Source organism: Chryseobacterium sp. BIGb0232 (assembly GCF_024810195.1).
GTDB classification, from domain to species: domain Bacteria; phylum Bacteroidota; class Bacteroidia; order Flavobacteriales; family Weeksellaceae; genus Chryseobacterium; species Chryseobacterium pennae.
The window spans coordinates 461371-692056 of the sequence record NZ_JANUEH010000002.1 but is presented as its reverse complement, the minus strand read 5'-3'; the positions used below and the strand labels follow the sequence as shown (position 1 = coordinate 692056).

At 35.3% G+C, this 230686-nt stretch carries 195 protein-coding genes, 2 tRNA genes and 1 riboswitch (2 of these 198 running past the window's edge); of the genes, 83 read left to right on the top strand and 114 right to left on the bottom strand.

Annotated features, from left to right (window positions below; all coding sequences use genetic code 11):
- The 8 genes from M2372_RS09160 to M2372_RS09125 form a co-directional block, all read right to left on the bottom strand.
- Positions 1-22: the start of an FG-GAP-like repeat-containing protein gene (locus M2372_RS09160; protein ID WP_123320001.1), read on the bottom strand. The gene continues 4601 nt to the left of window position 1, outside the view; 22 of the gene's 4623 nt are visible here — the first part of the coding sequence; it begins with the start codon at positions 20-22; its stop codon lies off the left edge, out of view.
- A gap of 697 nt (positions 23-719) precedes the next feature.
- Positions 720-1442: an HNH endonuclease gene (locus M2372_RS09155; RefSeq protein ID WP_123320000.1), complete on the bottom strand. Its 723-nt coding sequence runs from the start codon at positions 1440-1442 to the stop codon at positions 720-722.
- A 31-nt stretch (positions 1443-1473) separates the two neighbouring features.
- Positions 1474-2238 carry an HNH endonuclease gene (locus tag M2372_RS09150; RefSeq protein ID WP_123319999.1) on the bottom strand — a complete coding sequence of 255 codons (765 nt, stop codon included), beginning with the start codon at positions 2236-2238 and terminating at the stop codon, positions 1474-1476.
- Positions 2239-2301: 63 nt separating this feature from the next.
- Positions 2302-3498, bottom strand: coding sequence for a hypothetical protein (locus tag M2372_RS09145; protein WP_123319998.1), 1197 nt, complete (start codon positions 3496-3498; stop codon positions 2302-2304).
- Between the two features lie 132 nt (positions 3499-3630).
- Positions 3631-5349 carry an ATP-dependent helicase gene (locus M2372_RS09140; protein WP_123319997.1) on the bottom strand — a complete coding sequence of 573 codons (1719 nt, stop codon included), beginning with the start codon at positions 5347-5349 and terminating at the stop codon, positions 3631-3633.
- Positions 5350-5352: 3 nt separating this feature from the next.
- Positions 5353-7254 carry an ATP-dependent endonuclease gene (locus tag M2372_RS09135; protein ID WP_123319996.1) on the bottom strand — a complete coding sequence of 634 codons (1902 nt, stop codon included), beginning with the start codon at positions 7252-7254 and terminating at the stop codon, positions 5353-5355.
- A gap of 142 nt (positions 7255-7396) precedes the next feature.
- A complete protein-coding gene (locus M2372_RS09130; protein WP_123319995.1) occupies positions 7397-8110 on the bottom strand; it encodes an HNH endonuclease in 714 nt (237 codons plus the stop codon).
- A 191-nt stretch (positions 8111-8301) separates the two neighbouring features.
- Entirely contained in the window at positions 8302-11535 is a 3234-nt protein-coding gene (locus M2372_RS09125; RefSeq protein ID WP_123319994.1) for a hypothetical protein, read from the bottom strand.
- A gap of 284 nt (positions 11536-11819) precedes the next feature.
- Here M2372_RS09125 and M2372_RS09120 point away from each other — a divergent pair, with 284 nt between their 5' ends.
- Complete coding sequence (locus tag M2372_RS09120) at positions 11820-12632, top strand: hypothetical protein (RefSeq protein WP_123319993.1); 813 nt, start codon at positions 11820-11822, stop codon at positions 12630-12632.
- A 267-nt stretch (positions 12633-12899) separates the two neighbouring features.
- On the opposite strand, the gene M2372_RS09115 is transcribed toward M2372_RS09120, so the two are convergent.
- From M2372_RS09115 to dinB, 5 genes are all read right to left on the bottom strand, one after another.
- Complete coding sequence (locus M2372_RS09115) at positions 12900-13673, bottom strand: hypothetical protein (protein WP_123319992.1); 774 nt, start codon at positions 13671-13673, stop codon at positions 12900-12902.
- Between the two features lie 316 nt (positions 13674-13989).
- Positions 13990-15708 (bottom strand): hypothetical protein, encoded by a 1719-nt coding sequence (locus M2372_RS09110; RefSeq protein WP_123319991.1) that lies wholly within the window; start codon positions 15706-15708, stop codon positions 13990-13992.
- A 15-nt stretch (positions 15709-15723) separates the two neighbouring features.
- Positions 15724-16023 carry an ATP-binding protein gene (locus M2372_RS09105; RefSeq protein WP_123319990.1) on the bottom strand — a complete coding sequence of 100 codons (300 nt, stop codon included), beginning with the start codon at positions 16021-16023 and terminating at the stop codon, positions 15724-15726.
- Positions 16024-16150: 127 nt separating this feature from the next.
- Positions 16151-19225, bottom strand: coding sequence for a DNA polymerase III subunit alpha (locus tag M2372_RS09100; RefSeq protein WP_123319989.1), 3075 nt, complete (start codon positions 19223-19225; stop codon positions 16151-16153).
- Positions 19226-19237: 12 nt separating this feature from the next.
- Positions 19238-20377, bottom strand: a complete 1140-nt coding sequence (dinB, locus tag M2372_RS09095; protein WP_123319988.1) for a DNA polymerase IV — start codon at positions 20375-20377, stop codon at positions 19238-19240.
- 61 nt (positions 20378-20438) lie between these two features.
- On the opposite strand from dinB, the gene M2372_RS09090 reads away from it, so the two are divergent.
- Positions 20439-21215 carry a LexA family transcriptional regulator gene (locus tag M2372_RS09090; RefSeq protein WP_123319987.1) on the top strand — a complete coding sequence of 259 codons (777 nt, stop codon included), beginning with the start codon at positions 20439-20441 and terminating at the stop codon, positions 21213-21215.
- Positions 21216-21337: 122 nt separating this feature from the next.
- Positions 21338-21952 (top strand): alpha-ketoglutarate-dependent dioxygenase AlkB, encoded by a 615-nt coding sequence (locus M2372_RS09085; RefSeq protein ID WP_123319986.1) that lies wholly within the window; start codon positions 21338-21340, stop codon positions 21950-21952.
- Positions 21953-21976: 24 nt separating this feature from the next.
- Here M2372_RS09085 and M2372_RS09080 read toward each other — a convergent pair whose 3' ends face one another.
- Positions 21977-22240 carry a hypothetical protein gene (locus M2372_RS09080; protein WP_123319985.1) on the bottom strand — a complete coding sequence of 88 codons (264 nt, stop codon included), beginning with the start codon at positions 22238-22240 and terminating at the stop codon, positions 21977-21979.
- Between the two features lie 151 nt (positions 22241-22391).
- Between M2372_RS09080 and M2372_RS09075 the strand changes: the two genes are divergently transcribed.
- The 6 genes from M2372_RS09075 (at position 22392) to M2372_RS09050 (ending at position 30212) form a co-directional block, all read left to right on the top strand.
- Positions 22392-22679 carry a helix-turn-helix domain-containing protein gene (locus tag M2372_RS09075; protein WP_123319984.1) on the top strand — a complete coding sequence of 96 codons (288 nt, stop codon included), beginning with the start codon at positions 22392-22394 and terminating at the stop codon, positions 22677-22679.
- 92 nt (positions 22680-22771) lie between these two features.
- Entirely contained in the window at positions 22772-24226 is a 1455-nt protein-coding gene (locus tag M2372_RS09070; RefSeq protein WP_123319983.1) for a DUF3945 domain-containing protein, read from the top strand.
- A 20-nt stretch (positions 24227-24246) separates the two neighbouring features.
- Positions 24247-26328: a type IA DNA topoisomerase gene (locus M2372_RS09065; RefSeq protein WP_123319982.1), complete on the top strand. Its 2082-nt coding sequence runs from the start codon at positions 24247-24249 to the stop codon at positions 26326-26328.
- Positions 26329-26819: 491 nt separating this feature from the next.
- The gene (locus tag M2372_RS09060; RefSeq protein ID WP_123319981.1) at positions 26820-27962 is read left to right on the top strand and encodes a caspase family protein; all 1143 of its coding nucleotides are present in this window, start codon (positions 26820-26822) and stop codon (positions 27960-27962) included.
- The gene (locus tag M2372_RS09055) at positions 27959-29119 is read left to right on the top strand and encodes a hypothetical protein (RefSeq protein WP_123319980.1); all 1161 of its coding nucleotides are present in this window, start codon (positions 27959-27961) and stop codon (positions 29117-29119) included. Before M2372_RS09060 ends, M2372_RS09055 begins: the two co-directional genes overlap by 4 nt.
- 16 nt (positions 29120-29135) lie before the next feature.
- The gene (locus M2372_RS09050; protein ID WP_123319979.1) at positions 29136-30212 is read left to right on the top strand and encodes a ComEC/Rec2 family competence protein; all 1077 of its coding nucleotides are present in this window, start codon (positions 29136-29138) and stop codon (positions 30210-30212) included.
- Between the two features lie 49 nt (positions 30213-30261).
- On the opposite strand, the gene M2372_RS09045 is transcribed toward M2372_RS09050, so the two are convergent.
- Positions 30262-31110, bottom strand: a complete 849-nt coding sequence (locus M2372_RS09045; RefSeq protein WP_123319978.1) for a hypothetical protein — start codon at positions 31108-31110, stop codon at positions 30262-30264.
- Positions 31111-31153: 43 nt separating this feature from the next.
- Positions 31154-36130, bottom strand: a complete 4977-nt coding sequence (locus M2372_RS09040; protein WP_123319977.1) for a sacsin N-terminal ATP-binding-like domain-containing protein — start codon at positions 36128-36130, stop codon at positions 31154-31156.
- A gap of 655 nt (positions 36131-36785) precedes the next feature.
- Here M2372_RS09040 and M2372_RS09035 point away from each other — a divergent pair.
- Complete coding sequence (locus tag M2372_RS09035) at positions 36786-36935, top strand: hypothetical protein (protein ID WP_185018837.1); 150 nt, start codon at positions 36786-36788, stop codon at positions 36933-36935.
- A 15-nt stretch (positions 36936-36950) separates the two neighbouring features.
- On the opposite strand, the gene M2372_RS09030 is transcribed toward M2372_RS09035, so the two are convergent.
- A complete protein-coding gene (locus M2372_RS09030) occupies positions 36951-37199 on the bottom strand; it encodes a helix-turn-helix domain-containing protein (protein WP_123319976.1) in 249 nt (82 codons plus the stop codon).
- A 670-nt stretch (positions 37200-37869) separates the two neighbouring features.
- Between M2372_RS09030 and M2372_RS09025 the strand changes: the two genes are divergently transcribed.
- The 3 genes from M2372_RS09025 to M2372_RS09015 are packed head-to-tail and all read left to right on the top strand — an operon-like array spanning position 37870 to position 44787.
- Positions 37870-40863 (top strand): SusC/RagA family TonB-linked outer membrane protein, encoded by a 2994-nt coding sequence (locus tag M2372_RS09025; RefSeq protein ID WP_123319975.1) that lies wholly within the window; start codon positions 37870-37872, stop codon positions 40861-40863.
- 55 nt (positions 40864-40918) lie between these two features.
- Positions 40919-42295: a RagB/SusD family nutrient uptake outer membrane protein gene (locus tag M2372_RS09020; protein WP_123319974.1), complete on the top strand. Its 1377-nt coding sequence runs from the start codon at positions 40919-40921 to the stop codon at positions 42293-42295.
- Positions 42229-44787 carry a S9 family peptidase gene (locus M2372_RS09015; protein WP_228455734.1) on the top strand — a complete coding sequence of 853 codons (2559 nt, stop codon included), beginning with the start codon at positions 42229-42231 and terminating at the stop codon, positions 44785-44787. Before M2372_RS09020 ends, M2372_RS09015 begins: the two co-directional genes overlap by 67 nt.
- Before the next feature lie 34 nt (positions 44788-44821).
- On the opposite strand, the gene M2372_RS09010 is transcribed toward M2372_RS09015, so the two are convergent.
- Genes M2372_RS09010 through M2372_RS08995 form a run of 4 tightly spaced genes read right to left on the bottom strand, consistent with a single transcriptional unit; the run spans position 44822 to position 47075 of the window.
- Positions 44822-45094 (bottom strand): hypothetical protein, encoded by a 273-nt coding sequence (locus tag M2372_RS09010; protein ID WP_123319972.1) that lies wholly within the window; start codon positions 45092-45094, stop codon positions 44822-44824.
- A 25-nt stretch (positions 45095-45119) separates the two neighbouring features.
- Positions 45120-46640, bottom strand: coding sequence for a DoxX family protein (locus M2372_RS09005; protein ID WP_123319971.1), 1521 nt, complete (start codon positions 46638-46640; stop codon positions 45120-45122).
- Between the two features lie 18 nt (positions 46641-46658).
- Positions 46659-46826 carry a hypothetical protein gene (locus tag M2372_RS09000; protein ID WP_156121964.1) on the bottom strand — a complete coding sequence of 56 codons (168 nt, stop codon included), beginning with the start codon at positions 46824-46826 and terminating at the stop codon, positions 46659-46661.
- Between the two features lie 12 nt (positions 46827-46838).
- Positions 46839-47075 (bottom strand): hypothetical protein, encoded by a 237-nt coding sequence (locus tag M2372_RS08995; protein WP_123319970.1) that lies wholly within the window; start codon positions 47073-47075, stop codon positions 46839-46841.
- 277 nt (positions 47076-47352) lie between these two features.
- Between M2372_RS08995 and M2372_RS08990 the strand changes: the two genes are divergently transcribed.
- Positions 47353-49056, top strand: coding sequence for an AraC family transcriptional regulator (locus M2372_RS08990; RefSeq protein WP_123319969.1), 1704 nt, complete (start codon positions 47353-47355; stop codon positions 49054-49056).
- A 46-nt stretch (positions 49057-49102) separates the two neighbouring features.
- On the top strand, positions 49103-49948 hold the full coding sequence (locus M2372_RS08985; RefSeq protein ID WP_123319968.1) for an RteC domain-containing protein: 846 nt from the start codon (positions 49103-49105) through the stop codon (positions 49946-49948).
- Between the two features lie 51 nt (positions 49949-49999).
- On the opposite strand, the gene mobC is transcribed toward M2372_RS08985, so the two are convergent.
- The 3 genes from mobC to mobA form a co-directional block, all read right to left on the bottom strand.
- Positions 50000-52000: a conjugal transfer protein MobC gene (gene mobC, locus M2372_RS08980; protein ID WP_123319967.1), complete on the bottom strand. Its 2001-nt coding sequence runs from the start codon at positions 51998-52000 to the stop codon at positions 50000-50002.
- 124 nt (positions 52001-52124) lie between these two features.
- Entirely contained in the window at positions 52125-53372 is a 1248-nt protein-coding gene (mobB, locus tag M2372_RS08975; RefSeq protein ID WP_123319966.1) for a conjugal transfer protein MobB, read from the bottom strand.
- Entirely contained in the window at positions 53369-53803 is a 435-nt protein-coding gene (gene mobA / locus M2372_RS08970; RefSeq protein ID WP_123319965.1) for a conjugal transfer protein MobA, read from the bottom strand. The genes mobB and mobA overlap by 4 nt, the downstream gene beginning before the upstream one ends.
- Positions 53804-54436: 633 nt before the next feature.
- Between mobA and M2372_RS08965 the strand changes: the two genes are divergently transcribed.
- Genes M2372_RS08965 through M2372_RS08955 form a run of 3 tightly spaced genes read left to right on the top strand, consistent with a single transcriptional unit; the run spans position 54437 to position 56227 of the window.
- A complete protein-coding gene (locus M2372_RS08965; protein ID WP_123319964.1) occupies positions 54437-55204 on the top strand; it encodes a ParA family protein in 768 nt (255 codons plus the stop codon).
- Positions 55205-55207: 3 nt separating this feature from the next.
- Positions 55208-55600, top strand: a complete 393-nt coding sequence (locus tag M2372_RS08960; RefSeq protein ID WP_123319963.1) for a DUF3408 domain-containing protein — start codon at positions 55208-55210, stop codon at positions 55598-55600.
- A gap of 9 nt (positions 55601-55609) precedes the next feature.
- Entirely contained in the window at positions 55610-56227 is a 618-nt protein-coding gene (locus tag M2372_RS08955) for a hypothetical protein (protein WP_123319962.1), read from the top strand.
- A 33-nt stretch (positions 56228-56260) separates the two neighbouring features.
- Here M2372_RS08955 and M2372_RS08950 read toward each other — a convergent pair whose 3' ends face one another.
- Positions 56261-57235, bottom strand: coding sequence for a YhcG family protein (locus M2372_RS08950; RefSeq protein ID WP_002980937.1), 975 nt, complete (start codon positions 57233-57235; stop codon positions 56261-56263).
- Positions 57236-57422: 187 nt separating this feature from the next.
- Here M2372_RS08950 and M2372_RS08945 point away from each other — a divergent pair, with 187 nt between their 5' ends.
- Genes M2372_RS08945 through M2372_RS08895 form a run of 11 tightly spaced genes read left to right on the top strand, consistent with a single transcriptional unit; the run spans position 57423 to position 66381 of the window.
- Positions 57423-57728: a DUF4134 domain-containing protein gene (locus M2372_RS08945; protein ID WP_045495720.1), complete on the top strand. Its 306-nt coding sequence runs from the start codon at positions 57423-57425 to the stop codon at positions 57726-57728.
- A 9-nt stretch (positions 57729-57737) separates the two neighbouring features.
- A complete protein-coding gene (locus M2372_RS08940) occupies positions 57738-58070 on the top strand; it encodes a DUF4133 domain-containing protein (RefSeq protein ID WP_123320129.1) in 333 nt (110 codons plus the stop codon).
- Positions 58067-60577 (top strand): TraG family conjugative transposon ATPase, encoded by a 2511-nt coding sequence (locus tag M2372_RS08935; protein ID WP_123319961.1) that lies wholly within the window; start codon positions 58067-58069, stop codon positions 60575-60577. Before M2372_RS08940 ends, M2372_RS08935 begins: the two co-directional genes overlap by 4 nt.
- 48 nt (positions 60578-60625) lie before the next feature.
- Positions 60626-61231 carry a DUF4141 domain-containing protein gene (locus M2372_RS08930; RefSeq protein ID WP_047433371.1) on the top strand — a complete coding sequence of 202 codons (606 nt, stop codon included), beginning with the start codon at positions 60626-60628 and terminating at the stop codon, positions 61229-61231.
- Between the two features lies 1 nt (position 61232).
- Positions 61233-62225 (top strand): conjugative transposon protein TraJ, encoded by a 993-nt coding sequence (traJ, locus tag M2372_RS08925; RefSeq protein ID WP_123319960.1) that lies wholly within the window; start codon positions 61233-61235, stop codon positions 62223-62225.
- A gap of 12 nt (positions 62226-62237) precedes the next feature.
- A complete protein-coding gene (gene traK / locus M2372_RS08920) occupies positions 62238-62861 on the top strand; it encodes a conjugative transposon protein TraK (RefSeq protein WP_123319959.1) in 624 nt (207 codons plus the stop codon).
- A gap of 10 nt (positions 62862-62871) precedes the next feature.
- Positions 62872-63141, top strand: coding sequence for a hypothetical protein (locus M2372_RS08915; RefSeq protein WP_228455733.1), 270 nt, complete (start codon positions 62872-62874; stop codon positions 63139-63141).
- A gap of 3 nt (positions 63142-63144) precedes the next feature.
- Positions 63145-64443, top strand: coding sequence for a conjugative transposon protein TraM (gene traM / locus M2372_RS08910; RefSeq protein WP_123319957.1), 1299 nt, complete (start codon positions 63145-63147; stop codon positions 64441-64443).
- A 15-nt stretch (positions 64444-64458) separates the two neighbouring features.
- Positions 64459-65361, top strand: a complete 903-nt coding sequence (traN, locus tag M2372_RS08905) for a conjugative transposon protein TraN (protein ID WP_123319956.1) — start codon at positions 64459-64461, stop codon at positions 65359-65361.
- A gap of 1 nt (position 65362) precedes the next feature.
- Positions 65363-65923 (top strand): conjugal transfer protein TraO, encoded by a 561-nt coding sequence (locus M2372_RS08900; protein ID WP_123319955.1) that lies wholly within the window; start codon positions 65363-65365, stop codon positions 65921-65923.
- A gap of 11 nt (positions 65924-65934) precedes the next feature.
- A complete protein-coding gene (locus tag M2372_RS08895; protein ID WP_123319954.1) occupies positions 65935-66381 on the top strand; it encodes a DUF3872 domain-containing protein in 447 nt (148 codons plus the stop codon).
- 186 nt (positions 66382-66567) lie between these two features.
- Here M2372_RS08895 and M2372_RS08890 read toward each other — a convergent pair whose 3' ends face one another.
- Positions 66568-67011 carry a JAB domain-containing protein gene (locus tag M2372_RS08890; protein WP_123319953.1) on the bottom strand — a complete coding sequence of 148 codons (444 nt, stop codon included), beginning with the start codon at positions 67009-67011 and terminating at the stop codon, positions 66568-66570.
- Positions 67012-67700: 689 nt separating this feature from the next.
- On the opposite strand from M2372_RS08890, the gene M2372_RS08885 reads away from it, so the two are divergent.
- Positions 67701-67862, top strand: a complete 162-nt coding sequence (locus M2372_RS08885; protein ID WP_002980924.1) for a hypothetical protein — start codon at positions 67701-67703, stop codon at positions 67860-67862.
- Positions 67863-67881: 19 nt separating this feature from the next.
- A complete protein-coding gene (locus M2372_RS08880) occupies positions 67882-69456 on the top strand; it encodes a recombinase family protein (protein WP_123320128.1) in 1575 nt (524 codons plus the stop codon).
- Here the strand turns inward: M2372_RS08880 and M2372_RS08875 are convergent.
- Together M2372_RS08875 and M2372_RS08870 are read right to left on the bottom strand one after the other, a co-directional pair.
- Positions 69410-69489: transfer RNA gene (locus M2372_RS08875), tRNA-Leu, on the bottom strand. The two genes, M2372_RS08880 and M2372_RS08875, sit on opposite strands and share 47 nt — an antisense overlap.
- A 92-nt stretch (positions 69490-69581) precedes the next feature.
- Complete coding sequence (locus M2372_RS08870; RefSeq protein ID WP_123319952.1) at positions 69582-70349, bottom strand: MBL fold metallo-hydrolase; 768 nt, start codon at positions 70347-70349, stop codon at positions 69582-69584.
- A gap of 54 nt (positions 70350-70403) precedes the next feature.
- Between M2372_RS08870 and M2372_RS08865 the strand changes: the two genes are divergently transcribed.
- Together M2372_RS08865 and M2372_RS08860 are read left to right on the top strand one after the other, a co-directional pair.
- On the top strand, positions 70404-71831 hold the full coding sequence (locus M2372_RS08865) for a TonB-dependent receptor (RefSeq protein WP_115973078.1): 1428 nt from the start codon (positions 70404-70406) through the stop codon (positions 71829-71831).
- A gap of 11 nt (positions 71832-71842) precedes the next feature.
- Positions 71843-72292 carry a GAF domain-containing protein gene (locus M2372_RS08860; RefSeq protein WP_115973079.1) on the top strand — a complete coding sequence of 150 codons (450 nt, stop codon included), beginning with the start codon at positions 71843-71845 and terminating at the stop codon, positions 72290-72292.
- 56 nt (positions 72293-72348) lie between these two features.
- Here M2372_RS08860 and M2372_RS08855 read toward each other — a convergent pair whose 3' ends face one another.
- The 10 genes from M2372_RS08855 to M2372_RS08815 form a co-directional block, all read right to left on the bottom strand.
- Positions 72349-72816 (bottom strand): cupin domain-containing protein, encoded by a 468-nt coding sequence (locus M2372_RS08855; protein ID WP_123319951.1) that lies wholly within the window; start codon positions 72814-72816, stop codon positions 72349-72351.
- Between the two features lie 218 nt (positions 72817-73034).
- Positions 73035-73772: a helical backbone metal receptor gene (locus tag M2372_RS08850; RefSeq protein WP_123319950.1), complete on the bottom strand. Its 738-nt coding sequence runs from the start codon at positions 73770-73772 to the stop codon at positions 73035-73037.
- Positions 73773-73840: 68 nt separating this feature from the next.
- The gene (mgtE, locus tag M2372_RS08845; protein ID WP_115973082.1) at positions 73841-75163 is read right to left on the bottom strand and encodes a magnesium transporter; all 1323 of its coding nucleotides are present in this window, start codon (positions 75161-75163) and stop codon (positions 73841-73843) included.
- A 158-nt stretch (positions 75164-75321) separates the two neighbouring features.
- The gene (locus M2372_RS08840) at positions 75322-75498 is read right to left on the bottom strand and encodes a hypothetical protein (RefSeq protein ID WP_165852299.1); all 177 of its coding nucleotides are present in this window, start codon (positions 75496-75498) and stop codon (positions 75322-75324) included.
- Positions 75499-75528: 30 nt separating this feature from the next.
- Positions 75529-75672 carry a bacteriocin-like protein gene (locus M2372_RS08835; RefSeq protein ID WP_165852300.1) on the bottom strand — a complete coding sequence of 48 codons (144 nt, stop codon included), beginning with the start codon at positions 75670-75672 and terminating at the stop codon, positions 75529-75531.
- A gap of 154 nt (positions 75673-75826) precedes the next feature.
- Entirely contained in the window at positions 75827-75973 is a 147-nt protein-coding gene (locus M2372_RS08830; protein ID WP_165852301.1) for a bacteriocin-like protein, read from the bottom strand.
- 35 nt (positions 75974-76008) lie between these two features.
- Positions 76009-76149, bottom strand: coding sequence for a hypothetical protein (locus M2372_RS08825; protein WP_185018835.1), 141 nt, complete (start codon positions 76147-76149; stop codon positions 76009-76011).
- Between the two features lie 33 nt (positions 76150-76182).
- Positions 76183-76326, bottom strand: coding sequence for a bacteriocin-like protein (locus tag M2372_RS08820; RefSeq protein ID WP_165852302.1), 144 nt, complete (start codon positions 76324-76326; stop codon positions 76183-76185).
- A 163-nt stretch (positions 76327-76489) separates the two neighbouring features.
- On the bottom strand, positions 76490-76636 hold the full coding sequence (locus M2372_RS25620) for a bacteriocin-like protein (protein WP_409013135.1): 147 nt from the start codon (positions 76634-76636) through the stop codon (positions 76490-76492).
- Between the two features lie 412 nt (positions 76637-77048).
- Positions 77049-77597, bottom strand: a complete 549-nt coding sequence (locus tag M2372_RS08815; protein WP_115973084.1) for a pyruvate decarboxylase — start codon at positions 77595-77597, stop codon at positions 77049-77051.
- Positions 77598-77770: 173 nt separating this feature from the next.
- On the opposite strand from M2372_RS08815, the gene rpsO reads away from it, so the two are divergent.
- The gene (gene rpsO / locus M2372_RS08810; protein ID WP_045494446.1) at positions 77771-78040 is read left to right on the top strand and encodes a 30S ribosomal protein S15; all 270 of its coding nucleotides are present in this window, start codon (positions 77771-77773) and stop codon (positions 78038-78040) included.
- Between the two features lie 207 nt (positions 78041-78247).
- Positions 78248-79018 (top strand): hypothetical protein, encoded by a 771-nt coding sequence (locus tag M2372_RS08805; protein ID WP_123319948.1) that lies wholly within the window; start codon positions 78248-78250, stop codon positions 79016-79018.
- A gap of 4 nt (positions 79019-79022) precedes the next feature.
- Here M2372_RS08805 and M2372_RS08800 read toward each other — a convergent pair whose 3' ends face one another.
- Together M2372_RS08800 and M2372_RS08795 are read right to left on the bottom strand one after the other, a co-directional pair.
- Positions 79023-79382: a DUF4260 domain-containing protein gene (locus M2372_RS08800; RefSeq protein ID WP_123319947.1), complete on the bottom strand. Its 360-nt coding sequence runs from the start codon at positions 79380-79382 to the stop codon at positions 79023-79025.
- Between the two features lie 233 nt (positions 79383-79615).
- Complete coding sequence (locus tag M2372_RS08795; RefSeq protein WP_123319946.1) at positions 79616-81031, bottom strand: sugar MFS transporter; 1416 nt, start codon at positions 81029-81031, stop codon at positions 79616-79618.
- A gap of 439 nt (positions 81032-81470) precedes the next feature.
- Between M2372_RS08795 and M2372_RS08790 the strand changes: the two genes are divergently transcribed.
- On the top strand, positions 81471-83768 hold the full coding sequence (locus M2372_RS08790) for a polyribonucleotide nucleotidyltransferase (protein WP_123319945.1): 2298 nt from the start codon (positions 81471-81473) through the stop codon (positions 83766-83768).
- A gap of 264 nt (positions 83769-84032) precedes the next feature.
- On the opposite strand, the gene M2372_RS08785 is transcribed toward M2372_RS08790, so the two are convergent.
- The 6 genes from M2372_RS08785 to M2372_RS08760 form a co-directional block, all read right to left on the bottom strand.
- Positions 84033-86447, bottom strand: a complete 2415-nt coding sequence (locus M2372_RS08785; RefSeq protein WP_148060780.1) for a TonB-dependent receptor — start codon at positions 86445-86447, stop codon at positions 84033-84035.
- 6 nt (positions 86448-86453) lie between these two features.
- The gene (locus M2372_RS08780; protein ID WP_123319943.1) at positions 86454-86894 is read right to left on the bottom strand and encodes a MarR family winged helix-turn-helix transcriptional regulator; all 441 of its coding nucleotides are present in this window, start codon (positions 86892-86894) and stop codon (positions 86454-86456) included.
- Positions 86895-87063: 169 nt separating this feature from the next.
- A complete protein-coding gene (locus M2372_RS08775) occupies positions 87064-90228 on the bottom strand; it encodes a M1 family aminopeptidase (protein WP_123319942.1) in 3165 nt (1054 codons plus the stop codon).
- A 2-nt stretch (positions 90229-90230) separates the two neighbouring features.
- Positions 90231-91103: an ABC transporter ATP-binding protein gene (locus M2372_RS08770; RefSeq protein ID WP_123319941.1), complete on the bottom strand. Its 873-nt coding sequence runs from the start codon at positions 91101-91103 to the stop codon at positions 90231-90233.
- A 212-nt stretch (positions 91104-91315) separates the two neighbouring features.
- On the bottom strand, positions 91316-91519 hold the full coding sequence (locus M2372_RS08765; protein ID WP_045494476.1) for a helix-turn-helix transcriptional regulator: 204 nt from the start codon (positions 91517-91519) through the stop codon (positions 91316-91318).
- A gap of 1 nt (position 91520) precedes the next feature.
- A complete protein-coding gene (locus M2372_RS08760) occupies positions 91521-92036 on the bottom strand; it encodes a DUF2975 domain-containing protein (RefSeq protein ID WP_123319939.1) in 516 nt (171 codons plus the stop codon).
- Positions 92037-92182: 146 nt separating this feature from the next.
- On the opposite strand from M2372_RS08760, the gene M2372_RS08755 reads away from it, so the two are divergent.
- Positions 92183-92527: a TfoX/Sxy family protein gene (locus M2372_RS08755; protein ID WP_123319938.1), complete on the top strand. Its 345-nt coding sequence runs from the start codon at positions 92183-92185 to the stop codon at positions 92525-92527.
- A gap of 57 nt (positions 92528-92584) precedes the next feature.
- Here M2372_RS08755 and M2372_RS08750 read toward each other — a convergent pair whose 3' ends face one another.
- From M2372_RS08750 to M2372_RS08740, 3 genes are read right to left on the bottom strand one after another with little or no spacing between them, the layout of a single operon-like run.
- The gene (locus tag M2372_RS08750) at positions 92585-93661 is read right to left on the bottom strand and encodes a DNA polymerase beta superfamily protein (RefSeq protein ID WP_123319937.1); all 1077 of its coding nucleotides are present in this window, start codon (positions 93659-93661) and stop codon (positions 92585-92587) included.
- 28 nt (positions 93662-93689) lie between these two features.
- Complete coding sequence (locus tag M2372_RS08745; RefSeq protein WP_123319936.1) at positions 93690-94421, bottom strand: ATP-grasp domain-containing protein; 732 nt, start codon at positions 94419-94421, stop codon at positions 93690-93692.
- 42 nt (positions 94422-94463) lie between these two features.
- Positions 94464-95213 carry a nucleotidyltransferase domain-containing protein gene (locus M2372_RS08740; protein WP_123319935.1) on the bottom strand — a complete coding sequence of 250 codons (750 nt, stop codon included), beginning with the start codon at positions 95211-95213 and terminating at the stop codon, positions 94464-94466.
- A 344-nt stretch (positions 95214-95557) separates the two neighbouring features.
- Here M2372_RS08740 and cobT point away from each other — a divergent pair, with 344 nt between their 5' ends.
- Genes cobT through cobC form a run of 3 tightly spaced genes read left to right on the top strand, consistent with a single transcriptional unit; the run spans position 95558 to position 97884 of the window.
- Positions 95558-96562, top strand: a complete 1005-nt coding sequence (gene cobT / locus M2372_RS08735; RefSeq protein WP_123319934.1) for a nicotinate-nucleotide--dimethylbenzimidazole phosphoribosyltransferase — start codon at positions 95558-95560, stop codon at positions 96560-96562.
- On the top strand, positions 96563-97345 hold the full coding sequence (locus M2372_RS08730) for an adenosylcobinamide-GDP ribazoletransferase (protein WP_123319933.1): 783 nt from the start codon (positions 96563-96565) through the stop codon (positions 97343-97345).
- Entirely contained in the window at positions 97330-97884 is a 555-nt protein-coding gene (cobC, locus tag M2372_RS08725; protein WP_123319932.1) for an alpha-ribazole phosphatase family protein, read from the top strand. The genes M2372_RS08730 and cobC overlap by 16 nt, the downstream gene beginning before the upstream one ends.
- 109 nt (positions 97885-97993) lie before the next feature.
- Here cobC and M2372_RS08720 read toward each other — a convergent pair whose 3' ends face one another.
- The 3 genes from M2372_RS08720 to M2372_RS25615 form a co-directional block, all read right to left on the bottom strand.
- Positions 97994-99748 (bottom strand): hypothetical protein, encoded by a 1755-nt coding sequence (locus M2372_RS08720; protein ID WP_115972432.1) that lies wholly within the window; start codon positions 99746-99748, stop codon positions 97994-97996.
- A gap of 243 nt (positions 99749-99991) precedes the next feature.
- Positions 99992-100105: transfer RNA gene (locus M2372_RS08715), tRNA-OTHER, on the bottom strand.
- Between the two features lie 111 nt (positions 100106-100216).
- The gene (locus M2372_RS25615; protein ID WP_409013138.1) at positions 100217-101011 is read right to left on the bottom strand and encodes an RtcB family protein; all 795 of its coding nucleotides are present in this window, start codon (positions 101009-101011) and stop codon (positions 100217-100219) included.
- 743 nt (positions 101012-101754) lie between these two features.
- Between M2372_RS25615 and M2372_RS08705 the strand changes: the two genes are divergently transcribed.
- From M2372_RS08705 to M2372_RS08695, 3 genes are all read left to right on the top strand, one after another.
- Complete coding sequence (locus tag M2372_RS08705; protein ID WP_165852273.1) at positions 101755-102090, top strand: HopJ type III effector protein; 336 nt, start codon at positions 101755-101757, stop codon at positions 102088-102090.
- Between the two features lie 24 nt (positions 102091-102114).
- On the top strand, positions 102115-103134 hold the full coding sequence (locus M2372_RS08700) for a YafY family protein (RefSeq protein WP_123319930.1): 1020 nt from the start codon (positions 102115-102117) through the stop codon (positions 103132-103134).
- 125 nt (positions 103135-103259) lie between these two features.
- Positions 103260-103397, top strand: coding sequence for a hypothetical protein (locus M2372_RS08695; protein WP_002980888.1), 138 nt, complete (start codon positions 103260-103262; stop codon positions 103395-103397).
- Between the two features lie 296 nt (positions 103398-103693).
- Here the strand turns inward: M2372_RS08695 and M2372_RS08690 are convergent, their stop codons facing one another.
- A complete protein-coding gene (locus M2372_RS08690) occupies positions 103694-104878 on the bottom strand; it encodes a DUF1501 domain-containing protein (protein ID WP_123319929.1) in 1185 nt (394 codons plus the stop codon).
- Between the two features lie 36 nt (positions 104879-104914).
- Positions 104915-106294, bottom strand: coding sequence for a DUF1800 family protein (locus M2372_RS08685; protein ID WP_165852274.1), 1380 nt, complete (start codon positions 106292-106294; stop codon positions 104915-104917).
- A 648-nt stretch (positions 106295-106942) separates the two neighbouring features.
- Between M2372_RS08685 and M2372_RS08680 the strand changes: the two genes are divergently transcribed.
- The 7 genes from M2372_RS08680 to M2372_RS08650 all read left to right on the top strand — a co-directional run bounded on the left by M2372_RS08680 (position 106943) and on the right by M2372_RS08650 (position 114011).
- On the top strand, positions 106943-107506 hold the full coding sequence (locus M2372_RS08680; protein ID WP_123319928.1) for a hypothetical protein: 564 nt from the start codon (positions 106943-106945) through the stop codon (positions 107504-107506).
- A gap of 116 nt (positions 107507-107622) precedes the next feature.
- The gene (locus M2372_RS08675; protein ID WP_123319927.1) at positions 107623-108672 is read left to right on the top strand and encodes a glucokinase; all 1050 of its coding nucleotides are present in this window, start codon (positions 107623-107625) and stop codon (positions 108670-108672) included.
- Between the two features lie 143 nt (positions 108673-108815).
- Entirely contained in the window at positions 108816-109382 is a 567-nt protein-coding gene (locus M2372_RS08670; RefSeq protein WP_115972439.1) for a YceI family protein, read from the top strand.
- A 78-nt stretch (positions 109383-109460) separates the two neighbouring features.
- Positions 109461-110087, top strand: a complete 627-nt coding sequence (locus M2372_RS08665; RefSeq protein ID WP_115972440.1) for a YceI family protein — start codon at positions 109461-109463, stop codon at positions 110085-110087.
- Positions 110088-110326: 239 nt separating this feature from the next.
- Positions 110327-110995 carry an alpha/beta hydrolase gene (locus M2372_RS08660; RefSeq protein ID WP_123319926.1) on the top strand — a complete coding sequence of 223 codons (669 nt, stop codon included), beginning with the start codon at positions 110327-110329 and terminating at the stop codon, positions 110993-110995.
- 81 nt (positions 110996-111076) lie between these two features.
- A complete protein-coding gene (locus M2372_RS08655) occupies positions 111077-112420 on the top strand; it encodes an ammonium transporter (protein WP_123319925.1) in 1344 nt (447 codons plus the stop codon).
- A 172-nt stretch (positions 112421-112592) separates the two neighbouring features.
- Positions 112593-114011, top strand: a complete 1419-nt coding sequence (locus M2372_RS08650) for an L-serine ammonia-lyase (RefSeq protein WP_123319924.1) — start codon at positions 112593-112595, stop codon at positions 114009-114011.
- Positions 114012-114201: 190 nt separating this feature from the next.
- Here M2372_RS08650 and M2372_RS08645 read toward each other — a convergent pair whose 3' ends face one another.
- From M2372_RS08645 to M2372_RS08550, 20 genes are all read right to left on the bottom strand, one after another.
- A complete protein-coding gene (locus tag M2372_RS08645) occupies positions 114202-115854 on the bottom strand; it encodes a serine hydrolase (RefSeq protein ID WP_123319923.1) in 1653 nt (550 codons plus the stop codon).
- A 5-nt stretch (positions 115855-115859) separates the two neighbouring features.
- Positions 115860-116444, bottom strand: a complete 585-nt coding sequence (locus tag M2372_RS08640) for a YIP1 family protein (protein WP_123319922.1) — start codon at positions 116442-116444, stop codon at positions 115860-115862.
- 26 nt (positions 116445-116470) lie between these two features.
- Positions 116471-116743, bottom strand: a complete 273-nt coding sequence (locus M2372_RS08635; RefSeq protein WP_123319921.1) for a DUF2089 family protein — start codon at positions 116741-116743, stop codon at positions 116471-116473.
- Between the two features lie 157 nt (positions 116744-116900).
- Positions 116901-117743, bottom strand: coding sequence for a prephenate dehydrogenase (locus M2372_RS08630; protein WP_123319920.1), 843 nt, complete (start codon positions 117741-117743; stop codon positions 116901-116903).
- 168 nt (positions 117744-117911) lie between these two features.
- Positions 117912-118355 (bottom strand): DUF5991 domain-containing protein, encoded by a 444-nt coding sequence (locus tag M2372_RS08625; RefSeq protein ID WP_123319919.1) that lies wholly within the window; start codon positions 118353-118355, stop codon positions 117912-117914.
- Positions 118356-118370: 15 nt separating this feature from the next.
- A complete protein-coding gene (locus tag M2372_RS08620; protein ID WP_123319918.1) occupies positions 118371-118847 on the bottom strand; it encodes a hypothetical protein in 477 nt (158 codons plus the stop codon).
- Between the two features lie 61 nt (positions 118848-118908).
- On the bottom strand, positions 118909-119553 hold the full coding sequence (locus tag M2372_RS08615) for a hypothetical protein (protein WP_123319917.1): 645 nt from the start codon (positions 119551-119553) through the stop codon (positions 118909-118911).
- Between the two features lie 23 nt (positions 119554-119576).
- Positions 119577-120689, bottom strand: coding sequence for an SH3 domain-containing protein (locus tag M2372_RS08610; protein WP_123319916.1), 1113 nt, complete (start codon positions 120687-120689; stop codon positions 119577-119579).
- A gap of 128 nt (positions 120690-120817) precedes the next feature.
- Positions 120818-121384: a hypothetical protein gene (locus tag M2372_RS08605; protein ID WP_148060778.1), complete on the bottom strand. Its 567-nt coding sequence runs from the start codon at positions 121382-121384 to the stop codon at positions 120818-120820.
- A 13-nt stretch (positions 121385-121397) separates the two neighbouring features.
- Entirely contained in the window at positions 121398-122531 is a 1134-nt protein-coding gene (locus tag M2372_RS08600) for an SH3 domain-containing protein (RefSeq protein ID WP_123319914.1), read from the bottom strand.
- Between the two features lie 11 nt (positions 122532-122542).
- A complete protein-coding gene (locus tag M2372_RS08595; protein ID WP_148060777.1) occupies positions 122543-123412 on the bottom strand; it encodes a hypothetical protein in 870 nt (289 codons plus the stop codon).
- Positions 123413-123523: 111 nt separating this feature from the next.
- Positions 123524-124132, bottom strand: coding sequence for a hypothetical protein (locus M2372_RS08590; RefSeq protein WP_148060776.1), 609 nt, complete (start codon positions 124130-124132; stop codon positions 123524-123526).
- Positions 124133-124146: 14 nt separating this feature from the next.
- On the bottom strand, positions 124147-124695 hold the full coding sequence (locus M2372_RS08585; RefSeq protein WP_148060775.1) for a hypothetical protein: 549 nt from the start codon (positions 124693-124695) through the stop codon (positions 124147-124149).
- A gap of 101 nt (positions 124696-124796) precedes the next feature.
- Complete coding sequence (locus M2372_RS08580; RefSeq protein ID WP_148060774.1) at positions 124797-125624, bottom strand: tol-pal system YbgF family protein; 828 nt, start codon at positions 125622-125624, stop codon at positions 124797-124799.
- A 140-nt stretch (positions 125625-125764) separates the two neighbouring features.
- The gene (locus tag M2372_RS08575; protein WP_123319909.1) at positions 125765-126991 is read right to left on the bottom strand and encodes a hypothetical protein; all 1227 of its coding nucleotides are present in this window, start codon (positions 126989-126991) and stop codon (positions 125765-125767) included.
- A gap of 120 nt (positions 126992-127111) precedes the next feature.
- Positions 127112-127954, bottom strand: coding sequence for a hypothetical protein (locus M2372_RS08570; protein ID WP_123319908.1), 843 nt, complete (start codon positions 127952-127954; stop codon positions 127112-127114).
- A 91-nt stretch (positions 127955-128045) separates the two neighbouring features.
- Positions 128046-129098 carry a hypothetical protein gene (locus M2372_RS08565; protein ID WP_123319907.1) on the bottom strand — a complete coding sequence of 351 codons (1053 nt, stop codon included), beginning with the start codon at positions 129096-129098 and terminating at the stop codon, positions 128046-128048.
- Positions 129089-131803, bottom strand: a complete 2715-nt coding sequence (locus tag M2372_RS08560) for a M23 family metallopeptidase (RefSeq protein ID WP_123319906.1) — start codon at positions 131801-131803, stop codon at positions 129089-129091. Before M2372_RS08560 ends, M2372_RS08565 begins: the two co-directional genes overlap by 10 nt.
- 17 nt (positions 131804-131820) lie before the next feature.
- On the bottom strand, positions 131821-132669 hold the full coding sequence (locus M2372_RS08555) for a PAAR-like protein (RefSeq protein WP_123319905.1): 849 nt from the start codon (positions 132667-132669) through the stop codon (positions 131821-131823).
- A gap of 1 nt (position 132670) precedes the next feature.
- A complete protein-coding gene (locus M2372_RS08550; protein ID WP_228455732.1) occupies positions 132671-133744 on the bottom strand; it encodes a LysM peptidoglycan-binding domain-containing protein in 1074 nt (357 codons plus the stop codon).
- A 147-nt stretch (positions 133745-133891) separates the two neighbouring features.
- Between M2372_RS08550 and M2372_RS08545 the strand changes: the two genes are divergently transcribed.
- A complete protein-coding gene (locus tag M2372_RS08545; RefSeq protein ID WP_148060773.1) occupies positions 133892-134542 on the top strand; it encodes a hypothetical protein in 651 nt (216 codons plus the stop codon).
- 132 nt (positions 134543-134674) lie between these two features.
- On the opposite strand, the gene M2372_RS08540 is transcribed toward M2372_RS08545, so the two are convergent.
- The 12 genes from M2372_RS08540 to tsaE all read right to left on the bottom strand — a co-directional run bounded on the left by M2372_RS08540 (position 134675) and on the right by tsaE (position 147278).
- Positions 134675-135196 carry a hypothetical protein gene (locus tag M2372_RS08540; protein ID WP_228455731.1) on the bottom strand — a complete coding sequence of 174 codons (522 nt, stop codon included), beginning with the start codon at positions 135194-135196 and terminating at the stop codon, positions 134675-134677.
- A gap of 123 nt (positions 135197-135319) precedes the next feature.
- Positions 135320-136447: a lanthionine synthetase LanC family protein gene (locus M2372_RS08535; protein ID WP_123319902.1), complete on the bottom strand. Its 1128-nt coding sequence runs from the start codon at positions 136445-136447 to the stop codon at positions 135320-135322.
- Positions 136422-139457 (bottom strand): lantibiotic dehydratase, encoded by a 3036-nt coding sequence (locus M2372_RS08530; RefSeq protein ID WP_123319901.1) that lies wholly within the window; start codon positions 139455-139457, stop codon positions 136422-136424. Before M2372_RS08530 ends, M2372_RS08535 begins: the two co-directional genes overlap by 26 nt.
- A gap of 43 nt (positions 139458-139500) precedes the next feature.
- Entirely contained in the window at positions 139501-139722 is a 222-nt protein-coding gene (locus M2372_RS08525) for a class I lanthipeptide (protein ID WP_115972467.1), read from the bottom strand.
- Between the two features lie 7 nt (positions 139723-139729).
- Positions 139730-140383 (bottom strand): hypothetical protein, encoded by a 654-nt coding sequence (locus M2372_RS08520; RefSeq protein ID WP_123319900.1) that lies wholly within the window; start codon positions 140381-140383, stop codon positions 139730-139732.
- Positions 140384-140530: 147 nt separating this feature from the next.
- On the bottom strand, positions 140531-141010 hold the full coding sequence (locus tag M2372_RS08515) for a hypothetical protein (RefSeq protein ID WP_123319899.1): 480 nt from the start codon (positions 141008-141010) through the stop codon (positions 140531-140533).
- 93 nt (positions 141011-141103) lie between these two features.
- Entirely contained in the window at positions 141104-143389 is a 2286-nt protein-coding gene (locus tag M2372_RS08510; protein WP_228455730.1) for a cation:proton antiporter, read from the bottom strand.
- 374 nt (positions 143390-143763) lie between these two features.
- Positions 143764-144474, bottom strand: a complete 711-nt coding sequence (locus M2372_RS08505; RefSeq protein WP_123319898.1) for a LytTR family DNA-binding domain-containing protein — start codon at positions 144472-144474, stop codon at positions 143764-143766.
- Positions 144449-145222 (bottom strand): sensor histidine kinase, encoded by a 774-nt coding sequence (locus tag M2372_RS08500; protein WP_123319897.1) that lies wholly within the window; start codon positions 145220-145222, stop codon positions 144449-144451. The genes M2372_RS08505 and M2372_RS08500 overlap by 26 nt, the downstream gene beginning before the upstream one ends.
- A 16-nt stretch (positions 145223-145238) precedes the next feature.
- Complete coding sequence (locus M2372_RS08495) at positions 145239-145610, bottom strand: hypothetical protein (protein WP_115972471.1); 372 nt, start codon at positions 145608-145610, stop codon at positions 145239-145241.
- Entirely contained in the window at positions 145611-146801 is a 1191-nt protein-coding gene (locus tag M2372_RS08490) for an alanine dehydrogenase (RefSeq protein ID WP_123319896.1), read from the bottom strand.
- Between the two features lie 69 nt (positions 146802-146870).
- On the bottom strand, positions 146871-147278 hold the full coding sequence (tsaE, locus tag M2372_RS08485; RefSeq protein WP_123319895.1) for a tRNA (adenosine(37)-N6)-threonylcarbamoyltransferase complex ATPase subunit type 1 TsaE: 408 nt from the start codon (positions 147276-147278) through the stop codon (positions 146871-146873).
- A 104-nt stretch (positions 147279-147382) separates the two neighbouring features.
- Here tsaE and dnaG point away from each other — a divergent pair, with 104 nt between their 5' ends.
- On the top strand, positions 147383-149371 hold the full coding sequence (gene dnaG, locus M2372_RS08480; RefSeq protein ID WP_123319894.1) for a DNA primase: 1989 nt from the start codon (positions 147383-147385) through the stop codon (positions 149369-149371).
- 111 nt (positions 149372-149482) lie between these two features.
- The gene (gene clpP, locus M2372_RS08475) at positions 149483-150169 is read left to right on the top strand and encodes an ATP-dependent Clp endopeptidase proteolytic subunit ClpP (protein ID WP_115972476.1); all 687 of its coding nucleotides are present in this window, start codon (positions 149483-149485) and stop codon (positions 150167-150169) included.
- Positions 150170-150373: 204 nt separating this feature from the next.
- Here clpP and M2372_RS08470 read toward each other — a convergent pair whose 3' ends face one another.
- On the bottom strand, positions 150374-151489 hold the full coding sequence (locus M2372_RS08470) for a T9SS type A sorting domain-containing protein (RefSeq protein WP_123319893.1): 1116 nt from the start codon (positions 151487-151489) through the stop codon (positions 150374-150376).
- A 70-nt stretch (positions 151490-151559) separates the two neighbouring features.
- Positions 151560-151750, bottom strand: a riboswitch (cobalamin riboswitch).
- 255 nt (positions 151751-152005) lie between these two features.
- Between M2372_RS08470 and M2372_RS08465 the strand changes: the two genes are divergently transcribed.
- The gene (locus M2372_RS08465; protein WP_123319892.1) at positions 152006-153271 is read left to right on the top strand and encodes an esterase-like activity of phytase family protein; all 1266 of its coding nucleotides are present in this window, start codon (positions 152006-152008) and stop codon (positions 153269-153271) included.
- 160 nt (positions 153272-153431) lie between these two features.
- Here M2372_RS08465 and tpiA read toward each other — a convergent pair whose 3' ends face one another.
- The 6 genes from tpiA to M2372_RS08435 form a co-directional block, all read right to left on the bottom strand.
- The gene (tpiA, locus tag M2372_RS08460) at positions 153432-154190 is read right to left on the bottom strand and encodes a triose-phosphate isomerase (protein ID WP_123319891.1); all 759 of its coding nucleotides are present in this window, start codon (positions 154188-154190) and stop codon (positions 153432-153434) included.
- A gap of 136 nt (positions 154191-154326) precedes the next feature.
- On the bottom strand, positions 154327-154704 hold the full coding sequence (locus M2372_RS08455) for a GxxExxY protein (protein WP_068942189.1): 378 nt from the start codon (positions 154702-154704) through the stop codon (positions 154327-154329).
- A 40-nt stretch (positions 154705-154744) separates the two neighbouring features.
- Positions 154745-156871: a S9 family peptidase gene (locus tag M2372_RS08450; RefSeq protein WP_123319890.1), complete on the bottom strand. Its 2127-nt coding sequence runs from the start codon at positions 156869-156871 to the stop codon at positions 154745-154747.
- Between the two features lie 24 nt (positions 156872-156895).
- On the bottom strand, positions 156896-157243 hold the full coding sequence (locus tag M2372_RS08445) for a TerB family tellurite resistance protein (RefSeq protein ID WP_123319889.1): 348 nt from the start codon (positions 157241-157243) through the stop codon (positions 156896-156898).
- A 112-nt stretch (positions 157244-157355) separates the two neighbouring features.
- Positions 157356-158465 carry a BT_3928 family protein gene (locus M2372_RS08440; RefSeq protein ID WP_123319888.1) on the bottom strand — a complete coding sequence of 370 codons (1110 nt, stop codon included), beginning with the start codon at positions 158463-158465 and terminating at the stop codon, positions 157356-157358.
- Between the two features lies 1 nt (position 158466).
- Positions 158467-159033 (bottom strand): DUF1599 domain-containing protein, encoded by a 567-nt coding sequence (locus tag M2372_RS08435; protein ID WP_123319887.1) that lies wholly within the window; start codon positions 159031-159033, stop codon positions 158467-158469.
- Positions 159034-159355: 322 nt separating this feature from the next.
- On the opposite strand from M2372_RS08435, the gene folP reads away from it, so the two are divergent.
- From folP to ilvA, 7 genes are all read left to right on the top strand, one after another.
- Positions 159356-160126, top strand: a complete 771-nt coding sequence (gene folP, locus M2372_RS08430) for a dihydropteroate synthase (RefSeq protein WP_123320125.1) — start codon at positions 159356-159358, stop codon at positions 160124-160126.
- A gap of 366 nt (positions 160127-160492) precedes the next feature.
- Positions 160493-161365: a branched-chain-amino-acid transaminase gene (gene ilvE / locus M2372_RS08425; RefSeq protein ID WP_123319886.1), complete on the top strand. Its 873-nt coding sequence runs from the start codon at positions 160493-160495 to the stop codon at positions 161363-161365.
- Between the two features lie 179 nt (positions 161366-161544).
- Positions 161545-163221 (top strand): dihydroxy-acid dehydratase, encoded by a 1677-nt coding sequence (ilvD, locus tag M2372_RS08420; protein ID WP_185018833.1) that lies wholly within the window; start codon positions 161545-161547, stop codon positions 163219-163221.
- A gap of 11 nt (positions 163222-163232) precedes the next feature.
- Positions 163233-164957, top strand: a complete 1725-nt coding sequence (gene ilvB / locus M2372_RS08415) for a biosynthetic-type acetolactate synthase large subunit (RefSeq protein WP_123319884.1) — start codon at positions 163233-163235, stop codon at positions 164955-164957.
- A 15-nt stretch (positions 164958-164972) separates the two neighbouring features.
- Positions 164973-165254 carry a hypothetical protein gene (locus M2372_RS08410; RefSeq protein ID WP_123319883.1) on the top strand — a complete coding sequence of 94 codons (282 nt, stop codon included), beginning with the start codon at positions 164973-164975 and terminating at the stop codon, positions 165252-165254.
- Between the two features lie 43 nt (positions 165255-165297).
- Positions 165298-166344, top strand: a complete 1047-nt coding sequence (gene ilvC, locus M2372_RS08405; RefSeq protein ID WP_123319882.1) for a ketol-acid reductoisomerase — start codon at positions 165298-165300, stop codon at positions 166342-166344.
- Between the two features lie 13 nt (positions 166345-166357).
- Complete coding sequence (gene ilvA, locus M2372_RS08400) at positions 166358-167620, top strand: threonine ammonia-lyase IlvA (protein ID WP_115972492.1); 1263 nt, start codon at positions 166358-166360, stop codon at positions 167618-167620.
- A 132-nt stretch (positions 167621-167752) separates the two neighbouring features.
- On the opposite strand, the gene M2372_RS08395 is transcribed toward ilvA, so the two are convergent.
- The 5 genes from M2372_RS08395 to M2372_RS08375 all read right to left on the bottom strand — a co-directional run bounded on the left by M2372_RS08395 (position 167753) and on the right by M2372_RS08375 (position 175471).
- Positions 167753-169222, bottom strand: coding sequence for a M20/M25/M40 family metallo-hydrolase (locus M2372_RS08395; protein WP_123319881.1), 1470 nt, complete (start codon positions 169220-169222; stop codon positions 167753-167755).
- Between the two features lie 6 nt (positions 169223-169228).
- Positions 169229-169465, bottom strand: a complete 237-nt coding sequence (locus tag M2372_RS08390) for a hypothetical protein (RefSeq protein ID WP_123319880.1) — start codon at positions 169463-169465, stop codon at positions 169229-169231.
- A 28-nt stretch (positions 169466-169493) separates the two neighbouring features.
- Positions 169494-171890 carry a hypothetical protein gene (locus tag M2372_RS08385; protein WP_123319879.1) on the bottom strand — a complete coding sequence of 799 codons (2397 nt, stop codon included), beginning with the start codon at positions 171888-171890 and terminating at the stop codon, positions 169494-169496.
- A 224-nt stretch (positions 171891-172114) separates the two neighbouring features.
- Positions 172115-173929: a cytochrome-c peroxidase gene (locus M2372_RS08380; RefSeq protein WP_123319878.1), complete on the bottom strand. Its 1815-nt coding sequence runs from the start codon at positions 173927-173929 to the stop codon at positions 172115-172117.
- Between the two features lie 63 nt (positions 173930-173992).
- Entirely contained in the window at positions 173993-175471 is a 1479-nt protein-coding gene (locus M2372_RS08375) for an alkaline phosphatase PhoX (RefSeq protein WP_123319877.1), read from the bottom strand.
- A 347-nt stretch (positions 175472-175818) separates the two neighbouring features.
- On the opposite strand from M2372_RS08375, the gene M2372_RS08370 reads away from it, so the two are divergent.
- Positions 175819-176865: a serine hydrolase gene (locus tag M2372_RS08370; protein WP_123319876.1), complete on the top strand. Its 1047-nt coding sequence runs from the start codon at positions 175819-175821 to the stop codon at positions 176863-176865.
- 126 nt (positions 176866-176991) lie between these two features.
- Here M2372_RS08370 and alaS read toward each other — a convergent pair whose 3' ends face one another.
- The gene (gene alaS / locus M2372_RS08365) at positions 176992-179595 is read right to left on the bottom strand and encodes an alanine--tRNA ligase (protein WP_123319875.1); all 2604 of its coding nucleotides are present in this window, start codon (positions 179593-179595) and stop codon (positions 176992-176994) included.
- A gap of 529 nt (positions 179596-180124) precedes the next feature.
- Between alaS and M2372_RS08360 the strand changes: the two genes are divergently transcribed.
- From M2372_RS08360 to msrB, 4 genes are all read left to right on the top strand, one after another.
- The gene (locus M2372_RS08360) at positions 180125-180676 is read left to right on the top strand and encodes a sigma-70 family RNA polymerase sigma factor (RefSeq protein WP_123319874.1); all 552 of its coding nucleotides are present in this window, start codon (positions 180125-180127) and stop codon (positions 180674-180676) included.
- A 2-nt stretch (positions 180677-180678) separates the two neighbouring features.
- Positions 180679-180948 (top strand): hypothetical protein, encoded by a 270-nt coding sequence (locus M2372_RS08355; RefSeq protein WP_115973927.1) that lies wholly within the window; start codon positions 180679-180681, stop codon positions 180946-180948.
- A gap of 80 nt (positions 180949-181028) precedes the next feature.
- On the top strand, positions 181029-181478 hold the full coding sequence (locus tag M2372_RS08350) for a DUF417 family protein (RefSeq protein WP_123320124.1): 450 nt from the start codon (positions 181029-181031) through the stop codon (positions 181476-181478).
- 17 nt (positions 181479-181495) lie between these two features.
- Positions 181496-182596 (top strand): peptide-methionine (R)-S-oxide reductase MsrB, encoded by a 1101-nt coding sequence (gene msrB, locus M2372_RS08345; RefSeq protein ID WP_123320123.1) that lies wholly within the window; start codon positions 181496-181498, stop codon positions 182594-182596.
- A gap of 82 nt (positions 182597-182678) precedes the next feature.
- Here the strand turns inward: msrB and M2372_RS08340 are convergent, their stop codons facing one another.
- Positions 182679-183317 (bottom strand): hypothetical protein, encoded by a 639-nt coding sequence (locus tag M2372_RS08340; RefSeq protein ID WP_123319873.1) that lies wholly within the window; start codon positions 183315-183317, stop codon positions 182679-182681.
- Between the two features lie 197 nt (positions 183318-183514).
- Here M2372_RS08340 and M2372_RS08335 point away from each other — a divergent pair, with 197 nt between their 5' ends.
- The 4 genes from M2372_RS08335 to M2372_RS08320 all read left to right on the top strand — a co-directional run bounded on the left by M2372_RS08335 (position 183515) and on the right by M2372_RS08320 (position 188241).
- Positions 183515-184864 (top strand): ATP-binding protein, encoded by a 1350-nt coding sequence (locus M2372_RS08335; RefSeq protein WP_123319872.1) that lies wholly within the window; start codon positions 183515-183517, stop codon positions 184862-184864.
- A 181-nt stretch (positions 184865-185045) separates the two neighbouring features.
- Positions 185046-186155, top strand: coding sequence for an FAD-binding oxidoreductase (locus tag M2372_RS08330; protein ID WP_123319871.1), 1110 nt, complete (start codon positions 185046-185048; stop codon positions 186153-186155).
- Positions 186156-186347: 192 nt separating this feature from the next.
- Positions 186348-187460, top strand: a complete 1113-nt coding sequence (gene prfB, locus M2372_RS08325) for a peptide chain release factor 2 (RefSeq protein WP_123319870.1) — start codon at positions 186348-186350, stop codon at positions 187458-187460.
- Positions 187461-187545: 85 nt separating this feature from the next.
- Entirely contained in the window at positions 187546-188241 is a 696-nt protein-coding gene (locus M2372_RS08320; RefSeq protein WP_123319869.1) for a DedA family protein, read from the top strand.
- A 145-nt stretch (positions 188242-188386) separates the two neighbouring features.
- Here the strand turns inward: M2372_RS08320 and M2372_RS08315 are convergent, their stop codons facing one another.
- On the bottom strand, positions 188387-189256 hold the full coding sequence (locus tag M2372_RS08315) for an alpha/beta hydrolase (RefSeq protein ID WP_123319868.1): 870 nt from the start codon (positions 189254-189256) through the stop codon (positions 188387-188389).
- A 121-nt stretch (positions 189257-189377) separates the two neighbouring features.
- On the bottom strand, positions 189378-189863 hold the full coding sequence (locus tag M2372_RS08310; RefSeq protein ID WP_123319867.1) for a tetratricopeptide repeat protein: 486 nt from the start codon (positions 189861-189863) through the stop codon (positions 189378-189380).
- A 153-nt stretch (positions 189864-190016) separates the two neighbouring features.
- Between M2372_RS08310 and M2372_RS08305 the strand changes: the two genes are divergently transcribed.
- Entirely contained in the window at positions 190017-190901 is an 885-nt protein-coding gene (locus M2372_RS08305; RefSeq protein WP_123319866.1) for a DUF808 family protein, read from the top strand.
- Between the two features lie 260 nt (positions 190902-191161).
- On the opposite strand, the gene dnaJ is transcribed toward M2372_RS08305, so the two are convergent.
- The 5 genes from dnaJ to proS form a co-directional block, all read right to left on the bottom strand.
- Positions 191162-192280: a molecular chaperone DnaJ gene (dnaJ, locus tag M2372_RS08300; RefSeq protein ID WP_115973937.1), complete on the bottom strand. Its 1119-nt coding sequence runs from the start codon at positions 192278-192280 to the stop codon at positions 191162-191164.
- A 102-nt stretch (positions 192281-192382) separates the two neighbouring features.
- Positions 192383-192919 carry a nucleotide exchange factor GrpE gene (locus M2372_RS08295; RefSeq protein ID WP_123319865.1) on the bottom strand — a complete coding sequence of 179 codons (537 nt, stop codon included), beginning with the start codon at positions 192917-192919 and terminating at the stop codon, positions 192383-192385.
- Between the two features lie 271 nt (positions 192920-193190).
- A complete protein-coding gene (locus M2372_RS08290; protein ID WP_115973939.1) occupies positions 193191-194528 on the bottom strand; it encodes an Nramp family divalent metal transporter in 1338 nt (445 codons plus the stop codon).
- A 113-nt stretch (positions 194529-194641) separates the two neighbouring features.
- A complete protein-coding gene (locus M2372_RS08285; RefSeq protein ID WP_123319864.1) occupies positions 194642-195973 on the bottom strand; it encodes an OmpA family protein in 1332 nt (443 codons plus the stop codon).
- Between the two features lie 118 nt (positions 195974-196091).
- A complete protein-coding gene (proS, locus tag M2372_RS08280; RefSeq protein WP_123319863.1) occupies positions 196092-197567 on the bottom strand; it encodes a proline--tRNA ligase in 1476 nt (491 codons plus the stop codon).
- A gap of 142 nt (positions 197568-197709) precedes the next feature.
- Here proS and M2372_RS08275 point away from each other — a divergent pair, with 142 nt between their 5' ends.
- Positions 197710-198780: a prolyl-tRNA synthetase gene (locus M2372_RS08275; protein WP_123319862.1), complete on the top strand. Its 1071-nt coding sequence runs from the start codon at positions 197710-197712 to the stop codon at positions 198778-198780.
- Between the two features lie 33 nt (positions 198781-198813).
- Positions 198814-200229, top strand: coding sequence for an OmpP1/FadL family transporter (locus M2372_RS08270; RefSeq protein ID WP_123319861.1), 1416 nt, complete (start codon positions 198814-198816; stop codon positions 200227-200229).
- 80 nt (positions 200230-200309) lie between these two features.
- On the opposite strand, the gene M2372_RS08265 is transcribed toward M2372_RS08270, so the two are convergent.
- A complete protein-coding gene (locus tag M2372_RS08265; RefSeq protein WP_123319860.1) occupies positions 200310-201017 on the bottom strand; it encodes a ZIP family metal transporter in 708 nt (235 codons plus the stop codon).
- A gap of 271 nt (positions 201018-201288) precedes the next feature.
- Complete coding sequence (locus tag M2372_RS08260; protein WP_123319858.1) at positions 201289-202014, bottom strand: bifunctional 2-polyprenyl-6-hydroxyphenol methylase/3-demethylubiquinol 3-O-methyltransferase UbiG; 726 nt, start codon at positions 202012-202014, stop codon at positions 201289-201291.
- Between the two features lie 137 nt (positions 202015-202151).
- On the opposite strand from M2372_RS08260, the gene M2372_RS08255 reads away from it, so the two are divergent.
- The 3 genes from M2372_RS08255 to M2372_RS08245 all read left to right on the top strand — a co-directional run bounded on the left by M2372_RS08255 (position 202152) and on the right by M2372_RS08245 (position 204700).
- Positions 202152-203318 (top strand): class I SAM-dependent RNA methyltransferase, encoded by a 1167-nt coding sequence (locus M2372_RS08255; protein WP_123319857.1) that lies wholly within the window; start codon positions 202152-202154, stop codon positions 203316-203318.
- A gap of 8 nt (positions 203319-203326) precedes the next feature.
- Positions 203327-203494: a hypothetical protein gene (locus M2372_RS08250; protein ID WP_185018831.1), complete on the top strand. Its 168-nt coding sequence runs from the start codon at positions 203327-203329 to the stop codon at positions 203492-203494.
- Positions 203495-203695: 201 nt separating this feature from the next.
- The gene (locus tag M2372_RS08245) at positions 203696-204700 is read left to right on the top strand and encodes a glycosyltransferase family 2 protein (protein ID WP_123319856.1); all 1005 of its coding nucleotides are present in this window, start codon (positions 203696-203698) and stop codon (positions 204698-204700) included.
- An 89-nt stretch (positions 204701-204789) separates the two neighbouring features.
- Here M2372_RS08245 and M2372_RS08240 read toward each other — a convergent pair whose 3' ends face one another.
- The gene (locus M2372_RS08240; protein WP_115971671.1) at positions 204790-206016 is read right to left on the bottom strand and encodes an aminotransferase class I/II-fold pyridoxal phosphate-dependent enzyme; all 1227 of its coding nucleotides are present in this window, start codon (positions 206014-206016) and stop codon (positions 204790-204792) included.
- Positions 206017-206173: 157 nt separating this feature from the next.
- On the opposite strand from M2372_RS08240, the gene M2372_RS08235 reads away from it, so the two are divergent.
- Complete coding sequence (locus M2372_RS08235) at positions 206174-206632, top strand: Lrp/AsnC family transcriptional regulator (RefSeq protein ID WP_123319855.1); 459 nt, start codon at positions 206174-206176, stop codon at positions 206630-206632.
- Between the two features lie 71 nt (positions 206633-206703).
- On the opposite strand, the gene M2372_RS08230 is transcribed toward M2372_RS08235, so the two are convergent.
- The 3 genes from M2372_RS08230 to M2372_RS08220 form a co-directional block, all read right to left on the bottom strand.
- Positions 206704-207735: a bestrophin family protein gene (locus M2372_RS08230; protein WP_115971565.1), complete on the bottom strand. Its 1032-nt coding sequence runs from the start codon at positions 207733-207735 to the stop codon at positions 206704-206706.
- Positions 207736-207940: 205 nt separating this feature from the next.
- Positions 207941-210013, bottom strand: a complete 2073-nt coding sequence (locus tag M2372_RS08225; protein WP_123319854.1) for a thiamine pyrophosphate-dependent enzyme — start codon at positions 210011-210013, stop codon at positions 207941-207943.
- A 76-nt stretch (positions 210014-210089) separates the two neighbouring features.
- Positions 210090-212246 carry a S8 family peptidase gene (locus M2372_RS08220; protein ID WP_123319853.1) on the bottom strand — a complete coding sequence of 719 codons (2157 nt, stop codon included), beginning with the start codon at positions 212244-212246 and terminating at the stop codon, positions 210090-210092.
- Between the two features lie 407 nt (positions 212247-212653).
- Here M2372_RS08220 and dnaE point away from each other — a divergent pair, with 407 nt between their 5' ends.
- From dnaE to M2372_RS08190, 6 genes are all read left to right on the top strand, one after another.
- Positions 212654-217321, top strand: a complete 4668-nt coding sequence (dnaE, locus tag M2372_RS08215; RefSeq protein ID WP_123319852.1) for a DNA polymerase III subunit alpha — start codon at positions 212654-212656, stop codon at positions 217319-217321.
- A 322-nt stretch (positions 217322-217643) separates the two neighbouring features.
- Positions 217644-221093 (top strand): T9SS type A sorting domain-containing protein, encoded by a 3450-nt coding sequence (locus M2372_RS08210; RefSeq protein WP_123319851.1) that lies wholly within the window; start codon positions 217644-217646, stop codon positions 221091-221093.
- A 116-nt stretch (positions 221094-221209) separates the two neighbouring features.
- Positions 221210-224737 carry a T9SS type A sorting domain-containing protein gene (locus M2372_RS08205; RefSeq protein WP_123319850.1) on the top strand — a complete coding sequence of 1176 codons (3528 nt, stop codon included), beginning with the start codon at positions 221210-221212 and terminating at the stop codon, positions 224735-224737.
- Positions 224738-224863: 126 nt separating this feature from the next.
- Positions 224864-227257: a T9SS type A sorting domain-containing protein gene (locus M2372_RS08200; RefSeq protein WP_123319849.1), complete on the top strand. Its 2394-nt coding sequence runs from the start codon at positions 224864-224866 to the stop codon at positions 227255-227257.
- Between the two features lie 229 nt (positions 227258-227486).
- Positions 227487-230285 carry a T9SS type A sorting domain-containing protein gene (locus tag M2372_RS08195; protein WP_123319848.1) on the top strand — a complete coding sequence of 933 codons (2799 nt, stop codon included), beginning with the start codon at positions 227487-227489 and terminating at the stop codon, positions 230283-230285.
- A gap of 55 nt (positions 230286-230340) precedes the next feature.
- Positions 230341-230505 carry a hypothetical protein gene (locus tag M2372_RS08190; RefSeq protein WP_185018829.1) on the top strand — a complete coding sequence of 55 codons (165 nt, stop codon included), beginning with the start codon at positions 230341-230343 and terminating at the stop codon, positions 230503-230505.
- Between the two features lie 98 nt (positions 230506-230603).
- Here M2372_RS08190 and M2372_RS08185 read toward each other — a convergent pair whose 3' ends face one another.
- Positions 230604-230686: the end of an ion transporter gene (locus M2372_RS08185; protein WP_123319847.1), read on the bottom strand. Its footprint extends 745 nt past the window's final position; the window shows 83 of its 828 coding nt (coding positions 746-828); the start codon falls outside the window, past its right edge; its stop codon occupies positions 230604-230606.

Sequence of the window (230686 nt, the reverse complement as noted above, 5' to 3'; positions counted from 1 at the left end):
ATAAAAAGAGTAAATTTTTCATATGTAATCAGTATTTTTAATTATTTGATTCATTAATCAATACATGTGCTATATTTAAAAATGACTGATTTTCAGGTGTTTAATTTATTTTGGGTTTTGTTGGAATTCCAAAATTTAGATTTCTTTTCATTTTTTGGAATTTACGTAGATAAATTTGGATTAGGTTAGTGCAAATATTTAATCTACCAAATCAACATTATAAATATGATTTGCAATCAATTTAATTCGTTTATATCTAGTAAAAAAACTGATCTATAGATAAAAGTTTATTTTTCAAATTATCAAATACAATAAAAATGGCACCAACTGTCTTCAGTTGGCGCCATTTCCGTAACCGAAGAAATATCGAAACACTTAGTGGAAGATTTAGAAAGAATTGTAGAGTTAAATAATCCTGTCAAGGGACCAAGACAAGCGTATCTTCAAACACTTTTATTGATGATTTGATTCGTTTAAGCCAAATTAAAAAAGAATTGAATATTACTATTTTTTTGTAGTTATAATGTTTTTTGCAATTTAATTTTTAACATTTGAAATAAATCGAAGTTGACATAGTTTTGCTTTAGTTTACTTTCATTGTCATTACTCAATACAAACATATTTTTGTGCAGAATATTATAGAAAACATAATCTGTCTATTGATGATGGGCTTATCCAAAGATATAATTTAGTACATTCAAATATCTTGTTGCCTTCTTTTAACCAAATCTTTTTATTGTTTTCATCTTATCATATTTCTCATCCATATCTCCATCTATGTTTCCAATAGAGTTAAGAAATTCAAAAAATGCTACTCTTTTATATACTAAAATTGATTTTGAAATCAGCTTTTTGAAAATTTCTAATTCATCAAACCTTAAATCGGCAAATTTTGCCCTTAGAACGGTTTCTAGCTTTCCTCTTTTTTGATGGCAGTTTCTGCAAAGGCACCTTAAAGAGTCAAGAGGGTATTCCCACGGTTCTCTCCCGTATTGGTAATAGCAGTGATGAACTTCTAAATTTGTGGATGCACCGCAATCTTGACAACGGTACCCAGCGTTTGATTTGACAAGATTTCTTTTATCTTGCCATCTTATATCTTGGAGTTTATCAGAATATGTTTTGAGAGATTCTTTACTGCCATCGATGATTTCCAAATTCTCATCGTAGTAAAAACCGATATTCCAAGCGTTTCCGAGCTCGTAAAAAAAACCAAAAGAGAGCACTATATCTTCAAATTCTAAGTGTTGTTTTTGATCTCCAAAATTTAAAATATAGAATAAACCTCCTTCTGTCGTAATCACAAATTCACTTTCATTATGATATTCTTCTTCTCGTTCCAGCCATTCTTCGATGGTGTAGAAGTGGGTTTCTCCCATTATATCATTTTTTTCTAGCCATAATTTGAGGGTTTCAATCAACTTATCTCTTTTTTCTTTCATAATCTTTCACAGGTCTAAAATTATAATTTGCTTATTTCCCATTCATATAATTAAACCTAAAATCCAGTTGCTCAATATTATCTATTGATATAAGTTCTGAACCAAAAGGGTCTTCAGTTTTTCTGAGATACTTTATGTATGCGCTAAGTCTTTCATCCATAAACTGATTGGAAGTAGGGATAACGAAAGAATGTCCCATTAAAGGATAACTGTAAAATCTAAATTCTTTATCAACTTCATCACTGTAGTCTGTAAATCTTATCTGTGGAATCAATAAATCTTCTGTATTATAGAGTACTGCTTTAAATTTTGGAACCTGAACATAGACAGGGTAATCATTAAGGTCATACCTTGAAAATTCCCGCATAAAATTAAACCTGTCGTCATGTGCATCTCTGATTTGTCTTTCACGTTCTTCTAAAAATACCTTGTATATTCCTCTTCTAAATCGGCGTCCAAACTCACGCTGAAAATTTGGTCTCAGTTTGTAACCCATCTTAAACTTGAAAGTTCTTGGATTATTTTTGTAATTAAAATTAAAATATTCTGATTTGAAACGACCCAGTCTAATCTCTTTGTGCTGTGTAAGAAGAAGATATTTTGATGTGTTCAAAACCTCTTTTAGCGCAATTTCGACAGCCGGAAGACCATGCTCTTTTCTGCCAAAAAATTCATTACAGGAATCACATACATTTTCACAAACAAGTTTTCCTCCTAATGATTGTGGGATCGTGTGAGCTAATTTTTTAAAAGTTACGTAGTTTTCATTTTTGGAGCACCAAATGCAAATCTTCATATAATTACAATCTTTTGTGAATCCTTTTCGTGTTGAACATTAAATTTACAACTAAAAATATTTTTAGTTTTCGCTTAGAATAAATTTCTTTGAAAATTCATCCATTATTTGTTCGTGAGAATTGATTTCAATTATTAAATTCTCAATCTTCTCGTGATTCAAAGATAATGTTTCCAATAGTAAAGATTGTTGCAATTCCTTACGTTTTTGATAACATAATAATAATTCTTGATGGATGCTCTTTTTATATATAGGAACAATCACTGATTTCAATTTTACAATAGTATTATCCAAATAAGAAATAAGGCTAATTATGTTTTCTTTGATTTTTAAAAATTTTTCTGCAGGATCCTGCTCATTTACGATCATATGTTCGCTGTAAGGAGACTTGTAATAGGCTTGAATCATAATTTTTTTTATCATTATTCTCCAATTTTCTGTTAAAAAAACAGATTGAAAGGATTTTAAATCGCTTAAAAGAACAGATAATAGGCTTTCGTGAAGATCTTCAAGATTTTTCAGCTCTAACTGCGAAATAGGTCTGTTGTGAGCTTCTTCTCTTCTTATTTTATTAAGATTATCCATTAAACTTTCAAATTGAGTAGGATTGTTAAAATAAGTTTTGAATAAATTAAAGTATGTTAAAATAATTTTTTTTAATTGTAATGTATATGTATAAGCAATTAAAACATCACCATCAGTACATTCTAAACCGAATTGATTAAAATATAAGTCCTTAACATCTTTTCCAAGTTTATTATTAAGACCAAGCTCCCACCAATCTTCTCCAAATTTATCCTTAAGTTTGATTTTTACGGCTTCTCTTAATCCGTTTTCAATTTCTGATATTATCTTCTTTGCCTGAACTAGGCGAAAATCTTCTGTGTTTTCCTGGAAGAGTGTTCTTGTGAACCATTCGACAAATTCTCCAGTTCCAATTAGTTCTGCAGTAGATTTTGTGCATAGAGCGTATAAAATTTCATTGTTATCTTTGTCATATGCTCTGACTACATAGTTCTTTAGGTCAACATTTTCATATGTTCTATTTTTGAAAATCCCATTGAAACATCCCATGACTTTTGATATTTCCAATTTAATATCGTTTGAGCCTTTTGCAATCGGATAGAAATCGCAACAAAGTGTATCAAGATTAAGTAAAGAGACATTTTTAACGTCTACAGGTTTACAATCTTTATTAAAGATATGAATAGTTTTTAGCGCGCCATTTACCATTTGGGGCAAATTGTCCATAGTTATCATATATGATTGGTTATAAAAATGTGTAATTTTTCCTAAACTAAAATTATATGCATATCTCTGTCTATAATTTCTAATACAAAATAATAAAATGATAACGCAGCCTATTTGCGTAGTAATTAAATCATTATCAACTTAAACAAAAATTATATCATCACCTAATATTTCCTTAATTTGTTGTTTGTTCCAGCTATCAGGCACGCCAATGCAAGCAAGATATTTAGGACGGGACAGAGCTACATAAAGCATTCTTTGCTTTTCAGTTGGAAGAACTCCGATATTTTTAAAATCAGTTAGTGAAATCTGTTCTCCAGAACTGTTTTTACTTAGTACCAGTAAAACCGAATCAAAGGTCATCCCTTTTGCTTTATGAATAGTTGATATCGGATGTGGTATTTTGGCTTGAGGGTAAAGAAAATCCAGAAGATTTTTATTGTAAAACTGCTTTCCCTTCTGCTTCAGTTGAAGATCAGTTTCAATTCCGAATGTATTTTTTATATGCTCAGTCATAAGCATAGTCCAATTTTTTAAGGTATCGTTTTGATCAGGCATTTTTTTGATGAAATCAAATAACAAGATATTTATATCTGAATCATTTTTAATTTCCTTTTCCTTTGCTCTTTGTTCTCTGTAATTACCGGTAGGAAGCAAAATTTGAGCTAAACACATTCTTAAAATATCAATACTGATTTTACTATTACCTTGTAAAAAGTAGTTTTGAGCTCTCAATATTGTGATCGCTATGTTATTTTTCCAAGGTTCTTCTGATGTGGCTTTGGCTCCAAACACTTCTAAATGAGTACCTCCCCGCACTAGAATTTGATTTAAATAATTATTATCAATGAGGGTTTCATATTTTGTGATTAAACTAATTGGATCATCTTCTGAAAATCTTATGACATGAATTTTATGATCTGTAGTATGATTGCAAATGGAGCGTATGGGCTCGCTTTCAGTTTCTCGAAATAAGCTATAAACATTAATTATTTGTTGAGATGATCTTCTGCAGTGATTAAGTCTGAATTGTTGCCAAACTGATTTGTTATTAAAGCGAGCTATAAATAAGTCGGGTCTTGCTTCTCTAAATTCATAAAGACTTTGATAAGGATCACCAACGAATTCTATGTTTTTTAGACCTGCAGAAATTAGCAAATCAAAAATTTTGTATTGAATTTCTGAAGTATCTTGTGCTTCATCGATAATAAAGTAAGGAAAACGTTCAATTAGGCTTTTAGCGATACTAGGATATTTTTCTAATAAGAATGCAGCTAAAAAAGTTGAATCATCATTGTTTAAATATCCGTTATCAAATTGCCATCTTTTATATTCTTTAGCATATTTCTTAAAAATAGTTTCAGAAACAATTTTGGGATTCGGTTTATGTCCATTCCATGTGTAAGTATTGTCAATTTCTATTTTAAGCTGTGATGGGGGATAGGAATATTTTAATGGTTTTTGTTGGTTATTCTTATGATTACCAAGATTCATATCATCCAAAAAAGACACTTTGTCTAAAATCTGGGGTCTTTTAATGTTTTTCTCCAGCAAATAATAATATGGTAAGGTGATGTAATGATTGATAAAACTGTCAATTGTCGATACCAAGTGTGGATACCTGATGTGGCTACCATTAATTTTTGCAAATGCTTGGAAAATTTCATCTTTGGCCACATTCGTAAATGATAAGCATGCAATTCCTGCGTAATCACCATGTTCAGTTTTACATTCATCCATTAATATCTTTAGTTTGTAAGCCACTGATGTAGTCTTGCCACTCCCGGGACATGCATTGAGAACTATCTTACCTCTTGAATCTAAATAAGGACTATTATCATTAGTAATTTCAAACTGCATACTTTAAATAATATGTTTTAATGATTGTGAAAGATATTGAGGCACTCTGAAGATGGTAGTCTCTCCAGTAATAATTTTGCTTTCTAATAAAGCAGAAAATTCTTGTGCAAATATGCTTTTTGCTGGAAGAGCTTTCCACAATAATATGGCAATTTTTTCTTTTTCAGATAATGAAAAAGCTTCATTTTGAAGAGAATCAATATAGACAAGGATTACATTAAATTTTTTAAAGTCTTTAATTTTTAAATATTGTAATAGAAGATTTTCTTGAAACTCAGTTTTACTATCTGCAATGTTGGCGAGCGCAATTTCAAACTCTAGGGTTTTAAAAGCGGGAAACAATTTTATATTATTTTTATTTGATGTGATTGTGGAGTTCAGGTTACCAATTCTATTATTAATTTGTGAATTGTACAGTCCTGAATGAAACCCGTCCAATGCTCTGTAGTTTTTTGAGATAAGATTTTTAAATGATCTATCCTGTTTCGCATACCTGTCATCGTCAGTGACAATTGCCACTTTATGATTAAGTCTTTTACTTTTTTCTGTAGAATTAAATAAGTGAATAAATGAATAGAAAGATATCCCATCAACACTTACCAATTCACAACGAGAATCTTCAAGACTTGATCCTAAGAAATCAGCAAATGCTTTTACAAGTAGCTTTTCAGATATTCCTTCAACAAATATGAGAGATTGAGCAAAAAATAACTGACTTTTGGTAATGTCAAGATACCGTTCAAGCTGATTTTTTCGTTCAATAAAATCATCTTTTCTCAAAATTTTTTTCTTAGCAACTTGCTCGATAACCAATTCATCTTCGCGATTCTCAAAACAACCACCAATATTAATAGCATTATCTTGAAGTAGTATGAGATTATCAAGTTTTGCTTTCGAAGTTAAAGTGGGAGAGTGTGATGTTATGAATAATTGGCAATTATTTGGAGCGCTTGCAACTTTTAAAAAATTGTAAAGGTTCAATTGAAGCTGAGGATGAAGATGTGCTTCCGGTTCCTCTATCAGTAAGGTGAAATGTTGATTAGGATGATCTGTGATACGCTCTTTAATATCACCCAATATCACTGCGATATAAATAAGATTATTAAAACCTAGACTATTTTGCCATAAATTGAAGCCATCATTTTCTAATGAATGTTTATCATGGGGAAGATATGGTTTTATAACATTAACAATACCTTCAATTTTTGAAGAGCTTTCGATTCTAAGTCCTATCTGGTTATCTTTTGTAATTTTGAAAATATCATCTAAATGTTTATTAACACTTGTCCGAGTATCCTTCACTTCTTTCTGTTCCAGCAGATCATCATTTGCTTTTTTGATAATTTTTCTAAAATTTTCCTCTGTTTGAGATCTTTCAACAAGTCTTTTAATTACAGATCCCAACATATTTGATTTAACGTTTAATAGATCATTGGTACTGTCCCTTAAAGCTCCAAGATAATAATGTTGAAAAATTTCAAACGTTCCACTATCTGCTTTTTGTTCTGTAGTAGCACCAGTGAAGTAGGTGAATTTCGGATATTTGCCGTCTACAAGATCATAGATTAAAGTTATTTTTGCATAATCTAAATCAGAATCATGCGGATCAACTACTAAATATTCGTATAGTGCTCCCTTTTCAGAAAGAGATAGTCCTCTGAAAATGTATTCCAAAATAATTGATTTACTCTGTACTTTCGTTATAGCGTTATAAAAAAAATCTTCAGAATTAACGTAGATATCCTTTTTGTAATTACCCAAGTTATACATTAATCGAATGGCATCAATTAATACTGTTTTACAAGAACCATTTTCTCCAATGATAATATTTAATTTAGGGTTGAAGTTAACAATTAATGACTCGACACCTTTATAATTATTGATGCTTATGGTTGATAGGTACATAGTTTTTTAACTAAAATAAAAATAAATATTTAATATGTAGATACGAGCTAAAATGTTTTTTTTGAAGAATATAAACATCTTAAGTGCTGACCCAAGTAATTTTATTATCAAATGGTAGTTAGATTATGAATGGGTAGTTCAGTCATAAATTTACTTTATAAATCTCAGGATTTTCTTTTTTTCTTATAATTAAAGTTGCTACAACCCATTTATCCGTTCCGGAAATATGAGGAAGGATGGCATTCGGATCCCTTTCTCCAAAAACATAATAACCATTATCTTCTAATTCATCAAGAAGCTGTTGTAAATCATAGCTCATTTGGACTTTGTCATAAGCTTGAACCATTCCACATATATCTCCGAAATCAATAAAAGTTTGTATAATACCTCCAATATACTCTGCTTCGTCTCTATCCCTTAATTCATCATAATCAGTGTTGTATCCATGTGCCTCGCTAATGACATTCAATAATTCCTTGCCTGATGTAATCCGCATCAAAAATTTAGGTTTTTTTGCTTTATCATCCTGAATAGCATTTGCTATTGCTGTTCTCACCCAATTTTCATGATTGACTTTCATATACCTCAAAATTTCTTCAGAGTAGGTATCTACCAGTTCATCAATTTCTTTATGATGATTTCTACATAAAAGCAATAAATTTTCATAGTTGTTATAGTCCTGAAGATTTGGTAAGTGCCTAGGACCATTTTTCTTTGAGCTTATTATGTGACATTCTTCACCAACATTGAATTCCTCTGAAGCATCTGTACCTGTTATTAATTCAGTTTTACAGATAGCACATCTGTTCCCTGATTTTGCCCATAGAAATTTTCTAGTTTTATCTGAAATAGTCATTGTTATTGTTTTTACATAATCTCTAAAGTTAAAGGCTTTTAAGAATATATTTTATTTTCTTCTTATTTTTTCTTTGGTTTTAGATATTATATTTCTTATTATTTCGATACCTATCTTTTATCTTGTTACAAGGTTTTTATTCCGTCCTGATTTAATGCCGAAGCTTTAAATTTTTATCAGTGTATTGACTTTCACCGAGACCAATTGATGTCGACTAAGGATAGTTGTATAAATTTTTTAAAACTTTTTACCGCTTCCTCAAATTCATCTTTATTTCTGTATTTTTCAATCATATACAATATATTTCCCGAGGTATAATAAAGCAGAAAACTATATTCTCCTCGCCAAGTTTTTCCAATAACAGCATTATACAATATTTCTTTAAAATTAAAGGTTACCTCTTCTTTTTCGTACATTTCAAATAGCTCTGTAAAAACCAAACTGGATGACTCACTATCTGCAAATTTAGCTGCATCTATGGAGCTAATTTTTCTTTCTTTAATTGAATCAAAATCACTAGGGTAAATGTAGCCTTTGTTAAGTCTTTCCTCACTTGTTTCTTTGTATCTATCTTTTTCTTTATCTACATATACCTGAAACGATATTTTAGAATTTTTTAGTTCTCTAATAATATTGTCTGATTTTTCTACTCTTATTTTTGTTTTAATAATGCTAAATTCCAGTTCAATATCTTTTAATCGAGTAGAAAGCAAGCCATTTCTTATTTCATCAATTTCAATCGATCCGCTTCTATTAACTTTTATTAACTGATTGATAGCAAAGTTATACAGTTTATCTGAAAAAGAATTAATGTATTTACTGGGAAGCAGATACCATTGTAATGAAAGATGACTTAGATTAAGCTTTTCAATATAAGGCATTATTTCAGAGGGTTGATACAATTCTATAAATTCCCCTAGTAAATACCGGTACCCCTTCTCAGAAATATTTTGGATTTTTGTAATCGTAAAAATGCATTCATCCAATGTCAAAAGATTATTTGTATGAAGTGCCTTTAATGCTTTAGGTAATCCATATAATGTATAATCTTTTCTGTTATAATATTTAGTCCAGAACAACGATATACTTGCCAAATCTATTTTCTGCTTTCGATGTAAGGCTAATCTAATATATTCATGAATTTTATTACCTAAATTGAAACTCCCTGTCTCTTTATTTTTTAATATGAGTTCTTCCAATGACAGATAATTATATTCATTTTTTTCAATATTGCTCACCTCATGACCAGCAGCAATTAAATTCTTTTTTACATCATTTAAATACCAATCAGCATAATAATAAGAATCAGGATATTTATCTAAAAACTCAGCTAATTTAATTGCACCTATTGATTCAAAACCTTCCAGATAAATATCGAGTGAGTCACTTAATTCTTCAAGCCCCTTATACCTTTTTTGATGGAGGAATAGATTTTCCATGATCCATTTTAAATAATCACCAAAATACCGTCTATCTTTTAGAGCATTTATGATTTTTGTTTTTGTAATGGCTTTTTTATTCCTGATAAAAAAATATTCTTCTTTATCAATATCTCCTTCCAATCTCATATGAAAATGATCAGTGGAGTAATTATCATTTGATACCTTATTATAAAGCAAAACTGGATTATTGCTTCTTATATAAAACAACATTCCAAATAAGTATCCTGAACTGGTGATGTCCTCCTCCGTATATCCGTTAAATAATAGTGATTGTGTATAAGTGTAGAGAAAGCCATCCGGTGTTGATATATGATCTCTGTAAATTAGATTTATAATAAGTGAGAGATCATAATAATGTGAAATTTCAAAATCATCAAACTTATAGTTAGACATCAAATCTCTTAAATCAAAATAAAAAGTACGAATGGCTTCAATATCTATGCTGTCTTTTATTATTTCTTCAAAAATGGTTATGTTACAAAATTTCCTTGCTATTTCTTTTGTTTGTTGATGAGTAAGTTTAAATAGAGAAAACCTTGAAAGAAATCTTCTATTTAAGCTCATTATTGAATCATATACCAAGTCGGTAGCCTTGTCATTTAGAATTTTATAACTGGTTGACTTGTTACGAAAATAGGTGTTGAAACTGTCATGAAATAAAGCGATTCTGTTCAGCTTGATGTCAAATAGATAAGGATGTTCATCTATGAACTCCTCGACGTAATATTTAGCTTCTCCCAAAAAGTGATCTAATTCTGAATACATTATATATGAATTTGTACATAAAAATATCGAAAGAGAATATTTCCCTTTTTCATTTTTTATAATGCCTTCATAAAAACTGTCAATATCTTGAAGTTGACCGGTTTCCGGAAGCTTCTTATTTAGTTTATAAAATTCTGAAACATATTTTACAAGAATGGGATAACCCAGGGTCATGTAAAAAACTTCTTTCTGAATATTGTAATCTGTAATATGAAACAATTCCTCTAAAACAAATTCAGTTTGCTTTTTATTCCAGTTTTCCAAAATATGTTTTTGCCAATCTAGCTTAACGACCAATGGTCTTGATAGTATGATGACTTTACAGTACTCTTTTAGTTCATCTATGAATCTTATAAACCGAGAAAGCTCACTGCTATTATAATTTTCAATATGATCTAAACCATCGATGATGAAAGTTAATTTTCTCCTTTTAATCTCTTTGAATAAATCAGGAATCTCCCTGTATTTTAGATCGTGAAACAGTTTTACATTTAAATCTTGTACAAAGTTTTGAAATTTTAATCTCTCCAGATAATCGGATTCCTGATTTCCTACCCAGAATCGGTATAATATATTTAGAGGATATTCTTCAACAAGTGAATTTACAAAATGACTTTTCCCAACTCCGGGTTTACCTTCGATCAATAATAATTTTTCAAATTCAACAAGCGTATGATTAATTTTTACCGATTCTTGTTGTAGATCCGTGTTATAAGTTTTTAAGCTGGGAAGATCAGACCTTTCAATCAGCCATATCCTTTTATCCAGTGTTTCGCTTAAATAATTTTCAATCTCATATTTCCTATTTAAGTTCCCACTATATAGATCATCAATAAAGAGATCTACATCAGTCCGACTCAATGATATGATATACAAATTGCCGTTTTTCAAGCAATCAAAATCTAAAATTTTAGCATTAGGAACAATATCGATATGCTTAAAAAAAACAATGTTTTTGCTCTTAGAAAGCTTGTGAGCTTTACCTTTAATAATTAAATTTTCATAGTCAATAACAAGTTGATCTAATTTTACGTTCTCAAAATCCTTAATCTGAAAACTATATTCTTCATTATTAATAGAAACTAATAAATCATCGAAGTTATTATCAACTTTTGCTTCGATTTCAATTTTTGTAATTTTCCTCTCTACATCCATTATGGACAATAACAACTGAGTTATGTGTTTTTGATAGGTATAACCGCTGTAAGCATTTCTCATTGGATAATTTTATTAGATCTATAGTTCTGAATTGTATAAAAGTAAATTTAGCATTTTCGAACTCAATTTTTACTGTATCACCTTTGATTTATGCAAAGTAATTAATTACTTTTATAAAGGAATAACATCCATTCAGCTAGTGGACTGTAGGGATTTAACCATCGAATTACAGCCATTTATAGGGCAAATAGCTCTGTACCAAGTATCTAACATAAGGATACTATTCGTTTATTCAAAACATCAGTGACAGCATTATTTTAAAATAACAACAGATTGCCATAACAATGAAAACAATATCCCGCCAAGAAATTGATGATCGAATTAAGGAAATTGAAATTGATAAAAAATCGCCTAATAAGATTTCAAAAAGATTAAGCTCACCGCATCAGATCACAGTGAATACTAAAGAGTGGTTTGAGTCTGCAGAAAATTACTGGGAAAAAAGATCCAAAAAGAATGTTATCCTGCCGATATCCGTGGAAAAAAAACATCTTTCCCGTGCTTTGCTGATTGTTGACTTTCTGGTAAAACTTTTAGAATATAGAGGCCATGGCTTTGATCTTAATGCCAGGAACGAAAATATTGTTAGAATATCAGGTCGAGATCTTCATGTAAGTATTCGTAATGTGGGGAAGTATGTAAGTAATGACCAAAGTAAATATGCGTCCAGAGATTTTGTATTTACAGATGTACTTTGCATACAGGTGTACGAGAATACTTGGAATAGGAAAGAATGGAAGGATACACCTTATTCTCCAATTGAAGAAAAACTGATCCGGGTTGTAGCATATCTTGAACTTTTTGCAAAATATTCAGAAGAATATCATTTACAGCTTGAGGAAAACTGGCAAAAACAGGAATTGATGAGGCAGGCAGAACAAGAAAAGAAAGAACGATTAGAAAAAGAAAAAAAAGCCCTGGAGCAATTAATTGTTGATGCTGAGAATTTTGATAGAGCGCAAAAAGTCCTGAATTATTTGAAAGAAAGAAAAAAAATTCTGCAGGAACACAATCTCTTTACTGAAGATGAGGTCGCCTATTTTGATTGGGGCTTAAACCAATACTTATTATTGAACCCTTTATACAATAATAAATAACTCTTTTTTATTTGTAATCAGTTTGAAAACTAATAAATTGAAAATTAATATTTTCCCGGACGTATTAAAATTATTGGGCAAATGGTAAGAAGATTATGTAGGAAATTTTAGACTGGTTAAATAAAAACTATATTGGTAAGAAATTGGATTATTTAATATAATTATTACCAAAGTTTTAAAAGGAAACTCTTGAATACTGAGGTTTTCTTTTTGTTTAAATCTATCGGTATAATTATGTCAGATAAAGTCTTAGCTAATTGATATAAATTAAAGTAATAGTCTTTTTATTTCTATGATGACTGAAAATGCTGAAAAAGTTCGATATGCAATTTCATTAAAATCATCCTCGTTCTCATCTAGGCTTAAGTTTTCGAAGGGTGAATTCTCTATATAATCTGTGTGAATTGTGTAATCAATATTGTTGTAAGATATTGAAGATAGAGTTTTTCTTATTCTTTTTAGGTAAGATTCTTTTTGTTTATCCAGATCACTCTTATTCTGTATCTTATTTAAACTATTAATATGCTTCACAAATACAATAAAACCATTTTGTAAAGAATTTTCAAAACCTGGTATATCTGCATTCAGGTACTGCTGTATTCTATTATAATCTTCCTTAATCTTTGCTAAGTTAGGATTAATTGATTTGACTTCAATAATGCTTGTAGAAACATTTCTACTATCAATTTCTCTTGAAATTGCTATATCAATTCTACCTTGTCTGATGGCCGAAATATTTTTTAGAAAATTTTCGTGACTGGAAGCATAGATTAAATCAGGAAAATACTGCTCGTCTGTTTTGAATCTATAACAATCAAAACAATTGTTATAAAATTCAAATGTTTCTTTTTCAGCTTCTATTTTGTATTGATAATTATTTTTAGAATTCCATTCAGATAGCTGTTTACATAAATTAACCGTGATAAAATACTCTGTTAATTTTGTAACATTTCGATCAAATGATAGTCTTAATAATTGACTTTCCGAGTATGATATACTTAGCGCATTAAATGCAATTTCTTTAAATGAAATGGTTGTCATTTTTTATGTTTTGTAATCTAAGTTTTTGTAGTTTTTGGAAACATTGAGTAGTATGTATAGGACTTCCTTTATTTTTAGCAGTTAATGTGAAATCCTGTTCGGAATTATCTAAAAGTTAGCATTTTTGAATTAGTGTTTTTCTTAATATTCTATTATTTAATCTCTTTCTTTCATCTTGACTGTAAATTTTTTATTAAATTAATTTACATATCAGTTTAATCAGCCGGAACTGGTTTATAGATATGACTTCTATAAAAAATTAAAGGAATATAAGATTTTTTATAATTATTTAAATGAAATAGATTACAGTAAAAGATTATATAGCAATTTTTTTCAATGTTGAATTATATTTTCCAAATTCGATATCTTCAAAATCTCTTGAAGCTTTTTCGTGAACATCTACATCCTTGGTGTGTAAAATATGAGACATGTATTGTAGCTTTCTTCGCACATTTTCGATGAGCTCAGACCATTTCATTACCCAAATTTCTATGTTTTTATTTTCGTTTCTAAAGTAAAAGTATGGATTGTCTTCTTTTTGTCGACTTCCATTTAGTCTATATTCTGCATCTGAGTTTATTCCAGAACTAATCAGTAAAATTTTAAAGCTTACATTTTTGCTTACCGAATTTAGCTTGTCTATTTCAGTTGCATATTTCATTAACTGTTCTAGCTCTTTTGGACTGATCTTTACCCTTGGAGCCTTTAGCTCAACAACTAAGACTTCTCTTTTTTTGTGATCAATTACTCTTTCATTATACAAAAAAAGATCCGTTATCGATGAAACTGATTTATCGACTTTTTCATAATTATCATCTTTTGTGGACTTTTTATAAGTCATTGTGTCATCTCTCAGTTGCAAAAGATTTTTTTCTAAGTTTTTATCTGATAAGAGTTTTGTAGTTTCGTTATACTCTTCACCAAAAACCCAAAGCATTTTTTCCAAAAACTTATGCAGCTCTTTTCTTTCTTTAACATTCTTCGAAATTTTACTATAGACCAATTTTTCTAAAAATTCCAGATCCTCTATTTTACGGGCAACTTTGTCAGAAAATTCAATAATGTTTTCTAAATCTGTTCGTTGAAGAAGCTCTGAAAATTTTGAAATTGATTTTGTATTAAGATGTAGAATATTTTTAAGTATATTATCCAATTCACCGTTTGAAATTGTTCTATCAATAAGTGGATAAATAATTTCTCTAAGCTTATTATTATCATTGAGCAGATGATATTTATCTTCTACCAAATAGGCAAGCTTATCAAAGACTATAATTTTAGATTGCGAACTGCTGCTTTTTTCTTTAAAAGGATAATATTCATCACTTTTTAATTTTTCTGAAAAATTGTCAAACTCAGCATTGATAGATTTGTAAAATGAAGCAACATGATCTTTAATAAAAGGTCTGTAATTTTTCCAATTTTCATCCATATCATCTAAATCTACATTTCTGTATAAATCGGTAGGTAATGTATTTGATTCTATATAAACATACCATCCACCTGTTTTAGGGCTTAGCCAAGCGGCATCAAATTCAAAACTATTAGCAATAGTTTGAATACCTGCATTATTAGTTGTTAAAAAAACTTTTATTTTCTCTATTTTTTTTATCCTAATAAAGTTAAACACGATTTTATGTTCAATACCTTTAAGATCAATATAGGGATGAATTTTGGTCACCGGATTGCCTACGATAAACTGCGATGGAACAATCTTCTCTCCATTGATATGAAATGTTATTTCTTTATTAAAGATTTTTAACGGGTATTTTTCAAAGATTGCATCTGCAATATTCTCTTTAAGAAATTTATCTATTATTTTCTTTTTAGGTTCTTTATCTGTAATTACTGAAGAATAAAATTCAGAAATAGTAACCTTATAGTAGGTATTATGCTTTTTACCGGATAATACTTCTTCTGTCGAATCAATGTCAATCTCCGACACGTTAAGGTTTTTTCCGAACATATCAAAATGCAGTGGAATCTGAGTTTTACTGTACTCGTTGCTGTTGTGGGAAAAACCTACTGTTTCTATCAAAACATTTTTGCCAAGCTAAAAACTGGCAAATCTCCCAATACCTTTACCTCCTTGTTTATTAGTTGTTCCAATGTCCAATAGTTTTTTTTCGAGCTCATTTTTATGTACTCCAATTCCATCATCTTTTATAGTAATCTGGTCGATAATCGTAGGATGTATTTCATTTTCATTTGTGTAATTGATATCGATCCAAATATTTTCAGCTTTTGCCTGAATAGAATTATTAATCAACTCACAAAAAGCAGTAAAAGTACTGATGTAATTAGCAAATAGTTCGTTTACTAAACGAGAGTTTGTAGTTAATTTTCTATTCATAATCAAAAGTTATTTATATCTAAATTTTCAGACTAAAGCTGTAAATCTTGTTGATTTAAATTGGTGAGCTAATTTAATCAATATTAAGTTCAATGATTGAAACTAAAAATAATATTTTGCTACATTATTATTCAATTTGATATCTTGGCAGTTTAATTTCATGTAATTGAGGGTAAGGTTCCCTTGATGTCATACTCACATCATCCCGAAGGTTTCTTTGAATTTCCTGAGATTTATATTTATCCATTGAATATCGGGGATCTGGAATAAGTGGCATTTTAGCCATCTTTATAATGGTAACAGTTGGAAAGTGGTAATCCACTTCAACAGTACCCAGCAAGAGATAAATTCCTCCTTCCTTAAATGGAAATTTTTTAAGACTGTCTGGAAAATGAGCCGTATCAAAATACTGTCCTTCTGCATCAATCCAGGTTCCAAAGTACATGTCATCTTTTTGCCCCGGATGATTTTTCTTTTTGATGGGGACGTGTTTCCTTGAGATAAGATAGGCCAGCATTTTGACTTGTTTCTTATGGTATTTCAGAAGATCTTTCACCAGAACATGCCCTCTGTATTTTGTTTTCAATAAATCAAATATGGAATAGGAAACAGGAAATCCAAGTATTTCGATTTCATCAAAAGCATCCTCAAAAAGATCCCTTTGAATCAAGGGTAATTGATAATCTCTTTGAGGCTGATCAAATAATGAAATAGTTTTGGTTCTGTATTGATTCTTTGACAACAGAAATCTGGCTTCTATCAATAGTTCATGTTTTTGTTTACCGGTAAACCTGAATGCTCCTACAAAAATAAGTATCTGTAATGTTTCTATGCCAATGGGAATTCTTTTTACAAAGTCTTCCAATGACTTATAATTTCCGTTTTTATTTCTCTCTTCAGGAATCAATTCCTTAATATGGCCTTCCAATCTTTCAATATGCATTAAGCCTAAGTATACCTCCTTTTCATAGAGGGTTGTTTTATACTCACTGAGATTCACACATGGATTGTGAATGACGGCTCCTGACATTTTAGCTTCGTGGATATATACTTCTGTTCTGTAAAATCCGCCTCCATTATTGATGGCTGAGACCATAAATTCAATAGGGTAGTGAACTTTTAAGTATAAACTCTGATAGCTCTCTACAGCATAGGACGCTGAATGGGCTTTACAAAAAGAATACCCAGCAAAGGATTCTATCTGGCGGTATACTTCTTTGGATAATTGCTCGGGATGTCCTTTTTTCTTACAGGATTCAAAAAAATCATCTTTTAATTTCTGTAGTGCAGACAATGATCTTCCCTTACCACTCATCGCTCTTCGAAGTACATCTCCATTGGCGGCAGATACACCCCCGAAATGCATGGCAATTTTTATCACATCTTCCTGGTATACCATAATGCCATAGGTTTCACCGAGCTCTTTCTCAAAGACCTCATGAAAATATTCAAAATGGCCTGGATGATTATGTCTAAAAATATATTCCCGCATCATCCCGCTTTGGGCCACACCCGGACGAATAATAGAAGAGGCGGCTACCAATACTTTATAATTATCACATTTAAGTCTTCTCAATAATCCCCGCATGGCTGGTGATTCAATGTAAAAACAGCCAATTGTTTTTCCAATACTCAGGAATTCGTTGCACGTGGCTTCATCCTTTGATAGAGTGGTATCCTGAATATCGATGGTAATACCTCTTTTTTCCTCAATGAGATTAACCGTATCTTTTATGGTTCCCAGACCTCTTTGAGATAGGATGTCAAATTTTTCCAGACCGATGTCTTCAGCGGTATGCATATCAAACTGAACGATTGGAAACCCTTTTGGCGGCATTTCCAATGCAGAATATCGGGTGATGGGTTCTTCAGAAATCAAAATCCCACAAGAGTGCATACTCCTTTGATTAGGGAAATTTCTTAAGAGTTCTTCATATTTGTAAATCAGCTGGACAATTGAGTTTTGGTCATGCTGGATTTTAGGTTTTTTGGAGAGCTCATCCAATTCATCTTTAGGCAGGCCAAATGCTTTTCCAAGTTCTCTGAACCTTGATCTGCTTTTAAACTCTACGTTGGTTCCACAGAAAGCCACGTGATCTTTTCCATATTTTGAGAAAATATATTCCAGAATCGTATCCCGGTTTTTCCAGCTCCAGTCAATATCGAAATCAGGAGGTGTTTTTCGGTTGAGGTTTAAGAACCTTTCAAAATACAGATCCAGTTCCAGAGGGCATATATCGGTAATTTCAATGCAATAGCTGACAATGGAATTGGCTCCGCTTCCTCTACCAACGTGCATGAATCCCATACGATTGCTGTACTGAATGATATCCCAGGTGATCAAAAAATAGGCGCAAAAATTAAGCTGGTCAATTACTGCCAGTTCTTTCTCGACTCTTTCTTTAGCCTGAAGATGATTGATGCCATATCGTTTATGCAAACCTTCATAAGCCAGCTGTTTTAAAAGCAAGAAATCATTTTCCTTGCTGTCAGTGAAATGTTTTTTGTTTTTTGGAGTTTTGAAATCAAATTCAAAACTGCTTGCCTCAACAATATATTGGGTATTCTGAATAATTGGGGGATAGTATTGATATTTTTCTAAAAGCGTCCTCTTACCGATAAAAGTTTCATTGCTCTTGCAGTAATCATTTTTTGATAATTTGGTAATCAATGTATTGCCTGCAATAGCTCTAAGGAGCTTGTGAAGTTGATATTCTTCTTCTGTTTTGAAAGTGACAGGCTGCAGAATTACCATTTTAGAAATCAAACATTTCCATTCCGGTTTTATCAGAATGTTTAATTCATCTGTTCTTATTCCTATAAATTCATGATCAAGGAGATTATCAGGAATATTCTGCAGGGGATAGATTACAAAAGTATTTTTCAAATCAGGACTGGTTTTTGGAATTTCTATTCCCTCACAGTTGTAATCTGTCAAAAGTCTGTTAACTTCGGCAATACTCTCCTGGTTTTTGGCAATGCATATATAATATAATTCATTTTCAACTCTTATTTCTACCCCTACAATCGGTTTGATATTCTTTTCCTGACATAATTTATAAAAATCATAAATTCCTGTAATAGTGTTGATATCGGTCAAGGCCAATACTTTTAGTTTATAGTCAACAGCCTGCTGAACCAGATCTTCCAGAGATAAGGTACCGTATCGCAAGCTGTGATAAGTATGACAATTGAGAAACATAATCAATAAAAACTAGTCTAATATTCCTGAAGCCCTTCCTACACTGGAGGAGCCAAATCTATTTTTAATCTTATCCAATGTCTGATACAGTGATATCAATTCCTCAGTATCTTCAAAAAGATCCATCTGGTGACAACCATGAACAAGCCCTGTAAATCTTACCCCAATAAGCCGGATTCTCATTCTTCGGGTATAGACTTTCTTGAAAAGCTCAAGGACATATCGTAATAAGGTATGATCTGCCGAAGTGTAAGGGATTTTGCATTGTTTGGTTTCCGTATCAAAATTGGCATACCGGATCTTTACCGTAACGGTTGAGGTCAGCCATTGCTCCTGCCTTAGCTGATAGCAAAGCTTTTCCACCATTCCGGAGAGAATACTTTGAATATTTTGTATATCAATAGTATCCTGTGAAAAGGTATTTTCAGTGGATATAGATTTTCTCTCAGAATAGGGGACAACGGGAGTTTCATCAATCCCATGGGCTTTTTTCCATAGAACAGTTCCGTTTTTTCCAACCAGCTGCTGCAGGATATCAACAGGCATTTCCGAAAGGGTTTGTATAGTCTTTACACCCAGCCTTGAAAACAGTTGAAAAGTTTCAGGTCCTACCATCGGAATTTTCTTTACCGACAATGGGTTTAAGAAGGGTTGTATATTCTGTGCCTTGACTTCCAGTCTTCCCGGTTTTGCTTCCCCGGTTCCAATCTTTGAAACTGTTTTATTGGTAGACAGTGCAAAGCTTATCGGTAAACCTGTGTTATGGGTTACTGCATCAGCAATATCATTTGTCCATTGGTAACATCCGAAAAACTTGTCCATTCCGGAGAGATCAAGATAAAATTCATCAATGCTTGCTTTTTCCAAGACCGGAACTTTTTCCCTGATAATATCTGTTACGGTATGCGACATATTGGAATAATATTCCATGTCACCTTTTATGACTAAAGCTTCAGGACAGAGCCTTAAAGCCATTTTTATGGGCATTGCGCTCCGCACCCCAAATTCTCTTGCTTCATATGAGCAAGATGCTACCACGCCACGGTCTCCACCACCTATGATAACGGGCTTTTTCTCCAATACAGAGTTTTTAAGCCGCTCACAGGAAACAAAGAACGTATCCAAATCCATATGTGCAATTGCTCTTTCCATGTGACAAAATTAGTCACGTTTTGAAACAAATTTTGTATTTTTATTGTCTAAAATTGTAACAATGTCAAAATTCTCTGATAACATCGTGTTTTTGAGAGGAAAGAAAAATATGACTCAGCAAGAACTGGCAGATCTATTATTTCTTACCCGATCCAGATATGTTGCCTATGAATATGGTAGAACAGAACCTCCTATTGAAATATTGCTTAGAATTTCAAAATTCTATAATATCAGCATCGACCTATTGTTGACTGTAGATGTTAGAAAATTTTCTATCGATGAACTCATGGAGCTTCCTGACAATCGAATCGTTCTGCCTATAAAGGTTGATCAAGATGGAAATAATCAAATTGAGATTATTCCCCAAAAAGCTTCAATGGGCTACCTGAATGGCTATGGAGATCCGGAATACATAGAAAGTCTGGAGACCATATCATTGCCTTTTTTAAAAGGGGGTAAGTTTAGGGCATTCCCAGCTGACGGAGATTCAATGCCTCCCTATAAGAACGGAACCTATATCGTGGGAGAATATGTAGAAAATCTTTCGGACTTGAAAACGGACAGAACGTATGTTTTCATTACCACTAATGATGGTATCAGTTACAAAAGATTTCAGTTTCATGAAGCAGATGGTATATGGGTTAAGGCTGACAATCAATTTTATGAGCCTTATAAAATTCCATTGACTGAAATTAAAGAAATCTGGGAATTTGCCTGTAGTATTAATACCAAAGAATATGAGCCTGATGAATTTGCAGAACATCATATTCAAAACTTTATCACAGAAATTAAAACTGATATCAAACATATCAAAGAAAAAATGGAAGATAGGAATTGAATCTATTTTGAGTAAATGACATAATCAAAAACTTCCCCGAAGGGAAGTAAAAACACAAATGATGAAAAAAATCCCGTAGTAACGGGATATTGCTAAGATAGATATTTTAATATAAAGTTATCATGACCCAGCTGAGTTTATTTGAGGCCGAAGAATTCTATGAGTTTCCAAAAGATCTTTTGGAATACAAAGAAAATTTCCTGAGCAGGGAAGAAGCCGATCTGCTTAAAAACAAATTATTGGATACTGCTCCTTGGGAACAGCGTACCCAGAAAATGTACGATAAGATGGTGCTTACTCCACGGTTGACTGCTTGGTATGGAGATTCAAAATATAACGATTCAGCCGATAATAATACCACTAAAAGAAATGAATGGACTCCCGAACTATATGCTTTAAAAGAAAGAATAGAAAAAGAGTTCTGCTGCCAGTTCAATGGTGTGTTGCTAAACCTATATCGTGATCATAATGATTCCGTTGCATGGCATCGGGACAAGGAAAGCCGTTATGGTAAACGGCCTGTTATCGCATCCATAAGTCTTGGACAAACCAGAAACTTTGATTTCAGAAAAAAAGATCACCATCAGAGTAAATACAGTCTTCCATTACCTCATGGCTCCTTACTTATCATGAAAGGAGATCTTCAGGAAAACTGGGAACACAGAATTGCCAAATCAAATACACCAATGAAGGAACGAATTAATTTAACTTTTCGCTTATTAAAAATTTTGCAATAACAGCAAAATAAATTATTTACATAATTATAGTTTCTGTAAATGTTCTTCAGCGCATTCTTGCAAAATTCGATCAATTTCGGCATCAATTTCATTGGAAATATCTTTGGTTCTGCTGAACCCAATTCTACCACCCGGCTCAAATGTAATCATGTATGAATCTTCGTTTAGATTAATATTTTGAGGGGAAAGAAAATTCTTATGTTTTTCATTGAGTTCTGCTATCTTAGTCTCTACACATTCTGTGAATCTTTCAGCGCCACTTCCAAAAAGCTGTTCAGTTAAGCCCATAGTCTTTAATATTTTATTGTAAATATCGATTTTTTTAGTGAAAAGATTTATTTATAAAAAATAAATCTTTTCGTTACTACGAAAAAGTAGTGATTTTATTTCATTTCTGTTATCCAATTTTACATCATCAGCAATCATAAAAATCACAGTTATGAATATTGAGAGAACAGAATTTATAGCCTGGATGGAGAGAATTATGGAAAGATTTGATATTCTAAAAGAACAGGTGCTTAAGAATCAATCCAGATTTATAGAAATAGACGGAGAACAGCTTCTGGATAACCAAGATGTTTTGCAACTTTTAAAAATAAGTTCCCGATCATTACAGCGCTACCGGACTGATAAAAAGCTGCCATACTATACCATCAGCGGAAAGCTTTATTATAAGCTTTCGGATGTTCATCAACTGATCAGAGAGAGCTTAAGTTCTTCATTATGATCAAGACTTCAACAGCCAAATACACTACTGTAATTCCAAATTTCATGAATTACTGAGGTAGTAAATACCTTCATTCCATTAAATAAGATAAAATGGAAAATGAAATAATAAACTCTCAGGAAGCCAGTGAAATCAATCCAACAATAGATACTTTGATTGTTTTGAACATTCATACCAATCAGGTTGAAATGGTCAAAGGGATTGATCAAGAAGGCAATCTTCAAAAGGTTCCTCCACTAGAAAAAAAGGATAACGATCAACTGATCAGAGTTGATAAACACGGCGATATCTTTTCTAACTTCTTTTCTAATTTTTACCGACAGCTCAAAAATCCCTTTCATTTCAACTTTTTCAAGGTTTCGGAATATGATGCTGTCAATACCGCCAAGGATCTTCAGAAGTATGTTGATCAGGCATCTCCTCAAGAAAAAGAAAAACTGAAAGACTACGAAGTTTTACCTAAAAATAATAACAATCTTAAAAATCACAATACAATGGACAACAACAACGAAAATCAGGAATATCGTTTTCAGCCTGAGCAAATCGATTGGAAAACGATGGAAAAGTTTGGACTTAATCAGGAGAAGCTTGAAAAGATGAACGCTATGGATTCATTACTCAGAGGTTTTAAAACCAATACCTTGATTCCAATAACAATAAACCTCGGAACAGCAATCAGTAAAATGGATGTCCGGTTATCCCTTCAAACAGGAGATACAGGACAGGTTGCCGTTCATTTGCATGGTATCCGGAAAGAGCCTAACCTCAATAATAAATTCCTAGGCCATCAGTTCAGTGATGAAGACAAAAAGAACCTAAAAGAAACCGGAAATATGGGCAGGGTAGTAGATCTGGTTAATCCTAAAACCGATGAAATCATTCCATCAGTGATTAGTCGTGACAGGCTTACCAATGAGCTTGTTGCTTATCGAGCGGAGTACATGAAAATTCCTGATGAAATCAAAGGAATTAAGCTTGATGAACATCAGAAACAAATCTTACTCGAGGGTGGACCTCTATATCTTGAAGGCATGATCTCTAAAAAAGGTGAACTTTTCGATGCCACCGTACAATTCAATGCAGATAAACGGTATGTAGAATTTCTATTCAACAATAATCAGGCACCGCAACAAAGCCAACAACATCATTATAACCAACAGCAAAGTCAATATGCGGATCAAGAAGCTCCCAGAGTATTCAGAGGAAAAGAACTGGATGATTCACAATATGAAAAATTCAAAGCCGGACAAACCATTTATATCGATGGCCTCCAAGATGCTAAAGGCAAAGCTTATCAAGGCTATATTACCTTCAATAAAGAAACTTCCAAAACAGACTTCTCCTTTAATAACCCCAACAAACTTAGAGAGCAGGCAAAACCTACAGAAGACTATAAAACTCAAACTGCTGTTAACACTCAGGGTAAAACCAATGAAGCTACTAAAAATATCAAGGAGCCTTTAGAATCAAAACAGCAACAACCTGTCAATAAAGAGCAGGAAGATCAGCAAAAAAAGGTTAGAAAATCAAAGGGACAAAAACTATAATAAACATCTAAATCCATGATATGAAAGTAATCATCGCAGAAAAACCAAGTGTTGCAAGGGAAATTGCACAGTTGTTAGGCGCTCATGAAAAAAAAGAAGGTTACCTTTCCGGTAACGGATATTGTGTCACCTGGGCATTAGGACATCTGATCGCGTTAGGGATGTCGGAAGATTATGGGATAAGAGGCTTTAACAAAGCCTCTTTACCTATCTTTCCAAATCCTTTTATTCTGACTCCCAAAAAACTAAAGAAAGCAAAAGGTTATGAACCTGATCCTTTAGTTTCAAAACAGCTCAATATTATAAAACGACTTTTCAATCAATGTAACAGTATCATTGTGGCAACAGATGCAGGAAGGGAAGGAGAATTGATATTCCGTTATATTTATCAATATCTTAATTGCCAAAAGCCTTTCGAAAGACTCTGGATCAGTTCCCTTACCGAAAAAGCAATACAAGACGGTTTTAAGAATCTTCAGTCAGGCGATACCTTTGACGGTTTGTATGAAGCTGCTAAAGCCAGAAGCGAAGCGGACTGGTTGGTAGGAATCAATGCTACTCAGGCATTAACCATCGCAGGAAACCAAGATGTTTATTCATTAGGCAGAGTACAAACACCGACCCTTGCTTTAATCTGTCAACGGTTTTTTCAGCATCAAAACTTTACCAAGCAAAAGTACTTTCAAATCCAGCTGATTCATAGAAAAGAATATATAGATTTTACCTGCCTTTCACTATTACAATGGGAAGAAAAAAAGCAGGGAGAACAAATCCAAAAATCCATAGAGCGGGAGGGAAGAGCTGTTGTAGAAGATGTATCCATTACAACAGTGAAGGAACAGTCTCCTTTGCTTTTTGATCTCACTGAATTACAGAAAGAAGCCAACCGAAAATTGGGATTTTCTGCCGATGAGGTTTTAAAAATTGCCCAAAGCCTTTATGAAAAGAAATTCATTACCTATCCCAGAACCGGCAGCAAATATATTCCTGAAGATTTATGGCCTGAAATTCCTGAACTGGTCAGAATCCTCAATACAAAAGATCAATTTAAATCAGCCATATCTACTTTAAAATTCGGAAACTTCAACAAGAGAATCGTTAATGATGTAAAAGTAACAGATCATCATGGTTTACTCATTACTACGAAAGTTCCATCTGCACTTACAGCTACTGAAAAAGCCATTTATGATATGATTGCTTACCGTTTATTGGAATCCCTATCCCATGCCTGTACAAAACAAGTCAGCCATATCATTATAAAAGTACATCATTATGAATTCCAGATCAGAGGATCAAAAATACTGGAGAAAGGCTGGCGTACCATCAAAGGAATTCTATCTGATAATGAAATTCCGGATAATGCTGAAGCTCTTATAGAACTTCCAGAACTCAAAATCGGCGATGAACTGAAGATTTCAAAAACCGAGTTATTAGAAAAAACCACACAACCACCTAAACTTTATACAGAAGCCGATCTTTTATCAGCCATGGAAAACGCAGGAAGTTCGATTGAAAACAAAGAAGAAAAGCAGGCACTATCTACTATCGGTATCGGAACCCCAGCCTCCCGAGCTTCTATTATTGAAACCCTGCTCAGCAGAAATTATATTATCAGGAAAAGCAAAACCCTACATCCCACTGATAAAGGCTTACAAGTTTACAACCTTGTCAAAGACAAAAAAATAGCCAACGCCCAAATGACCGCAGAATGGGAAATGGCATTAGATCGAATTGAAAAAGGTGAGCTCAATAGAACCCAATTTATTAATGATATCCAAGACTACACAACAGAAATCACCAATGAACTTTTTTCACTCCATATTCCACAAGAAAACATCCCACAACTCAACTGTCCCAAATGTCAACAACATACTCTTATTATCAAAGACAAAATCATAAAATGCCCTGATGAACAATGCAGTTGGATTCTCTTCAGAACGATATGCGGAATACAACTCAGTATTAAAGATCTTACTTCGTTATTAACTCAAAACAAAACATCATTAATCAAAAATATGAAAAGCAAAAACGGTAAAAAGTTTGATGCTTATATAGTTTTGAAAGATGTCTATAAAACTGTATTTGAAGTCCATAATCATTAAAATTATTCTGAAAATAAGTAAAGTATGTAACGTTTTCAAATATTAATCTTGGTGTTGGACGACGAGAAAGTGTGTAACAAATTTATGTGGTACTTTTTTAGTTACATTTCTAAGCTGATCATCTTCAGAGAATGTCACTTTATAAACATTTCAGTTATAAACATCTCCAATTTTTCTTTCTTTACTATCACGATTATTAGTTCTTAACTTTGCAGAAATGAATTATAATTTCATTAATAACTAGTCACAACAACAACAATAAGAAGTATAACAAAATTTTTTATCAGAATTTGCACTCCATTTCTCTAATGAGAAAATTTTCTTAATATGATGAACCAAAAAATTTCATATTGTAAGCTATTCCACTGAAAGATTTATTTCCTCAGTGTTCAAAGAATATCCTTAGTGTGTTTTACAATTAAAGAATTTTTTCTTAATAAGAAAAAAATTGTAATTTTAAAAAAAACTAAAAAAAATAATAACCAAATTTTATGTCTCTTCTCTTTAACAATCAGGATGTTAATATTCCACAAACACATGTGTTTATAATTGGCGTAGGTGGCTATCCTCATATTTCCGGCGGACATAGCGAAAAGGAGCAAACAGTTGATGCGGCAAAACAGTTAGGACAATTAAGCTCCCCACCTAAATCAGCTGAAGCATTTTACAATTCTATAATAAAGTTACATGCTGAGAACGCGTGGATCAGACCATTAGGAAGTATTGAGGTATTGCTTTCTCCACTTGCAAATGATGAAAGTACTTTTGCTGGTCAAAATATTGATAGTGCCAACATAAGTAATATAACAAATGCTTATTGGGAATGGAAAGAACGTTGTGATAGACACCCAGATAATGTGGCTATTTTTTATTTTTGCGGACATGGATTTGAAAAAGATGAACAATATCTATTAACTGAAGATTTCGGAAAGACACCTCATAATCCATGGACTGGATGCTTTGCATTTGATTTGACAAGAAGAGGATTCTCCACTTGTAAAGCTAATACACAGCTGTTTTTTGTTGATGCTTGCAGACAGATAACATCAGACATGCTAACAACTGATTTCAGAGTCTTGCCTATTGATCCTCCAAATCTCCTCGCTAAAGATTGCCTTTATCGCCTTACTCAACAAGCAGCGGCAATTAATGAAAGTGCTTATGGAAAAAAGAATGATGTTTCTTTTTACACACAAGCACTGATTAAAGCATTATGCGGAGATGCTTCTACGGGTGACGATGGTGACTGGGTTGTTAATACTGGTGTTTTGGCTTCAAAGATGACTTCTTTCATTAAGAACATCGCGTCTGATCAGGGATATAAGCAAAGATGTATTAGTACTACAAGTGACGTTACTGATATCATACGTTTTATTGAGCCTCCTTCACTTTCTCTAACTGTTACTTGTGCACCATTTAACGCTTTAAGATTTGCTGAATTATCGTATCACAATCTTAATACTGATTCTGGTAACAGGCGTTCTCCTGAAACAAATCCTTGGCAAGTTGACATCAAGCCAGGAATTTATAGAATACAAGCTGATTTTCCAGGTAGCCAATATATAAATATACCTGTTTTTAAAAGCTTAATGCCTCCTTCGGATTCACAAACCTTAAAATGCCAACAATCATGAATAATTTACAAAAAGGTTCACTTCGTATTGTTGTAAAAATAGATCCTACTAATGTGGAATTTTACCGTGCTGGGGATGTGCCAAAACAAGTGGAAATTTTTTTTTCTGATTTAAGATTAGAAAGGTCTTTCTGGATTAGAACTAATGATTGGAAAGATGAGATAAAAACTGGTGTTTATCTCATAAAAATCAATTTACTTTCAGGTAAAGAACTGGAAAAAATTGTAGAAATACTACCGCAACAAAATACCGAGGTGATTTTTAATATTGCCTCAACAGATACTGTTAGGAAATATGACAAAAATAACGATAACGAAAGAGGATTTGTTTTTGAGTATATTTCAGTTAATAGTTTTCAAAAACCTGATATTAATACTAAGTTATTAAGTTCTAAAGTTTGGAGAATTATGCATAAAAGATGGATTAGTGTGGAAGAAAGCAAGTCATTATTGTATTCATTTGATGAAAAAAAGGGTTTATTATCATTTAACAGAAATGTTAATGTTGTAGTGCAAATCAATATAGATTTAAAAAAATCAATTTTTATAAGTTCTGCGGGTAAATATTGTGCTTATAATGTTAAGTATATAGACAGTACAAGTAACCCAAATAATCTTGGTATTTCTATTTTACTTCGAAATAAAGTAGCACAAGCACTACTATCATTAATGAGCAATGGAAATGTAGGTAAGGGTAAAAATCTTTTTAATGGAGATGATGCTGAAAAACTATTATTAGAGAAAGTCGAAGATCCTATAGCAGCAGCAGTAGGAGGTTATTTTTTACTTAAGACCCGAGAATTAGATAAAATGCATGATTGGGCAAAAAATTTAGCGAATTGGTTCGAGTGGATGCCCGATGGAGCAATAATTTACGCTTGGCAAATGATACATTTACAAAAACGTGAGGATAAGGTCCTTATCGCTAATTATTTAATTGAAGCTACCGATAGAGGAATTCCCTTCTTTACTGAGGGTCTCAGATTATTATTTGAGGGATTAAGTATGTTGTCATTTGAGTATCAATACCGCAATGAAAATATTGAGAGAGCACTTAAAAAGGTGAAAGCTATGACAACTGCTGCAGACCTCAGTAAAGAATACACGATGCTGACGGGGAGTAAAAACCTTCTATCACAAATTAATGAGACTAATTAACTAAAATCTAAGAACCATGATAATATTTAACATTAATTTTTTACCAGCCCGATATGGTGACAGTCTATGGATTGAATATGGTGAGGAAGATAAACCGAACATTATTCTTATTGACGGAGGTACTGGTGGAACGAGGAAAGAAATTGAAGAATTAATTAATGAACTTCCTGAACCCAGACATATTGAACTTCTAGTAGTTACTCACATAGATCAAGATCATATTGAAGGTATATTGAATATTCTTGAAGAAGAAACATTGGGTTTTACGCTGGGGTCAATATGGTTTAATGGTTGGAATCATTTGCCGGATAACGGTACAGTAGAATTTTTTGGACCTGTTCAAGGTGAAAGGTTAACTGCTGCCATTTTAAAACACAAGCTAAATTGGAATATTCATTTTAATAAGGAGGCTGTAGTCATTAACGAAGTTGGAAATCTTCCGGAGATTATACTAAAAGATGGATTTAAAATTACATTGCTTTCACCCACAAGAAGTAATCTGATCAAACTTAAACAATTTTGGAAAAAAGAAGTTGAAGATGCCAGTTTGCAACCAGGCTTTGGATTACAAATTGAAGAAGAGAACGATGAAGAAATAGAAGTTTTTGGAATAGAAAAACCAGATATTGATGAGCTTATAAAATTACCTTTCAAAGAAGATAAGACTGCCGCCAATGGCAGCAGTATAGCTTTTTTAGGTGAATTTGCGGAGAAAAGGGTTTTATTTTCCGGAGATTCATTTCCGAGTGTTATTCTACATTCACTAAATAGAATTGAGAAAGATTTATTTCCAATTGATCTTTTCAAATTATCACATCATGGAAGCTCTAGTAATACAAGCCCTGCCCTAATAGAGAAGCTTGATTGCAAAAAATTTGCAATAAGTACTAATGGCAGCAGATATGAACATCCGGATGATGTAACAATAGCCCGATTAATAAAACTTGGAGGCGATGAAACACAGTTATTTTTTAATTACAGAACCAAATACAATGAAAAATGGGATGATGGAATTTTGAAGTTGAAATATAAATATTATACAACTTATCCTGATTATAATAAAGAAGGTTTAAAAATTAAACTTATTGAATAGTCAATTATAAAATAAGATTTTATTGACTAATTCATCTAAATTTTCAAATCTACTCCCCATTTTTATATTTTCCATCGACATTTATTAATAAGATATGAGGATTTCCTCCTTCTGATTTAAAGAAATCATTTCCGTCAATCCTACCTCCATTGAAATCATCATTTATTAAATCCAATAATTGATTAAGGTTTTCATTGATTAAGTTTCTTTGCAGAAAGAATTTTAAGAAAGATATAATATCAAAATGTTCTTGAAGTACTTCGGCTCCAATATTCAATTCTAACAAATTTTCAGTAAATATATCAATATCAAAAGTATAATTTAGTTCCGAACAAATATTACATCTGCATTTAATTATTTGTTCGCTAACTGTAATTGGAGGGAAAGATAAATTAACAAAAAATTGACGATATGAAGTTGGTTCGTTATCGGCTGTTAATTGACTTGCGCAGCAATATGCCATATCTATTTTCTTATCATAATCAATGTAAAATACACCATAAGAACCTACACTGTCACAGCAATCAAATTTAAGAATGTTTGCGGGGAAATTAAAACTACTTCCATGTGTTAATAGTGGTCGTGTAGACAGTAGCTCATATTGAAAATAATCCCCATGAAAAATTCTTGATGGTAAAAGATTCTTTCTATGATATTTAGCCTGTAAAAAAGTCATTCTTATTCTCTTTTCAATTGGACTGTAAGCAATAATCCATAAATCAGACAGTTCCCGATATGCTGGTTCATTAATTACATTTGAGTCAAAACAAATTCGATGTTGATGCGTTTCTTCTATAAAAAGTGTTCCATATTCTATACTTAATATATTGCTCATCTTACGAAACAAATCAATTTCAGTATCACCTAATGCCCAAATTTGATTCAATTGCGATTTCATTATATATAGTTAGTTTTTAAATTATATTTTTTACTAAAGAATCTTAAGATTTTATCTCTCTAATTAAAATTGGATAACTAGAATCTATTATAGCCGTTGGATTTTGATCGTATCCATATTCTTCCATGGTATAACTAGTAACTACAGTTGAAAGATAATCCCTTAGTAAAATATCTGTAACATATTTTTTATTTAACATAACCTCAGACACATTGCCAGAAAGAGCATCTACAACATGATGTGTCCAGATACCATTTTTAAGTTTATCACTCGAATAAGAACTTTGCCCGGCTTGACAAGACAGAAATATACTGTAATTAGGAAAACCCTCTGATAAAAACATCAACTCTTCCTCCTTAATATTAGACCAATGATTTCTTTCATTTGTATCTACAATATTTGTAGCACAGGCGTCAATAAATATTAAAGCATTTTTACAGTGTGAATTTCTCAATGGATCAATCAATATTTTATTTAATGGAACTGATGTTGCCAAAATATTATTTCCATGTGTATCGTAAGTTGATAAAAAGTTTGTCATTCCATTATGAAATCCATGCCCCGCATAATAAAATATAAGCCTGTCATTTTCGGTTAAAGAATTAAATAATTTTTTAAATTCGTATTCTATAGAGTTTTGAATTGCATCCTCATTTATAAACATAGAAATTTCGTCCTCTTTAACATCTAAACTATTTACAAGCATGTCTCTAAAAATCATGGCATCGTTATATGCGTATTTGACTTGTTTCATTTGATTTTTAGGAAAATAATTTTCTATCGCAATGATAATTGCAACTGTTCTAGAATATGGAGGAACATTTAATGTTATATGAGATTTTACTTCTTCTTTTTCTACTTCTGCAAATGATATATTTTCCTTTCGTATATATTTTTTATCATCAAATAGAATGGGAATCTCTGATTTTTCTGTCTTAATCAAATAAACAGATTTACCTTCAATTACTACCCAATCATATGTAACTGAAGGAATCGGATTTAAGAATGATATGGCTTTTCTTGTAATTTCATCAATACGGAAATCATTACTCAGACCTACTATCTCATTGTGTTCAGGATTAATTTCCTTAATACCAAATACCAATGATCCGCCATTAGTGTTGGCAAAGGAAGAAATAATTCTCGCCATCTTTTGAGGTACATAAGGTACAGGATCAAAATCTAATGCTTCGTTTTTTGGAGTAGTTAAAAATATATTAAGATCATCACCTGATACGTCAATATTTTTTACAGGGATCTTATTAATACCTGTCTTTTTCAGCAATTGACCTAAAGTAATTTGTTTTGGCTCATTGAAACCATCTTCACACCACAGTTCAGCATCAACATATTCTAAGACATCAAATTCCGAAGTATAATATAAAAGCATATAACTATCATCTGATGGTCTTGCAACAACTGTTATTTCATTACCGTTTTTTGTTATTCCTCCGATTACACTTTCAGCAATTTCAAATCGATTGTCGCAATTATATTCTGGAAGCATTTCCAAATATGCAATGATGTTTTTTACTGCTCTGCTGATAATTGTTTTACTATAATTTTGTTTTTCATATTCAGGCTTTGATATATGATAAAATTCGGATGGAATAGTACGGGATTCTAGCGAAGCATTTACCTTTTGCGTTTCATCGGCAGGAATTTCAAAATTATATTCTACTATTTTTTCCGATGGTGGTAAAGATATTTTGTGTAAAGCAAAGTGCTCTTCTATTTCTTTTAAATCTGATACAAGTAAAAACAGTAACTGCTCATGAAGTTTTGGAGCACCTAGCATTTGAGAAAGTTGATTTGCCAAAGACATTAAAATACTTAATTTTTTCCAATCAGTTACTACAAATAATTCATTACCAGATAGGTAGTGGATAGTGTTTGATTTCCATTTTTCACCATATTTTATAGTTAATTTGTCAGCTTGAAAAAAGATGTATTTTTCATATCTTTCTTTTAGCTCTTCTAAAACCTGATCAAAGCCACCTTGTACATCACTTCTCCGCCATTGTGCCCAGTAAGGAAATATGAATTCTAATTTACTTGTTAAGGATTCGGCTGGCAACCTATTATCTGCTTCAATTATAAAATCGCTTTGTCTAATTATATTGACTCCTAGTAATTGTAAAAGATTTTCAAACTCCGAATGTTTCTGTATGGCTTGAGTAAAATAAGCAAAATTGTAACCTTCACCTAAATCACCTGGATTTCCATCAACATAGAAATGCAGATCATTAGTTGATCTATAAAAATCATTTTCATCAGAAAGTGAATACATAGAGCCCCAATTTTTTAAAGCTTCCTGTTCTTCTGTACCATAAATAAGGAAATCGTCAAGAATTAGTTCGAGTACGGGTTGCTGGTCAGATTTTTTGTGGTCAGGATCAGATGAAATTGATGATAAAATACTCAGATAATCTTGAAGTTCCAATTTTGGTTTAAATTTGAAAAAACTTCTCCACTCACCATTAAGTTCTGGTCCGTCAAATACAGGTAAGTGCTTTCCTGCTATTTTTATAATTTCTTCTGAATTTAGAAAGATTTCAGAAGAATTATAGCAACCACGATCTCTGCCTGGTATGCAAGCATTGTTTTTTATGTACCAAGGTATATAATTCTCCATTTGCTGACCGGTAGTATCTCCTCGTTTTCCGTCGTGCCCCCAGAATACTGTTACTTGTTTTTTAAGTTGCTCAAAACAGTTACTAGCTATTACGTCATTCCAAAATAATTTAGCAAACTCAAAATTATTAGTTGAATTTAAGAGGTTAAATGTAGAAATTGATTGATAACTGTGTGAGGAGAAATAACCACCCCAGAAAAAATCTTTATGCAATTTGAAATATTCTTCATCAAATCCAAGTTGCTGTAATCGATACTTTCCAGTTCTTGCGTACTCATTTAGAATGAAATTTTCGCGAACTCCCATTTTAATTAGTAACGTTTTCAGCTTTGCAAGATTGTTATTTTCAATATAATCGGCATTTATAAAAATATCGTCTGTAATTAAGTGCTCAATACTTACCCTCGGATTATATCTATTAGGGAAATAGCAATTTTCAGCAGGAACCAAGTTTCCTTGTGTTGTGATAATTTTTAGTTTTGAAAGTTTTTGGGGGATGTCTAATCCAATATCTCCATTATCTAATAACTCCGCTGCTTTTCTTATTGTCTCTATGCTATTGTCTAAGGTAGCATAATTTTCTGCGTTGGGAAGAATAGTATTTAGCAGGAAAGTCTCGTCAGACTTTACTTTTATATTTAATCCTTCTAACCAAATTTTTATCTCTCGATTATTTGTGAGCCATTGTTCCAATTGAGGATGTACATAGTTAGCAACACTATCTACTTCAGGCTTATCACCAATTTCAGAGAAGTAAAGCTCTCGAGGAGCTCTTATATCTTCTCGATGATCTAAAATAAAATCCCAACCTTTTAACAAGTTATCATCCACATTTTTATTGACTTCTGATAAGCTTTGATATTTTAGATACTCTATGAGAAGTTTATTATTTTCTAATGACATTTTTTGCTTAAATGCACTTGTCATAATTGACATATTTGGAAAGTCCTTCCAATCAAAACTGCTTACGCCGAAATATTTAAGTTGACGATTTGAAATGTCATCTGGAAATGGATTTTCTGCAAAATTTAACTCATTTTGCGTTCTTTTCTTGTAATTAATAATTGGAGTTTTTCCAACAAAATCATATTCTGATAAAGAAGTCATATCTAGAATTGCTTCATCTTTTTTCAGTAACTCACCGTCAGAATTTTTTATAAAAGCAATATCTCTTTTTGCATCTAGCAAACTTTTATTATAACACTTTCCCAATTCGTCATTATCTGAAATTTTATCTGGTAAAATTGTATAAGCTTCATTACCTATTTCTGTAATCACCAATTCTGCTACCCAAGTAAGTAAAAGGAAAGGAACCTGTTCAATGATCCATTTGTTCCAAACACTATCTTTGTGTAAATTTTCTCTTGTTGCCGTTAAGTAAAATGATGTATTCACCAAAACAGGAATATCATATGTTTTTTCTTCTGTAGGAAGATAAGCATAGAGGTTTCGATCACCTAGTTTACAAACTTCAAATCCATTCTTTGTCCTTTTTGCAGCCAAAGTAATTTCGGTAGTTTTAACTTGTTTAATTTTATCCGGGACTTCTTTATCATTTTGGAGTATAGTTCGCAAATATTCTGGAACATCAAGATTATATGCTTTTTTTAAATACATTATTTTTGATTCTCCGTTAACTGAAATGTTGATTTCTGCATTAGAATCTTCATGAATATTAATTACAGTACTTGTGTTATTTTCAAAAATTATTTCTTCTATATTTTTAAGAAATAAATACATTTCGATTTTTTGAACAAGTTCTGAAATAGATTTTTCTATTTCTTTAGGTCTATATAATTCAATGATTGTAGCGACAGTATAGTGACTCTCCTCTAAAAACGTCCATATTTCAGGATTGATTTCTAATGGATTAGTATATATTGGAATTATAGGCCAAGGAAATTTAAACTGACGATCATTTTCTTTTTCCCATTCATCCTTCGAAATTTCCCATTCCTTAGACCATTCTGGTTCAAATGTTTCGTCAAAACGAAATAGTTCACTATCGCTGTAAATAAAGACTTTGTTTGATTGCCCAAAAACAGACTTAAAACCAATCCCTTTATAACCAGTCTTATCTTTTGCGTTTCTTTTTGTACCATTACCAACATCAGATATTCCGATGACATCTGGTTCATCAAATGTTTTTCCGTTGTGCGCAACAACGAGTGCATTATTAAAAAGTTTAATTATAACTTTTGACTTAATTCCGGGAAGTGCTGAATCATCTGCATTTTGTAAAAGTTCGTAGATGAATCTTTTAGAATCCTGATATAAATCGCCAGATAAAGAACCTAAAGAAGACATCTGTGTCACAGCTTGATCAGGGTTCTTATAGTCCGTGAATTTTTTATATATTTGATTTACAATTGTTTCTAGGGACATTTTCTTGAAAATTAGTTTTTTTATGATTTCTTTAAAATTACTAAAAAACTAATTTATTTGGTAAGTGAAAAATATATTAAATCTATTAAAAATAGTTGTATTGAAATTGTCTATAAGCTAGTTTCTGATAAAAATACATGTAGTTTAAACAAAAAAAATCGAAATTTTCCGAGGATTTAAAGAACTAGTAACCATGAAAACTCAAATAGATTAAGATCTTTGCAAAACCATGTAATAAATGAGATACCATTAGTATTCTTTTGAATTTTATGTTATTTTAACTCTATCTTAATGATTCCGAAGGCGTTTTCAGAGCTAAAAAACTTGCAGTAACTTCGTTAATTTTAGAATGTCTATAATTCCGCCACAAATATAGAACTCCGATAATAATAAAAATGTAAGATAGCCATTTCAGAATTTGTTCAGAAAACCTTGTAAAGACAGATATTTCAAAACTGGAAAATGCTTCATTACCAGAACTATTTCTTCGATAAAATTTTCGACGGTACATTCAATATTGTAAAATGAATCCTGCGAGCAAAGCGGCTATTCCAATTATTAAAAGCTTATTCATTTATCAAAGTGATTTTGTTTGTTATGTTGTTAAAATTAAGTGTTTTATCTTAAAATTATTATATTTACAAAAAGCACAAATATGAAAGCACTAAAAATCTACGGCTTTATTACAACTATTGCGATTGTTGTTTTATCAATTTATCTTTATCAAACTAAAAAAGAGTATAAAGAAACAGAAGAAGTTCTAAAACAATGTTCTGATCGTTATTATAAAGAAATTGGTAAATAACAAAAATCCTAACTATTAGTTAGGATTTTCATTTATTTTAAAATTAAATAATTCTTGAGGAGTTATGTCTAATCCTTTAGATAGCTCTAGTATTGTAGACATTTGAATATTTCTTAGACCTTTTTCAATTTTACCAATATCACTATAGTCTATTTCGCAATTTTGAGCCAATTGTCTAAGGCTAAGTTGTTTTCCTTCTCGTAATTCCTGAACCCTTTTTCCAAAACCTTTTAGAAATGCAATTTTTTCAGAGTTTGTTGCCATATCAATATCAAATTGATAGCAATTTCCATATAAAGGTAAAATAATTAGTGGGTATTATTTCCCACGTTGTATTTTTTTATTATATTTGGAATAAATTACATAATAAAGTAATTTTGCGATACTTCAAATTTAATTATAGAAGCTATTGCTTAGAATCTCGTACTAGAAAATCGCCAATTTTCAAACAAACGCAACGAGACCATAAGTAAAGTAGCTCACGACCTAGGCGTGGGCTTACTTACGGAGTTTGTTGCAAGGTGTTTGGCGATGCCTCTAGTACAAGCGATGATGTAGTAAGTTCCACGCTTTATTTTTCCAATGTTGCCCGTAATCGCTGAAAATCTAAGCCCGCTTTCAAAAATAGTATCAGACTACACGATACAATAGGAGGGTACAACCTATTGCGGCTTTAAAAAGCTTACACGGGAACACAGATTTCATTCCTATTAAATTCTTTCCGGTGCCTTGCGGTCACTGATTGCAGAACCTCACCAGTCCTTTTTCATACCAAAGGGCATCAGGAAAGTCTTTATCTAAAAAATGAATCAAAAACTACTCAACTTAAAATCAGAAGAAAGAAAAAAGCCCCTTCCCATACAGTTTGGAGACCAACGGGAAAGAGCGTAGTTCAGTAATTAATCTTTAGAAAATTAAAAACTTTTACAAATCTATGAAAAATTCCTATTACAATATAGGAGGCATTTTCTTTGGGCTCATGTTTACCGCTGTAAGCATCAACATAAAAGCTCAAGTACGCACTATTTCCGGTACTGTTACATCATCAGGTAAACGACTCTCAGGAGTTGTAATCTCTCAAGAGGGCGGTGATCAGGTAACCATGACCGGCAACAACGGAACCTATAGATTACAGGTTTCAGCAGAAAATACTATCCTATTGTTCAGACACCCTGATTATGCAGAAGAAAAATTCACGCTCACTAATCAGACCGTCGTTAATATCAGCTTAGAACAAAAAGTAAAGGGAATCGAAGAAGTTATTCTCAACGCTGGCTACTACAAGGTTAAAGACAAAGAAAGAACCGGTAGTATCGCCAAAGTTTCAGCAAAAGATATAGAAAATCAGCCTGTCTCCAATGTCCTGTCAGCAGCACAGGGAAGAATGGCAGGAGTCAGTATCACCCAGAATTCAGGAACTCCCGGAGGTGGATTTGATATTCAGATCAGAGGCAGAAATAGTCTTAGGACACGAAGCAATTCCGTAATTGATGGCAATCAGCCGCTCTATATTATTGATGGTGTTCCGGTAGGTACAGGAATGAGTTCCTCCTATGCCGGAAGTATCCTTCCCAATGCAGACATTAATCCGTTAAACAGCATCAATCCTAACGATATTGAAAGTTTCGAGATCCTCAAAGATGCTGATGCTACTGCCATCTATGGTTCAAGAGGTGCTAATGGAGTAGTGCTGGTGACCACCAAAAAAGGAAAAAAAGGAAATTTAAAACTGACCCTGAACTCTTCCTATGGTCTGAGCCATGCCATTTCAAACCTTAAAATGATGAATACTGCTCAGTATCTTGACATGAGAAAGCAGGCATTTGCCAATAGCAATATCTCTGTCTATCCTGCTAACGCCTACGATATCAACGGAACATGGGATCCCAACCGTTATACGGATTGGAGAAAGGAACTGATTGGTCATTATGCGGCTTTGTCAAATACCCAGCTTTCAGTCAGTGGGGGAAATGAAAATACTAATTTCCTGCTCAGTCTTGGTCATAATGAACAAACCACGGTGTTTGGCAGGGATTTCAGGTACAGGACTAATACCGTTTCAGGAAATATCAGCCACAGGTCTACTGACAGAAAATTCAGTTTCAACTCATCCAATATTTTTACAGCAACAGACAACAACCTGATTACCTCTGATGCGACAAGACAGTCGTATATTCTGGCTCCCAATGCACCCGCTCTTTATGATGCGGAAGGTAACCTTAACTGGGAAAACAATACGTTTACGAATCCCGCAGCGGCTTTTGAGAACTCCTATTCCAATAACAATCTGCAATTCCTTAACAATATCAGTATGGAGTATGAAGCTTTTGACAACTTTAAGCTCAAACTCAATGGAGGTTTAACCTATCAGACTTTTGAAGAATGGTCACTTCGTCCAAGTACGGCGTATAGCCCTTCTGCTGGGGCAACACCTCTCAATTCGATGTCTTCAAAATCCAACCAGAACAGACTGTCTATGGTGATAGAACCCCAGATAAGCTGGATGTACAGAGAAGGTAAACATAAATTTGATATCCTGGTGGGAGGTACTTATCAGAGAGATGTTTCAGACCGAGGTGAAATCCAGGGATCTGGTTTTGAGAGTAATGCCTTTATCTATAATATAGGTGCTGCAATCAATAAAGTCGTCCTTGACCAGATCAGTACTGAATACCGGTACGGTGCTTTTTTCGGCAGAATCAACTATCAGTACGATAAAAAGTATATTCTCAACATCACTGGAAGAAGAGACGGAAGCAGTCGATTTGGTCCCAATAATAAATACGCCATGTTCGGTGCTGTTGGGGCGGCATGGTTGTTTTCGGAAGAAGATTTTATGAAGAACATCTCATGGCTCAGTTTTGGAAAGCTGAGAGGAAGTTATGGTTCATCGGGAAGTGATAATATCGGGGATTACCAATACCTTGATACCTTTGCCACGGCTAATCTCATCTATAACGGCAGTACCGGACTGGCTCCAACAAAACTCTACAATCCTGATTTCAGCTGGGAAAGAACCATCAAAACAGAAGCTGCTCTTGAACTTGGATTGTTCAACAACAGGCTTAACCTAAGTGCTGCCTATTACCGAAACCGCTCAGGAAATCAACTGGTAGGCTATCAGCTTTCCTCAGTAACGGGATTCAGCAGTGTACTTGCCAATCTGGATGCTGTTATTCAGAATACAGGATTTGAATTTGAGGCCAGCGGAGAAATTATCAATAAGGGAAATTTTTCATGGAAAAGTTCTTTCAATATCACTATTCCACGAAACAAGCTGATTTCCTTTCCTGGACTTGAAGGTTCATCCTATGCTAATACTTATGTGATCGGACAGCCTGTGAACATTGTTAAACTCTACCAGCTTCAGGGGGTAAATCCCACTACCTTGGTGTATGATTTTACCGATTTCAATGGCGACGGAAAGATCGCATCACCGGATGACAGACAGGTGATCAGAAATCTTGGACAGCAGTTTTACGGAGGACTAAGCAATGAATTACGCTACCGAAACTGGAACTTTTCATTTTTGTTGCAATTTGTAAAGCAGCAGAGCCGAAACTATAACTCAGCAATGTCTTCACCAGGTATTATGGCGAATCTCCCGGTGGAGGCATTGAATGTATGGTCGCCTTCAAATCCCAATGGCCTTTATATGCCGTACCGCTCTACGTCAAATTCTTCGCACAGCCTTTTTCAAAATAGTGATGCCAGTGTTTCTGACGCTTCATTTATAAGGCTTAAGAATGTACAGCTTACCTATAATCTCTCTTTGGACTCAGGTCTTTTCAGGGAAGTAAAACTTTATTTTCAGGGGCAGAACCTCTGGACGTGGACGAAGTTTTTTGGAATTGATCCCGAGATGACCTCTTTTGGATTCCTGCCTCCTTTGAAGACGTATTCATTGGGCATTCAGCTTACGCTGTGATGAATGCTTAACGGCAACCAAAGACCGTCATATTATTTAACCCAATACAAAAACAATGAAATCAATATTTAATAGTATAATAATGGCAGTGCTCATCTATCTGATGAGTACCGCTATATCGTGTGAAAAAATGCTGGAAGTGGATTTGCCTGACAATCAAATGTTGTCAGAAACCGTTTTCAGTGATACTCAGACTGCCAACGCCGTATTATCTGGACTGTATGCCGGATTGTGGGAATCATCACCTGTTACGGGAGATCAAAGCGGAAGGCTTTTGGGGCTTTATACTGATGACCTGACCTACTATGCAGTCAATGCCACTAATGGACTGCCCGAATTATCCAATAATACACAGATTGATTCCAACCAGTTTGTCAGTTCGTTCTGGAATGCTGCGTATCAGAAAATATATGTCAGCAATTCCATACTCGAAGGGCTGGAAGGAGCAGATCATATTCCGGCAGCTGATAAAGCAAGGATAAAAGGGGAGACCCTGGTTATCCGCTCTTTGCTCCTTTTTTACGTTCAGCAGGTTTATGGAGATATTCCTTTTCCTGTGACCACCAATTATATGATCAATCAGAGTATTTCAAAAACACCTTCTGCAGAAGTGCTGATGAGAATTGAATCTGATGTGAAGGAAGCTATTGAACTGCTTTCTGATACATACCAAAATAATGAACGCATCTATATTAATAAAAAAGCAGCCCAGCTTCTTCTGGGCAAAGTTCAGATGCAACAGCTGAAATGGAGTGAGGTAGAAGCCACCTTGAAAAAAGTAGTTCAGAGTCCGCTGTATCAGTTTCAAAATGATATCACCAAGGTCTTTCTTAAAAACGGCAGCCATATTATCTGGCAGCTCAAGCCTAAAAACAATGGGGATGCGGTGAGGGAAGCAACTATTTACTATTTTGTCAATGTTGCTCCTACTTCCATGGCACTTTCCGCATCTCTGGTCAGCTCGTTTCAGAATGGAGATCTTAGAAAGCAATATTGGATGGGATCTGTTACAGTTGGGGGCAACACCTGGTACAGAGCGGAAAAATACAAAGCAAGGTCTTCTAACTCTACAGAAAATTCCATTGTCTTCAGACTGGAAGAGGCCTATTTGCTGTTGGCAGAAGCTCTGGCACAGCAAAATAAAATGTCAGAGGCCCTGCCATTTATTAATCCGATCAAACAAAGGGCAGGACAGCCATTGCTAGGCAGTTCTGTTACACAACAGCAGCTTCTTGAGGAAATCCTTAATGAAAACAGAAAAGAGTTTTTTACGGAAATGGGACATCGATTTCTTGATTTGAAAAGAGCAGGAAGGCTTAATGAATTGCAGCAGACTAAACCCAACTGGAAAGATCAACATAAAGTATGGCCTCTTCCGCAACAGGAACTGCTGCTCAATCCCCATCTGAATCCTCAAAATTTAGGTTACTAATGAGAGTGTATTGTTTAATTATTCTGCTGTTTTCTCCACATTGCTTTAATGCACAGAGATCGATTAAGGAATTGGACCAGTGGATGTCGCGTTTCTCAACGATGATAGGTCAGATGAAGGTATCTGAAGATCAGAGATTCGTTTTGGTGACTAAAATGTATGCGAATAATTCTGATTCAGTTCTTGTGTTTGACCGCCAATCAGCAGTCATTCCATCCGATACCATTTTAAAAAAGAGTAACATCAGTTTTCTGAACAATTATACGGTCTTTGCTTCAGGAGTAGGCAGGGCTGAATTAATTGAGCTGAAGTCCAAAAAAAGAGAAATTTATGATAGTGTACAGCGATGCAATGTCAATGAAACCCAGAAGCAATATGTCATATTGGGTACTGATAAAAACCTGAAAATCTATAATGCCAAAGGAAAAGTGCTTCACCATGAGCCAGGAACATTGAACTATACTATTACGCAGCAGGGACAGGTTTATATTCTTGCTGAAAGTGGAGGATTTCACAAAATATTGAAATGGTATGGAAGCACGATGAAATTGCTTTATTCCACTGCAACTAACATTGTTGCGATGGATCTTTTGGGAGCAGACAGATTTATTGTCTTAAAAGAAAAGGAAAAAACAGATTCCAATGGAAAGATCAGGATCAGATTGTTGAGAGTAGCAGACGGGGAGCTGTTTTATAACAACCGGATCAGCCTCGCAGAAGACCAAAACATAAAAGTAACCGAAGCAGGTCATTCTGAAACTTTTTTGATTGATATTTCCGTGAGGAACCTCCCGGAGAAAATTGGAAAACTTGAAATATGGTATGGAGGAGATAAATATCTGCGCAATAAGGACCAAGGGCTGATTGAGCATCAGTATATGGTATGGAATGTTAAAAATAATCAAGTTCATTCTATCCCTCCCAAATCAATGCAGGTTTATGTAGCGACAGACCATCCACGTTATTTTTGGACGTATAATGCCAGAGAGGACAATGATTACCGCGGATTTAGAAGCCTGAATGTATATCGATATGACCTTTTAGAAAACAAATCTGAACTTGTTTTTGAGAATGCTTCAGAAATGGTCATAGGAAAGGACAGCCGTTACACCATCGGATTTCTGATGTATAAGAATCAATGGATGGTCTACGATCATCTGTTAAAGCAGACAAAAATGATCGATTATAATGGAACATTAAGCTATCCTCTCTTTATGCCGGATAGCAGTTTGCTCTTTACGGCAGGAGACCGACTGATCAATTATCATCTGAAAACAGGTATGTTAAAAACAGTATTCAAACAAGAGAACAGCAAAATCAGCTTTTATGAATACAGTGGAAAAATGATTCATCAGATGGAATCTTTTAAGATAACACAACGAACTATTGAAATGTCACAGCCGTTAATGCTGCATATCAGGAGAGAAAATCATAATGATTCCGGATATTATTCTTTTTATAAAGGTAAACTTAAGCAAATGCTGCCTTACACCAGCAACAGGATCAAAATGTTCTCATATAAGGGCAGGCATGATTTAATGTATTCGATCGAAGAAAACTACAACATGTCTCCACGGTTGTACAGCAAAAGCAAATCATCAGGTCAAAAGAAGGTACTTTATACAACCAACCTTCATGATAAAAAAGCGATAGACTTGCAGCAGAATGTTATTTCATACACCAACAGTGAAGGTAAGGACCTGAAAGGAGTTCTGTATTATCCCACTAAATTCGACAAGACAAAAAAATATCCTTTGGTGGTACAGGTATACAGTATTCAGCATGATGAATTCAACAAATACCTGTATCCCGCCTGGGGACCCAGTGGATTCAATATCCGACTGCTTCTTGAGAACGGTTATATGGTTTTCCAGCCAGATATTATTTCTGATAACAGGGGGCCGGGAATTTCGGCGCTTGATTGTGTTCATTCCGGACTGGATGCGATTCAAGGAAATGTAAATATTGACTTCAGGCGTATGGGTTTGACAGGACACTCATTCGGTGGTTATGAGACCAACTTTATCGCTACCCATTCAGAAAGGTTCGCAGCCTATGTCTCGGGGGCAGGTCTTAGTGATATTATGAATACTTACTTTTCATTTAATGAACTGTTTAAAATAGCGGACTATTCAAGATTTGAAACCGGGCAGTTTTCAATGGGAGTTTCTTTTTCAGAGGATAAGGACCTGTATTATAAAAATAATCCGATCAATTTTATTGAGAAAGTCAACGCACATGTATTGCTTTGGGCAGGTAAGAAAGACACGAATATTCCGCCAACGCAAACCATGAGCTTTTATATGGGATTATTAAGAAACAGAAAAAAGGTGGTGGCACTGATGTATGCAGATCAGGAACACACCTTCAAGAAAAGTTCCGAAGACATCAGGGATCTTAATACTAAAATCTTGGAATGGTGGGACTATCACCTGAAAAGCCGGAAAGATATAGGATGGATCGATAAAGAAATGAAAAGGGACGCAGAATAGCGTCCCTCATTTAATTAATACTTTATACAATGCACTAAGGAATTTTATAAAGTGGCGTTCCACACATCGTGCCTGAACCGATTCTATGCAGTTCAACGCTGGTATCCAATGCCCATTCACAGACATCACCGGAAACGATATTGCTGCATTCCTGATCAGCATCCTCACATTTGAACTGACCACCACCTAAGCTAACAATTCTGTAAGCCGGTTCTAAAGCTCGTGTACTCTTCTTTGCCACCATGGTGGCAAAAGCTGACCCTGTTCCCAGTGCTACCAGGATGACAGGAAAAAGAATTTTTTTCATAATAAAAAAATATTTGATTTGCTGCCTACTCTGAAACACGGTTTTCGGCTTCCCCGTTTTTAAAATGTTTTTTCAGGGGCTGGGTAAGTTTATATTGTACCAGCTGATTTCCAATAATTGCGTACAAATGCTCATCGGTGACTCTAAAATCTGACATGCTGTTATTTTTAATATTGTCGATGTACATGCTGCCAATATATTCCTGAGATTCGGTATTATAGATGTCAATAACTTTGCTTTCCTTCCATCTGTTTAAAGATTCATGTCTTCCTCTTAATCGAGCAGGGTTAAATAACAGACCTCTGTATACGATCGCCTGCCCGTTAACTTTTAGTGCAGGTTTAGACATTTTAGATTTTCCATTGGATAGCGATGTTACTTTAATCTGTGCGATTTTAGTCGTATCAATAGTTCTCCATCTGTGAATAAGATGCATTGAATGGTTCATGACAAGAAATTGGTTTCTATAACTGTAGATATAGCTGACAGTCGGTCTTATAGGATCAGATGAAAGATAGCCGTCGGAATCAAAAAAACCATCCAACTGCTTTTCAAGTAAATCAGGATGCAGTGTCACCTGATTTTTGCCATTGTGATTGATTAAAATAGTTCCCAGCGTTAAATTCCTGGTTTGAGATGAGAGGGTGCGAATGGCAATTTTATTACTGTCAATAATTTCAAGCTGGCTAAAGAATGCATCGTTAAAACTGATTACTTTGTTTTTTGCATCACCTAATTTGCCTTTTAATATGATGGGTACATTTCCATCATAGATATAATAATGGTGATCTTTAACTTTAATCTCTATTTTTTTAAATGGATATTTGCTGAGTTCCAGATCAATCTTTGTATTTACAGCTTTTTTTAAAAGTGAATCAACTGCTAATAAATTTTGAGGGAGGCCTCGGTTAGCTAAGTAAAGCTCTTCATTTTTAGCACCAGCAAAATAAAATGAATGGTTCTCCAGATCCATACTTTTTACTTTTAAAATAGGATGCATCAGAAACCTTCTTGTAAAATTGTTTTCCTGTTTTATAATGTATTCTGACTTAAAAAACAAAACAATGACAAGAATACAACTCAAAATATTGGAAATTCCTAAGATCAATGCAGTTTTACGGTGAGTCTTATGATTTGCTCTTCCGATGATAAGAACAGATAGACCTCCTATAACTACACAAAGAATATTAAAAATCAGATGTTCAGTCCATCCCATTTTTTCCAAGATTCCTCCACATGAACAAGGAACAAAGTCACTGTAATTTAGAATGAGAAATATATAGATCGTAAATGCTGACATTAAGGCAGTTGATAAGTATAATCCGATTAATCTACTGCTTGGAAAAATCAATAACAGTACAATAATTAATTCTACAATAATAACAGCATAAGAAATACCCCCTGCATAAGCACTTAGTAAAGGTGACTGAGCAATCTGTACTTGAAAGTTTTCAAAATCAAGCAATTTGCTCACACTTGCATACACAAACAACAGAATAAAAAAGCAGGAAACAGTTTTGATAAAGATAGTTTGTACGTTTTTCATGGCATGTCATTATTGGGTTTAACAGACCTGAACCAGTCTCCATTTGATTTTCCATCCGCAATATTCAGGCATCGGTTCACCCTTAAAGAGGGTTACAGTTGTTTTGAAATTCCCCATACTTTCCCAGATGCCACTCTTTGGACATGGTAAGCCTGTAACAACTGATATGGAGGTATGGGGAATCATATTTTTTTGTTTTTAATCCTGAGTAAGCCGCCAATTATCACCGTCTCTGACAGGAGGATCTTTTGTTCCAGGATCTTCAATGACTTCTAAGGATTTAGCAGAATCCTGTTTCATTACTAAGCCATTTATTGTGGGCTCTGATTTTTCAATATATTCACTATTTGAAATCATATCTTCATCTCGATGGGTGCAGTTTTGTAGACAAACTGCTACGATGATTATGCTAAAAAATGGGATAAACTTTTTCATTTTGATAATTTTAATTGGGTTATCCCGGCCGGATTATATTAGAATTCTGATGTCAAAATTATCCGGCTTATGAGCTAAAAAAAACTGTTATATGGCTCTATTTTAAAATTGTTACGTCTCAATTTTAAAATTACTACATGCGGATATCAGAGTTTAAGTGGCTGTATTTGCATATTTTACAGGATTTTAGTCTTTCTGTTATTTAATTCATTGAAATTTGATTTATTTAAAACATAAATGTTTATTTTTGAGATGGTGAGGTTCTAAATATCAGTCTATGAAAAAGTTTTATTGCTTTCTCATCTTATTTCCTGTTTTTTCACAATTTTTATTTTCACAAAAGAAAGAGGAAAAAACTTTCAGTGAAATTAGAAAGCCTTATGAAAAAATGGCAATAGATGACATTCATGCAATGCCTTATGTAAAACTGTACATTGAGAAAGCAAAAAACGAAAATAATTTTTCAAAGCTGATTCAAGGGTATAGAGATGCAAGACAGTTTGACTATAAAAACAAGATGAAGTATGCTGACAGTGCACTCACTGTCAGTTTGCAGCATGGAAGCCAAGATGACATCAGTAAAGAATATTTAAGCAAGGGAATCATCTATTATTTTTATCAAAAAAAATTTAAGCTGGCTTTAAATGAATACATTAAAGCCTATACGCATTCAAAAGGCTCAAAAGATGAGTACCATAGGTATAAAGTCCTTTATCATTTAGGAATTGTAAAAAGTCATTTGGGCTATTATGATGACGCCATGAAGCATTTTCTTGAATGTACTTCATTTTACAGGTCAAAGTTGAATGAAAACCATCATGAAAATGAACAGTTTAACTTTGAGAAGGCGTATCTCAACTGCTTACATCAATTGACTGTCCTCAACAGATATCTGCATCATTTTGCCAAGAGTGATAGTTTAAGCAATTTAGGTTATCGGCTAACTGCCAATAATAATGATTTTGTGCTTGAAAAAAGCTATTTCCTAAAATGCATCGGAATTTCCAGATTTCATCATAAAGATTATGTTGGTGCTCAGGATCACTTGCAAAGATCTTTACCCAATATTCTAAAGAGAAATGATTTCGCCTGGGCTTCTGTAGTATATTATTATCTGGGTAAAACCTATGAAGCACAGGATAATGTAAATAAGGCTGTAGGATGTTATAACAAAATAGATTCTATTTTCAATAAACATGATTTTATACTTCCAGAGGTTTATAAGAGTTATCACTATCTTATCGATCATTATAAAGATAAAGACCTAGAAAAGCAACTGTACTATACCAATCAGCTTTTAAAAGCTGACAGTTTAATCAGTAAAGATTTTCCCTATTTATCTTTGAAACTTCATAAAGATTTTGACCGACGTACACTGATGGATGCAAAAGAAGAAATCGAGAGATCAAGTACTAAAAAAATACTATTTGCCCAGATACTTATTGCTTCAGGAAGTGTAGTTCTTGGGTTTTTTGTTGTCAGGTATCGAAGAGATCAAAAGATAAAAAAACAATATCAGCTTCTTCAAAAGAGAATTGCTGAAGGAAAATATAATATGAATGATATTTTAAGAGAAGAAATGATAGAGCTGCCTGTAAGAAAGACTTCTCTTACCCCGGAAATGGCTTTAGAAATTAAAGAAAAACTTCAGAAGTTTGAGCAGGAGCAACATTTCAAAAAGAAAGGGATTACGCAGAAAAGTATTGCTTTAAAGCTGGGAACCAATTCCCACTATCTTTCGGTTTATATCAATGAACAAAAAGGGATGAATTTTAATAAATACATGGCTGAACTGAGAATTAATTATATCACTAACCTACTTAATACCAACAGTAAATATTTAAATTATACTATCGAGGCTCTGGCTGATGAATGCGGTATAGCGGCACGCCAGAACTTTTCAAATTTGTTTTTCGATATCAATGGCATCCGACCAACAGATTATATAAAGAATCGGAAAAAGGAGCTGGGTATTAGTTGATTACGTAATGCTTTAGGTAATTTTTGTAAATTCCTGAAAAAAGGACATGGTAACAAAAACTATTTTTAAAAGAGCTTCGAAGTTATTGGAGGATCTGGACCTAAAGATTAACGAAGTCAATGCTGACGGAAATGATCTGATCAAAATTTCAGAAAAGGCATTACTTATTATTGATGAGTCGATAAGGAAATTAAAACTTTTGGTTTCCAACCATCATTTTGATCATATTGCTGAAGAAGTATTCTTTTTTAAAAAACTGAAACCGCAGTTTATCTCAAAATTTATTTATTATTCTGCAGTACTGGATATTGAATCTCATAAGCCGGCTGCCGGAAATAAGACTTTAAAAAAATATTATGAAGCAGAACAGGAAAAGTTGAAAGACTTTTATTTGGAGCATTCTGAATTTTACAGTTACTATAAACGGGAAGCAACCTATCTTGATCATAAAATATTTGTTCGTAATTCCTACGACCTAAAAATGAAGCTATCATCCGGATTTTATAATTATGATCCAAGTTTTACAACATCCCACGATCATATGATCGCCAGATTTATTTCCAATCAGCAGTTCGATCAGTATTTAAAGAAGCAAATCGAAAATTCAAATGATACCTTTACCACAAAAGTATTTTCTCCTTTGAGCTGGTCGGGGTCAAAGGTCGGTCTTATAGAGCTTATCTATGCACTTTACCAGATGCGTTGTTTTAACGGCGGTAATATAGAGTTAAGCGAAGTCATAAAATTTACAGAAAAGTCATTGGATTGCGATTTAGGTAACTTTCATAAAACCATCTTTGAAATCCGTAACCGGAAACAGGGACCAACCAAATTCCTTCAATTGGTGAGTGACAATTTGAATCAATATTTTATGAACATTGATGCTGAGTAACATACATACAAATGAAAACCTCAAATCGTATGGTATTTGAGGTTTCATTCTTTAATCCGATTTCAATAAATGCTGCAAATCAGGATCATTTTTTATTCGATCCATTTCATCTGTGATGATATTGAGAATATCTGACTTAATTTCTCTGTAATTATCCTGAATCTGCCTGGTCATAGAATCATTCCCGTCTTCATCAATAAAGGATCGGATCGGTGGTATCTGCTGAAAACTTTTCATTTCTTGAGAAAGCTTAACATTGTCTACGACAATCTCGGAATGAAAAATCTTCTGCTGAATCCTTTCATCAAAGTTATCAGATACAGCACCGACAAAAAATCCCTGGGTCAGGGTAGAGATCTTCGAAGCAGGTATCAAACTGTCCAATTGGGTAGAAATAGAGGTCGAAGTATCGTTCCTATTGATGGATATACTCTGTCTTTTTTGCAGTATTTTTCCAAAACGTTCAGATAAGGTTTTTGCTGTTTCCCCAACCACCTGACCGCTGAAAATATTGCCGACCGTATTCTGAATGACTTTACTTTCCTTATCTCCATAGTCTCTTGTCAACTGAGAAAAATCCTGGAATCCAAGACATACGGAAACTTTATTACTTCTGGCAGTAGCAATTAAATTATCCAGTCCTCTGAAATAAATAGTAGGCAACTCATCAATAATCACCGAACTCTTCAACTGTCCTTTTTTATTAATCAGCTTCACAATTCTCGAATTGTATAGCCCAAGAGCAGCAGAATAAATATTCTGACGATCAGGATTATTTCCAACACACAGAATTTTAGGCTCATTGGGATTATTGATATCCAAAGAAAAATCGTCTCCGGTCATTACCCAGTATAATTGTGGTGAGATCATTCTTGACAAAGGAATCTTTGCAGAAGCGATTTGCCCCTGCAATTGATCCTGGGCACCCCCTTGCCATGCATCCATAAAAGGAGATAGGTAGTTCTCTAATTCAGAATAAGAGGTTAATATCGTAAAGACCTCTTCATATTTTTTGTTAAGCAGTTCAATAGCATGTGGAAAAGTACAGTATTTACCGTTCTTATATATCTTAAGAAACCATATGATTGCAGCTAACAATATAATGGGACTTTCAACAAAGAAGTCACCCTGTTTTTGTATCCAGCTTCTATTGAGATTTAACATGATGGTGTAGGCAGCTTCGTAAGCATCCGATATATCCGTCATAAAATCGGGGTTTAAAGGATTACATCGATGGCTTTTTCTAGGGTCGTCAAAGTTGATGATATAGAATTTCGGCTTTACGGTATAAGCATCAGAATGATTGAGAAGATGGTTGTACGCAATGGTTGATAAATCATCGAATTTAAAATCATAGATATACATGGAAAATCCTTTTTCGATATGCTGTCTTATATAGTTGTTGACAACAGCATAGGATTTTCCTGAACCTGGAGTTCCTAAGACAATGGTGGCACGAAAAGGATTCACCACATTAATCCATCCCTGATGCCAGTTTCCCTGATAATAGAACTGTGTAGGAAGGTTAACAGAATATTCATTATAGAGTAATTGGGTTTCCTGCTGAAAGCTTTCATTCTCATTGTTAAAAACATCGGTCATTAAGTTTGTTTTGAGTAAACGGCCTATCCAGACTCCTGCCTGCATCAAGAAGATGTAGCCGGAACCAGTAGATAGAATATAAAGTACAGAAGTGAAACTGCGGGCAGATTGTAAGAGGATTGCGTTTAAAAAGAATAAGACAAAACCAATAGAAAAAACAATACTAATTTTTTTCCAAGTGATCTTTTCATTTTTGACTCCCTTTGTTCCAAGGCAACTCAAAGCTAGTAAAACTATTGCGAACAGCTTAGAATAAATAGGTTGAGAAAAAAGGCCTGCGGTCTTATTAAAATTATAAAGAATCTTATTGATAAGTTCCAGTGTCCATTGTTGCTGTGTAAAAAATCCGTAACAAAACCAATACAGATGCATTAATACCATAATAATACTGACCGCTCGCATAAATGCCATGATTTTAGCAAGCCCTCTTAAATCGTCTTCACCCTGCATATAACATTTTAGACGCATAAATACAGGATTACGTATTCTCAACTATAAATGCGCCGTTGCATGCATCTATTGGCTGACTATGGCTCTGAGAGTATAATTATAAAGGTAGTTTATCAAAAGAATATTATTTTTTTCTTCTTTTTCTTTGTCTCTTTTTCATTTGTGATTCGAAAATTTGTTCCTCCTGATCCTCATTAGTATCTGAAGATAATAAACCGCTAAAAAATCCGTCAAAAACTCCGCTGATGCTATCCGTAAGAAATTGTTGTTTGCATATTTCCTGAGATAAATTAAAGTGATCATTATGATCGTATTTTGTTTCACGCTTTATTTCTACCTCATTCCATAGTTTATTGAATGAGTTGGCTGAAAGCTCTTTACTCAACTGTGAACCATTCCAAACAGATTTGGAGTTATGATCTATAAATGTGATTCCGTAGATCCTTCCCTCATCATTCTTTCGTATGACTGTAGCGATTCCCTGTTCCAAAAGTTGAGTCTTAAAAGAAGCTTCCGATTTGCTTGTGCTAATTGCAGTTTCTATAGTTCTTTTAAGAATGAGTTTTGAAGGATTATTTTTCATTTTTGACTTCTCAATGAGGACCTGAATATTTTCCAACCCTGCCCGTTTGCCAAAAAGGGATGATTTAAAAGGGGAACTTATTTTTTTTCCATTTTTATCTGTAGCAAAATAGACCATTCCTTTTCTCATTTTACCATGAAGCTCTCCGCTAATTTCTTCAACGGAGATATTGAATTGAGAGAGTAAAGCGTTATATGCACCTATACTTTGAAAGCTGTATGTTTGAGGCATGTGTCTTATTACTGATGATAATTGTGTTTTGATATTCCCCTTAGTATAATCTACAGGTTTAAAAATAGGGCTTTGATTTAAACTTCTATTCTCACCAGCAACCTTTATGTTGTATCGTTTTTCCAATTTCCTGCAGACTTCCATTGATCGGGGGTGATCATAGCGATCTGATATTTTCTTCCCATCGATCTGGACACACGTGGTGACGATATGAATGTGAGTCCTGTCAATATCCGTATGTTTAAAGACAACGTAGGGTTGGTTGCCATAACCCATTTCCTGCATATATTGCTGGGCCATTTCCCGATAATCTTTGTCATTAACCTTATCTCCAGGATCAGGATTAAGTGAGATATGTCTTACCGGTTTTTCAGTTTTGTTATTGGCTATCAAGTAGGGTTCAAAATACTGATGAAAAAATTTAACCGAATAAGGTCGATCCCACAAATCAGGAATCTTGTTAGTAAATAAAACAGTTCCTTTTTCGTTGTCTACTTTCTGTTGATTGTAGGTAAGCGCACCCCATAGGTTTTCACCTTTTCCAATTTTAGCGATCATTTTTCATAATTTTTTTGAATATGGTTTTGTTCAAATTCTTTGGTAAGTTCTATAATCTGCTTACAAATTAAAGCTAGTTCTCTGGTATGATTTTCCAGTTTAAAGAGATAGAAAGAAGCTTTTTTCTCAGTAAAGTTTCGGTATAAAATTTTTACAATCTGATTATAATTGTTTCCAATCGATTGAAACTGATAAAAGAATTTAGTGAGTTGAGTATGATAATCTATTGTTGAAATATCCACTTTTACAATTTTTAATTCTTTCTGAAACAAAATTGTTGTAATAAATTTCGCTTTGCTGTTCATTCCTGATGCCTCATACAATTTTAGAAAATTAATGTTTTCTTCATCCGTAAGACGGAATACATATCTATTTTTACTGGGGCGAAGTTTAGGCTTACGTCCACCTTTATTTTTATTATTTACGTCCATAGCATCCAATTTAATATTAACAAAATCATGACTTCGGAGTGATTTTTAAAGCCCCAGCCAGGGCAAGTTGTTTTGAGGCACGAAAATAGTTATGAGGCACTCAAAACATAACTTGCTCCTTTCGGGTGAAAGGAAATTCCAGTAATAAAGCAGATGTAATACTGATCGCATTCATAAAGTTCAATTTCCCAAGACCTCCTTAGTCTTCTGAAACAAAGTAAACCACAATCATTTGTAGGGACAATATTAGAAAGAAAGTCAAAGACAGTCACTTAAAGCCAAAAACGACCATTAAGAATATTTCGAAGAAGAAATCGTATTCATTTGTATCAGATTGAGGGCGGGATTTCCTGACTGCAGATCTGATAGAAATCCTGAATAGTGGAAATCCAGCATGCCAGCCTTCCGGAATTCCAGCCGTCAAGATAGTCTCTGTGAAAGATAGTCTTCAGGAAAGCAATTTTTCAGGATTGCAGGATGAATGGCATTCAGCCAGAACTGATTGAAGTCAATACAGCTTTCGGGAATTCCGTCCAGTAGCACTGAAAGCAGTACAGTGAACCTGATATATGTATTGCCAGGGGCTGTCAATCAGTCTTTCTTCCCAATTATGTATAACCAAAATCAAGCAAAATGAAAACAAAGAACCAACCTACAATTATTGCATTTTCCACCCAAAAAGGAGGGGTAGGAAAAAGCACTTTTACATCACTTCTAGCAAGTATTCTTCATTATCGGATGAGGTATCATGTTGCCGTTTTTGACTGTGACTTTCCTCAGTACAGTTTACTTCAGATGAGAGAGCGGGATTTAAAAATGGTGATGCAGAATGAGATTTTAAAAAAGATCGCTCACAAACAATTTACGAGTATTAATAAAAAAGCGTATCCCATTTTCCAGAGTAAAGCCGACCAAGTTTTAGAGGATATGGATGCTTATGTTGTTGGATCTGAAACAATTCCTGATGTTATATTTTTAGATCTACCGGGAACTGTGAATACGGCTGGTATTTTAAAAACTTTGACGAAAGTCCATTATATTTTTTCACCCATTACTGCGGATCGTGTTGTGCTTGAAAGTACGTTAAGTTTCACTGATGTTCTAACCAATGTATTGATGAAAGAAACTCAAACGGGAATCCGGGCAGTCCATCTTTTCTGGAATCAGGTGGATGGAAGAGAACGGACGTTGCTCTACAAAAACTACAGTAAAGTGATTTTAGATTTAGGGCTGCCACTTATGGAAACAAGCATTACAGACAGTAAAAGATTTAGAAAGGAAGGGGAGGCTATTACAAAGACTGTTTTCCGATCGACTTTACTGCCTGCAGATCCTAAATTGTTAGCTCAATGCAGGTTGGATCAATTTGTAGAAGAATTTTTAAGAATTGTAAAACTATAAATTATGGAACAGGACAATAACAATGAAGAGAACGGTATCGATGAACAATATCTGATGTCCATTATGGCAGGAAGTCCCCAGAAAGAAGTTCCTGTACAAAATGCAGATCTCCAAAAGGAGAAAGCTGTAAAAAAAAATAAATTGAATACTAAGAAATCCTCAGATATAAGCTATATGGAACAGTTTCTTACTCATCATACAATGACAAAGCGTGGTGATAAAAGTATCTATATCCGTCCTGAATATCACGAGCGCCTCTCACGCATTATTCAAATCATCGCCGATGACCAGATTCCTCTGTATGCTTATCTGGATAATATACTGGCGTATCATTTTGAAATGTTTGAAAAGGAAATCACTGATGATTTCAATAACAAATACCGTCCCATCTTTTAATATCATTTTATGGAAAAAATAATCATTATAGGTTTATTAATCGTTATCATTCTAATTCTTCTCAACAGAAGATTCCCAGTCAAAGTCCGTGAGAAAGATGGGTGTAATACTAAGAAAATTTCTCCATCTATAATGGGAGATATTAAGCAAACAAAAAGAAAAGGTTTGCCAGTTGAAGCCACTGAAAGCCACCTTGAATTTACTTCATTAGTAGAAGATAATTTTGAATCAGAAACCAGAAACGGGAAAGCTGAAGATGTAGCCGAGAATAAAAATCTTGATGATATCCTAATCAAGGATAATTGGGGGCAGGAGGAAGAAGATTGGAAGTATCAGGACTCTAATATCGAAAGCGGGTTTGCTACAGGGGTTACCTTTCAGGAATTGAGTACTGCGGGTCAGCTGTTACAGCGGAATATGCTGGAACCTGATTTAGAACAGCAAGCAGTTGCTATAATTCAAAAAATTCATGGGACCGAGCTTTTTGATCTTTTGGAGAATTCGTTGGGGGAGGCTTCGAAGCGTATTTCAAATTTGTTAAGTCAGAGCATTTCGAATGATGTTGAAGGCATATCTTCCAGTTACAAAGATGGTGTTGAAGGTTTCGATATTGGGGAGTTTGTTTAGGCAAATTCCCCTTTTGTTATTAATAAATTTCAACTAAGATCTGTTATCAAACAATTCGTGCAGTTTTTTCTGCAGAACCTTTTTGTCGGGAAGCTGCGTTTTGTATTCAGAAACCATTGTCGGAGAAAGACTTCTACTGAGCGCATATTCTACTACTTCGCTGTCCTTGTCTTTACAAAGCAGTACGCCGATGCTTGGATTTTCGTTCTGACGTTTAACATCCCTGTCCAGAGCTTCTAGATAAAAGTTAAGCTGACCCAGATGTTCGGGTTTGAATTTATCTGCTTTCAGTTCGAAAGCGACAAGGCATTGCAGCCCCCTGTGGAAGAATAAAAGATCGATATAAAAATCAGAATTGCCGACCTGTACTTTGTACTCTTCGCTGATAAAAAGAAAATCCCGTCCTAACTCCAGGATAAAATTTTTCATCTGCTCAATTAAACCTTTTTGGAGATCATTTTCATTGAATGTTTCAGGCAGATTTAAAAAGTCAAATACATAGCTGTCTTTAAATGTATTGACTATATCAGCGTTGGTTTCTCTCAACACTGTTGAGAGTTTTGAATTTCCAATCATCGTTCTTTCAAAAAGGCTGCTGGATATCTGTCTCTCTAACTCCCGGAAGCTATAATTTTCCTGTTTGGTCAACTTGATATAAAATTCCCTTTCCTCGATTGATTTACATCTGGAGAATATGGACAGATTATGAGACCAGCTGATTTCTCTCAACAGTGTTGAGATTTTTGGAAATTCCTTGTAAGTCTCATAAAATTGCTTCATTCTCCAAAGATTCTTATCCGAAAAACCTTTTAGTTCAGGTTCATGAGTCTGGATAAACTGAGAAAGTTCTTTAACCACAGACTGTCCCCATTCACTCAGCTCAACCTTTTTGCTTATATACTCACCAATATTCCAGTATAGATCGATGAGTTCCTCATTGACTTTTCTTATCGCATTGTTACGAGACTGTTTGATGAGCTCAATAATATCTGTGAACCTTTTATCCATGATTTCTCTTTTTTGAAATTCCTTACAAATTTACAATTAATTATACAGGAATTCTGACTGGCGCACGGTTCTTTAACAGCCAAAAGATTCCATCCAATGCCATTCCTGTTACTGAGTATCTAGACTCGGACATCTTTGTCTTCAAGCCCGTAAAGTGCGGGTTTCATAATCAAAAAATCTATTCATTATGAAAAAACAAAGAAAAAAATTGCTGTATGCTGTTTTAACATTGGTAACAATTAATTCGGTATTTGGTCAAGGCAATGGTTCAGCCGGAATTAACGAAGCTACACAGATGGTCACCTCTTATTTTGAGCCGGCTACCCAATTAATTTACGCCATAGGTGCAGTAGTAGGACTCATTGGAGGAGTCAAGGTTTACAACAAGTTCAGCAGCGGTGATCCTGACACCAGTAAAACCGCTGCAAGCTGGTTTGGAGCATGTATCTTCCTCATAGTTGCAGCGACAATTCTTCGCTCATTCTTCCTTTAAATGACGGTTATGAATATCTATTATATCAATAAAGGAATAGGACGGACGGTAGAGTTCAAGGGACTTAAAGCGCAATACCTCTTTATCTTCAGTGGAGGGCTCTTAGGAATATTGATCTGTGTCATGGTTATGTATATGGCAGGTGTCAATACCTATCTGTGTTTAATTCTCGGAGGAGTCAGCAGTGGATTTCTTATATGGCAAACCTTTACACTGAATGGAAAATACGGGGAACACGGTCTGATGAAATTAAGCGCACACAAGAAGCATCCGAAATACATCATCAGTCGAAAGAGTATTTATCGGTATTTGAAATCTAACCGTAAAAGAACAGACGTATGAGAAATTCTTCCAAAGCAGCAACCTTGGAAAGCAAATTTCCACTGCTTGCGATTGAAAATGATTGTATCATTTCAAAAGACGCTGATGTGACCATCTGCTTTAAGGTCAGACTCCCCGAACTGTTTACCGTTGCTTCCGCTGAGTATGAAGCCATGCATTCCGTTTGGTTCAAAGCGATTAAAACACTCCCAGATTTCACCATTGTTCACAAACAGGACTGGTTTATCAAAGAAAACTACAATCCTGATTTGTCAAAAGACGACCAGAGTTTTCTTTCCAAATCATTTGAAAGACATTTCAATGAGAGACCCTTTTTAAATCATTACTGCTACCTCTTTATAACGAAAACCAGTAAGGAGAGAATGCGGATGCAGAGCAACTTTTCATCACTCTGTAAAGGAAAACTGATTCCAAAAGAGATCAAGGACAAAGAAGTCATTGGTCGTTTTCTTGAAGCGGTCGATCAGCTGGAGCGGATTATGAATGATAGTGGTTATATCCATTTGGAAAGGATGACAGAAGATGAGATAGCAGGAACTTCCGAGAGGTCAGGACTACTGGAACAGTATCTGACTCTGTCCCGTGAAACCCATCCATCATTGCAGGATATTAAGCTGGGATCTGAAGAAATGCGAATCGGTAATAACCGGATCACTATGCATACCTTATCGGATACTGAGGATTTACCAGGTACTGTATCATCTCACAGTCGTTATGAGAAATTAAGCACCGATCGCAGCGACTGTCTTTTATCATTTGCTTCTCCGGTGGGACTTCTGCTCAGTAGTAATCACATTTATAACCAATATCTGTTCATCGACAACAGTGATGAGAACCTTCGCCAGTTTGAAAAATCTGCAAGGAATATGCACTCTTTAGCCAGATATAGTAGAGCCAATCAGATCAATAAGGAATGGATTGAAAAGTATTTAAATGAAGCACATTCATATGGTCTGCAATCTGTTCGTGCTCATTTTAATGTGATGTCATGGTCTGATAATTCTGCTGAACTCAAGCAGTTAAAGAATGATACGGGAAGTGCTCTAGCCTTGATGGAATGTAAACCTCGTCACAATACTACTGATACGGCAACTTTGTATTGGTCAGGAATTCCCGGTAATGCAGGCGATTTTCCTAGTGAAGAGAGCTTTTACACATTTATTGAACCTGCTTTGTGTTTTTTCACAGAGGAAACCAACTATCAGGATTCACCATCACCTTTTGGGATCAAAATGGCTGACCGCCTGACTGGAAAACCCATTCATTTGGATATTTCGGATTTGCCGATGAAGCAGGGAATTATAACAAACCGAAATAAATTTATTCTTGGTCCTTCAGGAAGTGGGAAATCTTTCTTCACCAATCATATGGTACGGCAATATTATGAGCAGGGCGCTCATGTGCTATTGGTTGATACCGGAAATTCCTATCAGGGATTATGTGAACTCATTAAAGGTAAAACCAAAGGAGAGGATGGAGTATATTTCACCTATACAGAAGACAATCCTATTGCTTTCAATCCATTCTATACCGATGATGGAATCTTTGACATCGAAAAAAGGGAGAGTATCAAAACCTTGATTCTGACACTATGGAAAAGAGATGATGAACCAACGACTCGTTCAGAGGAAGTGGCTCTGTCCAATGCTGTAAGTGGATACATTGAAGTGATAAAATCTAATGACCTGCATCCTTCTTTCAATGGATTCTATGAGTACGTCAAAGATGACTATCAGAAAGTATTGGAGCAAAAGAAAGTCAGGGAAAAAGACTTTGATATTGCCAACTTTCTCAATGTGCTTGAACCTTATTACAGAGGAGGGGAGTATGACTATCTGCTGAATTCAGAGAAGCAGCTGGACTTGTTATCAAAGCGTTTCATTGTCTTTGAAATCGATGCCATTAAGGATCATAAAATTCTGTTCCCTATTGTGACCATTATCATAATGGAAGTCTTCATCAATAAGATGCGAAGGCTCAAAGGAATCAGAAAACTGATCCTCATCGAAGAAGCCTGGAAAGCCATTGCCAAAGAAGGTATGGCAGAGTATATTAAATACCTTTTCAAGACTGTAAGAAAATTTTTCGGAGAAGCCATTGTGGTGACTCAGGAAGTCGATGATATTATCCAGTCACCCATCGTGAAAGAAAGTATCATTAATAATTCAGACTGTAAGATCCTTCTCGATCAGCGGAAGTATATGAACAAATTCGATGACATTCAGGCAATGCTGGGATTAACGGATAAAGAAAAAGCTCAGGTACTTTCTATCAATATGAATAATGATCCACGAAGACTTTACAAGGAAGTTTGGATTGGATTAGGTGGAACGCACTCAGCAGTCTATGCGACTGAAGTTTCTACCGAAGAATATCTGGCTTATACTACTGAAGAAACAGAAAAAATGGAGGTGATGAACCTTGCATCAGAACTTGATGGCAATGTAGAACAGGCCATCAAGCGGATTTCTCTCAAGAGAATCAAATCGAACACAAAAGACAATTAAATCATTTAAAATCTTACAACAATGAAAAATTTAATCATTAAAACCTTAATGGTAGCATTTTTTGCTGCCGTAACCTATACAAAAGCACAATTTGTCGTAACAGATCCCGCAAACCTGGCTTCGGGAATTTTGAACTCAGCCAATGAAATCGTGCAGACTTCATCAACGGTATCTAACGTTGTTAAGAACTTCAATGAAGTTAAGAAAGTGTATGAACAGGGTAAAGAGTATTATGACCAGCTGAAAGCCATCAATAATCTGGTCAAAGATGCCAGAAAGGTTCAGCAGACTGTTCTTTTGGTAGGTGATGTTTCTGAGATGTATGTGAATAATTTCGGAAAGATGCTCAATGATCCCAATTTCAATGCTCAGGAATTAGCTTCTATTGCCAATGGTTATTCTGCGCTTCTTACCGAGAGTACGGAGCTATTGAAAGAACTCAAAGAGATCATCACTTCTAATGGTCTTTCTCTGAATGATAAAGAAAGGATGGATGTTGTTGACAGAGTCTATAAAGAGGTCAAAGCGTATCATAATCTGGTACGATACTACACCAATAAAAATATTTCGGTCAGCTACCTGAGAGCGAAAAAACAGAACAATACCCAAAGGGTATTAAATCTTTACGGAACCTCCAATCAAAAATACTGGTAAGATGGAACCTAGCAACTTACACGAAGTATTGCGTTCCGTTTATGAGGAAATGATGCCGATGTGCGCTGATATGGCGGCAGTAGCGAAAGGTGTTGCGGGATTGGGAGCATTATTTTATGTAGCACTAAAAGTCTGGCAGTCATTGAGCCGTGCAGAACCTATCGATTTGTTTCCCATGCTGAGACCCTTTGCCATTGGCATCTGTATTATGTTTTTTTCGACAGTGGTACTAGGAAGCCTTAATGGGGTAATGAGTCCCATTGTTCAGGGAAGCCACTCAATGCTGGAGAATCAGGTATTGGATATGAATGAGCTGCAGCAGAAGAAGGATCTTTTAGAACGGGAAGCGATGCTCAGAAATCCGGAGATGGCATATTTGATTTCAAACGAAGAATTTGACAAAAAGCTGGAGGAACTCGGATGGTCACCTTCAGATTTGGTTACGATGTCCGGAATGTATATTGAAAGAGAAATGTTTGCGATCAAGAAAGATATAAGGGATGGTTTCCGCGAGTTTCTTGAAATATTGTTTCAGTCGGCAGCTTTAGTTATTGATACCATCAGAACCTTCTTTCTGATTGTACTTTCAATCTTGGGACCGATTGCATTTGCAATTTCCGTCTGGGATGGATTTCAGACGACTTTAACTCAATGGTTGACTAGATACGTTAGCGTTTATCTATGGCTTCCAGTTGCCGATATATTCAGTGCTATTCTTGCCAAGATACAAACTCTGATTTTAGAACGGGATATTGAAATGCTCGCAGATCCGACCTTCATTCCTGATACCTCCAATACGGTGTATATCATCTATATGGTGATTGGCATCATAGGTTATTTTACGGTGCCAACGGTGACTGGCTGGGTGATTCAGGCAGGAGGTGCAGGTAATTTCATGCGCAATGTGAACCAGACTGCTACGAAGTCGGGCAATGTTGCAGGAGCAGCAGTAGGTTCGGCTACGGGTAATATTTCAGGAAGATTATTAAAATAAAAATACAGTTCTATGGAATTTAAAACTTTAAGAAATATTGAGACTAGCTTCAGGCAGATCCGCTTGTTTACGTTTGTTTTTGCAATGTTGTGTTTTGGAGTGGTAGGAGTAGTCGTATTCAAATCCTATCAGTTTGCCGAGCAGCAGCGTCAGAAGATCTATGTGCTGGACAATGGCAAATCATTAATGGTAGCGCTATCTCAGGATATGTTGATAAACAGACCTGTAGAAGCAAGAGAGCATGTGAGACGATTTCATGAATTGTTCTTCACGATAGCACCTGATAAGAATGCTATTGAAAGTAATGTAAAAAGGGCTTTCAATTTGGCTGATCAATCTGCATTTAACTACTATAAAGACCTTCAGGAAAAAGGCTACTATAACAGAATTATTTCAGGTAATATCCAGCAGAGAGTTGAGGTGGACAGTGTCGTTGCCAACTTTGATAGTTACCCTTATGACGTAAAAACTTATGCACGACAATTTATAATCAGGTCCAGCAATCTTACCATCAGAAATTTAGTCACTAATTGTTCACTGGTTAATTCTGTACGGTCTGACAGCAATCCTCAGGGATTTATCATTGAAAAATTCAACGTGCTTGAAAATAGAGATGTCGAAACTGTTGAACGCTAATAAGACCGATATGAAAAAACTAAGAGATACACTCGAAAATTATGTTGTAAAGATTGATACACACTGGAAATCTCTTCCGGTAGAGCAACAAAAATTCCTGACCAAGGTTTTCTTTAGTGGTTATGTTTTGATAACCGTCATCGTCATTGTCAATATCTGTATTTCTACAGGTCAAAGAAGTAATACCATTTCTATCAATCATATTGACGGCATTTCTAAGAAACCTATCGAAAAAGGATCGACGCATAATGAAATAGTAAACTCATCCACTAAAAAATAGAATATGAAAGATTCAGAGAAAATTAGAGTGACAGAAAATGATCTCTCCCAAAATTCTAACGGAGTGAATGATCATCCCAAGGCTCAATGGGAAAGATTAAAGAAACCTTTCATCTACTTTTTGATGGCTGCTGTATGTGCATCTTGCTTTTATCTCATCTTTAAGCCCAAAACCGATCATACCATTATTGAAGAGGCTGGCTTTAATGCAGCTATTCCACAGGCAAAAGACGGTCAATTACAGTCTGATAAGCAAAAGGCTTATGAGCAGCAGTTGTTAGAGCAAAAGAATGAAGAAAAGAGAAATTCAATAACAACTTTATCAGATTACTGGAATGACCAGAAAGGTGTAAACTATAATAGCAACCCACCTTCTTCAACATCCACTAAAAGTGTATTTCAGCAATCCGATCAGAATGCTCTGAACAGTTATCGAAATACACAGCAGACCTTAAGCTCTTTCTATAATCGGGATGATCAGGAGGTCAATAATCTGAGGAAAGAAATTTCAAGGCTAAAGAATGAGTCAATGCAAAATCATGCTGTTCCTGCGGGTCTGGGAATCAACAACCAGTTAGAGCTCATGGAAAAATCGTATCAAATGGCTGCTAAGTATCTTCCAACGATGCCAAAGCAGGAAAAACCAGCAGGAAAAGAAGAGATCGAAAAGTCAACGGAAAAGAAGGTTAAACTGACTTCAGCAATACCAGTACGTTCCAATGTTGTTTCCTCATTATACAGAGACCAGTCGGATAGTGCTTTTATCGCAGGTTTGAATCAGAATAGATTTTATGACAGTCAAAATGATTCAGAAAACTCAGTTCAGACAAAAAACGCAGTAAGAGGTGTGGTCTATGAAACTAAGACTTTGGCAAACGAAAGTACATTATCTATAAGGCTTTCAGAAGCGATGAAAGTCGGACGAGCTGAAATTCCAACTGGAAGTTTACTGATTGCAGTATGCAAATTTCAGGGGGGGAGGCTTCAGTTAAAAATATCTTCCATTCAATCTCAAGGTAATATCTATCCTGTAGAAATCAATGTTTATGACACTGACGGTCAGATGGGATTGTATGTTCCTTATTCAGCGGAGCAGAATGCGGTAAGCGATATTGTAGCTAATATGAGCCAGTCTTCAGGCACCAATATTATGATGACCCAATCTGCAGGGCAGCAGATTGCAGCTGATCTCAGCAGGGGAGTAGTACAGGGACTGTCTGGTTATTTTCAGAAGAGAGTCAGACAATTGAAAGTAACTGTAAAAGCTGGCCATCAAGTCTTACTCTTACCCACAAATAACTAATCAAAAAATCAAAAAATGAATACACAAAAGAGTCATTATATACTCATTATGCTATTACTTCTATTAATAAGCAAGGCATTTGGACAGGATTCTGTGGCTACCTATTATTCCTTGGAAGAGGGAAAATTAGAGCCTTTCAGGATACAGGTTACCTATAATAAGACCAGTCATCTGATATTTCCCACATCAATACGATATGTTGACCTGGGAAGTGATCTCTTGGTTGCCAATAAGGCAGAGCCTATAGGAAACGTCCTTCGGGTTAAGTCAGCCGTCAGAGATTTTGAAGAGGAAACTAATTTTTCGGTCATTACCGAAGATGGAAAATTTTACAGTTTTGATGCATCTTACAGTTCTTATCCCGATATATTAAGCTATGATTTAGTACGACTTCAAAGGGGTATTGAAAGGCAATATGCTACTGATGTATTATTTGAAGATCTTAAAGGAAGCTCAACTTCTCTCACCTGGCTCATTATGGAAAATCTTTACAGGAAAAGCAACAGGACTATTAAACATATTGTTTCGAAAAGCTATGGAATTGAGCTTTCAGTCAGGGCACTGCACGTTAATGACAGCAAATTTTATTTCACATTGCAGGTTAAGAATCAAAGTAATGTGGGGTATGCTATTGAGCTGGTCAATTTTAAAATCGTCGATAAAAAGTACTTAAAGCGAACGGTCGTTCAGGATAAGATTTTAGAGAAGGTTCGCACTTATTTCCCGGAAACGACCGTAGCTAATCATTCAGAAAGTAAAGGGATTTATATGCTTGATCAGTTTACGCTCTTAAAAGATCAGGTTTTGGAAATTGAAATTCTGGAAAAGAATGGGGGAAGGCATCTGAAAGTACAGCTTGAAAATGAAGATCTGGTTCATGCAAGATTGATACATAGTTTAACCATTAAAACGGAGTAAGATGCACAAAATATTTTTAGCAGTCATCTTCACGATGATAATGAGTAGCAAAATATTTGCTCAACAGATGATTCCTAAGCAAATTGGTATTGAATTTACCTATTCAGTATTTCCAAAATCCCCAGCAAAGCAAAATTATATGTTAAGTACGGGGCTTGTTTCTTACTCGAAGAATGGTAATTACTTTTTTGGACTGGCAGAATATGGTAGAAAATATTATAAATACACAAGCGGCGATATCCCGATAGATAGTTTCCTGCTGAGCATTGGGTACAGTTTTTATATTTGGGGAGACTTCATGCGAAATGTCAATTTTAATCTGGGAATTGGAGGTCTTGTTGGTTATGAGCAGATTAATAGAGGTGATGAATTGTTGTATGATGGATCAAAGCTTAACTCTACAGGTAATTTTATTTATGGGACGAACGGTAAGCTGTCTATTGAAAGCTATCTGACTGAGCATTTAGTTTTCCTGGCCAACGGGCAACTTCGCTTTTTGAAAAATAGTCAAATGGTTAATTTTCACTCTCTGCTGGGGGTTGGAATAAGATATAATTTCTAAAATAGTTTAAAATGAAAAATATAATTAATACAGTTAAAATACAATTCAAGTGTTTCTTGCTACTATTTGTAATCGGACTATTTATACAATCATGTGAGAAAGATGATTTGGAAATTCAGCAGAACTATCCTTTTAAGGTGTCGGTTATGCCGGTTCCCAAGGACATAGCTAAAGACGAGTATGTGGAGATTCGTATCAAAATTTTTCCTGAAGGTAATTTTGTTGACACCAAATATTATCTTCGATATTTTCAGTTTGAGGGAACAGGAAAGCTGCAGTATTATAACACTCAACCCTATTTTCCCAATGATATTTATCCTCTGTATGAGAAAGAGTTCAGATTGTATTATACTTCAGCCTCTGAAGTTTCACAATCATTTACGGTATGGCTTTCGGACAGTTTTGGAAATGAAAATAAAATTGAATTTCAATTCAACAACAAAAAGTTAGACGGATAAATACAATTTCTTTAGCTTGCAAATATATATATTTCCACTCCAAATAAAACTATCTAATTTGAGAAGCATTGTTTAGTATTTGCGGAAAGATGGTTGGCCCCTAAAGGGCAATCATCTTTCCGCGACGCCACAAGAATCCAGACCGGTAATCGGCTCTGGATTCTTATTTTTAGAAATTTAAGTTTCTTATAAAATACCTTCATCGGAGAAAGAGTAGGAGTCTATTGAAGTTATTATACAATGATCAAGCAGGTTAATATTTAATAATTGTCCAGCCTCCTTTATTTTTTGTGTAATGTTTATGTCTTCACGAGAAGGCGTCAGGTTGCCGGAAGGATGGTTATGGGCTATAATAATTGATACGGCATTACATAATAAGGCCCCCTGCATGATAATTCTGATGTCAACAAGAGAAGAGGTAATTCCAGATTCTGATATTTTTTGTATTCCTAAGACCTTGTTAGCCTGATTCATATACATCGAGTAAAATGACTCCCTGTAGTCGATCTGATCTGCATCAAAATGTTCCCGGAAAATATCTGTAGCATCCTGAGAGTTCAGTACCTTTTTTTCAGTATTTCCTTTCCTTGTATAGATCAATTTGATCTCATTTACGATATTATATTTCATAGTTATTGCTCTGAGTACGGCAGAGCCTTTTGTTTCCCGTACTTAAGTTAAAACAGCATTTATTTAAAACATCTTTGAACTGTTATGTGTCTTTTTTAGATCAAAAGCCTTTTCAATCCCTTCTCCGTCCTATTTCTTAAAAGCCTTTCAGGCTTCGCTGAATATTTTTCAAAAGAAAAACCGGAAAAAAGAAAGCAGATATGAATTGTTGACAATGAAAAAAAACAAAAGGAAACGGAATAATTGGAGGGTACCTTTAGGGAGGAAACCGTTTATGCCGTAGTCTTTTGGTTGGATTAGCATGACGGCTGGCAACAATACCTTAGCTGCCTTTTTACCGGTTTATTTTGGGAAATGTTTCGTGTAATAACAGTCAATAACCTGTTTTTGTATATGAAATGAATGTTTAAATTAACAATGTTGATTTTATTTGTATTTTAGTTGAATCTAAGAATGATGAATTTCTTTGCATCAATTTTCTCTTGTTGCACCTAAAAAATAAATTTAAACGTAATCACATCTTTTATAAATAAAAATTTTTTCCGCCTGATGGTTGACGTTAAGTGTTTCGTTTGATTTTACATGTTTCAAGCGTTAGACATTTATATTTAAAAGCCAAATACATCGCATAAGTGTCTGGGTTTAATTTCAGAACAGTTGTCCAATACTTTTATTAAAAATGTATTGGTATGGAGAAGAAAGTTGAAATTAGTAACATTACCATAGAGGAGATTATCAAGATTTTTAAAGAAGAGGAGGGAATTGAATTAAGCATTGAGGAGGCGAAAGATATTTTAAGCTTTCTGACGATGCTCTTAAAAATTACCATTAAAAGTTTTTTAGAACAATAATATTTTCTAAGATTTATATATGAAAAAAGCCGATTTATATATCCGTGTGTCAACTGATGAGCAGGCAGATAAGGGATACTCGCAAAGAGATCAGGAGGAACGATTAAAACGTTATTGTGAAAACAATAACATTAAAGTAGGTCAAATCATTTATGAAGATTATTCAGCCAAGACTTTTATCAGGCCAGAGTGGATTAAATTACTGAATACACTAAAGAAAAAAAGCTCGAAAACGAATCTGTTGCTTTTTACAAAATGGGATCGCTTCAGCAGGAACGCTGGCGATGCGTATCAAATGATTAACATACTTAGGAAAATTAACGTTGAACCGCAGGCCATTGAGCAACCATTAGATCTTTCAATTCCTGAAAATAAAATGATGCTGGCTATATATCTTGCTGCACCGGAAGTTGAAAACGACAGGCGCGCTCTGAATACTTATTATGGAATGCGCCGTGCTAAAAAAGAAGGCAGATTAATGGGAAGGGCACCTTATGGCTACGCTAACAGAATAACGGAGAACGGGAAAAAGTATGTAATCCCGAAGGAACCGGAAGCTTCCAATATGAAATGGGCATTTAATGAAATGTCCAAAGGCGTTTATTCAGCGAGCCAAATCATGGATATGATGAACAGAAAAGAAGGAAAGTCAGTTAAGATAAGTGCCTTTCTTGCAAGTTTACGGAATACCGCATATTGTGGGAAAATTTACGTGGAGCAATTCAATGAAGAGGAGGCTCATTTTGTTAAAAGTATTCATGAACCTTTGATCAGTGAAGAACTATTCGAAAAAGTTCAATGTATAATGGATGGAAATGTGAATCCAGCCAGACCTAATGTAAAAGTACTGTCTGACGATAATTTGCCATTAAGAGGTTTCCTTGTGTGTCCGGAATGTGGTCATTTGATTACAGGCAGTGCCTCTACGGGACGTTCTGGAAATAAATATTATTATTATCATTGCCAGTCCCCGTGTTCATACCGTTACAAATCTGAGATTATTAATTCTAAATTTTTAGAGATATTGCAGTCATTGGAAATGCGCATATCTATAAAAAATTATTTGAAAAAAGTGTTGAAGCAAAATTTTGAAAAATTAATCAATAATCCCCAAAGAGAAAGGAAAGCAATTCTATTAGAAATAGATCGTTTAAACAGTAAATTGAAACAGGCAAGAAATAAACTGATGGAGGAAGTAATTGATGATGAAGATTATCTTGAAATTAAGACCGATTGTAAAAGGCAAATTGAAAAGCTCGAAGCTAAATTAACTAAAGGAAAGGATAATAAGAAAATAGATTTTCAAAAACTACTAGACCAAGCATTATCGAACCTAGTAGACCTTGCGAAAGTCTATACTGATGGGGATATCGAGGTAAAACGTAAAATAATTGGTTCGATATTTCCTGAAAAATTGCAATTTTCAGAAAATCATTATCGAACCATCCGACCCAATGTTTTGCTCTCTTATATATACCAGATAAACAATGAGTTAGGTGTGAAAAAAAACCGGAAAAAAAGTGAATTATCACCTTTCTCCGGTCTTGTACCCAGGACCGGGATCGAACCGGTACTCCTAAGAACTGGTGTTTGAGACCAGCGCGTCTACCAATTCCGCCACCTGGGCTTGATGTTTACTCCAAACATGTTGTTTGTTTCAAATTGGTGTGCAAATATAGGAACTTTTTTCAATGTTCAAAAGCTTTTCGAAGATTTTTTTTAAAAAAATATCTCTAAACCATCGTAGGCAAGGTGCATTCCGGATGGAAGTTGTTTATCTTCAATATCATGCACGCCTAAATGATGACTGATGTGGGTTAAAAATAATTTTTTAGGTTTTAGTTCTTCAAACAGGTTGATCACATCGGGAAGGATAAAATGGGCCGGATGCGGGTCAAATTTTCTGATGCAGTTTAAAATCAGGACATCCAGATTCTTCAGTTTTTCCTTTTCCGTGTCGGAAATAAAGCCGGCATCTGTAATATAGGCCAGGTTTTTAAATTTATATCCAAAAACACTTATTTTAAAATGAATGACTTCAATAGGGGTAATTTCCGTGTCCAATACCTGGAACGGTTTATTTTCAATCTCATGAAGTTCAAAAGCAGGAGCTCCCGGATATCTTACATCAGCAAAGGCATAAGGGAAACGGTTTTTTATCTCATGTGCTACCCTTGAATAACAGTAAAGTGGGACATCCTTTCCACTTTTAAAAATAAGCGGACGCATATCGTCAAGACCAATCACATGATCATTATGTTCATGAGTGATCAGTGCAAGATCTACAGTATGTTCATGGTTGGTAAGCATTTGCTGTCTGAAATCCGGACCACAGTCGATGAGTATTTTTCTATTTTCATCTGTAGTAACCATCACAGATGAACGGAGACGCTTATCTTTGGGATTTTCGGAAATACACACCTCACAGGTGCAGCCAATAACGGGCACACCCTGGGAAGTACCGGTTCCTAAAAATTTCAACTTCATTTTGTTTTGAGGTTGGTTTAATTTTGGTAAATTTACAAAAAATTTAATGTCCTAATGTATCAGAAACTAACTCCTAAACAAAAAGCATTAACAATTAATCTAGATCCTACTATTTATGGTACTTTCGCAGAAATTGGAGCAGGGCAGGAGACTGTTCGTCACTTTTTTAGAGCAGGGGGAGCTTCCGGTACGATTGCTAAAGCAATGTCTGCTTATGACAAAGATTTTAGTGATGCCATCTACGGAAAAGAAGTAAAAAACAGGTATGTTACCCAGAACAGGCTTCGTAAAATGCTTCGCTATGAAGTAGCATTGATCGAAGAAAGGATCTCAAGGGATAATAACCCGGATAGAAAGTTCTTTTCCTATGCCAATACAGTAACCACCATCAACTTCGACAAAACAGTAAAAGGCCACGGCTGGGTGGGAATCCGTTTTCAGACTAAAGAAAATGAAGATTACAATGAGATTGTAATTCATGTGAAATTCAATGAGAATGATGCTACTCTTCAGCAGGAAACCCTGGGAAATCTTGGTGTAAATCTTATTTTTGGAGCATTTAATTACTTTGACAATCCAAGAACTTTAGTAGAATCTTTATACGACGATGTAGCAAAAGACAACCTTGAAATTGATATGATCGATTTCAGCGGACCTGCTTTTTCCTATGTTGATAACAGACTAATGTCTCTTCAGCTGGTGAAGAACGGTATGACAGATGCGGTGATCTTCAATTCTCAGGGGAACAATATGCTTCCTGCAGATGTACTGTACAAGAAAAATATCTTTGCGGTAAGAGGAAGTTTCAGACCTGTAACGAAAGTGAATATTGATATGCTTCGAAACGGAATGGATATGTTTTTCAAAGATGCAATCTGTACTCATGAAGAAACTGAGGTCCTGATTGAAATTACCATTTCCAATCTTAGGGCTGATGGAGATATCGATGAAAGGGATTTCCTGGATAGAGTAGATATTCTGGGCAAATTAGGATATACCGTTATTATTTCAAACTTCTCAGAATACTATAGACTGATTGATTATTTCGCATCTTACACAAGCGGAGATATAGGAGTAGCAATGGGGGTAAATAACTTATTGATGGTATTTGACGAGAAATACTATAAAAATCTTTCTGGAGGAATACTTGAGGCATTCGGTAAATTTTTCCGAAACGGAATGAGAGTATACCTGTATCCTTACAAAGATCCTGAAACACACCAGTTATTGGATTCTACCAATCTTAAAGTAGAAGAAAACCTTAAGGAATTATATAAATATTTCATGCGTAACAACCGTATTGTAGATATCACAAACTATAATCCTGAGTTTTTGGAAATTTACTCAAGAGAGATTTTAAGAAAAATAGCATGTTGTGTTAAAGGTTGGGAAACACAGGTTCCGGAAGGTGTAGCGGAAATGATTAAAGAGCGTGGAATGTTCGGATATAAAGAAGAACTTCCTTTAAAACAATTCTCTTAAAAATTAATATAATGTCAGAATTAAAAAAAAGGCTTTCCTCTATTCTTGAAAGTCCAAAACATAATACAGAAGAGAAGCTTGAAAAAGTTTGTCATCTTTTAGATCAGGAAATCTCTTATTTCAACTGGACAGGATTCTATTTTAAAAATGGAGATAAAGATGAATTGATCTTAGGGCCCTATGTAGGAGCACCCACAGACCATACTATTATCCCTTACGGGAAAGGAATCTGTGGCCAGGTTGCAGTATCCAATGAAACGTTCGTAGTACCGGATGTACATGAAGAGAGCAATTATTTAAGCTGTTCAATAGATACTAAAGCTGAAATTGTAGTTCCAATCTTTAAAGACGGGAAAAATATCGGTCAGATTGATATTGACTCTCATACGGTTGACCCTTTTACAGCTGAAGACCGTGAATTATTGGAGTGGCTTTGTAATGAGGTTTCAAAGGTTTTATAATTGAAGCTTCAATAAAATATAAACTCCGGCTTTTATAGCTGGAGTTTTTTTATGTCTTATGGATTATTCGTAGTAATAACAAACATAATTAAAGGTTCGTCCCCTGTATTTTCAATAGAATGATAGCCTATGGAATTGATGGTTGTAATATCTCCTTTTTGAAGTACTTTTTTACGCACTGCCCCTTCTGTTCCGGTTCTTTCCCGATATTCTCCTGTTCCATGTACTACAACATACAATTCTTCTTCGTTTCTGGCGTTGTGAGTGTGAAATCCTGATTCATCGCCATTATTCAGCAAAACCATATAAGCAGCCAGGCGGTTATTAGCCAATTCATTCTGATCAAACATTTGTATCAAGTATACTGTTCCATTTCCACCATACATATTTTCACGTTTATCAATACGTGCGATAGTTCGCTCATCCTTTCCAAATGGCATTACATAAAGGTGGATATATCTCGAAACTTCCTGTATAACGTGATCAAATTCTGCTCCTTCGGATAATATAACAGTACCAGACATATATTTTAAATATTAATGAAGAACAATGTACCAAAAATTACAGAATAAGACAAGATGCAATTTTCATGAAAGATATTTTCTATCACAATAGTAAGAGCTTTATGTTTAGGCTGTAATATAAAGTAAACCGTAGATTTTCAAAACTTAAGTGCACTTCTCAGCCGGTTAGTAGCCTCTTAAAAATAACTAAAGTGTTAAAAACTTTTGTGGTTAAGCAATCAAAGTTGCATCGAATGAATTTCAGAAATCAGTTCTTTAAAGTAATGTTCACATTTCGCAATATGAGTTCCGTACCACGAAAAGGCTTCACCATCTACAATCATTATTTTTTTATCAGGATAAAAGACACGGAGTTCTTCAATATGTTTCTCTTTAAATGGAAACGGTTCAGAAGATAACATGATCACCTCTGCTTTCTCCAGGTCTTCAGCCGTAATTTCCGGGTAGCGGGTCTTATCTTTAAAAATATTTTCAAAACCTATTTCCGTTAGTATTTTATGAATAAATGTATCCGAACCAACGGTCATATACGGGTTATTCCAGATGAGATAAGCTGTTTTTACAGGAGTGTCGAGTTTAGACTGATTGAAGATCTCGTAAATTTTAAGATTAAAAAGTTGAGCTCTTTCCTCTTTTCCTAAAAGCTTTCCAAGGTTTTTAAGCAGGTAATAATTGTCTTCGATAGTTTCTATGTTGGTGACCATAACCTTGAAGTCATTCATTAATGCTTCTACCTGTTCCTTGACATTTTCCTCTTTGTTCGCGAGAATTAAATCCGGTTGGAGAGCCTTGATTTTATCAATATTAATATTTTTTGTTCCCCCAATTACTGGAACATTTTTTATCTTTTCTTCGGGATGGATACAGAATTTTGTTCGCCCGATAATTTCATTTTCAGTAAGGCCTAAATCAAATAACGCCTCTGTGATGGATGGTACTAAAGAGATCACTTTCATATTTTAAAGATATGAAAATATATAAGTTGTAGGGTAATAACTGAGGTTAATCTGACAAAGTAAAGAAACTAGAGAAGTCTTCCGGTTAAGAAAAATCCAGCTACTGTAAAATAGATGATTAATCCGGTAACATCTACTAAGGTTGCTACAAATGGAGCAGAGGATGTAGCAGGGTCAAGTTTTAATTTCTTTAAGACAAATGGAATCATAGAACCTGATAAAGTTCCCCATAGCACAATGGCAATTAAAGAAATAGATACACTGAGTCCTACATATACCCAATATTGGCCATAATCAAAAAGGCCAATTTTCTGCCAAAGCATAATCCTGATAAAACCAATAAGTCCCAAAATAGCCCCCAAACATAATCCGGAGATGATTTCCTTCCTCATAACGTACCACCAGTCTTTAAGATTGATCTCCTGAAGTGCCATCGCACGGATAATCAATGTTGCAGCCTGCGATCCTGAATTCCCACCACTGGAAATAATCAACGGGACAAATAAGGCAAGAACAACAGCTTTTTCAATTTCTTTATCGAAATATCCCATTGCCGAAGCCGTCAGCATTTCAGAAACAAATAAAATGATCAGCCAGGTTGCCCTTTTTTTAATCATTTCGGTCCATGAAGTTTGAGTGTAGGGAAGGTCTAGTGCTTCCAATCCCCCGAACTTCTGAATATCTTCCGTATTCTGTTGCTCAATCTGGTCCAAAATGTCATCAATGGTTACAATTCCAACCAAAACTCCCGCTTCCGTAATAATAGGAAGAGCGCCACGGTCATATTTTTCAAAATACGTTACCGCATCTTCTTTCGAGGTGGTTGTGGTAATCGCTACAAAGTGATTATCTGTAATGTCAGACACCAAAGTATCTTCCTCTTCCAGTAACAAAGTACCGATAGCAAGGTCATCAATCAGGCGGTTTCTTTCATCCACTACATACAGGTAATTCATGGTTTCCACTCTTTTTCCTACCTTTTTGATCTGTTGAAGACATCGTTTTACACTCCACTCCTTACGGATCTGAATGTAATAAGGGGTCATCAGACGGGCAATAGAATCAGAATTATAGCCTAATAGCTTCAGGGCAATCCTCCTTTCCTGTGGATTAAGATGATTGATAGAATACTTGATAAGCTCATCGGGAAAATCCTCAAAAAGAGCAGTCCTGTCATCGGGAGTCATAGCATTCAGAATTTCTGAAACCTCGTCACTCCCTATACTCCTGATCGTATCTTCCTGAAAATCAGGATCAAGATGAGAAAAAACCTCTGCTTTGTACTCTTTAGGAACCTTCAGAAATGCGAGCAGTCGCTCGTCAGCTGGAAGTTCGCTGAGAGTTTCGGCAATATCGGCAGGATTGAAGATAAGTTCGTCTCTAGAATTCAAAACGTGAAATTTTTAAGATATGCAAAAATAATTCAAATTTTTAAGACTGAGCAATAAACTGGGAAATTTAAGGATTTATTAAAGTCTCAGACTGGAAAACAGCATTAAAAAACACCCACCGAGGCGGATGTTAAAAATTAAATTTAAAAAATATCCTTTTAATCAAGAATAATAGGTTCGCATTCTATAATAGGAGAAGGATGGCAGAAGCCTCCGATACAGCATTCTCCATAATCACATTTAGGATAGCTACTTCTGCATTTTTTCATTTGCAGGCTTCCTTTTATTTCTGTTTGCTCCTTTCTGCTAAGCTTTTTAAGATTTGAATTTTTCATGAGGATTGATTTTTCATTAAAATTTCAAAATTAATCTTCAAAACAGATGTATTCCATACAAACACCTTTGCAGCACATTCCGAAAATACATTGTGAATGTTCTGTACATTTTGTAAGACCTGCTCCCTTAATTTGCTTTGCCGTTTCTCTGCTGATTTTCTTTAGATTTTTCATAGTTTTTTAGATTTAAATGTTATACTAAAATAATAAATGTTTTCTAATTATTCATTGAATGGTGAAAATGTTTATTTGAATATAAGTGTTTGGTTTTTATTGTTTTGTATAATTTAAAAAGCATCTGTAAAACAGATGTTATAGTAGTTGATCTTTATTCCATCATACAAGGATTGAGAACACATACATTTTGGCAGCAAGCTCCACCAGGACATTGAAAATGTTCTGTACATCTTTTGATAATTCCGCTGCCTTGAATTTGTTTTTGCGCTTGTCTGTTGATTTTCTTTAAATTTTTCATGTGATTTGTTTTTGAATAGTTTATAATGATTTATTTTATTCCATACAGATAAATGGAGAACAAATACCATTGCAACACCATCCTGCAGCACATGGATTGAATTCACTACATCTTTCAGTTGAACCACCATTAATTTGACTTGCTTTTGCTCTGCTGATTTTCTTTAGTTTTTTCATAGTATATAGATTTAAAATGATACTTACTGTATATTAATTAATCATACATCTTTGAGGTTTACAAACTCCCTGACAACACCATCCGATGCTGCATGGAATGTTTTCTCCACACTTTGGAGCAAATCCTCCATTGATTTGCTTAGCAGCTTCTCTGCTGATTTTCTTTAAATTTTTCATAGATTTTAGATTAAAATGTAAATCTAAAATAGTAAATAATTTCTAATTATTCATTATTTAGTGAAAATATTTAGTTGTAAATCAGTAAGTTGTATTTGTTTTTTTGTGTTTGTGTTATAAAAAAAGCATCTGCAAAAACAGATGCTGAATGTATTTTTATTTTCTAATCTATTATAGGGCACATGTAGGGACTGCAAGCGCCATCACAACACCATCCTATTGTACATGGTCTTGTATTGCTACATCTTGCAATAGCTCCTCCATTAATTTGCTTTGCCGCTTCTCTGTTGAGTTTTTTTAAATTTTTCATAGATTTTTGGTTTTAATGTTAATCTAAAATAGTAAATATTTTTCAATTATTCATTAATTAGTGAAAATATTTATCTGAAAACCAATTAAGTGTGTAATGTTTTGTGGTTTTTGAATTTTGGGAAGTGAATTTTGAATCAATGTTGAAATATTCCATCAGTGACAATTTTATCGAAGATAAAATCCTTGTGCTCTAAAAATAGATTGCTTGTAAATCATCTTGTGCCTTAGCGTTTACCAACAGCACAAAAACAATAAGTAACAACGAATTTATATGAGAATTGAAAAAAAAGAGAAAATTAGAATCATCCGTCATTGAAGATTCATATGTGAAGACCAATTGCTTATTGATAATTTATCCAATAGAAGTAAGGTAAACTGAACTTTAAATTTAAAATTTTAAGCCTTAAACTTTACAGTTCCGCTTCAGTAGGCTTCAGCTTTCTAAGCTTTTTAATAATGCCTTTAATGGCTCCTTCCGTACCTATTTTAACGGAATTTACGGTAGAACCCAGAAGACGCATATTTTTACGGTAGGTGTCATGATCCGTTTCCGTCACTAAATTTCCATCAGCTCCGAAAAGTTTCATGCTGACCACCACCTGGTTGGAGAAAACATACTTTCCAAAACCTACTTTGAAGTAACGTACTTTGGAAACAATTGCAAAATCAGCGTCGTTATTGGAGCAGTAGTCCACAATGGTCTGTTTGTCTATGCTGTCGAAGGGAACCTGTACTTCTGCACGGAGCATTTTATTTTTTCTGCTACTGAAATTGTCGGAAACAACATCAAAGAATGCATTGTTGGTAGGTTCCTTTATTTCATCAATATCAGGCTCTACCTCGGGATTGAAGTATAGAACTTTTTTTATTTTATCATCGGCATTTTTCTGTGCTTTTACTGAAGTAAAGCCAATGAATAAAAAAGTTGTAACGGCTGTAAAGAATATAATTTTTCTCATTTGTAATTCGAATGCAAAATTACTGCCTTTTCGTTGAATTGTGTAAAATTTATTAAGAAATTTTTAACATTTTTTTCTATCAAATTTGATACATGAAATCAATAATGTTTGCAGATTCAAAAAATAGTCGTAATTTTGCACCCGTTACATAATAATCATTAAACAATATTGGAATGTACTTAACAACAGACAAAAAGCAGGAAATTTTCGCACAACACGGGAAATCTGCACAAGACACAGGAAGCGCAGAAGGACAAATCGCTCTTTTCACTTTCAGAATTAATCACTTATCTCAACACCTAAAGGCTAACCGTCACGATTTCAACACAGAGAGATCTCTAGTGAAATTGGTAGGTAAGAGAAAAAGTTTATTAGATTACCTTAAGAAAAAAGATATCGCAAGATATAGAGCAATTATTGCTGCATTAGGACTAAGAAAATAATCTATAAAGATTTTCAAAATAAAGCAACTTCGAAAGAGGTTGCTTTTTTTGTTGTATACCATCTGATATAAAGTTGAAATGTAACCCCTCATTACTTTTTTTTATATCCTATTTTCTACGCAAAAAGACTGCGCATTATCTTTGTTATTTTGGATTATCAAAAAATAAATAATCTGAAAATAAGAGTAACATAAAACTAATACAATTATGAAAATACGTTTCAAAGACAAAGAAGTAGCTAGAAGTGTAAACGCGCTTCAGAACGAATATAAAGTTGTTGCTAAAGAAAAAGATCGTCAGGGTGAATATGTTTATACCTATTTTAATGATGAACTGCATGTAATGAAAACATCAGGTGATCATATAGAAATTACCGATGATGATATGTCTGATATGATACAGAGAAATGATCTTGGTTTTGGAAACGAATTTTATATTAATGAGTTTTTTATACAATTATTACCTGTAAATAATGGACATCTTATAAATATAAGCCATATTTGGTCTGCAAGTAAGGTGTTCAGGTACTTCGAAAAATATAATTATCAAATTCCAGATTCTTATAGAGATAAAGCTTTGAACGAAAATTATAAAATAGGGCTTATTGAAGGTTTTCTGATGGCTATAAAACCTTATATGGAAAGGAAATTTATGGGTGGAAATTATTTTGAAAGTTTTGAATTCTACAAAGGAAAAGCAGTCTCGGAAATTGAGCTTAATATTAATGATAGCCTTGAAGAACTGAATGTATCAGAATATAAAGAACTTTTGAAAAATTTTATAGAAAAATATTTACATGATACTGAGGAAAATACCTCCAACTCCAAAGCATTTTCGAATACACTTTTTGCCTTGATTGATAGTCTTTTTATTTACGATATTACCCGTATTTTTTCCTATAAAACCTTCTATAATAATTGTTTTGTCATAGAACATCAGAATGAGTATTACTATCTGAAGCAGTTTTGGTGGGGATAATCAATTAGTCTTTGTTTTTTCCAATCTTCCCCAAATGTGTATTCTGAAAACTATCAGGATACTTTAATCCATATCCTAATATCCTGTCAAATGCAGAATGGGCAAATAATATAGTACCAATCATCTGTAAATAAGGGAGGGATAAGGTAATCCCAGTAATATATACAATGATTGCCACACCCAAATGATGGAAAAGATTGTAACAAAATGCTCCTACTTTATTATTAATAGTGTATCCGAGCATGGAAATATCAGGAGCCAGAAATAATCCGGCAAACCACCACCATGAGTACCCTGTTTGAGAAAAAGCAAAGATTCCAAGGGCTAAAAAGGCAGCATATTCAAGTTTTAATTGGATTTTCATCAGAGTAAGATTTTAAGTGTTTTGTAAATATGTCGAAATCTCAGGAATAAAGTTACATATGGTGATTTGTGAACCAAAGCATTCGTGCATTTGTGGCTGAAAAATAATATTAGAAAATGCTGAGATATTAAGATTTTAGAGTATTAGGTAGTCTTTAAGGCACATAGATTATGTGGTAAAAAACAGGCTGCCTCATGATGAAACAGCCTGTTTTTTATGTCGTAGTGTACTATTTAGTGTCCTGATTTGGCTTCATTAGTTTTTACATGACTAAGATATTTTGTGCAATATGCCCCGAAAATTAAAATCACCAGATAGCAGAATACAGGAATAATAAATGAGTGCTGCACTCCAAACTGATCTGCTAAAAGTCCCTGGAAAATAGGAACAATAGCACCTCCCAAAATAGCCATAACGACTAAGGACGAACCTTGGCTTGTATATTTTCCTAATCCTGAAATGGCCAGCGTATAAATGTTGGAGAACATGATTGAATTGAAAATTCCGATTCCTAAAACACTGTACATGGCTATTTCACCGTGGTTAACCATCGTAGAAATTAATAGAATGACATTGATGGCAGCAAAGATGGAAAGTGTTCTTGCCGGAGCTGCTTTACCCACAAAAAATGCTGCAAAATTCAATAATATAAATACTAAGAAGAAGCTTATTTGCTCAAAATTAAGGTTTACAATACTGAAGATCACAAGGAAAACTAAAGCTGCTGCACCTAACATGAAAATGGCCTTTTTAGCCTGGCTAATGGAGTGGTTTAACGAAATCGCTCCTAAGAAACGCCCGATCATTGCTCCGCCCCAATATAAAGAAAGATAATTTTTACTGATTGCTTCATTGAACTTCATTGTTTCTTCAAGGAAACTGATGATGAAACTTCCTACCGCTACTTCACCTCCTACATAACAAAACATCGCAAAAACTCCGAATTTTAAGTGGTTGAATTTTAAAGCACCCCAACCCTGTACGGTTTCTTCGGTTTCCGTCTGAAAGGAAGGAAGTTTTACTCTTGAAATTAATAACCCTACCAATAAAAGAATGGCTGCGAAAATTAAATAGGGTATTCTGGTGGCAACTGCACTGAACGTTCCGTCCGGCTCAGAAAACAGTTCGAAAATTAAATGTCCTCCCAACACAGGTGCAATCGTGGTTCCGAAAGCGTTGAATGCCTGGGTCATATTTAAACGGCTGGATGCAGAATCTTCTGAACCAAGCAAAGAAACATAAGCATTGGCTGTAATTTGCAACACGGTAAATCCTAATCCTAAAATAAATAAAGCTCCCAGGAATAAAGGGTAATAGGAGAAAGTTGCTGCCGGATAAAACAGGATGCAGCCTAATGCCGCTAAACCGATACCAAACAAAATTCCTTTTTTGTAGCCCACTTTATTGATGGGGTCACCCTTGGAAATGGAAATCAGGAAATAAATCAGAGATCCGATAAAGTAAGCCCCAAAGAAACAGAACTGTACCAGCATGGATTCGAAAAAGGTGAGTTTAAAAAGTTGTTTCAGATAAGGGATCAGGATATCATTCATGCAGGTGATAAATCCCCACATAAAAAACAGCAGAGTGATGGTAATCAATGGTACCGTATAATTCCTGCTTTGAGTTTGTACTTCTTTATTGATCATAAACATTTATTTATTAGGAAAGGAGAGTCTCCTTAATTTTTACCTACAGCATTGTATTTGGTGAAGTAGGGCAAATATAGGGATCAGCCTATGGTTTTGCAATTGTTTTAATGGTTTTTATAATGATAGGTATACTTTTTAATAGAAGTATAATTTTATTTCCATTTTTTGAGACAATAATACAAAAACAGCAGGATTTTTCAATACATTATCTCAAAAAAACATTTTTTTATTTTCACAAATAATGAATGAGTTAAGATTACTGATGTGAATTTTTTAAATCTTTCATCCACTGATAGCCAAAATTTTGTATTTTAAGGGCCTATTTATGCAATTGAAAAATTTAATATATCATTATTATATAGTACCTTTGCACACGAAATTTAAAGAGTTTAAATATTAATTCATACTCAATACGGAGTATTAAGAAGACAAATTTATGAGTATACCTCAAGCGTTTACAGAGCTGATTACTCTTGCTGATGGCAGAGAAATCACTATTGAAACAGGGAAATTGGCTAAGCAGGCTGATGGATCTGTGGTAGTAAAGATGGGTGGAACAATGCTTTTAGCAACTGTTGTAGCCAATAAAGAAGCAAATCCTGGTGTAGATTTTTTACCATTAACAGTAGATTATAGAGAAAAATTCTATGCAGGTGGAAGAATTCCTGGAAACTTCTTCCGTAGAGAAGCAAGACCTTCAGATCAGGAAATTTTAACAATGCGTTTAGTAGACAGAGTACTACGTCCGCTTTTTCCTGAAGATTTCCACGCTGAAGTTCAGGTGATGATTTCTCTAATTTCTTATGACGGAAAAACAATTCCTGATGATTTAGCTGGTTTAGCAGCTTCTGCAGCTATTGCCATTACTGATATTCCTTTCAACGGACCTATGTCTGAAGTAAGAGTGGTAAGATTTGACGGACAACTTTCTATCAACCCAAGTTATGAAGAATTAAAAAATTCTGAATTGGATATTATGGTTGGAGCTACTAAAGACTCCATCGTAATGGTAGAAGGAGAAATGAAAGAAATTTCTGAGCAGGAAATGTTAGAAGCTATTAATTTTGGTCATGCTGAAATTAAAAAGCAAATCGAAGCTCAGGAGAGACTAGCAGAAAAAGTAGGTAAAGCTTTCCCTAAAAGAGAATATTCTCACGAAAACCATGACGAAGAAATTCGTGAAAAAGTTTGGAAAGAAACTTACGATAAAGTATATGAAGTAGCAAGAACTCCATCTGGTAAAGAGGAGAGAGGTGAGAAATTCAAAGCGGTTCGTGAAGAATTTTTAGCTCAATATGCTGATAATGAAGAAGAATTGGAAAGAGTAACTCCTTTCGTAAAAGTATATTATCATGATGTAGAAAAAGAAGCAATGCGTCAGATGATCCTTGAAGACAATATCCGTCTTGATGGTCGTGATCCTCAAACGATCCGTCCAATCTGGTCAGAAATTGACTATCTTCCGGGAGCTCACGGTTCTGCAGTGTTTACAAGAGGTGAAACTCAGTCTTTAACAGCAGTAACGTTAGGTTCTGTAAAAGATGCAAACATGGTAGACAGCGTTATTTCTCAGCACGACGAGAAATTCTTCCTACATTATAACTTCCCTCCATTCTCTACAGGTGAAGCAAGACCTTTAAGAGGTACTTCAAGAAGAGAAGTAGGACACGGAAACCTTGCTCAAAGAGCATTACAGGCAGTTATTCCTGAAGAAAATCCATATACCATCAGAATTGTTTCTGATATTCTTGAATCAAACGGTTCGTCTTCAATGGCAACAGTTTGTGCAGGAACATTAGCATTAATGGATGCTGGGGTTCAGATTACAAAACCTGTTTCAGGTATTGCAATGGGATTGATCACAGATGCAAAATCTGGTAAATTCACTGTACTTTCTGATATCTTAGGAGATGAGGATCATCTTGGAGATATGGACTTTAAAGTAACAGGTACTGCAGACGGTATCACTGCTTGTCAGATGGATATCAAAATTCAGGGTCTTTCTATGGATATCATGGAAAAAGCTTTGATGCAGGCTAAAGACGGAAGATTACACATCTTAAATAAAATCACTGAAACTATTTCTGAGCCAAGAGCAGATGTGAAACCTCACGCTCCGAAAATGGTGGTAATGGAGATCGCTAAAGACTTCATTGGTGCTGTAATCGGGCCTGGAGGAAAAATTATTCAGCAGATGCAAAAAGATACAGATACGGTTATTGCTATTGAAGAAATTGGTGAGATCGGACGTATCGAGATTGCAGGAACAGACAGAGAGAAAATCAATGCTGCGGTTGCAAGAATCAATGAAATTACTTTCGTACCGGTTGTAGGAGAAGTTTACAACGGAAAAGTAGTGAAAGTAATGGACTTTGGTGCATTCGTTGCAATTGCTAAAGGAACAGAAGGACTTCTTCATATTTCTGAAATTGAATGGGCTCGTTTAGACAAAGTTCCTTATGCTGAAGGTGATGAAGTAGAAGTTAAATTTATGGGTTATGATGACCGCAAGAAAATGAAACTTTCCCGTAAAGTTCTTTTACCAAGACCTCCAAGACCAGAAGGACAAGGTAGACCAGAAGGACAGGGTAGACCGGAAGGACAAAGAAGACCTGAAGGGCAAGGAAGACCAGATGGACAAAGAAGACCGGAAGGACAGAGAAGACCAGAAGGACAAGATAGACCACAAGGTGAAAGACCTGTAGAAAATCAGGAACCTTCTACTGAAGCATAAGAATCATTCTTAGATATAAAAGAAATCCCTCAAAATTGAGGGATTTCTTTGTTTTTAGATGGTTTACTTGTTGGAAAATGCAAAGCTACAAAGAGCTTAAAACATCACGCTGCTTTATTTTTTTGCCACGAACGCACGAATGACTTTATTATATGTTATTATGTGGTTTAAAAAATACTTTAATTTTAACTACATAGGCACATAGAATTTATTTGTAAATAAAATTATTCGTGCATTCGTGGCTATTCAACAGCTCTACAAAATTTAGCTTCCAATTCTCTGTTTAAGATCCTCAGCACCGCCGGTTTTTCTCGGCTGCCCATTCTTAGAAGACCCGAAATTGTAAGTATAGGAAAGTGTCACCACGCGTGTATCTCTTTTCACTGCAAAATTTTCGAGATAATCATTATAAATGGTTTGCCCTTTTATATTACTTGTAAAGAATACATCTGTGAAAGAGAATTTCAAGGTACTGTTGTTTTTAAACTTCTTCTGTGCACCAATATTCAAGTACCAATTGGGGCTTACGTTCAGATAAGCATACACTTCTTTAGCCTTGTAATTTCCGGTTAATTCTGCTGTAAATCCGTTTCCTAATTTAAATGAATTGATGCTATTGATATTGAAAGTAAAGTTTCCTTTATTATTAATCTGTGTTCCGGAAACATTTCCGGTATAGGTACCATAATAGAAATTGGCGCTGTTATTCATACCCCACCATTGGGTAACTTTTACAGGAGCAATCAGGTATAATCCGTAATACGAAACCGAGTTAAGGTTTTCAAAGGTTTGTACCGTTACATTCTGGCCATTTTCAACGATGGGTTTCAGGATGTCTGTAATGTTATCTGAGGTTCTGCTATAGCTTAATGTCGCAAAATATTTATTGCTGAGGCTATAGGTCAGTTCATAATTCATTGTAGTCTGCGGATTCAGGTCCTGATTTCCGGATCTCATTGTTGTAGGATCAAGATAAAGTTTAAATGGATTCAACTGATTATAGCTAGGTCTTGTAATTCTTCGGCTAAGGTTTACTTCCAGGTTGCTTTTTTCTGTCAGATCATATGATAATACAGCACTTGGAAATAACTGGGTGTAGTTTCGTTTATTCACTTGATTGGTGGCCAGTTGGGTTCCTTTTACATTGGTGTTTTCCAGTCTTAAACCTGCCGTAGCTTTAATTTTATCCCATTTTTTAGATACATTCCCATAGATGGCATTGATGTTTTCTTCATAAATAAAATGATTGGTCTTACCAAGATCAGGAACCAGGTTTCCGTTATTGACATCAAAAAACTTCATGTCATTATCTGTTTTTACGAAACTCGTTTTAATTCCACTTTCAAGCTTCCAGTCATTTTTGAAATTTTTGGTAAGGTCAGATTTTAAGGAATAAATATTTAATTTTCCGTTCATATCTCCCTTCATGATATCAAGTTGATCCGTTCCGCTGATGATCTGATGGGTTCTCGTTTCAAAATTCTGTAAAGAGGAATTGGAATAGTTGATGTAGTCAAAATCGGTAGAAATTTCTGAACCTAAAGAATCAATAGTGTATTTATGGTTGAGGTTAAAAGAAGCGTTGGTCCAGCTATCATTAGATGTATTTTGGGTATTAAAAGTACTCTCAGGAGCATGATTACTGCCCAGTGTTGTATTGAAATTGTCACCGTTAAGATTGAATTTATTGGAAACCAGTCCTATTGAAAATCCCAATACATTTTTATCATTCACATAGTAATCCATTCCCGCTTTGGCGATGTGATTATTAAACTTAAATTTCAGATAGTTGTCCTGTATATAGGCTTTCTGAAAGTTATTGTTTTCATAGAAATTACGGTCCAGAACCAGTCCGTTATAAGCTTCTCTGTACGCAAAACTGTAGTTGGCGAATATATTGATCTTTTTGTTTCTGTGATTGATGCTGATGCTATTATTGTTCTTCACATATTTACCCATTCCTAAAGATGTGGAAATACTTCCGTTTGTGCCTTTTCTCTGTTCTTTTTTAAGCTTGATGTTGATAATAGAAGATCCGGCAGCATCATATTTTGAGGAAGGATTGGTGATAAATTCTATTTTATCAATCGTTGAGGAAGGAATTCCCCTAAGATAGTTAGCTAGGTCGTTTCCGGTCATTGGTGTATTTTTCCCATCAATCTGAATAAGGAGATTTCCTTTCCCACGAAGACTGATGTTGTCATTGTTATCAATATTGATTCCCGGAGCTTTTTCTAATACCTCAAAAGCAGAGTTCCCTGTGCTTGCAATACTGTTTTCTACGTTTAAAATCATTTTACCATCCTGCCTTTCAATCATAGGTTTGGCTTTGGTGATCGTTACCCCTTCAATAGATTTTATACTAAGATCAATTGAAGGAAGAGTAGTATTATCAGTCAATGAAATATGGTCTGATTGATAAACCTCAGATCCGTTTCTGCTGATTTTTAAATGATAGGTTCCGCTTTTAACATCATTGAAATCAAACTTCCCGTTGGAATCTGCAATTTCCGTTTTTACTAATTTATTTTCAGCATCCAAAAGGTTGATCTCCATTTGTTCCGCCTTGTCCGTTTTAATACTTCCCGAAAGGGAAAAATTCTGCATAGTCTGGGCTGACAATAAGCTGGTGAACAGCAGCAGCATCCAGAGAAAGATGAGTGTAAATATTCTGGTCACAGTGTTTTAATTTTTAGGGTTGAGACAGTTTTCTGAAATCTTAAGTAAAGCTGAATACATCATTTCAAGTTCCTCCTTCGAAACCCCTTCCAAAGCAACCTCTCGGTTATTTTCGACGATATTCTGAACCTCTTTGATGACTTTTTTTCCGGAATCTGTTACTTGCAGGTTCGTTTTTCTGCGGTCATCAGGATGAACATGTCTTGTGATATATTCAGATTTTACCATTAAATCAATAATTCTCGTCACAGATGCATTGTCCTTGAAAACCAGATCACCAATTTCATTCTGGGTAATTCCCGGGTTTTCCAGAATTGCTTTGATGATAAGCCACTGATCGATAGTGATCGTAAAACCGCTTGCTTTCAGTTGGCGTTGTGCATAGTTTCTATAGGCTCTGATGGCTTTGTCTATGTTGTAGAATATAATTGAATTTAATTTTTCCATACTTTCTAATTAAAATGACTTATCAATTATTGATATATCAATTAATTAGTTGATCACAGTTTTTCTTTGTTACAACTTTTTGAAAATATTTTTATTAAAAATTAAAAAAATAGAATAGCATTTACATTTTTTTACTGTCGTGGAAGTTTTTTACACTCATTATAACTATTTAGGGATTTTTAAATAATTGATCAATTTGTTTTTTCAAACCAGGCGAAACCTTGTAAAATTCACGAAGAAGATCAGTTGAAGCCGGCTTCTTCGGATATTGATTATCGTTCAGGAAATTTTTCAATGCCATATTCAGCTTGTCTTCACTCATCAGGTCACTTAATTTAACCATAGCTACTGCTCCCTTGGAATAGGAAATATGAGGAACATCTCCGGTAGCCCTGTAGAGGGGAAGTTCTTCAGAGAGCCCTTTTTCATTATCATAGATTTGTTGATGTACCTGTATTCTTTCCATCATTTCTGCTTTTCCGTGCATCTTTTTATAGAGCATCATTTCAGTATACATGGCAAGGGTTTCCGTAAGCATTACAGCACCTTCTCTGTTATCGGGATTAATCTGGCTGTTTCCCCACCACAAATGGGAAAGTTCATGTCCGGCAAGCTCATTAATCACGTCCTGCTTTTTATCCGCATGAATATTAGCATGAAAAACCATGTCTTCAGGCATGAAAATCGAAGAAGGATAAGCCGTAGCAGCAAAGCCCTTGGTAAAAGAAGAAATCTCAGCAAAATTGATTGTTTTGAAAGGGTATTTTCCAAAATTCTGCTGGCAGTAATCCAGGGTAAGTTGGGCGTTTTTCAGCAAATGATCTACATTTTCAAAATGTTTTTGATGGTAAAATACATTGACTTCAATTCCTTTGTAATGGATACTTTTTGTCTGATATTTTGCAGAAGAAACAGCAAAACGGAAAGGGATATTTTTTGCTTTATACCGGAAATAATTCCGGCCTGATTGTGTCCATTTTTTAATGAGATCCCCGGTTCCTATAGCTGTTTGAGCCTTTTCCGTAGAAATTGTCATATCAAGATTGATGAAATCCTTTTTTACTACTTCGGCAGCCTCAGGCTTTTTCAATTCTGCCAGTTTTCCAAGTCCATATTGATTCCGTAGATTTTGATCCTGAACTTCATCATCCTTTTGATAGCCAATGGTTGGGTAATACCTGCTGATTCTCATAAATGATCCATTTTCTATAATCGAGTTAAAAGATTGGTGTCCATTTACAGCATACCATTGATAAGAGATCTCGAAATCCAAAGTGGCAGTATCATTAGGATGTAAACCTGCTTTTAATAAAATCTCATAAGTGTTTTCATTAAGTTGTATCATTTCATTTCCAGTTTTAAAAACAGCGGTTTTCAATTTCAGATCAGGGTGGAAATTGATAAGAATGCTATGAATGGTTTTCTCTTTTTGATTCTTAAGGATATATTTTCCGGAAATCACATACGAATTGTTTGACGGATTTAGTTGAATATCAGTGGTAATGTCAGTAATATCAGGTTGTGGTAGGTTTTCATACTTTCGAAAACTCTTTTCATACTGAACGGAATTCAAGACCTCTTTTTCATCATCTTTGGGAATATACCCTTCCATGAAATATCTTCCGGATATCATCCCTGAGATGAGCAGAATAATAGTGAAAACAGATTGGGCAACAGGGAGTTTTTTAAATTTAATTATAGTATTCAATGCCCATAATGAAGCAATGAGTCCGATTCCAAACAATAGTCTTTGGGCAAAGGCTTTTTCATAGAGTCCATACCCATTAAAATCACTGTAGCTGCCTTTGAAATCAGAAAATATTCTAAAAAGCGGATAAGGGATAATCTTACCGGAAACAGGCCCTGCAAGGATAAAAACGGCAAGTACAGATAAACCGAGAGCTATAAATTTATTAGGGATGATGTCATTAATAAATAGGATAAAACCAGCAAATAAAATCAATGGAAAAGTATTGAAAAGAAAAACTGCCAGATAAGCATTCCAATCGATATGGAAATACTGATAAGCAGCCTGAAAAATAATTCCTTCTCCAATTAAAATTCCTGTAAAAAAACACAACAAAATACTTATGGAGATAAAATGTCCTGTTAATTTATTCTTTGAGAAAAAAGTGCTGTTTTCGATCAGGAAAAAACCCGATGATTTTGATCTCCAATACAAATCATTAAGAAAATAGGCTGTAATCAGTAATCCGAGTAAGTGAAAATTCTCTGATATGGTTGTGGCCATAAGCCCTGAGCTGGCATATTTCTGTGGCAGACGGATTCCTTTTTCAATTTCGGCGTACATTTCCATTCCTACAGAAAATATAAGGAGCATAGAAACTGCAGGAATCGTAATACTTTTGAACAGGTAAATTAAATCAATTTTGGCAAAGGATAGTATGGATTGCAGAAAAGACAATCTTCCAAAATGAGGTTGTACCCTGGAGTAATCTGTGGATATTAATTTCGACTGATAACCGGCCTGGTGAGCTCCTTTTTTTACTTTCTGTCCGGATGTAGTTGAAAATGAAAATTGTTTTAAACTAAGGAATAAAAGTATTGCAGACAGAAGCAGGCAGAAAACCCTGTTAAGCAGTAAATAGCCAGTAAAAGGGATAGTCTGTGTGTTTTTTTGGGAAACGGTTAATAGTCTTGCTTCAAAAAAATAAGAGGATAACCCAAACGGATCAACAATAGCTGATAATTGCTGGGTTTCCAATGATTGTGGCATGCTTCCCGCCATAAAAGGGGAGTTGGAAAACAGTAGAATAATCATGTAGAAAATATAAAGTAGCAAACCACCCGCTACTACCAACAGCTTTTTCCGGATGACTAATGAAAGTAAAAAAAGAAAACTGCAGACCAAAAGACTATTGAGGAATCCAAAAATAACTAAAGGATAGAAATAGGACCCTATACTGAATCCGTTTTGCATTTCACTTCCGGTCCGAAGGCTCTGGCCTATAACAAATCCCAGCATCAAAAAGGAAAAGCTAAAAAAGGTCTGCAGAAAATAGAGATAGAATTTCCCTTTGAGATAAGCTTTTTTGGTAATAGGAAATGAAAAGAGTACTGTGTCAAATTTTGAATCATAGTCTTTAAATAATAATTGTAAAGCATAAACTGTTGCAAAAAATATGATGGAAAGGCTTAGCATTCCGGTCATGAATCCAATGGTATAAGGTGAATTTAAATAGATTCCTTCTCCAACGGAAAGGTTGAATTGGTTTCCACAGAAAATACCCAGAAATACAAGGATTAAGGCAACAAGATAACTAAGCCAATGCTTTGTACTGCGTTTGGCTTCAAAAGAAAATATGGCATTCATGATTAAGGTTTTTGCGTTAAAGTATAGAAGTAAAAATGCTCCAGTAAAGGACTTACAGGGCTAAAATCGAGAGGTGAGTCTTCAGAAAATACAGTAAGATGGAACTTTCTTTCTATCAATTGCCTGCTGATGACTTCATAGTGCGAATAGTTGTTTTCCGACTCGTTTTTTTCCAGGGATTTTGACCAGATTTTATTCTCTAATTCAGCCATCAATTGTTTGGGTTCTCCTTTTCTGAGAATCTGCCCGTGGTTCATTACTGCAATTTCTGAACACAGATTTCTCACATCTTCCACCAGATGCGTGGAAAGAATAACGATAACATCGCGGCTTATATCATTCAGGAGAATATTGAAACGGTTTCGTTCTTCGGGATCTAAACCGGCTGTGGGTTCATCTACAATAATAATTTTAGGATTTCCCAATAATGCCTGGGCAACTCCAAAACGCTGCTTCATTCCACCGGAAAAAGTATGAACTTCTTTGTTTTGAAAATCCTGAAGATTCACTTTTTCAAGCAGCTTTACAATCTGGTTTTTACGTTGGGCTTTACCTGTAATTCCTTTCAGAACAGCAATATGGTCTAAAAGGTCATACGCGGAAATTTTAGGATATACTCCAAAATCCTGGGGCAGGAATCCTAAATTTTGTTTGATGTACTCAGGGTTTTTAATACTATCAATGTCATTAAAAATAATACTTCCCGAGGTCGGTTTCTGTAATCCTACAATAGTTTTCATGAGTGATGATTTTCCGGCTCCATTGGGTCCCAACAGTCCGAACATTCCGTTGCTTATTTCTAAAGAGATGTTGTTAATCGCTTGAAAACCATTTTTGTAGGTGAGGTTTAGGTTGTTGATTGATAAGGTATTCATAATATTGAGTTTGGGTAATAGAAGAACAGGCAATCCTTTTGAGGACTACAGTTATGTTGAATTAAAGAGACGGATAGATAATAGACGAAGAGATGAGAGACTTAGAGATTCAAAAATAAAGAACAAAGGAAAAGACTTTCAGCTTTCAAATACCAAACTATTGAAAGGATGAGAACCTTAAACGATGCACTTTAAACCTTGAACTTTGAATTCTACTCTTTATACTCCAGGATATCTCCGGGCTGGCATTCCAGGATTTTGCAGATGGCTTCCAGGGTATCGAAGCGTACTCCTTTGGCTTTTCCGGTTTTCAGGATGGAAAGGTTAACGGGAGTGATTCCCAGTTTTTCTGCCAATTCTTTACTCTGCATTTTTCGTTTGGCTAACATGACATCTAAGTTGACTATAATTGGCATTTTAAATAAATAGATCTTGTTCGTTTTGCAAATGTAGTCCTTGCTTAAAGATATTGGCAAGAAACAGACAGAAAATTCCAAGCATAAAGTGAATAAACACCAGTCCCCAAATAATACTTTCTACTTCCACGAAGAAACTCGCGATACTTACCAGTGGAAGCGGAATGAAAATATTATACAGGTAAAATCTCTTAAGATGCAATACATGCTCTTGGGTAAAAAGCTTCGGCTGGAAGAATACTCTGAAAACTTTTGCTGAAAGCCAGAAAAAGATTCCATAGGAAAATAAAACCAACAGAAATGAAAAAATGATATAGGGATAATTATCTTCTATATTCAAAAACGGCTGCTCAGTGAATGGATAATTGATATGGAGATATTGCCCGTTTCCATAAGGTGTTACAGAAAAATCTGTAGCCAGGCAGAGCATGGAATACAAGACGATGATTAAATATCCGGCCGATACTACCGAGCAGATATAAAATAAAATTCGGGAAATAACTTTGGTCTGGTTCATGACACGATCATTAATTAGTATTGCAAATGTATAATTAATTATCGTAAAACAATAATTAATTTAAATAAAATTTTATTTTTATCATTAATTAGGAATCAGAAAACCATCATAATAATCGCTATCTTTACTATTAAAACATCATCATCATGGCTTATAATACTGAATTGGCTGACAGGGTGAGAGAGTGGCTAGCTCAAGTGAAAGATATTAAAGTAGAGGAAAAGAAAATGTTTGGCGGACTGGCATTTCTGGTGAATGATAAAATGTGTATCAACATCAGTCATGATAACCTGATGTGCCGTTATAATCCTGAAAAGGAAGAAGAAGTAGCAGAGAAAATGGGGTTTCTTCCTATGATGATGAGAGGAAAGCAGCTCAAAGAATACTGTTATGTAGAGCCTATTGGTTTTCAGAAACCCGAAGATTTTGAATATTGGATGAGAATTTGTCTTGATTTTAACAAAATAGCGAAGGCTTCGAAGAAGAGGTAGTTTTGAGAGTATTAGAGTATTAGAGTGGGAGGCCACAGTTGTAGTTTCCCACTAGTATTACTCATTACTGATGATTCCTCCGTATAGTTTTTCTCTTATGTCAACCAGAATTTTAGTGGTTTTTTCCAGGTCAGGACTTTCAGGAAGATGAGAAACGGAATGATGAAGTTCAATAGATTCAATAAGGGTTTCAGCTTTCTGCATCACCACTTCATACGGCCAGTTTCCGGCTTTGATATCCAGCAATTCATCCCGGTTTTCTACCCGAATCTGAAGGGATTGGGTTGTAAATATCTGTTCACAGGATTGCAGCAAACGGATGGTGTGCATCATATTCTTGCTGTCGTAGTTCTGTCCATGATTTTGGTTGACGTTGTATCGGTTCTCATTGCGTTCCTCAACCCATTTCCAATATTCCCTGTAGTCTTTACAGTAAGTAGAGTAGGCATCGAGGTTACAGAACAGGTAAGCATAAGGCTTTTCATCCTTTGGAACAGAAGATACCGAAACCTGATTCGCTTCTTCATGCTGAATAATTCCTTTATAACCCAATATCTGGGATTCATCATAAAATAATGCAAACATCCCTTTGGTATGGTCAATGCTTGTTAGGCCACATTTTTCCTGAACTTTTCCGTTTTCCAAGAACCATTTTTTCAAAGGAACAGAACCTTGTCCATCCAGAATAAAACAGAAGTCAAGAACAGATTTTCTTTCTTTGTCTATAGGATTCAGGATCTTTTTATTAAGACCTTTCGCCTTTTTAATCTGGGAAATAGCATATCCGGCAAAAGTGTCTTTGCATAACTTAGAAAGATAGTCTTCAGTCTTCAGTAGATCCATCAGCGGATGTTTATACTGAATACAATCCTCAGGACTTGCTAAAACCTCCAGAATATTGGGATTATTCTTTTGCAATAGCTCCACAAACCTTCCAATTTCATAATAGGTAATATCATTCGTCTCATTGGAAATCTGTGGAATATAGTTCAGTCCGAAGAAATCTTCCTTCGGCAGATAATACACGCCACGGATATCTGTATCCGAAGTTTCCGTTGCCAACCCGAAAGCACGGCTTCCGGAGATGGCTTCGAAGAGGAGGAGGTTTTTATTTTTTAGGTCTTGGATGGTCATTTTAATTATTCAAATAATATTTTTTAAATTAGTTTTTAATACAGCTTTTGACAACAACTTCCAGTGCTTTTTCTGCATCACAGGCATATAATCCTGAGCACCATGCCGGATTAGCTTCAATTAATGCCCAGCCTTTTCCTTTGATGATTCCAAAATCCAGAACAATTGCTTTGGGCAATGTGTCAGAATATTGTTTCATGAAATTATTGAAAAACCCAAACATATCTTTTTGTTCTGTTTCAGATAATGAATTGGTATCAAAGCTATTGTTTCTCCAATAAGAAGAATATGTTTTTATTTCCTTATTAAGGACAAAGCATCTTACTTCAAGATCCCATTCTACTACTTCTGAAGTGAAAACGTTCGAGTTCAAATCTACAGTATCAAAACCTTTGATGTCTGTCAACTTATGATAAACTCCTGCTTTAAAACTTTTAAAGTCAGAACATTTAATGAAAATATCTTCTTCTTGCAGAAAGTCTCTTAATTGTCCGTAGGTAATTTTACGTTTTGTAAATTCTTCTGAAATATCAGCAAGCCAGTTATCCTTTGGTTTTGTTAAGGTCAGATTACATTGTTCAGCAACAATTTCGGAGTAGATATCTTCACCATAAACAGCAATTACATCTGAACGAAACTCTTCAGGGACGTTCCATTTTGCGTTGAAACGGCTCAGTTCATATGGTGAATTGAGAGATGCTTTTTTAAGATTATTGCTGTCTTCCGTATACATAGGAGAGAGAGCGATTATATTTTTCATTTGATGTTATTTTAAAAATGTTAATAGTATTTTTCTGTTTATTTAAAGTTTCAATATCTCCCTAAAAACCCTCTCCATCTCCTTCTTATCAGCATTTCCACCTCTCAAACCCTTTGACTTCTCCTCATTCTCAGCTATCGTTTTCTCTAAAAAATCAAACAATTCCCAATCATTCGGGTGATAGTAAGCTTCTCCTTTGGTAGCTTTTAGGGCTACAAGATTTTCTATTTTTGTTCTGGTATTGTCATCTATTAAGACAAGTAATTCACTGAACAACACAGGTGGAACTGTTCCTTTTTCTATGATCCATTTTCCGGTTAATGCAGTACGAAGACAATAAAAATAGCTTTTTAATTTTATTTCATCAGCTCTGCAGGCTTCCAGATATTTTTTGCTCATGCTTAAATAATGATAGGAAACGGCTATCGGAGAAAAGCAAGCATCAGCCAATGGTTTGAAAAGCTCCACAAACTTTGCGTTTTCTGTATAAACGATAGGCGAGTAGAACCAACTCAGTAAAGCGGCATTCGATTTAAGCAAAAGGTGAAAAGTCTTTCTGAGATCCCATCCGGAACCATCCAGGTCATCTTCGGTCATAAATTCTATCGTTTCATCCTTATCCCAAGGCGAAAGATACCAGTCTTTTTCATGGTGGTATATAAAACGTATGTCATAATCACTGTCAGGAGAGGCAAAACCCCAAGCTCTGCTTCCGGATTCAACGGCAAGAAGGACTTCTACGCCTCGTGCTGCCTCCACTTCTTTTATTTTTTCTAGTATTTTTGGTGTCATTGTTTTCAATTTTATAATGCAAAGTAATGATGATTGTGCGCAATGTTCTTACGTAGTTGTTTTGAGTTTGAGAATGGAGGGGTTATAATATTTTTATTACAATATAAAAGAATCTTACGCTCAAACACTCCGACTCTCAAACACTCCAAGCCTAAAGGTTGTCAAGGTTTTTCAACAGTCTCAAATCTAAAATATAGTTCTCAGCTTCCTTTTCGCGGTTCTTGTCTCTCATCTCTTCGTCTATTATCTCTTTTCTCCTTAATACATCCTCCATCCATTACCCAGAATACCCCTTATTTCACTAATATTGCACTTTCTCTATTTAACATAACTACTTTATACCCATGTTGACGACCGAACTACAGCATAAAATTGATTTCAAGACAAAACCTTTAGGCGCATTAGGACATCTGGAGCATCTTGCCCACAGAATTGGGATGGTTCAAAATACTACTTCCCCCCAATTATCAAATCCGCATCTGGTGGTCTTTGCCGCTGATCATGGGATTGCAACAGCAGGAGTAAGTGCCTATCCGCAGGAGGTAACCTATCAGATGGTAATGAATTTTCTGGGTGGTGGAGCGGCTATTAATGTATTCTGCAGACAGCATAATATTGAAATTAAGATTGTAGATGCCGGAGTCAACTTTGATTTTCCGAAAGGGTTGGAGCTAATCGATAAAAAAATCAGAAAATCCAGCCGTAATATTTTGGAGGAACCAGCGATGACTTCTGAAGAATATCAAAAGGCTTTGCAGAATGGAAACTCGGTAGTGGCAGAGATTGCTGAAACAGGATGCAACATTATTGGATTTGGTGAAATGGGAATTGGGAATACTTCCGCTTCTTCTCTGATGATGAGTAAACTATTTGATATTCCCATTGCTAGCTGTATTGGTCGTGGAACAGGATTGAATGATGATCAGCTTCAGAACAAAATCAATATTTTATCAGCAGCCATAGAGAAATATTCGGACATCAGAACTCCTGATGAAATTGCCAGGACTTTTGGCGGGTTGGAAATTGCCCAGATGATGGGTGCAATGGAAGAGGCCTTCCGTCAGAATATGTTAATTATGGTAGACGGATTTATTGCTACCGTTGCAGTCGCTATGGCATGGAAAAAGAATCCTGAAATTCTGAAAAACTGTATATTCTGTCATGTAAGTGATGAGAATGCCCACCTTCAGCTTCTTGAATTATTGGGACAAAAAGCTTTATTGAACCTTAATTTACGTTTGGGTGAAGGTACAGGCTGTGCATTGGCGTATCCGCTTATTCAAAGTGCAGTCAATTTCCTGAATGAAATGTCCAGTTTTGAAGATGCTCACGTTTCAAATAAAGAATAAATGAAGACTTTAAAGAATGAACTGATCTATTTTGCAACGGCACTGATGTTCTTCACCAGAATTCCCATTCCGTTCACTATTCCGTATTCCGGTGAGATCATGAATAAATCCCAGAAATATTTCGCCTGGATCGGATTGTTGGTAGGGTTGATTAATGCAGGGATTTTATACCTTTTTTCTCAGCTTTTTAATCTTGAAATAGGAATTGTTCTGATGATGATTGGCAGTGTCCTTCTAACCGGAGCTTTCCATGAGGATGGTTTTACGGATATGTGTGACAGTTTCGGAGGCGGATATGGAAAAGAAAAAATTCTTACCATTATGAAAGACAGTAGAGTAGGAGCCTATGGAACGATTGGGATTATTTTATTGTTTGCTTTGAAATTCTTCAGTATTCAGGCTTTGGGAACAGTTGATTTGATAAAGACCCTGGGAATTGTTATTCTGGCACATACTTCAAGCCGTTTTATTTCAGGAACGATGATTTATACCCATCAGTATGTGACAGATATTGATGTAAGCAAATCAAAGCCTCTGGCGAATAAACCCTTGGATGGTATGGCTCTTTTGGTAAGTTTTATGGGAGTCTTACTTTCCTTTGCCCTAATACCAGACTGGCGCCTGATACTGGCTTTTGCACTGGCTTATTTAGGAAAGATCTGTATGGGATGGTATTTTAAAAAACATATCGGAGGGTATACCGGAGATTGTCTGGGAGCTGTGCAGCAGGTAACTGAAGTTTTATTTTACTTAGGAACGATGATTGTATGGAAATTCATCTGATTCGTCATACTGTTGTAGATAATCCGGAAAATCTGTGTTATGGATTTGCCGAAATGCCCTTACGTAAAGATTATTCAGAAGATTTTGAAAGTTTGCATCTGGATAATGATTTTGAGTTAGTGATTTCAAGCCCGGCAAAGCGATGCCGTCTTATGGCAGAACATTTTAAGTTTAATTATTCAACCGATGAAAGACTTCGGGAAATGAATTTTGGAGACTGGGAGCTGAAAAAATGGTCTGATATTCCGGAAGAAGAGATCAATCCTTGGTATGAAGATTTTATTAATGTAAAAGCTTCAGGTGGTGAAAACCTTCTTGAAATGCAGTTTCGTGTACTCAGTTTTTGGAACGAATTGGTTACTAAAAAAGAAGTTGGAAAAGTTTTGATTATTGCCCATGCCGGTGTAATTCGTTTGATTCTTCAGTATGTATTGCAGTTTCCACTAGAGAATATGTTCAGCATCCGGATTGATTATGGAAAAAAAGTGATTATTCAGGTGAATGAAGGACATTTTTCTGTTGTAAAGGTGAATGTATGACAAACAGTGGTTTTAAAAATAATCTGCTTTATCTGCAAAATCAGCGAGAGATTAAATAAAATCACTAGTTAAAAGAAAAATGCCGTTCAAATCTATTGAACAGCATATTTTATTTAAAAATTCTGATAAAACTATCCTTTTCCAAAGTTTCCATTGAAAAATCAAAATCAGCTTCGGATTTTTTTGTGGTAGTCTCTGCTCCAAGCTCTTTTATAAGCTCATTGAATGACATGGCTTCAGACCACTGCTGATATAATGCACTGGTAGCCATCATGGATACCTCATTATTTCCGGAAACGTGAGAATGTCCAGCTCCGAAATTCAACAGTACAAAACATTGTTTTCCCACTTTTGGTAACAGGATTCCCAGAATCGTTTGTTTCTGAACCGAGTTACATCTTGCTTCAGCAAAGAGGTTATTCGGATTCATCATATAGTCGTAGGAAATTTGATCTCCTTTTCCGATAACGATTTTATATCCACAATTTGCATCTCCGCTGAACACATTATTCATAACAAGAGTAGAGGTACTTAATCCTTTATTGGCGTAAAGATATTCTACAGCACCGTTGGGAGCAGAAGTCATATCTCCGGAATACATCAATTGTCCTTCACCATAATTATAAGCTGCATTCCAACCTATTTTTCCTTCAATATTCAATCCTGAAAGGTCAAGGTCCCGGGCTCCCCATCTATCTTCCCAATAAATACCAACAGCCAGTCTATCTCCATAAAAACGGGTTCCGGTAGGAATATTTCCAACAAACATTTTTTCAGAAGTCGGCAGCGCAAATTCTACATTCTCCGGGAAATAGAATTTCTTTCCGGAAAAACTTTCGTATTTCAGCTTCAGAAAATCTAAAATAAAATCATAGTTTAACAGATTCACATAAGTTTCCTTACCTTTTTTAACCCACGATTTTCCATTTCTGACTCTATAGACAAAAGTGTCCTGACCATACATTCTGGAATGGCATGCTGATAATGCTTTGAATAGGGCAAACGGTGTTGCATTTTCTAACCAATGCCAATCGCTGGTTTCCAGTAATATATGAGTTGCATCATTTAACGGATTCGAAATTAATGGCTTATGGTGTACTTTAGACAGCTTCGAAATTTTGTTAATCGCTTTCGGAGCTCTGTTTTTATAAGCAAGAAATAACGGTTTAAATCTATTGAAAATTTCAGCCATTTTTTCCATTCCAAAGCTTTCAAACAGATAGGTTGGATTAAATTTGCTTTGTTTAATTAAGCCAATCAATTCATCGTTTTTAATTAAAAGCGTTGTTTGAGTGGTTTTATAAATCACATAACGGAAAAATTCAACAGGGTTTTCTGGATAGATCTCATATAAATCGGCTATTTTTATAATCGCTTCTTTATTTCTGATATTTTCTTTTCCTGTAAAATCGTAATCAAGCTCTTCTGTAAGGATATATAAAAGATCATTGATTGTTTCTTCTTTTAAAGCAATCCCGGATCTCAGCAGAGAAAGACATTTTTCCTGCATTTCTTCTACAGTATAGGCTTTGATTACTTTAAAAATCATCTTCACATCAGGAACATTCAGGATTTCCTTAGGAATATAGATTTCACTCTGGAAATTACTTCCATAGGTTGAAATATAATGTTGAATCTGTTCAAAAAATAATTCAATTCTGGATGTGTTTTTTATTTTCTCCCAGGATTTATGAAAGGATTTATTCAGGTCATTTCCATTTAATTTTTCCTTTGCATAATAAGAGATGATCTCTTTTTTAGCCCAAAGTGCATCAGTTTCAATAATAAAACCTTCATTGGAAATAAATGGCATTTTATCTGATTTTTTAGCCAATACAGCATTGAATAATTGTAATGTTTTCATTGTTTTAAGTTTAAAAAATAAGTGAGGAGTAAGTTCATTAAAAGTGAAGTGTATAGGAACTCCTTTTACCTATAGTTTATAAAAAGCGGGGAGTAATTTATCCGAAAAATATAGGAACTCCCTTTGCTTTATAATTTGTAAAAAGGCGGAAAGTAATTCTAAAATATAGGAACTTTCTTTGCCTTACATTTTTTTTACGTATGAAATGACAGATATATGAATATAAGCATTTTCACTGTATTGAGGAGCAGACAGGACTCGAACCTGTGACCCACAAACCTGGTAGTTTATAAGAACTTTATTTGCCCGTAGCGAAAAGTAATTTTTTGTTGCTCTAACCATCTGAGCTACTGCCCCTGCCATTATGATAAGTTTTCATGAACCCTACAGGCTTTGACACCTATAAGGTTGGTTATTAGTTTTTTTGGAAACCTATCAGGTTTATATTGAGTGATATTAAATAAAGAATTATGCCTTTCTATATTTTTTCTTCCACGGTGCATTTTTCTGAATATCACCCGCCATAATACATCCGTAAGGCATCACTTCATCCAGTACTTCACAAAGCCCATATTCTTCAATCTGTGCTCTTACATTCGCTGCACTTTTATAAGCAGTGGGTAGTTCGGAAATATCAATTTCATTGGAATAGAATCTGATATCTAATCCTGTTGTTTCTTCATTGAAGATCTCCTCAGTCGTTTTATGGGCTAAAGATCTTTTATGCTGACTTCTGCTGAAATTTCTTCCCGCTCCATGTGGAGCAAAACCAAGGTTTCTTTCATTGGTCTTTCCCTGAACAATCAATACCGGTTCTGCCATATTCAATGGAATCAATCTTGGTCCCGTGATATCAGGCATGAACTTATCATCCAATGGAGTCGCTCCCTTTGCGTGATAGAAGAGGTCACCATCCTTGAAAACAAAATTATGTTCATTCCAATATCTGTTTTCTTTCTCTATTTTCAGTTTATTTAAAACAGCATCGTGAATATTGGTATGGTTTTCCTTCGTCCATGTTCTTATCAATTGCAGCGCTTCCCAATAAGATTTTCCTTCTTCAGTATCATAAGGAATCCATGCATTTTCTTTTAATGTTTCAGGAGAAATATCCTGTCTGAAACGGTTGGCAACTTTCATTCCTTTATCATATAATGCAGCACCCGGAGCTCTGGATCCGTGATGGGTTACCATCATTGTATTTCCTGTATTTTTGGAAATTCCAACGAATAAGAAATGATTTCCGTCTCCCTGAGTTCCCATATGAGAACGGGCAATGCTGATTAATTTTTCATCATTTAAGAATTCATTTTCTCTGAACGCATCCATCAGTTCCTGGGACATCGGCATCTGTTCGCCTCTTGGTCTTCCTCCATATCCGAAATGTGTTACAGAATGGGCAGCATCCAGAATATCTTTAGGGTTAACCTTTCCAAAATCTGTCAGCATCACAGAACAACAGATATCTGCGCTATGAAATCCCGGGTGGATGGCATTTTTTGCAACCACTACACCTCCCACAGGAATATGACCTTCGGGACCTGTAGGACAGGCATCCGGCATTAAAGCTCCGGCAGTGAGCGTAGGTGTTTTCATCAGAACTTTCATCGTTTTGATTACTTTTTCTACATTATCACTCTCATTTTCATGTTCCGCTCTGATGTTGATGATAAACTCAGGAGCAGTTTCATGAAGCGGAATATGTTCAGGTTGTTTGAACTGTTCCAGATATTCTTTAATCTGAATTTCATCCAGATGATTTTCGTTGATATAGGTAATGGCATCTTTAAACCATTTAGCGGATCTATATCCCAATTCGATTAAGTGATTTCCATTAAATTCCATTGTTTTGTTATTTTGATAATGCAAAGTAACTTCTTTATTGCGCAATAGTTTTGCGTAGATAATGAATTTTTGATTATTTTTACAAAAATTATAAAAGAGACAAATTCGCTGGTATGCAAATTCGCTTATTAGCATTATGTAAAAAAATTAAACTTACAACTATGATATTATTAGAACAATTAAAACATTTTCCTGAAACCGTTCAATTCAGCGATGTGATTGCTTATATAGATGCAAATTACCATTTTACCCCTACCGCATTCAAAAACGGAAATACAAGAAATGAAGAAGACCAGAATAACGGGTCATGTAAAATATTCGGTTTTGCATCTTATCACGGATTGACAAAAGAGGAGACACTTCCGCTTTTCGGAGATTTTTATAGGGAAGATGTACTTAAAAACCCTGATGGAACAGATCACCAGAACATCAGAAACTTTATGGAATTCGGATGGGAAGGATTGATCTTTGAAGGAAATCCGCTGAGAGAGAAATAGGTTTTCAGATAAAAAAGAATAATCATGTCATCCAATAAAAACGCACTGATCCGCTATAAAACATTAGACAAGTGCCTCAAAAACAAATACCGTAAATATACTTTGGAAGATCTTATTGATGAATGTTCCGAAGCATTATTTGAATTTGAGGGAAAAGAATCTTATGTAAGCAGAAGGACTATTCAGCTGGATCTTCAGAATATGCGGAGTGAGAAATTCGGGTATGAAGCTCCTATTGAAGTATATGAAAGAAAATATTACCGTTACAGCGATCCGGACTACAGTATCCATAATATTTCTGTAAATGAAAGTGATCTGAAAGCGATGAATAATGCAGTTCAGATCCTGAAGCAGTTCAAAGATTTCTCTATGTTCAAAGAAATGAACGGTGTCATTCAGAAACTGGAGGATTCTATTCATTCTACTAACCAGAAGTCAATCATTCATTTGGATAAAAATGAACAGTTGAAGGGGTTGGAGCATATTGATATTCTGTATGAAGGTATTCTCAATAAAAAGGTACTGAAAATCTTATACAAGAGCTTTACTGCAAGAGAATCCAATATTTTCACTGTTCATCCGCAACTGTTGAAAGAATTTAACAACCGATGGTTCCTCATTTGTCTTTACAAACAGAAAATGTATAATCTGGCTCTGGACAGAATGGAAAGTATTGAAACAGATGAAGCCCTTCCTTACATTGATAAGGATCTGGACGGAGATGAATACTTTAAGAATATTGTAGGAGTTACCGTTTCAGAATCTATGTCTCCTAAAAACGTCATTTTCTTTGTTGATACGGCCAATGCTCCTTATATCAAAACAAAACCATTACATAAAAGTCAGGAGATCATTAATGAGGTTGAGGAAGGTACTCTTTTTAAAATTTGTGTGCAGATCAATTTTGAATTAGAAAGACTGTTGCTGGGCTTTGGAGATTCGTTGATTGTTCATCGACCAAAAAAGCTAAGATTGAGAATGGAAGAAAAATTTAAAGCCGGAAGTAAAAATTATCAGGATCTGATCATTCCGGAAGAAAACTAGTATTTCTGAATTATCAGGTAAAAAGATCAGGATAGTAACTGAGACTCAGGAAAATTTTAATTGAAATTGACCTCTGATTTTTATCTTGGCTTGGAAATTGTAGTAATCAAGTACAAAATCACCATATGAAATCAAGAATATTTAAAGCACTTATTGCCATTATAGCACCCATAGCGATAGAGTATATCGTTAAAAAAATATCTGAGAAACTTGATAAGAAAGAAGATCAGAAAGAGAAAGAACCGAAGCAGATTACTGCTTAAAAGTAAAAGTAGTTAAAATTTAAAATTATCGAAAAGAGACTGTCATTATGGATGGTCTCTTTTTTTTGTGGTGATAGGAGAAGGGGAGATGATGACCACCCCGTCAAAAATTCAAAGAATTTTTGCCACCTCTCCGGTGGAGGGGAATGTTCACTCCTTCAACTGATGTATTCATTATAATATTCCTGGAAATCGGAGATTTCAAAACTTTAGTGTACTTTTCATACATAAAATTTATCACTTAAAAATAACTTAAGTGTTATAAAACTTTTATGCCTAAATAGAGCTCAGTCGATTTATATAAAGTCATAAACTCCGTTTTTCCATCCCAACACTTTGGAAGAATCGGCCTTCAACCAGTTTTTAAGGATCGTAGCATATACTTTTCTAAAGTCTTCTGTATAGATCAGGTCACCTTCATTCAGATTCTGTAAATCTGGAAGACTGTTCAGAAGGCCTTTCTTTTTAAGGTTTCCACTGATAAAGAACATCTGGTTAGCCGTTCCGTGATCTGTCCCATTGCTTGCATTTTGGGCCACTCGGCGCCCGAACTCAGAAAAGGTCATCAAAAGAATATTATTGAATAAGCCATTGCTTTTCATATCAGCCACAAAGGACTTCACAGCTTCATTAATATCACTGAACAGTTTTTTCTGTCTGTCATTTTGATTCACATGGGTATCAAAGCTTCCAATGGAAAGATAGTAAACCTGGGTATTGATATCTGATTTGATTAAAGAGGCCACTGTCTTAAAGTCCTTTCCCAGTTGCGAATTAGGATAAGTCTGTTCCGTTTTTTTTGCTTTGCTCTTATCAAAAATATAGCCGGCATTGTTAATCGTAGAGCCTAAAGTCTGATAAAGGTAAGACACCGTTTCGTCATCATGATGGTGATCATAAAGAGATTTGAAATATTTCTCCTGACTGGTTTGATATAACCTTTTAGGATCTTTAAAAGCAAATGCTTTATTATTTTCTCCTTTCAAAGCCAGGCTTAGCATATCATCAACTTCAAGTGCCTGTGTGGGATGCTCACAACGGTAACATTCTTCATCCAGAAAGCGGCCTAACCAGCCTGTTTCCAGAAATTCATCACTTCTGCTTGCCGATTGCCAGATATCCATGCTGCGGAAATGAGATTTATCCGGATTGGGATAACCCACATTGTTCATCACAGAAAGCTCTCCATTATCAAAAAGATCTTTAAAATAGGAGAGGGAAGGATTGATTCCGGCTTCATCTGTAAGGGATAAAGAATCCTGAACAGCAAGCGTTTTCCTTTCTCTGAAATAGATGTCATTTTTTGTAGGAATAACCGTGTTCAATCCATCATTTCCACCAGTAAACTGAAGAACTACGAGAATATTCTGATTGGGATTCAGTGCCTCTTCCAACGTCATAGCTTTTAGAAAGTTAGGAAGTAGAAGCGATGCTGTGGCCAGTGAACTTATTTTGAGGAATTCTCTTCTTTTGATTAACATAATGTTGGATTTTGGTGATAGATATAAGTGCCCCCTTTACATTAATTGATATTCAGGGGTTGACATAAGGTTGATAATGGTCATTTTCGTGCTTTTATCAGAGAAGTTATTGACTGTATTCATATCTAGGCTTTGTGGTTTCTGAATCAGATAATCCTCACAGTTTTTATGGTCAAAAATCTGATCTACCCGGTTCCAGTCTATTGTTATATTGGGATTTTTAAAGCTTTTATTCAAAGCTGTTTCCTTAGATTTCATTCCCATATCAATATCGTCATCTTGTCGTGGACTGTATTCCAGCGGGCGAAGGCCGGACCATATCTGCGGTACCTGAAGTCTCAGCATCAGAGTAGAGCTGTCAATCCAGGATCTTCCATTGGGCCACCCTGCAACATTCGGTGGATAAAGCAACATTTGTCCTAATAGCTTTTGATACACGATGAGGTTTTCAGGATTCTGAATATTCATCGGAAGGATCCGCATCATTCCCGCCATCAGTTCTATGGGCGATTTTATCCTGTTTCCGATATTTTTCTGTTCGTAAAACCATGAGCTTGAAAAGATCTCCGTCATCAGTTTCTTAATATCGTAGCCGGAATTGTAGAAGCTGGTACTGAGTGTATTTACAATATTCTGATCTATATTTTCATTAACGAAAAACTTATAGACTTTGGCTGTGATAAATTTTGCGGTTGCTTTTTGCTCCAGAATAATATTTAGAGCATCTGATCCGTTAAAATTACCTGTTTTCCCCAGAAAAGTTTTGGTTTCTTCATCATGCTGATTTTTCCTTTCTTTAAAATTTCCTTCTTTATCGTAACTCCATCCTGTAAATGCTCTGGCTCCTTCTCTCACATCTTTTTCCGTATAATTTCCTCTGCCCATAGTGAAAAGCTCCATGACCTCACGGGCAAAATTCTCATTGGGGTGGTCTTTCTTATTTTGCTGGTTATTCAGGAAGTTAAGCATAGCCGGAGCTTGACTGACTTCAAAAAGTAAATCTTTGAAGCTTCCCAATGCATTCTTCCGGATTGTATTTAAAAGTTGCTTATTGAACTTTGGATTAAGGACTCTTGAAGCAAAATGTCCATGCCAGAAAAAAGCCATCTTTTCTCGCATTTGTTCCTTACTGTTCACCATTTTATCCAGAAAGTTAAGATTCAGTTCTTCGTTCTGTGTTCTATAAATCCGTTGCATTTCCTTCTTCTTTTCAGCAGGAGCTGTACTGTTCATATAATCTGCAGCAGGTTCGATATCAGGCGTATCATAAATAATCTCTGTAAAGCTTTCTTCTTTAAATAATTCATTAATCAGCGTCTTGATGTTTTTATTTTTCAAATCATCGATTTGATTAATTCCGGGACCAAAGCCTGCACGCCAGAGAAGATGTTTATTTTTTAATAAGGTGTCAGCCATGATGAGAGCATTTATTTTTTTGATGTTTCTGAAGAAAAAAGGTTAAAATAATAACGGGTTAAGGTTTGTTAATATTATAATGTGTGCACAATAGGACTGTTGGAAAACGCTCAGGTACTAAGATTTTGTACGCTGTATATTGGAAGGCGCGAGGATTTTATCTTCGATAAAATTGTTTATGGTTAGATTCTCTCGCTGCTTTTTCATCTCAACTAATGCAATTATTTTATTTATTCGTGAAATTTATGATGTTTAAAAAGATATAGCCCCATAGTGCATAGAATAATGTTATTGGTGCCGTGGCAAAAAATAAATAGCATCCTTGCTGAAGATCTTTGGTCTTCTTGTGCCTTAAAATATACGTAATACTAATAAAAAATTTGCGCCTTAGCGTTTTCCAATGTTTGAATTCCTTTTATATCAATAAGTTGACTTATCCTGTTTCTATTTTTTAACTTTTTAAATATATTTCACATTTCAGGTCCTGTTTTTTATAAAAATTGTTAAACAATCATTTAAAATTTAACATAAAATAAATGATTGATATTCATTTTGTTACGGTTTTAATGCGTGTTAAAAAACAGCAGAAAGCTTTGCTTGGCACGATTTTTACATCCTCTTGTTTAGTAAAATTTAAAAATTAGAGTTATGAAAATGTTTAAACAAGCAATTTTACTTGCCGGAATTTTAACAGCAGGTATAGCAAGCGCACAGAGTTCACAAATGAATAATATGATCAAAGTAGGCGCAAATGTTGGTTTAGCAGTTCCCGCAGATAACCTTTCCGCAGCAGTTGGTGTAGATGTAGCTTATCAGAACCTTATTACTCCAGGATTTGGATTAGGTATTGCATCAGGATATACTCACTATTTTGGTAAAGATAACAACGGGTATAAAAATAATGATGTAGGAGTAGTTCCTGTAGCTGCTTTAGTAAGAATTTATCCAAAACAAACCGGTTTCTATTTCGGAACTGATTTAGGATATGGATTCTTAGTTGGAGACAAAACAGTAGCTTCTAACACGAATGTAGAAAGAGCAAGCGGAGGTTTCTATATCAAACCTGAAATCGGATACCACAACAGAGACTGGAACTTCTTCGTACAGTACCAAAAGGTTTTTGTAGGAACTAAAGGAGATTTAGCTGGTCAGGATTATAATGTGGGGAATATCGGAGTAGGATTCGGTTATAATATTCCATTAGGAAAGTAGTTAGATTTAATATATAAACAATTATTAACCAAAACCTTTTCACGAAAGTGGAAAGGTTTTTTTGTTCTGTGCAGGATTTACGAAAACAATTATTATATTTGGTAAAATTTGAGGTTATGATTCTGAATCCAAAATTTCCACTTTATTTACCAGGAGTAGAGAACAGTAATAATGATAATGTTTCTATCATCGGAGCAAGTCTCCGTGAAGATATGACCATCTTAGGCTATTTTGTTTCCGGTAACGGAGGTCTTGAGATTAAAGCACAAAATACATATTCTACTAAGGAATATGCTTCTTTTAATGACATCTTAAAAAAGTTTATCCAGGATAATGAGTTAGCTAACGTAAAACGCTTGGGAATGGCTGTACCGGGACCTGTCATTGACGGAAAAAGCAACCCCGTAAGATTAGGCTGGAACTTAGATGTTGAAGAATATAAAAGAGATTTCGGTTTTGAAAAGGTAGATATGCTGAACGACCTGGAAGCTTCTGCTTACGGAATGGCTCTTCTTGAAGATGATGATCTTGAAGCCATTTATACCAGCGGTCATCTTGAAAAAGGAAATGTGGCGATCCTTGCTCCGGGAAACGGATTGGGTGAAGCTGGATATTTCTTTGACGGGAAAAATTTAAGACCTTTTGCAACAGAAGGAGGACATTCTGAATTCTCACCAAGAACCAATGTAGAGGTTGAGTTTTACCAGTTCCTTAATAATATCTATGGGATTGTAAGCTGGGAAAATGTATTATCCAAATCAGGATTATTCAATATCTATCGTTTTCTGAGAGATGTAAAAAGACATCCGGAACCTGAATGGTTAGGAGATCGTCTTGCCAATGGTAATTTTGTTGAAGAGCTTTATAAAGCAGCAGTAGAAGATAACGTACTGATATGTAAAATTGCTCTGGATACTTTCCTTGAGTTTTTGGCAAGAGAAGCCAATAACTTAACCTTAAAGGTAAAAGCTACCGGCGGATTGCTGATTGCCGGAGATATTCCTCAGATGGTAAGAGAATATATCGATAAAGCCAAGTTTTACGAAAAATTCAAGATCAGTGATAAAATGGAAGGAATGCTTAGAAACATTCCGATCTATCTGGTCAAGCAAAATCATACTGCATTAAAAGGGATGGCATTATATACAGCCTACTATCAAGAATAAAAGAAAGCTCCGAAGAAATTCGGAGTTTTTTTATGGGATGATATTATTCATAAAAATAATTAACTTTCTTGATATACATCAACGAAATCTATTGAATAAGATGGCTACCTTTGTGCTAAACTTAATTAAAATAATTCTAAACAATGAAAAAAATATTTTTATTAGCAGTATTAGCTGGTGGTTTAGCTTTCGGACAGTCTAAAAAAGTAGTAGCATCTGATGTTCACTGGTGGGGATATAAAGTAGCTAAATCTGAAGCTAGTTCTCACGACGGAACTGTGAAAGTGAAATCAGGAGATATGGTAATGAAAGGAAATCAACTTGTAGGAGGGAACTTCGTGTTGGATATGACTTCTATCAACGCGACTGACCTTACGGGAGAATACCAACAGAAATTAAACGGACACCTTAAGAATGGTGACTTCTTTGAAGTTGAAAAATTCCCTACTGCTACTTTTAAAATTACAGGAGTAAAGAAAAACAGTGATAAAATCTACAATTCTTTAGTAACAGGAACTCTTACTCTGAAAGGAAAAACAAGCCCAATTACTTTCCCTGCTAAAATTTCTTACAGCAAAGGAGTAGTAAGCCTGGTTTCAAATAAGTTCTCTTTCGACAGACAGAAATTTGATGTTGCTTACAAATCTACAATGCAGGACGTTTTTGTGAAAGATGATATTGATATGGTAGTAAAGGTAACTGCTCAATAAATTAATCAAAAAAAGATTATTAAAAGTGTAGAAGTTCTACACTTTTTTTTATTTTTGTTGAATTGTAAATAAAAAAGAATGAAAAGATTACTATTGTTTGCTATGGTGTGCGCAAGCATATCATTTGTTTCTGCCCAAAGGAAATTTGATAAGGTTTCGAAAGTGACTTCATCAGAGATCAGATGGTGGGGATATAAGGTTGTGAAAACTGAGGCTTCCTCCCATTCAGGAACGATAAAATTAAAAAGTGGAAAATTCAACTTTGACCATACTGTACTGGTAGATGGTGAATTCATCATAGATATGAGAAGTATGATGGCTGGTGATGTTTCTGATGAAGATCAGATCAAACTTACCAATGACCTGAAAAGTACCAACTTCTTTGAAGTGAAGAAATTTCCGGTTGCGAAATTCCATTTGACTAAAGTTATTCCTTTAGCAAACAGTGAGTATAATTCTACCGTATACGGAGATCTTACACTTAAAGGAGTGAGAAAAACAATTTCTTTCCCCGCAAATGTGTATGTTACTCAGTTTACAACTTCTATTGAATCTGCGAAGTTCTCTCTGAACAGAAGAGATTTCAAGGTATTCTACCAGTCTTCACTGAAAGATTACTTCATTAAGAACGAAATGGATATTCAGTTTAAGGTGTCTACTGAAAAGCTGGATAATGACAACAGAGTTCCTGCAAAGAAGAAATAAAATTAAATGTAATGTTGATAAAAAGAGCAGCTCTTAGGAGCTGTTTTTTTGTGTAGGGATGTCTGTAAAAGGTATAGGTAAAATTATTTTGTTATTCAGAATGGATCCCGATATGGTAAACATTGGTTTTTATATAGATTTTATTTTCAAAAGGAGCTTTTAAGACGATTAAAGCTCTGCTGTTCAAGTTTTTTTTAATCTGAATCGTAGCTTTTCCGCATTTTTCATAAATTAGTAGTATGAAAATTTATATTGTAAGCGGTCTTGGGGCAGACTTTAAGGTACTTGAAAGATTAGAGTTTCCCAAGCATTGTGAACTGATTTTTATAGACTGGCTCATCCCGGAAGAAAATGAACCTTTTCATGCTTATGTTGAGCGGATGGCCGAAAAAGTAGATCCTTCTGAACCTTTCTGCCTGTTGGGATATTCTTTTGGCGGAATTATGGTCCAGGAGATCAATCGGCTGAAGCCTGCTGAAAAAGTAGTGATTCTGGGAAGTATTAAATCTGATAAAGAAAAATCCAGATTCATAAAAACAGGAGAGGTAACCAAGATTCCCCGTATCCTGCCTGTAGGACTATTCAATGTGAAAGCAGCCAACGTATATGCTGTACTCAGAAAGCTTTTTGATCCTAAAAATCCGAGACTTCTTCAGTATTTCAGAGTAAGGGACCCTTATTACCTGAAATGGTCTGTAGAAAAAGTATCCGAATGGAAATTTGAAGAAAACCCAGAGGTCATCCAGATTTTGGGAGATAAGGATATTGTATTTCCCATCAAGAATTCAAAACCGGATTATGTGATTAAAGGAGGAACCCATTTGTTTCCGGCCACCAAAGCTAAGGAAGTTTCTAAAATCTTAAATGAAATATTCAGTGAAAAAACGGTAATGTTATTAAGTGAATAGTTTTTTTTAGGGGTGTTTGTCAAATAAATAACTTTTTCATAGTATTTATATGTAATTTTGATAGGGTTAAATATAAATTTTATGAAAATAGGGTTAAAGTGGATCGTTTCATTCTCTCTTATTGCATTGGTTGCTATTGGAGGGTTATTCTGGACTCCGGGTACAGATATTTCTGATAAAGGAGTATTTTTAACTAAAGATAAAATTGTAGGAGCTGACGTAGCCTGGATTTTGGCAGCGGCAGGGCTTGTACTGCTAATGACACCCGGATTATCATTTTTTTATGGAGGAATGGTAGGTCGGAAAAATATAATTTCTACAATGCTGCAGAGTTTTATTGCTTTAGGAGTAGTCTCTATCGTTTGGGTGGTCGTTGGCTTTTCATTATCCTTTGGTGAATCTTTGGGAGTTACCATTGCGGGTAAGCATTATGGAATAATTGGAAATCCATTAAGCTATCCTTTTTTTAATGGAGTAGGGGGTCTTCCCCATAGTATGATGGCTCCCACTATACCTTTTATTCTTTTTGCATTGTTTCAGATGAAATTTGCCGTTATTACTCCTGCGATCATTACCGGATCTTTTGCAGAGAGGGTCCGTTTCATTTCTTATCTTTTATTTATTGTGCTTTTCAGCATCTGTATTTATACTCCGCTTTGTCATATGGTATGGCATCCTGATGGGCTTCTCAACAAATATTTTGGAGTGAAAGATTTTGCAGGTGGCACTGTTGTACACATGAGTGCAGGCTTTGCAGCACTTGCCGGAGCTTTGGTATTGGGAAAACGGAAGAATCCACATCATGAACCTTCCAATATTCCCTATGTACTCCTGGGGACAGGGATGTTATGGTTTGGATGGTTTGGTTTTAATGCAGGATCTGCCCTGAGTGCTTCCGCATCTGCAGCAACAGCTTTTGGAACGACTACTATTGCTTCTGCTTCCGCTATGATGACCTGGATATTTTTTGACAGGATTAACGGGAGAAGTGTTTCTGCTTTGGGTGCCTGTATTGGTGCTGTGGTAGGTCTTGTAGCGATTACACCCGGTTGTGGATTTGTCAGTATTCAGGAAAGTCTTTTCATAGGATTTATTTCAGCAATTGTTTCTAACCTGATGGTCAACTGGAAAGTTTTAAAGAAGATAGATGATACCCTGGATGTTTTTGCCTGTCATGGAGTAGGCGGTATTATGGGAATGATTTTAACAGCTATTTTTGCTCATGGTGAAAAAGCCAGCCTTCTTCATGGTGGAGTTGAAGTATTCCTTCATCATCTGACTGCCTTGTTTCTGGTGTCTGCATTTACTTTTTTAGGATCTTTACTGCTGTATAAAGTAACCAATGCGATTATTACCTTAAGGGTTTCGGAGGAATCTGAGACTATGGGACTTGATCTTTCCCAGCATCAGGAGCACTTTAATTAAGTGTAATATTCTTACTTACGATTTCCTTTCAAGCTCATTTAAAGAAAATTGGAGAATAGATTTGAAACAGGTAAAAAATACATGATATAAGGCTGCTAATTGTGAAGTTTTACTATGCATATTATAAGATTTATCATGTATCTTTGCTTTTGAGGAAAATGAAGAATCATTTATGGAATCAATATCGGTTTTTGAGATTATTAAAGTAGGGATAGGTCCTTCCAGTTCACATACAATGGGACCGTGGAATGCAGCATCTGCATTTATCAGGATTATAAAAAGAGAAAGATCAATAGAAGACGTTAAAGAAGTTTTTCTTGAATTCTTCGGCTCACTTGCCAAAACGGGGATAGGCCACGGAACGGATATTGCCGGAATGCTTGGTCTGAATGGTGAAGATTACAAGACGATCAATACTACAAAAATTGACGAAAAAATAGACTATATAAAAAGTAGCCAAACCATTAATCTTGGTGGTGAGAAGGTTATTCCGTTTATTTATGGCCATCACTTGATTTTAAATATGAAGAAATCACTTGATTTTCACCCGAATGGAATGATTTTCAGAGCTGTTTTTGAAGACGGAACCGAACTTGTTCAGGATTTTTATTCTGTAGGAGGTGGCTTTATTGCCAGTCAGGAAAAAAACTCAATAGAAAAGCAGTGTGTACGTACAATATATCCTTGTCATAAGGCTTCAGACATTGCAAGATATTGTGAGAAACTGGGACTTAAAAAGATTTCCGATCTGATTTTCATTAATGAAGAAAGCTGGAGAACTCAGGAAGAGACAAGAGAAGAGGCGCTTTACATCTGGCAGCAGATCAAAGAGTGTATTTACAAGGGCGTAAATAAGGAAGGAATTCTTCCCGGTGGATTGAATGTTTCGAGAAGAGCAGCAGGAATCAACAGAAAATTATTGGGTGATAAAATCTATAAAAATAAGGATGAATGGTTTCAGCAGGTTGTAGATGCCGAAGAAAACTTCACCAATATCAATAAATGGATTGCCTGTTTTGCACTGGCAGTAAATGAAGAGAATGCCAGCTTCGGAAGAATTATTACAGCACCTACAAATGGGGCAAGTGGCGTTATTCCTGCTGTTTTGATGTACTCTCAAGCGTTTACAGATTCTGTCAGCGATGATGATATTGTCCGTTTCTTATTGGTAGCAGGAGAAATAGGGACTTTATTTAAGAAAAATGCAACCATCTCTGCAGCGATGGGAGGATGTCAGGCAGAAATCGGAGTTTCATCAGCAATGGCAGCAGCCGGACTTACAGAAATCTTAGGCGGAAGTGTAGGACAGGTATTGATGGCCGCAGAAATTGCGATGGAACATCACCTTGGATTAACCTGTGACCCTATCAGAGGACTGGTACAGATTCCATGTATTGAAAGAAATACAATGGGGGCAATGAAAGCAATTACAGCAGCTAATATCGCATTGGAAAGTGATCCTGCCAAAGCAAAAGTAACTTTGGATGAGGTGATCCAGACGATGTGGGAAACAGCTCTTTCTATGAGCGACCGCTTTAAGGAAACTTCTGAAGGAGGATTGGCAATTGCAGTGAATGTTCCGGAATGCTAGTTTAGAATATTATTCCGGAGGGTTATATAAACTCCATTATTTAAATATAAAATCCTTAGAAACATCTAAGGATTTTTTTTGTGAATGTTATTTTGTTGCGTAGTAGAACCACCCATCAGAAATTCAAAGAATTTTTGACACCCCCAAGGAAGGGAATGATTATGTCTTCAACTGCAATATTAGTATGAAGCTATTTGCCGGGACTTTTTTTATTGAATAGATAAGTTTTCCCACCTTGTGTGAGGTGGAGCTGTTTATTTTCAGGGGTGAAAGAGAGTTTTAGACCAGCTTTTTCAAAGGTAAACTGATCTTTTTCTAGAGCAGTGAGTGGAAATTCCGGCTGATTGGTGCCCTGGGCATATAATGTGTCATCTTTAATCAATATCTTTAAACCCAAAGCAATATCTTTTGAGGTATAATCTCCTACATATTTTTCAAGGTCAGCAGCAGGCGTTTTAGTGTTATCAAATACTGGATATTGATAATCTCTGCCATATACCAGATTCATGATGCCGATATAGAAGCTGTTTTGAGGGAAATTCTTACCGTTGATGGTTACAGCATAGGATAACTGATCTGTAGGTTCAAAGGATACGATAGAGTGGCTTCCTGCTGTAGTACCTCCGTGTCCATAGGATATGATGTTGTAAAATGGTATTTTCATAATTCCTGATCCAAATACTTTCTCTTTTTTATTGGAAATCATCATGTCAAGGGTTTCTTTTTTGATAAATGTACCATTGAATAGGGCATTGATAAAGATATTCAGGTCTTCCGGAGTGGAGGTGATGTCTCCTAATCCGATGCAGTTGTGAAAATCAAAATCCTTTACTTCTTTCCAGCTGCCATTTTTTAATTCATAGGATTTAAAAATATTTTTTGGATTGTCAAGTACAGAAAAAGTATGGGGCATTGGTGCTTTGTTCAGAATGTTTTCCTTTAAAATCTCGTTATAAGGCTTCTTATAGATCTTTTCCAATATTCTGCTCAGGAGGAAATAAGCGGAGTTGGAGTATTTAAACTTTTCTCCGGGTTTAGCACTTACCTCATTTTTTTTGATGGCTTCAATAATGGCTTTATCTCCTACTGCTTTTCCAAATAGCCAATTGTTTTCAATAGATTCTCCTACATAATCTCCTAATCCACTGGTATGATTCAGCATCGTTTGGATGGTGATCTTTTCAGCGTTGGGAATTTCAGGATAGAATTTTGAAAGTGGATCGGTAAGGTTCAGTTTTCCTTGTTCTATAAGCTGAAGAAGCATTACCGCTGTCATAAGTTTACTGATAGATCCTATCTGGTATCCGGTATTTTGGTCATAAGCTGTATTTCCAGGAAGAAGATTCTGACCAAAGTTTCTCTTATAAACAGGTTTTCCATCTCTGAAGATGGCTATACTTCCGATTTCCTGATTATTCTTCACCATATAATCTAAGAATTCATCAATCTTCTGTGTGTTGATTACTTTTCCATTAAGGTAGGAAACCTCGGAACTTTCCGGTTTAATATCCCTGTAAAGGTTTAAAGTCATTGTTTTACCATTCTGGATCAGGTTTCCTTCAAAATGATCTGTTTTGTAGATTCCTTTATAGCCGGCATTTATACTTCCTATTTCAAGACTGAGTTCGTTATTACTGAAATCTGTTTTATCTGTAGGAATTTCTTTAGCGCTCTGCTTGGGACTTATAAGAGTGGTGGTATAGCCTTGTGATTTCTTTGATATTTTAAAAATGACGGGCAGTTTCATGGTTTGGATGTCCACTTCACCATTCCAGGTTCCTTCAATCTGGGCGTGACAAAACTGTGCCAGACATGCCAGCACAAATAATAATTTGATTTTCATAGTATTTAAATAATTTTATTGATGATAATCTGGCAGATCAGAGAACTGATCATTGTTACGGCACAAAAAAGTACAATATGCTGCCATTTTTTAATGTTGGTCGCTGTTTTAAATCCATTATAAAAAAGGGTAACGCTATAAATAAGAGTGGTAATGGATATAATGGTCATAGAAATCATAATCAGGAAATCCACAAAAGGAAATGTTCCTGAGGGACTAGCTTCGTAGTTGGCAACACTTTTTCCTGCGAGTTTAAGGGATGATATTTTTCCTGCGAATTGTAACAGGATCAGAAAGAGTTGGGAGATCAGAACAGTATTGACGATATCAATGATCCTTGTTTTTCCGTTCAGGATTTTGCCTAAAATAAAAAGAATGACAATTGCAGCAGAAAAGCTTAACAGAGTACAAACCGTTATCGTTCCAAGTGAAGCATTTTCTATAGAACTGATTCTGTATATACTGGTAAAGGCAGTATCTGTCCAATATCCTGCAACAATAGACAGAATGACAGCAAGGGTTCCGGCAAGAAGAAGAAGTTTTTCATCAAATCTTTCAAACGGATTGAAAATAGTTTTCCAGTTCATCATGAATGAGTTTACAGGTTAGTATGCGTTTACAGATTATTTTTCAGTTGTTCAACCTTTGTGATCAGGTCATCCATTTTATTTCTCATGGTGGGATAGGATAGGCCGGCCTGTTTGGCCATTTCTTTAATGCTCCCGCTGGACAGGAAAAAATTAAGGACAAAATCCTGTTCCTCACGATTCAGTTTAAGAAGAACCGGAAGTTCATAGTCACCACTTACCTCAGTTTTACAGGTAGGGCATTTCATTTGACTTACATTAAGAGTATTGTCACAACTTGGACAGACTATCGGTAACTTCATTGAATTTATTTTTTACGAAAGTAATGTATTTTTTAATAAAGTTAAAATATTTTTTAACTTTATTAAAATTAATTTTAAATAGGAACAAAAAAATAACCACAAAAAAAGTTATTTTGTGGTTATTTAAATGTTTTTTTACGTATTGATTATCAGTGGTTTATCTTAGAATTCCTCTGATTCTGTTGGCATTTGTAATCAGTTCTTCAAGGTATTCATAGTTTTCTTTTTCTAAAGCAGATTTGAATTTTCTGAGCTGAGTAATGTGTTCATTGAGAACGTCCAGAACATTTTCTTTGTTTTGTTTAAAGATCGGAACCCACATTTCCGGATGGGATTTGGCCAGACGCACGGTACTTGAAAAACCGGAACTGGCAAGCTGGAAGATGGTTTCTTCTTCGCGTTCTTTTTCCAGAACGGTATTGGCCAGAGCGTATGAAGTGATGTGGGAGATATGGGAAATATAAGCAGTATGAATGTCGTGATCTTCAGCATTCATATAGATGGTGTGCATTTCAAGGGCATTTACAATCCCTTCAACGATATTCAGAGCATCATCTGCAGATTCTTCTTTATTGCAGATCACACCGGCTTTACCTGAGAAACTCTCTGCAATAGCAGATTTAGGTCCATTGTTTTCTGTACCCCACATCGGGTGAAAGGCAACGAATCTCGAACGTTTCGGATGGTTTTTTACTGCACCTACGATTCCAGCCTTGGTAGAACCTGCATCCATAACTGTCTGATGATCTGATACAAGATCAAGAACGGCCGGTAGTAATTTTCTGGCCGCATCCACCGGAATGGCAAGGATGATAAGATCTGAATCTTTAATTCCCTTTTCCAGATCTGCTTCTGCGTCAATTATTTTCAAATCTAATGCTTCGGTGATGTGCTGCTTGCTGTTATCTATTCCGTAGATGAAGCTGGCAACGTTTTTTTCTCTTAATTTCAAGGCCATTGAACCTCCGATTAATCCTACTCCAATAATACTTATTTTCATCTTTTTAATTTTTTTTTAAATAAAAAAACCTCGTCAAGGACGAGGTTTTAAGTTATGTTCATAAGAATCCCTATCCCAGATCTGAGTTAAAAATTCTATAATAATATGTTCCGTTGTTAAAATTCACAAAGCGAAATTATAAAATATTTTTTAAAGTTGAGAACTTTTTTATGATTTCTTTTTGAGCCGGATCGGAGTATTGTACTGCCAGTCCTTATTGGGAACTATATTGCTTTGAAGATAATATTTTCTATCTTTCCTGAATACAACAACCAGAGTATCGGTGGGAGGATGGTTACTCATTGGACTGCCTTCAATCTGTTTGATGTATTTTACTATGATCTGTTTTTCATTTCCGGTGATACTGCAGACATCTGTAAAAAAGGTTTTGTAGCCAAGCCCCCAAAAAGTACAGCTGTCTTTGGTAATGGTGAGACCATAATCCAATGTCATTTCTGAGTTTTCATCCAGTTTTCCAAAATCATGAGAGATAGAATAGTCTCCTTTCCACTGGGTATGAACGGGCGTTTCGGAATCTTTTGAAGATCCTTCCGGCAGGCTTTTACAGGAAATTATGCTGAGGAGTGAAAGTATTAAAAATATTTTTTTCATAATGCTAAAGATGTCTTAATCAGCACTGTGAATAATGGTTCTTTTTACGTTTTCACCTTTCTGTTCCAATTCAAGAGTGGTCACTCCGCCGGCAAATAAGAATTCGATTTCAACTTTATTGGAGGATACTTTGTAGCTAATAGTTTCCAGACCATCCTGATGAATTTCCTTTTCACTACTTTGTTTGGGTAATGTCGTAAGAAGATGTTCTGCTTTTTCCACTTCTTTCTCTTTGATGGTTTTTTGATATACAACTTCCATTGTACTGTTAGGGAAAATGCACTCCAGCTCAGTTTCGTAGTCAGCTGTTTTTTCTGTACATTCTTTTAAAGTAGGGAGTATTTTGCTTTCTTCAACAGGTTTTTCCACTACAGGAGCTTGTACAACAGGGCTGTCTTTCTTTATAGGCTCAGTTTCATTTACAGTCTGTTTTGAATCGTTTTTACATCCCGCTAGCAGCAATAAAAAACAAAATGGAATCATCTTTTTCATGGGTTGAAGATAACTCTTTTTTGTACTTAAAATTTTCACTGTTTATGGGGATTTTTACCATTTAGGCATCATAATAAAGTTCCAGTATCAAGTGTCCTTTTTCGTCACACCATCTTATCCATAAGCTTTGTTCATGATCATCTTTTACCATTAACCAATTTCCGGTAATTTTAATAGGATAATAAAAGCTGTCATCATCCAGTGGTTGTGATGGGGCTTTACTATCAGGCATTGTTCTTAAAGGGTTTTCTTTTTCATTGAACCCCACAGAGAAGACAGATAAAATATGCTCCTGAGTGGTCTGATATAAAAACAGTGGATCTGATTCTTTTATATATTTTATGGTATTTTCATTCACCAATACTTTATAAAATCCATTTTCATTGCCTAAGAATTTGAAAACCAAAAGGGTGTATTCAGGCTTCATCATGTAAGGGGTAAGATCATCATCATTGAAAGTATCGTTCATTTGAAACGATTTCCATTCTGAATGATCTTTATTATAAAGTTTGATCCAATCCTTTTGCTGGTAAGTGTTTTTTAAGACAATAAAACCTTTATCTTCTTTTTCATCTTTCTTTTCTGCAGGAGAAGTCACGGATTTTTCTTTATTGGAATCAGGCTTGAAAGGCTCTGTTGTCTTTTTATCCTGACAGGAAAATATACACAGACTTATTAAAGTAAGGGTAGGAAGTATTTTTTTCATAAGGTCTTAAATATATAAATCTTCTATTTGGATTGTATCCTGCTTTTATGGACATATCCTTTTTTTCCGTCCTGTGATGTAACGAACCACCAGTCGCCATTCTGGTCAGTCACTTCAATCTGTTCTCCTGATTTAATCTTCTGCAGCACCTGAGAGGTAATGCTTTTGTCTTTTCTTAGGTTAGTAAAGCCATCAGGATCTATTATTGTTAAATATATCTTTTCCTGATTGCCTCCATATAGTAGTCCATAATCTTTAGAATACTTTTCAAGAGAGGCATAGCCATAATATTTATTTTTTTGAAAAGATTGCTTTAACTCTGGGTGAGAAATATAAATGTTATTTAGTAATAAATATGATTTATCTGACTGAATATCGATATCCTCTTTATCGATAAAACCAAGTTGTAAAAGATAGGCAATAGCTTTTTCTAATGTAGCATGAGGAATTCCGTTAGTTTTTGTAATATTCTCTTTATTATCAGCAAGATAATTTGTTAATGCATATAAAAAAGAATCTTTGGGTTTTAAGCTTACTAACAACTTTTCTCTAATTTTAAATGAGCTCGTTGAGGAGTTGTAGAACACAAATGCTAATCTAGAGTTTTGTTCAATATCATCCCAATTTTGGATGTTTTTAACTGCTGCATTGAAAAGAGCTTCATTTTTTTCATAATTAAATAGAATGACTAAATCAGTTGTTAAATTTGGGTTTTTAGAGGCAATATTTAAAATCGATGTCAAATCATTTTGATAAATAATTTTATTCAGTGATAATAATTCCTCAAAATAAGGAAGCTTTTTGTTACTATTTATATCTACTTTAACATTATCTAAATCTGGTAAAATATCATTATCTATTTTAATATATTTTCCTTCTTTTGATATTTGATAATTGGTGGCTTCATTGAATGCTAGAAAATCATTGTATCCATCTTGAAGTTTTTTAGGTTGAATACCAAGTAGATCCGCATTAATTTTATTGAATTGTTCCTCAGTATTCTCGAATTTATTATTCTTGAAATAACTTTCAATTATTTTAGTTTCCTTACTTTCAGGGGAAGGAAGTGTAGATTCTTTCTGATTGCCTGAACATGAGATTAAAATAAAGATCAGGGAGAGTAAGAAATTTTTCATTTGTGTTTTATGGTTTTACTTTATTGTCTTTAACTCTTTGTATGGTTGTCAAAAATCTCAATTTTTCAAAAAGAATATACGTTTCAATTTTTGATTCTTTTTCTAGATTGAATTCGTTAATCTTAACGCTATTTGTTTAATAAGTTTATTAAAAATTCACGATCTATATTTTCAAACTTAACATCTCCAAAATCTTTAGAAGTATAATTTTTATTAGGTATACTTTTATCAGGATCATGCCTGTCCGTAAATTCTATACTATATTTGTGTAGAAGAAGGTCTTTGTCAAATTTAAATGTGATGTATTCTTTCAGGTAGTATTTATCTGTACAATTATACTTTTCTATGGTAAAGTAATTATTTTTCAATACAATATTGTCAAGACTTGTGTCTGGACAGTTTGGGTTACCTTCTAAAACTTTTGTATTGACAAATTTTTTATTTATCCTATTAAGTGTTACTTCAATTATACCATCCAAATCAGAATTAATTGAAAAAAACTCATTTTTATATATTTCATGAGGTGTATTTGGCCTTTCTGTAATATTATTAACAGCTTTACGGGCTATTAAAGCATCTTGAGTTTTTAAAGAATTATAATTTATAGAGTTTTCTTTTTTACGCTTCATTTTACTTTCTTGTCCATTACAAGAAAGTAAAATGAAGGCGAAAAGTAAGGACAGGGTTTTCATCATTTGATTAGCATATTTATTCAGATTTTATTCTACTTTTGTGAACATATCCCTTTTTTCCTTCTTTTGATACCACTAACCACCAGTCTCCACTTTGATCTAATACATCGATCTGTTCACCCGTATTTATTTTTTGTAAGATTTGAGAAGAAGAATTTTTATCCTTTCTTAAATTGGTATAACCGTCAGCATCCTGTACTGTAAAGATGGCACTACTTTCCTTTTGATAGGTGTATTTTACATATTTTTTTAAAGTAGGTAAATCATAGAAATTGTTTTTTTCCAGATTTGATTGATATTGTGGATTTTTATTCAGATAACTTTCAATATCACCTTGAATTCCCACTCTTAGTTCTCGCTCAAATAAATAAGAAATTGTCTGTTCTGGTTCATCATATTCTTTAGGTGAAGCTGAAATTGTATTGATAATTTCACCTATTCTAAGATATCCATTTCCCTCTTTTGCATAAGAAAAATCTTCAACTTTACCTTTATAGGTGATGGTTTCTATATCATCAAATATTTGTTTTTTTAATTTTTTATGAGTACCGGAGTCTCTAAAGATTAATTCTTCCATCTCAGAAAGGCTATTAAAATCAAATTTTTTAAATATTGATTCTACAAGTTTTTTATCTTTATTATACCCGTAATGAACGACTAAATCATATAGAAGATTGGAGCTATTAGACTGTAACCAGACATAAGATACAGGTGTATTATAAAATACATAGGAATTAAAGTGATATAATAAATCGGGATTTATAAATTCAGGTTCATTGGCATTGGCATCCTGAATGAAGATAAATTGATTTTCCCTAATGGCCACTTCAGGAAACATTGAAAGGCGTAAGGCAATAATAGGATTTGAATATTCTTTTAAATTAATGGAAAATACTTCTGCAACCTTGTGATTGAAAGTATTTTCATCCGGAAATTGAAATTTTCTTTGTGCTAATATTTTTTTTGCTGTCTTTATAAATTCAGGAGATAGATCATCATAGTTTGATTTTGTTCCATCTCCTTCATCTGTAATATTGTATGGAGCGTTTTTTAAAGAGTTCATTTCTTTGTTATTCTGTAAATGACCTTTACTTTCTTGTTTATTGCAAGAAAGTAAAACGATAATAAAAAGTATAGAAATTCTTTTCATTGTTTCTTAGGTTAATGAGCTTTCTGTTTATTGAAATTTCCCATATCATTTAAAGCATATAATGCAATTAATTTCCTTTTGTTATTATTTTCAGAATAAATGGATATTTCATATTTTTCATTAATGGAAAATACAGTTGTTTCATCACTATCACCATTGCTATTACCTACTTCGAGCCCATCGATTAATTTTCCTTCTTTTAATGTAATAAGATACAGTAAGTCACTGTCTCCACTCATATTATTGATAATATACAAATCAAAATTTCCTTTTGAAGGAATTTGTGCCATTGCGTCTACATTAAGTTGATACTTTTGTTTAAATAAGTTTTTGATATTGCTATCAGAGGGAGTTTCTAATTTAATTTTGTCACTTAAATTTTTATAATCCAATGGTAATACAGTAGATATTGGAATACTGTTGTTTACTTGCTCAGGTTTTTTAGCTTCAGGATTGCCTTTGGATTCAATTTTATTTTCTTTCTTTAAAATACATTTAGTAGGAGCATAATATTCTCCATGAGGTGTTTTTATAATTTCCCAATTTAGATTTTTATCTATTATTTTTATAAGACATGTTCCTTTTCCAGAATTGAAAAAACTGTGAAATTCACCAACATAAGCATTTTTATCTTTATTGAAAATTGCTTTTATATTGATATTTTGTTCAAAATCACAGTCAAGTTTTTGTCCATTGTTATATACTGCACAATATTGTGCAAATAAAGAATCTTTAGTGATTCTTTGAATTTTAATGGTAAATTCTTGACTTTTGTCTTCCGATCTCAAATGCCACGAACCAGGAAAAAGTAGAAGCTCTTCTTTTTGTTTTCCCGAGCATGAAGTGATGATAAAGCTTAGTAGAATTAATAAGTTTTTCATTTGTGTTTTATGTTTTTACTTCATTCTGTCTTTAACTCTTTGTGGTACTCTGGACATATCTTTTGATTGACTCTCGATGAAAGTATACTTGATATATGCTTCTTATTACACTTAATAATAAAGATTATATTTCTCCATTTCAACATCTAAAGACTCATCCAGATAATGTAGAGAATCAGATTTGATTGTACCATCAGGACTTATGCTGCTTTCTGTGTAAGAAACGATGCCTGCTGAATTTCCTCTTAAAGGATTTAAGGGAAAATACTTTATTTGCCAGATTTTATTTGTCTTTGCATTAAAATAAGACAGACAGTTGTAGTTTCCAAAACCTTCTCCTGAAATATTTCTGTAAAATTGTATTGAATCTGTTTTTTTATTGTTGACGTAAGTAAAGAGGTTTACTTTTATGATACTTCTATCAATTTGTTTTTCTTTTACAAGTTTAATGGAAACATTATCTTTTAAAGGAAAATAGGATTCATTATTTTCTGATAACGTATATTTTTTTAGATATTCTTCATTTTGTTGTTGTAAGACCATGTCTCCTTTTTTGTTCTTCAGAGAATTGAAGTAATTTGGACTTGCAAGAATGGAGTCTCCAGAAAAATAATTTTTATTGTGCCCAGCATTTTTTGATAAATTATCCACTGTTTTTTTACAACAAACACTCACTAATATCATCAGTAGTAAAGCAGATGAACTATATATTTTTTTCATATTTATTCGAAATATTAGTATTTTATTGTTTCTGAATTATAATTCTCGAAGGTATTGATGCCAAAATCTTTAGTTGAATATACCACATCCTTGTCTTGATTTGAATCAGGATATATTGTTGAAAATCCCAATTTATGTAAATAAATAGAGTTGTTTTTTTTATCAAAAATGAATGTGGTATACTTATTTTGTATAGGTTGTGATGAAATATTCTCTTCTACGGTAAAATAATTATTTTTAATGGCTATATCACGGAATCCTTCGGCGTAAGAATTAGGATTGTATGAGTTTATAATTTTGCTATTGCTATACTTAGTAAATTCCCCATTTTTCTTATAAATTAGAACATAGATTGTTGAAAAACTATTTTCTGCATCTGTCTTTCGGGGAGTAAAAACAAGTATTTTATCTTTAATAGTATCCATGTTTAAGTCACATTCTTTATTCAAAATAAGGCTGTCAGTAACACTTTTTGATTGAATAAGCTGATCTAATTTTGATAATTGAGGATGTTTATCATCAACCTCTTTACCACGGTTGACTATGGATGAATTAGTACTCATATTTTGTATTTCGTTGTGTTCATTTTTTTTCTTATCCCTTGAACATGAAATTGAAATAAAGAGTATTAGGATTAAAAAGTTTTTCATTTGTGTTTTGGCTTTTATTTCATTCTGTCTTTAACTCTTTGTGGAACTCTGGACATATCTTTGGATTGACTATTCATAAGATTAAAATACTTTATATAAGCTTCTTTTGACACTTGTTTATTGTTAAGTCCCCATTTCGAATCAGCATAGTTTAACCAAGCTACAACTCTGTTAGGATATTGTGAGAGTATTTTATCAAGAATGAAAATAGAGTTATTATAGTTTTTATTTTGTTCCTGATAGTAGGCTATATTATTGTAGTCATTTACTGTTTTTTCATTTAAAGGGTATTGCTTTAAAAGTAGTGTGATTTCATTATCATTTAACGATGAGGTACATTGATAGTCTTTATTAATTTTTGAAACAATATCCAATGCCTGTTTTAAGTCCAACTTCCTAGTGTACATTGCCAAATCCTTTTCAGTAAATGTATTGATATCGTTAGGAGAAAGCGCAGAACCATTTGTAGGTAAATAAGTATATGACAGTTTACAAATATCATCCTGTTCCACATAGGTTTCTTTTGAAAAGTCTATTTTGTTTAATTGTATAGTATTGGAAGCTGAAGTAAAATAATATCTATAAATAAGAAGATTATGGGGATTATCATCTTCACTAGTCTTTTTTACTATGAGAGAATTGTTTTCAAAATAAACATCATCTGATTTTGGAACAATGGACTTTGTTGCGAAGTTTACAGTGTAGTTGTTATCTTGTATAGAGAATGTAAAGTTTTTATCTTTAATAATTAAACTGCTTTCTTTTCTACTCTTCATTTTACCTTCTTGTCCATTGCAAGAAAGTAAAATGAAGGCGAAAAGTAAGGAAAGGGTTTTCATCATGTGTTGTTGGTGTCAATTTAATCTTTATTATTATGCTTTTTGAAAATATGGAATAGTTTATCCTTTACATAAATTGTTCTATTTAAATGTTTGAAAATAAGCCCTTACCCTCATTTTGATATTATTGAATGAATATCTTGTTATTCTCCAGATTGGTTTGTAATAGGTGCTTCTTCTTCAAATTGGGTACTATTTATAACTTCCTTCAAAGCGGTTAAACCATAGTAGTTATTTTTTTCTATTATTTTTAATATTTCTGGATGAGCAGCGGTAATATTGTACAACGAAGTGCCCGCATTTCGCCATGCAGAATTGCTATTTAAAGGTTTGTATTTGTAAAATGCAGGACTTTCTATATTTGCTACGTAAGCTACTATTTTTGCTTTTTCTTCAAGTGTGAATTTTTTTGAAGGTGCTTCTGAAAATATCCCATCTTTATCTTCTTTAAATAAGTAAACTATGTATTTACTTAAAGCGTATATAAATCGATCATCATTCTCGTTTGTGTTTTGAGAAACATAATTTAACAAACCTTCTTGAGTTTGTAATTTTCCTTGACAATCCTTGGTGAAAAATACTTCTCCTAATTTTGCTCCATACCAAATCTGCCCTGATTGTGTATATGATTTATATAAGTCATCTATGACTTGCTTATTAATTTTTTGTTCTTTATCATAACCAAAAGTAATTACCAGTTTTTTTAGAAATTCTTTGTCATTAGCCAAAAGCCATGCAAGATCGGCTTTACTGTTATTGAATAAATACTTATTCCGGGCTACTAGTTTATTTATATTTTCGAAACGTTTTTGGGATAAATTTTTGTCTTCATTCCATTTTGTAATATGTACATCATTTTGAATATTGTTAACTTTATCCTCAAAGCTTTTAGTTTCTGGAAATGCAGTTGAATAATCGATAATTTCTGGAATTGCAAATAGTTCAGTAATAAATCTATTATTTTTAATTAAATAATAAGACGTTGGTTCCATTTCATCGTCAGTGTTTCTATTATAAGCAATTGATTTGTTACAGGAATTTTTGCCATCTAAGTAAATGTATTTACTATCAATGCTATAGTCTATCTTTCTTTTGAAAATATCAAGTACTTTTTGTGAAAACTCCTCATTAGACGGAGATTTGTAACCCTTTTTAATTAATTCTGATTCTAATATTGGTACCGCACAATCAAGATCTGTTTGACCGTATGTGTAGTTAGGATAATCTGTTTCACTTTTTTCTGCTGAGAAACCTGCCTGAAGCTGAGGTTGAAGGCATTGGGGTGTTGTTATAATTTCATTTGTTTCCTTTTTTTGTTTATCTGAGCATGAAATTGAAATAAAGAGTACTAGGATTAAAAAGCTTTTCATTTGTGTTTTGGTTTTTACTTCATTCTGTCTTTAACTCTTAACGACACTGGGAAACTTTCCAACTTTACGTTACATTTTATTAAAATAAGATGAAGAATATTTAGTTTTTTAAAAATATATTTATGGAGTAAATGTTTTAACTATAATTCCATTGTTATAAACATTTATTTTTTCAACTGGCCCTTCTGGAGAAATATTCCACTCTTTATTTCTAATACCGTTATTATATTCACCGTCCATCCATATAGATTTATTATATTCAAAAGAATATCTTTTTTCTTCCCAATGTCCATTTTTTAAATGATTTTTTATATTCCCTTTTATTTGGTATTCATAAGTGTTATCTTCATGCTCTCCCCAATTTTTGTTTAGTTGCTTTTCTTCGTTTGTAAAGTAATCTAAAAACTTATTTTCAGATATTAAGTATTGAAAATGGTTATATTCCTTTTTATTTTTCTGTAAAACTATATTTAGAATATTAGCATTATCAATTTTTGAATATCTTTTGTAAAGTTCTTCAGAGATTAGATTTTCATAGACAATAATTGAAGAATTATCACTATTATTTGTGTCTAAATTATCTGTTGTAAGTAAAATAGCTTCATAACTAGCATCCTCATATTTTATTTTAACACAGTATGAATTAAAATTTTGATTGTTGATAATATATTTTTTATAAGTATAAATTTTTATAAGATTTTCATTATCTGGTAGAAGTGCATCCCACATATAAGGCCTTTCAAAATCTCTTTCTAATGATTTTTTATATGTTTGTATAAGTTTTTCCCTAGCTGAATGAAGGATTTCTTTACCAACATATGATTCGTCTATTGACAAAAAATCTGGAATTTTACTTTGAACCTGAGATACGCCAACTTCGGGTAAGGTCTTAGATAAATCTTTTTTCTTATCCCTTGAACATGAAATTGAAATAAAGAGTATTAGGATTAAAAAGTTTTTCATTTATGTTTTTAGTTTTTTATATTTTACATTTCTGCTTGTAAAAAAACAAAATATGATGACTTGATTACAATTTTAATGATTCTAAAAGGTATTACTTAGAATTAATTGTTTTAATATTGAAATTCTCAAACGAAATAAGTCCGAAATCTTTTGTGGTTTTTTCTGTTTTAGACTCTTTTTCATCTCCAGAAGACATTTCAGTAGTTAAAACAGAGTATCTATGTAAATAAATCCCTTTTTTAAGCTTATCATATTTAAATGTTATAAAACTTCTATCAATGATACCCCCACCTCCATTAGCCTGCTCTACAGTAAAGTAATTGTCTTTAATTTTAATATCAGAAAATCCAGATGCAACGTTGTCGGGATAATAAGGTTCAATTATATTATCATTGGTTAACGTTATAAATTTATTTTCATTATTACTTAATTTAACAACTATTTTGAAAAGTTTAGAATCACTGGGGTTTATTTCTTTATTCCATTGAGTGTTATAAACTGTTATTTGGTCGAGTTTTCCGTCTTGGTTAATATCAGCTTTCTTTTCAGTAATAATAGAATATTTAGTATCTTTTTCAATTCTAGAAAGTTTTATTTGTTCAATTTTCTTTAATTGAAAATTCTTTTGTAACTGATTGAGTGTGACTTCAATATTTACCACTTCTTCATTTAGAGACAAAATAATAGCTTTTTGTTGTTTATTTTTTTCAGCATTCTCATTTTCATAAACAAAGTTTCCAAAATATGATAAGTCCTTTTTATCACTATTATATAAATATACATAAAATGTTGAACCATAATAATCATCTCCTTCTATTAGAATAAAGTGATTCTCACTATTTTTAAAATTCCAGATATTTACTTGAGCACTTTCAATCGTAATATCGGTCTCATAAAGACTATTATTTACAGACAAGTTTAAAGTTTGTTTTTCTGATGGGATTAGTTTACAAATGAGTTCCGGAAATTGATAGGTAAATGTATCTTTATCCTCTGAAGTTATTTTTTGCAATATGAAATTTGAGAGTGTTTTCTCTTCTGTTTTCATATCAATTTTTTCTAATTTTTTCTTTTTATCTTGTCCGTTGCAATTAAATAATGCTATTAATAGCAGAGGCAAAAACCATTTTCTTATTATTTCCATTCTTTTTCTTTTAATTTATTTTGAAAGTCAATTTCGCTTTTAGATAATTCATTTTCTGTTTTGAAGTGAAAGTACATCGCAGGGTTACATTTTCCATTAAGGCCAGGAGCTGATCCAACATTAGATACTTCAAAGTGCAAGTGAGGATTTCTTGTGGTAAAGTTTTTACCACTCCAACCAGATATTCCTGTCAAGCCAATTACATCATTATATTCAACAGGATCTCCTTCTTTGAAAAAATCATTTTTACTTAAATGCCAAAATGTTAAATAAATTGTTCCATTATGATTAAATCCTCGTTCTAATATTTCTCCTTTATTTTTATATGTGGGTTGATATGATTTGTTTTGTAAAGATTTAAATGTTTCTTTATCTAATACCTCAATTACCACAACATTACCTGCCATAGATCCTGAAGTATATATTTTACTTATTTTTCCTTTAAAACAAGCATAAACTTTAGTTTCTGGAACTGCTAATAAGTCACACCCTGTATGATTTGCAGATCCATCCCTTATTTTTTCTCCAAATGAACCATGCCAAGGCTTGTATCCTCCTCCTTGAGAATACAAACATAACATTGGATTATCAATTGGCATCCTCCATTTACCATTAGTCTGTGGTGTAGTTTTTTTAGCATTATTTATTGTACATTGATCAATTTTAAAAACTTTTGACGTTATTGCGTCAAAAGCATCTTGCTTAGGCTGATGATTTTTTGATACTCCATTTCTAATTACATCATTTCCCACTAATGGACAAATTTTTCCTTTTACATCTCTTGTTTTGTTAGCGAGTTCATTTATTTTTTTCCATTTAAAAAAAATCATTCCACTCGATACACATAAATCTATTCTTTCTCCAATAGCATCCGGGTTTTTCAAAACATCAACATTATTATATTTTAAAGTATAAGGATTACAGTACTTATAAAACCCTTTTCCTGTCACTTGTATTAAGCCTCTACCTCTGTAAGTCCAACCGTCATTTGGTTCTGTATTTTCTAGTTCCTTAGCTTTTGCAGCAGGAGGGGAATATGCATAATTTGCAATTTTTATCTGCGTCTCTATTGGAACATCAATGGCTTTTGGATCTTTTCTATCCCTTATTGTACGTCCCCAAAGTTTTGCTTTTTCTCTCCCTTCTTTAGTTTGAAAAGCTTTAAATGTTCCAATAATTGATTCCCAATAATAATTAAAACCTTCTCCTTCTTTTAAATTAAGAGCGTCCCCTGCTTCTACTCTTGCCTGTGCAAAAAAATGCGCTTTATTCCAGCAAGTATTCATACCCAAGTCTTTCATATATTTAGTATATGTATCGGCCACAAGTTTTCTATTAGCTTCAGAAGCATTTGGAAAGATAGTTTTTAAATCATCAGCGGTTACTGCTTTGTCACAATTAGGACATCCTCCAGTATTTGTATCAGGCTTCGGCTCATTCTTCACCCCAGTCGCCGTATTCCCATTATTCTGCGGCTTTGGAGCTTCCATAATATCCACATCAATAATTTTTGATTTAGCAGAGATGTCTATATAAATAACTTCTGCGAAGATTTCCTGTTGTCCTCCTTTCCAGTATTCTCCACTATCAGGGTTTTTAGAATCATTACCTACCTCTCCGGTTTTTTGCATGGCGGCAGTTAAGGGCATGGAAAGATTTATTTTGTCACCTAAGAACGTGTGTTCATGGCTATATAAAAGATCATTGTTTCCAATCGTGTCATGCTCCCATATTTTAAGGGTGTATTTTTTGTTTTTAAGGTTTTTAGACTCTATATGAACAATTATGGTTTCTCCAAATTTAGGATTTTTAGTAAACTCTTTCCCATTTTTATCGGTCAGTTTTACCTGAGTGATAACTCCTTTTTTATCCGGCTGGTTATTAGGCGAATTAGGTCTTGTAGATCCTTTGGGAGAATTGGGTTGAGGCTTGGGTGGAGCGGGTTTGGGTTGTGATGTTCCACCAGTACTTCCTGCTGGTTTTTTAGGGGGAGCAGGAGGAGCTTTATACTCAGGGTTATTGGCATTGGCATTATCTGAGGCTTTTAATTTCCCATTATACTCTGCGGTAATATAATATTCATGCTGCTTTTTATCGTCTTCCCTTTTGTTGGCAAGAGCAATATAGGTATTGAGCAATGTAAAATTCCAACGGGCATTTCCCTGGCTGTCTACCAAGACAGGAGGCGATTTTACGATAGATTGATTCTTTTTATTGTGGCCATCACCTTTTTCATCATCTTCCCAGAGCGTGAAAATAACATGTTCGCCCTCCATACCTTTGCATTTAGCTATTGCCCAGAGGCGATCCTGATAACTTAATTTTTTATTAACCGGAGTGCCATCCTGAAAAGTAAGCTTTACATCAAGAATATTTTTTTCTGCCGAAGGCTGCTGTTCATTCTTTTGAGGCTGTACGATAATAGACATAGGTTCTTTACCTTCAGGGCTATGAAGATAGGCTTCAACTCTGTAGGTATATTGCCAGGCATCTTTGCCAAAAGTAAATTCGCCAATTTTTTTCTTAATGTCAGTGGTGGTAAACTTACCATCTGCTCTTTTTCTGAACAATTCCCAGGTAACGAGGGAGTCTTTTCGTTCATTAGCCGGAGTACTGGTATACCATTCCGTGACTTTATACAATGCTTTTTCTCCTGTTTTAGGAGAAGTATTTCCGGTGATTCTTAAAACGCCTTTTTTTGCCATGATCTTTAGTTTTTTAGTTACCAGGCTTCTGCCTCCTGTTCATCTGTTTCTGCTTTGAATTGGTCAAAATTGACAACAGGATTATAAACCTGCTGCTCCTTTGTATCTGCTTTATTGACCTGGTTTTTGCCTGCTTCACTTTGCTGGCCGTGTTTTAAGATCGTTATTTTACCACCTGTGGCGCACATCAGTTCAGATATTTCTGTCAGGCAGCTCTTTCCCATAACCTTTACTTTTTCATAGGGTTTTTGCCATTTTCCGGCAGCGGCATAAGCGCAGGGAAGATATCCTCCCGAAGTGGGTTTAAGCTTACATTGCCCAAAAGGTTGTGCAGGAGGATCGAATTGCAGATCATCTTCTGTTACAGCAAGATAATCTGCCTGTCCTTCTTTATCATTCCAATAATGCTTCTGGTGACTCGTTACTTTAAATTTTGGAAACTTGAAACCCTGATTACATTGTACGGTTCCTTTCTGTATGATAAAATATTTTCCTTCGTGGGGATTGGAACCACTATCTCCAACTTTATCTTTCTTTTCTTCTTTTTTCTCTTGGTTTTTATCTGATTTGTCAGTTGATTGGGCTTCACCGGATGACTGCTCCGAAGAAGCTCCCTCGTTGGTTGCTTCATCTGTAGCTTCTTCCTCAGAAGATGGATTAGAAGGATATTGAGAACCGGATTCCTCAGCCATAAGCTGTGGATCTTCCGGAATGAGTATTTTCTTTCCGGGAACAGGTTTCTGCATAATATCCTCTTCTGAACAATGGAGGTTGTGATAGGTCTTTAAGATACCTTCATTTTTCAGCTTAAATTGCTGAGCCAGAGAGCTGAAGGTGTCGCCCTGCTTTATGATATAATTTTTCATATTATCCTTGTGTTATCGTAATGGTGTGTTTTTGAATTGATTCTTCTCCACGCCATAGGCTTACAGTAGCCGAGGCCTGAAGAAGGGTTTTATTTTTCCTATGGGTGGTGTATTGAATGATAAATTCTCCTGAAACGGGATCATCAGCAGGTTCATTATATTTTGTTCCCGTTTTTAATTCCTGTAAACTGTAGAATTCTGCACTGTTGCCTGTCAGAAGGGTTGTAATATGCTCCTGATCTTCATTCTCCTGCTCACTGTCCATAATGCATTCCACAGGAAAGGAATTTTGCAAAAAATAAAAAGCTTCTGTCCAATCTGTTTTCTTGTGAAACCAATCCATTTTCGGGAATAAAGTCTGAAAGAGCAGCGTACTTTGAAACTGTTGAAGAAAAAACTTCTCATCCGAAATATTCTTTTCAAATGTATTCATATAACGCTCAGAGATCTCTCCGGCGAAAAAGTCAAGATCTTTCCGTTGGGCTGAGTAGGTATTGGCAATCTTTTTATGATCTGAAAATCCTGTAATTTTGCCTGATTCACTTAGGGTAAAAGCAATAGGCATAATACTTTTCATACAGGCAATGGAAAGCTCACTCATCTTATCCTCAGGAGTTTTGCTATTGGTTTTAAAATTCCCCTGACGGTAAGAAACGATATGAAGGTTCTTATTTTTGTCTTTATGAACATCAAGATCTATACTATAATCTATAGTTAAAGAAGGTTCAAATGGGTTTTCAAACGTCTCAGAGACCTTATAAGTTTTGGCAAAAAATGAATCTGACGCCTGTGAAGAGGGAAGTGTATTTTTTCTTTTTTGCTCTTTTTCTTTTCCTGTTCGCAATTGTACAGGGACGAAAACACTTTTCACCTCATTAAGGTTCTCAAACCAGATTCTATCCATTCTTTGACAATGGGAATTGTGAAATGACTTGAGATCTTCTCCGGTAATACCCAACCGGGAAGCAATGGAGCTCAGGGAATCTCCGTTACGAACCTTATATTCTAAAAAACCAATTTCCATCGTAAGTGAATTATACCATAAAACTATTAAAAAACTAAATTTGAAATTCATTTTTAAGGTTAAATTTTAAAAATTGTAGTAAAACTACGACAAGAGAATATTGTCCTTTTGATAGAAAACAATGAGCAGATTTATTAATTTTGTAGAAATGTCCGGCGGTCATACTGCTTGTCATCATCCAATTCAAAATATAATGCTATGAAAAATAAATATTTGCAAAGCTTTCTGATGCTTCTGCTAACTTTCCATTTGGGATATGCGGAAGGTTTTCTTCATACATCGCTGGATTCTTCTTTAAAGAAAGAAGATACCATAAGAATTAAGGAAAGCCTTCATGAAGAAGATATTGAAGCCAATGAATACCTTAAAGACCGGTTAAAGCCCATTCAGTCCAATTTTAAGCGAATCAATTCAATCACTCAATGGACCAACATCAAAAAGAAAAATATTGAAGGCGAGTCTGCAGAAGGTGGGGAAGCTACCTATTATTATAAAAATAACCGTTTGGAAAAAATTATGGCTAGGCATTATGGGGAAATGGGGCAGGTTTTGATTGAGTATTATTTACTGAACGGTAAGCTGTCTTTTGTGTTTGAAAAGGACTATAAGTACAATCGTCCGCTTTTCTACGATGCAAAAGCCATGAAGGAAAATAATGATACCGAGGCTTTTGATTTTGAGAAATCAGAGATTGTTGAAACCCGGAATTATTTTGAAGGCGGATCTCTGATGCATATTGTAAACAGCCAGGACTGTGGAGCTCCTTTCAGTGGAGATTATATGAGAGAAGAGGATAAAAGCATAAAAGATGATTTTAAAAGACTTCTGAAGCTGGAGAAAGCAAAGTAATATTTTATTTCTCCACACAGGTACATAGATGATATTTATATTATAGAAATGAATTGATAGATTATGACTTTAAGTAATACAACAACTAAAGGTAGCTTCCAACTTCCATCTTTTTGTATTTGAAAAAATAAGTTATTTGGTTTCTTTAATGAGATTAAGACGTTCTTCTACCTCTTTAATTTTATTGATCCAGTAATTGATTCCTTCCTGATTAGTAACTGTTTTCTTAAAAGCATTGCGGCTTACAGTCCATAATTTAGAATGGTTTTGCTGATACTCAATTTCACGTTCCCTTTTGGTTTCCGGTTCTATGCGGTATCTCCAATAGACCAGTGAACGCATATATTCTGCACGTATTTTTTCAAAATAAGTGATAATGGCTTTGCGATCTTGGGGAATATATCCCGGCCCTGAACATCCACAGGAATGGAAAGTAATTCCTACCGTATATAGATTACGAATATGTGCCCACTGTTTATGGTCATTTTTCGCCGGTGATTCAAAGTCCAGTCCCATATTGGCCATAAGGTTCCCACATTCGGGGCACTTGGCTTCCACGGAGATCTGAGCATCTCTGTCTACATCTTTTAAAACACGACGTTTGAAGGTTTTCTGACAGTTGAAACAGGCATAATGACCTTTATAAACCATCATGGTATATCGGCACATTGTATTTTTTATTTAATCGTTAAGATATTGTTTATATTGCTGTAAAAATATAAATTTTTATGAGTTTTTAATGAACTAATTATTAATTAAGGAAGATTTATTATTTTTTTATCGGATTAAAAATAAAGAAGACCATTCTTTATTAGGCAAAAGAGATAATCCTATGCCGGAAAGACCTTCTAAAAGCCCTATATTATAGACATATTCATCCGCTGATTTATATAGAAAACAGCATTGTTGATCTTTGGGAGAATAATAAGATTTTGTAATTTCTTGCCAGTAATCACCGGCTTCTTTAAACAGAATATTTCCGGTTTGGTCATAAAATGAATGGTATATCGAAGAAATGCCGGCACTCCCGTGGCAAACCGAAGCATCGGTCACCTTACTGGAATCGTCATGCTTTCTCAGGGTAGTTTTTAAAAGTATTTCCAGTGCTTTATCCTGTAGACTTTTATCCTTAATCAATTTACCTATTTTATAAAGAATACAGGCTATGCCAAGGTCTCCATAGCACCAGGCAAGGCGTGATGCGTACTTTGAATTTTCTTTACTGCCTTCAATGACAGAAGGAAACACAGATTCAGTATTTTCCTCTGATGCATAGGCTAAGAACTCTGATGCCGTTTTTTTGATAAAAGAAATATCCTTGTCAGAATCTGCTATGCAGGCCAAAAGAAAAAGGTTGGGCAGAAAGCCATGGGAAATACCAAAATTTGAAATGTTGTCTTCCTTATTTTTAGGACTTTGCCAGAATAGATCTGTCTTTTTACGAACGATGGTTTCCTTAAGGATATGCAAAAGATCTTTATCAAGTTCTCGGATATCCAATCGATTATTTAGAAAGGGCATCAGGAGACCATTTCCTCCATAAAAAAAATCAAAGTTGTCGTTTTCAAATTCTTCTATAGCCTGTTCCAGCATTACATTACCGATATCTTCAAAATCCAGAAAATCCAGAGCACACCATTGAGAGTTTTCCAGATAGTATGAACAGGAGAGTACTCCTGCCAATCCTGAAGCATAGGAAAGATCAATTCTTTCATTTTCAATATCATTGAAAATAAGATCTCGATATCCAGCTATTTTTTGTTCGGCAGCCTGATCGTATAACTCAGGATAAGCGCTAAAATAATGATGAAGAAATATCAACTCTGAACAGGCTCCGTTCATAAGCCCTATATGCTGGTGTTCGTAGTTTAATATGTTTTTATATATGTGATGAAGTATTGACATTGTTTTTTAAGCTGAAAAATTGTTTTTTTAATATTTTTTCAATGAGGCAGTAGATTAAATACTCATGCAGTCTGTTGTCGCTTCGTACAACACGGATGATATGCATATGGATGATATTGGCAAGATTTCCGAGTGTATTCTCATCCGTTATTGCCGGAAGGTCTTTCTGAATAGCATTACGGAATTTTATATGAACAGGAGAAAGTATTCCATCTGTCTCATTGATGATCCGTTCTATTTCATCAGAAAAAGCTTTATATTTCGCATTGATAAATGAAGTTTTTAATGGCGACATATTAAATTCGCGTGCAAGACTGTTTTTTACTCCGCTTACAAATTGTAGCTGATTTTCCGTACTGAGATTGAACAGACTGAAGTAAAAAAAGATATGCTGTATAGGATACATCCATAAAATATCTGTATTGGCCTCTTCAATATTTTTTTCGATAATGGAAGTAGAAATCAATGAGTCATAAAAGAATATTTTTTCAAAAACCGGAGTTTTATCACCATCATATCGCTCAATTTCTCTTTCATAAGTATCATATGAAATTTTGTGTATTTTTTCACCCAGATACTTTTTAAGCAAAGCATTGAGGTGAGATTTGATTTCCATATGGTTACTTAAGGGAGCAAAAACCCTGAATCTCAGGTGGAAATCGGGATCATAGTACTTTATATAGAAAAAGTGTTCTATGAGTTTATTGGATTGCAGAAAACCAAGAATTCCTACCATTTCACAGATCAAAAGATCGGAAAATACTTTCCCGGTGTAAATTTTTAAATAAATACAGTCATCAACCTCGGGAAACAAAGATCTTGAAACCGCAGAATGTTCTACCTGCGCACGTTTGATTTCATATTTCTGTTCAAATTTTTCGTTTTTAAAAAACAATAAAAATTCGTTATTGATCATTTTTCCTTCTGTATTAAAGGTTACAGGAGTAAATTGATCCGAAAGAGATTCCGTTATTTTTAATTTTTGCTTCTTCTTGAGCTGTGTTAAGAAAGTTTTTCTTGATATTTCCTGATTTAAAAGGATATATAATTCATTGTCTCCTTCTGAAATGAAAAAGTTGCCCTGTATATTAAGCGTATCAAGGTTTTTATCAAAATGGGTAAGAGCCTCTGAAATACTTGTCTTTTTATTTTCAAAGAAATCATGATATTCGATCTGCCAGGTTGCTTTCTTGACAATGAAATTTCCTTTTTGTAATCTGGGGAAAAATTTAAAAAGATTTAATAATGAATCCTCATTAATTAATAGACTGCTGTTATACTGAGCCTGAAAATCGAGAAGGAATTCAAAAACAGGACTGTTCGTAGGATGCATAATATTATAGGCATTGGAAAATACAGGAAGTACTTTTTTACCTAGGGATTTTGACCGCAGAACCACCTGATTGTTCACAACAGAAACATACAGATCGTTTAGTTCTATTTTCTTTTTGCCGCTGATTTCGTCAATATATCCGATATAATATTCTGTATTGATTTTTCTTTCTATTACATTTCCGATTTTTTCAGACGGAAGATGTACAATTTCAGTAATGATGGTATCTTCATCATAATATTTTTTTTCCTGCTCATAAATTTCATCTATTGTGTGGGCAATGTCTTTCTGGTTGGAAAAACGCCCCAGAATTTTTCTTGGTGAATGAAATGAAATATAGTCAATAAAATAAACAGGGTTACCTGTATTTTGATCTAGAAATATAGATGCTTTATAAGATTTGAAAGGGAAGAATTCACTGACCTTTTCCGGGAGAAAAGTTTCGTGATTTTGTCCCAGCTCATTAAGGTCAATGCTTGTTTTTTTATTTTTAAGACAGTTCAGAATAGGGTAAGAATATTGAACCTCTTTTTGATTGAGGGTGATATTTTCCTCCTGCATATTTTCTTTTGGCCATGCCAGAATCAGATTGCCGGCATCTACATTTTCGGAGTTAGCAAATTTTCCGTATCCTACACCAAATTCAATGTCCAAAGCGTGTAATAAACTTACTTCCTGCTGGTCATATTTTTTAATAAAACTCTTCTTAAAACTGACGATTCTGTAAGGAGTCTGATTTTCCAGAGTACTGAATCTTTCAAAAATAGAATCACTTTTTTGAATGTCCTCCAAAAACCTTTTAGGCATGGTATCTGAGGTCTCAAAAAAAAGGTCAATATGTAAAGGAACTTTTTTATGTTCAGGAATTGAAAGAATTTCAGCAACTTTTTTTTCTGTATTACATCGGTCGATATACTTTTTTAGTTCATGAAATTCTGAATTCTCAATATTTTTATCGAGGAAATTGATGATATGTTGTGTTTCACTTCCGGAATAAGACTGAGACGGATTGAGTATCTGTTCGTCCGTAAGTTCATGGAAAAACTCTTCTGCTTCTTCCTGTGTAACGTCATTTTCAGTTTGAATAAAACTGATGATTTCTTCAGGAGTTCTTTCATGTTTACAAAATCTTGCAATAGAACCTATAGATTCATCTTTTTCTATCGTTATTAAGCGATAATCTCTTCCGATAATTCCTGTGTAACACTGAAGAAATTTGTACTCATCAAAAATTTCATACCATGTATTATTGGTGAGATAGGTATCATGTTTTTCCAGTGAATTTACTGTTTTGTAAAGGTATTCCGAGTCAAATCTCAATACCGGATAGGAATGCTTCCATGTTATTTTTGTTGCAGAAGATTCTGATGAATTTTTAAGGGAACCTATACCGGAAAACAGACCAAAAGGGGTGGGTCTTGTAGTATATCGTGAAAGATATTTATATAATGAAATTTCAAGTTTTTCTTTTTGCTCAGCATTTTTTTTTGAAAACTCTTTTGTCATCTCATGATAAAAATTTAATGACGACAGCTTAATAGCATCCATTACTGTCTCATTACAGGAAATATTTTCAATGACATCTGATGTTGCATAAAAGCTGTTTAAATCATCAGGTGAAAGAACGGGAGTTCTCAATATTGTGTAATGAAATGGAGTATATTGCTTTGAGGACATAATATTTTTAAATTGGAGATGACAAAAGAGATCAATTGTTTAATTAGCAGTTACCACAATCTGCAGTACAGTTTGCTTTTGAACAGTTTAGCAGGTGAGTATGCATAAATTTAGACATACAACCGTCTGAACATCCAGCAGTAAACAATCCTACATTCCCATCCATGTCGATGGCTTTACCTCCTTTTATTTCAAAAAGGTTGTTTTTGCTTAAGTTTTGTACATTCTTTTTTGAGATTGTCAATTTTTTGTTTGAATTTTTCATAGTAATTTTATTTTAAAAAATGTTGAGTTGCTTTAGTGAGCCCTTGCCAGGCATGGCCGAGAGAGTGTATCATCTCATCCGGTTCGGCTACAAGATAAAACAGAACGACAGGAATGACAGGTATTAAGCTTAAAAGAACAGCTAATACCGGAGAGATCAGATACATTCCGAAAGGATGACTGAATTTGTTAGTCATATTGCTTGTAATTGCTTTAAAAACAATAAGCATTCTGTCTCTGTAATATAAAAGGATGAGAAAATCAAGAATAATATAATAGCTAAGTCTTGATGCAAAACCATTAACCATAGATGAATCCATAAAAGTAATATCCATGATTAAAATATTAAAGGCAATGGGCAGGAAAAAAAGAGCTCCTATGATAACGGTTTTCTTATAAAGAAGAAGCGCTCCACATAGTACCTGACAAATTCCAATAATTGTTTTAAACGGATTGTGGTCAAAAAGATACCACATCACCTTGAAAAGGCTGAGATCTTTGATGGGCTTATTTAATTCCTCAGGAGAAATACCAAATTGTCCGTCATCGAAAAATTTAGCATATCCAAAAGACAAGAATTGCCATGCAAGCAAAACTCTGCATATCAGAATAAAATAGTCCCAATGTTTACCCTCAAAAGTCTTTTTGGATATAGTAATCATTAAGGTTATTAAGTTTTTTTAAATATATAATAAAATTTTTAAACTTATATAATAAATGCAATAAAAAGTGTGGGTTTTTATATATTTTTTTATTCTGATTAATTTTAATCAGTTGTTTACCAGTGGCTAATGTTGTTTTTTAGTTATTCATGATGTCTTCTTGTCATAACTGATTCCCATAAAACTGCTGGCACTTCGAGGATCATAAACCGACCATACCTTTCCCCATGAAAAAGTGAAAGTACAGCTTGGGTAGGGTGTTTTCTTTTTCCGGGTTGGAGGCATTCCCAAAATTAAAGTCAAAAATTTATTATTTCGGTAAAATACCTGCATCTCCCTTTCCTCGGTCCATTCATTCCAGTCTTTCGCATCAGTGCTTTTCCATGTATTCATGTGAATGCTGTGCAGCCGATCTCCCCAAAAGCAGAGGTTGAGAGAAAGTTCATGGCCTTCTATTTCCACCTCTTTAAAATAATACCAAAAATATCCGGTTTTCACATCCCACCTATTGTGATATTTCTCCTTATAAAAATCAGTTTGTTTCAGCTGATCCAGCAGCATTCCCTTGTACAGATGGGTACCGAAATTTTTCAGTTCCAACGTTCCGTTTTCATTGTTAACCAGCATATTCAAAAAAAATGAAGCTATAAATATACCCGTTTTTCTTTACAGACAACGAATAATATTTACAGCTTCTTATAGAAATAGAAAATATCGGTGTTACGGATTTGATATGATTAATGTTGAAGGAATATCGGAGAGCCAAAGACTCTTCGTATCGATCAGGTTTTTCCAGCTTTTGCTGCTGATGAGCATCAGATCCTGGGAATTCAGGAACTCTTTTTCAATTTTTTTCTCGTTATATAAGGTGATATGATTAGGAGCTACCTGTTCAATGCTTCGGATCAGTTCTTTTACCTCAATATTGTTACGGATCTGTCCTGCAGCATCCAGAATAATGATTTGAGAATTATTATTGTTAATCAGCCTTTTTGCGTATTCCAGAAGGTAAAAATCGCTCAGGTTGAAAATCGGAACAAATACCCTGTCAGCAGTAGTAAAGTCTTTTTCTACAAGAACCCCCACCGGAATGGTGGCTTTGTCCAAAACCTGCAGCGTAAGGTCATCAAAAGGAGAGTTGTTAAAGATATTTCCTTTGCCTTTTACCGTGTTTAATAATTTTTCAGGATTGATGATTTTTGTAGTAAACCCTAATAATCGGCCTAATAAACTGCCTTCATACATAGATTTTCCAAGCATAATCAGAAGAAGGTCATAATTTCCTTTATTGGTAATATTCGTCAGATCACTTTCTACATCTGTAGAAGCTTTAAAGAGGGTAGTGACCTCCAGTTTAAGTTCCTGGGAAGTTTCTATTACATTTTTAAACTGTTCTTTCTCAAAATTTTCGATATCAAAAGCATGGAGTTCATCAACAGGAGCAATATTCATAGCGGTTACACTTTTGTTTCCATTCATTTTATGAGTGAAATTATCGGCCAGTCTAAGAAGTTTACTTCCTGATTTTGCCGTTTCAAAAGATAGAAGAACCCTGTATTTGGTATCATCATCTTCAGGCTCTTCTTCAATCATGGACTCTTTTCCTTTGAAAAGGTAATTGATAAGATCCAGACATGGACCTGTCATAAAAGTGGTAAATAAAGCCATAATTACAAGCAATGCAAATAATTCCGGGCCTAATACTCCAAGATCGTATCCGATATTAAGTACAATAAGCTCTGTAAGCCCTCTCGTATTCATAAGTGCTCCTATCGTGAGACTGTCTTTCCAGCTTATGTTCAGGAATTTTGCGGTGAGTGCACTTCCTACAAATTTTCCGGTGACCGCGGTAAGTATGATAAGGCCCCCGATTTTCCAAAGGTGAGGATCGTTGAGGAGCCCAATTTGGGTTCTCAATCCTGTAAATACAAAGAAAAGAGGAAGTAACAGAACTAATGCAACATCTTCTACTTTCTCTATGAAAAGGTTTCGGAATTTTACATTCTCAGGCATAATAGCTCCTGCCATAAACGCCCCGAAAAGCGCATGAATCCCAATAACTTCGGTTGCATATGATGAAATAATCAATACAAGAAAGAATATAGCAACCAATCCTTTATTGATAAAGCCTTTTCCCTTTTGAGACTCAGCGATTCTGTTTAAGAAAGGTCTTACAGCTTTGATCATGATATAAACATACAGGATAGCCATCAGAATAACAAATACCGATCCTGAAAAAGATCCAGCCTTTACAATCGCAATCACAGCAGCTAAAATACACCAGGCTGTAATATCATCAGCTGCAGCACAGGTAATCACGACGGTGCCTATTTTCGTTTTGTGAAGATTTCGTTCCTGAACAATCCTTGCCAACACAGGAAATGCTGTAATACTCATGGCAATGGCTATAAATAAGGCGAATGAACTGAACTGAATTCCTTCCGGTGCAAATTCTTTATAAATGAAATAAGAAAGCCCTACTCCTAATGCAAATGGAATGATAATACTGGCATGGCTTATAACAACGGCATCATGTGCTTTTTTTCGCAAAACACTCAGATCCAGTTCCATTCCAACAATATACATAAACAGGATAAGTCCGATCTGGCTTAAAAACTGTAAGTTAGGCAACGATTCTTTAGGGAAAATAAATGCCGAAAGCTCAGGGAAATATAATCCGAAAAGTGATGGTCCCAAAACAATACCAGCAATCATTTCACCAATTACAGAGGGCTGTTTCAGCTTTATGCAGATCCATCCGAAAAGTTTGGCAACTAAAATAATGGTGACGATCTGTGCAAGAAGAAGAGCTAGCGGATGATGAAGGTTTATCAGAAATGAATCAACAAAATTTTCCCACATCGTAGAACCTGTAGCTTTGCTGGGAGTAATATTCTCCCCAACTTCCAGAGTTTTACCCTCTACAAAAAACCAATACATTAAGCATGAAAAAAATGCAATTGTACTGATGTAAAATATAATATTTTTATATTTCCCCAAATTCATGATTCCTATTATTTTGATGCAAAGTTGATAAGAATAAACTGAGATTAAAATAGTTTGTTTTTTAAATGTAATGAATACAGTAAAAAATGTAATAAAAATCCTGATATTGAAATGTCTTCCTGAATTTGGCTTAGGAAACTTGAGCGTTAAGAAAATGAAGTCTGTGAACGTTAAGAAAACTGTCTAGGATTACTTATTGATAATAAAATAGATTGCTAGCGTACGGGTTCAGAGTTTTTAGAGAACAGATTTAATTTTTAGCGGAAGGTTCCAGGTCTTGAATTTTTGTTCTTTTGTTTCAAGACAGAAGAACATATATAAATAATTGGGTAGCAGATATTACTGATTATAGGAAACAGGGAAAATTATTGGGATTATTTTGTAAACAACTCCATTAGTGAATTTTTGTAAGCATCACCAATCTGAAGCTTAAGAAAATGATCATCTTCGGTAGAAATAGTGGTAATAATTTCGTTGGTTCCTAATACTTTAATGAAAGATAATGCAATGATCTCTTTTTTATTAACCTGTGCAAAATCCTTAGTGGGCAACATTTCCAGAAGGCTTTTAAAATTAAGATTCTTTAAAACGATGGTAGTTCCGTCATTGAGCATAATATCCTTATCGCGGCTGTCTATTTCAGATGTTTTAATGTAAGCGATTTGTTCCGTTAAAATAACGGTTTTACCAATATTGCTGTTCCATTCGATAAAGGTTTTCTTCTGAATCGTGCTGATTTGTTCTTTTGCTTTTTCAAAAGCCTGCACCAATCGTTCTTTTTTGATCGGCTTTCTTACATAATCTACTACGTTGAGATCAAAAGCTTCAGCTGCGTATTCTTTATAGGCTGTGGTGAAGATGATTTTTTTGGAACCGGAGATGATTTCTGCCACCTGAAGTCCTGTCATTCCAGGCATCTCAATATCCAGAATACAAAGGTTGCAGTCAAGGGAATTAATCTCGTTCAGGAAGATTTTAGGATCATTGAAAGCCTTTACAACTTCTACGTCATCAATCTGTTCACATAAAAGTTTTAAATAGCTGATGGCTAATAATTCATCATCCAGAATAACGCATTTTATCATAGAATTCTCCTAAATTGATTTTTAATTCTGCAGTGAAGATACCGTTTTTTGAACTTTTTTCAACCTGATAGTGGGTATTATAGATCATTTTTAATCGCTGATCCAAAGACTGGCTTCCAAAACCACTTTTTTCCTTTTCCAGATTATTCTTTAAGGAAGCTTTATTGCTCACTTTCATGGTGAATGTCCGGTTTTCAAGTTCCATGAAAATAGAAATAAAAGAATCCTGAGCCAGAAAATCTGTATGTTTAAAGGCATTTTCGATAAGATCAACGGAGATAAGAGGGGCAAAAACCTTCTCCTCATATAGAGAATCCGATTTATTGATCTTGAATTTTATTCTAAAGTCGAAGAGAGGATTCACTTTAATTTTATTGATCTCAATAAGGTTTAAAGCGAAGTTTAACTCTTCTTTTGGACTTACATATTTATTGTTGCTTTCGTATAAAATATAATCCAGTACATTAGCCAGCTTATCCAGAGACATATAGGTCTGGTAAGCGTGAGACTGAACAGAATTCAGAATGTTTTTAAACAGATGTGGATTCAGTTTTGTTCCGATATGCTCCAAACGAACCTCATTCAGCCTTTGCTCAATAATTTTATTGGATTCTGAAAGCTTGGTATTTCGCTGTTTCAGCTTTTGATTTTGGCTGAAGAGATAGATACTGGCTGCCAGAAAAAGAAAAATGGCAAAAACTCCGATGAATATCAGATAATCATGAATCATGTAGTAATTGCCTTCCATAGCTTGTTTTTGAAAACTATTTAAGTTTTTTTAAACTAATAAAACCTGCGTGATCTTCACATTTATCGAAATGAATTTCGAACCTCGGATTTTTTTCAGGATAGGTGATAAGATAATCCGGGCAAGGTTTCTTTTGTGCATGGCTGCGATCAAAATCTACTTTTCCGTTAGTAATGATGCTGTCTTTTAAAAACTTTTCATCAATATTATTTAAAATCATTTCATTATGAAATTCTTCTGAATATTGAAATTCTTTAGAAAGTGTTTCGGCAATTACGCGGCTGTTCGGTAAATAACCGCTGCAGCTTGCGCCTTTTTTGTTTAATATAAAAAATACGATAACTAGCCCCGGAAGGAAGCCTATTGCATAAAATTTAAGTTTTTTCATTTAGAAAATTAAAAGATTGATATCGTGGTACGTAAGTCCGAAACGGTCACAGATGATCTTTTTAGTATGTCTTCCTTTGTACATATATAAGCTCTGCTTCATTTCATTTTTTCGGATCAGCATGTTTTCAAAGCCGCCCTCTTCGTCATAATTTAAAATATAGGAAAGGAAGAAATTGGAGATAGCCTTGGTAGTGGTTCTCGGCATTCTTGATGTAAGGTTCGGAAGTCCGCAATGGATTACCCCATGTTTGATCACATAAGGATCTTCCATGGTAGTAAGCTCTGACGTTTCAATAACCTTACCGTTGTCTATGGTAATATCGATGATGACACTGCCTTTTTTCATTTTCATGACCATATCTTCAGTCACAATGGGCGTCATATTTAATCTTGGAAGGGCTCCGATCACTACATCAGCACGTCTTAAGCTTTTGCTGAGCTCTTTAGGATCGATAACGGAAGTCGGAACACGGCTGTCTACCATGGTGTGAAGCCTTCTTAATTTTGATAAAGAGTTGTCGAAGACTTTTACACTTGCTCCTAAGCCGATGGCTGCCTTTGTAGCAAATTCACCTACAATTCCGGCGCCCAGAATAACTACTTCAGCAGGTCTTACTCCTGTAATTCCCCCAAGCATTAAACCATTGGATAGGGCTAATAATTCTGAAGCATATAAAATAGAAACGGTTCCTGCAATTTCACCGATTAATCTTACCAACGCCAGCTGTTTGTATTCATCAACGATAAATTCAAAAGCAATGGCATTTATTTTTTTCTCTGCAAGTTTAAGGAAATACTCCTTGTCTCTAAGGTTGATCTGAAGTGCTGAAACCATGTAAGTATTAGGCTTCATAAAATCAATTTCATCCAAAGTGGGAGGATTGATTTTCAGGATCAGATCCTGCCCGAATGCTTCTTTAGGATCATTAGTAATCTTTGCCCCAGATTCCGAATATTGCAAATCTGTAAAAAAAGAACCTTCTCCGGCTCCTGCTTCTATGATAATTTCATGGCCATGTTCTACCAATACCTGTACAGCGTCCGGAGTAATGCAGGTTCTCCTTTCGTTGAGACAGGTTTCCTTAGGAATTCCAATACTGAACTGTTTTCCCTTCTTTATAACCTCCAATTTTTCCTCTTTCGGCATCAATTCTTCTTCTGTGAAAGGAGTAAAAATATTTGTGCTCATCCTTAAATTAAATTATGTCTTACAGATTGTTATTTTAATACTGAATTAATAAGCAAAGATACATAATATTTACTCGAATGAAACTTCTCTGTTTTCACCCGTGTTCACAATACTCATTGTGTGATAGTTGAGCCCGTAGAGCTCGTCTTCATACACTTCCGGCCATTCAATAATACATAAAAAAGAGTTATCGAGATATTCTTCAATCCCAATATCATATACTTCTTCAATGTTTTTTAAGCGGTAAAGATCGAAATGAAATATTTTTCCTTTTGAGGTATTGTATTCATTTACGATAGAATAGGTAGGAGAGTTTACTTCATCCTCACTTCCCAGTTTTTTAAGCAAAAACTGAGAAAAAGTGGTTTTTCCTGCTCCCAGATTTCCTTTAAGTAAAAGAATATTATGTTTTAATTCAGGAAGAATGGTGTCAACAACTTCCTGCCAGTCTTCGATTGTATGTATAGTGAATTGCATAGGCTGATTTGTTTGCAAAAATAATGATAAAACAGTCGATATATATAACTAGTTATATAAAGTTATATAATTGTAAGGTTTTTTTTTATGTGTATTTTTGCATTATGATTTCGAAGCAGACAATAGACAAAATTTTCTCAACGATACGGGTAGAAGAGATAGTAGGAGAGTACGTTCAGTTGAAAAGAGCGGGGTCTAACTTTAAAGGCCTCAGTCCTTTTCATGAAGAAAAGTCTCCCAGTTTTGTTGTTTCGCCAAGTAAGCAGATCTGGAAAGATTTCTCTACTGGAAAAGGAGGAACTGCGATTTCCTTTTTAATGGAAATTGAAAACTTCACTTATCCTGAAGCTCTCCGTCATGCCGCTAAAAAATACGGAATTGAAATTGAAGAAGATCTGCGTGAAATTTCTGAAGAAGCAAAACATGCACAGACAGAAAAAGATCTGTTGTTTAAAATTCATGAAGTAGCTAATACTTATTTTCAGGAAATCCTTTGGGATAACAAAGAGGGAAGAAGTATAGGATTATCCTACTTTAAAGAAAGAGAACTTAAAGATGATATTATTAATAAGTTCCAACTTGGATATTCTCCAGAACAAAAGAATGCATTTACCGCTTATGCTTTAGAGAAAGGCTATACTAAAGAGATTCTTGAAAAATCAGGGCTTTCTATTTTTCCTGAAAATACTCCGGCAGGTGTTGACAGATTCCGTGAAAGGGTAATTTTCCCGATCCATAGTTTCTCAGGAAGGGTTTTGGGTTTTGGAGCGAGAATCCTTAAGAATAATGTAAAAACAGCAAAGTATCTCAATTCACCGGAAACAGAGATCTATCATAAATCCAATGTTCTTTACGGGTTAAACCAAAGTAAGCAGGCCATTTCAAGAAAGAATGGCTGTCTTTTGGTGGAAGGATATATGGATGTGATTTCACTTCATATGTCCGGAATTGAAAACGTTGTAGCAAGTTCCGGAACTTCCCTTACCACTGAGCAGATTAAGTTGATTAAGAGACTTACGGAAAACGTAACGATTCTTTTTGATGGAGATAATGCAGGGATTAAAGCCAGTTTCAGAAGCATTGATATGTTGCTGACAGAAGGGATGAACATCCGTGTTTTGCTGTTCCCTGATGGTGATGACCCGGATTCCTTTGCCAGAAAACATCCGCAGGAATATGTAGAAAAATACATTGAAAATGAAGCGATGGATTTCATCGATTTTAAGGCGGAAATTCTATTGCGGGATGTTGGAAATGATCCTATCAAAAAGGCGGAAGCAATTCGTGATATCGTAAAATCAGTTTCCTTTGTACAGAACGCACTGAAAAGGGAAGTATATCTGAAGGAGGTTTCCAATAAATTTGGACTTTCTGAACAGAGTCTTTTCAATGAACTGGATGTTCAGAAGCAGATTACGCAGAATCAGACCCATCATGTTCAGCAACAGCAACAGAAGGAAAAAGCGGCTCCAAAGCTGGAGATTGTTCCTCCGGATAAAGAAAAAGAAGACCCTTTTTTGTTTGAAGTATTGTTTATGGAGAACAAACTTGTTGAGCATATGTTAGCATTTGGAGATATTGTTCTTAAAAGGAAAAATGAAAATAATGAAGAATATCAGATAACAGTTATTGAAGAAATTATTCATCACTTTGAAGAGGAACAGTATACATTTTTAGTTAAAGGAAATGAGATCATTATCAACCAGGTCAAAGAAGGAATTCAGAAAGATGAATTGAGAAGTGGAAACTTTTTTGTATCTTTTATGGATGAAGAAATTACCACAAAGGTTGTAGATGCACTGATTCCTTTGGATGAACTTGAAAATTGGGCGTCCAGAAATATTTATCCGCCGAATTACGGAGATAAGGTTGCAGATCAGATCCAGGGTGATGTTTTACTGCATAAATACAGATATATTGATTATCTGATTACTGAAACCGCGAAAGAACTGGATCAACACAGCAGTACGGATGAAGTAAAATATTATGAGCTGATAAAAAAAATTACTTTGTTAAAACAAGCTTCCATCAGACTTAGCAATATCATTGAATATTCCCCGATTAAAGGGATATATGTGGATAGGAAAAGATAGTTTAAAGACAGAATAATTACAGATTCTATGACAAAAAGTCCTATAAAATTTTAGGAATAAATATTGTAATTTAAACTTCGGAAATATTTTAAAATAATACATAATATCAATATGGACATTAAAAAAGAATTCAGAGATTTCTCTGTAAAACATTTAGGAAACAACGGTCTGGCTACCGATCAGTATATGGGAATGTATGGCCCAACGAATTTAACTCCGTACATCATGGAAGAAAGAAGATTAAACGTTGCTCAGATGGACGTTTTTTCCCGTCTGATGATGGATAGAATTATCTTCCTGGGAACTGGAATTGACGATCAGGTAGCGAATATCGTTACTGCTCAGCTTTTATTCCTGGAAAGTGCAGATCCGTCTAAAGATATTCAGATCTATATCAACTCTCCTGGTGGAAGTGTATATGCCGGTTTAGGTATTTATGACACCATGCAGATTATTAAGCCGGATGTAGCGACAATCTGTACAGGAATGGCTGCTTCTATGGGAGCAGTATTATTGGTTGCAGGAGAAAAAGGAAAGCGTTCTGCGCTTAAACATTCAAGAGTAATGATTCACCAGCCTTCAGGAGGTGCTCAGGGAGTAGCTTCCGATATGGAGATCAACTTAAGAGAGATGTTGAAATTGAAGCAGGAGCTTTATGACATTATTGCTCATCATTCAGGACAGACTTACGAATGGGTAGAGAAATCTTCCGACAGGGATTACTGGATGACTTCTGAAGAAGCTAAAAGCTACGGTATGGTAGATGAGGTTCTTCAAAGATCTACAGAGAAAAAATAATTGATTGTATAATCATAATGAAAAACGCATCCAACTTGGATGCGTTTTTTTGTTTGCGACGAATACGCGAATTTTTATTGTACGTTTCATAGCGGATTACTATGACGAAGAAATATCAAAATTGAAGACGCGATATTCCCCTCCGATGGAGGGGTGTCGAAAATTCAAAGAATTTTTGACGGGGTGATTTACCCATCTCCCTCTTTACTTCTTCACTATCTTATGTACAGTAGAACCACTCTTAGTCTTAACCTCAACCCAGTATACACCGGTATTTAAAGATGTAATATTAATCTTAGATGCCTGGGAAGTCATCACTTTCTGTCCTAAAGAAGAATAAATATTGACTTCTTTGATATTATCAGGAGTTTCAATCTGAATAAAATCACTTGCCGGATTTGGATAAATATTGAATAATGCTTTCTTGTTTACTGAAGCCACCGATAATGTAGCGTTATGTGCTTCAGTCGGGGTGAAAGGTCTTCTTTGTCCGAAACTTAATCCTAACCATGTATTGTTATTCAATTGTATCTGGCTGAGATCAGTTTTTTTCTGCCAGCTAGAAAGGTCTTCTCCGGTGTATAATTTCCAGTTTTCTGTTCCGGAGTTATTTCCTGTGAAGGTATTGAGTGATAGATTGGAAATTTGGTTATTGCTGGAAGTGAAATTGAAATAGGAAGCTTGTGACTGGATAAGCTGCAAAGCCTGTTCCGCTGTTATACTGCCATTATATTGAATTCCAAAAACAAATGAATTGGCTTGATCATTAGAATTATTAGTTCCAAAATCTACCACAACAAGACTTTTATTGGTTCCTGTTCCAATCCAATGGGTAATTTGTGATGAAGTATACCATTGGGAACTGTAAGCGGGTACTGGAGTTGATGGTGGGGTATCAATTTCATCCATTCCATAGGTTATTCCAAACCATAGTCCGTCTGTTAAAGCAGTATATCCTACACCATTATTTTGATTGGACATATTCCCTGCATTAGGTCCCGACCAGGTAATCCAGTAATCATCTGTACTTGGAGTATGATGATTGTATGTGAAGCTGTACAGGAACCCTGAAGGAATGTCAGCCTCTATTTTAGGCTCTGCTTCTACAATAGCATTAACCATATCTTCCGCCATTAAATTATCATCATCAAAACGATAACCCCAAACATAAGAATTAGGCGTGTTGTTGTCATTAAAATCAGCAATGAAATAGGCCTTTTTAGAACCGGTTCCCACCCAAAACTTAATGTCATTTTCTGTGAATTGAGCGAAGAAAAACTGCGTACAAAGCAGTAAGAAAAAAAAATAGATTTTTCTCATAATATAATTAAATTAAAGTTTTATTCCCGAAACTTATTAATAGGAAGAGACTGGTATAGTCTGATTCTAAAATTAAAAGTTTATTCAAGGCAGGTCTCCTGGCTCGCATCCTATAGCTAACCTTCCCGGATTTTGGTCCAGTGGTATCATACAGCTACAGGTAAAACAGCTTACAGTTGCGGGTACAGCTCAAGATTTGAATAATATTCTCACTTAATTCCCTATTATGAACAGTGTTCAACCTTAAAGACCGCAAATATATCATATAAATTTTTGATGCCTATTTTGTGAATTACATACCTGTTTTAACCTTTTATTAAAGGTTAATTGTATTTTCTGAATTTGAATTTGTTGATTGGTAATGGATTGGGTTTATGTGTTCGGATTTTTAAGTTAAATATGAATTTTTGTTGTTTATACTGAATTCATCTTTAGGTTCTATTGTTAAAATACAATTATCATTGCATTCAAGATCAGTTTATAATCAAGTTATACTTTCGCGCCATAAAAGTTAATATGAAAAAATTACTATTATCTGCTTTGATGATGACTGTATTATGGTCATGTAAAGATGATGACAATAATGTAAATAACCAGGATATTAATTATTCTAAACTTCCGCAGGAATTTCCATTTTCTACTTTGGCAACAATAAACGGAGTAGCTGTGATCAATGGTGGATTTGGCTCCGGAGCTGCTGCTCACCCTACAAGAAAAGGAGAGTTTTATGTGATTACAGACCGTGGTCCGAATACAGATTATCAGAATGGTAAAAAATTTTTAACTCCCAATTTTACTCCAACCATTATGCATTTTAAAATTAATGCTGAAGGGAATGTAGAAGTAATCAAATATATTAAACTTAAAAATCCATCCGGACAGCCTATTACAGGACTTCCAAACCCAGTAGGAATGGGAAGTACAGGTGAAGTAGCTTATGATGCATCAGGAAATGTTCTGGGAACGGATAAATATGGCTTAGACAGTGAAAGTATTGTAGCTGCATCAGATGGTACATTCTGGGTTTCTGATGAATACGGACCGCACATTGTTCATTATAGTGCTGATGGAGTAGAGCTGGAAAGAATAAGCCCGATTGGGGTAAATACAGGAAGTAGAAAATTACCTGCCGTTTTAGCTAAAAGAAGAGCCAACAGAGGCATGGAAGGTCTTTGTATAACTCCGGACGGGAAAACATTGGTGGGGACAATACAGTCCATGATGTTGGTGCCTTCAAAAGCTTTGGCAACGAACACAACCTTAACGAGAATCGTAACTTTCGATATCAGTACCGGAAAAACGAAACAATATCTGTATAGACAGGATGGCGGTGCCTCGGATTCTGTTTGTGACATTACAGCATTAGGAAATAATGAATTTCTTGTGATTGAAAGAGATGGTAATTTCGGAACACAGGGCGGAATTAAAAAGGTATACAGAATCAACTTAAGTGATGCAACGGATGTTACCGGAACTGACCTTGCAGCTGTAGACGGAATGAAAGTAAACGGAAAAGCGCTGGAACAGTGTACCTGGGATGAACTTGCCAACGCAGGAATTAAACCTGTTTCTAAAAAACTAGCGGTAGACCTGGTTGCTAAACTAGGATATGAGCACGATAAATTTGAGGGAATTGTTTATTTAGGAAACAATAAACTGGCTGTTTTCAATGATGATGACTTTGGGGTAGTAGATGATGGAAACGGAAATCCTAAAGCAAAAATACTTCCTAAAACAGGGAAGGTAGACAAAGGAACTATGTATATAGTCGATATTCAATAATTAGATTTTTTTAACGGAAAGCGGCGGGATTTATTCCGCCGTTTTTTATCGTATATCATTTAAATGGTTCCGCCGAGCTGGCTTTAGCCAAAACCTATAATAAAAGCCCCTGAAAAGTACTTTTCAGGGGCTTTGTATGTGTATATTGGTCTTCTCAATACTAGTTGAAAGCCTCAATGATCTTAGAGAAATCTTCTAATTTCAAAGCAGCACCTCCAATCAGACCACCATCAATATCTGGCTGAGAGAAGATTTCTTTAGCGTTATCCGGCTTCACAGAACCTCCATAAAGGATAGAAACCTCATCTGCTACTTCCTGTCCGTATTTAGCAGCAATCGTATTTCTGATGTGTGCGTGGATTTCCTGAGCCTGCTCCGGGCTTGCTGTTTCCCCTGTTCCGATCGCCCAAACCGGTTCGTAAGCGATAACTACCTTTTTGATCTCTTCTGCTGAAAGGGTAAAAAGAGCTACTTCAGTTTGATTTTTAACCACTTCAAGATGTTGACCCGCTTTTCTTTGCTCAAGTGTTTCCCCGTTACAATAGATTGGGGTAAGACCTTTATCCAAAGCTAATTTTACTTTTCTGTTGCAGTGAGAATCTGTTTCTCCGTGATATTGTCTTCTTTCAGAATGTCCAATTAATGAACCTGTAGCATCGATAGATTCTAACATATCAGCAGAAATTTCTCCTGTATAGGCACCACTTTCGTGCTCGCTCATGTCCTGAGAGAATACTCCAATTTCATCCTTTTCAAAGATATCTTTAGCCATCATTAAGTATAAAGATGGAGGAGCGATCCAAACCTCACAGTTCGTAGCATTATTGTTTTTATAGCTTAGCAATTGAATCATTAATTGTTGTGCATCAATTACATTTTTGTTCATTTTCCAGTTGCCTGCAACTATTTTTCTTCTCATAAGATTTATATTGATTTATTTTACTTTTTAATTAAATTTTTACTTTGCATCTGCGTTATCTGCAAAATCTGCATGTATTATTTTTTCTCTCGCAGATTAGTTTGATTTCGCAGATAAATGTAGTTTTAATAGATCTTTACAGATTATTGACCACTCTTTTTATATTATCTAAAATATTGGTTGTATTAAAGTTAATTAATAGCCCCAGTTTCTTGTCAGACAATCTCAAATAAGTATATAATTGTTTATAATAAACATTATCCAGCTCTTTTACAGATTTTAATTCTAAAATAACTTTATCTTCCACTAAAATGTCAATTTTAAAATTGATATCAAATTTTTTATTGTCATAATAAACAGGAAGTAAAACTTCAGACTTAACGCTCAATCCATTTTCTTCTAATTCGTAGATGAGAATTTTTTGATACACAGATTCAAGCAAACCAGGACCTAGCTGATTATAAACTTTGAAAACAGACTTTCGTACAATATATGAAATTTCATTTTCTGTCATAAAGTATTAATCTGCGTTATCTGCAAAATCTGCGAGAGCCTTATTTACTAATCCCTTCCAATTTAAACATAAAAGCATACACTAAAGCTAGATCCTTCAGATAATCAAATCTTCCGGAAGCCCCTCCGTGACCGTAATCCATGTCTGTTTTTAATAATAATACGTTTTTATCCGTTTTCATATCTCTCAGTTTAGCTACCCATTTTGCAGGTTCAAAATACTGTACCTGGGAATCATGAAGACCCGTTGTTACCAATAGATTTGGATAGTTTTTCTTTTCGATATTTTCATAAGGGGAGTAAGATTTCATATAGAGGTAAGCCTCTTTATTGTTGGGATTACCCCATTCGTCATACTCGTTGGTCGTTAAAGGAATACTGGTATCAAGCATGGTATTGATAACATCTACGAAAGGAACCTGCGAAATCACACCATTCCAAAGGCTAGGGTTCATATTAGCGATAGCTCCCATTAACAATCCTCCGGCACTTCCACCCTGAGCATATAAATGTTTAGGCGAGGTATATTTTTCTTTCACAAGATATTCTCCTGCATCAATGAAATCGGTAAATGTGTTTTTCTTTTTCATCATTTTCCCGTCTTCATACCATTGCCTTCCCATTTCCTGGCCGCCGCGGATGTGAGCAATAGCATAGGCAAAACCTCTGTCCAGAAGACTTAATCTTGTGCTGCTGAATGTAGCATCCATAGAACTTCCGTATGAACCGTAAGCATAAAGAAGAAGTGGATTGTTCCCTTCTTTTTTTAATCCTTTTTTGTAGACAATAGATATTGGAATCCGGGTTCCATCTTTTGCGGTAGCAAAAAGCCTTTCTGTTGTATAAAGATCTTTGTTATAGCCACCCAGAACTTCCTGCTGTTTCAAAAGATTTCTTTTGCCTGTTTTTAAATCCTGTTCATACTGAGAACTTGGTGTAATCATGGATGTATACCCGAAACGGAAATTATCTGTATTATACTCAGGATTTCCTGATGGATAAACAGTGTAAGCTGCTTCATCAAATTTTAGAAAATCATTTTTACCTGTTTTTCTGTCATAGATTACCAATTGAGTGAGCCCATTCTGCCTTTCACTGAACACAAGATAATTCTTAAACTCAGTAATTCCTTCCATCAGAACCTCTTTTCTGTGAGGTATAAAATCTTTCCAGTTCTCAATACCTGTTTTATTTAAAGGTGTTTCTACAACTTTAAAGTTAAGAGCATCCTTATTGGTGGTAATTAAAAATTTATCTTCCAGTGGAGTAACATCATACAGGACATCTTTTATTCTAGGCTGAAAAACCTTAAATGTTCCGTTGGGTTCATTGGCATCAAGATATCTGGTTTCAGAAGAGGTGGTAGCCTGAGAATAGATCATAATAAATTTCTCATTCTTAGATTTTCCTACACCAATATAGTTGGTTTTATCCTTTTCCTCATATACCAGGGCATCCTTTGAAGAATCAGTTCCCAGAGTATGTCTGAAAATCTTTTCTGTTAAAAGAGTTTCCGGGTTCTTTGAAGTATAAAATATCGTTTTGTTATCATTCGCCCATGTCGCTGATCCTGTTGTATTTTTAATACCCAGATCAATGGTTTTTCCTGTTGACAGATCTTTTAAAAATAATTTATACTGTCTTCGGGATACATCATCCACACCATAAATAAGTTTTGTATTATCTGGACTGATCGTGAAGCCTGAGGCCGAATAATAGGAATGTCCTTCAGCCTGTTTGTCAACATCCAAAAGAATTTCTTCTGGAGCCGTAAGACTTCCTTTTTTTCTACAATACTTAAAATACTGTTTTCCTGCTTCTGTACGGGTGTAATAATAATATCCGTTTTTGAAAACCGGAACAGATTCATCTTTTTCTTTAATTCTGGCTTTCATCTCCTGGAAAAGCTTTTCTCTGAAAGGTTCTGTATCTTTCATCATGCCTTCCCAATAGGTGTTTTCAACTTTTAAATAATCAACAACTTTGGTAGAATCTTTTCCTTTTTTAAAATAATCGATCATCCAGTAATAAGGATCATTGACCTTATCACCATGGATTTCTCTGATGTGTTCCTGTTTTTCTGCAACAGGAGCTTTCAGGTCCGGAAATTTCTGAGATTGAAATGTAGATGCACTCATTACTAATAGTCCTAGATAAATTTTTTTCATGGTATTTTTTGATTTAGGAAGGAATTATAATCCCCATAAGTTTTTCAGCAAAATATAGAAGGTGTGTTCTTCTTCAGTGACCTTGTTGTCTGCTTTAATCAGAGACTTGGCAAACTGAGCAAATTTTACACGTTCATCTTCTGTAGAATCATCCAGGAAACATCTTCCATGAAATTCAAAGTGATCTTTCCATTCTTCAGGCTGTAAAAGAGCCAATGTTTCAAGCTCATTATCAAGGTTCATTCTGAATGGGAATTCATCAGCCAGATATTGCTGTACCAACATTCCTTCTTCAGGAGCAAACTCTCCGTCTACAGAAGAAAGGATCATTAATAAGTGGTAACCGGCGATAGATTTATTTGATTTTTGCATAAGTTTTAAAATTAAGTTTAGTGTTTAAAGGTATAGTCTGGTCTTTATAAGTTTTAGTCTTTATCTTTTGAAATTGACCATTCACTTGTGAAGCAAAACTGACTATTCCCATTTATTTTACATAGTCCTTTGCAGGCTGTTTATCAATAATTTTTCCATTTTGAAGAACCAGTACAAACGGGTTGCTCCTTGCAATGGTTTTAATAGCAGTGCCGTCCATCATGGCATTTTTAATCGTTTTAAAAGTATTCTGATCCGTTGAAACACCATAGATAAGTGTCCCTTTCTGAGCATTTACTTTAGCTTCTACCTTTTGAAGAAGATCTGCAGAAACCTCTTTCGGATGGTAAGAAAATACAAGAATAGCTTTTGGAGCTTTAATGATCTCGTCAGTAAGTTCCATTCCTGTAGGATCTTCAATCTTGAATTTTACAATCTCAGATTTATAACCTTCTTTTACAAGTACAGATTCATTTTTTCCTTCTTCAATTTTCCATGGAGAACCTTCTGCCCAGTATTTTGTTTCCTTGATGTACTCATCCTGATTCACCTTTAAAACTTCATTTGTTTTCTGATTTTTAAGAGAATAAAAAGTTTTGTATTCGGATGGATTTTTATTGATCTTTTCTTTTTCTCCTTTGATATCTGTCCCGATTTTATAATCACGGAAATCGATCATAGGTTCATGCATAATTCCCTGAGCCATAATGTAGATCATTACCAGAGAAAATGCCGCGAAAATATAATATTTGAACTTTCCTGTAGATTCTTTTCTGCTACTGCCATATTCATCCGTTTTACGGAAATCTTTTTTGTACAGGACAAACAGAATGATCAGTCCCATAAGAAGAGCAACATCTTTAAAGAAACTCTGCCAAGGGGTAAATTTAATAGCATCTCCGAAGCATCCACAATCTGTAACCACATTGAAATAAGCGGAATAAAAGGTAAGGAAGCCAAAGAACACACAAAGTGCAATTAGAGCTGATAAGGTAAATTTAAGCTTCATTTTCAGCAGCAGCATAAATCCGAGGAAGAGCTCCAGTACAACAACGATAATTGAAAACAGCAGGGCAAATTTTTCAAAAAACGGCATATTGAAGACTGCAGGTGAAAAATATTCCTCCATTTTGAAAGAGAATCCTACCAGATCCACAGCTTTTACAAAGCCGGAAAGGATAAAAATGACAGCGATAATAAAGCGTAATAAACCTTTGATCATGTTAAATAGTTTTGGGTTCGAATTGGTTTTTTTGTTCAGAGAATTTAATCAGACAGAAAACAGCATAATTCAGCATATCGAAATAGTTGGCATCAAGGCCCTCAGATACGATGGTTTTTCCCTGATTGTCTTCAATCTGTTTAGTTCTTAATACTTTCTGATAAATCAAATCTGTAATAGAAGAGATTCTCATATCTCTCCATGCTTCCCCGTAATCATGGTTTTTTCTTTCCATTAAAGCCTGAGCTTCCCGGGAATATTTGTCATACAGACTTAAAATTTCTTCCTTATTTTCATTAAAATCATTGGAAAGTCCTTTTTCAAGCTGAATAAGCCCAATGATAGAGTAATTGACAATCGCGATAAATTCATCTTCCTCACTTTCATCCACCATTTTTACATCAGTCATTTGCAGCGTACGGATTCTGTTGACTTTAATATAAATCTGATCCGTAATGGAACTCGGTCTTAAAACCCTCCACGCCGGTCCGTAATCCTGTAACTTTTTACTGAAAAGATCACGACACTGACTGATAATTTTCTCGAACTGTACTGATGTTTTTGACATAAAATTTCTTAATCTTCCAAATATACGAATTCGGTTTTGTTTATGAAACGGGTCTGAGGGGAATCATGTTTGAGAGTTATAGGGTTTGAGGGTAGGAATGTAAGAGAGTGTGAAAGTATCGAGTGAAAAATAAGTACTTGAGATGATCTGATTTCTGGCTATTATCCTCCTGTTTCAAGTGCAAATCACTAATTTTGCAGTACATAAAATCATTTATAGACTTCTTATGTTTTCAAACTCTAAAACGCTCGAACCCTCAAACCCTCAAACTTACTCTGTCAACTGTAATGGCAGGCTAGTACAATTAGACACTCCAAAGATCATGGGAATCCTGAATTTGACTCCGGATTCATTCTCAGATGGAGGAAAGTTTAATGATGAAAAACTGGCATTAAAACATGCAGAGAAACTGTTAAATGACGGAGCGGAAATTCTTGATATTGGCCCGCAATCCACCCGCCCCAACGCTGAATTTCTGAACAGTGAACAGGAAATTAACAGGATTGGAAATGTGATTTCTAATATCAAAAAAGAATTTCCGGAAGCATTGATTTCTTTGGATACATTTTACGCAGAAACGGTAAGGTTCGGCTTCAATGAAGGAATAGACATGATTAATGATATTTCTGGTGGGCAGTATGATGAAAAAATGTTTGATACAGCAGCAGAAACCAAGCTTCCGTACATTTTGATGCACATCAATCCATCTTATAAAACCATGCATGATAAGGTTAAGTTTGAAGATATAACATTGGAGGTTAACAGGTATTTTTCTGAAAAGACGGATGAATTGCTACAAAAAGGAGTAAAAGATATCATTTTAGACCCCGGTTTCGGCTTTGGAAAAACAGTAGAAGATCAGATGAAAATGATCAGCGAGGTTGAATATCTTGGGTTTGGGAAATTTCCTTTACTGATCGGTATTTCAAGGAAATCATTTATCTATAAACCACTTGGGAAATCTCCACTTGATATCAATGAGGAAACACAGAAATTACACATGAAAGTTCTGGAGCAGGGAGCCAAAATTATAAGAGTTCATGATGTGGCTGAAGCAAAGGAAACAATCAATCATTTTTTACAGAAAAAATAAAAAGTGATAAAAAAACTTGTGGGTTTTTAAAAAGTTTATACATTTGCAGTATGAATTTTACGAATCAGAAAAATATTATTGTCATTTCTATTGCAGCTGTTGTCATTTACAACAGTAAGGAAACGGCATTTTAAAATAGATTTTTATTTAAATTATATATAAGCCGTTTCATTTTGAAGCGGCTTTTTTTATTTTAATTTTTAAAGTACAGGTATGTATCAGTTATTCGCAGTAATTATTATCGTCATTATTATTCCCTTACGTGTGTGAGACGGAAGATGTATGACTGTACATATATTGAGCCCTCTCACACTGTGAGAGGGCTTTTTTTATTCCCATTTCTTAAATTTTTAACCCCACTATAATATGTATTACAACGACGACACGGTCATCTATTTTGATGGAAACTTCATGAAAGCCAAAGACGCAGGAACCAATCTTTACGGGCAATCTCTTCACTATGGATATTCTGTTTTTGAAGGAATCAAATCTTACAGTACAGCCCACGGAACAAAGATTTTTAAAGCAAAAGAGCATTATGAAAGATTGAAAAGATCTGCAGAACTGATGCATATTCCCTTCAATTATTCAGTAGATCAGCTTACAGATCTTACTTATGAACTGCTGGAAAAAAACGGTTTCTCAGACGCTTATATCCGTCCTTTGGTGACCTGTTCTCCCAATATGTCCCTTTCAAAAGGTAAAGAATCCTATCTGTCCTTATTAGCCTGGGAGTGGAATAACGGTTATCTGGCAGATAAAATGAAGATCATGACATCAGAGTTTCAACGTCCCAATCCAAAAGCTTTTAAAGTAGAAGCCAAAGTCGGCGGACATTACGTGAATTCTATTCTGGCCTGTCAGGATGCGAAAGACAAAGGTTATGATGAAGCTTTGGTATTGGATGAGAACGGGAATGTAGCAGAAAGCTCGGGAGCCAATGTCTTTTATGAAAAAGAAGGAACATTATTTACTCCGGCAAAAGGCAGCATTCTTCCGGGAATTACGCGTCAGACAGTTTTTGAAATATGTGATGAATTGGATATTCCCGTTAAAGAAACCCTTTTTAAACCTGAAGAAATGAGAGGTGCTGATGCTGCTTTTTTCTGCGGTACTGCCGCTGAAATTGTAGCCCTGGATTCAATGGATGATGTTCCTTTTACCAGGAGATGGGAAGATACAGCAAGTGAAAAAGTACAGCAGGCTTATTTGAAATTAGTAAGAGTTCTGTCATTGTAAATTTTAAAAATATAAACAAATGATTTTTAGATAGTTGGGTCTTTTTTGTAAACAGTTGGATATTGTAGTTTTCATGAAAATCAGAAATGAAGAAAATATTACAAGCTGTAGTTTTGAATCAGAATTAAGTAAATAAATGTCATTTTAAGAGATAATAAGAGTAGAAAATGCAGGATAATATGTTAAATAAATATTCAAAAACATTCACGCAGAATAGCGAACAGCCCGCTGCAAAAGCAATGCTATATGGGATAGGGTTTACAGAAGAGGATATGCATAAGGCACAAATCGGAATTGCCAGTATGGGATATGACGGAAACACCTGCAATATGCACCTCAACGATCTGGCCAGGGTAGTGAAAAAAGGAACCTGGGACCATGGATTAGCGGGATTAATTTTTAATACAATTGGAGTAAGTGACGGGATGAGTAATGGTACAGATGGAATGCGTTATTCACTTGTAAGCAGAGATGTCATTGCAGACAGTATTGAAGCGATTTGCGGAGCACAATATTACGACGGGCTTATTGCGTTACCGGGCTGTGACAAAAACATGCCGGGAACAATCATAGCGATGGGAAGGTTAAATAGACCCTCACTGATGGTATATGGTGGAACCATAGCTCCTGGATGCTATAAAGGAGAAACATTGAATATTGTTTCAGCTTTTGAGGCTTTAGGGAAAAAGATAGCAGGTGAAATTTCAGAAGAAGATTTTGATGGGGTAGTCAGAAATTCCTGTCCGGGTGCAGGCGCATGTGGAGGAATGTATACTGCGAATACGATGGCTTCTGCAATAGAAGCGTTGGGGATGAGTCTTCCGTATTCATCTTCTAATCCGGCTTTAAGTAATGAAAAACAGGGAGAATGTATGCAGGCAGGAAAATATCTGAAGACGCTTTTGGAAAAAGATATTAAACCTTCAGACATTATGACGAGAAAGGCTTTTGAAAATGCACTTCGTGTAATCGTTGTTTTAGGAGGCAGTACCAATGCCGTTCTTCATTTTATAGCAATGGCCAAAAGTGTAGGAGTACCTCTTACTCAGGATGATTTTCAAACGATGAGTGACTGCACGCCTATGCTGGCAGATCTTAAACCAAGTGGGAAATATCTGATGCAGGATTTACATGAGCATGGCGGAATACCTGCCGTAATGAAATATTTGTTGGAAGAAGGTTTGTTACATGGAGATTGCCTGACTGTTACCGGGAAAACATTAGCCGAAAACTTAGAACATGTCCCAACACTGGATTTTAATACTCAGAAAATTATAAGACCATTATCAAACCCCATAAAACCTACCGGACATTTGAGAATTCTGTATGGAAATCTTGCAGAAAAAGGAAGTGTTGCCAAAATAACAGGGAAAGAAGGAGAGCGCTTTGTAGGGAAAGCCCGTGTATTTGACGGGGAGAAAAACCTCATCAAAGGAATAGAAAATGGAACCGTACAAAAGGGTGATGTTATTGTAATCCGTAATGAAGGGCCAAAAGGAGCTCCCGGAATGCCTGAGATGCTGAAACCTACCAGTGCTTTGATCGGTGCAGGGTTGGGAAGCAGTGTAGCTTTAATTACAGATGGTAGATTCAGTGGTGGAACTCATGGTTTTGTTGTGGGACATATCACTCCCGAAGCTCATGAAGGTGGGCTGATTGCCTTCGTAGAAGATAATGACCTTATTGAAATAGATGCTGTGCATAACACCATACAGCTTAAAGTTTCAGAGGAAGAAATTGAAAAAAGAAGACAAGGCTGGCAAAAGCCTGCTCTGAAAGTTAAAAAAGGATTGCTCTATAAATATGCATTAACGGTATCATCTGCAGCTGAAGGCTGTGTAACGGATGAAATTTAAAATCAAACATCATGAAGAATTTAAATCGATCAACAGAAACAGAACTGAGCGGAAGCCGGATTATTCTTGAGGCATTTCTTGGGGAAGGAGTAAAGACTGTTTTTGGGTATCCCGGAGGTGCTATTATTCCCATTTATGATGCGCTTTATGATTATAAAGATCAGCTGGAGCATATTCTTGTCCGCCACGAGCAGGCAGCAGTACATGCAGCACAGGGATTAGCGAGAGTATCCGGAAAAGTAGGAGTGGTAATGGCAACCAGCGGCCCGGGAGCCACAAACCTTGTGACAGGATTAGCAGATGCTTTACTGGATAATACTCCGCTTGTATGTATCACGGGACAGGTTTTTGAACATCTTTTAGGAACAGATGCTTTTCAGGAAATAGATGTTATGAATATCACCAGCCCGGTTACCAAATGGAATTATCAGGTGACTGATGCCAATGAGCTTCCGGAAGTTCTGGCTAAAGCATTTTATATCGCCAGATCAGGACGCCCGGGGCCGGTACTCATTGATGTGACAAAAAATGCTCAGTTACAGAAAGTATCATACAAAGAATATACTCCCTGCGATTCTTTAAGAAGTTATACACCTGACCCGATTCCATCGTTGGAAAATATTGAACAGGCAGGGGAACTCATTAACCAGGCAGAACGTCCGTTCATTATTGCAGGACAGGGGATTACGCTGGGGAAGGCAGAAAAGGAATTTTTGAAATTTGCAGAAAAATCCGGAATTCCGGTAGCATGGACTGTTTTAGGAATGGGTGTTCTTCCTACAGATCACCCTCAAGCTGTAGGGATGGTAGGAATGCATGGAAATTACGGACCTAATATCCTTACCAACCAATGTGATGTCCTGATTGCAATAGGAATGCGCTTTGATGATCGAGTGACTGGAAGGCTGGATCAGTATGCGAAACAGGCAAAGATCATTCATCTGGATATTGATAAAGCAGAGATCAATAAAAATGTAAAAGTGGATGTTCCGGTTCTTGGAAACTGTAAAGAAACTTTGCCTCTTCTTACAACTGTGATTCAAAAAAGAGAACATCCGGAATGGCATCAGAAATTTAAAGATTGTCTTGAGACGGAAAGTATTAATCTGATTAATGATGAACTGTTTCCTACAGAAGAAGAAATTACAATGGGAGAGGTGATCCGGTATCTTAATGAAATGACGATGGGAAAGGCTGTTATTGTAACAGATGTGGGACAACACCAGATGGTAACCTGCCGGTATTCAGAATTTAAATTTCCAAGAACTAATGTGACCAGCGGAGGATTGGGAACGATGGGATTCTGCCTTCCTGCTGCAATAGGAGCTGCTTATGGAGAACGTGAGCTTCCGGTGATCGCAGTGATGGGAGATGGAGGTGCCCAAATGAATATTCAGGAGTTGGGAACCATCATGCAGTATCGTCCGGAGGTTAAAATTTTAATTCTGAATAACAGTTATCTGGGAATGGTAAGGCAGTGGCAGGAGCTGTTCCATGAAGAGCGCTATTCTTCTGTAGATATCCAGAGTCCGGAGTTTGTACAGGTGGCAGGCGGATATCATATTTCCGGAAGAAAAATTACACGAAGAGAAGATCTTAAAGAAGCGCTTAGAGAAATGCTTACTCATAAAGGGGCGTTCCTGCTGGAGGTTATGACAGGAAAAAAACATAATGTATTTCCGATGATTCCACAGGGAAAGAGTGTTTCAGAAATTGTATTGAATAATCAACAGTAAAGTAAACAGAAAAATATGAAAAAAGAACATAAAGAGTATACCATAACAGCCTATACAGAGGATTGTTTGGGGCTGATCAGTAGGATCAATGCTATTTTCTCAAGAAGAAGGATTTCCATGGTGAATTTCAATATGGGCCCTGTTGAAACAGAGAATATAAGAAAGTTTGTGATCACCATCAGGGAAACAGAGGAATCTGTTCAGAAGATCACCAGACAAATGGAAAAACAGGTAGATATATTAGAGGTTCATTATCACAGGAATCCATATTTCACAGCAATAGAATATGCTAGTTAAGTAGAAAATTAAAATTATAAATAACAAAATTAAATTATAGAAAATGGCAAAATTAAATTTCGGAGGAGTAGAAGAAAATGTAGTAACAAGAGAAGAATTTCCATTAAAAAAAGCTCAGGAAGTATTAAAAGATGAAGTAGTGGCTGTCATTGGTTACGGAGTACAGGGACCAGGGCAGGCGCTTAATCAGAAAGATAATGGCGTTAATGTAATCGTAGGGCAGAGAAAGAATTCGAAATCCTGGGATAAAGCAGTGGCAGACGGGTTTGTACCGGGTGAAACATTATTTGAAATAGAAGAAGCTTTAGAGAAAGGAACAATTATCTGTTACCTTCTGAGTGATGCTGCACAAATTGAATATTGGCCCAAAGTAAAGCAACATCTTACACCTGGAAAAGCATTGTACTTCTCACATGGCTTTGGAATTACCTTTAGTGAACGTACCGGAATTGTTCCTCCGGCAGATGTAGATGTTTTTCTGGTAGCTCCCAAGGGATCAGGAACTTCATTAAGAAGAATGTTCCTTCAGGACAGAGGTCTGAACAGTAGTTTTGCCGTTTATCAGGACGCCACAGGAAAAGCCAGAGAGAGAGTAACCGCTCTGGGAATTGCGATAGGAAGCGGATATTTATTTGAAACAGATTTTAAAAAAGAAGTATACAGCGATCTTGCCGGAGAAAGAGGAACATTGATGGGAGCAGTACAGGGAATATTTGCGGCACAATACGATGTATTAAGGAAAAACGGTCACAGTCCTTCAGAAGCATTTAATGAAACTGTGGAAGAACTTACCCAATCCCTTATGCCGTTAGTAGCAGAAAACGGAATGGACTGGATGTATGCCAATTGCAGTACAACCGCACAAAGAGGTGCTTTGGATTGGTGGAAGCGTTTCAGAGATGCCACTTCTCCTTTATTTGAGGAATTGTATGATAATGTTGCCGCGGGAAATGAAGCCCAAAGATCAATTGACAGTAACAGCAAGCCTGATTACAGAGAAAAACTGGAGGTTGAATTAACAGAGCTGAGAGAAAGTGAAATGTGGAGGGCAGGAAAAACTGTACGCAGCCTGAGACCGGAGAATAATTAATACATAAAGAAAAATGAGGACGGGAGAAACTGATTTATCCATGTTGGATACTGTTTATAAAGCAGCAGAAAGACTTAAAAATGTGTGTATCAAAACCCCTTTGGCTGTTAATAATAATTTGTCAGGGGCTTATAATGCAAAAATATACTTTAAAAGAGAAGATCTTCAACGGGTAAGATCTTATAAAATTCGAGGTGCTTACAATAAAATGACAACGATGTCCCAGGAAGAGCTTTCCAGAGGAATTGTCTGTGCCAGTGCCGGAAATCACGCTCAGGGGGTTGCTTTTGCATGTCATATGATGAAAGTGAAAGGAACTATTTTTATGCCTTTACCCACTCCCGGACAAAAATTGGAGCAGGTCAGGATGTTTGGTGATGATGATATTGAAATTATCCTGTATGGAGATACCTTTGATGAAGCAAAAGAAGCTGCGATGAGGTTTTGTAATGAACAGGATGGAATATTCATTCATCCCTTTGATGATCCTGCGATTATCGAAGGACAGGCTACAACGGCACTGGAAATTCTGGATCAGGCAGAAGCCCCTATTGATTATCTTTTTGTTCCCATTGGTGGTGGTGGCTTGGCAGCAGGTGTTTGTTCCGTATTTAAGGAACTGTCTCCCCAAACCAAAATTATCGGGGTAGAACCTTCAGCTGCAGCAAGCATGAAAAAAGCCCTTGAAGCCGGAAAACCTGTACACCTTGAAAAAATCAGCCGTTTTGTAGATGGTGCCGCAGTACAGCAGGTAGGTAATCTCACTTTTGAACTGTGCAAAAATACATTGCATGATATGGTGACAGTAGAAGAGGGGCTTGTGTGTGAAACGATCCTTTCCTTATATAACAAAGATGCTATCGTTGCGGAACCGGCAGGTGCCCTTTCTGTGGCTGCATTAGAAAAATATAAAGATCAGATACAGGGTAAAAATGTAGTATGTATTATCAGTGGAAGCAATAATGATATCACCAGAATGGAAGAAATTAAGGAAAAAGCTTTGCTGTATTCCAACTTAAAGCATTATTTTCTTGTGAGGTTTCCTCAGCGTCCCGGAGCTTTGAAAGCCTTTGTTATGGATGTGCTCGGACCTAATGATGATATTACTTTTTTTGAATATACTCAGAAAAATTCAAAAGAAAAGGGGATCGCTGTGGTAGGAATTGCATTAAAACAAAAAGAAGATTTCACTCCACTCATGGACAAGATGAAAAAGCAGGATTTTTTTGTGAACTATCTTAATAACGATCCGTCTTTGATGAATCTGCTGATTTAATTGTTATAAAGATGAGTCTAAAATCTCACCATATTTTTATTAGCCATGAATGCACTAATGATTTTATTCGTGTATTCGTGGCATTAAAACAAGAAAACTCCGGCTCCCTTCAGGGAGCCGGAGTTGGTCATTTTATCTTTCAAGCGTAAAATTCGAAATCACTTTCGGGCGTTCAGTCTCATTAGCTACTTTCCAGGATGTTCTGTACATCCATTCTGTCATTTTATACAGCTTTTTGTAGTTGATGTTTTCAGATTCATCCTGCGGAGTGTGGTATTGGTCGTGCAGTACACTGGTGAAAAACACTGCCGGAATCCCAATTTTAGCATACGGAAGATGATCACTTCTGAAATAAAAATATTCAGCATGATTCGGAGAATCCCAATCTTTTAAATACTTGAACTTTGTACTTTCATTATTGGCATCTTCAGCCATTTTTACAAGCTCTTCAGAGTTTTTGTGAGGGGCGTTTCCTCCTAATAAAGCAGCCTCATTATTATCATTTCTTCCTATCATATCACCGTTCAGTACGGCTACAATTTTCTCTTTCGGAACTACAGGATGGGCAGCATGCCATCTCGAACCTAATAAACCTCTTTCTTCAGCACCATGGAAGACAAACAGAATACTTCTTTTTCCCGGCTGCTTTTTATAAGCTCTTGCCATGGCCAGCATCGCAACACAGGTACTGGCATTGTCATCAGCACCATTATAGATCGTGTCGTTTTTTACAGGATGTCTGATTCCGTCGTGATCCTGATGCCCACTCAGCAGAACATATTCGTTTTTAAGGACAGGGTCTGTCCCTTCAATTTTCCCAATGATATTTACTGAAGGATATTTGTACGTTTCAGTCATCAGGTTAAGAGAAACTTTAGGATTGTTTTTTACCCAGTTGGCATTCTCTCTCTTGATCCAGAGAACAGGGATGTTATTGGTGATTTTCTCTCTTAATCCTTCTACACCATAGCTGCCTCTGGTCATTTGAGGAAGAACCTCCACCCAGCTTTTTTCAGAAATATCATCCGTAATGAAAATGATAGCTTTTGCTCCCAGTTCATTCGCTTTATTGTAATATTTTGTTCTTACAAATCCGGGATATCTTCTTACAAAAAGAGTCATCTCCTTATCAATGTTTTTATCAGAAGCATTGATAGCAAGAACTTTTCCTTTAAGGTTTAGCTTAGAAAGATCTTCAGGTTCTGTATTCCCGGCGTATACAATTTCTGCATCTAACGAAGCATTTACAGGTTCTGCAACAAGGAAATCTTTCCACAATTGTAGCGAGGTATCTCCGATTTTCAGGGTGCTTTGTGGAGTCGTCTGATGTCTGTACATCTCAAAAAACTGGAAAAAAGTACCGTTGTCTCCCGCAGGTTTCATTCCGGTTTCTTTAGCTTTGTCAGCCAGCCACATAGATACTTTCAACTCATCCAGTGTTCCTGCTTCACGACCCCAGAACTGATCGGCGGCCATTTCATACATATCCTTTCTGAGATCCGTTTCTTTAATAGCTGATACCAGCGGTTTTTTGTAGCTCTGGGCGTTTCCGATACTGAAGACAAGAAGCCCCAGTAATGAAAAAAGATAGTTCTTATTCATCAGCTTTTAATTTAAACTGTCAAGTTTGTCAGCAAACTGTTTTGAGAATTCTTTTCTGTCCTCTTCCAGTTTCTCTGCATCAGTAGGTAAAATATAGTTGAAAAGAATCTTGTCCTCGTTGTCTAAAAATATAATTTCTTTTTCATTTCCGTCAATCATCTGTGAGAAAATAACCCACATGGAAGTGTCTTTTAATTTTAATAATTCAAAAAAGGCTTCCGCTTTTATTTCTATTCTTTGCATGTTAATGATATGTGTAATTTATTTTTGCTTAAAATTCCAGGAATTTTAATTTAAACTGAATGGCAAAATTCTGTTTGAATTGTGGAGTAGCATAATAACCTACTCTGTAGAATAATCCCAGGTTGAAGTAGCTGGAGAGGAAGTTATTCCATTCCAATCCTACTTCCTGATACAGGTGATCTAATTCTTTAAACCTGAATTGATGGTATTCCGGGTGTTTCATATCTCCAATCGTTCCGCGAAGTACAAAATCAAAACTGGAAACATTATGTCCGAAACTCTTGAAATACAAAGGCAGTTTGTGCGTGAAATAATACGCGACAAATTTATCATTATAGTATTTCCCCCCCTCCAATGTAGCAAATCCAAGGAATGAAGTAAGGTTAAAATTAAAATCTTTCCCAGGTGATGCCAGTCCGTTCATTGTGAAATTCTTCCAGATGGGAGCTTCTCCCAAAACCACACCTCCGTACAGTCTGAAACCTGTTGTTCCGATGGCGGTCTTGAAATTATGTACAAAAAGCGCATCAAAACGGGAATAATTGAAGCTTCCGCCTGCCATTTTGTAGCTTTGTTCATAGTTAAAATACAACTCCGGATATTTCTGATCGATCAGGGATTTTCCCTGAGGGGTCATAATATTGGTTGAATTAGGTGAATATTTTAAGGTAAACAACGTGTTGAAATTCTTAAAGGAAGCTCCGCCATCCCTGAACTGGTAATCAAATTGAGCTTCTTCAATGTTCCTTCTTACGGCTAAGGCAAGGGTGAGGCCATTCGTTACGTCATTCAGATAAGATAATGATGCTCCTTTGAAGTGGAAATACTTATCATTATTAAGATTATTTCCAAAATTCATCATTCTCATCTTAAAGTTCCAGAGTCTTCTGTAGAACTCACCAGAAGCGGTTACATCATCATAAAAGTCAAATCTGAAAAAGGAATTCTTTTCCAAAGTTGTTTTAATATCTATTCCCATTCCGTATTTCCATCTTCGGTCTTTTACACCATATGCAAAATAATAATCCGGAGAGAAGTAAGGGTTGAAGTTTTCATTGATCTTAGCTTTTAATCCCAATCTGAATCCTTCGTACGAGTTAAAGTTTGCAATTTCATCTACGGCGAAATCTACGACACCTACTCTGATCTGCCCGTTAAGCAGCCCGGAAATGATCTGCGCTTTGCTGTCAATTTTATATTTTTTACCTAAACTGTCGACAGTTTTATAGGTATTATTCTCCCTTTCAGTAAGAGGCTCGGTTCTGTATCGGTCAAGAGAATGCCCGTCAATGCTTTTTACATCGAAAGTATATCCTTTGAAGTCCTTGGCTTTTTCTTCAATGGGAGATTGAAAATCAAAATATTTTGAGGTAAGAAAAGCATAAGTTCCAAAGCTTTTTTTGTCCTTTTTATCTGCATGTTCCTTATCGTCCATGGCCATTTTACCCATTTTAAGTTTGGTCTTTTCATGGGCAAGAAACCATTTGTTGTTGTAGAAAATCCAGGTGCTGGTAATAATTCCGTCATTCTTGTTTTTACTGAAGTTTTCAATTTTTTTGATCCCGTAGGTTTCAGTATCTATGTAGATGGCTCCCGTATATTTTCTTTTTTTGTCAGGATTTTTATAATTAACCTCACGGAAGCGGATCACAAAGTTTTTTCTTCCATCAAGTTCTATGGTATCAGAAAGGAAGTACCTGTAAAGCCCCCTGTTTTCAGGTTTTACCTGTTCAGGGACAATATCCCTGTTGCTTTGCTGAAGGGCAATCATTTCATAGACCGGCTGTTTCAGTCCTGAAATCCTGTTATCAAGAATATTGATCTTTTCACCATATTTTTTAGAGTATAAAAACTCCTGTGCTCTTTCCCAGAGAAAGAGTTTGCTTTTCGCAAATATTTTCCTTGCATTGATGTTATTCAGTGAGTCTTTTTCCCTCTTTTTCTTGAAGAAATTTAAATCGTTGAAATACTGATTAAATTGAGAAAGACTGTCTTCATCAATGTCCAGAGAGATCTTTTCGTACGATTTATAAGCATAGGAGCCTAAGCTTTTAGGAGAATTCTCGTTGAATAGTTTGTTGACCTTTTTCAGGATTTCCAAAGCTCTCGGATCACTTTTATCTTCAATCACTACCATTTCAATATTGGTGGTCTTTGAAGATTTTTTATTTAGAGAAACCTCCATACTGCTTTCTACAGTTGTGGTTTCTTTTTGGAAAGATTCAGCTTCAACCTCAATATTCTGGCAGGCTGTTTTAAACTCCAGGACTCCCAGAGTATTGGTATAGCCAAGAATGGTAGTACCACAGAAAACCTTGGCATTGGAGATTGGCTTTTGAGTGGAGCCGTCAACAACTTTAATTTTCAGCTGTGAATACCCCAGAAAGCATATCAGGAAAAATAATAACTGTAAACCCCTTTTCATGTAAAAAAACTATGTCAAAAATAATGATATTTATTGTGGTAGAAAAGTTTTTAACACAGTATAACATTGATTTAATCTAATATAAGGATGGATGTTTTCCTAAAACAGCTGATTAAAATTCTGACTTCAGATGGTGTTTCTGTATTTTTCGAGAATTTCCAATAAAAAAACTCCCGAATTCTATCTGCTCAGGAGTTTTTATCGTTTTTTGGAGGTTGGATTGTTTACCGATCATCTAAAGCCCTCATAAATTCAATAATATTATTTATTTCAGGTTCGGTCAGTTGCAGCGGAGCATCAGAAAGGGTCTGGTTTTCTACTTTAAATCCAAAACCTTTTCCACCGCCTTTATTATAAAAGTTCATGACTTCTTTCAAAGTTTTATAACCTCCATTGTGCATGTAAGGTGCTGTTTTATTAATGTTTCTGAGGGTAGGAGTTTTGAAAGAATGCTGTAGTGAAGCCACCGTTTCATGAAATTTTCCTCTTCCCAGGTCATTGTCAAATGTTTTATTTTCTCCATTCGTAGCTGTTCCCAACACTTCCTGTTCTGTTTTTTTGAAAGTAGGGGGAACGGTACCATTGAACAAAGGAATGAAATGGCATATTGCACATTGAGCTTTTCCTACAAAAAGATTAAACCCTCGTTTCTGGTTTTCACTCATGGCCGATTTATTTCCCCGCATGTATTCATCAAAATTGGAATTGAATTTTGCTAAAGAACGTATATAACTTGCCAATACATTCTGAAGCTGCCACACCTCAGTTTTTTGTGAATGATAAATCTTTTTAAATGCAGCCTGATAATTTCTATCCTGGTTAATTTTGGCAAGAATAACATTTAAATCACCGTGCATTTCTTCTTTATTAGAGATAACATCTGAGCTTTGCCCTTCCAGATCATCTTTCCTCATATCCCAAAACTGACCATGCTGAAATCCGGCATAGTTGAGAGAAGGAGCATTCCTTGCAAGTTCTGAATTTTCAAGTGACATAGATTTCGCAAGGCCATCAGTAAATGCTTTTTCAGCAATGTGACAGGTTGCACAGCTGCGGTTGTTGTTATTTGATAAAATAGGGTCATTAAAAAGCTGATGTCCGAGAGTTGCTTTTTCTTCGGAAAAAGCATATTCTTTTCCTGGAGTGAAAGCATTAGGGTTGAAGGCATTTTTAGAGAAAAAAGTAGCTGCATTTTTGTTTAAGGCAGTCGTAACTTCTACATCAGGGATTTTTTCCTGATTTTTAAAATCAAGCATCAGATCGGTGATTTTATTGAGATGATCCGGTATAAAACTTATGTAATCGAATGTATTTTTGTCTGTATTTTTTTTCAGGACTTCAGTGGCAGCATTGATTTCCGTTATAATACTTTTTAGAGCTTTGTTTTTTGATCTGTCAGTTGATATCTGCTCCAAGGTTTCTTTAATACCTTCCAGGGAAGAAGGAATTTCCTTTAAAAATACTCCGGAAATGGGGGTGTCAAAACCTGAAATTCCCAGACTGGAAATTCTGAAAGCTTCCTGTCTCAGAGCATCAAAAACCTGATCTTTGCTGACGGTGATAACCTGGAAATTGGTTTTTATGGTATTGCTTTTATTGATGAGTTTGCTGAGCATCCTGTTTATCTCATCTTTATTTTCTTTCTGATACGGATACAGCATTTCTTCCAGAACCTGCAGTCCTTCAGGTTCTATTTCTGTGTGTTCATCCATTTCTATTTCAGGAAGCGCCGGCCCGTTAATAAATCTGGCAGAGTGGGGAAGAAAGTATTCTATGGCCCATTCCATTTTTTTGTAGGTCTTTCTGATACTCTCAAACTTCTTCTGGAGAAGTTTTTCATCAGAGTCTTTGGAAACCAGGGTCTTGAGTTCATTGATCTGTTTTTCAAAATCAGTATTGATGGTGGTGATTCTGTTTTTTACAGAACCCAGATCTTCATATACCGGCTGCTGCTTTTCTCTTTTACAATATGAAAGGACAAAAAGAGCTGTTGCGGAATATAAAAGAAGAAGTATCGGATATTTTGAAAGTTTCTTCATAAGTATGAAAAAGTATCAACAGAGATCTTCTGTTGATACTTGGATTAATAGGAGTAATTAAAACTATTTTTCTACGTTTCTGATAATTACAATTTGTCCACCTTCTTTGTTGGTGTTGATTGCAGAACCGTCAGGATTTTTAAATTTATCCAGCTGCCATGTGTGAGAGTGGATATTAACGGCAAATGTATTAGGAACCCCGATGATATCAGAAATATCAACCATTGCTCCATATTCCCAGGAACCGAATTTCTGAAGATCTCCGGATTGGTTGTATGCCGTGTTCCATGCAGCATTACCTCTGTTATGTTTCATATTCAGCCATGGCTTATATTGCTTTGTTGCAATATTCAATTGCCAGATATGAGAATCATGATTTGCAGCCTTGTAATATGAATCTCCATCTTCCTGGATGTAAACATAGTTTTCAGTTACACATAAATTATCAGGATTGATAAGGTTATTTCCTGGGTTAGAATCTCCCTCTGCAACTACTTCTAATTTTCCTGTCAGCATATTGCTGGAGTTAAGCACAAGTTTGTAAACTCTTCCCCACATCGTTAATCCAGGTTTTGGACTTACCCCATCAGAAGATTCTCCGGTAGCGGTAAAGTAGATTTCTCTTCCTTTTCCTGCTCCTTTTCTGTAGTCCACATCTTCAACCCTTGAAAAACGGATCGCATTATTATCAATGTTTTTCTGGTTAATCTGAGCTCCGGTAAGGTTTTTAGCGTTAGGAATCTCAACAAACTCTACGTCGTAGTTGTTTCCTTTCGTCATATCCGTTTCAGTATAATTATTGTTGGTTCTTTTAAGAGCATACAGTTTACCGTTATCCAGATCTCCCTGAGTATTGGCAACATACATGATCAGCTGTCCTGCAGACTGGTGAGAAGAAGAATAAGACTGGTCTTCGCCAATCAGAATATAAGATTTTCCATTGGAAACATCCTTAGGAAGTGGAACGGCATTTTCCATAGAAGCTTTTCCTAAAGCCGGTTTTACTCTGGTTTTATCCGATGCCTGAGATGCTGGTGCCAATGGATTCAGAGCATGAACCATACTTTCTTCACCAGATTCTCCGGCAGTAAGGAATGCACTGAAGCCATGAATTTCAGGGGTCGCTAGGGTCGCAGAACATAATCTTGTCATTCCTCCGGATCCATTTAAAATATATTCTCCTTTTACAGGTCTGAAAGTTTTATCCAGATATACTCTTGATACAGACTGCTTGATCTCATGGTTGGTAATCATCAGGTAACCGTCTGAGTTAGGATCTTTCATGATTCCCATTCCGTCAGGCTGTCCTCCGAAAACAAAATCAGGAGAACCTGAAAGAACATCAGAACTGGAAATAAGTGTAGTAATATTTAAGTTTTCAAAACCCGTCATCCCATAAACAAAAGCGGACTCTTTAGAAAAATTTTCAATCTTGACCTTGTCATTGACAGGGTTGTTTTGATCCCCGTTATTATCATCATTACAGCCTTGAAAAACAAGTGCTGCAAAGACTAGGGCTCCAATAGTTTTATTAATTTTCATAATTGATTTTTTTGAATTTCGATTATGACAAAACTAAGTACATAGTGTTAATTAGATTTTACGGGGAGAAAACAATTAGTTTAAGATTAGGTGAGAGTTTGTTAAGGAATGGTCAATAATTAGAACGGTTATAAATAATTTATCACCTGTTGTAGAAGAATCAAAATTTCCACTGTCATCACCTTGGGTTTCCTTAGCGAGATCCTTTACCTTAGATTTGAAATAAAATTGTTTTCTTAATAGATAATTATTTATTTTTAGTGAAATTTTAATTTGGAGTGACACATTGTGTAAAACCAAATGTTATGTGCTATTTAACCACTTAGTCAGAACGATAAACTATAACCATGAAATACTTAACCATTATTTTATTTTTGACCCTACTTGGGTGTAAAAGTATTCAGCAAGTCAATAAACAAAATGTTGAAAAAGCAATTACAAAAAATGCCCTTCAGTTATTAGAAGATAAAAGATTTCATTCTGTTTCTATTGCAGTGTTGAAAGATGGTAAATCTACAATTAAACATTTTGGTGAATTAACCATTGGAAAAGGAAATAAACCTAACGATTCCACGCTGTATGAATTAGCTTCCGTCACTAAAACTTTTACAGGATATGTAGCCGCTAAGGCTGTCCTTGATAAAAAAATAAATATGGAGGATGATATTAGAACCTATCTTAACGGATCTTATCCTAATTTAGAGTTTAAAGGTGAACCTATAAGAATCAAACATCTCATCACCCATACAAGTGGATTTCCTAATCTTCCTATAAAAAGCGAAAATAAAGAGGCCTTTTTTGAAGGATTAAAATTAATCAAAATTGAAACAAAACCTGGAGATGTATATTTCTATTCAAACACAGCTCCTGAGGTGACAGCGTATATTCTTGAGAAAGTGTATCAAAAACCTTTTGAGGAACTGGTTGCTGAATTGGTTTTGAAACCCAATAAAATGAACCAAACCAAGTTTACACTCAATGAAAATGACAGGACGAGATTGGTAAAAGGCTATAACGATAAAAACGAGTTAATGCCCAATTTCAATAGAACTTTATGGGGAGGAATTTCAGGATTACATTCTACGACTCCGGACTTAGTGAAATATATGAAACTGCAACTTGACCAGTCAAATCCTATTGTAAGGGAATCTCATAAAAAATTATATAAAGAAGGATCTGATTTTTGGGAAGGCTATCATTGGTACATCATAGAAGATAATAATAGATTAATGTACAGACATCATGGTGGCATATACGGAATGCAGAATTGGTTTGTGATTTATCCTAAACAGAATATTGGGATATCCATATTGACAAACACAAGCTTTAACGAAACAGGAGAGATTTTAGAAAAAGTAGTTGATAGCTTGTATGATGACATCAATGTAAACTAAAAATAAGGAGCCTAAATCAAACACAAATAATCCCTTTCAATTTTTGAAAGGGATTATTGTTTAAATAAATCAGGATAATGAAATCCTTAAGAAACCGCAAAGCGGTACTATTTTGATAAGAATGAATTAAATATTCAAAGCTTTCTGATAAGCATTTTCCAATCCATCAAGGTTTTTACCTCCAGCTGTTGCGAAGCCAGGATTTCCACCTCCACCACCTTGGATTTCTTTCGCAAGATCTTTTACAATAGCTCCTGCCTGATAATCTGCTGCCAGATCATCAGAAACTCCTACCGTGATCATTGGTTTACCATCCGCATCAGAAAGAATGATCGTTACCGAAGTTGGAATCTCTTTTTTCAACTGGAATACGATATCTTTAACAGAACCGGCATCCAAAGAAGTCTTTTTCACTAATAACTGCTTGTTCCCTTTCTGCTCATAGGCATTTTTCCAATCACCGATTTCTCTTTTTGCTTTTTCCTTTTTAAAAGCTTCTACTTCAGCTTTTAATGAAGTGTTTTCCTCGATTAATTTTTCGATAGATCTTACAACATCTTTAGACTTCAGTAATTGAGAAAGCTCAATAATCTGTTTTTCGAGACTCTTGAAATATTCTTCTGATTTGTCTCCTGAAATGGCTTCAATTCTTCTGATCCCTGCTGCTGCAGAACCTTCAGAAGTAATTTTGAAGTGACCGATTTCGCTGGTATTTTTTACGTGAGTCCCACCGCAAAGTTCCTTAGAACTTCCGAATTGGATCATTCTCACACTGTCACCATATTTTTCGCCAAACAAAGCCATTGCTCCTTTTTCCAAAGCTTCCTTAATCGGGATGCTCCTGAATTCCTGTAATGCAATACTTTCTTTGATTTTGTGGTTTACTTTTTCTTCAATTAAAGCGATTTCTTCCTCAGTCATCTTATTAAAGTGAGAGAAGTCGAAACGCAGATAATCAGGACCTACGTAAGAACCTTTTTGCTCTACATGAGTTCCCAGAACATCTCTTAATGCCTCATGTAAAAGGTGAGTTACAGAGTGGTTACCCTGAGAGTTCTTTCTATCTGTTGCATTTACTTTGGCGTAGAAAACAGCACCTGCATCTTTTGGAAGACCGTTGATTAAAGAAACGATCAGACCATTTTCTTTTTTAGTTTCCAGTACTTCGAAGCTTTCAGTTGCGTTCTCTAGAACACCTTTATCTCCAACCTGTCCACCTCCTTCAGGATAGAATGGAGAGCTGCTTAATACCACCTGATAAAATTCTCCGTCCTTATTTTCTACCTTTCTGTATCTTGTTATATATGTTTCAGATTCAATCTGGTCATAACCAACAAAATTTTCATCTCTTTCTTCTAAAGTAACCCAGTCATACACTTTCTGAGCAGAATCCGCTTTTGAACGAAGCTTTTGTTTCTCCATTTCAGCTTCGAATCCTTTTTCATCAATGGTTAATCCTTTTTCTTCAGCAATAATTCTTGTTAAGTCATCAGGGAAACCATACGTGTCATACAGGACAAAAACCTCTTCGCTTGGTAATACTTTTAAATTATCAGCAATAGTTTGTTGAACTAATTTATCAACTCTGATCAGACCGTTTTCAATAGTTTTTAAGAATGAATCCTCTTCACTTTTGATGACTTCTGTTACCAAAGTTCCTTGTTTTTCAAGCTCAGGGAAGAAAGCTCCCATTTGTTCCTGAAGAACAGCAACCAATTTGTAAAGGAAAGGTTCTTTCATATCTAAGAATCGATAAGAATAAGAAATTCCTCTTCTCAAAATTCTTCTGATAACGTAACCCGCTCCTCCGTTTGAAGGCAATTGTCCGTCTGCAATCGCAAAAGAGACAGCTCTGATGTGATCAACAATTACACGAATTGCAATATCTTTTTCATCTTCTAAAATTCCGGTATATTTTTTCCCTGAAAGTTCTTCAACCTTCGCAATGAGCGGAGTGAAAACATCAGTGTCATAGTTGGAAGATTTCCCTTGAAGCGCCATACAAAGACGCTCAAAGCCCATTCCTGTATCTACATGTTGAGCCGGTAATTTTTCCAGAGAACCATCTGCTTTTCTGTTAAATTCCATGAAAACGAGATTCCAGACTTCCACCACTTGAGGGTGATCGTTGTTCACCAGTTCCAAACCAGAAACTTTAGCTTTTTCTTCCGGAGTTCTTAAATCGATATGGATTTCTGAACAAGGTCCACAAGGTCCGCTTGCGCCCATTTCCCAGAAGTTGTCTTTCTTATTTCCGTTAATGATTCTATCCTCAGCAATATGAGATTTCCAGAAATCATAAGCATCTTGGTCTCTGTTAAGGTTTTCAGATTGATCACCTTCGAAAATCGTTACATATAAATTATCTTTTGGTATTCCGTATACTTCAGTCAGTAATTCCCAGGCAAAAGCAATAGCCTCCTTTTTGAAGTAATCCCCGAAAGACCAGTTCCCCAACATTTCAAACATGGTATGGTGGTAAGTATCTCTACCTACATCATCCAAATCATTATGTTTTCCTGAAACTCTTAAACACTTCTGTGTATCGGCAATTCTTGGGGCCGTAGGGGTTTTGTAGCCAAGGAAAAAATCCTTGAACTGCGTCATTCCTGAGTTGGAAAACATAAGGGTAGGGTCGTCTTTCAGCACAATAGGAGCTGAAGGAACGATAAGGTGCTCCTTACTTTTAAAATAGTCTAAAAATTTTTGACGTATCTCTTGTGATGTCATAGTATTGCTTTTGCTTTTTTTAATATCAAATTTTGATAAGATGCAAATTTAAGATTTTTAGGTGATTTAATATCCAATATTTCATATTTTCAAGGATGTTTTATCAAATGCCGGACATAATAATTATTCGTGATTAGAAATATATACTTATATAGGCTCCTAAGTTTTTATTAAATGACCAGATGTAAATATTTTTGAATGATATCCTGCGTTATTTTTTACCACGGATGCACGAATAACCTTATTCTATGTATCTGTGTTGTAAAAATCAAACTATTATTTAAATCACATAGATTTTGCATAGAATTTATACATAATTAAAATTATCCGTGCATTCGTGGCTACTCTAAAAACAGTGTAAAATTTTATCGTAGATAAAATCCTTGCGCCTTAAAAACAGACTCATTATCTAAAATCATCGCGACCTAGCGTTTTCCAACAAAAAATATTCATTCCAAGAATATTTTGTTCATTTCCATTTAACTTATTACCTTCGTTAAGATCTGAAGTAAGATAAAAACAACCCACAATGATGAAAAACGAAATTCTGAAAAGCTGGATAGAACAATATTCCGGACCACTTTTGAAGAAGGCCTTGTATATGCTTTCCAATAAAGAAGATGCTCAGGATATCGTTCAGGATGTTTTTATTGCTGCCTTTTCCAATTATGATTCCTTTGAAGGGAAGAGCCAGCCACTCACTTGGCTGATGGCTATTCTCCAGAGAAAAATTGCTGATTTTTACCGAAAAAAATACAAATCGGAACCCAATGTAAAGCTGGATCATTTTTTTGATGAAACAGGATCCTGGAAAAATAATGATGTATTAAACGACTGGAATGTTTCAACAGAATCTGAACTTCTGGACAACCAGGAATTTAATAAAACGCTTGAAGAATGTATTGAAGAATTACCTGCCAGATGGAAAATTCTACTAAAAATGTATTACATTGAAGAAAAAAAAGCACCCGATGTAAGTCAGGAATTGAATGTTTCTACGACTAACCTTTGGAAGATCCTTCAGAGAAGCCGGATGCAACTGAGAGAATGCCTGGAGTTGAATTGGTTTTCAAGATTATAGAGATGATAAAAAAAATCCTACATATATTGTTTTTACCATGCAGTGAAGCCACTTTACTGATGGAAAAACGTAGTGCCCAAACAATTTCTGCCAAAGAAAACAGGAGACTGAGCATTCATATATTCGTCTGTAAATGGTGTAAAGTTTATAATGAAAAGCTGAAATTATTAGATAAGATTTTTAAAAAGACTCTTGCCGAAAAAGAAGCAGAAATAAATGAATCTGAAATTCAGGATTTTAAAAATAAAATGATTGAAAAACTAAATTTCTAAGAAAATTTTGTCAGGATTTTGAAATAGCACCGACTATACTTTTGAAAAACAATAAAAGTATTCATTCAAAATCTAAAAAAATGACAGGAACAGGACAAGATTCAGGCAACAATCAATCAGCGTACACTCTCGGATATTATATTTCGCTTTTCGGTGCGGCACTCATCTTACTTTGGATAGGGGTTTTCAAATTTACTCCAACAGAAGCTTCAGCGATAAAACCTTTGGTGGAAAACCATTTCTTAACTTTTTTCGTATATAAGATTATAAGCGTCCAGACAGTGTCAAATCTTATCGGAGTGATAGAAATTATCATTGCTTTATTACTGATATTTAGTGCGAAATTTGCTGTATTAAAAAAGTACGCAGGAATAGGTATGATTGCTACTTTTTTGGTGACGTTAAGCTATTTGTTTACGACTCCGGGAATGTGGAAAATAGTGGATGGAGTTCCTGTTACAGATTTTTTTATACTGAAGGATCTGATGCTTTTAGGATTTGGATTCATGATCTTACAAAAAAATAAATAATGAACAAAAAGCTAAATATGAAAAATATATTAATCGTACTCGGCATTATTCTGGGTATCGCAGTTTTTGCTGCCGGAAGTGGGCTTTTTAAAAAGAATAAGCCCGTTGAAACAAACGTAAAAAAAGAAAAACAGGAAATTATGGATAATAAGAATGTCAGGGAAATTTATTTTGCAGGCGGATGTTTCTGGGGAACAGAGCATTTCTTTCAGCAGATTCGTGGAGTGGTAGGGACAGAGGTTGGCTATGCTAACGGTAAAACTCAAAACCCTACTTATGAAGAAGTGGTAAGCCATACAACCGGATTTGCGGAAACAGTAAAAGTAAAGTATGATCCTGAGCAGGTAGATTTGAAACTGTTGATTGATCTGTATTTTAAAACCATTGATCCTACAAGCCTTAATCAACAGGGAAATGACAGAGGAGACCAATACAGAACGGGAATTTATTTTACAGACAAAGCTGATGAAACTTTGGTAAAAGCCGAAGTTCAGAAATTAGCAAAAGGATACAACAAACCAGTTGTGGTGGAAACTGTTCCTTTAAAAAATTTCTATAAAGCTGAAGATTATCATCAGGATTATCTGGATAAAAACCCAGGCGGTTACTGTCATATTGAACCGGGACTTTTTGAAATGGCTAAAAAAGCAAATCCACTTCCCAAAGCAACCTCTTATCAAAAACAGGATAAAAAGGTTTTAAAAGACAAATTAACAGCAGAACAATACAGTGTAACTCAGGAAAACGGTACAGAAAGACCTTTCCAAAATGAATACTGGAATGAGACCCGTGAAGGAATTTATGTAGACATTACCACAGGGGAACCATTATTTGTTTCAACAGATAAATTTGAATCAGGATGTGGCTGGCCAAGCTTCTCAAAACCAATTACCAAAAGTCTGATTGATGAAAAAATGGATCGTACGAACGGAATGACAAGGGTAGAGGTAAGAAGTAAAACCGGTGATGCTCATTTGGGACACGTCTTCAATGACGGACCGGAGGATAAAGGAGGACTTCGGTACTGTATCAACAGTGCTTCCCTGAAGTTCATTCCCAAAGCTGAAATGGAAACAAAAGGATACGGAAAATATCTTCCGTTGTTAGATAAAAAGTAATGTGAAAGGAAGGCTGCTATTTGGCAGCCTTTTATCTTAAGTTGTATCCAGGGATTGATACCTTTAATATACTTCCCTAATATTATTCTTTTTTATGAAACTGAAGGTTTTCTTTAATACTTAGCATAGATATATTTAAAAAAAGCATAAAGCCAAAAATCATATAAAAAGACTGTTTCGGAAGTTCTGCGAAAGATTTTAATCTGTCAAAACCTTTGTATTGAGTTTCTTCTTTGTAATGAATGGTAGCAGCTTGGGTACCACAAGGAAAATAATGGTCTTTTTCTATTTTATTAGGATCTTTATAGGAATGAATAGCAAACACATGACCAGTCTTTTCCATATCAACAGTGTAAGACTCTTGCTTGGAAATCAACATGACATTAATCAGAGTTATAAAGTCCTGATAGCTATTTTCGTCATTAATTATAAATTCAATTCCTGTTTCTTTCTCATTCTTTGTCTGTATCTTTTTCAGTTCAGAAATATAATATTCCTGATTCTGTAAAGCAGTATTAGGAGATACGGTAATCTTTTTATAATTCCAGTTTCTCACAAATTCAAAAGTATATTGTATAGGAATTTTGGGCGTGATTTTGCCAGGTATTCCCAAATCTATAGCAGTATATTGAGGATGAACCCTTTGATTTCCATAATACCAGAATAAAAGGGGTATCAGTATAGCACTGATTAAACCTGGCACGTAATATATTTTTTTCATTTCCTTCGTTTCGATAAAATTATAAAATAATGTCACAATGAAAAAGCAAATGATCAAAGAACTTCAATATTTAACAGCGTTGAAGGAAAAGGATAGGTGGATTGATAATAATTAGATTAAAATGGTATTAAATTCAGACACTTTCATAGGTGTTTTTAATATTAAAATATTAAATTTGATAGAACTAATAGGGAATTATGAAGCTAATTGAACTCGCCGCAGAACTGAATGTCTCTGCAGAAGCCATCAAACAGTTTATACAGGATTTTGATCTTGAATTGGTAGACTGTATCAGTACAAATTTTGAAGTAAAGGAGGACTTTGAAAAATTTGCCCGCGAAAATTTAGATTTTTTGAGATTATATGAAAAGGACCTGGACAAAAGTAAAACGCTGGAGCAGATTGCTGAAGTGATCAATCAGCCTAAAGATAAGGTTGAAAAAGCGATAAAAGAAAATAATCTTAATATTTTTGATAATGGCTTTTTCAAATCTTCCATTTCCAGCTATGGGATTGATAACAAGTTGGGGGGGAATTACCAGTTTGTGTATGATTATTTCGGACATAAAACAAGTCTTCAGCAGAGAGATTTTATAGGGTACAGAGATCTGTTTTTCTATACATCAGCAGTGCTTGAACCGTTTTTAAATCCACAGCAGATCAAAGACTGGGGAATCAATAAGCCGGCAGGAATTATTTTGTACGGACCTCCCGGAAGCGGTAAGATTTTCTGGGCCAATAAAATTGCTGAAATCATAGGATATCAGTTTAAAGAAGTTAAAAAGCACTATCTGGGAACTTCATTGGTTGACGGAAATCAGATCAATTTCAGTGATTTTCTTCTTAGTATGATGAAGGAAAATAAAATGCTCCTTTTCCTTGATGATTTTGATGAAATTATGATGCAAAGGAAAGCAGATAATGATATTGCGTCCTGTAATCTTGAAGCGCAGGAACTGATTCTTCATTATATCGGAAAATTTGAAAAAGAAGGCGTATTAATGGTAGGTTCAGCCAATTCAGTTTCAGAAATTGATGAAGAAATTTTAGCACCCGGAAGGTTTGATGTTATGATTCCTATATTTCCGCCTAATGCATCAGAACGTTCTGAAATTATTTTATATGCGATGACCAGAGGGCTTGAAGAAGATTCGTTACTCTATAAAATTCTTAAAAATAATAAAGCAGATAAAGTACCTTTCTGGCATGATGTTTCTTCAAGTATGAAAGTTTTTAGCAATACCATGCTGATTGATTTTACCCAAAGTCTGAAGAAACGGATCAAAAACCTTTATCAAAGGACCCGAAATGAAAAACTTAAAATTGATCAGAACCTGATCAATGGAGCCTTACGGGATGCTGCTGCAAAACTTACAGAAGAATATCTTGATCAGATAGCCCGGTTTTTAGCAGATGTTATCATCAATAATTTTGACGAATTCCAGTTTAGAATCCAGACTTTAAGAAAGGAGCTTGAAACTTATAAAGTGGTTGAAGAACCCAGACGTGAGATTGGTTTTCATCACAACGGCGAGAAGGAAGAGTAGTTGAATCCCGGTTACAAGATGAGAATCAAAGTTTAAGATTATGACATTTCAATGGCCCCGATCTAAAAACTAAGGTAAGGCTTTAAATACCTCTCCGAGCATCAGCCTATCATTTCTCCGTCTATCATCTATTCGTTTTCATCCATTTCATAAATTACTCATCACTAATTACCCATTACTCATGATCAGCATCTGGGAACAGGAAACCTTCTACCGTAAAAGAGATATTGTCATTATTGGAGCTGGATTCTCCGGACTTTGGACTGCGATTTCCATGAAAGAAAAATCTCCCGAAAAATCTGTATTAATTATTGAAAGAAATGCTGTTCCATTAGGCGCTTCAACACGGAATGCCGGTTTTGCCTGCTTTGGAAGCCTTACAGAAATCATTGCCGATGCTCAGAAAATGGGCTGGGACAAAACATTGGATCTTGTTACAATGAGGTTTGAAGGGCTTCAGAAGATCAGACAGTATTTTAAAAGTGATGAAATAGACTTTGAACTCAGCGGAGGGTACGAAATTTTGAATAATGATGAACCTTTACTCCATATAAACGAAGTTAATGAAAGACTGCGATCAATAACAGGGCTTCAGGAAACTTACTCTTTGAATCAGAATAAAATAAAAGAATTTGGATTGGGTAAATCCCAGTTTTTGATTGAAAACCCATGTGAGGGAAGTCTGCATTCCGGAAAGTTACTACAGAAGCTTTTGGAAAAATGCTATGAATTGAAAGTTGAGTTTTTGTTTGGAACTGAAGTTAAAAATATTGAGGAAACTTCGGATGAAGTAAATGTTGATCTTTCAGAAAATCTCACTGTAAAAGCAGATCAGTTAATTTATTGTACCAATGCATTTAGTTCAAAGTTTTTGGAGAAAGAAAATATCATTCCTGCAAGAGGCCAGATTCTCCTTACTGAACCTATACAAAATTTAAAATTAAAGGGTACTTTTCATTATGATGAAGGGTTTTATTATTTCAGAAACTTAGGAAACCGCATATTGTTGGGTGGCGGAAGAAATCAGGATTTTAAGACGGAAGAAACAACAGCTTTTGAAACCACAGAATTCCTTCAAAACCATCTGGAAAACTTTTTAAAAGAAGTAATTCTTCCTAATCAGGAATTCAAGATTGCTCTTCGCTGGTCAGGAATTATGGCTATGGGGAATGAAAAAACACCTATTGTGAAGCAGATTTCAGACAGACAGTTTTGTGCAGTAAGACTTTCCGGAATGGGAGTGGCATTGGCTCCGAAAATTGGGGAGATTGTGAGAGAAATGATAAGGTAGAGAGCATAAATAATAGACGAAGAGGTAATAAATGTGGAGACGATGATTAGGAGATGGAAAAGAAATTTAAGAGAAGTGATTTTAGAATATTGAAGAATACAACCTTAAACTATAAACATCAAACCTTAAACCTTGAACTCTTAGTTTTCCACTCTGAAAGAAATCCCTTATTTTTGCAAAAAAGAAAGAATCGTGATTAACAACGACCAGATAAAAGAAGTTCAATCCAGAATTGAAGAATTACACAAATACCTTCAGATTGAAAAAAAGAAGATCGAAATTGCCAATGATGATGAAAAAACATCAGCTCCTGAGTTTTGGGATAACCCTAAAACAGCAGAAGCTTTCCTGAAGCAGCTTCGTTCCAAGAAAAAATGGGTAGAAGGCTATGATGAGATTCATACCCAGTTTGAAGATCTTCAGGTACTGGCTGATTTCGCTAAAGAAGATCCTGATTCAGAAAAAGAGCTGGATGAAACGTTTCCACAATTGGTGGAAAAAATTGAAGACCTGGAATTCAAAAATATGCTTTCCAATGAAGGTGATGAGCTTTCTGCTGTTCTTCAGATCACTGCCGGAGCCGGAGGAACAGAAAGTTGTGACTGGGCATCCATGCTGATGAGAATGTATACCATGTGGTCAGAAAAACAAGGGTACAAGATCCGTGAACTGAACTTTCAGGCAGGAGATGTAGCCGGAGTAAAGACCGTTACCCTTGAAATAGAAGGGGAATTTGCCTTCGGATATTTAAGAGGAGAAAACGGTGTTCACAGATTGGTAAGAATTTCACCTTTTGATTCCAATGCAAAACGTCATACCAGTTTTGTTTCCGTATATGTTTATCCTTTAGTAGATGATACCATTGAAATTAATATCAACCCTGCTGATATCTCCTTTGAAACGATGAGGTCTTCCGGAGCCGGAGGTCAGAACGTAAACAAGGTGGAAACAGCTGTACGTCTTCGTCACGCCCCAACAGGAATTATCATTGAAAATTCAGAATCCCGTTCCCAGCTTCAGAATAAAGAAAAAGCAATGCAGCTTTTACGTTCCAGATTATATGAGATGGAGTTGGAAGAGCGTATGAAGGCAAGAAACGAGATTGAAGCTAACAAAATGAAAATCGAATGGGGAAGCCAGATCAGAAATTATGTGATGCATCCTTACAAATTGGTAAAAGATGTACGCTCAGGCCATGAAACATCAGATGTGGACGCGGTAATGAACGGAAATCTTACCCCTTTCCTTAAAGCTTTCCTGATGGCCGATGGGACCGCAGTTTCCGATGATGATCTTGACCTATAAATATCATGTGAAATTTTAGTTAAAATCTTATAATTAATTTTTGTTTCAGATATTTTAGACCTATTTTTGTTGTTCATCGATATATATGGAAGATTTCAATAGCTGGAAGGATTTATTAAACCCGGAGTTTTATATTAAAATGGGAGGGTTTTGGCTTATTTTATTTATTGTTTTTGCTGAAACAGGTCTTTTTGTAGGATTTTTTCTACCTGGAGACTCATTACTGTTCGTTTCAGGAATTTACGCAGTTGAAATCATCAAAGAGACCTTTGGTTCTACAGGAAGTGATTTCTTAGATACAACAATTCTTGCCTCCGGAGTGGCACTTTCTGCTATTATAGGAAATGAAGTAGGATACTACTTTGGAAGAAAAGCCGGACCTGCTTTGTACAAAAGGCCGGATTCAATGCTGTTTAAGAAGAAATATCTTTATCAGGCACATGATTTCTTTGAGAAACACGGAGCACTGGCCATTATTATGGCAAGATTCTTACCGGTTGTGAGAACCTTTACCCCGATTGTTGCAGGAATTGTAAAAATGGATAAAAAAGAATTCTTAAGAGATAATATCATAGGAGCTGTTCTATGGTCATTTATTTTGATCTTCGCAGGACACTATCTTGATAAGCTTTTCATGGAGCAGTTTGGTATCAATCTGAAAGAAAAATTAGAATATATCATCATTGTGATTGTATTGGTAACAACACTTCCGGTGATTATCAAATTCATGTTCGGAAAGAAAGAAGACTTCTCTAAATACGAAAACAAAGACTTTGAATAGAATTCAGACCTATTAAAAATATAAAGGCTACCTCACTTTGAGATAGCCTTTTTCATTAGCCACGAATATACGAATCCTTGTATTGGTACATTTGTGGCTATAAAATTTATAAGTATACCTTCGTTTATTATGTTGGCTTAATAGATTATTTTTTGATCCAATCCAGAATATTGGGGTAAATAATACTGTCTCTTTTTCTTTTGCTGAAAAATCTTGGCACATGACCTGTCCTTTCCATAAAGATAAATTTGTGGGGTACATTCAACCGGGTTAATGCAGAATCCATAGAAATTCCCTGATGCTGGTTGACCAGGAAGTCATGATTTCCCTGGAATAATAGAGTGGGAACAGGGGTAATATTGGCAATAGGACTGGCTTGCTTAAAAGCTTCAGAGATATTTTTACGGTCAAACTTTGTTCCCACTACCTTTTGAATAGTAGGTGAGGTATATTTAGAATAAAAGGAATTCAGGTATTCAGGACTGTAAAAATCTGTAGGACCACTTAAAGAAATAATCTTTTTGATCTGATCCGGATGCTGATAGCCGTACAGCAAAGCAAGATGTCCACCTGCACTTTCACCAAGAATAACATAGTTGTTAGGTTGCAGTTCCGCTTTTTCCGTTAGAGAATTGAACTTTTCAACGACTAGGCTAATATCTTCAAGTTGCTGCTTATAAGTGATCTTTTTCTTTTGAGAAACCAATCGGTAGTTCATGTTGATGCTTGGGATCTTATTCTGGAAAAGCATTTTCTGGATCTGGATCATGTGTTCCTTTTTCCCCAGCGTCCAGGCTCCACCATGTACAATAAGCACGACAGGAGAATCTACAGCATAATCTTTAGGAAGAAAAACATCCATTTTCTGTCTTTTATGCTCTCCATATTTTAAGTTATAGATCTTCTGCTGGCCACCAGGACCTACCCAAACTCTGAATTTCGTATTACAGGACTGCAGCAGGAAACTGACGCATCCCATAACGAAAAAATGGTACCTGAGAATGAGCTTTTTCATAGATTAAATGTACAGAAAAAGAAGGTGCAAAGCTAGTGAAATTATATGATTTGTATCCTTTTTTGTTTTGTTATTCAGTCAGTTGGATAGCTTCTTTTTTATTAAAGAATATTTTTTAGAATCATTCTTTATGCAAAGTATTTGCATAATTATAAAGAGATCGGTTATACCGGGGTAAATGTTGGGAAATTGCTTTTAAGGTTAGTGATAATGCCTCATTATATTCCCCTGCTGAAGAAAGGGAAAGAGCTAGAAAAGAATCCACAGCATCATTAAGTTCATCAGAGTAGTTTGCTTTTTCTTCTCTCAAAATATGAATGCTTTCTTCTGTTTTTCCATTATTTCTCAATGTGCTTGCCAGTTGAATCCTTGCTCTTCTCCTTCGTAAGCCGGATAGCCCCAGATCTAATGCGCTTCTATATAAGGGCTCTGCTTCCTTTTCATGTCCGGTTGAGTCAAAAGCACAGGCCATTTCAAAATCTGCAATAGCTTGCGAATCCACAAGGAGAGCTATATGATTTTTAAGTTGTAGAATAAATTCTTCGTTGTTTATTGTTCCAAGCTTCTGCCAGATACCTTGTAATTGAGATTCCCAGTTTTCATCCATTGTATAGATTTTAAACAAAGATATAAATTATTGAAAGGGGAGTTTATTTGTGATTCTCATCATTCTTAAAATTATTGTCATATTATGAATCAGAAAATGGAATTAAATATTTATTTTTGCTGAACTTAACAAAGATTAAAAAATTATTAAAATATGGCATCAGGCTTTTTTGCAATTTTAGATGATATTGCAGCATTGATGGATGATGTAGCAGTTACCAGTAAAATAGCTACACAGAAAACAGCAGGAATTTTGGGAGATGACCTGGCTGTAAATGCAGAAAAAGCCACTGGCTTTCTTTCTTCCAGAGAAATTCCGGTTCTATGGGCTATCACCAAAGGATCATTTATCAATAAACTGATTATTCTTCCTATCGTTTTTTTACTCAATTGGTTATATGCTCCGGCTATTAATTATGTGTTGATCCTTGGAGGATTCTATCTGGCCTTTGAAGGAGTTGAAAAAATAATAGAATTTCTTTTTCATCGTCACAAAAAGGGGCATGAAGTTATAGAGGAAATTGCAGAAGAAGAAAAAAGTTCAGAAGAAATAGAAAAACAGAAAGTAAAATCGGCAATTACAACGGATTTTATTTTATCAATTGAGATCGTTATTATTGCTTTAGGAACCGTATTGGAAGAAAGCCATCCTTTCATTACACAGATTTTAGTAACGAGCTTGGTTGCATTTATTGCGACTGTTGGAGTTTATGGAATTGTAGCTCTTATTGTAAGGATGGATGATGCAGGGTTTAAATTAATAAAGAAAAGTAACGATAAAGGTTTTTTTGGAAAGCTTGGGCATATATTAGTGAAGGCTTTGCCTATTGTTATTAAAATATTAGGAGTTGTAGGAACAATTGCCTTAGTAATGGTTGCTGGTGAAATTTTTCTACATAGAATAGAATTTTTTCATGGATTACTTCCAGCTTGGCCGGATGTTTTGAAAAAGCTTATGCTTGGAATTGTTGGCGGATTGGCAGCGGTTGCTGTCTTCACTTTAGGAAAAGGAATGTATTCTTTAGTTGCAAAAAAATAAACGATCACTACCATATAGAAGAAATCCTGCATCAAAAACATGCAGGATTTTTTTGATGTAAGATCTGGGTAATTTTATAACCGTTTCTTTACTATCCAGATATGAGCGATATGATGATTGAAAAATTAGAAGACAATTTTAAATTCTACCCAGACGAAAGGTAAAGTACCGACTATCTATTTTCTGTTGGGCATCTAACTGGTGAATATCCAAATCTTAAATTTTATACAAAAAAAAGAGGCCTAAGCCTCTTTCTATATTTAATTGAATAAATCTTTTACTTTATCAAAAAAAGTTTTCTCCTTTCCGGAAGGTTCTGCAACCATTTCTCCGCTGGACATCTGTTTTTCAAAGAAGTCTTTTTGCTCCTTAGTAAGTTTTTGTGGAGTCCATACATTGATGTGAATAAACATGTCTCCTTTACCATAGCTGTCAATGCTTGGAAGACCTTTTCCTGCTAATCTTAAGATTTTTCCGGATTGAGTTCCCGGATCCACCGTGATTTTCACTTTACCACCTACTGTAGGAATTTCTTTTTTCGTTCCTAAAGCCGCTTCAGCAAAAGAAACATACAATTCCTGGTGAAGATTATCGCCTTCTCTTTTGATCGTTTGATCTACTTCTTCTTCAATGATAACTAATAAATCACCTGGAGTTCCTCCAAACGGAGCGTCATTTCCTTTTCCTCTTACATTAAGCTGAATTCCGTCTCTTGCTCCGGCAGGAATATTGATTGTGATTTCCTCTTCATCTTTTATAAGACCCTGAGCATTTGCTCCGGCAGGAATTTTATCAGCAACCTTTCCGATTCCCTGACACGTACCACATGTGGTCTGAGTCTGCATTTGACCAAACATAGTGTTCATTACCTTAAGCTGAACACCAGAACCGTTACAGGTAGGACATATTTTTGAAGTGGCTCCTTCTGCCATCTTCATTTTTTTTACTTTAATGGTTTTATGAGTTCCGTTTACCATTTCCTCAAGGTTCAGCTTGATTCTGATTCTTAAATTAGAACCTTTTACCTGCTGACGACCACCGCCGCCACCGCTAAATCCTCCGAAACCACCGCCGAAAATATCTCCAAACTGGCTGAAAATATCCTCCATGTTCATTCCGCCTCCGAAGCCTCCGCCTCCGAAACCTCCATTTCCACCCATTCCGGCGTGACCGAACTGGTCGTATCTGGCACGTTTCTGATCGTCGCTCAATACTTCATAAGCCTCAGCAGCTTCTTTAAATTTTTCTTCAGCCTCCTTATCCCCAGGATTCTTATCCGGGTGGAATTTGATGGCCATTTTACGGTATGCTTTCTTTATTTCGTCGGCAGATGCAGATTTGCTGATCTCAAGAATCTCGTAATAATCTCTTTTTGACATGACAATTATATAATTGATTACTGATAAATGATAAAAGATATTTTAAAAATTAATAAGTGAAATATTCATCCATTATCACTCATCATTTATCATTTATGAATTTTAGTTACCTGTTACTACTTTTGCAAAACGGATTACCTTATCACTCAAAGTATATCCTGTTTCAATAACATCTACGATTTTCCCTTTCAGTTCTTCTGATGGAGCCGGAATTTGAGTAATAGCTTCGTGGAAGTCTACATTGAAGCTGTCGCCAGCATTTACTTCCATTGCTTTTAGTCCTTTTTCAGTAAGCTTATTTTTGAATTTCTGATAGATAAGCTCTACCCCTTGAAGATCAGCCGGATTTCCGTTTTTAGCGATTTCTTTTAATGCTCTTTCAAAATCATCCAAAACGCCCAACATAGAAACCATCATATCCTGATTGGCATATTGGAAGAATTCCATTTTCTCCTTAGAAGTCCTTTTTTTATAGTTTTCGAATTCAGCATATAATCTGATGTAACGGTCTTTTTCTTCTGCCAAAAGTTCCTCAGCAGAAGGAGTAACTGTCACATTTTCCTGAGACGCCGCCTCATTCTGAACATTGTTATCTTCTTGATTATTGATGCTTTCTTCGTTAATATCCTGATTTTCCATAATTCAATATTTATTTACATGAATGTTTCGCAAAGACTCTGCCAAAGGAAAAAACAGGACATTAAGGCAGAAAAATAATAGAAGATAAATTGGCTATTTTAACCGGAGACAAATAGACAGTGAGATAATAGACGAATAGATAAAAGACAAGAAACTGACAAAGAAGAGAATGAACTCTAATTTTAGATTTACAGACGACAATCTTAAAAGCTAAACCTTGAACTTAGAATCATCCTGCTCTGAATCTGAATAACGGGAATTTCTATATCTGCTATTGTTCTCCTGTAAATGTCTGATACAAAAGATACAGGTTTAAAACAATGATAATCGCTGAGATAATCCATACGCAAACCTTTAAGAACGGTTTATTCACAAATTCCCCCATTTTAGCCTTATCATTGGTAAACATGACCAGTGGAACCACTGCAAAACTTAATTGCATAGACAGAATAACCTGGCTTAAAACCAATAATTCTGTTGTTCCCTTTTCACCATAAAGAATAGCAACAATCAATGCAGGAATAACTGCAATAAGTCTTGTTATCAATCTTCGTAACCATGGTTTTAGTTTAATATTTAAAAAACCTTCCATGACGATTTGGCCTGCAAGTGTCCCGGTAAGTGTTGAGTTTTGCCCGGAGGCCAATAACGCGATTGCAAATGCAATACTAGCCATGGAAGCCCCTAAAATTGGGGTTAGCATCTGATATGCATCATGAATGTCAGCTACATGCTGGTTTCCTGTAGTATGAAATGTAGCAGCTGCCAGAATGAGAATGGCAGCATTGATAAAGAAAGCCAGCATCAATGATACGGTGCTGTCTAAGGTGGCAAATTTGATGGCTTCTTTCTTTCCTTCCGTATCGCGGGTATAGTCCCTAGTCTGTACAATACTGCTGTGAAGGTATAAATTGTGAGGCATTACAGTGGCTCCTAAAATACCTATAGCAATATAAAGCATGGCCGGATTCTGAATAATCTCTTTTTGAGGAACCAATCCACCCAGAATTTCATTAAAAGCAGGTTTTGAAATAACGATTTCATAAGCAAAACAGGCGAGGATTATGAAAATAAGCCCACCTACAATACTCTCAATCCATCGGAATCCTTTGGCCTGAAGTAAAAGAATGACCAACACATCTACAGTTGTAATCACAATTCCCCAAGTCAATGGAATATGAAAAAGCAGGTTTAAGGCAATCGCTGAACCGATGACCTCGGCGAGATCACAGGCAGCAATGGCTATTTCACAGAAAACCCAGAGAATAAAATTGGTCGTAGGATTGAAATGATCTCTACAGGCCTGCGCCAAATCTCTTTCAGCTACTACACCAAGCTTAACGGATAAATGCTGTAAAACCACTGCAAAAATATTGGAAATAAGAATGACAGAAAGTAGGGTATACCCAAACTGGGCCCCTCCGGCAATATCTGTTGCCCAGTTTCCCGGATCCATATATCCTACGGCAATCATAAGCCCCGGCCCTGCAAAAGCAAGGTATTTTCTCCAAAAACTGGCATTTTTAGGAACTTTAATAGAAGAATAAACTTCTGATAAAGAGTGGGATGTTTTATCTTTTCGCCAGGCGTTTTTTAAATTGAAATTCATAAATGTTAGAAATGACTAACAAATTTAATTAAATAAATGTAAACACAAAAAATAAGAACATAAAAAATCCCGGAAAGTAATTTCCGGGATTCAATTTTTATTGATTCTAAAGATTATTTAGAGAATCTTACAGACATTTTTCTGTCAGCAGCTCTTTCTGCATCAGAAGCTTTTGCGTCTACAGTAGCAAATTTACTTCCGTAACCTTCAGCTCCAAGAACCTGGGCACCTACTCCTGCTTTTGCTAAAGCAGCTTTGATGTGATCAGCTCTTGCCTGAGATAATTTCACATTAGAAGCTTCGTTTCCTGTTTTATCAGTATAACCACCGATTTTGATTTTTGCATCAGGGAAAGCTTTAAGGATGGCTACCAAATTATCCAACTGGCCTTGTGAACCTGTCTCTAATTCAGTAGAACTTCCCATTTTGAAGTTTACATGGTCGAAATCGTACCATTTGTCTTTTAATGCGGCATCATCTGCTGCATTTTTATACCCTCCAGATTTAAGGAATCCAATCATTTGATCTTCCATACCGCCTTTGTATCCTTTCAGCATTACTCCGTTAAGCTCGATGTTTTCATCGGTTTTCGCTACAGGAGTAGCTGTGGTAGCTGGTGTAGAAGTTGTTGCAGAAGCTGTGTCTACAGATGTTCCTGTGGAGTCTGAAGTAGAAGTCATTGTAGTTGTGGTTTGCTTCTTTTCACACTGTTTCCAAAGGAAATATCCTGCTGCAATTAATAATAAAAGCGGAAGCAACCATTTCCAGATTGAACCTCCGCCTTGATTATTATTATTGTTATTTTCAAATTGTTCTCTTATTTCTCTTGCTCCTTCGCTCACGTTTTCTCTTGCTGTAGCTACACCTTCAGTGATGTTGTCCTTAGCAGTAGAAGTTACTGAAGAAACTGTTTCCTTAGCCTGGCCGAACCAATTTTCAGCTCCCAATCCAAAGGAAGCCAAAGAAAGACCTGCCGGCAGTAAAGAAGAAATAATGCCTTTCTGATCATTCAGTAAGCTGGAAATACCTGAAGCACCCAAATTATTGTCTGCTGCATATTTTCCTACTGTGCCTACTGTAGCCCCGGTAACCAGATTTAACAAAGAACCTGCAGAATTGTTGCTGATTCCTGAAAAACTGGCAATGGAATTTACTAATCCGCCTACCTTATCTCCAAAAAGAGAAGATAATAAAGTGGTGATGATAGGATTACTAGATGATCCACCTAATAGATTTCCTAAGATTCCACTTGAAGAGGCTTTTGTAATAGCATCCAAAACACCAGGATTGTCTGCGTTATTGGCTAAACCACCTACTACAGCAGGTAATAAGCCACCAATTGCTTTAGAAATACCGGATTCGCTTTCTCCAAACTGTGATGCAGCCTGTGAAACCAAAGCGGGACCTAATTGTCCTTTAATTAAATCAATGACATTTAAAGACATAATAATAAATTTTTTTGATTAATGTTGAGATAAATTTAAACAAAAATCCGTCCAAATGTCATTTTTTTTTGAATATTTCTTTGAAAATTAACGATTTTTTTTAAAATCGTTAAAATTATTAATACGCTTTTGCGAATAACACACGTCTCTTAGAAGGTTTTCCGGAAAGTAGAGAAATACCTTCTTCGATGTCATCATCCAGAGGAATACATCTGATCGTAGCCTTCGTTTCATCCTTGATCTGCTCTTCTTCTTCAGCTGTACCATCCCAGTGTGCATAGATAAATCCTCCTTTTTCTTCAAGAACTTTTTTGAATTCTTCGTAAGTATCTACTTTGGTGATGTTATTTTTTCTGAATTCAAATGCTTTGTTATAGATATCCTGCTGAATCGTTTTCAATAACTCCTCAATATAAACATCAATACCTTCGATAGAACGAACTTCTTTAGTCAGGTTATCTCTTCTTGCTATTTCCACAGAATTGTTTTCAAGGTCTCTTGGCCCCATAGCAATTCTTACCGGAACACCTTTCAATTCGTATTCAGCGAATTTCCATCCCGGTTTGTTCTGAGTATCGTTCTCAAATTTCACAGAAATACCTTTAGCTTTTAATTTAGCCTGAATATCTAAAGCTACTTCACTGATCTGGGCCAATTGTTCTTCACCTTTAAAAATCGGAACAATCACAACCTGAATTGGAGCCAGTGTAGGAGGCAGTACCAATCCGAAATCATCAGAGTGCGTCATAATTAAAGCTCCCATCAAACGGGTAGATGTTCCCCAAGATGTAGCCCATGCGTGTTCTATTTTTCCTTCTTTGTTGGTGAATTTTACATCGAACGCTTTTGCAAAATTCTGACCTAAGAAGTGAGACGTTCCTGCCTGAAGAGCTTTTCCATCCTGCATTAATGCTTCAATACAATAGGTTTCATCTGCACCTGCAAATCTTTCAGAAGGTGTTTTTAATCCCTGAATTACCGGCATTGCCATAAAGTTTTCTGCAAAATCTGCATATACTTTGTTCATTTTCTCAGCCTCTTCTACAGCTTCATCTTTTGTAGCGTGAGCGGTATGTCCTTCCTGCCATAAGAATTCTGCCGTTCTAAGGAACAGACGGGTTCTCATTTCCCAACGTACAACGTTTGCCCATTGGTTGATAAGGATAGGAAGATCTCTATAAGACTGGATCCAGTTTTTATAAGTATTCCAGATAATTGCTTCAGAAGTAGGACGAACAATCAGTTCTTCTTCCAGTTTTGCATCCGGATCTACAATCAGTTTTGAAGGATTATTAGGATCGGTTTTTAATCTGTAGTGAGTAACCACTGCACATTCTTTTGCAAAACCTTCTGCATTTTTTTCCTCAGCCTCAAATAAGCTTTTGGGCACAAAAAGCGGGAAGTATGCGTTCACGTGACCTGTTTCCTTGAACTTTTTATCCATTTCATCACGCATTTTTTCCCAGATTGCATAGCCATACGGTTTGATTACCATACATCCACGTACTCCTGAGTTTTCAGCTAAGTCAGCTTTTACAACCAGCTCATTATACCATTTGCTATAATCTTCGCTTCTTGAGGTTAATTTTGCCATTATCTTTTAAAATTTTTTTAACTTTTGCACATTATTGTTATCTAAAAATAAAAATCTATTTTTGATAGATTTTTTAATCAGTATTGGTACATTTTTGGTACAGATTGCAAATATAATTTAAATTAAAAATTTTTACGTTATCATGAAAAGAAATATACATAAAAATTTGCTTGGTCTGCTAAAATCTAAAGGGATATTAGCAATATCAGGTGGATTATTGCTTATGTCTTGTGGTGCTCAGATGGGAGGGTATAGCGAGACGGATGGGGTATATTATGACCCTAATAAGGATACGCTGCCGGAAGGAGTTATCATTAATGGTGGCGGAAACAGAGTAGGAGACTACTACGACTACTATCAGGATTCTAATGTCATCCAGAATGCACAGACGAATTCGAGAGAACAGCAAAATAAATATAATGATTGGAGTGATGTAGATCCTAATTGGGGAAATGCTACCAACTCTGACTGGGGAATGTATGCAGGTTCTCAAACCAATTACTATGACAACTCCTGGGGATACCCTGGAGGCTGGTATGGAGGATATTCTCCATATTGGGGCTGGAACCGTGGCTGGGGCTGGGGTGCAAGCCTATCATGGGGTTGGGGAGGATCATTCGGTTGGGGCTGGGGAGGCTCTTTCGGATGGGGAAGCCCATATTGGGGTTATGGATATTCTCCTTACTGGGGTGGATATTATGATCCTTTCTGGGGTGGTTACTATGGTAACCCATATTGGGGTTATGGAGGTGGCTACTGGGGCGGACATAACAGAATTTATATGAGAAGTGGTAACAGCGGCTCAGGAATGAGTAATGCCGTATACAGAACAAATACTGCCAGAAACAATAATGGATTCAGAGACTCCAATGGGTTTAGAAATTCTAATTCCGGCGGATTCAGAAATGAAAGTTCAGGTGGATTTAGAAACGGAAACTCTGGCGGATTTAGAAATGGAAACTCCAATGGAGGGTTCAGAAACTCCGGTGGTTTCAGAAATTCAGATTCAGGAGGGTTCCGTAATACTGCTCCGCAGCAACAGCCAAGGTACAACAATGGAGGCTTCAGATCTGGAGATTCGGGAGGTTTTAGAAACAGCGGCGGATTTAATAATTCCGGTGGTGGTTTCAGATCCGGAGGGTCATCGGGCGGTGGCGGCTTTAGAGGCGGTTCATCTGGTGGTGGTGGAACCCGATCAGGCGGATTCAGATAATATTCAACTTCATAAAAAACTATTAAAAAAATAATGTTAAAAAAATCTTTAGTATTAATGGGTATTTCTGCCGCATTTTTTGCGCAGGCTCAGGATGTTTCATTAATAAGAAATACTGTAGATGTTTATTCAAGTTCTCCTATGGTGGGATCTGCCAAGTTTAATGCTATGGCAGGAGCTAACGGAGCACTAGGGGGGGATGCAAATTCTTTGCTTACCAACCCTGCCGGTTTAGGAGTGGCTATTTCAGGAGAGATTTCTGCAACTTTATCTATTATGGGTAATAAAAACAGTGCTACTTTAGGAAACCAAACAATAGATTATAGTAAAACGAGAGGGGATTTAGGAAATGTAGGCGGAATTATTGCCTTTCCTTTAATGGCTGAAACTAAATGGAAGTTTATTAATATCGGGGTTAATTTTTCAAACCAATCTCTTGATAATGTGGTACAATCTCCGGGCAACAATAATATGATTGCAGATTTTGCTGACAAATCTAGTTATTCATTAGGAGGTCATCAATACTCAAGATTTGGTAATTTATCAAAAATGAGTTTTGGTGTAGGGGCAAATTATAATCATAGTTTCTATATAGGAGCAGGGTTGAACTTTTTCAATGCAACAGTTGATCAGGGAGATATTGCTGCATTCAATTCACTTGACAATAATTCAGTAAGGTATTTTGATAAGCAGGATTCTCCTTATTGGGAGCGATCTTCCGGTTTCTCTGCTTCAGTAGGGGTAATAGGAAAATTAAGCCCTAATTTCAGATTAGGAGCATCTCTTGAAACACCCACGTTTTGGAATATAGACCGTGAATTTAGTTTCTATGATAATCCTACGTATGGAAATGGTATAGGAACTGAAAACAGAAAATTCACTTCTCCACTTAAAGCAACAGTGAGTGCAGCATTTGTAGCCAGTAAAAACTTTTCATTGAACGTAGATTATACCCTAGGTCTTACAAAACCTGATTATAAAGTATATTCTGGGATAGAAAGTGAACTGAATTCTTTCTTTAAAGAGAATTACAAGAATATGTCAGAAGTAAGAGTAGGGGCAGAATATAGAGTACAGCAGTTGAGATTAAGAGGAGGGTATTCTTATTTATCCAATCCTCTTGAAGCACTTACGATTCCAAGATTTGACAGTGCTGGTAATGTAGGAGATCAATCTTATAGTAATCTTATGCTGAGCGATAGAAATTTGGTTTCATTCGGTATCGGATATGATTTCAAATCATTCTATATTGACGCTTCTTATCAGAACATAAGCTCTAAGTACAGTAATCCGTTTATGAGAGGATTCCGTAGTGATAATTTTGATACGGCTTACTATTCTGTTGATAATAGCAACAAAGTGACTGTTTTTGAAAATGATGCTTATGCAGTAAGTGAAGTTAAAAATAACAGAAATAATTTCTTCATTACCGTTGGCTGGAAATTCTAATTTCCGTTTCGTGTAATGAAATAAAAATAAAAGCTCTGAATTGTAAAATTCAGAGCTTTTTTATGCTTAAAAAATAAATTTTAATGATGATGGAAAAGATGCATAAATAAAGCAAGAGAAACTCCTAATACGACAAGTCCTATTTTAACCCAGTCAATATTATGGTTCTTATTACTTTCAAAAATAATCACCGATGAAATGTGAAGGAAGATTCCGCCTACAATAGCAAGGAAATAAGGCTGAAGGTTAGGATTAAAATAATTTCCCAATAACATTCCCATAGGTGATGCCAGTGCAAACAGAGCTACAATCAGCAGTGATGGATAAGAGGACGAACTTTTCGATTCTCCTTTTCTGTTAAATAAAAACGCTCCCAGAATAAATGAAATCGGAAGATTATGAAATACGATTCCTAAGAGATAAGGAGACAGTTCATGCTCTTCATTGGCCAACGGAATTCCCTCAATAAAGGCATGGATAAATAGTCCTACCATTAATGCTACTGGAAGAATATTGTGTTCACCGTGATGATGAAAATGCCCATGCTCAAAGCCCTTGGTAAGTGCTTCCAGGATCATTTGCAGAAGAACTCCCGCAATGACAAATATTCCCAGATTGCTGCCTTCTGAGGAAGTATACACCTGAGGGAAAACTTCGTTCAGACAGATGGTAATCAGGAAACCAGCACTTAATACCAGCAGGTTTTTAGCCAGCTTTTCTTTTTTACCAAAGTATTTACCAAGTAAAACTCCGGTAATGACGCTTAATATAAGTAAAATAAAAGTCATATTACATAGAAGTGGGTAAGAGACAAAATAAAACAATAATTAGATTCACACCTATTATCACGAGATGTATCGTATCATTAATTTTTTCTTTAAAAATTATTTTTCTAAAAAAAAATAAAAGCACTCCAAGAATGATAAGCAAACTGGAAATGACAAATGGAAGAGGAGGAGTATGGCTATGGGTATATCCGAATTTAATTCCATAATAAATTGAAAACGCGGTCCCTAATAAAAATATAATATTAGCAATCATCCTTGAATCTATTTGAATCTATTTTTTCTTAAATAAATTGATACAACGCGGGGAATTCTCCTTATCAAATTCATTCAACTGGTAATCTCCCCAGATTTTTACTCTTTCAAAACCGCATTCCGAAGCATAAGCATGGATGGCTTCCAACGTATGAAGCTTTACTTTTTCAAAAAAATGAAAAGATTGTCCTTCTGTTTCAAAGCGGATGTCTTTAATAATGTGTCGGCCTTCAATTTTTTTCAAAATTTTAAAATCAATATCCCCACGGGTAATTATTGTTTCAGGCACCATTGTATTTCTTACATATTCTTCATTCAGATAATCCAAAACGAAATATCCTTCCGGTTTTAAAGCATTATATACCGACTGGAAAACTTTTTTATCATCATTCTCATTGTCGAAATAACCAAAACTTGTAAACAGATTGAAAACAGCATCCATAGGATCTGCATCAATTGGATTTCGCATATCATGAACCTGGAAGATCAGGGTTTGATTTTCATACTGTTTATCGGCTTCAATACTTTGTCTTGAAAGATCCAGGCCTAAAACATCATACCCCAATTTGTTGAGGAAAACTGAGTGTCTTCCTTTTCCACAGGCAAGATCAATGATCTTGGATTGAGGCGGAAGCTGTAGATCCGTAGTAAGTTTTGTGATGAAGTTTTCGGCTTCAGTATAGTCTCTGTTGCTATATAATAAATGATAATAAGGGGTATCAAACCAAGATTCAAACCATTCCATAATGCAAAAATAACTAAATTTGTGGTCTTAAAAGCAAAGTATTTTATAACATAGAAAGATTGAGAAATTCAATTACTTAGTATTTTGAACGGTTAATATTTTAAATATGAGTGCTTTAGAACTTTTAATTCAAAATTATGGACATAGAAAATCTACCAATACAGATTAAAACATTCTTCGGACTGGAGCCAATTCTTGCTGAAGAGATCAAGAAATTAGGAGGAAGAAAGGTTGAAATTAAAAACAGAGCCGTGAATTGTGAAGGAGATCTTGGTTTTCTTTATAAGATCAATTATTCTGCAAGAACAGCATTAAAAATTTTAGTGCCGATTCATGAGTTTAAAGCTTTTAATCAGCACCAGTTTTATGACAGACTGTTCAAATTTGATTGGGCAGAATTTATGGATGTTGATCAGTCTTTCTCGATTGATGCAACGGTAAATTCTGAAACTTTCAAACATTCTCAGTTTGTGACTTTAAAAATGAAGGATGCCATTGTAGATTATTTTCAGGATAAATTTAAAAGACGTCCGAATGTAGAGACTCGAGATCCGGATATTAAATTCCATCTTCATATTGATAGAGAACTGGTTATGATTTCTATGGATTCTTCCGGGGATGCTTTATTTAAGAGAGGATACAGAAGAGAGCAGGGGGAAGCTCCAATTAATGAGGTTCTGGCTAGTGGAATGCTGCAGCTTGCAGGTTGGGACGGAAAAGGAAATTTTCTTGACCCGATGTGTGGTTCAGGAACATTGCTGATTGAAGCAGCGATGATTGCCATGGATCTTCCGGCTCAGATTTTCAGAAAAAGATTCGGGTTCCAGAACTGGAAAAACTATGATGCTGACCTGTTTTCCAAAATTAAAGAATTCAGAGTCAACAGAGTGAGACAGTTTGATGGGAAGATTGTAGGGTATGATATTGATGCAAGAATGCTGAACGCTGCCAGAATGAATGTGGAAGCCGCAGAAATGGAAGATGTAATTGAAATCAAGAAGCAGAATTTCTTTGATTCTAAAAAAGAACTTTTTCCATTATTGATGGTATTCAACCCTCCTTATGATGAGAGAATTTCGATTAATGACGATGATTTCTACAAAAAGATAGGAGATACTTTTAAAACTAATTATCCGAATACTCTTGCATGGCTGATTTCATCTGATCTTGAGGCTGTGAAGAAAATCGGATTGCGCCCTTCAAGAAAGATCAAACTGTTCAACGGAAAGCTGGAAACGAGATTTTTACAGTACGAAATGTATGAAGGAACGAAGAAAGTACATAAATTAGAGGATAAATCTTAAATTTAAATATGTCTTGGAATATTTTAGAGATACTTGATGTTGTTTTGGATGCATTTGGTCTGTTTAGCTCCGGATCAAAATCATCACATTCAAAACCTAAAAGAAAGGCTTTAAATCATAATATAATATCTCAAAAGAAAGAGCTAAAAGATCCTGATATTTCACAGAAAAAATAACTGCAATAGATTTATTTCAGTTTAATTAAAATCTAAAAACAGACTGTATCTCTAGAAAGTGCAGCCTGTTTTATTTTATTATGGATTTGAAGATTTAATATTTTTATTACTTACAATTGATTGAAAGTAAATTTATTTGAATAAGCTGTTAAACTGTTTGTAGGTTGTTCTGCGAATAAGTAATTTTGAAAAATTTTCAATTTGAAACCTAGTATTTCCATTATTGTTGCCATTTACAACCGAAAAGATGAACTTTTCGAGTTGCTGACTTCTTTGACCCAACAGACTGATAAAGCGTTTGAAATTATTATCGTGGATGATGGTTCAATCATCGATCTGAAACCTACCCTAAAGAATTTTGAAGAGGTTCTGGATATTAAATATTTCAGAAAAGATAATTCAGGTCCGGGACTGACAAGAAATTACGGGGCAAAAAGAGCAACAAATGAATGGCTGGTATTTGTAGACAGTGATGTGATTGTTGAAAAGGATTATATTGAACATATTAAAAAAGATATTCAAACGGTTCCCTGTGATGCATTCGGAGGAGCAGATAAGGCTCATAAAGGCTTTAATCTAATGCAGAAAGCGATTTCATATTCTATGACCTCTGTTTTTACCACTGGAGGAATCAGGGGAAGTAAGAAAGCAGTTTCAAAATTCCAGCCCCGAAGTTTTAATATGGGAGTGAAAAAGGCGGTTTTTGAAAAAGTAGGTGGTTTTTCCGAAATGAGAATAGGAGAGGATCCGGATTTATCGATGACCCTTTGGGAAAACGGATTTACAACAGCATTTTTTGATGATATTGCCGTTTACCATAAGCGGAGGGTAGATTTTGGAAAGTTCTCCAAGCAGGTCTATCAGTTTGGCTGTGCAAGACCGATTCTTAATCAGAGGCATCCGAATTATGTAAAAATATCTTTTGCGTTTCCTACCTTATTTATGCTGGGATATATTATGGGATTTATGGAGTATTTTGTGTTGGAAAGAGGCATTATTCTCGCTTTCTATGGACTGTATACATTTCTGGTCTTTTTCCATGCTTTATTACTGACTAAAAATATCAGCATTGCCGGAATGGCAGTGATCTCCACCTATATTCAGATGTTTTCTTACGGATATGGTTTCCTGAAATCCTGGGTGCTGCTCAATATCTTCAGGATGAAGCCTGAGGATGCTTTTCCGCATCATTATTATAAGAAATAGAGGTTTGGTATTTATGAACCTATATTAGTTACAACAAAAAATAAAGAAGGCTGTTTCATTTGAAACAGCCTTCTTTTGTACAATAAAATTTAGGATATGAAGATGTTTTCATGGTTAAGAATACCTACTTTCAGCATGCATTCTTTCATTTTATGATAAGTTCTTTTGATGTCGTGGTCTAAACCGATGGAGAATCTGATCAATCCGTCAGAAATACCGATCGAAGCACGTTCTTCTTCAGGAATCTCAGATGAAGTTGATTTTCCTGAGCATGAGAAAAGAGTCTTGTAGAAACCTAGGCTTACTGCCAGATACCCAAGGTTTTCGGTCTGCATCATTTCCATCAGTTCGTTCGCTTTTTCTGTAGTTCCTGCATCCAGGGTTAGTAATCCTCCGAATCCGTATTCTTCATCGATCATGCTTTTCATCAGTTCATGATTCTTATGAGATGGTAATCCCGGATAAGATACTTTTAAGCCATCTTTTTCAAAACTTTCAGCAAGATACAGGGCGTTGTGGCTATGTTGCTTTATTCTGATATGAAGGGTTCTCAGGTTTTTAAGAATACTTGAAGCTCTTAAACTGTCCATTGTAGGCCCCAGCAGCATACATGCCCCGGAGTTTACATTTTTAGTATCATCAATAAATGCCTGTGTTCCGCAATATACACCCCCTACAGTATCACTGCTTCCATTGATGAATTTCGTTAAACTATGGATCACAACGTCTGCCCCGAATAACTGTGGTGAAATGGAAAGCGGTGAAAATGTATTGTCTACAATCAGTTTTAAATTATGTTTTTTACAGATTTCAGAAAGTTTTCTGAGATCTGCCACTTCAAGTAACGGGTTGCTTACACTTTCGCAGTAGATTACTTTGGTGTTAGCAGTAATTGCATTTTCAATAGACTCAAAATTGTTGATGTCTACAAAAGTGGTTGCTACATTGAATTGAGGTAAAAAGTTTTTAAGGAAAGCGTAGGTTCCTCCATAAATGGTTCTGCTTGAAATGATATGGTCTCCACTTTTGCATACCTGCATCAAAACAGAGGTAATGGCTCCCATTCCGGATGCTGTAACGTTGGCAGATTCCGTATTCTCCATTTTTGCTAAAGCCTGTGCCAGATAAAGGTTCATAGGTGATGAATGTCTGGAGTACAGGTAACATCCTTCAGCATTCCCTTCAAATGTATCAAACATGGTCTTTGCAGAAAGGAAAGTATAGGTGGAGCTGTCAGAAATAGAAGGATTTACTCCTCCGAATTCGCCAAAATACTGAAGATCCTGGATCTCGTTGGCTGCGTTAAAGTTTTCCATAAGCATTGTTTTTATTTTACTGGCCTAATTTGCATTATTTTCCTAATTATTACAACATAAATTTAAATTTATAGAATATAAAACTGGAAAATGTTGTTTATTTAGAAAATATAATTGCTATCTTCGGAAATATTAAATTTTCACCAAAAAATTATCTATGGAACTTGATGATACAGATAGAAAACTGCTTCTGTTTTTGCAGGAAGACTGTAAGCAAACCACCAAAGAGCTTGCCAGTAAGCTGGGATTGTCAGTTACTGCTGTTTATGAGCGGATAAAAAAGCTTGAAAATGCAGGTGTTATTTCCAAATATGTGGCATTATTGGACAGGAAAAAGATCAACCGGGAGTTTATCGTTTTGTGCCATGTGAAATTAACACAGCACAAGAAAGAATTTGTTCTGCAGTTTGAAAGAGAAGTGATGAATCTCCAGGAAGTTACAGAATGCTTCCATGTAAGTGGAGATTATGATTATATTCTTAAAATAGGAGTGAGGAATATTGAAGATTATCGGAATTTTATGCTCACAAAGCTTACGACGCTTCAGCACATCGCAAGCACGCACAGTTCATTTATGATTTCCGAAGTGAAAAATACAACGGCAATTGCTTTATAAAGAAATAATTAGGTGTTAAAACCGTTAAATTGACTACCGTTTCCGGCATTACTCGTCAGTGATTACTCATGCTAAACAAGAACTCCGTTTTTAGAAGCAATAGGATCCGGAAGATCTGTTTCACCTGTCATTTGTAAAAGATCGATTTCAATAGTCCGGCAGATGGAAAGCATTGGAACATCAAACATTAATCCAGCAAAAGGGTTTTCGGAATAGTCGCCCACAAGTTCCATGATAATATAGATCCATCCGATGATAATACAGAAAGGGATAGAAGTCCAGATTCCCCAGTCTCCCAGTTTGGCAAATTCATTCACCAGTCCCAGGGGAAGAAGGGTGATAAAAAGAATATTAAAAACAAAAGCTGTGCTGGCAAACTGTCTTGGAGAAGGGAATTTTTTAATTCTTTCCGCTTGTCCCTGAAAGTTATAGAATTCATTCAGGCAGTTCTGTAGCTGTGTTTGATTGAAATCTGTGATAGCATTCATGTTTTTAAGCTCATTAATATCTTTTGCCTGTTGAGAAACTAAATAAGTGGCAAAATTTTTATAATCACTTTTCAGTTCATATTCTTCTTCTGAGAGATATTTATGTAAGAAAATAGGAGCTCTTCCATAATCCGGAAAGCCCGCTTTAATCAGTCTGTTCCTTCTCAGGTTAATGTTCCCGAATTTATTGTTTTCAGAACTGATATGTTCCCATTCTGTGGGGACTAAAAGTTGTTCACGGAAAGTATATAACCATGCAATATGACGGTAGATGATCTTCTTTTTTCTGTCTTCAAGATCAAAAATACCTATTTCTTCATTTTTTGTATCAAAAGCCTGTACCATTGAAGCGAATGAACGGCTTGAGTTCACAATTCCACCCCATATTTTTCTGGCTTCCCAAAGTCTGTCATATGCCTGGTTGTTTTTGAAACCTACTAAGAATGCTTCTGCTGTACCAATAAGGGCGACAGGAACCCATGGAATGGTCATCCAGTGCCAGTTGAAGAAATAAAACAGAACAGCAATCAAAGTACACCATATTGATATTAAAAGAAGATGTACACCGGATAGATTGAGAACCTGTTTATAGTTGACGTATTTGGTTGTGATCATAAAGAAGAATGTGTTTTGCGTGTACAGACAAAATAAGTACCAAACTTTGTAAGAGTTTATGGGAAAGTGCCTGTTATAAATCTAATTTCAGTTTTTCGTTTAGGTATAATGTTCTCAGGTTGAGTTTGATAATCTTAAATAAAAGTAATGAAAAAAATGCATAAAAAAACCTCTAATTTTCTTAGAGGCCTTATTTTATATCAATTTAATATTGTAGCATTTCTTCGATCTTCCTGGAAAGCTTTTCAGCGTTAGGAAGCATTTCTTTTTCGAGAACCAGATTAATAGGAACAGCCGGAGTATCTAAAGAGCCCATTGTTTCTACCGGAGCATCAAGATATTTAAAGCAATTCTTAGAAATTCTGTGTGCAAATGCTTCTGCAAAAGAGTTGTTAAGCTGTTCTTCCGTAAGAACGATACATTTTCCGTGAGCTTTTACCCTTTCAAAAACAAGTTCTTCATCCAAAGGAATTAAAGTTCTTAAATCAATCACTTCCACTTTTCCGTTGAAGTTCTTTACAGCCTCTTTAGCCCAGTAGACTCCCATTCCGTAAGTCACAACAACTAAGGTTCTGCCTTTTTCTGCTTCATTCTTATCAGCTTCTATGATGATTTTGCCTTTTCCGAATGGTAAAACGTAATCTTCAGCAGGTTCAATGGTTTTGGCATCCTCAGTTCCCGGAACTTTGCTCCAGTACAATCCTTTATGCTCAAGCATTACTACTGGGTTTGGGTCATAGTAAGCTGCTTTTAGCAATCCTTTGAAATCCGCTGCGTTACTTGGATAAGCTATTTTGATTCCTTTAATATTGGCCAGAATACTTTCAACACTTCCACTATGGTAAGGACCGCCACCGCCGTAAGCACCAATAGGAACACGGATGATATTGCTTACCGGGAATTTTCCGCCACTTAAATAACTTGATTTTGAAATTTCTGTAATTAATTGGTTGATCCCGGGATAAATATAATCGGCAAACTGAACTTCAACAATTGGTTTCAGGCCTACAGCGCTCATTCCTGTTGTAGAACCAATGATATATGCTTCCTGAATGGCTGTATTGAAAACTCTTTTGCTGCCAAACTTTTTCCCAAGGGTTACTGTTTCACGGAAAACTCCACCAATTCTTTCTCCTACATCCTGGCCATAAAGAAGAGCCTCAGGGTGCTTCCACATCAATTCCTGTATTGCGTGGATGGCAGCATCTACCATGACAATCTTTTCCCCGTTGGCAGGTTCACGTGTGCCCGTTTCCTCTGTAATTGGAGTAGGAGCAAATATGTGCTGCATTACGGTTTCAGGCTTTGGATCTTCAGCATTTTTAGCTTTTTCAAAAGCTTCTTCTGCTTCAAGACGCGCTTTTTTGGTAATCTGTTTTAAAAGATCTTCATCTGCACCTGCTTCCAGTAATTGTTTTCTAAGGATTTCTCCCGGATCTTTAGCTCTATGTTTCGTTAAATCTTCTTCATCTCTATAAAATTCTCTTCTAACTCCTGAAGTATGATGCCCGATCAATACTGTTTTTGCACAGACAACCAGAGGTTTTCTTTCTGTTCTTACAAAATCTACAGCCTTTTTCATAGCCTCAAAACTTTCTATGAAATCAGTGCCGTCAACCCTCATTCTGCTTAATCCTGTAAATCCAGATACAAAATCATAAGCATCACAGGTTCTTGCTTCATCTTTGGTTACAGAAATTCCCCATTCGTTATCCTGAACAAGGAAGATAATAGGAAGCTGGTGCAGTGCTGCAAATTGTAATGCTTCACTCACTTCCCCTTCTGTTACAGAATTGTCACCAAGGCTACAGATTACGACAGGGTTGTTTTCAAACTGCTGGAGATTGAAGTCCTGAATGTATTTTATTCCCTGGGCAACCCCTGTTGTAGGAATGGTCTGCATTCCTGTTGCAGAACTTTGGTGAATGATTTTGGGTTTGTTTTCATCCCTGCTTGAAGGGTGAGAATAATAGGATCTACCTCCTGAAAAAGGATCATCAGCTTTAGCCAGTAATTGAAGCATGAGTTGGTAAGGTTCAAAACCTATTCCCAAAAGGATACTTTCGTCTCTGTAATAAGGAGAAATCCAGTCTTCTTTTTTTAATTGATAGGCTGTTGCTAACTGTATGGCTTCGTGGCCTCTTGAAGTACTGTGAACGTATTTACAGATGTTTCTGTTTTCTTCATAAATGTCAGCCATTGCTTTAGCAAGCATCATATGATTGTACGCTTTAAGTAAAATATCCTGAGAAACTTTTTCGTGAAGTGTATTTTCCATAGGAAGCAAATATATATAAAAAAAACAAAATACTAACAACTGTTAGTATTTTGCAAAAAAAATATAAATTTGATGATTATTCTTTAATTATTTTTTTAGAAATAACGTCATTTCCTGTTTTTACTTCTATGATGTAAATTCCTTTTGTATAATCCGATAAATCAACTACTTCCTTGTCACTGCTGATCGTGCCGTTATGCAGCTTTTTACCAGACAAATCGTAAATTGTAAAAGTAGATTTTTTAGGAGCTTTAAGGATGTTTATTATGTCTTTTGTAACGGAAGGAGCTACAGCAAGACCACTTAAAATCCCCGCTTTAGACCCTCGGGCTCCTAATGTTAATACTTCGTTATATCCGGTTACAACAATAGAGTAATTTTGAGGAGCGTTTTCATTATTATTGTTTTTAAGAGTGCCTTTATTGGTAATTTCAATTCTGTAAATTCTTCCTGCTACAGGAGTATCTACTATTACCTGTTCAACATTATCTACGATGTTATCTCCTTTTAATGCTGTCATTGGACTGTTGTAATCAAGTCTCCATGGAAGGTAGATGGTGTTGTCTGTAACATCAATAATTCTTACATCCAAATCATTTATTAACTTGGAACTTCTATTGTTATGTAAGTTTTGTAAAGATGTATTGTTGTCAACACCCGGATACTCAGGGTCCACCCATGAAATAGTGACTTTTAGTGGTTCATTTCCGGAAGCAATAACTGTTTTTTTGTTAGGAGTTCCGCTGTTCAATGTTTCATTATTGAAAATAATTGTGTTATTGGATTTTCCTACAAGAAGTTCTGCTCCTTTTTTTGCATTAATAAAGCCCCAGCCAAATTGAGCATCAGGTCCAGCAGCGTTACCTGCTTCCAAGGCAGAATGAATCATTAACGTTTTTGCAGATGCTGCATTTAATAAGGCTCCAGAAAATAACTGTTTATTAATCTGAGTCCAAAGCCCAATAATTCCTGTAACAATAGGGGCAGAATAAGAGGTTCCGCTGCCGATTTCCACACCGCTGTTTCCTGTTGAATTATTTTGAGTGGTAGCGCTCGCCACGTCTGTTCCAACTGCTGTAATATCTGGTTTGATTCCACCGTCATCTCTAGGCCCTGCACTGCTGTAATTAGAGTGAATAACATTCGCAGCCACGGAATATCTTCCGTCATTGGCTGTTATTCTATCTGCAGCAGCAACAGAAATGATATTTTTAGCTACAGATCCGGGAGATATACAGTCGTATCCTTGAAGACAGTTAACAGGAGGAAGAGTGTCTGTAGTGGCAAATTCTACCCAGCTGCCAGCAGCATTTTTATAATATTTTTTAAAATTAGTTGTTTGTGTTGAATAAGCATTGTTTCCCATATTGAAGGAATTTCCAGCAGATTTAACAATTATATAAGAAGGATCACTATAAACAAGTAAGTCATAAAACTTATCATTTACAATATAAGACCCCTGCATGTCATATGTTGTAGTTGAAGGAGTAAAGCTTCCATTCCATCCCCAAGCATTGAGATTGTTGACTGTTATAAGATCCCAGCCGGCACTGATACCATAAGAGTGATTAGAGATGTTAGGTTCTGCAGTTAAGATCTTTTGAAATACGTTTTTTGATGTTGTTTCTCCCTGTAATATAGAGCTTCCGAAAGAGTACGCATCTATTGTACAGTTAGGAGCAATGCCTTTAAAATTGACTTGTCTTCCACTGGGAGTAAAGGTGTAAGAAAAGTCTCTTGCACCAATAAAACTGGCTACAGATGTAGCATGGTTGCCATAATTAAGACTGCTGCTTTCTTTATTGGTAATTCTGCCAGGAGCATTGTTGAAAAGAACATGATCAGCATATACTCTTGCAGTACTAGACACAGTGCTTCCATCAAATATGGTAAACTTAATGTTTTCACCATTAAAAGATCCTGTTAGCCCCGTAATATTGCCTCCCTGTAAATAGTCTGAATTGGAGTTTTTAATTTGGTCCATATCGTGAACTTTATAAAAATAAGGCTGATTGCCATTCGTAAAACCTGCAAGGCTGGCTTTGAACTCATCGATTTCTTTTAAAGCTTCCGAATTTCTGTTTGAGCTATATTTCTTAGCTATATAGGTATCCAGTTTTTGGATATCCTCTGTTCTTAATTTTTCAAATTCTCTTTTCAGAGTTTCATTTTTGTTTTGTGCACTTGTTAAAGAAATAACCAAAGTACTGATCGAAATAAAGATTTTCTTCATAATATTTGATAGATGTTTAAAGGTTGTTGTGTTTTTCAAATATATAAATGTTGTATTTGTTTTCCTTTTTTTTTGGCTTTTAATTTGAGTTTTGGTGTTATTTGTTGAATTTTAATTGTTTATTGGTTTAAAATGTTAAATTATTTTCATTTTTAATAGTTTTATTTTCATTTAAATTGAGAGAGAAAATGGTTCAAATGAAGCTGAACTAGTGAGTGTTTTTAATGAAATGACTTGAAACTAATGATCTTGACTGAAAAACAGTGAGGGATCATGTTGAAAATCGGTATTCTTTTTTGATTTCTTACGGCCAGAACAATTACTTCTTAACCAGTTTTTGAAACCAATAATTCGAAAAAATGAAGTAACTTTACATTCTCTTTTTTATAAAAAAGTTAGAAAATTATATGTATTTAATTTTTGACACAGAAACAACAGGTTTACCAAAAAATTTCAATGCTCCGCTTTCAGATTCAGATAACTGGCCAAGAATGGTACAGATCGCATGGCAGGTGCATGATGATGATGGTAATTTAATTGAAAATCAGGATTATATAATCAAGCCTGAAGGGTATGATATTCCCTTTAATGCAGCAAGAATTCATGGAATTACAACGAAGATTGCTAATGAAGAAGGACGTGATCTGCAGGAGATCTTAGAAGAATTTTCCAAGGTACTTGAAAGAGTAAGAGTGGTTTCCGGGCACAATGTTGAATTTGATTATAATATTGTAGGAGCAGAATTTTATAGAAAAAATATAAAAGACAATCTTCAGGAGAAGCCCAGAGCGGATACAATGATTCTGGGAACCGATTTCTGTCAGTTGGGCGGAGGTCGTGGAGGAAGATACAAATCCCCGAAACTTGAAGAGCTTTATGAGAAGCTTTACGGGAATAAATTCGATGAGGCCCATAATGCTGCTGCCGATGTAAATGCTACAGCCAGAGCCTTCTTTGAAATGATAAGAATTGGGGTGGTTCCTGCTGAAACATTAAAGATTTCAGAAGATCAGTTAGCGTATTTTAAGAGTCTTTATCCTGATCCGATCAAGCCTTTTAATATTGTTATCAGAAGACAGGTTGCAGATTTTCACAATAAGAAGAAACAACAGGATTTCGGAAGTATTGATGAAATTGATTTAGGAAAATATTTCAATTTTGATAATCACAGTGTTTTTTCTACCCTTACGGCTACTACCAGCATTAATGACCTGATTAAAAAAGCTTCCGATGAAAACTTCCCGGCTGTCGGGATGGTGGATCTTGGAAATATGATGGGGGCTTTCAAGTTTGTTTCTGCTGTAGAAGGAGCTAATGGAGACAGGGCCAAAAAACATAAAGAATATCTGGCCAAAAAACAGGAAGCAGAAGAAAACGGAACTGAATTTAATGAATCAGAACCAGTTTCTGAACCATTGATTCCTGTTGTCGGATGTGAATTTTATATTTCAGAACGCTATGAGCAAAAGCAGTTTACCAAAGATGATCCGGACAGGAGAACGCAGGTAGTGCTTTTGGCAAAAGATTTTAACGGGTATAAAAACCTGGCCAAACTTTCCAGTATCGGTTTTCTTAAAGGATTTTATTTCGGAGTTCCGAGGATCAGCCGTGAATTGATTGCTGAGTATAAAGAAGGAATCATTGCACTTACTTCCGGAATTATGGGAGATATTCCTGATGCGATCTTAAATACCGGTGAACAGAAAGGGGAGGAGCTTTTCAAATGGTGGAGTGATACTTTTGGAGATGATTTTTATGTTCAGCTTCAAAACCATAATCTGCCGGAAGAAGAGCACTTAAACGAAGTTTTATTGTACCTGGCAGATAAATATAGTGTTAAAATTTTAGCACAGAACGAAACATTCTATACCAATAAAGATGATGCCAATATTCAGGATATTGTAAGCTGTATCAAAGATGGAGAGAAACTGACAACTCCTATCGGAAAAGGTTTTGGGAAGAGAAGAGGACTTGCTACCGGAGAGTATTTTATGAAAAGCTCTGATGAAATTAAAGCGTCTTTCCTTGCTTATCCTGATGCCTTTGAAGCGTATGAAGAATTTTTTGCAAAATTTAAGCCTTATACCTTAAAAAGAGATGTTCTCCTTCCAAAATTTGATATTCCTGAAGAGTTTATTCATGCTGAAGATGATATTGATGGAGGCAAACGTGGCGAAATGGCCTATTTGACCCACCTTACATATGAAGGGGCTAAAAAAAGATATTCTGATACAGGAATCACAGACGAAATCAAAGAACGATTAGATTTTGAGCTGGAAGTTGTTGCTAATACGGGATATCCCGGTTACTTCCTGATTGTGCAGGATTTTTGTAATGAAGCAAGAAAAATGGGGGTTTGGGTTGGTCCCGGTCGTGGTTCTGCTGCAGGTTCTGCCGTAGCCTATTGTACAGGCATTACCAATGTGGATCCTATTAAATATGATCTCCTTTTTGAGCGATTTTTGAATCCGGAAAGGGTTTCCATGCCAGATATTGATATTGACTTTGATGATGAGGGACGTGATAAAATCATTAAATGGGTAGTTGAAAAATATGGTAAAAATCAGGTAGCACAGATTATTACGTACTCTGTTTTGGGAGGGAAATCTGCGATTAAAGATGCCGGAAGGGTATTGGATGTTCCTATTCCTGATACGAATAATATTGCTAAGCTTATCCCTTCTACACCAGGGATGAACATTGCGAAAGCATTGGCAAAATATGATAAGCTGAAACCGGAAGAACAGATGCTCGTTGACGAAATGAGATATGTTCTGGAAAGCCCTGATGATTCACGTCATGGAGTACTGGCAAGTGCTAAAAAGATGGAAGGATGTATCAGGAATACCGGTATTCATGCCTGTGGTGTAATTATTACTCCGGAAGATGTAAGTAATCTGGTTCCGGTGACTATTGCAGCTAAAGATGCGGATATTTTAGTGTCACAGTTTGATAACTCGGTGGCTGAAAGTGCCGGACTTCTGAAAATGGACTTCCTGGGACTTAGAACATTGACGATCATTAAAGATGCCTTAAAACTGGTAAAAGCCAGATATGGATTGGATATTGACCCGGATCTTATTCCGTTGGATGATACTAAAACATATCAGTTATTTAAAGAAGGAAGAACTGTTGGGATCTTCCAATATGAAAGTCCCGGGATGCAAAAATACATGAGAGAGCTTAAACCAACGGTTTTTGCCGATCTTATTGCCATGAACGCTCTTTACCGTCCGGGGCCAATTAAATATATCCCGAACTTTATTAATAGAAAGCACGGTGTTGAAGAGATCGTATATGACTTACCGGAAACAGAAGAATATTTAAAAGAAACTTACGGAATTACGGTTTATCAGGAACAGGTAATGCTTCTTTCACAGAAGTTGGCCAACTTTACAAAGGGTGAGGCTGATACGCTGAGAAAGGCGATGGGTAAGAAGCAGATTGACGTTCTTAATAAAATGTACCCTAAGTTCATTGAAGGAGGAAGAAAGAACAATCTTAATGAAGAAAGGCTGGAAAAAATCTGGAATGACTGGAAAGCCTTCGCAGAATATGCCTTCAACAAGTCTCACTCAACGTGCTATGCTTTTATTGCTTATCAAACAGCCTATTTAAAAGCAAACTATCCTGCAGAATATATGGCAAGTGTGATGAGTAATAACATTAACAATACAGATTCTATTACCATGTTTATGGAGGATTGTAAGAGTATGGGTGTTGATGTTTTGGGACCTGATGTGAATGAATCCCAATACAAATTCTCTGTAAACGAAAAAGGTCAGATCCGTTTTGGCCTGGGAGCGATCAAGGGAATCGGAGAAGGGCCGAGTGAGGCGATTACAAGGGAAAGAGAAAATGGCAGGTTCAAAAATATCTATGACTTTTTTGAAAGAATACTGCCTTCTCATATGAATAAAAGAGTAGCGGAAAGTTTAGTAGTTGCCGGAGCTTTTGATGAATTGGATGTTTTCCATAGAGGTCAGTACTTTGATATTGATATGGCGGGAAGAACCAATCTAGAAAGGCTCATCAGATATGGGCAAAGCTTTCAGGAAAGTAAAAACGAGATGGAGTTTTCTCTGTTTGCAGATTTTGCAGATGAGGTTCAGATTGAACAGCCAAAACTACCTCCTTGTCCTGAGTGGCCGAATATGCATAAGCTGAATAAAGAAAAGGAAACTATTGGATTCTACCTTTCTGCCCATCCGCTGGATGAATTTAAATATCAGTTCCAGTTTATGCAGGGAAGACTTTCTAAAAAGTCGGTGTTGGAAAAAGAAGAGGAAGAAAAAGTAACCACAGATGAGGCACCTGTTCTGGAGCAGGACACGCCGGATGAAACCACTGATCTTGTCGAGATTGTTTCTGACGAATTATCTGTTGGGGATGAAGAAGTAATAGAAGAAACTACTAAAAAAGCAGAACCTAAAGGAAATTTCCTATTCTTAAATCTTGATGAAGTAGACGCTTACAAAGAACAGGCTTTTGCTAATAAGCAGGACGAATTGTTTGAAGAAAAAAAGAAAGACTGGAAAACCCTTCAGAAAGAAAGAGAAAATGGCGGCGGTGGAAAAGAGTATACCGTTGCAGGTCTTATCACAGAATACAGAGTTCAGGATGGTTTCAGAAGTGGTGAAAAAGTAGCTTTTGTGACACTGGAAGACTATTCCGGTTCTTACTCTTTCAGATTGGGAGACAGAGATTATATGAGGTTGAAGGAGAAGCTTGAAGTTCAGAGGTTTGTTATTTTTAAAATAAAATTCGCGCAGGTAAAAGATGGAAGAGTCTTTGTGAATGTAAATGATGTGATCGAACTTCAGGAAGCATTTGAAAGATTCGCCAAGAGTATCTCTCTGGTAATGGATGTGATGGATGTAAGACATGAGGATCTGGATTTCTTCAGAACGGTTTTGGATCGGAATAAAGGGAATCAGAAACTGAAGTTCTTTATCAAAAATATTGATGATGATTCCCATATTGAAGTACAGTCTATGAAGCATTCAGTAGACCTGAATGGAGATCTTATCAAGGAAATACAATTGCTCAATAAGTATGAGTTCTACCTGAATTAAAAAAAAGAAATAGATATGTTTTTTAAAAGTGGCTTTTGGCCACTTTTTTTATTTGTACGAATTAAATAGCCAATATTATTTGAATTGGAAGAAGAATTTTATTTTAGATTAGAGGGAATGCGGGTAGGGTTAAATTATTGATAATTAGATTTTTGTGTTGTTTTGTGCGTTTTTGGTAAATAAGTGTTAAAATTAAATAATTGTTTAATTTTATTTAAAAATAAGTAATATTTAAGGTTTAGTTTTTATTATTTTAAAATATTTTATGAAATATATTTAAATATTTTATACTTTTATCGCCTGACTATTATTTTTACTATTTATGAAAAGAATTTTACTTACGTGCCTGACCGCTTTTTATTACAGCGTGTCTGCACAGGTTGGGCCACCGCAAATAACGAGCCCGAATACAAATAACGGATATGGATTTACACAATCTGTGGGAACATATGCACCATTATCCGCAGGAAGAACAGTATGGCAGTCGGGAGCTACCCTGGCTACGGATTTAGTATCTGCAGCTATTCCTTTACCCTCCAACTTTACTTACAATAATCAGAAATATAACTCTGTTTATATCAGTAATAATGGTTTTGTAACATTAGGAGGAGCTACCAGTGCCACTACTTATACCGGGCTATCCAGTGAGATTACTCCCACTACGCATGAGGCTGCTTTTGCCGGTTTTGGAGCAAATCTAAGGAACGCAAACACAACAAGCTCTGAAATTTCATATGAGACTGTAGGAACTAAATTTATTGTACAGTTTACTGATGTGCAAAGCAATTCCGGTTCTGCTTCTCAACTTCTCAACTTCCAGATCCAGTTAGATCTTAATTCCCATACAGTAGCTATTGTTTATGGAAATTGTGTTTCCGGAGCAAGTACATTTACTGGACAGGTAGGGATAAGAGGATCGGAAGCTTCGGATATTAATAATTTAACAGGAACAAACTGGACTTCACTTACAGCAGGGACAACAGCTACTTCCAGTTCAACTTTAGGGACAACAAACGGGACTACAGTGCCTGCTTCTGGACTGACATTTACTTATTCTCCAGGGACGTGGTTGGCTGCCCCAAATACTTTCGCCACTTTGCCTTTTACTGAAAGCTTCAGTACCTGGGCAAATGGTAATTCTACATTGGATCTACCTAATGCCGATTATTGGCGAACCTGGCCGGCAAGGGGCGATAATTCCTGGAGACAGAGTGATACTTCAGGGAGTGGGTTTGCATCTGCTTCAGGGTGGACAAGTACGAGTGGATCCGTAACAATTGGTGGATCTGCAGTAGCACCTGCAGCAAGATTCCATTCCTATAACTGTCAATATGCTTCAGGGTATATGGACTTGTATATTAATTTATCGTCAGGTTCTGGTGATAGGATTCTAAGTTTTGATTACGCAAATCCATCAGGAACAGATGTTTTGAAAATACAAATTTCAACGGACAATGGAGTCACCTTTACAGATTTAGGAATGCCATTTGGTTCCACATCATCAATCTCACCATGGGTCACAAATTATGTGAATTTAGCATCTTCCAGCCCTAATGCCATCATAAGATTTTTAGCCAAAGGAGATAACGGAAGTGATGATATCTATGTGGATAATATTAATATTTCTTCTGTTAATGTTGCCCCTAATTGCTCCACTATTACGGCACCTACCAATGCTGCTACAGGATTGTCAATTACCCCAAATTTTAAATGGGATACTTCACCTAATGCAACTTCATATAAATTAAATTTGGGAACTACATCAGGTGGATCCAATGTGATGGCCGGTGTAGATGTTGGAAATGTACTTACTTATACTATACCTGCAGCAAGCCAATTATTGTATGGTACTACTTATTACGCAACCATATTGCCTACGAACAGTACCGGAACAGCAAGCGGATGTACAGAAATATCATTTATTACAAAAAATATCGGTTGTCCAACAGTGACATTGCCTGTATCAGGGGCATCGGGAGTTTCTGTTATACCAACAATAACATGGGGTGCTGTAACTGATGCAACTGGGTATAAAATATCTGTCGGAACAACAGCAGGTGGAACTGATATTATGAACAGTGTTGATGTTGGAAATATTACATCATATACACTTTCCTCTGCACTTAATTATACTACAAAATATTATTATACAGTAAACGCCTATACTCCTACAAGTACTTCAGCTTCATGTACTGAGCGTAGCTTTACGACAGTTTGTGCATCTGAAAATATACCAACTATCTCACAGGGATTCAGTACATTGACTCCCATATGCTGGTCTGTTGCTAAAGGTGACGTTACTGCCAATTCTACTTTGACGTATGGAAGCAGTAAATGGGCAGCCGCATCAGGTTTTGCTAATACAGGTACTAATACAGCAGTAAAATTAAATTTATATGGAACAAGTACAGGTGACTGGTTAATTTCTCAGCCAATCAATCTTGGTGCAACTCCTGGAGCTAACAGAATTAGATATAGAATGGCTGTTACAAGTTATTCAGGTACCACAGCTCAGTCGACATTAGGGACACATCAGGTTAGAGTAATTATTTCTACAGATGGAGGAACTACCTGGAGCAATGCTAATGCTATAAAAACGTATACAGGAGTCGGAACCTATTCTAATACAGGTCAAACAGAAACTATTGATCTTTCAGCGTATTCCGGTACTATTAAAGTGGCTTTTGTAGCGACTACAAGTTCTACTTCGCCTGATATTTATTTCCATCTTGATGATTTCATTGTAGAACCTATCCCAACATGTATAGAACCAGATTCTCCGGTAGTGGCAAATATTACTTCTGCTTCATCAGACTTATCTTGGAACGCTCCTGCTTCAGTACCTGCAAATGGTTATGAGTACTATTATTCTACCAATAGTACAGTACCTGCTGCTAATGTAACTATATCAGGAACAAGCACTGCTACAAGTACTGTTTTGAATGGACTTAGCTCTGCTACGACTTATTATGTATGGGTTCGCTCAGCGTGTAGTGCCGCAAATAAGAGTATTTGGTCACAGGCAGCAATATTTACTACTACATGTACTCCGTTACAGGTATATTCTCAGAATTTTGATACTACGCCTGTTGATACACTTCCTATGTGCTGGACCAGCATAGGAACTGTTGTTGGTAATGCGAAAGTATCTGCTTATTCAACAACTGTTGCAAGTGCTCCTAATGCTCTGTATATCTATAGTAGCAGTTCAGGAGTAGGTATGGTTTCAACGCCTGAATTTATAGGTTTAGATTCTAACACTGCAACAATTAGTTTTAAAGGAAGAGCTAACTTTACTGCTGGTGGAATTGTTGAGATTGGTTATTTAACAAATCCTGCAGATACTTCTACATTTGTAGTATTGGATAGCTATACTGCATCAAATATTTCTACCATCGATAATTATTCTTTAAATATTATGGGAGTTCCTGCCGGAATTAATAAGCTTGTATTCAGGCATACAGGTTCTCCTGCAAACAGTGTATTGATTGATAATTTTGTGTATCAGTTTGGAAGCCTTTCTACTTCTGAGGTAACAACAGCTAAGAACGAAATTAAAGTATATCCTAATCCGTTCTCAGACACTTTAAATATTTCTGATATTTCCAAAGTACAGTCTGTATCTGTTGTAGATCTTGCAGGAAGAGTAGTGAAAACAATTGAAAAACCTTCTTCTGAACTTCATTTAGCAGACCTTAAACAAGGAATGTATCTAGTCGTGCTTCATATGAAAGACGGATCGAAACAAGTGGTTAAGTCAATTAAGAAATAAAACCGATTAATATAATAATTTAAAGCAGTAACTTAACGGTTGCTGCTTTTTTATTTTTATATTGAATTTTGTTTAAATTTGAGAGCGATTTCGCAACTTAATATAAACAATAATACATGAAAAAATTATTACTCTTATGCTTATTTTTAATAGCATCTATTACAAACGCCCAAATAGCATTGGGAGGAGAAAAATTTAGTGATGGAGGTTCTGTTCCCATAAGATTGTCGTCTGAATATAATTACACTCAGCAAATTTTTAATAAAGATGAGATCTCTGCAAATGCTGCAGGTAATATTACGGGCATCAAATTTTATCTTCCTCCTTCTTCTGATCTTAGTAAGGCTATCAATTGGAGGATTTATCTAGGACATACTACAAAAACAGTTTTTTCCGGTGGTAATGACTGGGTTCCACCGTCAAGTTTGACTCAGGTCTTCACAGGAGCTGTAAGTGAATCCGGAGGTGAAATGACTATTACTTTCAATACTCCTTTTGCTTATAATAATACGGATAATCTTGTGATTGCAATTCATGAAAATAATCCAGGTTCTGCGGCGTATACAAACTTTTTTTACAGTTATAAAGGAGTTGATAATTCAACAATGGTGTATAATAGTAATTTTTTGGATGTGCATCCTCTTTTCCCTGCACCTGGATTTAGTGGAGATTTAAAGTCAGTAGCCACCTTATTGGGCTTAACAGCTGCTGTGGTACCTTCTTGTCCTGTTGTTTCTTTTCCTGATAATACGGTGGCTCTCATAGCTCCTGTAATTAATTGGCTAAGGTCAAGTAGTGCATTATCATACCGAATAAAAGTAGGAACCACTCCTGGTGGATCTGATGTGTTGAATATGCAGGACTTGGGAACTTCTAATTCGTTTGCTTTTACAAATCAACTGAATTTTAATACTAAATATTATTATACAGTGTATGCTGTAAACTCTGCAGGTGTTTCTGCATGTACGGAAAGAACTTTTACAACAGTTGCAACATTGGACTGTCCTTTTGTGGATGTACCTAATCCATCTCAAAAAGGATTTCCCTTGAAAACAACATTTAAATGGTGGACTTCTACAGCCGCATTAGGATATCGATTAAGTATCGGAACTTCTGCAGGTGCATCTGATGTTTTGGATAATTTTGATGTAGGAAATGTTAATACCTATACACTTAGCCAAGCTCAACAATTAAATCCTTCCACGAAATATTATTTTAGAGTTACAGCATATAATGGCGGAGTAATATCTCCTAATTGCTTTGAAAGAAATTTTACCACTACAGTTGCTGCTCCTTCTAATGATGAGTGCTCAGGTGCAATTAGTTTACCCATAAATCCTTCCTTGACTTGTACAAATGTTGTACACGGTGATACTGTAGGTGCAACCAGATCACCTGAGGGGATGGGGGCTTGCTCAGGAGGGGATAATGATGATGTTTGGTATAAGTTTGTTGCAACATATCCGAGTCATATAATATCACTCTCTAATATGGTTTCTACGGGAGGACAATCTGGATCTCCTTATGTGTATATTGCCGTTTTTTCAGGAGAATGCGGGAATCTTACTCCTTTTTATTGTGCTGGATCACTGGATGCAATTAACGGTCTTACAGTGGGTAAAACTTATTATTTAAAAATATATACTTCTTCAAATGAAGTTAATGTTAACGCAGGTTTTGATATTTGTATAGGTTTACCGCCATCACCACCCGTAAATGATAATTGTGTAAATGCGATACCAATTACAATAAATCCAGATATGAATTGTGGTAGTATGACATCAGGAACTACATTAGGAGGAACAAAATCATTGGCTTCAGTGAGTGCATGTACAGGATATGGAGATCCGGATGATGATGTTTGGTATAAATTTACAGCAACAGCTACTGGGCATACTTTTCAACTGAAAAATATAACTTCTGTAGGAAATACTACTTCTACATCTCTGATTGCTCAAGTATTTAGTGGCGCTTGTAATGCTTTAGTAAGTACATTTTGTATAAATAATCATACCAATTATACATTTCTAAACGGATTGGTACCTGGCCAGACTTATTATGTTAGACTTTACAATAATGAAACTAATTATAGGGGGGCATATTATGCAAGTTCTTTTGATATTTGCATGGGAACCCTACCTAAGCCTGTAAACGATGAATGTTCAGGTGCTGTTGAGTTATCGGTTAGTCCTACTTTAGCTTGTGCTTCACCGGTGTCGGGAACTACTTTAGGAGCAACTAATTCAGGTTTAGCAGTAGCTCCGTGTTCTGGGTCTGCAGATGATGATGTCTGGTATAAATTTACTGCAGTAGCTTCTGAGCATGTAGTGATGCTTTCTAATATTAATGCGGTAGGAACTTCTGCATCTAAAAGTTTGTATACTCAGTTTTTTAGTGGGGCCTGTGGAACTTTAACAAGTATAAAGTGCAGCACACTACCTAATACAACACTTAGGGGGCTTACCCCTGGTGATACATATTATGTGAGAGTATATGATTCTAATGCAAATGGAACTACTGTATATGCTGATAGTTTTAATATTTGTGTTGGTACGCTACCACCACCACCTGCTAATGATGAGTGTGTTAATGCAATACCACTTACTGTTAGCAATACAGATGCTTTTGTTAATCCTGTAAATGGCTCTTTGTTAGGGGCAACGCCAAGTATGGGAGCGCCGGCTTGTTCTTCATTTGTGACAGAATTTAATGGTGATATTTGGTATTCATTTACTGCAAGTGCCTCAATGCAGCTTGTGCATGTTTTGCGTGATCCTTCTATTGGAACAGAGGTTCTTACAGGGACATGTGGAAATTTAACTTCAGTGAGATGCCATCCTGGTTCTTTTGGAAATGCTAATGTGTTATTACTGAATCTTAATGTGGGGCAGACTTATTATGTAAGGGTATTTATGGCGCCTCTTACAACACCTCTAAATGCTGATTTTCAGATTGCTGTAACTACACCTTCTGTAGTTACTAATGATGTGTGCAGTACAGCTATACCTATAGGATATGATGAAACTGTACAAGGAGTAAATGCATTGGCCAATGATGATTTGTGGCCATCTAATTCTTGCAGTAATGTGATTCCTCCTTTCAAAGGTGTTTGGTTTAAAGTAACAGCTACTGAAAATGGTCCTATAGTTCTTGATGCTTGTGGGACACAATTTGAGTCATCTCTGAACGTCTATACAGGGGCATGTGGGGCACTTGCTTGTGATTCTGTAAATATTATTGGATCTACCTATAAAGCGTGTACGGCTAATCCTTTAATTGGTTCCAAAATAACATTTATGGGAGTTGCAGGTACTACTTATTATATAATGCTGAACGGAAGAGCTGCCTGGTGCTATGGTAATTATACAATTTCCATGCGAAGAGGTGTATTGGCAACAGAAGAGGTTGAGCGTAAAAAAGAAGATATTAAGGTTTATCCGAATCCATTTACAGATGTTTTAAATATTTCGAATGCTTCTAAAGTGAAATCTGTTTCCATAGTTGAACTTTCAGGAAAATTGGTGAAAACAATTGAAAAACCTTCTTCTGAACTTCATTTAGCAGACCTAAAACAAGGAATGTATTTAGTCGTGCTTCATATGAAAGACGGATCGAAACAAGTGGTTAAGTCAATTAAGAAATAAAACCGATTAATATAATAATTTAAAGCAGTAACTTAATAGTTGCTGCTTTTTTTTAATATTTTTTTAATGTTGTATTAAAATTATTATTAATTTGGCAAATGTATTAACACCTTAAAAAAATTGTATATGAAGAAAATCTTACTCTTGTGCTTGCTAACGGTAAGCTTGTTTTTGAGTGCCCAAATTACCTTAGGGGAAGGAAGCTCTAAAGTCGGACGGGTTCCGATTGATAATTTTTCGAGTTATTCTTACTCCCAACAAATATTTAAAAAAGAAGAAATTAACACCAATGCCGCCGGAAATATTACAGGCCTTAAATTCTATCTGGACCCGGCTTCAACCATAACTAACTCTTCAGATTGGGTTGTTTATATGGGGCATACTTCAAAAACTGGATTTACGTCTGCAGGTGATTGGGTTCCGGTTTCAGCCCTTACAGAGGTGTATACCGGTACCATCAGTAATGTAAACGGAATGGTAGAGCTTACTTTTGCTACCCCTTTTGCTTATAATAATACACAGAATCTGGTGATTGCTGTGGATGAAAATGGCTCAGGTTCAGATTATGGTGACGACCGGGTATTTTATGTACATCATCTTAATTATGCACCCAAAAGTGCAATTATCCGTACCTCTTATATAGATGTTGATTCATCGGATCCTGGGAATGGTAATTTATTAGACTATAGACCTGTTGTTAGTTTTACAGGGCTTACGCCTAAGGCATTGCCATCTTGTACTAATGTGATGTCTCCGATAAACAATGCTGTACTGGTTCCTGTAACTCCTGAAATTAAATGGTATGCATCAGCGGGTGCTACAAGTTATAAAATCTCCATCGGAACAACTCCGGGAGGTTCAAATATTGTAAATCAGCAAACAGTAAGTACCACAAGTTTTACTCCGTCAGCTCCTCTTTCTCTTAATACAAACTATTATGTAAGGATTATAGCTGTGGGAACAGGAGGTTCATCTTCAGGTTGTTTCGAAACAAAATTTACTACTACGCCGCCACCACCTTCTAATGATGAGTGTGCTGCCGCTGTCACTTTAACGGTAAACCCGGATATGAATTGTGGAGCTGTTACTGCAGGAACTACTTTAGCTGCAACAGATTCTAGTGTAGACATTGACCCGTGTTATGGTACTCCCGATGATGATGTATGGTACAAATTTACCGCTACAGATTCAGGTCATATCATTTCACTTTCAAATGTAGCTTCTGTAGGATCAGAAGATAGTGATTATATTGGATTTCAAATATTCAGTGGTGACTGTAATGGTTTGACAAGCATTGTATGTTCGTCATATTCAGGGGTTAGTATTGCTGAAGGACTTACAGTAGGGGAAACTTATTATGTAAGAGTATATAGCATGGATGAAGGAGGTCAATTTGCGCAAAGTTTTAATATATGTGTTGGCACATTGCCACCACCGCCAACAAATGACGATTGTGCTACAGCAATTACATTAACAGTAAATCCGAACATGAACTGTAGCAGTAAAACATTCGGACACACCCGTGGAGCTACTGAGTCTAGTCAGTCTGTAAGTCCTTGTTACGGGGAAGTAGATGATGATGTATGGTATAAGTTTACGGCAACCTCTACTGCACATGTGATTTCATTAAGTAACATGATTTCTATCGGTACTGAGGACAGTTATTCACTGTTATTCCAGGTATTCAGTGGAGATTGCAGTAACCCGACTAGCATTGAGTGCTCAGATTATGATGAGATGAAAGTGATTTCAAACCTTACTGCAGGTGAGACCTATTATATAAGAGTATATACAGATGGAGGAGCAGGTGAGGCACAGAGTTTTGATATTTGTATAGGAACTATTCCTCCACCTCCGGTAAATGATAATTGCTTGGGTGCTTTGGTTGCATCAGTATTTCCTTACGCTTATACACAGTCTGACGCAGCCGGAGCTACTAATAATGACGGAATTATTGAAATCTGTTCGAATGCTATGAATGATGGTACATGGTTCACCTTTACAGGAGATGGTACTGTTCATAATATAAAAGTTACCATGCCGGAAGGAAGTAATTTTGATGCTCAACTAGGTGTGTATAATGGCACATGTGATAATTTGGTCTGTGTAAATACAGTAGATGACGGCCTTACTGGTGGAGCAGAAGAAACAATGTCAGTGCCAACTGTTGCAGGTACGGTATACTATGTAAATGTAGGACATTATGATGGTGGTGAAGATCAAATGGAAGGTACGTTTACGATTACTATTAATAAAGAAACTCTTGGAACTGCAGAAGTATCTAAAGCTAATAAGAATGAAATTAAAGTATATCCTAACCCATTCGCAGAGGTACTGAATATTTCAAAAACAGACCAGGTAAAATCGGTCTCTCTTCTGGATGTTTCAGGCAGATTGGTGAAAACAATTGAAAACCCTTCTTCTGCACTTCATTTAGGTGATCTGAAACAGGGAATGTATATGGTAGTACTGAATATGAAAGATGGTTCTCAACAAGTAATAAAAGCTATCAAGAAATAATTAGTCCTAAATAAAGGCGGATCTGTGATTCGCCTTTATTGTTTTTTATAAGAACAGCTTTAAATTTTATTTTCATCTAAATTTAAAGTTGTAAAATAGTTTTCAAATAAACAAAATTGAAGCAGAATGTTGATTTATTATAGTTTTTTAATTTGTTTTTATCTTGTTTTGAGTGTTTTGTTTGAATTATTACTAATTTAGTGATTGAATTAACATCTAAAAAAAATATATGAAGAAAATCTTACTCTTATACTTACTCATGGTAAGTTTAATCTTGAATGCTCAAATTACCCTAGGAGAGGGGAGCACGACAGTTGGAAATATTCCAATCAATACAAATTACGGATATTCCTATTCTCAGCAGATTTTTACCAAACAGGAAATTAATGCAGCAGCAGCGGGAACTGTTTCGGGGCTTAAATTGTATGTAAACCCATCTGCGGATTTTACTAATTCAGCCAACTGGACGATTTATCTCGGCCATAGTTCCAAAACCAATTTTACATCAGGCAGTGATTGGGTTCCTGTTGCAGAACTTACAGAAGTTTTTTCAGGAACAGTTACCAATGCGAATGGTGTTTTGGAGGTAGCATTTACTACCCCATTTACTTATAACAATACACAGAACTTGGTAGTTGCAGTGCATGAAAGCACTCCGGATTATGATTCTGATGATGATTCATTTTCTGTATTTGATGACCCTAATGCACAGAACAAATCTATTTTGTATAAATCGGATAGTAATGATCCGGATCCTACAGATCCTGAGTGGGGAAATCTGCAGGGGACCAGGTCTGTTATCAGTCTGGTAGGGCTTAGCCCAAGCCCGATACCTTCTTGTCCTGCCGTAACTTATCCACTCAATAATGCAGTTCTTGTACCTCTGTCTCCTGTGATTACTTGGAGTGCATCATCTGGAGCTTCAAGCTATAAAGTTTCAATAGGAACTACTCCGGGAGGAACAGATGTTGCTAATCAGCAAACCGTAACCACAACGAGCTTTACTCCCTTATCTCCTCTTTCTACCGGTGTAACTTATTATCTTAAAGTAACTTCAGTAGGAATCGGAGGGGAATCTTCAGGATGTACTGAAATAAAATTCAAAACAGCACCACCACCACCATCCAATGATGAATGTACAAGTGCTGTTACCCTAACTGTAAACCCAGATATGAACTGTGGAAGTGCTACAGCAGGAACAACCCTTTCTGCAACAGATTCCGGATTGGATCCGGATCCATGTTATGGTACTCCTGATGATGATGTGTGGTATAAATTTACCGCTACAGCTTCTACTCATGTGGTTTCACTTAAAAATATCACTTCGGCTGGTTCAGATTCAGATACTGATACTTATTTTCAGGTGTTCAGTGGAGCTTGTGGAAACATGACCAGTATTTTATGCTCAGATCCCGATACAGGAATAGTGAATGGTCTTAATCCGGGAGAAGTATATTATATAAGAGTTTACAGTTATGAAGATGGAACACAGTATGCACAAAGCTTTAAAATCTGTATTGGGACATTTCCACCGCCGCCAGCCAACGATGAGTGTGATAACGCAGTTACTCTGGCCATAAACCCAGATCTGAATTGTGGAATAGCTACTCCAGGAACAACCCTTTCTGCAACAGATTCCGGATTGGATCCGGATCCATGTTATGGTACTCCTGATGATGATGTATGGTATAAATTTGTTGCGACAGCTTCCTCCCACGTTATTTCACTTAAAAATGTACAAGCGGCAGGAACAGGAACCAGCACCGATGCTTATTTTCAGGTTTTAAGCGGAATTTGTGGAGGATTAACAAGTATTCTTTGTTCAGATCCTAACACCGGAACTGTATCAGGTCTTACTGTAGGGGATACTTATTATGTAAGAGTGTACAGCTACGGAGGAACAGGGCAGGCTCAAAGTTTCAATATCTGTGTAGGAACATTCCCTCCACCTCCTTTGAATGATGAATGTACTGCTGCTGTTACACTAACGGTAAATCCGGACATGAACTGCGGTAGCAAAGTATCAGGACATACCCTTGGAGCTACAGATTCAAACCAACCGGTAGATCCTTGTGACGGAGAAGCAGATGATGATGTATGGTTTAAGTTTACAGCCACTGCAGATACTCACGCCATATCATTGAGTAACATGAGTTCTATCGGAGCAGATTATAGCTATTCACTTTTATTTCAGGTTTTGAATGGAAGTTGTAGCAGTCTGGCCAATGTAGCATGTTCAGAGTATGATGAGACGAAACTTATTTCCGGCCTTACTGTAGGAGAAACGTATTATATAAGAGTATATACAGATGGAGGAGCAGGAGAAGCACAGATGTTTGATATTTGTGTAGGAACACTTCCGCCGGCGCCTGCAAATGACAGCTGTTCAGGAGCTTTGGTAGCTTCTGTATTCCCTTATATATATACACAGTCTGATGCTGCAGGAGCTACAAATAATAACGGATTTATTGAAATCTGTTCGGATGGTATGAATGATGGTACGTGGTTCACTTTTACAGGAGATGGTACTGTTTATGATATAAAAGTTACCATGCCGGCAGACAGTAGCTTTGACCCTCAGGTAGGATTATACAGTGGTACGTGTAATAATTTAACCTGTGAAAATACTGTAGATAGCGGAAGCGGTGGCGGAACAGAAACAATGTCTGTTTCAACGACTGCAGGAACCGTATATTATGTGAATGTAGGGCATTATGATGATAATGAAGATATAATGGAAGGAACATTTACCATTACCATCAATAAAGAGACCCTTGGAACCTCAGAAGTAGCTAAAGCTAAAAATGAAATTAAAGTATATCCGAATCCATTCACTGAAATACTGAATATTTCAAAAGTAGACCAGGTAAAAACAGTTTCTGTTCTGGATGTTTCCGGAAGACTGGTAAAAACAATTGAAAACCCTTCTTCCGTTCTTCATTTAGGGGATCTGAAACAGGGAATGTATCTGGTAGTATTAAATATGAAAGATGGTTCTAAACAAACAGTGAAAGCTATTAAGAAATAAATAATAGTTACAGAATATTCAGTCACATACTGAATATCTTATTTGATAAAAAAAGATGAGCGAAATTTTCGCTCATCTTTTCTATTTTAGATGGTCTATTGCTCATTACTTGTCATTATTTATCCGGTACTGGCTGTATCTCCCCCGTATTCATAAGATCGAAAACAGTTGGGAAGAACATGACGAGGATAAAGTAAATAATAATCATCAGGACTATTAATGAGAAAAGAATAATGACTAAACTATTCGGTTTGTTTTTCTTTTTTGGTTCCATGATTTTGTGGTATTTGGTGAATAGATTAAACTAATATCCAAATATCAAGCTAATTTCTTGCCACATTGCTTGCAGTATCTTGCATCATCATCAATATCTTCATTACCACAACGGTCACATATCTTTT

Excerpts from the sequence above, each read along its gene's own strand:
- M2372_RS08570 (WP_123319908.1), bottom strand. The coding sequence starts at position 127,954 with ATGAAAAACTTTTTAATCCTAATACTCTTTATTTCAATTTCATGTTCA.
- M2372_RS08490 (WP_123319896.1), bottom strand. The coding sequence starts at position 146,801 with ATGAGCACAAATATTTTTACTCCTTTCACAGAAGAAGAATTGATGCCG.
- tpiA (WP_123319891.1), bottom strand. The coding sequence starts at position 154,190 with ATGAGAAGAAAAATAGTTGCAGGCAACTGGAAAATGAACAAAAATGTA.
- cobC (WP_123319932.1), top strand. The coding sequence starts at position 97,330 with ATGGAAATTCATCTGATTCGTCATACTGTTGTAGATAATCCGGAAAAT.
- M2372_RS09045 (WP_123319978.1), bottom strand. The coding sequence starts at position 31,110 with ATGAAATCGCAATTGAATCAAATTTGGGCATTAGGTGATACTGAAATT.
- M2372_RS08510 (WP_228455730.1), bottom strand. The coding sequence starts at position 143,389 with ATGAATTTGGGGAAATATAAAAATATTATATTTTACATCAGTACAATT.
- M2372_RS08290 (WP_115973939.1), bottom strand. The coding sequence starts at position 194,528 with ATGAATTTCAATTTAAAAAACGCCTGGCGAAAAGATAAAACATCCCAC.
- M2372_RS08995 (WP_123319970.1), bottom strand. The coding sequence starts at position 47,075 with ATGAAAAAGTTTATCCCATTTTTTAGCATAATCATCGTAGCAGTTTGT.
- M2372_RS08235 (WP_123319855.1), top strand. The coding sequence starts at position 206,174 with ATGGAACTTGATGATACAGATAGAAAACTGCTTCTGTTTTTGCAGGAA.
- M2372_RS08960 (WP_123319963.1), top strand. The coding sequence starts at position 55,208 with ATGGAACAGGACAATAACAATGAAGAGAACGGTATCGATGAACAATAT.
- M2372_RS08870 (WP_123319952.1), bottom strand. The coding sequence starts at position 70,349 with ATGAAGTTGAAATTTTTAGGAACCGGTACTTCCCAGGGTGTGCCCGTT.
- M2372_RS08225 (WP_123319854.1), bottom strand. The coding sequence starts at position 210,013 with ATGGAAAATACACTTCACGAAAAAGTTTCTCAGGATATTTTACTTAAA.
- M2372_RS08360 (WP_123319874.1), top strand. The coding sequence starts at position 180,125 with ATGATGAAAAACGAAATTCTGAAAAGCTGGATAGAACAATATTCCGGA.
- M2372_RS08205 (WP_123319850.1), top strand. The coding sequence starts at position 221,210 with ATGAAAAAATTATTACTCTTATGCTTATTTTTAATAGCATCTATTACA.
- M2372_RS09090 (WP_123319987.1), top strand. The coding sequence starts at position 20,439 with ATGTCAAAATTCTCTGATAACATCGTGTTTTTGAGAGGAAAGAAAAAT.
- M2372_RS09050 (WP_123319979.1), top strand. The coding sequence starts at position 29,136 with ATGATAATATTTAACATTAATTTTTTACCAGCCCGATATGGTGACAGT.
- M2372_RS08385 (WP_123319879.1), bottom strand. The coding sequence starts at position 171,890 with ATGAAAAGGGGTTTACAGTTATTATTTTTCCTGATATGCTTTCTGGGG.
- M2372_RS08830 (WP_165852301.1), bottom strand. The coding sequence starts at position 75,973 with ATGAAAAATTTAAAGAAAATCAACAGACAAGCGCAAAAACAAATTCAA.
- M2372_RS08590 (WP_148060776.1), bottom strand. The coding sequence starts at position 124,132 with ATGAAAAAAATATATAGTTCATCTGCTTTACTACTGATGATATTAGTG.
- M2372_RS08895 (WP_123319954.1), top strand. The coding sequence starts at position 65,935 with ATGAAAAATATAATTAATACAGTTAAAATACAATTCAAGTGTTTCTTG.
- traJ (WP_123319960.1), top strand. The coding sequence starts at position 61,233 with ATGGAACCTAGCAACTTACACGAAGTATTGCGTTCCGTTTATGAGGAA.
- M2372_RS09030 (WP_123319976.1), bottom strand. The coding sequence starts at position 37,199 with ATGGCAACAAACTCTGAAAAAATTGCATTTCTAAAAGGTTTTGGAAAA.
- M2372_RS09150 (WP_123319999.1), bottom strand. The coding sequence starts at position 2,238 with ATGAAGATTTGCATTTGGTGCTCCAAAAATGAAAACTACGTAACTTTT.
- M2372_RS08890 (WP_123319953.1), bottom strand. The coding sequence starts at position 67,011 with ATGAAATATAATATCGTAAATGAGATCAAATTGATCTATACAAGGAAA.
- M2372_RS08525 (WP_115972467.1), bottom strand. The coding sequence starts at position 139,722 with ATGAAAAATTCAAACAAAAAATTGACAATCTCAAAAAAGAATGTACAA.
- M2372_RS08950 (WP_002980937.1), bottom strand. The coding sequence starts at position 57,235 with ATGGATAAAAGGTTCACAGATATTATTGAGCTCATCAAACAGTCTCGT.
- M2372_RS08620 (WP_123319918.1), bottom strand. The coding sequence starts at position 118,847 with ATGAAAAAGATGATTCCATTTTGTTTTTTATTGCTGCTAGCGGGATGT.
- M2372_RS09060 (WP_123319981.1), top strand. The coding sequence starts at position 26,820 with ATGTCTCTTCTCTTTAACAATCAGGATGTTAATATTCCACAAACACAT.
- dnaG (WP_123319894.1), top strand. The coding sequence starts at position 147,383 with ATGATTTCGAAGCAGACAATAGACAAAATTTTCTCAACGATACGGGTA.
- M2372_RS08250 (WP_185018831.1), top strand. The coding sequence starts at position 203,327 with ATGTCTTGGAATATTTTAGAGATACTTGATGTTGTTTTGGATGCATTT.
- M2372_RS08520 (WP_123319900.1), bottom strand. The coding sequence starts at position 140,383 with ATGATTACTATATCCAAAAAGACTTTTGAGGGTAAACATTGGGACTAT.
- M2372_RS08965 (WP_123319964.1), top strand. The coding sequence starts at position 54,437 with ATGAAAACAAAGAACCAACCTACAATTATTGCATTTTCCACCCAAAAA.
- M2372_RS08695 (WP_002980888.1), top strand. The coding sequence starts at position 103,260 with ATGAAATCAAGAATATTTAAAGCACTTATTGCCATTATAGCACCCATA.
- M2372_RS08625 (WP_123319919.1), bottom strand. The coding sequence starts at position 118,355 with ATGAAAAAAATATTTTTAATACTTTCACTCCTCAGCATAATTTCCTGT.
- traK (WP_123319959.1), top strand. The coding sequence starts at position 62,238 with ATGGAATTTAAAACTTTAAGAAATATTGAGACTAGCTTCAGGCAGATC.
- M2372_RS09155 (WP_123320000.1), bottom strand. The coding sequence starts at position 1,442 with ATGAAAGAAAAAAGAGATAAGTTGATTGAAACCCTCAAATTATGGCTA.
- M2372_RS09070 (WP_123319983.1), top strand. The coding sequence starts at position 22,772 with ATGGAAAATGAAATAATAAACTCTCAGGAAGCCAGTGAAATCAATCCA.
- M2372_RS08410 (WP_123319883.1), top strand. The coding sequence starts at position 164,973 with ATGAAAAAAGAACATAAAGAGTATACCATAACAGCCTATACAGAGGAT.
- M2372_RS08900 (WP_123319955.1), top strand. The coding sequence starts at position 65,363 with ATGCACAAAATATTTTTAGCAGTCATCTTCACGATGATAATGAGTAGC.
- mobB (WP_123319966.1), bottom strand. The coding sequence starts at position 53,372 with ATGATCGCTAAAATTGGAAAAGGTGAAAACCTATGGGGTGCGCTTACC.
- mobA (WP_123319965.1), bottom strand. The coding sequence starts at position 53,803 with ATGGACGTAAATAATAAAAATAAAGGTGGACGTAAGCCTAAACTTCGC.
- folP (WP_123320125.1), top strand. The coding sequence starts at position 159,356 with ATGGGAATCCTGAATTTGACTCCGGATTCATTCTCAGATGGAGGAAAG.
- M2372_RS09105 (WP_123319990.1), bottom strand. The coding sequence starts at position 16,023 with ATGAATAGAAAATTAACTACAAACTCTCGTTTAGTAAACGAACTATTT.
- M2372_RS09115 (WP_123319992.1), bottom strand. The coding sequence starts at position 13,673 with ATGACAACCATTTCATTTAAAGAAATTGCATTTAATGCGCTAAGTATA.
- M2372_RS08820 (WP_165852302.1), bottom strand. The coding sequence starts at position 76,326 with ATGAAAAATTTAAAGAAAATCAGCAGAGAAGCTGCTAAGCAAATCAAT.
- M2372_RS08860 (WP_115973079.1), top strand. The coding sequence starts at position 71,843 with ATGTCAGAATTAAAAAAAAGGCTTTCCTCTATTCTTGAAAGTCCAAAA.
- M2372_RS08330 (WP_123319871.1), top strand. The coding sequence starts at position 185,046 with ATGATCAGCATCTGGGAACAGGAAACCTTCTACCGTAAAAGAGATATT.
- rpsO (WP_045494446.1), top strand. The coding sequence starts at position 77,771 with ATGTACTTAACAACAGACAAAAAGCAGGAAATTTTCGCACAACACGGG.
- M2372_RS08865 (WP_115973078.1), top strand. The coding sequence starts at position 70,404 with ATGTATCAGAAACTAACTCCTAAACAAAAAGCATTAACAATTAATCTA.
- M2372_RS08800 (WP_123319947.1), bottom strand. The coding sequence starts at position 79,382 with ATGAAAATCCAATTAAAACTTGAATATGCTGCCTTTTTAGCCCTTGGA.
- proS (WP_123319863.1), bottom strand. The coding sequence starts at position 197,567 with ATGGCAAAATTAACCTCAAGAAGCGAAGATTATAGCAAATGGTATAAT.
- M2372_RS08750 (WP_123319937.1), bottom strand. The coding sequence starts at position 93,661 with ATGACCATCCAAGACCTAAAAAATAAAAACCTCCTCCTCTTCGAAGCC.
- M2372_RS09085 (WP_123319986.1), top strand. The coding sequence starts at position 21,338 with ATGACCCAGCTGAGTTTATTTGAGGCCGAAGAATTCTATGAGTTTCCA.
- M2372_RS09145 (WP_123319998.1), bottom strand. The coding sequence starts at position 3,498 with ATGATAACTATGGACAATTTGCCCCAAATGGTAAATGGCGCGCTAAAA.
- M2372_RS08375 (WP_123319877.1), bottom strand. The coding sequence starts at position 175,471 with ATGAAAATTAATAAAACTATTGGAGCCCTAGTCTTTGCAGCACTTGTT.
- mobC (WP_123319967.1), bottom strand. The coding sequence starts at position 52,000 with ATGCAGGGTGAAGACGATTTAAGAGGGCTTGCTAAAATCATGGCATTT.
- M2372_RS08470 (WP_123319893.1), bottom strand. The coding sequence starts at position 151,489 with ATGAGAAAAATCTATTTTTTTTTCTTACTGCTTTGTACGCAGTTTTTC.
- M2372_RS08315 (WP_123319868.1), bottom strand. The coding sequence starts at position 189,256 with ATGAAAAAGCTCATTCTCAGGTACCATTTTTTCGTTATGGGATGCGTC.
- M2372_RS08955 (WP_123319962.1), top strand. The coding sequence starts at position 55,610 with ATGGAAAAAATAATCATTATAGGTTTATTAATCGTTATCATTCTAATT.
- M2372_RS08850 (WP_123319950.1), bottom strand. The coding sequence starts at position 73,772 with ATGAAAGTGATCTCTTTAGTACCATCCATCACAGAGGCGTTATTTGAT.
- M2372_RS08440 (WP_123319888.1), bottom strand. The coding sequence starts at position 158,465 with ATGATCAAAGGTTTATTACGCTTTATTATCGCTGTCATTTTTATCCTT.
- M2372_RS08230 (WP_115971565.1), bottom strand. The coding sequence starts at position 207,735 with ATGATCACAACCAAATACGTCAACTATAAACAGGTTCTCAATCTATCC.
- M2372_RS08200 (WP_123319849.1), top strand. The coding sequence starts at position 224,864 with ATGAAGAAAATCTTACTCTTGTGCTTGCTAACGGTAAGCTTGTTTTTG.
- M2372_RS08635 (WP_123319921.1), bottom strand. The coding sequence starts at position 116,743 with ATGAAGTTACCGATAGTCTGTCCAAGTTGTGACAATACTCTTAATGTA.
- M2372_RS08780 (WP_123319943.1), bottom strand. The coding sequence starts at position 86,894 with ATGGAAAAATTAAATTCAATTATATTCTACAACATAGACAAAGCCATC.
- cobT (WP_123319934.1), top strand. The coding sequence starts at position 95,558 with ATGTTGACGACCGAACTACAGCATAAAATTGATTTCAAGACAAAACCT.
- M2372_RS08240 (WP_115971671.1), bottom strand. The coding sequence starts at position 206,016 with ATGGAAAACTTTAACGCAGCCAACGAGATCCAGGATCTTCAGTATTTT.
- tsaE (WP_123319895.1), bottom strand. The coding sequence starts at position 147,278 with ATGCAATTCACTATACATACAATCGAAGACTGGCAGGAAGTTGTTGAC.
- M2372_RS08655 (WP_123319925.1), top strand. The coding sequence starts at position 111,077 with ATGAAAATAGGGTTAAAGTGGATCGTTTCATTCTCTCTTATTGCATTG.
- ilvE (WP_123319886.1), top strand. The coding sequence starts at position 160,493 with ATGTATTACAACGACGACACGGTCATCTATTTTGATGGAAACTTCATG.
- M2372_RS08840 (WP_165852299.1), bottom strand. The coding sequence starts at position 75,498 with ATGAAAAATTCAAATCTTAAAAAGCTTAGCAGAAAGGAGCAAACAGAA.
- M2372_RS08535 (WP_123319902.1), bottom strand. The coding sequence starts at position 136,447 with ATGTCAATACTTCATCACATATATAAAAACATATTAAACTACGAACAC.
- M2372_RS08190 (WP_185018829.1), top strand. The coding sequence starts at position 230,341 with ATGAGCGAAATTTTCGCTCATCTTTTCTATTTTAGATGGTCTATTGCT.
- M2372_RS08595 (WP_148060777.1), bottom strand. The coding sequence starts at position 123,412 with ATGAAAAACTTATTAATTCTACTAAGCTTTATCATCACTTCATGCTCG.
- traN (WP_123319956.1), top strand. The coding sequence starts at position 64,459 with ATGAATACACAAAAGAGTCATTATATACTCATTATGCTATTACTTCTA.
- M2372_RS08580 (WP_148060774.1), bottom strand. The coding sequence starts at position 125,624 with ATGATGAAAACCCTTTCCTTACTTTTCGCCTTCATTTTACTTTCTTGC.
- M2372_RS08335 (WP_123319872.1), top strand. The coding sequence starts at position 183,515 with ATGAAGCTAATTGAACTCGCCGCAGAACTGAATGTCTCTGCAGAAGCC.
- M2372_RS08380 (WP_123319878.1), bottom strand. The coding sequence starts at position 173,929 with ATGAAGAAACTTTCAAAATATCCGATACTTCTTCTTTTATATTCCGCA.
- M2372_RS08945 (WP_045495720.1), top strand. The coding sequence starts at position 57,423 with ATGAAAAAACAAAGAAAAAAATTGCTGTATGCTGTTTTAACATTGGTA.
- M2372_RS09080 (WP_123319985.1), bottom strand. The coding sequence starts at position 22,240 with ATGGGCTTAACTGAACAGCTTTTTGGAAGTGGCGCTGAAAGATTCACA.
- M2372_RS09035 (WP_185018837.1), top strand. The coding sequence starts at position 36,786 with ATGAAAGCACTAAAAATCTACGGCTTTATTACAACTATTGCGATTGTT.
- M2372_RS09135 (WP_123319996.1), bottom strand. The coding sequence starts at position 7,254 with ATGTACCTATCAACCATAAGCATCAATAATTATAAAGGTGTCGAGTCA.
- M2372_RS08610 (WP_123319916.1), bottom strand. The coding sequence starts at position 120,689 with ATGAAAAATTTCTTACTCTCCCTGATCTTTATTTTAATCTCATGTTCA.
- ilvA (WP_115972492.1), top strand. The coding sequence starts at position 166,358 with ATGAGGACGGGAGAAACTGATTTATCCATGTTGGATACTGTTTATAAA.
- M2372_RS08505 (WP_123319898.1), bottom strand. The coding sequence starts at position 144,474 with ATGATAAAATGCGTTATTCTGGATGATGAATTATTAGCCATCAGCTAT.
- M2372_RS08350 (WP_123320124.1), top strand. The coding sequence starts at position 181,029 with ATGACAGGAACAGGACAAGATTCAGGCAACAATCAATCAGCGTACACT.
- M2372_RS08605 (WP_148060778.1), bottom strand. The coding sequence starts at position 121,384 with ATGATGAAAACCCTGTCCTTACTTTTCGCCTTCATTTTACTTTCTTGT.
- M2372_RS08795 (WP_123319946.1), bottom strand. The coding sequence starts at position 81,031 with ATGATCAATAAAGAAGTACAAACTCAAAGCAGGAATTATACGGTACCA.
- M2372_RS08285 (WP_123319864.1), bottom strand. The coding sequence starts at position 195,973 with ATGTCTTTAAATGTCATTGATTTAATTAAAGGACAATTAGGTCCCGCT.
- dinB (WP_123319988.1), bottom strand. The coding sequence starts at position 20,377 with ATGGAAAGAGCAATTGCACATATGGATTTGGATACGTTCTTTGTTTCC.
- M2372_RS09010 (WP_123319972.1), bottom strand. The coding sequence starts at position 45,094 with ATGAAAAAAATTCTTTTTCCTGTCATCCTGGTAGCACTGGGAACAGGG.
- M2372_RS09025 (WP_123319975.1), top strand. The coding sequence starts at position 37,870 with ATGAAAAATTCCTATTACAATATAGGAGGCATTTTCTTTGGGCTCATG.
- M2372_RS08705 (WP_165852273.1), top strand. The coding sequence starts at position 101,755 with ATGATATTATTAGAACAATTAAAACATTTTCCTGAAACCGTTCAATTC.
- M2372_RS08825 (WP_185018835.1), bottom strand. The coding sequence starts at position 76,149 with ATGAAAAAACTAAAGAAAATCAGCAGAGCAAAAGCAAGTCAAATTAAT.
- M2372_RS08555 (WP_123319905.1), bottom strand. The coding sequence starts at position 132,669 with ATGAAAAATTATATCATAAAGCAGGGCGACACCTTCAGCTCTCTGGCT.
- M2372_RS08755 (WP_123319938.1), top strand. The coding sequence starts at position 92,183 with ATGGCTTATAATACTGAATTGGCTGACAGGGTGAGAGAGTGGCTAGCT.
- M2372_RS08575 (WP_123319909.1), bottom strand. The coding sequence starts at position 126,991 with ATGAAAAGCTTTTTAATCCTAGTACTCTTTATTTCAATTTCATGCTCA.
- M2372_RS08885 (WP_002980924.1), top strand. The coding sequence starts at position 67,701 with ATGGAGAAGAAAGTTGAAATTAGTAACATTACCATAGAGGAGATTATC.
- M2372_RS25620 (WP_409013135.1), bottom strand. The coding sequence starts at position 76,636 with ATGAAAAATTTAAAAAAACTCAACAGAGAAGCGGCAAAGCAAATTAAT.
- M2372_RS08985 (WP_123319968.1), top strand. The coding sequence starts at position 49,103 with ATGGTAACAAAAACTATTTTTAAAAGAGCTTCGAAGTTATTGGAGGAT.
- M2372_RS08355 (WP_115973927.1), top strand. The coding sequence starts at position 180,679 with ATGATAAAAAAAATCCTACATATATTGTTTTTACCATGCAGTGAAGCC.
- M2372_RS08445 (WP_123319889.1), bottom strand. The coding sequence starts at position 157,243 with ATGCAAAAATCAAATAAATCTATCGCCGGTTACCACTTATTAATGATC.
- M2372_RS08790 (WP_123319945.1), top strand. The coding sequence starts at position 81,471 with ATGAGTATACCTCAAGCGTTTACAGAGCTGATTACTCTTGCTGATGGC.
- M2372_RS08650 (WP_123319924.1), top strand. The coding sequence starts at position 112,593 with ATGGAATCAATATCGGTTTTTGAGATTATTAAAGTAGGGATAGGTCCT.
- M2372_RS08670 (WP_115972439.1), top strand. The coding sequence starts at position 108,816 with ATGAAAAAAATATTTTTATTAGCAGTATTAGCTGGTGGTTTAGCTTTC.
- M2372_RS08640 (WP_123319922.1), bottom strand. The coding sequence starts at position 116,444 with ATGATGAACTGGAAAACTATTTTCAATCCGTTTGAAAGATTTGATGAA.
- M2372_RS08340 (WP_123319873.1), bottom strand. The coding sequence starts at position 183,317 with ATGAAAAAAATATATTACGTGCCAGGTTTAATCAGTGCTATACTGATA.
- ilvC (WP_123319882.1), top strand. The coding sequence starts at position 165,298 with ATGGCAAAATTAAATTTCGGAGGAGTAGAAGAAAATGTAGTAACAAGA.
- M2372_RS08645 (WP_123319923.1), bottom strand. The coding sequence starts at position 115,854 with ATGAAAATCAAATTATTATTTGTGCTGGCATGTCTGGCACAGTTTTGT.
- M2372_RS08770 (WP_123319941.1), bottom strand. The coding sequence starts at position 91,103 with ATGAATACCTTATCAATCAACAACCTAAACCTCACCTACAAAAATGGT.
- M2372_RS09055 (WP_123319980.1), top strand. The coding sequence starts at position 27,959 with ATGAATAATTTACAAAAAGGTTCACTTCGTATTGTTGTAAAAATAGAT.
- M2372_RS08630 (WP_123319920.1), bottom strand. The coding sequence starts at position 117,743 with ATGAAAATAAGTATTATTGGAGTAGGATTAATCGGAGGTTCAATGGCC.
- M2372_RS08915 (WP_228455733.1), top strand. The coding sequence starts at position 62,872 with ATGAAAAAACTAAGAGATACACTCGAAAATTATGTTGTAAAGATTGAT.
- M2372_RS08740 (WP_123319935.1), bottom strand. The coding sequence starts at position 95,213 with ATGACACCAAAAATACTAGAAAAAATAAAAGAAGTGGAGGCAGCACGA.
- M2372_RS08530 (WP_123319901.1), bottom strand. The coding sequence starts at position 139,457 with ATGTCCTCAAAGCAATATACTCCATTTCATTACACAATATTGAGAACT.
- M2372_RS08680 (WP_123319928.1), top strand. The coding sequence starts at position 106,943 with ATGAAAATGTTTAAACAAGCAATTTTACTTGCCGGAATTTTAACAGCA.
- M2372_RS08220 (WP_123319853.1), bottom strand. The coding sequence starts at position 212,246 with ATGAAGAAAATCTTTATTTCGATCAGTACTTTGGTTATTTCTTTAACA.
- M2372_RS08305 (WP_123319866.1), top strand. The coding sequence starts at position 190,017 with ATGGCATCAGGCTTTTTTGCAATTTTAGATGATATTGCAGCATTGATG.
- clpP (WP_115972476.1), top strand. The coding sequence starts at position 149,483 with ATGGACATTAAAAAAGAATTCAGAGATTTCTCTGTAAAACATTTAGGA.
- M2372_RS08560 (WP_123319906.1), bottom strand. The coding sequence starts at position 131,803 with ATGGCAAAAAAAGGCGTTTTAAGAATCACCGGAAATACTTCTCCTAAA.
- M2372_RS08615 (WP_123319917.1), bottom strand. The coding sequence starts at position 119,553 with ATGAAAAAAATACTTCCTACCCTTACTTTAATAAGTCTGTGTATATTT.
- M2372_RS08455 (WP_068942189.1), bottom strand. The coding sequence starts at position 154,704 with ATGACAGAAAATGAAATTTCATATATTGTACGAAAGTCTGTTTTCAAA.
- M2372_RS08660 (WP_123319926.1), top strand. The coding sequence starts at position 110,327 with ATGAAAATTTATATTGTAAGCGGTCTTGGGGCAGACTTTAAGGTACTT.
- M2372_RS08465 (WP_123319892.1), top strand. The coding sequence starts at position 152,006 with ATGAAAAAATTACTATTATCTGCTTTGATGATGACTGTATTATGGTCA.
- M2372_RS08700 (WP_123319930.1), top strand. The coding sequence starts at position 102,115 with ATGTCATCCAATAAAAACGCACTGATCCGCTATAAAACATTAGACAAG.
- M2372_RS08775 (WP_123319942.1), bottom strand. The coding sequence starts at position 90,228 with ATGAATGCCATATTTTCTTTTGAAGCCAAACGCAGTACAAAGCATTGG.
- M2372_RS09075 (WP_123319984.1), top strand. The coding sequence starts at position 22,392 with ATGAATATTGAGAGAACAGAATTTATAGCCTGGATGGAGAGAATTATG.
- M2372_RS08255 (WP_123319857.1), top strand. The coding sequence starts at position 202,152 with ATGGACATAGAAAATCTACCAATACAGATTAAAACATTCTTCGGACTG.
- M2372_RS08435 (WP_123319887.1), bottom strand. The coding sequence starts at position 159,033 with ATGTCAAAAACATCAGTACAGTTCGAGAAAATTATCAGTCAGTGTCGT.
- M2372_RS08745 (WP_123319936.1), bottom strand. The coding sequence starts at position 94,421 with ATGAAAAATATAATCGCTCTCTCTCCTATGTATACGGAAGACAGCAAT.
- M2372_RS08195 (WP_123319848.1), top strand. The coding sequence starts at position 227,487 with ATGAAGAAAATCTTACTCTTATACTTACTCATGGTAAGTTTAATCTTG.
- traM (WP_123319957.1), top strand. The coding sequence starts at position 63,145 with ATGAAAGATTCAGAGAAAATTAGAGTGACAGAAAATGATCTCTCCCAA.
- M2372_RS08275 (WP_123319862.1), top strand. The coding sequence starts at position 197,710 with ATGAAAAGAAATATACATAAAAATTTGCTTGGTCTGCTAAAATCTAAA.
- M2372_RS08685 (WP_165852274.1), bottom strand. The coding sequence starts at position 106,294 with ATGGCTGACACCTTATTAAAAAATAAACATCTTCTCTGGCGTGCAGGC.
- M2372_RS08730 (WP_123319933.1), top strand. The coding sequence starts at position 96,563 with ATGAAGACTTTAAAGAATGAACTGATCTATTTTGCAACGGCACTGATG.
- M2372_RS08515 (WP_123319899.1), bottom strand. The coding sequence starts at position 141,010 with ATGCTGGTTAACAATGAAAACGGAACGTTGGAACTGAAAAATTTCGGT.
- alaS (WP_123319875.1), bottom strand. The coding sequence starts at position 179,595 with ATGACATCACAAGAGATACGTCAAAAATTTTTAGACTATTTTAAAAGT.
- M2372_RS09000 (WP_156121964.1), bottom strand. The coding sequence starts at position 46,826 with ATGATTCCCCATACCTCCATATCAGTTGTTACAGGCTTACCATGTCCA.
- M2372_RS08665 (WP_115972440.1), top strand. The coding sequence starts at position 109,461 with ATGAAAAGATTACTATTGTTTGCTATGGTGTGCGCAAGCATATCATTT.
- M2372_RS08370 (WP_123319876.1), top strand. The coding sequence starts at position 175,819 with ATGAAATACTTAACCATTATTTTATTTTTGACCCTACTTGGGTGTAAA.
- M2372_RS08450 (WP_123319890.1), bottom strand. The coding sequence starts at position 156,871 with ATGAAAAAAATTTATCTAGGACTATTAGTAATGAGTGCATCTACATTT.
- M2372_RS09015 (WP_228455734.1), top strand. The coding sequence starts at position 42,229 with ATGGCCTCTTCCGCAACAGGAACTGCTGCTCAATCCCCATCTGAATCC.
- M2372_RS08765 (WP_045494476.1), bottom strand. The coding sequence starts at position 91,519 with ATGCCAATTATAGTCAACTTAGATGTCATGTTAGCCAAACGAAAAATG.
- M2372_RS08550 (WP_228455732.1), bottom strand. The coding sequence starts at position 133,744 with ATGAATTTCAAATTTAGTTTTTTAATAGTTTTATGGTATAATTCACTT.
- M2372_RS08805 (WP_123319948.1), top strand. The coding sequence starts at position 78,248 with ATGAAAATACGTTTCAAAGACAAAGAAGTAGCTAGAAGTGTAAACGCG.
- M2372_RS09005 (WP_123319971.1), bottom strand. The coding sequence starts at position 46,640 with ATGAAAAACGTACAAACTATCTTTATCAAAACTGTTTCCTGCTTTTTT.
- M2372_RS08260 (WP_123319858.1), bottom strand. The coding sequence starts at position 202,014 with ATGGAATGGTTTGAATCTTGGTTTGATACCCCTTATTATCATTTATTA.
- M2372_RS09120 (WP_123319993.1), top strand. The coding sequence starts at position 11,820 with ATGAAAACAATATCCCGCCAAGAAATTGATGATCGAATTAAGGAAATT.
- M2372_RS08930 (WP_047433371.1), top strand. The coding sequence starts at position 60,626 with ATGGTAGCATTTTTTGCTGCCGTAACCTATACAAAAGCACAATTTGTC.
- M2372_RS08835 (WP_165852300.1), bottom strand. The coding sequence starts at position 75,672 with ATGAAAAATCTAAAGAAAATCAGCAGAGAAACGGCAAAGCAAATTAAG.
- M2372_RS08210 (WP_123319851.1), top strand. The coding sequence starts at position 217,644 with ATGAAAAGAATTTTACTTACGTGCCTGACCGCTTTTTATTACAGCGTG.
- ilvD (WP_185018833.1), top strand. The coding sequence starts at position 161,545 with ATGTTAAATAAATATTCAAAAACATTCACGCAGAATAGCGAACAGCCC.
- M2372_RS08855 (WP_123319951.1), bottom strand. The coding sequence starts at position 72,816 with ATGTCTGGTACTGTTATATTATCCGAAGGAGCAGAATTTGATCACGTT.
- M2372_RS08540 (WP_228455731.1), bottom strand. The coding sequence starts at position 135,196 with ATGATGGTTTATAAAGGTCATTATGCCTGTTTCAACTGTCAGAAAACC.
- M2372_RS25615 (WP_409013138.1), bottom strand. The coding sequence starts at position 101,011 with ATGGGAACTCAGGGAGACGGAAATCATTTCTTATTCGTTGGAATTTCC.
- M2372_RS08270 (WP_123319861.1), top strand. The coding sequence starts at position 198,814 with ATGTTAAAAAAATCTTTAGTATTAATGGGTATTTCTGCCGCATTTTTT.
- M2372_RS08295 (WP_123319865.1), bottom strand. The coding sequence starts at position 192,919 with ATGGAAAATCAGGATATTAACGAAGAAAGCATCAATAATCAAGAAGAT.
- M2372_RS08395 (WP_123319881.1), bottom strand. The coding sequence starts at position 169,222 with ATGAATAAGAACTATCTTTTTTCATTACTGGGGCTTCTTGTCTTCAGT.
- M2372_RS09100 (WP_123319989.1), bottom strand. The coding sequence starts at position 19,225 with ATGTTTCTCAATTGTCATACTTATCACAGCTTGCGATACGGTACCTTA.
- M2372_RS09130 (WP_123319995.1), bottom strand. The coding sequence starts at position 8,110 with ATGACTATTTCAGATAAAACTAGAAAATTTCTATGGGCAAAATCAGGG.
- M2372_RS08545 (WP_148060773.1), top strand. The coding sequence starts at position 133,892 with ATGAAAAATAAATATTTGCAAAGCTTTCTGATGCTTCTGCTAACTTTC.
- M2372_RS08935 (WP_123319961.1), top strand. The coding sequence starts at position 58,067 with ATGAGAAATTCTTCCAAAGCAGCAACCTTGGAAAGCAAATTTCCACTG.
- M2372_RS08940 (WP_123320129.1), top strand. The coding sequence starts at position 57,738 with ATGAATATCTATTATATCAATAAAGGAATAGGACGGACGGTAGAGTTC.
- M2372_RS08675 (WP_123319927.1), top strand. The coding sequence starts at position 107,623 with ATGATTCTGAATCCAAAATTTCCACTTTATTTACCAGGAGTAGAGAAC.
- M2372_RS08265 (WP_123319860.1), bottom strand. The coding sequence starts at position 201,017 with ATGACTTTTATTTTACTTATATTAAGCGTCATTACCGGAGTTTTACTT.
- M2372_RS08310 (WP_123319867.1), bottom strand. The coding sequence starts at position 189,863 with ATGGATGAAAACTGGGAATCTCAATTACAAGGTATCTGGCAGAAGCTT.
- dnaE (WP_123319852.1), top strand. The coding sequence starts at position 212,654 with ATGTATTTAATTTTTGACACAGAAACAACAGGTTTACCAAAAAATTTC.
- M2372_RS09065 (WP_123319982.1), top strand. The coding sequence starts at position 24,247 with ATGAAAGTAATCATCGCAGAAAAACCAAGTGTTGCAAGGGAAATTGCA.
- M2372_RS08500 (WP_123319897.1), bottom strand. The coding sequence starts at position 145,222 with ATGGAAGGCAATTACTACATGATTCATGATTATCTGATATTCATCGGA.
- M2372_RS08690 (WP_123319929.1), bottom strand. The coding sequence starts at position 104,878 with ATGTTAATCAAAAGAAGAGAATTCCTCAAAATAAGTTCACTGGCCACA.
- M2372_RS08585 (WP_148060775.1), bottom strand. The coding sequence starts at position 124,695 with ATGAGTACTAATTCATCCATAGTCAACCGTGGTAAAGAGGTTGATGAT.
- M2372_RS08990 (WP_123319969.1), top strand. The coding sequence starts at position 47,353 with ATGAAAAAGTTTTATTGCTTTCTCATCTTATTTCCTGTTTTTTCACAA.
- ilvB (WP_123319884.1), top strand. The coding sequence starts at position 163,233 with ATGAAGAATTTAAATCGATCAACAGAAACAGAACTGAGCGGAAGCCGG.
- msrB (WP_123320123.1), top strand. The coding sequence starts at position 181,496 with ATGAAAAATATATTAATCGTACTCGGCATTATTCTGGGTATCGCAGTT.
- M2372_RS09020 (WP_123319974.1), top strand. The coding sequence starts at position 40,919 with ATGAAATCAATATTTAATAGTATAATAATGGCAGTGCTCATCTATCTG.
- M2372_RS08390 (WP_123319880.1), bottom strand. The coding sequence starts at position 169,465 with ATGCAAAGAATAGAAATAAAAGCGGAAGCCTTTTTTGAATTATTAAAA.
- M2372_RS09125 (WP_123319994.1), bottom strand. The coding sequence starts at position 11,535 with ATGAGAAATGCTTACAGCGGTTATACCTATCAAAAACACATAACTCAG.
- dnaJ (WP_115973937.1), bottom strand. The coding sequence starts at position 192,280 with ATGTCAAAAAGAGATTATTACGAGATTCTTGAGATCAGCAAATCTGCA.
- M2372_RS08815 (WP_115973084.1), bottom strand. The coding sequence starts at position 77,597 with ATGAGAAAAATTATATTCTTTACAGCCGTTACAACTTTTTTATTCATT.
- M2372_RS08720 (WP_115972432.1), bottom strand. The coding sequence starts at position 99,748 with ATGAAAACATTACAATTATTCAATGCTGTATTGGCTAAAAAATCAGAT.
- M2372_RS08760 (WP_123319939.1), bottom strand. The coding sequence starts at position 92,036 with ATGAACCAGACCAAAGTTATTTCCCGAATTTTATTTTATATCTGCTCG.
- M2372_RS08495 (WP_115972471.1), bottom strand. The coding sequence starts at position 145,610 with ATGAAAAAACTTAAATTTTATGCAATAGGCTTCCTTCCGGGGCTAGTT.
- M2372_RS08565 (WP_123319907.1), bottom strand. The coding sequence starts at position 129,098 with ATGGAAATAATAAGAAAATGGTTTTTGCCTCTGCTATTAATAGCATTA.
- M2372_RS08320 (WP_123319869.1), top strand. The coding sequence starts at position 187,546 with ATGGAAGATTTCAATAGCTGGAAGGATTTATTAAACCCGGAGTTTTAT.
- M2372_RS08880 (WP_123320128.1), top strand. The coding sequence starts at position 67,882 with ATGAAAAAAGCCGATTTATATATCCGTGTGTCAACTGATGAGCAGGCA.
- M2372_RS09140 (WP_123319997.1), bottom strand. The coding sequence starts at position 5,349 with ATGCAGTTTGAAATTACTAATGATAATAGTCCTTATTTAGATTCAAGA.
- M2372_RS09040 (WP_123319977.1), bottom strand. The coding sequence starts at position 36,130 with ATGTCCCTAGAAACAATTGTAAATCAAATATATAAAAAATTCACGGAC.
- M2372_RS08600 (WP_123319914.1), bottom strand. The coding sequence starts at position 122,531 with ATGAAAAGAATTTCTATACTTTTTATTATCGTTTTACTTTCTTGCAAT.